This window comes from Legionella navarrensis (assembly GCF_052527415.1).
The window spans coordinates 173,015-403,700 of sequence record NZ_JBNVZR010000001.1 but is presented as its reverse complement, the minus strand read 5'-3'; the positions used below and the strand labels follow the sequence as shown (position 1 = coordinate 403,700).

Genomic DNA, 230,686 nt, shown 5'->3' with positions numbered 1-230,686 from the left:
AAGCAACAGAAAAAGCACAACGAAAACCAGGCCGCCACCACGTGGTGTAGCCACCTGATGCGAGCTTCGTTCGTTGGGTATATCCAGGAGGTGAGTCGCGATAGCCCAGCGGCGAAACAGGCCCGTAAACAGCAAGGAAGCAAGAAACAAAAGACAGCAGGACACCATGAACATGAAAAACCTTGATTTCATTGAATGAAATTTACATATGATAAATTGCACTCGATTAAGAATGTATCCTCGAACCATTCGGGCTGTGTTAGAATACAAAAATTCAGCGTAATAAAAAAGCCATCCACGAGCTTTAAGTGGGTGAGCAGGCATCAAAATGAGGGAGTCCCCATGCGATTAATACCGATTATTTTATGCGGCGGAGCCGGCTCGCGGCTATGGCCTGTGTCGCGGGAAAGACACCCCAAACCCTTCATTCGGCTGAATGACGGGCAAAGTCTGCTGCAAAAAACCTTTCTCAGAGGGGCTTTTGCCAGTGACGCGGAAGAAATAATCACGGTGACTAACCGCGAATTGTACTTTAAATCAGACGATGAGTTTCGTGAGGTGAACCACGCCGGACTCGCTCTGTCTTTCATCCTTGAACCCTTTGGCCGAAACACCGCTGCCGCCATCGCCGCCGCGGCACTGGAAGTAAATGCCCGATATGGCGATGACGCCCTGATGCTGGTTCTGCCTGCCGATCACCTCATTTCCGATCTGGATGCCTTTAGTCTGGCGGTTGATGAAGCGGTTCTGCTGGCCGGGCAAGGCAGGCTGGTGACCTTTGGCATTCAGCCTGAACGTCCTGAAACAGGCTATGGCTACATCGAGTCCGAAGGCAATCGTGTATTGAGTTTTGTTGAAAAGCCATCTCTCGACGTGGCACAGCAGTTTCTTGCATCCGGTCGCTACCTGTGGAACTCCGGCATGTTTTGTTTTCAGGCAGGACGCATACTGGAGGAAATGCATAAGCATTGTCCTGAAATTATATCGGCAACCCAGACCTGCATCGAGCTGTCACGACGAGCCAGCGGCAGCAAATTCAACCAGCTGGAACTGGATCCGGTCAGCTTCGCCCTGGTGCCTGAAAACTCGATTGATTACGCGGTCATCGAAAAATCAAATGAAGTTGCGGTTGTTCCCTGTCGTATTGGCTGGAGTGACATCGGCTCCTGGAATGCCTTAAGCGCTCTGTCGGAAAGCGATGCCAATGGCAATCAGGTTGAGGCAGAAGCCCTTCTATATCACGTCAGCAATTGCTACATCCGCAGCAACGAACGTCTGGTTGGTGCAGTCGGCATCGACAATCTGCTTATCATCGACACGCCAGACGCCCTGCTGGTTGCCGATAAATCACGCGATCAGGAGGTCAAACGCATTTACGCTCAGCTCAAGCTGGATGGACATGAGGCGCATCAGCTGCATCGGACCGTGCATCGTCCCTGGGGAACGTATACGGTCCTTGAAGAAGGTCCCCGCTATAAAATCAAGCGGATTGAAGTAAAGCCAGGAGCCAGTCTCAGTCTGCAAATGCATCATCATCGCAGTGAACACTGGATAGTGGTCAGCGGTATGGCCAAAATCGTTAACGGAGAGCAGGACGTATACATCAGCACCAACCAGTCAACCTACATCCCTGCCGGACATAAACATCGTCTGGAAAATCCCGGTATCCTGCCATTGATCATGATCGAAGTACAAAGCGGCGAATATATGGGCGAGGACGATATTGTCCGCTTCCAGGATGAATACGGTCGCTCCTGAAGAAATAAAGGTCCGGAATCTTTTTGCACACCTGGACCCCGCTAACGAGTCGCGGGGCGTAGGGATATGTAAGTGTCCCCCGCGCAGGCGGAGATCTATGGTCAAATCAGGCTCGGGACCAGCTCCAGGATGGTTTCCCGCCTGTGCGGGAATGACAGACTGGAGTATTTTTCAGTAGCGAGCTGTCATCAAATTAAAAATGAAATCGATTTGTGGATTTTACATCTGTGTGTTATACCTATTTGAGGGCAATGGATTGCTTGTATGGATGATTTTGCTCAAAGTCTGTCTATTACTTACTCAATTTATTATGAAAAAGGAACTTTTTATGAATCTGAAAAAATCATTGGTTGCCATTTCTGCCGTTTCTTTACTGGGCTTGTCTGGTTCACTGTTTGCGTCTAACCCAACCAGCGGACAGTTGATTGTTATCAACTCTGTGGGTGTGGTTGTGAACGGTTCTGCCGGTTCTTCTGCATCTTCAGTTAAAGTCGTGGTTAATGATGCTACTGGCCCCTGCTCTACAACACCAATTCTTGCAATTGGCGGTGTAGTAACAGTTAAATGGGACAGCACTAAGACTCATTCAACTACACAATGCACTGACATCACCAGCGTAGACGTTACTGCTCTGAAAACAAGTGCAGGCGTAGTTCAGTACGACAGTACAGCCAATACTACACCACCAGCTGTAGCTACAGCAGCTACTACCTTCACTGCACCAACCACACCAATCAGCAACCTGGCTCTGATGGTTACTGGTAATGCATCTGCAGCGATGACAAACAGTGCTACTTCCTGGGGATCTGCACTGGGTGTTGCACCAATTTACCTGACTACCAATGGTGCACTCAGCACAACTGGTATCATGGGTGCTGTTGGTATGGCCGGCCTGAAAGCAGAATCGTACATGCATCGCTATGCGGTTATGCCTGCTGGTATGACACCTTATGCTTACCAATAAGTAATGTCATTATCCTCTGCAACGCCCGTTGCAGAGGATACCTCTCCATCTGTCAATAGATAAATTCCACGAAAAAATCACAAAGAAGTATCGCAACTTGTCTTTGTTTGGATATATACTGACTTTACATAAACTTACCGGATGTCTGCGTGTCCTTGAAGGCCATGTATAATGAACTGGCTGGTCAATACGAAACAGCCGATCGCTTTGGATCAATCAGCGAAAGCCACCGTGTGGCGATTGCTCAAATAAGCCAGGAACATCTGGGCCTTCGCCCAGGTTATAAAGTTCTTGATCTGGGCGTGGGTAACGGCGCGTTTCTGAAAAAACTGCAACAGCTTATGCCACAGGCTGTTTTCACCGGAATTGATATTTCCTCAGAAATGCTGGCACGTGCCAGTAAGGCACTCAAACTGACAACCATCGAAGCCAGCGCTGCCGAAGCAGAAAAATTTCTGCCTCACCACAGCCAGGATCTGGTGCTTGCTCATTTTATCAACGCCTACATTCCTGTAACGACACTCTTCAACGAGGCCGAGGTAATGACCCGGGCAAACGGCCATTTTTCAATTATTACCACGACTTATGAATCGTTTCCTGTTGCGCAGCAGCAACTGGCCAGATTCATTTCAGAAGACAGACTGCTGAGCAAGGTCGTTGGGCATTTTTATAAAACCATGGTAAAAAATACCACCGTGGCCTCCGGTCATGATGAATTGATGAACGCGTTCAAACAGCATCAGTTTGAAGTGATCCAGCATCAGCGTCTTCGATTGCCCATTACCCTGAACAACATCGATGAACTGGCTGAATTCGGCATCGAAGGAACCTGGTTTTTAAACAGCCTTTCGATGAGAATGCTGCCCAAAAGCTTCCTGATCAAACGACTGAAGCGTCTGTTCAGCAAGATATTCACCTTTCCCTATCATGATACGCATGTCATTGACGTGGTGCTGGCAAAAAAGTAGAAACGCCCAGTTCCTGAGCTGTCTGACTGGGCGGACTGGAGTAAAAACAGAAAGGAGATTCTGTGCTCACACAAGCCGTTAAAAATATCCTCCCCGTCTGGGACACGCGTCAACAGCAAAGCAGTAACATTATTTTCATCACCTTCTGGAGCCAGTTCTCCGTCTACGCTCTGAATACCGTACTGATTCTGTTTTTAACCCGCCCGCTGATGAAACAGGGGCTGGGTTACAGCCAGGCCAAAGCCTACGCATTCATTGGAATTTCGCAGGCAACGGGCTATCTTATGCCGATTCTGGGCGGTTTCATGGCCGATCAGATATTGGGGATACGGCGCGCCATTGCCATGGGCAGCGTGATGCTGGCATGCGCTTATTTGCTGGTCATGTTAAGCGGCCTTACCCTCGGCAACATGGGCGACAGCCTGTTTATTGCCGCATACGCAATGATTCCGGCTACCAACTCGCTCCTGATGGGTACGGCTTCAAGCATGGTGTCGCATATTTACAGCGATGACGCCATCAAGGCAAAAACAGCCATGACCTATTATTACATGGCTATTAACGTCGGCGCGTTGCTGGCAACTGTTCTTGCACCCTCGCTGCTGGATAGCCGTTACGGGCCCTTGTCGATTCTGGCGGTGGCCTTTATGGGCAAAGCCATTGCCGCCCTGAATTTTACACGGCGCTATTCGCTCTATGACAACGTCGTCAGGGGTAAAGACACCCAACCCATGAATCGAATATCCCGATATCAGTTGCTTGCCTATCTGGGCGGAATCTATGTATTTACCCTGCTGGCATATTCACATGTTTATCTGGCCAGTCTGATTATCAGCATCGGCTGTGCTTTGGGTATTCTCTGGTTTTTGATCAAGACCCTGCGCCTGTCAGGTGAAACCAGAACCCGGCAGATGATTGCCCTGTTGTTAATTATCGAGGCAGTGGTTTTTTTTGTTATTTACAATCAAATGAACAGCACGCTGATTCTATTTGCTCAGAGTAACTCCAATTTAAAGCTCTTTTCGTTTTCCGTATCACCCGCACACTACCAGATGCTGAATCCTATACTGATTATCCTGCTGGGGATGCAGCTGCCCAGATTTTACCGCCAGTTTCCGCGTTTTATAATCCCTTACCAGTTCGCTGCCAGCACGATACTGGCTGGCATGGCCCTGCTGTTAATGGCCTATTCCGCGACGATTGCAGTAGACGGTCTGGTGAACGGTAATTTTATTGGCTTAACCTACGTCATGATCTCCCTGGCTGAGCTTTGGGTCAGCGCAGTAGGATTGAGCATGATTGGTTTATACTGTGATGCGCGCAGCCTGAGCTTTGCCATGGGGGTCTGGTATCTGGCCAGCTCCTTATCCAATGCTATTTCCGGACGTCTGGCGGGGTTTGTCGCCATTCCAGAGAACATGACCTCTGCCATGCAGAGTCTGCCGGTGTATCAGCATTATTACTTTTTTGTAGGGCTGGCTGCCGTGGGCACCGGCATACTGATGGGTCTGGCGGCGCTGCAGATAAAGAAGCGCCTGGATAAACGAGGGATAGTGCTGGCCTGACGGCTACATGTCAAAACTAAATAGAAACGGTACTAGAGTCCCAGGTTATCGCGTTTGAACACGCGATCCGCACGATAGCTGGAACGAACCAGCGGCCCAGAGGCAACTTCAAAGAAACCTTTCTGAAGACCAATTTCACGGAATTCCAGGAATTTTTCCGGTGTAACGTAACGCATCACGGGCAGATGATTTCTGGTGGGTTGCAGGTATTGTCCAAGGGTCAGAATGTCGATATTCTGTGCGCGTAAATCGTCCATGGTCTGAATAATTTCTTCATCCGTTTCCCCAAGCCCAAGCATCAGGCTGGTTTTGGTCAGTACGTCAGGACGATAACGCTTGGCAAATGCCAGTACCTTCAGCGTTTGCCAGTAGCCAGCGCGGTTGTCGCGCACAGGATGAGTCAAGCGCTCAACCGTTTCCACATTTTGAGCAAACACATCGACACCACTGTCCAGTAATACAGCCACGTCGCGCTCACTGCCCTGAAAGTCAGGTGTCAGTGCTTCCACTTTCGTTTTCGGGCAACGCGCTTTAATGGCGCGGATACTGTCAGCATAATGTCTGGCGCCACCGTCGGGGAGATCATCACGGTTAACCGAGGTCAGTACCACATAATCAAGATTCATCAGTGCAACCGTATTGGCTGTGTTGGCAGGCTCGTTTGCGTCAAGCCAGCCATGTGGGTTGCCGGTATCCACGGCACAGAAACGGCAGGCCCGCGTGCATACCGCACCCATCAGCATAATCGTAGCCGTGCCATGCGACCAGCATTCCGCGATATTAGGACATTTGGCTTCTTCGCAGACAGTAGCAAGACGGTGCTTGACCACTTCGTCCTTAACTTTGCTGTAGGCCGGAGTAATCTGATTGACGATGCGCAGCCATTTTGGTTTAGGTAACCGTTCATGCTCGGAGGAAACCGATTTAACACCATCCTTAATCGCAACAACACCGTGATCGGTTTTGTATTTTTGCCCGCTTTCAACCACCACCGGGATATCAATCAATCTGGTCATACGCCTGCCTGTTAAACATTTTGACTGATGATCCCAAATAGCCGGGGAGAGATCAAGTATATTTGCTTACTCTGACGGAGCTGATGCGTCATGGCGAGTGCCAGACTGCTTCAGCCATGTCTTAAACGCCAGCCAGGTTGCCATCAGTGCCAAGAGCACACAGACCATGGCAAAGGCTGCTTCACTAAACAGAGCCGGTGTAAAAATCAGAATCAGGGCGATAAGAAGCAGGTATAACCAGCTGAATTCGGCAATAAAACGACCATGCCGGCTCAGATAGCGGCTATATCGGCACAAAGCCCAGATCAGACCTGTCATCACAGTAATAATTCCGAGATAAACCAGTTGATACAGCCACTCCACCGCAACCTGGTGGCTGGGAGAATAGTTTTGATCCAGTAGCCATTGCTGAAAAATAACAGGTATATCCGGTGTAAAGCTCACGGCCGGATATACCTGGTATAACTGCACGGCGAAGGACGTGAGCAACACCATCAACAAGGACACGAAATTGAGCAGATTTGTTTTTTTAGCGAGGCCCTTATGATGGAAGGCCGCCACATAAGATACCAGCCCAAGGCCAAGAAACATCACAGGCCAGCGCAGCATGTGCATTAATTGCCAGGACAGGGCCAGATGCGCCTGCTGTAGATGATGAGCCAGTCCGGTGCCGAGCAGAAATAAAATCAGGGTCACGACCCGATCACGGCGGTTTTTTTGTATCCACAAAAAGGCAAACAATGCCAGAATGGAATACAGTGTGGTGTACATCATCACATCCATCAACGCCATTTGCGGTAGAAACGAGAACAGAGAAGGACTGCCTTCCATGCTGGCCCTGTAGGCCATTTGCATGAGCACATGTTGGGTAGCGGGTGTCAGACGCCCGGCCTGATCAATAGACTGACGACAGTAGTTCAACCCTTTCAGCAGCATGGAGCCACTGGTTTTTGCATCAGAAAAACCAACCCAGCGTGTATTACAGAAAAATATGGATGGTACTTTAAAATCAGGTGCGTTTTGCGCCTTTAAGTAATTATTAAACAGTTCCAGCGCGGATCTATCGGTATTAATCATGTGACGTTGTACATGCAACCAGGGATTGTCTGCTTCGATGCTCTGAAGATAGGCATCCGCTTTTTGACAATGCACACAATCACTGGACAAAAACATATCAACACGCAAATCTGCCTGCTGACCAGCGTTTTTTTCAAACCACTGGGATGGGGAACCGTCCGCCCAGGCCATGGATAAAAAACAAGACAAAAAAAACGCCAGCCATCCTCTACCCTGAATCCGCATGTATCTTCCTGTTTAATAAGAACAAAACCACGGTATCACGTGGTAATGTAATTTTCCAGATGCCTGATCACCAGATTTTTGTCTTCAAGCAGGTGAAGCAGCAGGTCGCCAATAGACAGGATAGCCACCAGTTCGCCTTGTTCACGCACGAGAACATGGCGGCGCCGGGTATTGGTTATGGTTTCCATTGCCTGTTCAACCGTATCGTTCACACTCAGCACACTCACATCACGGAAAGCAATTTCTCCGGCAGTTGCTGTATTGGGGTCAAGGCCCGGCAGCAGACAGGAACGCACCAGATCACGTTCCGTTACAATTCCGGGCAAGCCGGTATCGCTGCGGACAACCAAAGCGCCAATATTATTGTCACACATTATTTTCACGCACTCCATCACGGTAGTATCTGGGTAGACATAGATAATAGGTCGCTTTGGATTGGGAAGAATGGAATAAATCAAATTCGCCATGACACACTCCCTGACAGGTTAAAAAAACACGGCTAACCATTGTTCAATTATAGCACAATTATGTAAGGGGATTGAGATATCGTGAGGAATTTGAAACCCCGGATTACGGTTTCGCCTAATCCGGGCTACAATACGGAGAAAGGATCGTAGCCCGGATTAGGCGAAGCCGTAATCCGGGATGAAGCAGATATCAGTTTACAACGCGCCAGGATCCATCTGCCTGACGGCAGGCCTTACCATAAATTTCCTGTGACTTGCCACCAATCAAGGCATGGGTCGTGTATTCACGGCATGGCTGCTGGTTTGCATAATAGGTTTTGGTTGGTTTCACGGTGTAGCTGTTGCCGGTGTCTGGATTCTTCCAGCTGACCGCGCGACCGACAGGAGCTGTTTCCAGCGCACGCTGCATTTCCAGGCGATCCAGTCTATCCATTGTACGACCAATATTACCGCCAAGGTACGCACCCAGCAAGGCACCGCCGGCAGCTGCTGCAACACGTCCGGAACCACCACCAAACTGGCTGCCGAGTAACCCACCGACCACACCGCCGGTCACGGTTCCAACGCCTTCGTTATTTATTTCAGCACAACCTGTCAGACAGGCTGACAACGCGAGTGATGCTAATACTAATTTTTTCATGCACATTCACCTGTAGTTTAGGTATTAAATCGATCGTAATTCTATCATCACGGTTATAAATTATCCATACTTACGACGCGCGCGGAGAAAACTGGCAAATAAGCTCGTAAGCTATGGTACCAGCGGATCGTGCAATCGTCTCAACAGGAATGGTTTCCCCCCAGAGCTCCACACGATCACCAAGACACACACCAGGGCAGTCCGTCACGTCCACCGTCATCATGTCCATGGAGACACGCCCGACAATGGGCGCCAGGCTGCCGTTAATGGCCACGGGCGTACCAGTGGCTATATGACGAGGATATCCATCACCGTAGCCCGCCGCCACCACCGCAATGACAGACGGTCGAGTAAGCGTCCAGGTACCGCCATAGCCAAGGCGCTCACCCGCGGTATAATGATGGATGGCGCTGACGGCTGAAAAAAAGCGCATCACGGGAACGAGACCGTTTTGCACACCCGTCTGATCGGCAAAGGGCGATACACCGTACAGCATGATTCCCGGGCGGACAACATCGGCCAGAGACTCCGGCAAGGCCATGATGGCAGCGGAATTAGCGAGACTTTTGATCAAGGGCACGGAGGGCAGACGCAAATCCTGAAAATTCTGCAGCTGTTGTTGATTACTGGGATTATCCCGCTCGTCGGCACTGGCAAAATGCGTCATCAGACCGATCTCATCGTCCACCCAGGGACAGGCACGCAAGGCGCTGAGCACGTCATACACGTCATCAGGCAAAAAGCCGAGGCGATTCATTCCAGTGTTCACTTTCACCCAGACACGTATTGTTCGAGGCAGGGGATTTTCCAGCAGCCAGCGCAACTGATGGGCCTGATGCAGTACACAGTAACAACCAAGCTCAGCTGCAATCGGCAGCTCCGCGGCACTGAACACCCCCTGAAACAAGACGCAGTCACGGCTCACACCCAGCTTACGTATCGCCATGGCCTCTTCAAGGCAGGCCACACCAAAGGCGTGAACCTGATCCTCAATAACAGGAACCACATGACCAATTCCGCAGCCGTAGGCATTGGCTTTTACCATGGCGATAATGCGCCTCCCCGGAGCGTGTCGCTGCACCTGGTTCAGATTATGCCGCAACGCGGCCGCATCAATGTGTACACCTGTTGGTCTGGACACGTTATTCCATATCCTGATAACCGTTAAACGCCAAATCCTCGAAACGAGTGTATTTACCGAGGAACGCCACACGCACTTTACCGATAGGACCGTTACGCTGCTTGGCGATGATGATTTCCGCCACCCCTTTTTCCGGGCTGTCTTCATTATATACTTCGTCACGATAAATAAAGCAGATCAGGTCGGCGTCCTGCTCGATAGCACCTGACTCCCGCAGGTCCGACATAACCGGACGTTTGTCCTGACGCTGCTCAAGACTCCGGTTTAACTGAGACAAGGCGATAACCGGAACTTTTAATTCTTTGGCCAGCGATTTTAAGCTTCGCGAAATTTCAGAGATCTCCGCTGTACGGTTTTCCGCTTTAAAGCCAGCGATTTTCATCAACTGCAGATAGTCGACTACGATCAAACCCAGCTGCCCGTGTTCTTTGGCCAGACGCCTTGCGCGGGCACGCATTTCCGAGGGGCTTAAAGCGGGCGTATCATCAATAAACAAAGGCGCTTCAGACAGCATATGCACCGCCGAGGTTACGCGCGGCCAATCGTCGTCGTCCAGTTTCCCGGTACGGATTCGATGCTGATCAATTCGCCCAAGCGAAGACATCATCCTCATTGCCAGCGAATCGGAGGGCATCTCCATGGAAAACACCAGCACCGGTTTTCCTCCGCGAATGGCGGCATGTTCAGCCATATTCATAACCAGGGTGGTTTTACCCATGGACGGACGACCGGCAACAATAATCAGATCCGATGGCTGCAGTCCGGACGTGCGTTCATCCAGCTCGGTCAAACCGGTCGCAAGTCCCGTGATCGCATCCCCGTTATGATACAGGGCATCGATTTTTTCCACAGTCCGCACCAGAATAGACTTGATGCTTTCAGGCCCACCATCACCGCCAGTCTGTTCCGCAATCGCAAAAACCCGTGTCTCAGCCAGATCCAGCAGCTCGGGCACTTCGCGTCCGGCCGGATTATAGGCTGAATCGGCAATTTCACTTGCGATGGCGATTAATTGCCGCTGAACGGATTTTTCACGCACAATATCAGCGTAAGCGCTGACGTTCGCCACACTCGGCGTATTGTTGGCCAGCTCGAACAGGTAGCTTTCGCCGCCCGCATCGTCAAGCTGGTTATTCGTTTTCAGCGTATCAAGCAGCGTCACCACGTCAAATGGCTGTTCGCGTTTGGCCAGGTCGGCTATCGCATGGAAGAGGATGCGATGCTCTGTGCGATAAAAATCGGCTTCGCAGAGTTTGGAGCTGATTTTGTCCCAGACCTGGTTGTCGAGCATCAATCCACCCACGATGGACTGTTCTGCCTCGGCCGAATGGGGAGGACGCCGCAGAGGATCAACAGAGGATTGCTTTTTAGTTTGAACGTCTACCATATTCTAATCGATAAAAAAAACGTGTTGAGGACTATTGTAAACCCGAACAAAAAAAAAGACACACTATCGTGTGTCTTTTTGAAAAAATCAGGGGATTATCTTACCCAGACCTGAGTCCGGCCAAGAACTGATACGCCTACATAGCCACGTACATAGAGTTTGTTGCCTTCCATGGTGATTTTGGCTTTGTAAACTTTACCTGTTTTAGGATCAAGAATCTGGCCACCTTCCCAAACGCCATTGCCTTTGTCTTTCAGGCCCCACACAAAAGTCATCCCTTTGATGGGTTTGCCTTTGAAGGCACCTGGGCATTTGCTGCAGATACCGGTATCACCTGGCTGAGGATAAATCTGCATGATGGTACCGGACAGATTACCACCAGACACGTTTATCCGGACAACCGCCCTTTTTTGCCCCGTTTTGTCGTCGATGGTTGTCCAGGTTCCTGCGGGTGAAGAACCAGCCATTGCCACAGGGACAAACAACACGGTGAATACCAACGCCAAAAACGTTTTCCATTGCTTCATTTGCCTTCTCCTTATGATTCCGACATTTAGAAGTGTAGGTTATGACTTACTGTAAATCAACCAAAGGGGCGAAAAATTGTTCAACATCACCGGCTGTCAGGGCCCCTGAGCCCGCTATATTGTTCGACAGGATGCCATCAAATAACTGCCGCTTTTTGTCCTGCATGGCCAGAATGGCTTCTTCGACGGTGCCTGCGGCGATAAGCTTATAGACAAACACCGGATTTTCCTGACCGATACGATGACTTCTGTCTGTTGCCTGATCTTCTGCCGCGGGGTTCCACCAGGGATCGTAATGGATAACGGTGTCAGCCCGGGTAAGATTCAGACCAGTACCCCCTGCTTTCAGACTGATCAGAAAAACCGGCACGTCGCCTTCCTGAAATGAATTAACCAGTTGCTGGCGATTTTGCGTCTGCCCCGTCAGCTTAAGGTACGGGAAGGTGCGCGCCTTTAGCTCCTGCTCAATCAATTCAAGCATGGACGTAAACTGCGAAAACACCAGCACACGACGATTTTCAGCCACCAGATTATCAATCAGCGCCATCAAAGCTTCCAGCTTGGCGGACGTACCGTGGGCAATCCGGGCTTCGGGAATGGTCAGCAGGCGTGGATCGCAGCAGACCTGGCGCAGCTTTAACAAGGCATCCAAGAGGACAATATGACTTTTCCCCATGCCCTGGCGCGCAATCGCTTCGCGCACTTTTTTCTCCATGCTCATCCGAATGGCTTCGTAAAGATCGCGCTGCACACCGTCCAGCTCAATTAACTGAGTGGTCTCGGTTTTGGCCGGCAACTCGCGCGCCACTTCGTTTTTATTTCGGCGCAACATAAAGGGCCTGACGCGATTGGCCAACAGCTCCCGCCGCTCCTGACTGGCGTTCTTTTCAATGGGGATTTTGAAAAACCGGCGAAACTGCCGCGCATCACCCAACAAACCGGGCATTAGAAAATGAAACAGCGACCAGAGCTCACCCAGATGATTTTCAAGAGGCGTACCCGACAGGCACAAACGATGACTGGCTTTAATCTGCTGGATAATCTGCGTGGTTTTGGCGCGCGCGTTTTTAATAAACTGGGCTTCATCAAGAATCAGATAGTAAAAGCTGTGCCCCACAAAGCGGAATTTATCGCGTTGAATCAGGCCGTAAGTCGAAATCACCACATCGTACTCATCAAACTCGTCCTGATGGCGCTCAGCACCATGAAAGACCAGCACCTTCAAATCAGGCGTGAAGCGTCTGGCCTCTTCATACCAGTTTCCCACCAGACTGGTGGGGGCTACGATAAGCGCGGCGTGGGTCAGACGACCCTGCTCTTTTTCAAGCTGTAAATGAGCCAGGGTCTGCACCGTTTTTCCAAGCCCCATATCATCGGCAAGGACGCCGCCGAAACGGCAGTTCCGCAAAAACTGCAGCCAGTTCAGCCCCTGATGCTGGTAGTCACGAAGACTGGCATTCAAACCTTTGGGCAGCGTTACATTGTCGATTTCCTTTAATCCCACCAGTTGCTGCAGCTGTTGACGCAGGGTCTCTCCTCCCACCCAGCGCGCATTGGTTGCAGCAATAGCCTGTTCCGTTTCCTGCATCAACAGAAATTGATAGCGGTTGATTTGAATTTGTCGTTCGTCGTCAATCACCCGACTGCCGTAATGCAGTAAAAAACGTACCAGCGGTTTGATTCGCGCCATGCTCACCTGCAGACGCTTCCCATCAGGCAAGGGCAGATACACCAGCGAATCGTCAGCTAAATCGTCGATGGTATCGTGGTCGAGGCGGGTAATCAGGTCAGCTACCAGAGGAACAATACTGACCTGTTTTCCTTCCACCAGAATACCAAGCTGATAGGCGAAAAAGTCCTGACCGCGCTCTCGCAGCTCGGAGAACCACTCGATCTCATCAGCGGTAACAACCTGAGCAAAAACCGGGTGCCGGAACTCGACTGTCCAGCCTTTGTTTTTCAATAAAGGTATGATGTTCTGATGCAGGCGGGGCAAGTCCGCTTCGCTGCGATAATGAATCAATACGGAGCGATGCCGTACATCATCAAGCGCGTTTAATTTATCCTGCAGGCTGGCGGCACGGGCCGGCAGCAGCTGGGCGCATTCTTCACGCCTGGTCTTTTCAAAAAGATAATCGCGCTCAATCTCGTTCAGGACATCACCTTCCGCATAGACAAGGGCCTGACTGGTATCATCGTTGTCTGTTCGCATGCCGGCGTAGTCAAAGCAGATGTCACAGACAAACAGATAACCGGAATCATCCAGATTTTCGCCGTTTCCCTCTCTCGTCTCTACCGCGTCGAGAATCAGTACGGGCGTGGGCGTTAGTGAGCGTATCTGTTTTTTTTGATAGACACCCGGTCTTGGGAACTGAGGATTTAATTCGCTCAGCATAGAGGCAATGCAGGCGGCCTGTTCTGGCGAAACGGAGGGCATGTCCAGGAGCTTTTTTAATTGTCCTGGCGGCAGGGATTCGCCAAAGCGCCCCAAGGTATGCTCCTCTTCATCGTAATACCAGGGGGTATCAAGAATTAAGGGCTTTACAACATGGCCATCGCGCTCAAGCAGCAGATGCTGAGTGCCATTTGAGCGGAGCTGCCAGCGCAGGCTGACATCGCTGCTGCTGTCGAATTCGAGCGGTATGTCTTCGTCTTCGTGATAGAGAAAGGCACGCTTTGTGGATACGATTTTCTCGAGTAGTTCGCTGTTGCGCACGGCAAAGCGATCGAACCAGCTGTTTGCACCGTATTTTTGCAGCAGGGTTTCGATGATATCGTCATCGGCATCGGTGAAATACTGCTGACGGTGAGGCGTTACGGTGTTAAACACAGGCTTTTGGCCAAAACCACCCCGCTTGAGGCGCTTTGCCAGCGCGAGGCGAACCTGAACTCGATGCTCATGAGCGGTAAACTGTGGCTCAAGCAGATACACAACCTGATGCGATTTCTGCGAAGCCTCGGGTTCGGGCAGCCCCGCGCGCAGGGAATCCAGCCAGTGGATCAGAGACTCCTGACCAGACTGGTCACCGGGCGCTGGAATAAACAGGTTCTCTTTTTCCTGGAGGGAAAACAGGCTGGCGGCAGTATGCCTGCAGTTAACGCCTGACTGACAACTGCAATGCGCAGGCTTACCCGGCCAGGATTTCAGATCGACGTGAACGTCATAAATCCGACCCGATCGCCCTTTTACCCGTCCCTTCAGCAAACCATCGCTCAAACGGGTGCTCAACACGTATCCCTTCCGCTGATATTCCTGCCCCTGCATCAACACGTTGGGTGAAAACACAACAGCCATACGTGACAAGGCTTCTTTCAGCATCTAGTAACCAACATTTTTAACCAAGTGAACCTGACATTATAGCGAATTTTAAGTCAATTTAATCCAATATGGGAATAAAAAACAGGGGCTGTCCCATCTAAACCTAAACGGAAGTTAATCAATCGGCACGATCTGCCCCCTTTTCCCTTGAGGGAGAAGGGCGCTGTACCGGTGCGTAACTCGAGATAAAAACTGTGATACCATACAGTTTTGCTTTCCCGGCACTGACATGAAGAAGAAAACCACGCTGTTAATGGCTCAAATCAACCCCACCGTCGGAGCGATTCAGGCCAATACACAAAAAATAATTCAGATAATTGAAGCCCGACAGTCGCAACATGATGTCATCGTATTCCCCGAGCTGGCCGTATGCGGTTACCCCCCGGAAGATTTACTGCTGCGCCCCGATTTTCAGCATCAGATTGACAGGGCGCTGGAGCAGATCGCTCAGGCTACACGGGACACCCGGGTCATCGTTGGGCATCCTTCACGTCGGGCTGACAAAATCCATAATTCTGCCAGCGTATTTTACCAGGGTGCGCGCGCAGCCATCTACCACAAACAGCAACTGCCTAATTACGGGGTCTTCGACGAACGCCGTTATTTTACACCTGGAGCTGCCAGTGCCTGCGTCATTGAGGTCAATAATCATCGTTTCAGCATCTGCATCTGTGAAGACATCTGGCATGCCAGAGCCGTTGATCAGGCTCTTGAGGCGGGTGCCGATACCATGCTGTGTCTGAACGCCTCTCCTTTTCATGATGCAAAACACAGGCAACGGGAAGAATTATTAGTCGCTCAGGCAGAGCGCGGTCTGGCCATTGTTTATGTCAACACCGTTGGCGGTCAGGACGAGCTGGTGTTTGATGGTCAGTCCCTTGTTCTGGATAAACAGGGCAGCATTCGGGCCCGTGCCCCCGCGTTTGTTGAGTCGTTAACAACGATTGACTTTGAGGATGGACAAATAAAAGGCAGCATCAATCCATTGCCTGGTCATGATCAACTCATTTACGAAGCCCTGGTCTGTGGGCTGCGTGATTACGTGGAGAAAAATGCCTTCCCCGGCGTGTTGCTGGGCCTGTCTGGCGGGATTGATTCGGCACTCACTCTGGCTATCGCTGTCGATGCGCTCGGCGCCGATCGGGTACAGGCCGTGATGATGCCCTCGCGCTACACTGCGGATATGAGCGGACAGGATGCCGAAGCACAGCTGACCAGCATGAACGTACGCGGCTCAGTGCTGCCCATAGAACCGGCATTCCAGGCGCTGCTGACAACGCTTGAGCCTTCTTTTGCCGGCCTGGCGCCGGATACCACCGAAGAAAACATGCAGGCCCGTATCCGGGGGCTGCTGCTGATGGCCCTGTCGAATAAAACGGGTTATATGGTGCTCACCACCAGCAATAAAAGCGAAACCGCGGTGGGCTATTCCACCCTTTACGGTGACATGGCCGGTGGCTTCGCTGTGCTGAAGGACGTGCTGAAAACGCAGGTTTACGAGCTGGCGCGCTATCGCAATCAACGCTCGCCGGTCATTCCGGAGCGGGTGCTCACCCGTGCGCCGTCAGCGGAACTGGCTGCCAATCAGACTGATCAGGACAGCCTGCCCGATTATGCTCTGCTGGACGCCATCATTAAGGATCACATGGAGCACAATCTGAGTGCGGAAGCGCTGATCAACGCGGGTTACCCCGCCGCTGAAGTACATCAGATTCTTAAGCTCATCAAGCGCAACGAATACAAACGCCGTCAGGCCGCCCCGGGCATCAAAATCAGTAACCGGGCCTTTGGCAGGGACTGGCGCTACCCTATTACCTCGGGCTTCAGGGAGTATGGCTCTGAGAGGCGATGAGATCTTCCTTTGGAGCCTGCGCCCTTCTCGGAGAAAAAAAGGCCTCCATGGCTGCAAACTGACTGGCAAATTTACCGGTTTTTACTGATTCTCGGGGTGGTACTTCTTCAGCCACTGGGGGCAAAGACCCCGCTGCCTCCGCAGCCACCGACCCAGCGGCGCGCCCCTCGCTGGTAAGCGCACGGAAATAGGCCTCAATATTCGAAAACTGATCCATTTTCAGGCGGCTGGAGGGCTTGTGCCTGGACAGACAGTCAGTCAGGGCAGCCAGGTGCTCACGATTTAACGCGGCGGATTCATCGGGCAGTGTCTGCACCACCGCCGCCACGTCAGGCAATGTCTGCCATTCAACAGGCAGCAATCGTTGCAGCGAGTTTACATAAGCGATGCTCCATCCATTCTCGCTCTTGCTCAGCAGAAACGAATCGCTGCGTTCGCGCTGCGGATCAACCTGCCCCAGATCAGCCACAACAAAACAGGTGTTTTTGCTTTGCTTTTCAACATCTGAATAATTGAGAATGGAGTTTTGCAGAGACTCGATGGCAGATGCAGACAGCGATTCAGGCATCACATCGTTCTGCTGCAGCGTTTCATGGAAAGTTTTCCAGTCCTCAGTATTAATTTTTTCCATAAACGACGGGTTGCCCGGCAACCCTTTGCGACGAAGATACAAAACCCAGTCCCTGGACGAATCCAGATTTTCCCGCACCAGATACCAGGTTTCAGGTATCAGGCGAAACCGCGGCAGAGCGGCCAGGTTGTTAGTCGCTACAAACGGTAATTTCAGATTCAGATGCTTCAGAGCGTTGTTTTTGACCAGACTCTGTTTTTCCGGATCAACGTCACGTTGAATATACACATGCCGCAGCAGCGTTTTAAGGTACACACGCTCGTCATCACGAATCCCGGTGCGCCCCGGATTGCCCGCCAGCCAGTCCGCCAGTGCGGGGAAGTCCTTCACATCTACATCATGACCTTGTCCGATACTGCCGTGCCAGGTCAGTTTGCTGCCCTCGATAACATAGACCGACGTGAGATCGTCGGGTTTAGGCGCCATCACGACATGAATCGCCCTCAACAGATCATCAGCCACGCTGTGGCAATACTGTTTAATCTGAAACCCGGCGTAGGAGCACAAATCAAACTGCGCATCCTGCCTTGACAACATCCTGGCGATGCCTGGCGAAATCAACAGTAGCTTTTCTCGTCCATTACGATCATAACAGGTCAGTTTCCATTTGATGACTGACGTGTTCGAAGAGGACGAAGAAGATGATGACGAGGAGGCGTTTTGTTCGACTGCGTTTAAACAAAAAACAAATTTATCCGTATGAAGGCTGGCAAAAGCACGGGCGGTATCCCTGTCGTCAAACAGATACACATCCGAATGCGCCGGGAACAATTCGTGGCAGCAGAATTTCAACTGATCGTAACGCTCATCGCCCGGTTCAGGTAATTTAAACGATGTCAGGGTGTTCAACAAAGCGGACAGTCTTGGGCTCAGCCTCAGATAGGCCGGACTACACCGTTCATCAAACCAGGTAAGCTCCCAGCTTGAATTCCCTGAGGCAAGGCGCCTTTCCGATAAGGCATAAACGTATTTTTCCGGGTTGTTTTTCTTCAGCAGCGCCCCCTCCTCCCGTGAGCCTGCCAGCAAAACATCCGGCATTTTAGGGACCGTGAAAATCAGCGATTTCAGACGATCCTGCTGCTCCCGGTAACTGTCTTTCGCCGTTTTACCCGTGTAGAGGATGCCGGTATGAATCAGCATCCGCAGTCCCTTACTTAATCCCTGGACAATTTTTTCGTGCAGATAACTGTCTGTTTCTTCTTTTGTCCGCTTGTGATCGGTCAGGTTGATCAGGGCAATCATGACCAGCGTATTGGCCGAGTAGCGCTCCCATGCCCCGGAGCTGAAAAAAATACCGACAAATTCCAGTTTTGAATCAGGCAGGGCACGAATATTCTTCAGCATGGTCTTCAGTCGAACAAGGCTGCTCTTCATGTAACTGCATCCGCAGTAAATTTGTTTAGCCGCCTTTAAAGCATCAAGGAGTGTCTGGCTGTCCAGGCTGTTTAGGGTGTCATATAGTTTTTGAGTAAAGGCTTTGGTGTCGGAAAAAATGGTTTTGTCTGGCATACATCGCTCCTTGAATATAATCCTGTCTGGCTTTTCCCTGGTCACTTATATCATCTTAGCGGAACACAGGCCGAATACAAGCCTCAAAAGCTACTTGCAAAATAAAAGTAAATCGATAACATGGAGTGGCTTTAAACTAATAATAAAAAAGGGACGTCATGAGAATTGCACTTTTTTCTGCCGCGCTGATAGCATCAGGCGCATCCTTTGCAGCCACTCCGGTTCAGGGCTGGTACGGCAGCGTCTTCGGCGGATACAGTTATATACCAGAAAACGTAGACATTACCCGATACGGACTTGCTCGAAACAACGCCGCCTATAACTCAGGCTATCATGCCGGTGCGCGCATCGGCTACCAAAGCAATCCGCTGCGCTATGAAGGTGAATACACCTACATAACCGCTAATCTGAAAAAATTTACCATCGATAATATCCCACAGCTTGGCGTAAACGGCAGCACAACAGCCAATCTGGCCATGGCCAACATATATTACGATTTTCCAGACATGGTTCCGGCCATACAGCCTTTTCTTGGCGTAGGTCTGGGTTATGGCTGGGTTCAGGGCGTACTGAACAGCGATGGCCCGATATTCAGTACCCGCTACACGGGTGAGAGCAGCGTATTTGCCTATCAGGCTACCGGTGGTTTTACCTATAATTTTGCCGAAAATTTTGCTGTCAATATCGCATACCGTTACGTCGGTACCGATCGTGTCAGCGAGCTGGGTAAATTCTTCCAGGCTCATCTGGGCAGCGTTGGCGTCATTTATCGATTTAACCAAAGCAGTTATAAATAAGGATATAGGATGAATATATATTCAAAACTGGGCCTGACCGGACTCATGCTGGCCAGTGGCATCGCATCCGCCTATCAACCGGCACAGGGCTGGTATGCTGGACTCATGGGGGGATTCAGCTATGCCCCGAGTACATCGTTCAGCATCAGCAACCCTTTTGTCGCTTTTTTTCCAGAGTTCGCCAGTATTCCTGCTAAGCTATCCTACAATGTCGGCGGAAATGCCGGTGCACAGCTTGGCTATCGATGCGACAAGTTTCGTGTTGAGGGAGAGCTGAATTATAACTTTAACTCTTACGATCGTTTGCGCATTGGTTATTTCACGATTGGCAGCAGCCATAATGTGCAGGGCCTGAACCTCAGCGGCCACAGCAATATGTATGCCGGTTTCATCAACGGATTTTTCGACATTTACGACGAAGAGAACATGGATACCACCTGGGTGCCTTATGTTGGTCTAGGGATTGGTTACGCGCGGGTACAAAACTCGATTGACTTTTTCATTCATAACTACCAGCTGAATTTCCTGACAGCCAAAGCCAGCTCGAACGAGCCGATTGGACAGGCTATTCTGGGTCTGAATTATTTCCTCAGCGACAATACGTCTCTGGGCTGGGATTTCCGTTATATGTCTACCCGAAAGCTCGATTATCTGAACTCGCGTTTTGAAGTGGTAACTGGAAATCTGGTGTTCAATTATTCATTTGATAACTAAAACCGGGCGCAGGCGGTAAGCCATTCATCATTCAACCTGTAGCCCGTATTAGCGACAGCGTAATACGGGTATGATGTGGCTCGGATCCCGGATTACGATGGCGCTAATCCGGGCTACGGTTTTGAACCAGCCTGCATCCCTGTTCAACTAAAGAGTAAAACATGACCTGTCTGATTGCCCCATCGCTGCTTTCCGCTGACATGACACGCCTGGGTGAAGAGGTAGAGTCCGTTATGCAGGCGGGCGCGGATATGATTCATTTTGATGTAATGGACAATCACTACGTTCCCAACCTGACCATTGGCCCGTTTATCTGTCAGGCTCTGAGCAATCGTTTTCCCAATGTAACCATAGATGTTCATCTCATGACAAATCCGGTTGACGATCTGATTGTTCAGTTTGCCAAAGCTGGCGCATCCCGTATCAGTATTCATCCCGATGCCAGTATCCATCTCGATCGCAGCCTGCAGCTGATACGTCAGCAAGGTGCGCTGGCAGGTTGTGTTCTGAACCCGGCTACCTCGCCTGATGTCCTGCTCTGGTGCCGGCATCGTCTCGATTTCGTGCTGGTCATGACGGTCAATCCTGGATTCGGCGGGCAGACGCTTATTCCCGAAATGATGGATAAAATTAAATTCATCAAAAAACACTACCCTGATCTGCCCATCTGTGTTGACGGTGGCGTGACGGTTGACAATATAAAGGAACTGGCAGACGCCGGCGCAACGCAATTTGTTGCGGGATCTGCTATATTCTCAAGCCCTGACTACAAAACCACCCTCGCCGCCATGCGACAACGGCTGGCTTGATTGAGAGGCTATGAAAACTGTACTTATTATTCTTGGCATTGTCTGGTTCAGTATCAATGCCGAAGCGAGCACGGGCACAGATTATTATGAACGCTTTATGGCCTACTCTCACTGGAATGAGAATCTGCCTGTCGATGCCAGTGATGAAGCGTTTTTAGCCTTTATCAGCAGTGACAGCCCCCTCAGTAACAAGCTGCGTGACAAATGGCTTTATCAACTGGCGCGCCAAAAAGACTGGGCAAACTATAAAAAATGGTATCGCCATAGTAACGACTTAAATCTGCAGTGCTTTTATCACCGAGCCGATTTTTATCTTGGGCAACCCGAGCTGGCACTTAAAGAAGCCCGCCGACTGTGGCTCAGCGGCGATACGCTGCCTGTAGCCTGTGATGTGCTGTTTTCCATGCTGCGGCAATCCAGTGATTTTGATGAAAAACTAATTACTCAGCGCATCAGTCTCGCCCTCGAAAAACAAAATCTGCCCCTCGCACATCAGCTGTTAATGCAATACAAAAAACCACGGGTGAAAGAAGCACAGCTGTTAACGCTCGCCTCGCAAAGCCCTTCCCGTGTCACGAAAATTGGCCCGGGTGAATTGCACAGTGAATTTTACTTATATGGCATGAAACGACTGGTATCCATCAACATGGACCGGGCCCTGGACTTCTGGAAACTGCCGCACACACAAAAAATGCTGAACACAGCACAAAAGCAGGCATTTCTCGCGCAGGTGGCTTTGTATAAAGCGATGCGCAACACCGACGATGCTGAAGAATGGTTTGCCAGAGTCAAACCCGCCTATTACAACGATACCCTTCTTGACTGGCAAATCCGCTATGCATTGAAACGGGAGCAATGGAAGCGGGTTATCAAACTGATCGCGCTTTCAAACGATAAGGACAGCCCATGCTGGCAATACTGGCTCGCCCGCGCACAGGAAGCAACGGAACAAAAAGAGTCAGCCACCCTTATTTACCAGAATCTGGCAAAAAACCGTAATTACTACGGATTTCTGGCCAGCATGCGTCTGCACAGCAAGCCCAGCTTCGAGAATGAAAACATCAGTACCAACACGGCCTTACTAAGACCCTACCAGCCAATTACCAATAATATTAAGACCCTTTATAACAGTAACCAGTCGACCCAGGCCTCGCGGCTTCTCAACGACTTCATGCTTGAATTGCCAAAAGAGCATAAAAGCGCTCTGATTTACTGGCTGGCCAGTAAGCTGCAATGGCATGGCAAATCGGTTTATCTCAGCAACAACCCAGAACTGGCCAATCAATTATCTCTGCGTTTTCCACTGACCTATATTGCGATTGTCAACGCACATGCTAAAAACTACCGCATACCCAAAGAGTTTATTTACGCCATCATTCGTCAGGAAAGCGGCTTTAGAGAAGACGTAGTCTCTCCCGCAGGTGCACGCGGCCTGATGCAGCTGATGCCGTCCACAGCCAATCTGGTCGCTAAAAAGGAAAAAATTCAATACAAGGACAAGGCTCAGCTGTTTTCTTCAGAAAAAAACATTAACATCGGGGTTGCGTATCTGCAGCATCTGTCCAAACGCTTCCACAACCATCCCTTGTTAATTGCTGCCGCTTACAACGCTGGCCCGAGGCAGGCGGTAAACTGGATGAAAAACCAGTCGTCAGGTGACATAGACGTCTGGATTGAAACCCTGCCATGGCGGGAAACAAGAAACTACCTGAAAAACATCATGGCTTTTTACGTAGTCTATCAATACCGTCTGAACCAAAAGCCTGATTTCAGTGCCTTCATGAAACCTTTGTAGTGCCTTATCAACATTAAATACAGGGGTAGGGTGGGCAAAGGAGCGAAGCGACGTGCCCACCCTACCCCAGGATTGAATATTGATAGAGCACTACGATTCGCCCACGTTCCGTAAAAACCTGTTCAGCACAAAGTCTGCGCGCGCCGTTGCGTCTTTCAATGCCTGCCCGGGCGATTTAATGCCTGAGAAAACTGCCTCCAGTGCCTGGTCATTGATCATGCGAATCTGATTGAGCGGGATGCGATAGGGATTAAACGGATTTACCTCTGCCCTCGCTAAATCAAGGCGCGCAACAGCCAGCGTGGGCTGAGCATGGTAACCCGTTGCCTGCTTATAAACGCCATTCAGACCAATGGGAATATAGCCCGTCTGTTGATGCCAGCGCCACTGCACGTCAGGGCGCGCGAGGTAGGTGTAAAACAAGGCAATACCGCGATACGTTTCCTCAGACTGCCCGGCAACCGCCCACAAGGCCGCACCACCAGCTACATTATTATGTCGCGCTTCCTGCAGCGAGGCATCCAACGGCAATGCCGCTACACCCAGACGAAACCTTACCAGTTTCATCATGCTGGCATAACTGCCCGATGACTGACTGAACATCACACAATGACCACTGGTAAACAGCACCGTGGCATCACTGGTACGGCCACCGTATTCCAGAAAATGCCCGGACTGCCACGATTGCAGGCGCTGCACATGCCCTACCAGCGCGGGATGATTATAAACCGCCTTATTCTCGGCACTGACCAATGGCAGGCCATGTAACGCAGAAAACGACTCGATCTGAATCCATGCCGGGTAAGCGCTGGTATAGGAACAGGCATAACCCGCATTTTTTAATGCCTCAGCCAGAGACTCCATTTCCTGCCAGGTTTGTGGAAAAGGCCTGTTGCGCCAGCCGGCATGCTGCAGAGCATCGGCATTGTAAAAAATCAGAGGAACGGAAATGTTAAAGGGCATAGCCTGCAATTGCCCGTTTTTGCTGTAAAAATGTCGAATTGCCGGTAAAAAATCCTGCTCTGGCAGACTGACGCCCTGTTCACGCATCAACTCGTGCACTGGCTTGATGATACCCGCAGGTGACAACATCGTCGCCGTACCAACTTCGGATACCTGCACCATGGCAGGCGGCTTGCCGGCACGGAAAGCCGCAGCGAAGCTGGTCAGGGAATCCGTGTACTCCCCTTTGTAAACAGGTTTGATGACGTAATTAGACTGGCTTTGATTAAAACCATTTACCAGCTGCTTCAATTCACTGCCAAGACCACCAGCCAGTGAATGCCACATAACAATTTCATGTGCCTGAGCGGCAAGACATCCGGAATAAAACAGAGGAATCAAAACCCGAAGGAGTCGATTCATGACAACAGGTCCGGGTAATCGCTGAATACCGCATCAACCCCCCAGCCCAGCAGTTTTTTTGCCTGTTTCCTGCGATTAACTGTGTAGGAAAACAACTGCAGTCCGGCCGCCTTGATTGCCTGAACGCGGGCCGCTGTCAGAATGCTTTTGTTCATGTTCATGGATACGCATTGCAAGTCCGTTGCCCGCGCCAGGCCTTTATCATCCCATTCATGGAGCAACATGCCAAGCGGCATGTCCGGCGCTATGCTGCGGCACAGATGCAATACCCCTTCGTCAAAACTGGACAACAAAGGCAAGGCTTTATTCTGAGGCCAAAACCTGCGCAAATGGGTGAGTACAGCCACCGTGGTCTGTTCGCTCTGCCCGGGATAAGGCTTGATTTCAATGTTGGCATTCATGTCGGACTGAACAAGCCAGTCCAGTACCTCGCGCAAATGAGGAATTCTTTCTCCGCTGAAACGCTTCGAAAACCACTTGCCGGCATCGAGGGATTGCAGATACGCCGCATCCTTTAATCCCACCTCGCCCTTGCCGTCGGTGGTGCGCTTCAGCGATTCATCGTGAATGATAAACGGCTCACCGTCCGCACTCAGCATGACGTCAAACTCAATAAAATTACAGCCCATTGACAAAGCCTCAGTGAAGGCTGCCATGGTGTTTTCCGGAGCATAGGCACTGGCGCCCCGATGCCCTATTACCTTATTGTTTATCTGGAAGCTCACGCCCACTCCCCTGTCTGGTCGAACCCGCAATCACCATGGCGGTCATGGTCAGTTCATTGCTGACTGTCAACACCGGGGCTGGTGATGCCATGGCAGCCAATACCTGAACATTCATTTTCCGCGCCTGATACACCTCTGTCGGCGGCGGATTATCGGCGTCGATAATCATCAGCTGACTGACGCTGTAATTCTGGCTGGGATACACCTTGTTCAGTGTACTGAGTTCATCGTTAACCTGTTTGTACAGGCGCTCGCGCAGCTGCGATTTGACTTGTTGAACTTCCTGCAGGCTGGGCTTGAATTCAACACCTGTTACTGAGTAGGTGGCGCCCGGCCGGCTCACATCCTTGGCATTCAGGTAGATATTGGTCAGGCTGGACTGAGAAACCCGCGCCTGTGCCTCAACAAACAGTTTTTCCAGACCCGAGCTGTCCTGCGAGCGATTAAACTGCGTGAGATGCCATTCGCCATTGGCTATTTTATTCAGTCGATCCATGATGTCAGCGCGCGCCTTCACCAGATCGGCATTGTTCAGCGTAGCGTTTACATTAACGGTTAACAAGGCGGATTGCGTGCTCACCCATTCTTTGGCTGACACCTGAAAAATTACCTGATCCAGCGGCATGGGCATGTGATTCGCCGCCGCAAATGGGCTTAACAAAGAGAAAACCAGCATACCTGTGATTCTTTTCATGTAGTTCTCCTGTGAATAATGCAATCGAACCAGTTTACACGATGATAGATAGCCTTGCCAGACAGGCTGTACGTAATTCGGGATTCTGCCCAGGATCTGGTCATCCATTGATTTATATATAAAATCGATCTATAACATAGGCATTAAAATATAGGGAGCCGACCAGATGATGTCCGTTGAAACAAGAAAAATAAATGAAAAATCCTTCAACCCCGGGGAAGATTTTTTCGAATATGGCCTGAGTCATGGTTTCGGTGACCTGCACTTCAAAGTTGATCCGGCCAGCGGTATGAAGGCTATTATAGCCATACACAGCACCAAACTTGGCCCGGCTCTGGGCGGCTGCCGGTTTATTGAGTACCCGGATACTGACAGCGCAATCTATGACGCCATGCGCCTGGCACGTGGCATGAGCTTTAAGGCCGCTTCCGTCAACCTGCCTCTCGGCGGTGGCAAGTCGGTGATCATCAAACCAGCCGGCCCCTTCGATCGTGAGGCGTATTTTCATGCCTTTGGCGAGTTTGTGAATGAATTAAATGGCCGCTACATCACGGCCCTCGACAGCGGTACGCTGCTCAGCGACATGGACATCATCGCAGAACATGCGCCTTATGTGGCCAGCCTCTCAAAATACAACGGCGACCCATCACCCTACACCGCGCTGGGCGTTTTCAAGGGGATTCAGGCGTCTGTGGACTTCAAGCTGGGTAAAGACTCCATGCGCGGTCTGCATGTTGCCATTCAGGGACTGGGGCATGTCGGTTACCTGCTTGCCAACTACCTGCACGAAGCCGGCGCCAGGCTCACCGTTGCCGACATTAATCAGAGCAGCGTTGAACGTGCCGTTAAGGAATTTGGTGCACAGGCTGTCAGCACCGATCAAATCCATAAAGTGCCCTGCGATGTATTCTCTCCCTGTGCCCTCGGAGCCATTATTAACGATATCAGCATAAACCAGCTGCAGACCAGCATCATCGCCGGTGCGGCCAATAATCAACTGGCCCATCGCTTTCACGGTAAGGTGTTACACGACAAAGGGATTCTCTACGCGGCAGATTATGTGATTAATGCCGGCGGTCTGATCTTCGCAGCCAGTAAATACCTGGAAACCCACGAAGATACGGTTAACAGACAAATTGACAGTATCGGGCACTCGCTGCACGAAATTTTCGTCCGTTCACAGCGTGATAATCTGCCGGCAAGCGACATTGCCGATACGCTGGCTCAGGAAAAACTGGCCTGACCTTCTGGTGTCTCTTTACTTATGAATCAGTCAAATATTTCGCCTGAGTTATACCAATACATGCTGGATGTTTCGCTGCGCGAACATCCGGTCCTGCGCGAGTTACGTGAAAATACGCGTGCGACCATGGCTTTATTTAACATGCAGGTTGCTCCTGAACAGGCCCAGTTCATGCAGTTTCTCATACAGAGCATCAAGGCCCGCCGGGTACTGGAGCTGGGGACCTTTACCGGTTACAGCGCCCTGGCCATGGCGCTGGCTCTGCCTGAAGACGGCCGGCTGATTACCTGCGATATCAATAAGGAATGGACGGAACATGCGCCGGATTTCTGGCAGAAAGCCGGCATGGATCACAAAATAGAACTGCGGCTCGGCCCGGCTCTGAACACACTGCAGCAGTTGCTGAACGAAGCACAGCAGTTTGACTTTATCTTTATCGACGCCGACAAAACCAATTATGTTCCCTATTACGAGCTGGCTCTGCAATTAATCAACCCAAATGGCATCATTGCCATAGACAATATCTTCTGGGATGGTAAGGTGGTTACAGACAGTGAAACCGGCGCGCAGGTTAGAGAAATACGTCGGTTAAACCAGCTCATTAAACAAGACAAGCGGGTTGAGGTCAGTTTATTACCACTCGCAGACGGCCTTTTCTTAATCAGACCCAAAACAGACTAATGGCCTGATCCGAACACACTAAAAGGAGTAGGAACATGAAGGAATCAAACGAATTTAACCCCTGTGGCCTCGATGGTTTTGCTTTTCTGGAGTTTTCCGCTCCCGATCAGGCCCAGCTGCACAGGCAGTTCCGTGACATGGGATTTCGCGAAACCAGCAGGCACCGGGATCAAAATATCAGTCTGTATCAACAGGGTGACATCCATTTCATTGTGAACGGCAGTGAGGGTGGTCAGGCCGAGACCCATGCCCGTACGCATGGAGCCGGAGCCTGTGCCATGGGCTTTCGTGTAAAGGATGCCAATCAGGCATGGAATCATGCCATCCGGCACGGCGCTACCCCCTTTCTTGACTGTAAACACGCCCATCACGGCTTGCCTGCTATTCAGGCTATTGGCGGCAGCGTGATTTATTTTGTTGATGACCAGCACCAGCCTTTCCAAAACGAATGGCAGAGTGCGCCCGTTTCTGCGGCAGCGAGTGATTGCGGCCTTAGTTATATCGATCACCTGACGCATAACGTATATCGTGGCAACATGGATAAATGGGCTGATTTTTACAGCACTATATTTAATTTCCGTGAAATTCGTTTTTTTAACATCGTAGGTCAGATGACCGGTCTGGTCAGTCGTGCCCTGTCCAGCCCCTGCGGTAAGATCAAAATTCCACTGAACGAATCAAAGGATGATCTGTCGCAGATTGAAGAGTTTCTCCACGAATACCAGGGTGAAGGCATTCAGCATATTGCCCTGGCCACCCAGAATATTTACGATGCCGTCGGTCAATTGCGCAGTCGTGGTGTCAGTTTCCTTGACGTTCCGGACACCTATTACGAAATGATTGAAGCCCGTGTTCCCTGGCATAACGAGCCTGTCAGCGATCTACAGAAAGAACGCATTCTGATAGACGGTGACACCACGCCGGAGAATGGTCTGTTGTTGCAGATCTTCACTGAAAACGTATTTGGGCCGGTCTTTTTTGAGATTATCCAGCGCCGCGGTAACGAAGGCTTTGGTGAGGGTAACTTCCAGGCTCTGTTCGAAGCCATTGAGCGTGATCAGATGAAACGAGGCACCCTGCCTGCCACCCCCGTCAACGCAGAACTGAGGAGTTATTTGTGAAACTGGCCAGTCTGAAATCAAATTCGTCCCGCGATGGCCAACTCTGTGTGGTCAGTCGCGATCTCAGCCGTGCGGTAACCGTCGATCACATTGCAAAAACGATGCAGTCAGCAATTGAGCGATGGGCCGAGGTATCCGGTGCTCTGGAAGAAATATACCAGGCCCTCAACGATGGGGCAGTTGAAAACAGCTTTGCTTTTGATGCCGGCAACGCTGCCTCACCCCTGCCCCGCGCCTACCAATGGGCCGATGGCAGTGCCTACGTTAACCACGTGGAGCTGGTCAGAAAGGCCAGAGGAGCGGTGCTACCTGATAATTTCTGGACCGATCCGCTGATGTATCAGGGTGGCTCGGATTCGTTCCTTGCCCCGACTGACCCCATTCCGGTTCGTGATGAGGCCTACGGCATCGATTTTGAAGCAGAAATTGCCGTGATCACTGATGACGTGCCCATGGGTACATCCCCCGCTCAGGCGGCCAGGCATATCAAACTGCTCATGCTGGTAAATGACGTTTCTCTGCGCAATCTGATCCCAGACGAACTGAGCAAAGGCTTTGGATTTTTCCAGTCAAAACCATCCAGCAGCTTTTCTCCCATCGCCCTGACGCCCGATGAGCTTGGTGCGCACTGGCATGATCAGCGGGTGCATCTCCCCCTGACCAGTCATTTGAATGGCAGCCTGTTTGGCGAGCCCAATGCGGGTGTAGATATGACCTTCAACTTTTCCGATCTGATAGCGCACGCAGCCAAAACACGTGAACTGAGTGCGGGAACCATCATTGGCTCAGGTACGGTATCCAATATCGATCGCAGCCACGGTTCAGCCTGTCTGGCTGAAAAGCGGATGCTGGAAATTCTGGCCGATGGCAAGGCATCGACACCCTACATGAAATTTGGTGACAGAATTCGTATCGAAATGTTTGATGCGGAAGGAAATTCGCTGTTCGGTGCGATTGACCAGTGCGTTGTAGAATATCGTGGACAGCAAAAGGCATGATTCTCTACGACTATTACCGTTCATCAGCCAGTTATCGCGTGCGCATCGCGCTGCACCTTAAGGGTATAACGTATGAAAAACACGGTGTTCACCTGATCAATAACGGCGGCGAACAGCATCATGCGGATTATATCAGCCTCAACCCGCAGGCACTGGTGCCCACCCTGGTTACAGACGATGGGCACGTGATCAGCCAGTCTCTGGCTATTATTGAATATCTGGATGAGTGCTTTCCCGAACCACCTTTATTGCCAGACAATGCCTTGCAGCGGGCAGAGGTCAGAAATCTGGCCCTGCTGGTAGCCTGCGACATTCACCCGCTGAACAATCTGCGCGTGCTCAATCAGTTACGTCAGCAGTTTGAGGCAAGCGACCAGGACGTGTTGGACTGGATGCATCACTGGATGCACTCTGGGTTTGCGGCATTCGAGCACAAACTGCAGAAAGCGGAGAGTACGGGGATGCTGTGTTATGGTGACCAGATAAGTCTGGCTGATACCTGCCTGATTCCTCAGGTATATAACGCCAGGCGCTTCCAACTCAATATGGACAGTTATCCAATCATCAACGACATCTATGCCTATTGTACGTCGCTGGATGTGTTTAAGCTGGCAGAGCCGGTAGATCCCTCATGATAAGGAATCTACCGTCAGCATAGTTTAGAACATGACCAGTGAGCGGGGCATGAACAGGTAGTAACCGTGACTCAGCATGAGAACACCAACCACACCTATCAGCAGAGCCATTACATAATACAGGTTGCCTGCGTAAACCACCTGGCAGACTTTTGTCATCCGTTCAGGCAAAGCCAGCCATAGTATGGCCTTAATCACAACGGCCCAGCCCACCACGGTCAGCAGAAGATCGGAGTCCATGAGCCAGATATTGTGAGTCACAACCAGAATCAAACCAAAAATCAGCGAAATGCTGGCCGATACGGCTATTAATCCGCTGTCGGGATCAAGATTCTGCATCAGTTTACGGTAATGGCTGGCACGAGCGATCATGATTGCCGTCATAATCACGAAAAACAGGCCTAACACTTGGCCAATTACCAGCAAATGTATGGGTTCGGTAGTCAACATTTTGGTCTCCATTTGAATATGCGTCCTGATTTCAGTCTAGCATAGATTGGAACAGGAACAATCAATTCGCTACTGAAAAACATTTATTAATCAAAACCAAACCTGGGCAATCGCTACCGTATCCACCTGACCGTCGGCGGAGCGGCGCAGCATGGACCATTCGGCCTTACAGCGCTGTAAATGCCCCAGTAATTGCGCCTGATTACTGCAGATATACCGAACGGGCATGTTATCAATTTCGTGCCCTTCATCCACGGCAAGGCACTGTTCACCATTGCTCAACTCCATAGCCCATGGATAGGTGCGCGACATGTCCAGCGCGCTGTGATGGCTGTTATCCGCAGGGTTGGCCAGAGTGAGCAGCGTTTCACTGGACAGCCAGGGCGCCTGAGCGCACAGAGCCTGTCTGTGATCGCCGTAGGTTTTGATGAAACAGGGGTCGTAAACCTTACCCTCGGCGGAGCAGCGCCAGGCATCCTCTCGTTTGATTCGTTGCGACTGCTGCCAGCATTCTCCGTCGATGGCCTGCTGCGACTGAACGGATTCAACACGAGCCTTATCAAACGGACGGAACAAATGCAATTCGGTATCCTGTGCGAACGATGCCTCACTCAACAGAAAAGCAGCCAATAACACTGTTCTTGATTTCAGAATCTGTAACACCATCTATCCCCTGTCAACAAACGAAAAAAAATCCGAAGACCACGCCGCCAAAAATCCTTACACGTGCCGAACGCTTCGTGTATTATACCCGTTTAAAATGAATATTCGGAGTAACATGATGACAGAAGTGCCTACCGTTAAACAATGTCTGGATGGCGAGATAGCGGTTGACAGCCAGGTGACCGTCAAAGGCTGGGTGAAAACACGCCGTGACTCCAAAGCGGGTCTGTCTTTTATCAGCGTACATGATGGATCGTGCTTTGCCCCCATTCAGCTCGTCGTAACGGATGCTCTGCCCAATTACCACGATGAGGTATGCAAAATTACCACGGGCTGTGCCGTTGCAGCCAAAGGCACACTGGTTGCCTCCCAAGGTAAGGGGCAATCCTATGAAATTCAGGTCAGTGAACTGGAGGTCGTGGGCTGGGTTGAAAACCCGGAAAGCTACCCGGTACAGGCTAAACGGCACACCCTGGAGTTTTTACGTGATGTCGCACACCTGCGTCCACGCACCAACACCATCAGCGCCATCACCCGCATTCGTCATTGTCTGGCTCAGGCCACGCATCGCTTTTTCCATGAGCGCGGTTTTTTCTGGATCCACACGCCCATCATCACGGCCAGTGATTGCGAAGGTGCGGGGGAAATGTTCCGGGTCAGCACACTGGATTTAATGAACCTGCCTAAAAACGACAAGGGTCAGGTTGATTTCAGCAAGGATTTTTTTGGCAAGGAAACCTTTTTGACGGTATCAGGCCAGCTGAACGTAGAAGCCTACTGTCTGGCCATGTCCAAAGTCTACACATTTGGCCCTACCTTCCGTGCTGAAAACTCCAATACCAGCCGTCATCTGGCTGAGTTCTGGATGATTGAACCGGAGGTTGCCTTTGCTGACCTGAACGATATGTGCGCCCTCAGTCAGGATTTATTACGCTATCTGTGTAAAACGGTTCTGGATGAGCGTCAGGACGATATGGCCTTTTTCAACCAGTTTGTCTCTCCGGGCTGCATCGAGCGACTGGAGCATATTGTTAACTCCGATTTTGAGATCATGACCTACAGTGATGCCATTGTGGCTTTGGGCAAAGCGAAAAAGTCCTTTGACTATCCCGTCAGCTGGGGCCTGGATCTGCAATCCGAACACGAGCGTTATCTGGCAGAAGACCTGTGCCAGAAACCAGTCATCATCACCAACTATCCTAAAGATATTAAAGGGTTCTACATGCGTCTGAACGACGATGGACGTACTGTTGCGGCCATGGACGTACTGGCACCAGGAATTGGCGAAATCATCGGCGGCAGCCAGCGTGAAGAGCGTCTGGAGGTTCTTGACCGCCGCATGGATGAATGCCATCTGGATAAAGAAGCGTATGACTGGTTCCGTGATTTACGCCGCTACGGCTCCGTACCCCATTCAGGATTTGGTCTGGGCTTTGAGCGCCTGATTAGTTATGTCACTGGTGTGGGTAATGTGCGGGACGTCATTCCCTTCCCACGTACACCAGGACATGCTGCGTTTTAAAATACTGCTGAGTATCAGTAGGCTGGTACGGCTTTGAGCCAAAACCAGCCTACTCAATACCACTCACCAAACCATTTTGAATGGTCAGGATTTTATCCATTCGTGAGGCAAGATTTTGATCATGCGTCACGATCACAAGCGCCGTATTCATATGCTGATTTAAATCGAGCATCAACTCAATTATTTTAACAGCTGTTGCGTTATCAAGATTACCCGTTGGCTCATCAGCCAATACGCATTGCGGTTGATGCACCAGTGCACGGGCAATGGCAACCCGCTGACGTTCACCACCTGACAGTTGCGATGGCTTATGCGCGGCTCGGCTGGCAAGGCCTACCTTATCGAGAATATCCAACGCCTTTTCACGAGCACTGACAATAGACTCACTGGCCAGCAACAAGGGCATGGCAACATTTTCCATAGCCGAAAACTCAGGCAGTAAATGATGAAACTGGTAAATAAAACCCAGTTGACGGTTACGCAGTTCACAGCGTTTTTTTTCCGACAGGCTCTTCCATGACACTCCCTGCATCGACACCTCACCGGCAACCGGATTATCCAGTCCACCCAAAAGATGTAACAGCGTGCTTTTGCCAGAGCCAGAGGGACCAACAATTGCGATTCGATCACCTCGTCGAATGGTAAAATCAACTCCTTTCAACACATCAACACTCGACGATGCGTCATAATAGGTTTTGCTCAGATTCAAACAGGATAAAATAACATCACTCATAATGCAGCGCCTCCGCGATAACAGTTTTTGAGGCACGCCAGGCTGGATAAATTGTTGCAGCAAAGCTCATCAACAAAGCCATGGCACATACCTGGAACAAATCAGACAACATGATTCTGGAAGGCAGGTAATCAACGAAATAGATGCTGGACGATAATACCTGAATGTGAAACAGCGACTGCACATGATTGACAATCGCGGTAGCATTACTCGCCAGAAGGATTCCGCCTGCAAGGCCAAGGAAGGTGCCTACCATTCCAACGAGCATGCCCTGCACAATAAATATCCACAAAATCGTCGAAGGCGTGGCGCCGATGGTACGCAATATCGCGATTTCCGATTGCTTGTCGTTGACCACCATCACCAGCGACGACACCAGATTAAAGGCGGCTACCGCAATGATAAGCAGAAGAATCAGAAACATCATGGTTTTTTCCATTTTTACTGCCTGAAAAAACGCACCAAACTGATCGGTCCAGTTACCAACCTGATAATCATCACCCAGCTGAGCGGCCAGTCTGTCTGACAGCTCAGGCGCCTCATAGACATTGTTCATTTTCATTTTCAGACCGCTGACCGCATCACCGTATTGCATCAGCGCCTGTGCGTCATGAAGATTAATAAAGGCCAGGCCGGTATCAAAATTAAATCCCGTACCCGCTGAAAAAATACCCACTACCGTGAAACGCTTGAAGCGTGGCAGCATGCCAGCTGGAGTTACGCTCGCCTGGGGCACCATGATGGTGACTTTATCACCGATGGTTACCCCCAGTCGGTCTGCAAGTCCGCGCCCCAGCATGATACCAAAATGCTGCAGATCATCCATGCTGCCTATCAGCAGTTTGTCCTGCAGATGCGTTACCAGCCTTTCCTTTTCAGGCAGTACCCCGGTAACCACCAGAGGCAAAACCTGCCCCTCATGAGTCAATAGCCCCTGCGCACCCACGTAGGGCGCAATGGCTTTAATTTGAGGGGTTTTGGCCAGTTTTTTTTCCAGATCCTGCCAATTGGTCAGCTTCCCATCGATTCCGCTTACGGTAATTTCAGGTGCCATGCCAAAAAAACGTTTGTGAATTTCTTCGTCAAATCCGTTCATGACCGAGAGTACCGTTATCAGAACCATCACACCCAGCCCAATGCCCAGCATGGAGCTCAGCGAAATAAATGAGACAAAATGGTTTCTTTTTTTGGCTCGGGTGTAGCGCAGGCCAATAAACAACGCAAGGGGTTTAAACATAGCTTAATATTATTCAGGGAAAAAAATCATTGTAGTGAAATTTGTCCCGGCAGGATATAGCTGGAGGGATAAATGCATGGGCTCACAGCAGAGTGTAAGCCCATGACAACGTACCTGGCAGCGTTTCCATTGAATTTTGACAGGTAAAAATATTGCCGGCCATGCTTTTGTATGTCATCCCCGCGCAGGCGGGGAGCCATTTCTATCAAGGCACAATGCCAGATTAGGAATAGATCCCCGCCTGCGCGGGGATGACACTTACACATCAAAATTAAATAGAAATGGTACTAGGCTATTCGTTTCTTGATTCGGTTGGTTAAGTCGAGTATGGAGCCGACGATTGCTTTTCTGTCTTCTGCTTTTAGATAGTAAAATTTAACATACACTTTCAACTCATTGTTTGAAACCGTATCAATATATAAATGCAGATTGAACCGGGATGCCAGACTGATGGCGTAAACAGCATGAAAAACATACAACAGTTGATTTACATCATTATCGATAACCACACTCAGCGTTTCGCAGCAGGCAACTGATTGCTGCGGAATAGGAGATGCAGCTTTTTGGTACAGATGCGCTATGCGCTGTAGACGACTTTCTCCCCAGAAAACACGAGTACCGAGCAAGTCTTTCACCATGCAGACAATACCTGGATAAAGATATTCATTGTAGAACAGTTCGATAATTAAAAAGAATTTATAATCCTTCAGATGAGTACTTGAATACAGGGAGTCTGCATTGATTCCGCGGACGTTGTTCAGAACATTGACATTAGATAAAATCACCTCTTGATTGACAATCATAAATGAATTAATCAGCCCGCCAAGTCCCGTTTTTATTTCGCTCAATTCGGCATGGATTTTGTAAAACGACTCAAAGGATTTAAGACCCAGTATTAACCAGCGACTGTCTCTTTGGTGAGCATCAAGAACGAGCCGCCGGGAAGCGCTTAATTCAGTATTGTTTAACTGCTTTTGATTATAAATAAGGAAATGATCCGTCAGCTCTCGAGATAAGGATAACTGATGACTGAAATCCTTTCTTCTGCCAAGAAATTCATTGAGCTGCCTGGCTGTGGTTCCAGGAAGATGGATTAACGAGCCTTCGTTGAAATCAATTATCGAATCGATCAAGTCAACATCGACCGCGAACAGATCATCATAACGCCCAGGATTACAAAAATTCGAGGTCAGACCTTTAACCAGTTTGAAGTTGATACCCTGCGACTGACAATACGAGCTAATCTCAGCAAACTCATCAGCATTTTTGGGCTTGAGCACTGGTAACAATTTCATATCCAGTCTGCTACCTTCCTCACAGATGAAATAGTCGTCCTTGTAGTGGTAATTTCTTACAACACGACTTAAATTACTTTTGGAAAACATAAGGCCTCCTGTAACTCCAGCCAGGCATACAAACGCCCTGCCTGTCTCTTTGATTGTAGACCATCTGGCCACTTTTTATGATCTTTAATCAATCATAATGTAAAAATAAACAACTGCGCATGAATGCAAAAAATTGGTCTATAATCTAGTTCATGAGTGAAATTCCACCGTATGGAATCAGGAAATTTAAGGAATTTTTATGGCCAGAATTGAAGTTATTTCTAAGGCTCCGAGCGACTTGAGCAAAAAGGATAAATCAGAAATTACGACGCTGCATCAGCAGTTTTTTGATTTAAAATCGGAAGAAATTATTGGATACCTAAAGCATAGAAGTTATATAGATATGTTCTACGAAAAGAACACGCGAAAACTCATTGGTACTGTGGGGATTCAATGGTATGAGTATGAGGATTATGTCGTAGCCTATCTGGGCAATGCTGTTGTTGACAAAAACAAGCATGGAGGCGGATTGTTAACCAAGTCTATTCTACGTGTGATTTTCAGAACCACATTAAAATATCCGAAAAAAAATAAATTTGTTATCGCGCTCGCAACGTCCCCTAAAGCCTATGCGTACTTCACCAAGCTGAAACACTCGTGGCCCAAACCCTATGAACCTGTTCCTGAAAAGATTAATATTTTAATCGAAAATTTTTTACGGCAGGAGCACCCCGACCATTACCAAAAGCATGAGCATAGCTTTATTGTCTGCCCTAAGACACAGGCTGTACGCTCAAAGGAAAAAAAGGCCGACCCGGGAGCACGTTTCCAGGAGGCCTGGTTCGGATGTTCCAATGAGGCTTACGCGGATGGATATCAGTTACCCTGTGTTGCCTCAATCAGTCCAGCAAATGTAACGAAAGTATTCGTATCTTATCTAAATGTAAAAAAATGGCTACCCATTGATCGTATCAGGAAATTCATTATACGTAATAACGCCCGAATAAGGGAATTTTCATATATTTTAATTATCGTCCTCTTGCTATTGATGATGTTATATTATTGACCCATAAAAAAATTTACACGCAACTTTTCAGAATAGTTGGCAGATATTCTTTAGGCGATCGAATATCCATTCTAAAAGATTGACATTGCTCAACGTATCGCTCATTTGCGAAACGCGGAGAATTTTTTAAATACTCAAGAAAAAAAGAAAGTTGTTTTATTTCGCTTTTACTCTTTTTTGATAAAAAAAATGAAATAAATTCGATTAATCTCTGATAAAAAGGCAAAGGAAGCATTGTAATTCTTTTAACATCACGTTCCTTGCTCTCGCACAAACTCAGCAACAAGTTACGAATATCCAGCAATGACGTTGATTCTCTATAACCTGCACAGGCATTAAATATCGCGTTTTTGATAGATTTATCTGTTGAAATATGAGCGGTAAACTCCCCTAGATAATCTACTGGAATGGTATCCAGAAAAAAGCTATCGAGGCGGGGTAAAAATCCAAGGCCATCCCCCTTTAGCAAATACTGGCAGAGAAAATAAAATATTTGTCTGGAGAACATGGCGCCTGTGTTGGAATTACCAACAACCATACTAGGTCTGATAATAATAACTGGAAGCGCATCGTACAGTTTATCAAAAATATAAAATTCTGCCTCGGCTTTCGCCTGTTCGTACGTATTGTGATACTCAATATTTTGCGGTGGACTTACTTCCTGAAGAATGCTTTTTGATTTACCGTTTACACCTAAGGTGCTGATATAAGTAACCCGCTGTATATTTTCACAACGTTGCGCAAATTCAAAGACAGAATGAGTTCCAGTCAAAGCATTTAAGCGTGCCTGCTCGATAGACTGATTCATTTTAACATTAGCTGCGGAATGGATAACGATATTTATTTTTTTTATCAATCGGTCATGCTGTTCCTTGCTCATTCCCAAATCTAATTTACTGATATCACCTGCAACCGGAACAAGATTGGGATTGTTTCGGTCAAGACCATAAAACTGGTATATACCTTGCAGTCGCTCTATCAGGTTTTTTTCATTTTCTGCTCTTGCCAGCAGATAAATCACATTGTCGGGATCTTTAACCAGCTCGCTAAGCACTGCGCTACCAACAACTCCGGTTCCGCCTGTTAATAATATATTATTCATATAAGACCTCGTATTCTTCAACAGACGTAATGCTCTGTCTGTTCATGGCTGAAACAAATACAGACGTATATCTCTCTAAGAGGGTATTTCTTTTTAATTTCATATTAGCAGTTATTTCACCACTTTGTGGCGTGAATTTATTTCGTGTTATTAAATATACAACTGGTTTTTCATAAGTATTTAGAGGCTGTAATAGCGAGGTTAGTGCCTCATTTATGGATTTTTTATCTGGATAGGTCTCGTCAAAAATGGGGTTGGTATCTAATATCGCGCAGGGAAGCTTATAACCCTGACCAAGCACACAAACAAAGTTGACTCCATAGAGTTTGTTTAGTAACGCCTCTATTGGAATTGGATATATTCGTCTTCCTGTCGATGTTTTAAAATAATCACTATCACGACCTTTATGAACAAGATAGCCTGATTTATCAAACTCGCCTAAATCGCCTGTAAGAAAATATTCATCAGCGATATCTGGATGATTTAAAAATAAACACGGACTTTTTACCGCAATTTGTCCATCTATAATTTTGACATCATTAGGATACAAAACTTTACCTACTGTACCGGTTTTATAGGTTGAGGGGGATGATAATGTAATGGGCATTATATTTTCTGACATGCCATAAGCCTGCTGTATCGGAAATCCCATATTCGCATAAAAAACATCCAGCCAAGGGGCTAAAGGTGCAGAACCAGACAGTATAAATTGAATCTTATTTCCCATGATTTTTATAAAAATAAAATGGATTATTTTATGAAATCCTAAGATAGATATTTTATCCATAATAGAAAGGGGCCTGGAGCACATTTTTTTTATGGTGTATTTAAAAAAAGAACCCAGCAAAGGCACTGCAACTAATCGATATTGCATTTCCTCGAATATCTTTTGGTAAAAACGTGGAACAGAAGCAAAAAACTCCACATGAACTTTCTTACAATATTCAATAATCTGTTTAGGGTTGTTAATATAATAAATAGTCATATTGTTTATCAATGCCAACAGATTCAGCATGCGTTGAAATGGATTAGCAAGAGGCATCCATGATATGGTCAGCCTGACAGTACTGAGCTCTCTTTGATAAAACTCAGATATACTGTTAGCTGCCATAAATATTTGCTGCTCATTGTAATAATATATTTTTGGCGTTCCAGTGGTTCCCGATGTCGAAATCACCTCGACTGCATTCTGAAATGAATTCTGTTTAAATAAATACGACTTATCCGCTCTTAAACAGAGGTTGATTCTCGACTCCGAAAAAGAAAGTATAATCAGGTTCGGTACGTTCATCCGTGTCATACTATCAGCAAGTTCATGAGAGCATATAACGAGCTCAACCCCCAATTTTGATATCAAAGATGACATTGATTCTTCAGAATCATGATGATTTAAACCAAGCAGAGTATTTCCAGAGTATTTGACCGCTAGACCGGCAATATCCCAGATAAATGTTTCAGCATGAACCACACCGATAATAATACGCTTTTCTCCAATCAGATCTGTAACTGATGATGCGACATCATAGACGCAATCCAGGTAGTCTCCCCATGCTATTTTTTGAAATTCATTTTCCTTATCAAGATAATAAATATCACTCCGGTGTTCACTGTCACCGTGCTTTTGGAGGAGCTCTCGATAACTTTCAATTTTTTTCGTCATTCAAATACCTCCTTCCTGTCAACTTTCAGACTGGAAAACATATCATCTATATCTTTGTCAAAGGTCTTTGTATTCTTAGCGAGGTACTCTATGAACTGAAAAATATTTAACCAGTATTTCCTATCAACTTTTCCGCGTCGAACCATTTTGGCAAATTCAGGTTCAAAACTTGAGTATCCAATCTGTCGAATATCAATAATACCCATAATAGGAATTAATTTATTGTTTGTTACTATTGGAGATGTTTCCTTTGGTGACAAACCACATTTTTTTTCCAATACTTCATTAATTTCCGTTATTGAATAGTTCCAAAGATAATTAGGATAGATCATTCTTGGTAATTCACTATAATGTGCAGGATCCCACCAGTAATGCAGATAATCAGCTGGAGTTGAAAATTTATTTAATTCCAAAACACCAGAATATTCACGCTTTCGCTTCAATCTATCCTGGGGGTACTCAAAATGGTTGATTTTAATGATGTCCTCAACCTGCTCTCTGGACAGTCCGCTTATGAGCAAAGGTATGTTATGTTGCGCGACGAAATGCAAAGCCACATCATGGAAAAGATCTCCATCTATCATATCGACTACGTTTGAGCACCCTCTTCCCTTTACCTGTTCTATGGCATATTTGAATGATCTGTCGAAAACTCCGTCACCGGGTTTGAGGATTAAATGATGCAGGTTTAATTTACTCACTATTTTTTTAATGTTATCCAGGGCAACCGGACTCATTTGACCATTGTCTATCGTAAGCGCCAACAGACGCAAATCAGGATAATCCTGCATTAGTTTATAGATCAGAAGCGTACTGTCTTTTCCTCCACTGAATAAAACGCAGGCGTGGTAGGGGATATCTTTTTGGCTGAGCTGACTTAACATGTTCCCCATCTCTTTTATCTTGTCTTCATTGTCCTCTTTCCTTTCTTCTCTTTCTTCAGAATTATCATATTTGATGCAATCTGAGCATATTCCATTAGTTAAGGGCGTGTACTTTTCTGAGTTGATACACTTTGAGCAACGCCTGCTTAGTTTAGAGCCGGAGAAAAGACGTATCGCTGGCCATATATACTGACTTGAAAAATTAAATATTTTCATCTTACTCATGTCGTGCTCCAGGCTGCTTTTCAACTTTAGATAAGTATAGATGAATTTAAATAAACCATAGTGCACTAAGCGAAGGCTATTTTTTACATGACCATTTAAGCAGAATAAAGTTATGCTGTACTCTATGAACAACTATGGCGTGTTAACAGTTGATCCATTGCGCCAATGTGCTGAGCTTTACGTGCGGCATCCAGCTGACAACGGGGCTTTTATCGCCGTATCTAAATGCAAATTGAGTAGATGCCCCGCATAAAGCGCGGTACGTAAAGAGAGGGCGTTGAATTGTCAACAGACTCAAAGCTGACCCGTCGAAACTGACCGATTAAAATCAGTTATGATGGAACACCTCTGATACTGTCCACACAATAACTTGCTCATTTTTAAAACTTGTTTTAGAATGGTCGCGCAGTTTTCCCAGTTTTTGACTGAAATATAGCGATACCCTTACATCATGAGTAAACAAAACAGCTCTATCCCTCTTCCCCATCTTCTGCTCGCTCTGCTGGTGGCGGTCATCTGGGGTGTAAACTTTATTTTTGTAAGCCTGAGCCTGCAGGAAGTCGCGCCGCTGCTGCTCTGTGCTTTGCGCTTTCTTCTGGCCAGTGTCCCCGCCCTTTTCTTTGTTAAGTTCCCCAGCGCGCCATTTCGCATCGTGGCGGCTTATGGGCTTTTGATGTTTGCCCTGCAGTTTAGTCTGCTGTTCGTTGGACTGCAGGCGGGGATGACGGCGGGGATGGCGTCCATGATCATGCAGGTTCAGGTTTTTTTCAGTATGTTTTTTGCGGCTGTGTTTTTAAAAGAAAGACCAACAGGCTGGCAGATAATGGGAGCGCTGGTGTCTTTCAGTGGCATAGGCATGGTGGCCGGACATTTTGACAGCAACCTCTCTTTTACCGGTTTTTCTCTGATTCTCGCAGCCGCCGCAACCTGGGGACTGGGGAACCTGATTATCAAAAAAACCAATAACGTTAATATGATGGCGCTGACCATCTGGGGTAGCTTTATCGCCTGTATTCCCATGTTTGTCCTCTCTTTACTCCTGGAGGGCCCGGCACGTATCGTCGGCAGCTTCGAACACCTGGGACTAATGGGCGCGGCATCCATCGCCTACATTGTGTATGTCTCAACGCTGGTGGGTTATGGTCTCTGGAACTGGCTTGTCAGCCGTTATCCAGTCGGTGTGGTTGTGCCCTTTACCCTGCTGGTTCCCATCATCGGCATCACCTGCTCTATCCTCATTCTGGGCGAACCATTTCACCTGTGGAAGCTTGAAGCCGGCGCCCTTGTGATTGGCGGTCTCGGCATCAGTCTTTTTGGCGCGCGCTTTCTGGAATGGCTTAAACCGGGTAATGAAACGCCTTTACCACAGAAATAAAGGTCTTTGCGAAAACTTAACACAAATCGTCTGGCATAAATTGAATTCAGACGCTAAGTTTTAATCATGGATGATGTTTCTACCCGGCTAACAAGATTAATGCGGGAGGTCAGACTGGTGGCGTTGTGAGCAAGCTTAACTTCGATTAAGAAGCCTGATACGTCCCACGTGACATCCACTTAGACATGTAGAACTGTCGTAGAAACATCATCTCTCCCCTTTACTGACCCGGTCTGGGTGACCGCGGATCTATCCTCTCACTCAAAACAGGCAGATGAAAAAACTGCAGCGACGGCATGGACGAACTGTGTTGTGTGCGGATTAATAATTTAAGATGGTTATCAAAGCTTAGAAAAACAGTAATCCGCCGTTGATAATCTGGCTCTGTGTGGCAGGCGTTTTCATGATAAAAGTCGTTTGCCCTCTCACTCAGCTTGCTCAGAGCTCTTCTGTAATCCGCGCGTGCCAATGTTTTACTGACGCCGTTGGCTTCATTCGTCAACTCTGCAAACCAGTCTTCGTATTCCTGCAATGTGTTCATGTTATGTCGTCCTTGAATTTGAAAAATGAACAGCGATCATCCTGACCTGAAATTCCCTTTTAAACTTATCTTATCTGGAACTGATTAGCCATAATTTCTCATAAAAACAGCGATATAATTGGTCTCAATGGGCAGTTTAATTAAAATCAGACCATAAACAAAGCAAAATCTCAATCAACTACTATAGTTATCAATAGAGTGGACAACTATACACATGGGCTAAGGGCATGGAATCAGCGCAGGAAACTGGATCACAACTGGCGGCTCTTTCTGGTAACGATTACTATAATCGGGTTGTTGTGTTGCCACAGGATACGCCGGATCAACATCAATTACGGCAGCTCATCGAGCAGTCGCGCGCGAAACTGGCCCCGGTCATTCGAACGTTTTTAGGCATTCTACCCCCCTTCGATCCAGGCAGTCAGCAGGATGTGGGGAGAATTATCAAACAGCTGGAGTATCAGATTCAGCATTTTGACCGACACAGCCCTCGTTACGCCATAGTAAAACAACAACTGGCGCTGATGCATGATCTGAATAAAATTAACGGATTGCGCCTGGTCAATATCCCTGGTGAAAACGGAGCCCCAGACAGACTATACTGTCAGTTGACCGAATCAACCAGTGGTGTGACAGAAAAGATTGCCCTTATCTCGTTTGATACGGTCAGGCAGCGACTGCAACATCTGGCAGACAGCGAATTTCATGCACCGCAGGACTATGTGGATCAGCGCGGACAATATGCCTTACGTACCGATGCCATTCTGAAACTGCCCAAACACAAAGACATCAGAGAAATACAACGCGAGTCCATGGCATTAAATGCATCACGCCTGCTGAATCTCGATACCACCGACTCTACTACCGTCTGCTGGAACGGAAAGCCTGCGCTGTTCGTACCTTTTGACTCCATTCGACTGCTGCAGGAGTACGCGCAAGGGGAAACCCTCCATACGTTTGGGCTCGGTCATCAGACTTATCAGCACTATGCCACCATTAATCCCGTTGGCGCGGGTCTTGAAGCCAACCGCTACGTTGAGGATTTTGGAAAGTCGCTGGCCTTGTTTGCCTTGTGTCAGGACACCGACGCTGTGGGCGGCTACCTCCAGAACAAGGCATTGAAACAGTCGGACACGGGTCAGGACACCCTGTATATTTTCGATCAGGTTATGATGGACCGGGAGAAAATGACGCTCGATTCACGCTTAAGCCTGCAACCCTCTGAATTTCTCATGAAGCATACGCGCCACGGCCAGGGACGCAATCGAACCCTGATTGAAGACTCGTCAATCACTGAAAAATTCGCCAGTCTGATGACTCTGAAATCGCAGGCCGTACTATTGGATCAGTATGCACAGCGAAGCATTGATCAACACAATGAAGAGATGCGCAATCTGCAGCGGGAACGCCCCACAAACTACCAGAGCATGCTGGAAGATATACTTATCCTGCGCAACGACGCCCTTAACATGAAAAAAACGATGGCAAGACGTGTCGCACAGATTGACAAGGCCCTGCCCGCCCGCGACGCAGGAATCGGCGATCAGGATCTCAGGCAAAGCCTGATTCTCGAAAAATTACTGCATAATCCGCAGCTTTTTACAGACTCCGGCCGCCCATACCGTAATCCATGGACGCAACGACACACGAATCCAGTCAAACACGTTTCCCAGGCCCTGGAATCGGAAACCGTTAATCTGATGTTTACGACAAGCGTCGATCCAGCCATGATAGCGTTCATCAAAAGTCACGATTGTCGGTCCCTGACGCAGATTAACAGCAATACGCTGCAAATCAGCCGACAGGATCTGGCCAGACTGACAGAAACAAAGCTCTATCCCGAACAGAACGAACAGATTGATCCCAAAGCCAGGTATCTGAATCTTCAGGATTTACAACGTATTCAACTGGCATATAAATCCGGAAATCGCAGTGCGATCCTCAAGCTTGTGCAGGGATATGAACAGACAATAAACAAAGCAGGCGCCAGTCTGACAGAGCGACTCAACGAATTGAACAAAATGGAACGCTCGCTCAACCACCACATCGCCAGCGCTAAACACCCTGGTTTTGCCAGACATGTGATGAAAAAATTTCAATGTGATGCACAGCAACGTTTACGGCAGCTGGTTCCCACTGACCGGCGAGCGTTGATTGAACAGGCCTTCACGGCGGCACGCCGACTGGATCGCATGGCAGAATTCAACCAGGTTCTGGCAGCGGCTATCCGTGGCGGCCATCTCTATTCCGAATCCTACAGTGCATTTCTGGATACCTGTATTCAACGCGAAAACATGTCAGGTAATCATCACGATGCGCTGGCAAACAGCGAGCACTTACGTCTTCGCAGCAGCGAATTACTGGCCCGGCTGAATCCGGAATCCGTTATCAAGAACAGCGCTCCCGTCAATCAGCCGGCACAACGCTTTGCAGAATTCAAAAGCAATCTGGGAAGGATACTGTCGTCCATGTTTGGAACTGAAAGCCTGCAGGCGGACGAACCCAGCAATAACAAGCCATCACGATAGATAAATGGAATTAATGGAGAAGGTATCATGACGACACATGAACGCAGACAACACTTTCGAATCAAAGATCAGATTTATTTTGAATTTAAAATTATCGAACCAGGCAGTTGTTACTCAGACCAATCGCTGAACGACGAGCTGATGGGTCAGGCAGGTCAGCGTTACCTTGAAACCAGTCGCTATTTCCAGAGTCTGGACTACGAACTGGCAGAATTAACCCAGAGTATTGGCCTCAAGGAACCGGCTCTTGCTCATTATCTGAATCTGCTCAATGCGAAAATTGATCATTTGACCCGCTATCTGACCATGAGCGAAAAGACAGAGCTGCGTAAGGTCAACATCAGTCTGGGGGGCATGGCCTTTAAGACCAAGGAATACATTGCCCCAAAAACCAGTATAAAACTGATCATTTACACCAAGCCCAAAATGATTCCCATAATTTTGAATGCGGTGGTGGTTTACAGCGAGCGAAGTACTGCAAACAGCTTTCGTACGGCTGTTCAGTTTATGAGTCTGAACAGTGAGCAGGAACAAATGCTGTCGCAGCACATTATGTTCGCCCAAATGCAAAACCATCCAATAGACTCATAAGAGTTCTGTGCAAAAGAGATGGAATGTTAGATAATCGGGCTTTCAAAAACCTCAGGATTTTCATTATGACGAAGACTATTTTTTGTGCGCGATTAAAACAGGAAGCCGAGGCCATGGACAAGGCACCTTTTCCTGGCCCACAGGGCGAACGCCTGTTGCAGAATATTTCCAGACAGGCCTGGAACATGTGGCTCAGCCACCAGACCATGCTGATTAACGAGTATCGTTTAAGCCTGACAGACCCCAAGGCCCGCGAATTTCTCGCCACCGAGCGTGAAAACTATCTGTTTGGTGACGGCTCCACTGCGCCAGCCGGCTTTACGCCAGTGGCCAAAGATCAGGGATAAGCATCATGCCGCATGAGTTATTGAATTTCAGTCAGGAAGTCGCTTTGGCCATGGCCAATAACCAACCGATTGTAGCGCTGGAATCAACCATTATTTCTCATGGCATGCCCTACCCGGACAATCTTATGACAGCCCAGCTGGTTGAAAACATCATCCGGGCCTCGGGCGCTGTGCCTGCAACCATTGCCCTGTATCAGGGCAAAATTCATATTGGTATCGATGAGCACATCATGGCCGTTCTGGCTGGCAGCAAAAACATCATCAAAGCCTCACGCCGCGATATAGCCTTTGCTCTGTCGCAGAAAGCAAGCGCCAGCACCACCGTAGCCGCCAGCATGTTTTGTGCGCATCTGGCCGGCATCCCCTTATTCGTTACCGGGGGAATCGGTGGCGTACATCCGCACGTAGGTGAACACTTCGATATTTCAGCTGATTTAACGGAATTATCCTTAACACCAGTCACCGTCGTTTGCTCAGGCGCCAAATCCATACTCGATCTGCCCAAAACACTGGAGGTTCTGGAAACCCACGGTGTGCCCGTTATCGGATATGGAACCAATGAATTTCCGGCTTTTTACAGCCACTCGAGCGGGATCCCCATATCCCATCGGCTCGACAGCGCGGAAGAGATAGCAAAACTGATGCATTACCAGCGACGTCTGGCCATCAAAAACGGCATGATCATCGCCAACCCCATTCCCAGACACGCAGAAATCCCCGATTCACAGATTTTACCCGTCATTGAACAGGCGAGACGGGAAGCCAGAGAAATCAGCGGGAATGCCATTACACCCTTCCTGTTAAAACGAATCACCGAGCTGACCGCCGGACAAAGCCTGCAGGCCAACATAGAATTGATTAAAAACAACGCATTACTGGGTGCTCAAATCGCGATTGCGTATAAAAATCAGTTTTTTGAAAAAAAAATTAAAACTTCTCTTGACTCAAAAGCCGTCTCGGAGTTTAATAGCGACTTCTTGAGGCCAGATAGCTCAGTCGGTAGAGCAAAGGATTGAAAATCCTTGTGTCCCTGGTTCGATTCCAGGTCTGGCCACCAGAACAAATCACCTGCCTCACTAATCAAAAACATCCCCAGAAATTAAATAAGCATCAATAAAAAATAATCTCATTGTCAGCATCAGCAAGGCAACTCACTTATGAAGTGCTGAAAATGCTCGCAATAATAGAAAAAGATTAATATTTTTTTCTATAATCGATGACAAATGCGATGCACTTGCCAGTACAAAGCAAGAGCGAGGCAAACACGAAATCAGCGATATAATCGCCTATGACGTGCTCGCGCACAAATTTATATCTACCTGACCGCCTGCTCCGTCAGTAATACCACATGCGGTTTTCCGCATCAGGCATGTTTAGTCCCGTGCCACACCCACCACCCTCATCCCCAGCCCTTCTCCCTCAAGGGAGAAGGGAGCAGCATCGTGCTAACGGATTAACTTCAGTTCAAATTAAGTTGGGACAGCCCTGCCTCACTTGGACAAGCCCGGCTGCTTCTGTTATTATCCACTGTTTTTTTCAATAGAAGACCTAAACGATATGCCAGAAAATTCTGAACAGCTAAAACAACTTCTTGCGTTTCTTGAAGACAGTCAGGCCATAGACGTTGTCTGCATCGATGTGCGCGGACAAACCACGGTAACAGACTATATGATCATCGCCAGTGGACGCTCTTCACGCCACGTCAATGCCATTGCAGGCAACCTGATGGAGCAAATGAAAGCTGCCGGAACGGCCGCGATCGGCGAAAACGGCTCGGAAACGGGTGACTGGGTTCTGGTTGATTTTGGGGATTATGTTGTGCACATTATGCAGCCCGACGCCCGTTCCCATTATAATCTGGAAGAACTGTGGCGGGAACGCGAAAACCAGCGCTGATTCATCATGCTCAAACTGACCGTTATTGCCTGCGGGAACAAAATGCCCGCCTGGGTTAATGAAGCCGCAGGCGACTACTGCAAACGACTAAAAGAATTTGTCACCTTTAACCTGATTGAGATTCCTCTGCAAAAACGCAGTAAATCCAGCGATCTGGTGCGCATTATGGAAAAGGAGTCCGCGCTGATGAACGCGGCCATACCCAGTGGCGCTCACGTTATCGCTCTTGAAATTGAGGGTGAAACATTCTCAAGTGAAAAGCTCGCAGCAAGACTGGAAGCCCTGCAGCAGACCACCAGCCATCTTTGCCTGCTTATCGGTGGACCGGAGGGCCTGAGTCAGGCAAGCCTGGCCCGCTGTCAGGCACGCTGGTCTCTTTCGGCTCTGACACTCCCTCATCTGCTTGTTCGCATTATCCTGCTGGAAGCGCTGTATCGTGCCTGGTCGATTATTAATAATCACCCTTACCATAAATGAGATTTTTAGGCTAGAATGCGCTTTGTTTTCCTTATCCAGATCAGTCTTAACTCATGCGCATGAATCAATGTGTCAGAAATACCCGGGCAGAACACGAGCTTCATCGCTCGCGCTTAAACAGCCTGATCGCCATCATGATATGTCTGTCAGCTCTTTTGATTGCCCGCCTGGCCTGGCTGCAAATGGCTCAATTCAAGCGCTACGAAACCCTGTCCCTCAAAAACCAGATGAGTATCATTCCTATCGGCCCTCCCCGGGGTATCATCCTCGACAGGCAGGGTGTGATTCTGGCGGAAAACGTGCCGGTGTATGTGCTGGAAGTCATTCCTGAGCATGTCAGAAACATGAGTGATACCTTAACGCGGCTGCAGATTCTGCTGCCATCCATCACCGATGAGGATATTGAAAGCTTTAATCGCGCCAGGCGTCAGAACCGCTCGTTTGTTCCTGTTCCGCTGAAATTAAAGCTGAGTCAGGAAGACGTAGCCACCTTCGCATCGCATCAATACCAGTTCACCGGGGTGAGCATCAAGGCACGACTGATGCGCCATTATCCACTTGGCGAAGTAACAGCCCACCTGCTCGGCTACGTTGGGCGCATTAATGTTCAGGAACTGCAACAGGTAAACGCCACCAATTACCGGGCGACCAATTTTATTGGCAAGGCCGGTGTTGAAAAATATTACGAAGATCTGCTCCACGGTCAGGTTGGGTACCAACAGGTGGAAACCGATGTCAGTGGACGCACCCTGCGCGTGATAAACAAACAAAATCCCGTATCCGGTGAGCGTTTGTACCTCACCATCGACATGCGTCTGCAACAGGTTGCCTACGACGCCATGCAGGGCAAACGAGGTGCCGTGGTCGCAATTAATACCAAAAATGGCGACATCCTCGCGATGGTCAGTTCGCCGGCCTACGATCCTAATCCCTTTGTCAACGGCATTAATTCCAGGGATTACCAGGCTCTGGCCATGGCAAAAGATCGTCCGCTGTACAATCGTGCCGTTCGTGGACTATATCCCCCGGCGTCAACCATCAAACCCTTTATGGCTCTGATCGGACTGGAAAAAGGTGCTGTTGACACCAGTTACAGCATTTACGATCCGGGCTGGTTTAAACTGCCGGGCGTAAGTCATGCCTATCGCGACTGGAAAAAAACCGGGCACGGCATGATTAATCTGACACGCGCCATTACCGTTTCCTGCGATACCTATTTCTATAATCTTGGTCAGAAAATAGGTATTGCCACCATAGATGAGATGCTGCGTAAATTTGGTTTTGGGCAATTGACTCAGGTGGACCTCCAGGAAGAAGCGCCCGGTAACGTACCGAATGCCAAATGGAAACGCAGCGTCAAAGGAGTTTCGTGGTACCCTGGCGATACGGTCATCACCTCAATAGGTCAGGGATTCATGCTGGCGTCTCCGCTGCAGCTGGCCAACGCCACGGCGGCACTCAGTCAGAAAGGAAAACGATACCGGCCGCACCTGATTCTGAAATCGGTACAAAGCGATAAGGATGAAACGCATCAGTACCAGCCGATCCTTGAAACTTCCATTGAATTAAAAAACGACAAGCACTGGACCATCGTGGCAGAAGCCATGCATTCGGTCATTACGAGTAATGAAGGCACAGGTTATCGTTTTGGCCGGACGGCACCTTACAGCGTCGCCGCAAAAACCGGAACGGCACAGGTATTCAGCGGCCATCAATATGACAAGAAACGCTTCGAAGACATTCCTGAATTTTTACGCGATCATTCCTTGTTCATTGCATTCTCACCCGTGGAGGATTCTGAAATCGCCGTAGCCGTGATGGTTGAAAACGATTTTGTCGCCTCCAATGTAGCACGCAAACTACTTGATGCCTGGTATCAATACAAACAGGAAGACAGCAAATCATGATCTCTCAGCACAATCGCCCCATGTATCGCCTGACCGCAAAATCCATTCATCTGGACTGGCCCCTGCTGGGTTTGCTTCTGGCCCTGATTGCCTTCGGCATGCTGATTTTATACAGCGCGTCTAACGAAAACATGAGCATGGTTTTACGACAGGCCGGACGTCTGGTCTTTGCTATGGGCATCATGATCATGTTTGCCATGATACCGCCGCATAAATATAAAGTATGGACACCATGGATCTACGGTATTGGTCTTGCCTTATTACTGGCGGTCATGATCATGGGAAAAATTGGTAAAGGCGCGCAACGCTGGCTGGATTTGGGTGTTTTTCGTTTTCAGCCGTCGGAAATCATGAAACTGGCTGTACCCTTGATGACCGCCTGGTACCTGGATCGAAAACCGGTTCCCATTGATCTCAAAACGCTGGCTGTAGCCGTTTTACTGATTTTTATCCCGGCCATATTCATCGCCAGACAGCCTGATCTGGGCACTGCCATCATGGTGGTATTCGCCGGACTGAGTGCGGTGTTTCTGGCGGGTATCCGCCTGCGCCTTATCCTGATTGTCATGGTTATGGCAGGATTTGCCGCGCCTTTTCTCTGGCATGTCATGCACGATTACCAAAAACAGCGAATCATGACTCTGCTTAACCCAGAGCAGGATCCACTCGGCGCCGGTTACCATATTATTCAATCTAAAATTGCCATCGGTTCCGGTGGTACATTCGGCAAGGGCTGGCTGCAGGGAAGCCAGTCACACCTCAATTTTCTGCCTGAACACGCCACTGACTTTATTTTCGCTGTCAGTGGCGAAGAGTTCGGCTTTGTGGGCAGCAGCATTTTAATTGCCCTCTGCATCCTGATTTCACTGCGCAGCCTCTACATAGCCAAACAGGCACAGACCAGTTTCACGCGCCTGCTGGCTGCCAGCCTGTCCATGACCTTTTTTCTCTCGGTATTTGTCAATACAGGCATGGTCATGGGCATTCTGCCGGTCGTGGGAATTCCCCTGCCCCTGGTCAGTTACGGCGGCACAGCCATGGTTACGTTCCTCGCCAGTTTTGGCATATTGATGTCGATAAGCTCGCACCGTATTTTGTTTAATACCGTGTCGTGACGCCTCAAATGGAAAGAAGTATTATTTTTTCTTGCTACGCTATTGACATCAACGCGATTAAAAGACAAAATTGCGCGTCTTGTGGCTATGTAGCTCAGCTGGTTAGAGCGCGGCACTCATAATGCTGAGGTCGGTGGTTCGAGTCCACCCATAGCCACCATTAATTATCCAGATTATCTTCTTGTTGTCCTTATCTAAAATACTTATTAACTGAATGATTAAAAACGCTATTGTATCGCTGTAAATTTCGATATGATGTTGGCATTGGCTTTTTCCTGGTAGCTGAATGCGAACACTGGTTTTAAATATTTTAGGTTTTATTTGCCTTACCTGTGCCTATGCCTCGGACAGTAGCATTAAACCAATTAATCTTGAAGGGAAGACAGCGTACATGCTGGACGCTGGTGCATTTCCCCATGAAAGCAATGCCTTACAGCTGAAATTGAAACTGTCGTCTCAATATAAGCAGCCTATTACCCTGAGTTACCTCCCTGACAGGAAACTATACGTTGTTACCATTGGTCCGATAAGCGATATTCAGCAGGCTCAGGCCATTGAACGTCAGTTAAACTCGGGCGCAGCGCCAGCCGAACCCGTTAAGCAGACAGAAACAGCGAGCGATCAGACCGCCGCAGACCCCGGCACAAAACTGTGGAACCTTCGCAATGCCGACATACGCGCCGTCATTGGCGAAGTGTCACGTGTAACCGGTAAAAATTTTGTCATCGATCCACGCGTACAGGGTAAAATATCCATTGTTTCCAGCAACCCCCTGTCAAACAAAGAGCTTTATCAGGTATTTCTTTCCGTATTGCAGGTATCCGGCTTTGCTGCCGTTCCCAGCGGTGCGGTGATCAAAATCATCCCCAACATTGACGCCAAGACCGTCTCAGGCGACCTGCTCAACGAAATGCGTAATCCACCAGTCGGTGACGATATGCTGGTAGAGGTCATACCGGTAAGGTACGTTCCTGCCGAGCAGCTCATACCGGTATTACGACCTTTAATGCCACAGTGGAGCAGCGTTTCCGCCTATGCCCCTTCGAATATGCTGATTTTGTCGGGTCGTGCCAATAACATACGCAGCCTGTCCGAAATCATCCGTCAGGTAGACAGCTCCACCGCCAATGGAATTGACATTGTACCTCTCAAACATGCTCTGGCCATGGACGTAGCTGCTACGCTGAAAGATCTCATCAAGACACAGCCAGGCATGAGCGGACACAGTCAGACCATGCTGTCTGCTGATGATCGCAGCAACTCCATACTGCTCAGCGGCAGCCGTACCGACAGGCTCCGTCTGCGTGTACTGATAGAACAGCTCGATAACCAGAACTCCGAAGGCATGAACAGCAATACGCAGGTCGTTTACCTTAACTATCTTCGTGCCCAGGACCTTGTTCCCATCCTGGCCGGAATTGCCCAGGCGAACTTTAGCGGAAATGTCGGAACGACCATCGGTACCATTACACGTCCTGAACTCGACAGCACCAACCCGGCATCCAATATTGCCAACAACTCGTCTGGCACGATTTCAGCGGGTGCAGCCAGTCTGTCGTCTTCGTCGTCATCACAACAGCAATACAGTGGCAACCAGGCAGCGACACCCAACACCACCGGTGCGAGTACTCAAAACGAAGGCAGCACCAAGCCTACCGTTCAGATTATTGCAGAACCCAACACCAACTCGATTATCATTAACGCGCCACCAAGCCTGATTAGAACCCTGAGAACTGTCATCAGCCAGCTTGATATCAAGCCTGCTCAGCTGCTCATCGAAGCGATCGTGGCTGAAGTCGATGAAAGCGATGTCAACTCGCTCGGTATTGAATGGGGAAGCAACGCGCAGACCGGCAAAGTCGAATCGTTTCGCCCAGGCTTTGCCATTATCAACTCCAAAACCAATATCAAGGATTTTCAGGCGCAGATTTACGCTCTGGCAAAAATCAGAAAAGCCAATGTGTTATCCACGCCCTCGGTGGTTGTATTGGATAACCGTCAGGCGAAAATTCTGGTGGGTAAGCAGGTTTCTGTTCAGTCGACGTCGTTCCCGAATAATGCCGGCGGCACCACCACAGCCAGCCCCTATACAACCTTTGACAGGGTAAACGTCGCTCTGCATCTGTACGTACGCCCACAAATCACCCGTGGTCAGGGCATTCAGCTGCAAATCGACCAGGGCAATGACACGCTCGAACCCGTAACCGATCTCAGTTCAACCACGCCTACCTTCAAGATCAGCAGCATCGTTACCTCGGTGCATGTTGAAAGCGGCGATATTGTCGTGCTGGGTGGTTTAACACAGGATACGCTGGGTAATGATGACAACCGCCTGCCGATTCTGGGCGGCATCCCTGGTATAGGTCGTTTTTTCCAGCATAATATCCGCAACCGCGAAAAACGCGTGCTGATGGTCTTTATCAAACCGATTATTCTGACGGGCGAAAAAGAGTCCTATCAGGTTACCAGCGCGAAATACAACGACCTGCGTCAACATCAGCTGGAGTGGCTGCGTACACAGAATTATCATGCCGACAATGAAATCATTGCCATGCCACCTCTGGCCAGTGCCGAACTGCCCAAACCCTTTGGTCCTAAACTGGTACCGCCAGGCCCTGTGCCGCCGGCACCTCAGGTCACTCCGGTGCCACCGCCCCTGTTTTTCGGGGATAAGTAATCATGGAGAAGCCTAAGCGCTTGCCCTATGGATTTGCCAAAAGCCATGGACTGATTGCCATGCCGGGTGAACAGGATAAAATCATCGTTTATCATCTGGCCAATCCGTCCTTGCAGCATCTGGCTGAAATCAAGCGTTATCTGCAATGCCCTGTCGAGTTACAGGCTGTATCGGAAAGCGAGTTTCAACGTCATCTGGCTTTGTGTTATCAGTCTCAATCCTCCATACTGGACGCAGCCGAAGGCATGGAGGGCGAAATTAATCTGTCTCTTATTGCCGATCAGCTCTCCGCCAGCGAGGATTTGCTCGACAATCAGGATGATGCTCCGATCATTCGTCTGATCAACGCCCTGTTCACTCAGGCTATCAAACAGAAGGCCTCTGATATTCATATTGAAACCTATGAGAACAGAGTTCTGGTTCGCAGCCGGATCGACGGCGTTTTACACGAAATGCTGGAGGTGCAGCGTGGTATCGCCCCGCTGGTTATTTCCCGGGTTAAGGTCATGGCTAAACTGGATATCGCTGAAAAGCGGATCCCTCAGGATGGGCGGATCAGTATTCGCATTGGCGGGCACAATATTGACGTGCGGGTATCTACCCTGCCCTCCACCCATGGCGAGCGCATCGTGCTGCGTATTCTGGATAAGGAGTCCGCACAGCTGGACTTGAGCCTGCTGGGTATGCCCGAATCAACGCTTAAGGCCATGCGCAGCATGATTGCCCAGCCGCACGGCATCCTGCTGGTCACAGGTCCAACCGGGTCGGGAAAAACAACGTCTCTGTATGCGATGCTGACCGAACTGAACGAGGTCAGTCGTAATATCCTGACTATCGAAGATCCCATTGAATACGACTTGCCGGGCATAGGTCAGACCCAGGTCAACAACAAGGTGGAAATGACCTTTGCCAAGGGTCTGCGCGCGATTCTGCGTCAGGATCCAGACGTGGTGATGATAGGGGAAATCCGTGATCTGGAAACAGCGGAGATTGCCATCCAGGCCAGCCTCACCGGTCACCTGGTTTTATCCACTCTGCATACGAACAGCGCATTGGGTGCCCTGACCCGTTTACGCGATATGGGAGTTGAGTCGTTTCTTCTTTCTTCAAGCCTTGTCGGCCTGATAGCCCAGCGCCTTGTACGCAAACTGTGCCCACATTGCAAAACTGCTCATGTACTGAGGCCTGATGAGCTGGAGCTGATGGAGATAAAGCCCGACACAGACTTAAGTCAGGTGTTTGAACCGCACGGCTGCGAACAATGCAATCAATCAGGCTATCGTGGACGTACTGGTATTTATGAAATCATCAACATCGACGAGACGCTGCGCAGTATGATTCACCGCAATGAAAACCTGCAGAACATCGATCAGTATGTACGTCAGTTCAGCCCCAGCATCCGTCAGGATGGCTTTAAACGGGTGCTGGCTGGTGATACCTCTCTGGCAGAGATCCTGCGTGTGACCAGCCAGCATTAAGCGAATCGTCCTGACATTGGGATAAATGATATGAAACTGTCAACGCTGCTAAAACTGATGCGATTCTGGCCTCCATTTCTGGGGGCGGGCATTTCTGTCAGGGAGTTCAGTCCAGACTACAGCAGGCTGCTTGTGCAAATGAAAATACGTTTCTGGAACCGTAATTACGTAGGCACCCATTTTGGCGGATCGCTGTATGCCATGACGGATCCATTTTACATGCTGATGCTGATGAAACAACTTGGCACAGGCTACGTCGTCTGGGATAAATCGGCCGCCATCCGCTACCGCAAACCGGCCACAGGAACGGTTTACGCGCAGTTTGAGCTCCAGCCTGAGCTGATTGAAGCGATAAGGCAGCAATTACTCACTACCAGCAAAGCGGAACCTGAGTTTAAAATCATCGTTACCGACACAGACAACAACGTCATCGCCGAAATTTCAAAAATTCTTCACATCAGCAAAAAGACGTGATGGACCACCCACCCGCTACCCTGTCACATATTTCCGTAGCCCGGATTAGCGAAGCGTAATCCGGGAATGATGCAGTCGGATCTCACATTATGTCGACACCGGTAAAAAATTGCTCTCAAAAAAAAAGGGGTGATAAACACCCCGAGCCTGCAAAGCGGCTTACATAATCACACACCCGGCCTCTTCTGCGAATCCCTCTTTTTGATCAAAGCCTGCCTTGATAAAAATCCCCTTGACCGCATTCAGCATCTGTTCACCCTTTGCATGCTTGCCGGCAAGAGCCATCACATCCTCCATCAAGCCATCCTGTTTATCGCTGGGGATTTGAAAAAACATCTGCACATCGGTGCTTTGTTTTTCCACAAACCGGATAGCCATGTCTTTTGCCTGTGAGCTGTCATTTATCTGCACAAACGAATCAATTTCCGCTTCTCCACGACCGCTGTAGCCGGTTGTATTATAAAACTGGAAGCCGACATCCCCTTTCGCAAGGCATTTTTCCAAAATAACCACTACGCTGTCAGGATTCGTCAGTGACGAAGGATTCCATGATTTACGACTTTTTCTCAAGTAGACACCAACGACGGTCTGGTTGGGAACGTTGTCCAGATTAGGGTTCAGCAGACTCATGTTTTCAGATAACTTATCCACTGTCTTGTTAAAAAGGGTTCCCATAAATTTCATTGAAGCTGACATAACATTATTTCCTGTATAAGTTTAAGAAGGATAGTTGTGCTGACCTGTTAACTTTATGAGCAACATTTTCGGCACATGTGAGCAGTATAGTGAGTTACAATTAAGCGAAACTTAAATTATTTACCTGTTATTTAATAACCATTATTCAAATTTTGTAACTCCCCACGTCATCCCGAGCGCAGCGAGGGATTTCCAGCAAACGGCATTGACTACCAACATAACAAGTTTGATTTACAACATTTTCTGAGTCGCTGTTTACATAACGCTTGCGCGCAACGTTTGCAAATGGAGCGACTTGCTTTGCAGACAAGTTCCGCTCCTTATCAATATTATCGTCTGTATGGTGGTGGATTTGGACGAGGTGGCGGCGGTGGGGGGCGATGAACAGGGGCTGGCCGAGACACAGGGGCTGGTCGAGACACAGGCGTTGGACGAGGCGTAGGTGTCGGGCGGGAAACAGGAGCCGGGCGAGCGGCTCTTGCTGCGGAAGCTTGTTGGGCAGCCTTTGCTGCGGCAGCTTGTTGGGCCGCTCTTGCTGCGGCGGCTTGTTGGGCCGCTCTTGCTGCGGCAGCTTGTTGGGCCGCTCTTGCTGCGGCGGCTTGTTGGGCCGCTCTTGCTGCGGCAACTTGTTGGGCCGCTCTTGCTGCGGCAGCTTGTTGGGCCGCTCTTGCTGCGGCGGCTTGTTGGGCCGCTCTTGCTGCGGCAGCTTGTTGGGCCACTCTTGCTGCGGCGGCTTGTTGGGCCGCTCTTGCTGCGGCAGCTTGTTGGGCCGCTCTTGCTGCGGCGGCTTGTTGGGCCGCTCTTGCTGCGGCAGCTTGTTGGGCGGCTCTTGTCGCGGCAGCTTGTTGGGCCGCTCTTGTCGCGGCAGCTTGTTGAGCGGCTCTTGTCGCGGCAGCTTGTTGGGCGAATTTCGCTGTTGTCATGGCAGCTTGTCGTGCGACTCTTGTTGCGGTTACTTGTTGGATTGCACGCCGCGTTTCAGCCTGCCTTGCACGTTGTATGTCAGTCTGTCTCGCGCGTTGTACGTCAACCTGTCTTGCGCAGCGTTGCATGTCAGGCTGTCTTATGCGTTGTATGTCAGCCTGTCTTACGCGCAGTACGCCAGCTTGTCTTGTGCATTGCATGTCAGTCTGTCTTACGCGCAGCAGTACGTCAGCTTGTCTTGTGCGCTGTACCTCGAGCGCTCTTGCGCGTTGTGTTTCGAGTGGTCTTGTGTGTTGCGCTTCGACCGGTCTTGTGCGTAGTGATTCGATCGGTTTTGCACGCGGTGCCTCGATTGTTCTTGTATGTGGCACTTCGAGCAATCTTGTGCGCGGTGTTTCAGCCGATCTTGTTTGTTGTGTTCCGGTGCTTGTATGTTGTGCTCTGGTCTGTTTGGCACGTTGTATTTCAATGTGCCTGGCCTGTTGTATCTGGAATTGGTGATGCTTGATAATGCGTTCGTGAATTTGTTGTTCGGGCTTTTGTGCCTGTTTTTGAGTTACTTTCTCCTTAAAAAATTTTATGGGTGAATGAACATGCGTTGGGCGTGATATAGGCGCAGGTTTCTTTGCATGCGAATGCGTAGGAATAGTTGGCTCTGTTGGCCGTGGAGCCTCGCAAATAATTGATGATTGCGGTTTTGATTTTCTTGAGCCCAGGCTGCTTGCCGGTGCAGGTGAGGATGCTTTTTTGTATCTTATGAGCTCTTTAAACATTTTTGGATGGGTTGGAGGGCCAACAAACTCGGTGTGTTGGCCTGTGTTGGATGCGTCAGGGTGTGAGCGTTTGGATTGAACGAGCTCTTTAAATGTTTTAAAAGGACGTGCTGGCACAACGGGTTCGGTATTTTGTTCTGAATTTATTGTCGATGGTTCCCGATCTTTAAATTTTATAATTTCTTTAAATGTTTTAGGGGCTGAGACACGTGCGCTCGAAGATGTTGAGACCTGCGTTTTTTCTTGTCGTCTCACTCGATAAGGCGCTTCATAGGTAAACTGGGGATCTCGAGCCAGTTTAATTGCTTCGCGTTGTTGTTGAATGCTTGCCCGGCTTTCGGATTCCTCCTGGGGCTCTGTTGCTGGAGCGGGCAATAACGACGATGAAAGAGAAGAAGAACGTTGGATGGTTGTTGTAAAATTAGTTTTTCTGGCCTGTATAATATCAAGAACAGTTTGCTTCTTTTTATTTGAAATGTTTAAGTCAGCCCCTGCTGCGATAAACAGGTCCAGGGCTATTTGCCGTTTATTTTCGGCAGCCAGATGAGCAGGGGTGTTTCCTCTATGATTTGTTAATTTTAAATAATCAGGAATGTGTTGGAAATATTTGGTTAACTCTAAAATAAATGACAAATTTCCATTTTCTGCGGCAATGTGCATGAGTGTTTCATGTTTCTTCTTTTTCCCCAGGAAATACGGTTGTGTCAAAATGGTTTTGAGTTCGTCTTGAGGTATGCCAAGCTGGCTGGCTCTTTTTAATAACGCATTGAATTTATTAAAATGGTTGGTTTTTACAGTAACCAGGAAACCATCAGGTAACGCCTCTGGAGGACATGTCGGAATATGCTTTAACTTTATATTCCCGGGATAGCTTTTTGCTTTCTCGGCGGGAGCCCCGGATGGTATTGCCCACTCATGATAACCACCACGATTTTTATATTCCGGGTGAAGCACGCGCCAAAATTCAGATTTTGAATTATGCTGTTCAAGTGGAACCAGACGCATAACCCCCTTTTTACCATCTATTACGGTACTCGAATGACAATGCTCCCAAACCAGTGAGTCATGTGGTTTTTCTTCGGGGTTAAGTAAAATACGTTGTATTAACTCGTCATTGCCAATGTCAGCACAAAGTTGCATGCCTTCTTTGTTCATTTCTTCTAATTGCTGCAACAAGGCTTTATTACATATTTTATTATGATTATTACGGCTCATACCCCAATATACTCGACTTAACGTTACCTCAAAATAACAACTGTAGGCCGTTTTTTCGGTTGTAGTTGGGAGATTTAGCTCAGTTTTGTCCTTCATAAAGCCCTTCCAGAAATTCGTCCAATGAGCAGCAAACAAAGCGAAATTTATCGCCGTCATCGTCAATGTATCGATCGTCGCTCTGAAAAAACCAGACCTGCGACTTGCCCTCCAGCCATTTCAAGAAATAAATTCCATGAAAACTGTCGGCAGCAAATGGAAGGGTATTATCACCCAATAACGATGAGTAATTGTTTATCATCCACCATACGGTTCCAAATCGATTTCTATCCGTATCAAATTCATAAAAATTACTGATGCGTTCCTCACCTTCGTCTCCAAATAAATTAAGCATAGGGCGATATCCGTTGTAGTTTTTATATATTTCACATAATGCTTCGGGCAATGGATGACCATAATGACGTTCAATTTCAAGTAGTTGTTCTTTGTCAGGTATCGCTCGTGGTCTTTTATCCAGAGGATACATTTTGAGCATACTTAAAGAAAATGGTTTTCCTTGTCGTTCGGCCAATGTTTTCTGGCGCCATCGTTCAAAGCGCCCCCAATCCAGTTGTTCTGTTTGATATTGTTGATATTCTTTTTTTTCTTCTTCGCTAAATGGCATCCCGTTTTCCAACGTTAAACGAACCAAAGGATCTATTGCCAAAAAAAGGGCGCTAAACCCTTCGTTATTTTTGACAGATGTGTTGGCACCATGAACAAGAAAAAACTCTACCAGCCCCAGAAAATTATTTTTGGCGGAGATCAAAAAAGAGGTGTTACCATTTGCATCCCGTGCATCAATATTGGCCCCTTCGGATAATATGGCATTTACTTTTTCAATGTCGTTATTATGAGTGGCAAATAATAGCTCATGGTTTTTTAATAATTGATATATAGGGGAGGTTGTTAAAACCAGTTCACTCGCAACGTTACCTTGCTGGTTTTGGATTAATGGATCAGCGCCATTTTGCAATAGAAAAAAAACAAGTCTCTCATCCTGTCTGTCCGTAGCAAGCATTAATGCTGTATAGCCATTGTTACTCTGCTGGTAGTTGATATTCGCACCTTGCTCAAGGTACTGAGTTATTTTTTCAATTACTGGTTTTTCCTGGCAAACTTCATCAATAAACTGTTGTGACAAAAGGTCATTAAGCATATCCATCAAAATCTCATCCTTTATTTCATTTTTGTAATTCAAGTCGCTATCCATGCATTGATATTCTGCGTCGATACTCTGCGGGCAAACCGCAGAGTATCGACGCAGAGACAGTGGACCGACATCATTAACGTTCTATTTCACAATTTAAATAAATCAGTATGAATTTCTGGTTTGTAACTTGTCCCAGCTTCGTTGTTAATACCGGGATTAAAAAAAACGGAGCTTTTCGTGCTGCTTGCGGCCACTCCCTGACAATGTGAGCGGGCTTTTGTGAGTAGATATTTGATGTTTTCATCATGAGCAATATCCCAAACGCTACGACCGTCGTCACAAGTAAGCGTTAAGTCGGCATTCAATGACAATAAATATTCAACGGCATCTAACATATTTTGCTCAACTGCTATCAACAGAGCAGAGTATCCACCGGGACCTTGAAAGTCTATCAGAGAAGGAGCCTCGTTTAGTATTAACTTAATGCCGGATAAATCATTGGCACTTGTTGTAAATAGAAGTTCATATGCCCTGATGGTTTGAAGCAGGTCTTCATCATTCAATACAAATGTTCTGGCGGTATTTCCATGTATATCTTTCAATAACGGATTTGCTCCTGCGGCCAACAAGAGTTTTGCAATCTCAACGTTACCAGAATCAAGGGCATTCATCAGAACGCTATAACCATTTGAATCTTGATAATCAATATCGATTTCCATAGAAAGGTATTCGGAAATTTTTTGAATTTTTACATTGGGTTTACAAACATACTGATGCAGCAAAATACTGTTTCTATCGCGAGGTGTCTTGCTCAATAAATGATGCTTGTTTTCATTTTTTTTGAGCACATGAAATATATTAGAGTTGCTCGATACCATATCCCTGGCTGTATCGCCGTTTTTATTACATAAAACCGGATTGGCTCCTTTTTTTAAAAGATACTCTACCACTCGCTCATTTTCGGCATCGGCTGCAAACATCAAGGCACTATAGCCATTCAAGTCCTGATAGTTAATATTGGCACCCGAATTAAGAAGGTTAGCTATTTTTTCTATTTTAACACGAGGTTTCTTTACATATTCACATAATAGTATGCTGTTTTTTTCTATGGGCGAATGAGATGATAATTGAGCCATTTGTTCCGATTCACGCAAGATTTTCTTTATTGGCGAACCGGTTTCTGCTATGTTTATGGCCCGATCATGATACTTGTTTTCAAGCAACGGATTGGCACCATGAGTGAGTAGATATTCTGCTATACGTTCATTATGCGAATCTATCGCCGCCATCAGGATAGAAAAACCATTACTGTCCTGATAATTTATATCAGCACCCAGACTAAGATAATCAGCAACACCCATACATTTTGCATCAGGTTTTTGAACGTACTGGAATAGATCAAAGCTGTTTTCTTCAACAGAAAACGAATGTTTTGGTTGCTTTTTGCCTTTCCTGCTTGTGGAAGAGGATGATTGACTGGTACTACTGTAATTTGAAGCTGTTGGAAGAGGTAATAGCTCTTCATGTGGTTGGGTATATGGCCATGATGTGTCGCTTGATGTTGCGGCACTGGACGACGCTTGATGTTGTGATGAGGGAACAGACGGAGTCGGTAGATTATTGATAAGACTGTCTTCTTTTCCATAAATAACATCATACAAAACGGATGTTCTCAGAACATAATCTTTTGCACTTTTTCCGTTCTTGTCTTTTAAACTCAGATTAACTTTGCCAGTATTATGCAGAAATTCGGCAACATTGTCCCGGCCCATAGCCAGGGCATACATAAAAGGGGTTTTTCCCTCGGTATCCTGGTAATTGATGTCGATTCCTTTCCGTAAAAAATCTTCGACTGTTAGCAAATCTATTGAGAAACAGTCTCTGTCTCGAATTTTTCTTATGAAATCACGATTATACTGTTCGAGCAGGACTTTTGCTCGTTCGGCGGCATTTTGTTCCTCCTGAATTTTATTTTCCTGTTTTTTACGCTCGGCTTCTTGTGCCCTTAGCTCTGCCTGTCTCCGTTCTTCAGCTTGTTTATTGAGTTCCTCTTGTCTTCTTCTTTCCAATATACTCGAATTTGTTTCATCGAACTGTTGAGCATTACCCTCCAGGTCAAACATATCGTCAGTTAAATATTGTTTGAACTCTCTTTCATACAATGAACTACGGGAAAATGTTGAAAACAAACCAATTTCTTTATCAGGGGAAAAAGAGCTACTAATTCTGATTGCATTCTTATCAAGTGTTTTCTTCATTTTTTTATCGTGTAGCACCATGATGGCTGTCCATAGGTACATTTGTTCAATTGCGGGTCCACTCCTCAAAGTCAGCGGCTTTTCTTTTGTGGGAAACCCACCCTTGGTTGTGATTACTTTACAAGCTAAAATCATGGAGTGTCGAACTCTGGCTTCTGGAGCTGTGGGAAACGGTAATGATTGTATAGTTTTGCCTAGAGATTTTTCGGTTGCAGACATGATTGTTTTTCCTTGAACTTTGGGTTGGATATGGTCGGAATATGTCCTGACCGATTCGATTAGAGGACAAGCCCGGGTAGAAAGTCGCGGATAGTAACGATTAATCCGGCAATATTCAAGTGGATATATTTAACAATGATCTGATTAAAAGAACGGATAGCCTGATTGTTGATGTATTATTTGATATTGAGCCAAGGGCAAGGACGTTCACCTCGCTCGTTTGCGGACGAGGTGAATCACGCCGGTGAAGCTAAAAAACTGGGGCAGAAAAAACGACTGCGGACATTGAAAGATCTGGATAAATCTGTGCTGGCACGGTATGAAGAGGATTTTCAAGATGAAATGGTAGTTCAGTATGGCCGGGTTAGACGTTTTTTGCCAAAATTACTATGTGACATCGAGTTTAAAGCAGCCCCGGCGGGCAAGGTAACTCTGGAGGCACATCAATATCTGGCCGGTCTGCTGGAATCGCGCAAGCAATTACTGGAAGATGCTCCAGAAGACATAATTTCCAATCCATGGAAGCGTCTGGTATTCGACAAGGAAAGACGAGCGATCAGGCAAGGCTATACGCTGTGCTTTCTCGACAAGCTGCAAGACAGCCTGCGTCGGCGGGATGTTTATGTCAAGAACAGTGACCGCTGGGGGGTGATTGAACAGCATGCCCGTAACAACCACTACACGGCTTTGCAACGATATGAACTTCGTTTACAACAAGCAAAACCCATCCTTGAGGAACTTAAAATATGGTTGGACAAAACCATCAAAACAACCTCTACCCAATCTGAACTGGGCAAAGCATTAGAATACATGCATCTTCGTTGGGGCGAGCTGACTACTTATCTTTTGGATGGCTGCCTTGAGATTGATAATAATCTCATAGAAAACCTCATTAGGCCCTTTGCTTTAGGGAGAAAAAATTGGTTGATGGCTGGTAGTCAGTCCCCGAGGCGCTCATGCCGGAGCATTGTTTTATAGCCTCATTGCAACAGCGAAAGCTAATAATCTTAATCCCTTTGATTATCTGAAAACTCTTTTTGAAAACATACGCTCTTGCAGAGCAGTAGAGGATTATAAGGCTCTATTGCCGTTTAACCTAAATGCAACCCGTATTTAGCCGAACGCATACCCCACGCCAGCGTAGCTGGGGAGTTACTTCAAAAGTTGAAATATGAACCTGCCTCTGCTATGCCTGTAGCAGGTATGATCGATAAGTAATAATAATGGATATCAAAAACCTGAACTTAAACCTGTTGCGCGCCCTGTATGCCCTGCTCTCCTGCAGGCATGTCACCAATGCAGGCAGACAGGCCGGTGTCAGTCAGTCTTCCATGAGTATTTCGCTGAAGCAGTTACGCGAGTTTTTCAGTGATGAGTTGATTGTTCCAGGACAAGGGAATCGCATGCAGCTTACACCGTTAGGTGCGAACCTCATTGGCCCCGTTCGTGAGGCGATGGCGACCATTGACAAAATTTTCTCATTCCATAACCCATTCAATCCCCTGACAGACAAACGGGTTTTTCAAATCGGGATGACCGATATGCTCTCCTTTTTATTGCTGCCAGCCCTGATTAAGAGTATTGAAACGATAGCACCCAATATTAAGCTGATTATTCGCTCCCCCAGGTATCTGACCAGCACAGAGGTATTTGAATCAGGAGAACTGGATTTGATGGTTGGTTTGTTTGAGGGGGTTCCTTCCAGCCTGAAACAGCAATCGCTGTTTTCGGATGAGGTAGTGATTGTTGGCAGACAAGGACACCCGGCTTTTGAAAACAACACGATAAGTATTGAAAGTATTTTGCAATATCCGCTCATCCAAATGGCCATTTGCGATACGCCGTTTCAAAACTATTTCGACCGTTTTTTAAGCAGCCAAGGCTATAACAAACGTGTGTCTGTCCTGGTAGGACAAGGCATTTCCCCTTTACAATCTTTACCCGGTACTAATTATTTGAGTATGAGCATTCGCCGCGTTGTGGAGAAATTAAACAGCCAGATCCCGTTGCAATTCGCCCCTGCTCCCTTCGATACAGGCCGATTCGTCTGTTATCAATACTGGCACCCCAAAAACGATGACGATGCCGCCCATCAATGGCTGCGTACGTTGATTAAAAAACTGTCCGACAGATGAACCAGCGGTGATCCCGGATTACGCTGACGCTAATCCGGGCTACATGCTCATGCCGCAGGTTGGGCCTTGGTCCAACCTACATACTTAAAGAAGTATCATTTTCTTCGTGCTGAGGCAGATTCGTTAGCATGGGAGCTGAGGGCTCAACACTGACTGAACTCGAAGAGGTGGAGGAATAAAAGGAGCTGTTTGCGCATTGCGAGGGCAAAACGGGCTCAACGGCACTTGCTTTTTCCTGGAGTGAAGCCGCCTGTTGCTTTAAGGATGCAATGCGGTCACTGAGATCCGTAATGCTCTGCTCTGTTGTCAGAATCTGGTCTCTTAACTCAGGAATCTCATGCTTTAGAGTACCCAGTTCCTCGTTCTGCTGGTCAATCTTGTCCCTGTTATTCGTTATCGCTGTTCTGAGGCCATTTATTTCTCTGACATTTCGTCGCTCTCGTAGATACAACACCAGGTCCCCAATCAACACGCCCACCAAAACTGCGGCAGCAACGGCAGTAGGAATAAACAAAACCGGGATGAGGCTGGCAGCCATCGTGATAAACAATAAAAGCACACCGGCCGTTATTGCCGTGGCTATAGAGAGAGCCAGGCTGGTAAACGCGCTGATGAACAGCCTTCTGCGCACAACCTTTCTCGAGTCAATCGCGTTATTCAGTTCGAAAATACGCTTGGAATGATCAGTGTTTTGTTGAGTCAATTCCGGATTGGATGCGGTCAGCGTGACACTCCGGATTACTTTTTGATGAAGACGCAGACGCTGTGCCGACAGGGTTGTGTTTGCAGAATCCCGTTCTCTACGCGCCTCATTTTCACGTTCTTTGAAAGCCAGGTACTCATTGATAAACCTTATGGTCTGGCGTAAGGCTTCGCTCTGACCAACACCCAGGTTTGAGCCGTTTTTGCTGTCCAGATAAGCCTCGAGTTCCGATTTAAACACCGAATAGCTTCTTGATGTTGCCTGTGTCAGCAGGTTTGACTTGTGTGCCTCAAGCCGGGCATGGGACTCTCTGATTTGGCGTGTTCTGACCGAGCGATTTGTCTGAGACAATCGCTCGTACCCAGGATCAAGGGTCAAAAGGGCCTGTGATCGTGCTCGTCGTTCCATGGCGCGCACATTTCTTTCACTTTGCCTTTGAGGCAGCCTCACTTGCAGCTCTTGCTGAATGCTTATGTTACGTGCGTTCAGCCTCGTTATTTCTCCAGTAAGACGGCTTAACATTATTCGATGGGTGGAGAGTTCTGATGCAAGGGAAGATTTTTGCTGCCTGAGCAGGATTAATTGTGGGTTTTCCTGCGGTGTCAGATGAACATGAATATGACCATGTCCATGACCGTGCCCATGGTGATGTCCGTGATGGTGACCATGACCATGATGAACGTACTCTTGATGCGGTACAATAGAGGAAGCCTGTATCAGGGTTATGCTGCTGTCAAGACGGCATATCTCCATTTCTAAACTACGTATACTGCGACGCTCTGCCTCCTCCGAAGGGACACAGGTGCTGATTTGACGTTGATTCGCTTCATACTCGCCAGCCAGCTGCTCTCGAATCCGTTCATCCTCACGTGTGCCCAGTTCATCCTGAGCAGCCTCTCGCTCGTCGCTGGCAATCTGCTCACGACAGATTCGTTCCGTTATCTCAGTCTTTACTGCTTTTTTTTCAGACTTTAACATGTCCAGTAAATCCTGATTCAGAGCAGCCAACACCGGTTCGACTGGTATTACACTGGCAGCCCAGTGTTTCAACACAGAAAAATCAGCTTCGTGAACAAATTTCTGTGTTTTTTCACTTAGCAATTGTTCAATATCAATTTTGGATAAACGCACGGGCCACCTCTTTAAGTAATCAGACAGGATATACGGCTTACTCTTGTGGCCGACAGCTTATCAAAGCAGGAAAATTTGTAAACAATAATTTGAGCATACCAAAGCAGGCCAGAAGACAGCATGGTAGATATCGAAGCAATCCACTAAGCTGTTTGCCATACATGGATTTTGACAAGCTATACACAGGCTTATCCACAGAAAATGTGGATAACAACAATGAGTATTTTAAATAGGCAGATCGCAGAAAAGCCTTTGATTATAAGGGGGTTAGAGTATGGAAAGAGAAATATGATCAAAAAAAACCGGTATGAGCGAAAAAAATATCCACAAGGGGATAAGCAGGTATAGGTACATTGCGGGGCGTGCATAATAACAAATAAATAATCAAAAAACAGTCTTGACTAGACATTATTTTTGTAAATTTTTTCAACTCAGGCATCACAGCCGGCACAAAAAGGCGGTATCGGGACAAGGCAGGTCGATATCGTTACCCACAAGACTGACAATCCTTTCTCGGCAAGGAAAGACGCGTTTTAAAAGGTTTTGAGCAGCCAGATAAAGTCGTTCCCGCCTGCGCGGGAACGACAAACAATCTTTTATAGTCTTTTGGGTAATGATGTGGTCAGGCTCGAGCCGCCTTTTTCGCACGACGCTTGTTCTGCCAGCTCTGCAAAACAACATAAAACGCGGGTACAAACACCACCGCCAGGCAGGTGGAAGCAAGCATACCGCTGCATACGGCAATACCAATTGAGCGGCGTGAGTTAGCGCCGGCACCTGTTGCAAATACCAAAGGCAGAACACCGAGAATAAACGCGAAAGACGTCATGATGATAGGACGAAAACGGGTTTTAGCTCCCAATACGGCCGCTTCCAACACCGATTTATTGTGGAACTCGTGCTCCTCGCGCGCTACCTCTACAATCAGAATCGCGTTTTTCGCCGCAAGCGCTATCAGCAGCAGAATACCTATCTGGGTATACATATTGTTGGCCATGCCCAGCAGGGTCAAAGCCAATACCGTACCAATCAACGCCAAAGGCACGCTGGATAAAACCGCCAGCGGTGTAACCCAGTTTTCGTACTGACCGGCCAGAATCAGGTACACCAGCACCAGAGACAGCAGGAAAATATAGTAACTCATGTTTCCGGCAATTTTCTCCTGGTAGGCGGTACTGGTCCATTCAAAGGACATGCCCGCTGGCAGTACCTGCTTCGCCAGTGCTTCCATGGCCTGAATGGCCTGACCAGAACTGTAACCCGGTGCGGCCATACCGTAGATATTGGCTGATGGGTACAGGTTATACAAAGAGATGATTGCCGGGCCTACTGCCGGATAAATATCGGTCAGCGTCCCAATGGGAACCATGGAACCTGAATTATTCTTGACGTAAAAATTACGTACGTCTTCTATGGTCATTCGTGAGGGCGCATCGGCCTGAACATAGACCTGGAAAACCTGACCAAATTTAGAAAACAGGTTGACGTAGGAGGAACCAAGATATGTCTGCAGGGTGTCAGAGGCATCCCCTACGGCAACCCCCAGAGACTCCGCTTTTACCCGGTTAATGGGTGCCGATACCTGAGGCACAGACGAGCGGAAAGACGTCATCAGACGCTGCAGCTCCGGTTGCTGGCTGGCGTATTGCATTAACTGATCCGTCGCAGTCTGCAGTTTTCTGTAGTCGAATGAGCCGTCCTGCAGCTCAACCTGCATCTGAAATCCTCCCGAAGCACCCAGTCCCTGAATCGCAGGCGGCACCATGACCAGGATTTTGGCATCGAGCGTATTGGCAGCAATCACACTCAGTTTTTTATACAAAGACAGCAAGTCCTCCCCCTTGCCCCGCACGCTCCAGTCCTTGAAGGTGATGTACAGAACACCGCCGTTGGCCAGGCTGGAACTGTTATCGAGCAGGGAAATGCCATCGATGGTGATCACATCGGCAATACCGCCAATTTTGGACACCTGGGAACTCAGATCCTGCAAAAGGGCTTCTGTACGTCCGAGCGTTGCCCCATCGGGCAATTGCACGCTCATCATGACATAGCCCTGATCCTCTATAGGAATAAAACCCGTGGGAATCCGGCTCAGACCAAAAATGGCGACAGCCACCAGAAACAGTCCCAGCATACAGACGCTGGCACTTTTGTGAACCATGCCATCGATCATGCGGATATAGCGTTCTTCAATGGGGTTATAAATACGGTCGAATCCTTTGAAAAACCAGTTTTTTTCCTTGTGCTCATCAATGGGTCTGAGCCACAGAGCGCACTGTGTGGGTTTAAGTGTCATGGCATTGATGGCACTGATCAAAGCCGTCACAGCAATGACCAGAGCGAACTGCGCGTACATGGCGCCCGTCAGGCCAGGCATATATCCCGCAGGTACAAACACCGACATCAACACCAGCGTAATCCCGAGAATCGGTCCTGTTAATTCCTTCATCGCGCTGATGGCAGACTCTTTGGGAGAGGTGCCCATTTCAATATGTCGTGTTACGCCCTCCACAATAACGATCGCATCGTCCACCACAATACCAATGGCCAGAACCAGAGCAAACAGCGTCAGGAGATTGATGGAATACCCCAGCAGCAGCATACCAAAAAAAGCACCGATAATTGTTACGGGTACGGTGGTTGCCGGCACCAGAGTGGCGCGTGCATTCTGCAAAAACAGGAGAATCACCACCAATACGAGAATCCCGGCTTCGTACAGTGTTTTGTATACCTCATCAATAGAGGCCTTCACGAAAATGGTGGTGTCAAAGGGAATGGAGTACTGCAGGCCAGGTGGAAATTTTTTAGCCATTTTCGCTACTGTTTTACGAACTTCGCTGGCCACATCCAGGGCATTGGCACCGGGCAGCTGGTAGATACCAATGGCAGCGGTTGGTTTATTGTTGAGCTTGGCCAGCTGGCTGTAACTGGATGATCCGAGTTCCACACGGCCCACATCCCGTATGCGAACCACCTGAGCCGTTGTGCTGGAATTGGCTGACAGATTAGGTTGGGTTGCCACTGATTTAATAATGATATTGCCAAACTCCTCCGCATTCGCCAGTTGCCCAGGCACATTTACGGTAAGCTGGTATGCCTGCGGGCCTGCCGTTGGTGGTGAAGCAATCTGTCCGGCAGACACCGCCTGATTCTGGCGACTGATGGCGCTGAGGACGTCACTGGGATCAAGGGAATAGGCCAGCATTTTTTTCGGATCAAGCCATATGCGCATGGCGTACGTGCCCGAACCAAAAATCAACACGTTGCCCACGCCAGGCAGGCGGGACAGCTCATCCTGCATGTTAATGGCTGCGTAGTTGTTAAGAAACAGCCCATCATATTCGTTATTTTCTGAGGTCAGGTTAATAAACTGCAGAATAGCCGTGGATTTCTGCTGCACCACCACACCCTGCTTTTGTACCGACTCCGGTAATTGAGCCATAGCCGCCTGAACCCGGTTTTGCACGAGAACCTGAGCAAAGTTGAGATCGGTACCAATCGCAAAAGTCACAATCAGGTTATAGTTGCCGTTGTTCGTACTGGTGGACTGCATGTACAGCATGTTTTCCACGCCATTGACCTGCTGCTCAATCGGCAATGCAACCGTTTCAATCAGGGTCTTGGCATCCGCTCCAGGATAGTTGGTGGTGACCTGGATGGTCGGAGGAACAATGGATGGGTACTGGGTTACCGGCAGGATCCCCATGGCGACAAGACCAAGCAGCACCAGCAGTAAGGCAATAACATTGGCAAGAATAGGTCGCTCAATAAAAAATTTGGAAATCATGCGGCAGCCTTCCCGTCTTGTTGTTCACGGGCATCCACTTTATTGCCCGGTGTGGCGTTTTGCAGGCCGGCAACAATAACCCGGTCATTAATGGTTAATCCTTTGGTAACCGCTCGTATCCCCTGCTCCAGACCACCGAGCTCGATACGTTGTAACTGGACGATGTTCTGCTGATCAACCAACAGCAGATATGGCCCAATCTGGTCATACATGATAGCGGTATCTGGTACGGTCAGTTGTTTTGCCGGCATGGTGATGGCTATTTTTACCTGCACAAACAAACCGGGCACAAAATCATAATCCTTGTTTTCGAGTACGGCGCGTAACTCCATGGTACCGGTGGACGCGTTAAGGCCGGTATTTACAAAGTCGAGTGTCGCCTTGTATTTAAAGCCATTCTCATTCTGCATGCTGACGTAAACGGGTACTTTACTCAGGTCGTCGGGTTTGAATCCATGCGCACGGGCAGCCTTGCGCAGCCGGATCAAATCCAGTTCGTTCAGGTTAAAATAGACGTACATAGGGCTGATTTGATCGATGGTCGCCAGCTGAGTAGCCTCGCCATGGCCGACCAGGTTGCCTGGGTCTACCAGGTGACGGCCAATGCGCCCGTCAAATGGCGCCTTGACGTGCGTATAGCCGTAATTAATTTCTGATTGCACCGCATCGGCCACGGCTTTATCGACTTCCGCTTCCGCTTCATGCGTTTTGGCCAGCCAGATTTCCACGCTGTTGAGAGAAGTGGCGTTTTCCTTATACATTCGTTTCTGGCGGGCATACTCTGATTGCGCATAGGCACTGCCGGCTTTTTGTGCGGCGACCGTTGCGTTGGCAGCCTTAAGCTGTTCCAGATACGGCAGTGGCTGAATCACAAACAGCTCCTGCCCTTTTTTAACAAAGGAGCCGTCTTTAAAACTGAAGGAATCCAGATACCCTTCCACACGCGCTACCAGATTAACGGAATTGAAGGCCACCGTGTTACCGGTCTGGGTCACGTACTCGGCCATTTCGCGCCACTGCGGACTTTGTACAACTACCACCGGAACCGGTATAACCGGGCCACTGCTCTTGAAAAAGACATGCTTCACCACATAAGCCAGCAGGGCCAGCGCCAATACGACAATGATGATTTTTACAGGTTTAGACTGATTCTGAAAGTTCATAGCATTTACCATTTGGGTAGATATAGTTGTTTGGCTTTCTGCCGTGGCGTCACTGCTGGCTCGTGATTCTGCTGTTGGAGCAAGGTTCCCCAGTTAGTACGTGCCGCCATCTCGGCTTTCATGGCCAGGGGAATGATGTCGTTGCCACGACGAATTTCCCAGCCACCGCCCAGAGAGCGGTACAAGGCAACCAGAGACTGAGGAATGTCGCCCTGCGCATTAATCAGAGATCTCTGTACTCGCAACTGCTGCTGCTCGGCGTTTAATACCGGCGTAAAATCCGTTTCGCCTTCTTTGTAACGCACCAGAGCCAGGCGCAGCGCCTGAGTGGCGGACGCGTTGGCGCGGACCAAATAGCGTTCAGCCTGTTTGGCTTCAATATAAGCGGTGATATTGTCCTGTACTTCCTGCTGGGCTTTTAAAATAAGGTTCATGTACTTGAGCAGAGCCTGTTGAAATACCGCATCCTGCGCACGAACCGCATTGGTTATCTGTCCGTAGTTCAGTATTGGCCAGGTAAAGCCGGGTCCGGCACTGATGTTTCTGTTTGACCAGTCAAAAATGTCGCTGATGGATGAGCTGCCAATGTTGTTCGATGAAAAGGCGAAGGTTCCTGTCAGCGTCAGGGCCGGATAGAGACTGGCCTTGACAGCACCCGTGGTCGCAGACTGAGCAATGGCCTCTTCCCGCGCCTGGAAAATGTCCGGGCGACGCATCAGGGTTTCTTTGGGTATGCCAACTGCCACGGTGCGTGGCGCTTTTGGAATGCCATGTCCTTTACTCAACAGCGCATCGGCTCCGTTGGGCACCGTACCCAGTAACACGGCAAGGCTGTCTTTCTGACGCTGCAGCTCGGCAATCTGCGACGGTAGAGAAGACTGTGTTTCCGATAACTCGGTCTGCGCCTGCTCCACATCCACCTGGCTGGTCTGTCCGGCTTTAAAGCGTGAGGTGGCAATGCGCAGCCCTATTGCCTGCACATCAATATTGGCTTTCGTGGTACGGATTTGGGCTTCGATGGTTCGGATTTTAATGTACGTAGCCGCAATATCCGACACCAGAGTAATCAAGGCGTTATCATAGGCCGCAGTTGAGGCCAGAAAAGCAGCGTTGCTGGATTGGATGGCGCGGCGGTATTTACCCCAGAAATCCAGTTCCCAGCTGGCCGAAAATCCGAGCGTAGCTGTATCAAACTGCTGAGGCAGAATCCCCTGAAGAGAGCTCCCGCCCAATCGATTATAGGTGTAATTCCCTGTCAAAACCTGTTGCTGCGGATAAAGCTCACCCACGGACTGCGCCAGCTGCGCACGCGATTGCAGTACCCGTACACCCGCACTTTGCAGGGAAAGATTGTTTTGATACCCCTGATCTATGATGGCGGTCAGGGTCGGATCATGGAAAACACTCCACCAGATACCGTTACAGAAAGGATCCTCTTTTACCGAGCGGTCTTTTTTCGGCCAATGCGCCGCAACGGGCGTCTGCGGCTCCTTGTAGTCTGGTCCAACCATGCAAGATGAGATAGACAGACAGGCAATACAGGCAACAATCCTTGGTGCGAGCACTCATCATCCTTTATTCAGTTAGCGAAAATGTCATGTGATATCAGAATGCTATCATATCTGGATTGCGGAAATTTCACAACGAGTGATGAATTCCGCGCATCATGCGCGGAATGTGGGGAGAAGGGAGTCTGCTCAATACGGGACAATTTTTGTGACGACCCAGGTACGTAGGCAGTGCAAAAGTAAAGAAAAACTTAAGGCTAATTGGAAGGGCGGGGATCCATGGTCAAATCAGGCTCGGAACCAGCTCCATGATAGTTTCCCGCCTGCCGGGAATGACTGACGGGAGCTTTGTCCAGTACAAAGGGGAAGCTGTTTCGTGCCAGTGAGCTTAGGGCTCAACCGGATTAATCGCATTGCGTCAGAACCTTATCCTTTCTGTCTGCGGTGCAAAGACCGAAATATTTATCCGCGTCTGCGTTGGTGGGTTGCTTATCAAAGATACCAAAGTAATACGAGTCAAAGGTATCTACCCCGTCGCGCTCCAGCCACCACTCATAGTAGGCCTTGATAGATGCAAGGCTGGCATTGGGGTTTTGCTGTGATGAGCTTTTGCTCGCCCAGCCCTCTTCCGTCACAATCACTTTTTTATCCTGATATTTAGGATTGTTCTGGATAGCCCGGTATCGGTTTTTAAATTCGCTCTTTCCTGCCTCAACCGTCGGTTTTTCCGCACTCCAGAATGGATAGATATTAGCACCGACAAAATCAAGTTTCGGTATGATGCCGTAGGGATCTCTTCCTGCCAGCTGCAACAGAGCACCATCCTGCTGAGCGGTACCTACCGGGATTTTGTATTTGGCTACACCCTGCTTAATGGTCGAAATATCTTTGGAAATCCGGTTTTGAATAACATTGTTCGGTTGCGTAAAGTTCCAGTTATAAATGTCTTCGTTGCCCACCACAATCATGTTAATGCAACTGGGGTATTTGGCCGCGCTGGCTATGGCATTCTGCACCTGGATTCGGGTTGCTTCCTCGCACCAGTTGGCGCAGTTGTCATGTGCGGGATCAAATTCATACACGCCCAGCGCTACTTTCAGACCCGCAGGACAGGCCATATCCGCCAGCAGAGCGACCTGTTTGCCATCAATGGTAGACACACTCGAATAAAAGGTTTTGATGGTGTCAAAACCGCTTTGCTTGATAATCGTCATGTCTTTGTTGATTTCGGACTTCATCGCAGAAAGGTTGTTTGCTGCCTGAGCCTGAGTAAATCCAGCGCTGTGTGCCGGATCATAATTGATTCCACGTTCCTGGGCGAACCCCTGAACACTGACCAGAGAAAGTATCAGCATGGCTGTCTTTTTCATGATGGGGTAGCTCCTGAAAGAAATGGATGTGCTTACTTTTGAGTCTAGCTTATGGTTAATTTTTATTCAAACGGGCTTTTGTAAAGACACCGTAAGCAGCCAGGCATGCATAAGCACAGGATAACGGGTAATACTGGCAATTAATCCTTTTTCACGTTACCGTAGTCCATCCTTGTTATCGAGAGGTATTACATGGCTGTAAATATCAAATCCCCCGATGAGATAGAACGCATGCGTCGTGTTGGCCGCCTGGCCGCAGATGTACTAAACATGATCACACCCTGGGTAAAACCCGGCATCAGCACGGACGAATTAAACAGCCTGTGCCACGAGTATATCGTTAATCATCAGCAGGCGATTCCTGCTCCCCTGGATTATCACGGCTTCCCAAAATCGATCTGCACTTCCGTTAATCATGTGGTCTGTCATGGCATTCCTGGCGAGCAGCGCTTAAAGGATGGCGATATCATCAATATCGATGTGACGGTTATCAAAGACGAATTTCACGGCGATACCAGCCGCATGTTTCTGGTTGGCGAAGTGTCTGATGCCGCCAGACATCTTGTTGAGGTGGCGCGGGAATGTCTTTATCTCGGCATCGACTGCGTCGGACCTGGCGTCCACGCCGGTGACATTGGACACGCCATTCAAAGACACGCAGAGCAACAGGGCTATTCGGTGGTTCGTGATTATTGCGGTCATGGTATTGGCCGGGCGTTTCATGAGGAGCCACAGATTTTGCATTTTGGCGCCGCAGGGACGGGTGAAATTCTTCGCCCAGGGATGACATTTACCATCGAACCAATGATTAACATGGGTAAATATCATACGCGACTGCTATCGGATAAGTGGACGGTGGTTACCCGGGATCGCAGTCTGTCAGCGCAGTGGGAACACACGGTACTGGTGACAGAAAGCGGTGTAGAGATTTTAACGCAGGAATAGGTCTGGCCCGGAGTCTACCTACTCCGGGGCCTTCCCTTTTTCTTCTTCGCGAAGCGTGAGAATTTCAAAACCACTGGCGGTGACAAGAATGGTATGCTCCCATTGCGCGGACAGTTTGCGATCTTTGGTCAGAGCAATTCCCCAGCCATCCTTTTCAATGTGCTTCACATCAGCCTTACCCTGATTGATCATGGGTTCGATGGTAAAGGTCATCCCCTCTTTCAGCATCAGCCCTTCACCGGCCTTACCGTAATGCATTACCTGTGGATCTTCATGCATTTTCTGACCAATGCCATGCCCACAGTATTCACGAACCACAGAATAGTTATTTTTTTCAGCATGACTTTGAATCGCGTGACCGATATCCCCGAGGGTTGCTCCCGGCTTCACAACCGAAATCCCACGATACAGACATTCCTGCGTAATTTTCACCAGACGCGTGGCATGAGAAGGCGTGGCGCCGATGCAGAACATTTTGCTGCTGTCGCCATAGAAGCCTTCGTAAATAACTGTGATATCGACGTTAACGATATCGCCGTTTTTTAAAACCTGTTTTGCCGAGGGCATACCATGGCAGATCACATGGTTCAGGGATGTGTTAACCGAATAAGGATAGCCATACTGCCCCTTGCTGCCTGGTATGGCGTTCAGGGTGTCCACGATGTAGCGCTCGCAGAACTCATCGATCTGCATGGTGGTTATTCCGGGCTTGATAAATTCGCTAACGGCTTCCAGAACCCGTGCCGTTAAACGCCCTGCTTCACGCATTTTTTCAATCTGCTCAGGCGACTTGATAACCATCATAGTGTGTTAAACCTCTAAAAACGTATATATAAAAGCGCCCTATTGTCACTTATGGCGCAAGTTAAGGTCAATCCATTCCATCAATTGCAAATTCCGAATATTTGCCTTTGTAATCGATAATGTCCTGATCAGGCGCAAAATAGAGAACCCGGGTGGCTATTTTGTTAATAAAATAACGATTATGGCTCACAAACAGCACCGTCCCGGTAAACTGCGACAAGGCTTTGGCCAGCGATTGAATGGTTTCCAGATCCATGTGGTTGGTCGGCTCGTCGAGAATAATCACATTGGGTGACTCCAGCATCACCCTGGCCAGCAGCAGTCGCGCTGCCTCGCCCCCGCTCAGAGACAGAATATCCTTGTGCACGTCGTCTTTGACAAACAGCATCTGTCCTAATATTTTACGCACCTGTTGTTCGTTGACATCGGCAACGGCATCGTGCAGCCAGTCCATCACCGTGCAGGACGAATTGAGAAACTCGTGATGATCCTGCGAAAAATAACTGATACGAACTTCGTGCCCGTGGGTAATCGTTCCTGCGTCTGCTGCCAGCACACCGGCGATAATTTTGGTCAGGGTCGATTTACCGATGCCGTTAACCCCCATAATCGCCACTTTTTCACCGCGATTCACTTCAAAATTCAGGCCCTGAAACAGGGTTCTGGTTTTAAAGGACTTGCTGATGCCTTCAGCTTTAACGACCTGTTTGCCTGACACACGTTTGGGTACAAAATGAAAAGCCGGTGCCACCCGTGAGGAATTTTTAATATCAGGTATTTCGATTTTTTCAATCATTTTCATGCGCGAACGTGCCTGAGCCGCCTTCGAGGCTTTGGCACCAAACTTGTCCACGAATTTCTGCATGTCAGCAATTTTGGCTTCAGCGCTTTTTTTCTCTGTCAGCCGCTGCTCTTCAATCAGCTTTTTCTCTGCCAGAAACTGGTTGTAATTCCCTTTATATTGCCTTATTTCGCCATAATCCAGATCGAGGATGTAATCGGAAAGATTATCGATAAAATCCAAATCGTGAGAAATAAAAATAACCAGCCCCTGAAATTCATTTTTAAGGAATTTTTCCAGCCAGCGGATGGACAGAATATCGAGGTGGTTGGTCGGTTCGTCGAGGAGAAGAATAGACGGATTCTGAAACAGGGTCTGTGCCAGCAGAACGCGCAGTTTATAACCGCCAGACAGCGATTTCAGTGGTTTTTCAAAATAGGACGCAGCGATTCCAAGGCCTGTCAGAATGCTTTCAGCCGTAGCCACGGCAGTATAGCCATCGTAGTGGTTTATCACCTCTTCCAGCTCGGCAAAACGAAATCCTTTTTCATCGTCCCAGTCATCGCCGGTCAGGAGACTTTCCCGTTCCTGCATGGCCGCCCACAAAATGGGCTTGCCTTCCAGAACGATGTCGCGAATGGGTGTATCTTCGTAGCGGAACTGATCCTGCTTTAACCAGCCAATCGTCGCTTCTTTGGGGATAATGATGTCGCCTGAGGTCAGCTCTTCTTCACCGGTAATCAGGCGAAAAAAGGTTGATTTCCCGCAACCATTCGCCCCCACCAGCGCGTAGCAGTTTCCCGGATTGAGATTCAGGTTTACATCATAAAAAAGCAATTTTTGACCATAGGCCATGTTTAACTGGTTTAACGCGATCATATCGTGCACTCTTGGCTTTAATTTCAGAGTATTTTACAGGATTTTTCACTTAAAATGCGGGATTATGAAGAAAAATTCGATTTATTCACTACCTCGAAGCTGACTCCCTCCGCCCTGGTTAAGGAAGAAGGGAGCTATCAGGTTGTTATGCACTGCCTCAAAACAGACTCCCTTCTCCCTGGTTAAGGGAGCAGCACGGTATGAAAATGGAACATCAGGACTACGGTCTGGCACAAACAGACTCCCTTCTCCCTGGTTAAGGGAGAAGGGTTGGGGATGAGGGTCATTTCATCAGATAAACCAGAGCTTCAACGGAGCATCACCACTTTATTTTAGAGGTTTAGCATTATGGGGCACGATTATGGCTCCCGGTTATCAATCAGGATCACCCTCATCCCCGGCCCTTCTCCCTTAACCAGGGAGAAGGGAGCTGCCAGATTGTTGCTCACTGCCGCGAAACCGACTCCCTTCTCCCTGGTTAAGGGAGCAGCACGGTATGAAAATGGAACATCAGGACTACGGTCTGGCACAAACAGACTCCCTTCTCCCTGGTTAAGGAAGAAGGGAGCTGTCAGCTGGACGGGATGTTGATTGAGAAGCAACGTCAGTGCTGCCTGATGCCACTGAGAACATGGATACAGAAGCAGACACCAATGCCTGAGCGGAAACATCGTTCTGTAATAATCCTCTTTCCCTGATAATCCACTCATCTTCAGGCGCAATCCTTTCAGCTTCCGCCAGCGCTTTTGCCGCGTCAGCGAATCGCCTGCCCTGGCGATAGGTCGATGCGAGATTCAACCAGGCATCCGCTATTTCCTGAGCTTTCTCTTCGCAGTCATCCGGGAGATTTGTTGCGCAATCAACAGCCCGAAGATAATATTCGGCCGCTGTTTCAAACGCCTGCAGTTTACAATACGTCATGCCGGTCTGGCTTAATACCTGCAGGTGCTGGCTGTCGCCTGCCAAAGCCTTGCCATAGCGTTCCAGTGCCAGAGCATAATCTTTATTCTGATAGGCAAAATGGCCAGACTGCGCGTAGCATTCTGTCATATTTTCCAGATAAACTGTCTTTAAAGGGGACGGACTGTCACCCAGCCGGGTTATAGCCGACTCGTAATATTGCAGGGCTGTATTGAATTCATTATAAATAACTTCTGTATCGGCATCGACCGCCTTAAGAAACAAATCAATATGCTCCTCAAACCAACTCGCCATGCTATGAAGAAACTCAGGGCAATCAGAGGCAAGAGTCAATGCCTTGAACAGAAAATCCTTTGCCATATCAAATTGCTGCGATGCAGTTGCCAGACAATGCTCTGACATGCGTCTGGCACGGGCCATATGCAGCAGACCCAGATTATGCCAGGCTGATTCACACTGCGGGTAGATCTCTATGGCCTTTAGATGAGTGCTCAAGGCAGCCTCTTCCTCGCCGTGGGCCTGATGGCATATCCCGATCAGATCGTATGCGCAGGCCTGTTCGGCTGCATTTTGTGTCAACGTCAGATAATTTTCGAGAGACACAATACAGGCGCTGAAGTTTTCTACATCGTAACTCGCTTTAGCCTGTAGAAACTGAAGCCTGGCCTCTTCGTTCTGTTGCTCATTAAACAATTTGACGCTGGCAGTGTGAAAAGGATTAGACATGGCAACTACCTCTGAGCTGTGACTGATTTTCGCTGTGTTGTAAGGCTTCCAGGGCCTGTGATAAAGGCGCCAGGCTGCGGCTTTGCTGTGCGGCAAGCAGGCATTCTTTCCAGTATTTGGAGCCTGGCAGGCCATGAGCGAAATTCATAATGGGTTTTAACAGTAGACTGAGCGCCGTGCCCTGCTCGAATACCTCACTGAGATAATCGACGTAAACGCGCATCACTTCACTGCGAGAGGGGATTTTACCTGCGGGGTACAGTTCCTTATGGATAGCGACTAAAGCGTAAGGATTGTTGCAGGCCAGGCGGCCAATCATCACCCCGTCGACATGCGCCATGTGTTCACGTACGTCATCGATGCTTTGAATATTGCCGTTGATGACGATGGGTAGAGACGGGAATTCCTGCTTTATACGCCATACAAAATCATAATGCAGAGGCGGAATGGTACGGTTTTGTTTTGGATTCAAGCCATGCAGCCAGGCCTTGCGGGCATGAACAATGACTTTATCACACCCAGCATTCACCAATTTATGAACAAAGGCACTGAAGAATTCATAACTGTCCTGCGTGTCAATTCCGATGCGGGTTTTAGCGGTCACGGGGATAGAAACCGCCTCTTTCATCGCCGCGATACAATCAGCTACCTGCTCGGGTTCAGCCATCAGACAGGCACCGAAACGACCCGCCTGCACTTTGTCGCTGGGGCAGCCGAGATTAAGATTCACTTCCGAAAAGCCCTGTTCTTCGGCTAGTCTTGCGCAGTGAACAAGGCCGTCTCTGTCGGCGCCCCCGAGCTGCAGAGCCAGAGGCAGTTCCCTTGCTGAGTACAAAAGAGCCCGGCCAGGGTTGTTTTTTATCGCACCCACAGTCTGCATTTCGGTATACAACAGGGCGTGAGGCGCCAGCAGGCGCATCAACACACGGAAATGGGTATAAGTCCAGTCGATCATAGGCGCAATCGACAGCGTGGAAATCAGGGGATCAGAAACCGTCAATTTTATAGACTCTTAACAATTTGACCAAAAAAGATGCTTATTATACGCAGGCTTTTACTGTGAAGCAATCCATTCTCAGCTCGATACATCCCCCAGCATGTCCACCATCAATTGCAGTCGAGTTCGTCCCTGATAGACATTGATATCCAGTTTATAAACCACATGCACCTGCCTCGCACGATGATTAGGCCAGCGGGCCAGATCAACAAAAAAGGCGATGGCGTCAATGGGATCGCCACCGGCAGGATGAGCCAGGGTTAATTTCAGATGTTGCTGCCCAACCAGTCGCTGATCCAGAATTTCAAAGGTGTTATCAAAACAGGGCTGCGGGAACGACTGCCCCCATGGGCCTGCTTCCTGCAACAGTCTGGCTGTTTCCAGCGTGATGTCCTGACGCTCCAGCGGACCATCGGTCAGCAACACACCTTCGCACTGTGACGCATCCAAATGTCTGGCAGCTTCCTTGACGAAGGCCTGTTGAAACGCAGCGAAGTTTTCTGGACGAACGCTCAGACCTGCCGCCATGGCATGACCGCCGAATTTGCTGATAAGGCCTGGGTGATCCTTATCGACCGCCGCCAGGGCGTCACGGATATTCAAGGCCGGGATAGAACGCGCTGAGCCTTTCAATTCGGTGTCACTGACTGCGGCAAATGCAATCACCGGACGGTGGTAACGCTCTTTCAAACGACCGGCGAGAATACCAATTACACCCTGATGCCAGGTTTTGTCCATCAGACACAGCGCCATGGGCAGATGCTCCATGTGCGACATTTTACTCAGCAGGGAATCAATCGCCTGCAGAGCCTGTTCCTTCATTTCCGTCTCAATCAGGCGGCGTTCCTGATTCAATTCATTCAATTCAGCCGCCAGCTCGCGCGCCTGATTCAAATCATTGCTTAACAGGCATTCGATGCCCAGCGACATATCATCCAGACGCCCTGCCGCATTCAATCTGGGGGCAACGGAAAAACCCAAATCGCTTTCCAGCAAACGCGAACACTCACGCCCGGCAACTTCAATCAAGGCTTTGATTCCTGGCCGGCACAGGCCCTGACGAATACGCGCCAGCCCCTGATTCACGAGTATGCGGTTGTTTTGATCAAGTGCGACTACGTCTGCCACGGTTCCCAGCGCCACCAGATCCAGAAACTGCGCCATGTTGGGCTCAGGCAGAGACTGGGCCGCAAACCAGCCGCGGTTCACCAGATGCCGGCGTAAAGCCAGCATAACGTAGAAAATCACTCCCACGCCAGCAATGGATTTACTGGCAAACTGGTCGCCGCGCTGATTCGGGTTGACGATAGCGCAGGCATTGGGCAATACCTCGGCAGGCAGATGATGATCGGTAATCAGCACATCAATGCCCGCCTGATTGGCCGCATCAACCCCCTCGACGCTGGCGATGCCGTTGTCTACTGTGATGATTAAATCCGGTTGCCATTTTTGCGCAACACCGACAATACCCGGCGTTAGGCCATAACCGAATTCAAATCGATTGGGAACAAGGTACTCGACGTTTTTGGCCCCCATGGCCCGCAGCGCGGCCACGGCCACAGCCGTTGAGGTTGCGCCATCTGCATCAAAGTCGCCGATGATCAGCATGCGCTGCTGTTCAAGCAGTGCCGTTTCCAGCCGCAGACAGGCTTTATTGATGTCGTTTAATTCAGCAAATGGCAACAGACACTGCATGCGCTTGTCCAGCTGCTCTTCATCGGTGATGCCACGGGCAGCGTAAATACGCTGCAACAGCGGGGGTACACCCTTCAATTGAGGCGCTTGACTGGGTATGGCTCGATGTTTGATTTTCATGTGATGACCTTGTTCAGAATAGTTTCCACCATGCGCGGGCGCGCGTGGAATATGCGGCGTTATTCCAATACCAGCGTGTATTATATCGGCATGTGACTGCATCAGACTTATGGTTCAGGAACACCAGAGATTGTCGAGTCAGCGGCGCGCCGATCGGTTCGGCCTGCCTGGGAAAGGCCTTGATGAGCTGCTGATCATCAGTCTGGATTCGGGCGCGAGTCAGCAGACTGGCATCGAACTCAGCGGCTCCGTAGAACCATAGTCCGTTAAATGGGCAGGCATGGGCGCTCAAATACATTTGCATCTCGGTCATCATGCTTGACCAGTACAGGCTGCTGTCCATGGCCTGCAGTGCATCCATCATGGGCCTGTTACGCATGGCCCAGACGCTCTCGCTGTTTATGGCAGGTTTGTTATCGATATTCATTAGCCAGATTTGCCGGTCGTGGTAATGCAGGCGCACGTCCTGTTCCTGCATAAAGGCGGCTACATCAGTAAACAGGGCACGGCAGGATTCATCGTCAGCATCCAGCTCGTCGCCAATGGCGCAGATGGCGGCGTTGTTGTGGCTGGCTTCCCAGTGTACTGGGGTCACGGCCAGCCAGTGCCCGTCCAGCTGGTGATAACGCGCGAGAAACCCGCCCAGAGGCAGGTTTTCAGGTGCGTAGCCGAGGCAGGCCAGCAGATTGAGCCAGGCATTACCGTGGCTGGGCAGCCTTTTGCTGCTTTCTGGAACCACCTGGAGCACATCGTTGATAATGATGCTGGTCATGAGCTTATCCTGTGTATGAGTAAATGGTCGAGCCTTGACCCAATCCGGCTAAACCTGGATTGGGTCACAGAACAGCTCCCTTCTCCCCTCTGGGGAGAAGGGCTGGGGATGAGGGTGATCCTGGCTGATAACAGGAGTCACCAGTCTGCCTCAACGCTCCTAAACCCGGTAAATACAGAGTTCGTACTCCGTTCAATATCCCGGTTTATTGATGAAATGACCCTCATCCCCAACCCTTCTCCCTTAACCAGGGAGAAGGGAGCTGTTCTGTGACCCAATCCAGGTTTAGCCGGTAGGGGTAAAATCCAGCCTATGCGTTATCCAGCGCGACACTTGTTTTTAACATACCGTCACGCTTGAACACCATCTTAATGTTACGAATGGCCTGGCGCGTTCGCTGGTTGTTTTCAATCAGACCAAAACGAACGTATTCATCACCCTGAGCGCCAAAACCAATTCCGGGCGAGACGGCAACAAAGGCTTCTTTCAGCAGGTACTTTGAAAACTCCAGCGATCCCATATGTCGGTAAAATTCGGGAATTTTTGCCCAGACAAACATTGTGGCCCTGGGTTTGGTAACCGGCCAGCCAATTTCCTGAAGACCTTCACACAGCACATTACGACGTTTTTCATACAGCGCACGGATTTCATGTACGCAATCATCCGGCCCTTCCAGTGCAGCAATCGCCGCGACCTGAATCGGTGTGAAGGTACCGTAATCGAGGTAGGACTTGATTCGTGTCAGAGCGGCCACCAGTTCCTCGTTACCACAGGCAAAGCCTACGCGCCAGCCAGGCATATTGTAGGATTTGGATAAAGAGTAGGTTTCTATCGCGATATCAATAGCCCCCGGAACCTGCAGAATCGACGGCGCCTTGTAGCCGTCAAACACGATATCCGCATAGGCCAGATCGTGAATAATCCAGATGTTGTTTCGTTTGGCCAGAGCAACTACGTCTTCGAAGAAGGAATAGTCCACACAATGAGTACTGGGATTGGCAGGGAAACTTATGACCAGCGCTTTGGGTTTTGGCCAGCTTTGTTCAATGGCTTCTTCAATGGCCTGCAAGAACTGTTTTTCATCAATCAGAGGAATCTGCTTCACGTTGGCCCCGGCAATGATGAAGCCATAGGTATGAATCGGGTAGGCCGGATCAGGAACCAGAACCGTGTCGCCTGGGCCGCTGATGGCCAGAGCCAGATGCGCCAGCCCTTCTTTTGAGCCAATGGTGGTCAATACCTGCGTTTCGCTGTTCAGCTCGACGTTATAATGACGCTTGTACCAGCCAGCCATGGCGCGTCGCAGGCGGGGGATGCCTTTGGACATCGAATAGCGATGCGTATCAGGCCGTTTGGCGGTTTCTATCAGCTTATCGACAATATGTGGCGGGGTCGGCTGATCGGGATTGCCCATTCCAAAGTCAATGATATCCTCACCCCGGGCACGTGCTTCCGATTTCAGTTGCGTCAGAGTGTTAAACACATAGGGTGGCAATCGATTTATGCGTGGGAATTGATTCATTGTTTTACCTCTGTGATATAATACGCGCAAGTATAAATTATTGCGTGAACCAACACCATGCACATCAGTCAGGAATCTGCCAATAAAAATACGATTCAGGCCTACAGCGAATCTGAGATAAAAATTCAATCGCAGTGTTATTCGCACAGCGTGATTGTTAACACGCAGGATGCGCCCATCGCCTGGTCAATCGAATCACTGGCGCAACTGGATGACGAGCGCCTGCAGCCACTGCTGGCCAGTTCGCCGGAAATCATCATTATTGGTCATAATCAAAGCGGACAGTTTGCGCCGGCTCCGGTTCGGCAGCTGTTGTCACAGCAGCGTATTGGTCTTGAGAGCATGTCCATCGGCGCAGCCTGCCGCACCTTCAATGTGTTGTTGAATGAAGGGAGAAAGGTGGTTTTAGGGATTATCATATAAGGATGGCAGCCCGGATCAGGCGATAGCCGTAATCCGGGGGGTCACAGCAGCGGAACTAAAACCCTGCCTACACCTGCCGTCTTGCCTCAAGAACATTGGGAATCTGCCCGAGCTTTCCGAGCAGGCGCGACAGAGTATTCAAACCGTCTATTTCAACCGTTAAGGATATGTACGACATGTTGTCATCTTTATTGCTTTGCGTCTGTAAGGCATAAACATGCGCTCTTTCATTGGCCAGCAATGAGGTTACATCCTTGAGCAGATCCCGGCGGTTAAAGGCTTTAATCAATACATCAACCACGTAATGATCCCGTGTTGAACTGCCCCAGCTGACCTGAATAAAACGCTGACGCTGCTTTTCGCTGGCGTGAATAATATTAGAACAATCCTGGCGATGAACCGACACGCCGCGTCCGATGGTGATGTAGCCCACCACGTCATCTCCTGGTACCGGCTGACAGCAGCGCGCCATGCTGGTCAACAGATTCCCTACCCCTTCAATGCTTAAGTCATCACCACTGATTTCAGGTATATGATGCGGCTTAACGAGCGATTGCAGGCTGGGCGCCGTATCCTCAGCCGGAGCCAGGCGATGCAGAATCTGTCCGAGCTTTAAATCGCCTCGTGCCAGAGCGGCACAGAGATCATCGGTTTTTTTAAAGTTAAAAGCCTGAACCGCCTCCTGTAGACGCTCTGCCTTGATGCCCAGATTCTTTAACTCTTTGTCCAGAATTTCATGACCTTCGGCCACGTTTTTATCGTAATCCTGCATTTTGAACCAATGCAGAACCTTGGCTTTGGCACGGGAGGTTTTGAGATAATTCAAATGTGGATTGATCCAGTCGCGGGATGGCCGGATTTCCTTGCCCGTCAGGACTTCTATCTTGTCACCGGTCTTGAGTTCGTAGGTCAGGGGAACGATAGAACCATTCACCTTGGCGCCGCGGCATCGATGCCCTACCTGGCTGTGAACGTGGTAGGCAAAATCAAGCGGCGTTACCCCATGGGGAAGATCCAGCACATCGCCATCCGGCGTGAATACGTAAACACGGTCTTCAAGAAACTCCGTTTCCATTTCTTCTGATACGCCACTGGACGTCGCCACATCGCGATGCCAGGCCAATACGTCGCGCAGCCATTCGATTTTACGTTCGTGACTTTCCTTACGGGTTGTCGCGCCTTCCTTGTATTTCCAGTGAGCGGCAACGCCCATTTCAGCCTGCTCGTGCATGGCAAAGGTTCGAATCTGCACTTCAAAAACCCGACCCTCGGGGCCTTCTACCGCGGTATGCAGCGATTGATAACCGTTGGCTTTAGTGTTGATAATATAATCATCAAACTCGGCTGGGACCTGTTTCCAAAGAGAATGAACCATGCTCAGAACGTCGTAGCACTGCTCAACGGTTTCGACCAGAACCCGCACCGCCGTTGCATCATATATCTCGTCAAGCGATACGTTTTTACGCTTCATTTTCTTATAGATACTGTGGATGTGCTTGGAGCGGCCATACACGGAAAACCTCTGCGCGCCCATGGCACGAATATGTTCATTCAGTACCTCGACGACCTGCTCAACGTATCGATCCCGTTCCAGACGCTTCGCCTTCAGGCCTTTAGCGATAGATTTGTAGTCATCAGGATGCAGATAGCGGAAGGCCAGATCCTCCATCTCCCATTTGATCGCCCCGATTCCAAGACGATTGGCCAGAGGGGCGTAAATTTCCATGGCCTCCGAGGCGATGTTTCTGCGCATGGTTTCCGGCAGTTGTCCTGCCGCCCGCAGCACGCACAGGCGCTCGGCCAGTTTGATTAAAACCACACGAACGTCATCGACCATGGCCAGCAGCATTTTACGGACATTATCGAGCTGGTGTCTGGACTGCTGGTTTTTATTGAGCGACTGGAGGTTGTGCATGGCACTCATTTTTTCAATACCACGCACCAGTCTGCTGATTCCGCTGCCGAGCTGCTCTTCCACATCATCCAGCGAGAGATCAGCATAATGAACACTGACAAAAATAATGGCTGAGGCGAGAGTGTCCTGATCCACGCCCAGATCAGCCAGAAGATCCGCCATGGCCAGCCCCTGCTGCAGACAGGAGATACCGGTCTCGGTAGCATGTTCCACGCAGGCGATCTGGCTTAAGGTGCAAGCGTTGCGTATCAGGGCCAGGTCCTTAACATAGCCCTTTTCTCCCAATTGGCGCAGCCATTGCTCAACATCTATTGAACCATCGGCTGCCGACCAGGGCGCGTCTTCTTTCACCTTAACCATAACGAATCATCCTTTTTCAAATAGAGCGATGGACTCCACATGGGCTGTATGTGGAAACATATCCATAACACCGGCCGATATTAATCGATAACCATGCTGATTAACCAGAATGTCACTGTCACGTGCCAGAGTAGCCGGATTACAGGATACGTAAACAATCCGTTCTACCTTTAGTTTATCGATTTGTCGGACAATTTCCAGTGCGCCTGAGCGTGGCGGGTCTATTAACAGCTTGTTGACACCTTGAATGGCAAAGGCGGCAAGCGCATCTGGCCTGTCCAGATCAGCACAATAGAACTGGGTGTTGCTGATTCCATTGAGTGAGGCATTCATGCTGGCGCGCTCGACCATGGTATCGCTGCCTTCGATGCCAATCACCCTGGCGCAGCGTCTGGCCAGGGGTAGAGAGAAATTACCCAGCCCGCAAAACAGATCCAGTACCACGTCATCGGGCTGAAGATCCATCAGGTTCATCGCACGTGCGACCATGGCACGATTCAGACCAGCATTGACCTGAGTAAAGTCAGTGGGATGGAAACGGAAGCGCACGCCTTCGTCGGGCAGTTCGTAGTGCAGCCAGGGTTCGGCATCTTCTGGATAAAACAGGGTCACACTGTCGGTTCCGCCCGGCTGCAGATACAGAGTAAAACCGGTAGCCTGCCCAAAGCGACGCAAGGCCGCTTCATCTTTCTCCGTCAGCGGATTCATATTACGAAACATGAGCGCCACGTCGTCATCGCCGGCCGCTACTTCTATCTGGGCGATATCGGCGGGCGTTTCGAGGGAGTCAATCAGCGCGCGCAATGTCATGATCTGCGCATCGATTTTCGCATTTAATACTGGACACTGAGTGATTTCGGTAATGTAGCGAGGATTGTTTTTTTCCCGAAAGCCTACCAGCGTGGATTGTTTTTTCTCAACGTAACGCACGCTCAAACGGGCTTTATTTCGATAATGCCAGACGTCGCTTATCAGAGGCTCCAGAATCTGTTCCGGCTCAACACGGCCGATGCGGCTGAGCAGGTCGAGCAGCAGCGATTGCTTGACGTGGATCTGTGTATTTTCGTCCAGATGCTGCAGTGAGCAGCCGCCGCACATGTGATAATGGGGGCAACGCGGTTCCACGCGATTGCTGGCGGGTGTTTCCACAGACAGGGTCACGCCCTCGTCATAATCCTTTTTCACTCGAATGTATTTAAACGTCACCGTTTCACCCGGTAACGCCCCCTGAATAAAGGTTGCCTTGCCATCAATGCGGGCAATGCCCCGACCATCGTGGCTGATGGTGTCAATCACGGTTGTATGTGGTTCCTGCGAGGGGCGTTTCATTCTTCGTTTCATTCGTTACACCTTTTAAATTTGTTCCAACATCTGCAGTTCCAGCCACTGCAGTTTCCATAATTCGTATAAGAAAGCCAGATTAGCGGCTTTTTTACCGTCTTTACTCACAAATGGCAGCAGCTCATCAAGCGACATACTGCGTTGGTTGGCCAGACGCCTGACCAGTTCGGGACTTACCTGCTCAACACACCACGCACAGCCATTCACATATAAAGTCAGCTCAGGCTCACTCAGGTAGGCAAAACGGCAGAGTGGATTGCGGGCTATACCCGCAGAGGCAAACAATTCATCGCAAAACACGGTGAGGGTGTCTGCGTCATCCGCTTCCATGGGCAACAGGGTTTCTGCCTGCTGATCCAGTGAGGTTGCGAAAGCGGCAAACCAGTGTTTCAGAAGCTGCTCGTCGTCCAGAATCCTTTGCAGACTCTTTTTAGCCTGCTGCCAGGCCTGCTCGGGAATTTCGGCACTGCTGTTCAGGCAGTTCCAGTCAGGATCACGGTACAAAACCGGGGGCATTTGCTGCATGGCCATGTGTTCGCCCAGACTATCCCACAGCTCCTGTGTCTGGTAGCTGCGATAGCCGAAGGAATACGTCATGCAATCCTTGCTCAAAGAAGTTCCATGGTGCCCCACATGCGGTGGCAGATACAGCATATCGCCTTCTTCGAGAATGATTTCCTCTTCTACCTGAAAGCGTTTCATAATGCGCAGATCAACATCGGTATGATAGTTTTCCGGCACACATTCCTGCGTGGTCAACAGCCATTTACGCCGTCCCTGAGCCTGATAAAGAAAGACGTCGTAGTTATCATAATGCGGGCCAACTCCGCCCTGATTGACGGCGTAGCTTATCATCACGTCATCCACACGCCAGGCCGGCAGGAAGTTAAAATTATCCAGCAAGGCGGCTACCTCAGGAACAAAGCGATCCACGCCCTGAACCAGCAGGGTCCAGTGTGTGTCCGGCAGGCTGGCGAAATCCTCCTCAGTAAAAGGCCCGCGCTGCAAACGCCAGTATGGGGCATGCGCCGGCGTTTCAAAGACCATCCGGCTTTCAATCTCATCCTCCATGGCAAGCCCTGCCAGCTCGTCGCCGCTGATTGCAGCCACGAAGCCAGGCAGAGCATTGCGAATGACCAACGGTTTTTTTTGCCAGTAAGCGCTTAAAAATTCTTTAACATCAGTTTCCTGAAAATTGAGCATGGCTCGTTACCTTTTTGTCATGTCTTACGAAATTACGGCGTATGGTAAAGCTTTTGAACTCAAAGCAAAACATTTTAATTTTCACACAGTGATTTATTTTTGATTTTTTTGTCTATAATTTATATACCAACAATGATTAACAAGGACAACAAAATGGACAGTCCAATTGCAAAGACTGTGAAATTCCTGCCAGCCATGATGATGTTTTTGTTCCTGGTAACGGCAGCTTTTACAGCCAACAGAGTGGAAGCCCAGAATCTGCCTCTGCAGGCGACGGCGAACAGCAGTAATGTTCAGTTAGCCTGGTGGCACGGTCCGAATTACCGTGGATGGGGATACCGCGGTTGGGGACATCGTGGCTGGGGTTACCGGGGAGGCTGGGGATATCGCGGCGGGTTTTACCGTGGTGGATACCCTGCCTACTGGGGTCCCCGTTGTGCCCGTTACTGCTGGGTAGACCGATGGAATGTCCGTCGCTGCAATACACGCTGTAATTGAGAATAAGAGCTGTCAGACACACGAGCTGGGTGGGCGCATCGTTATCAATCCTTTGCCACCCAGCTCCTTATACAGTCTGCTTCAACGAATAAATCCGCCCTCTGTACTGGACAAAATCCCCGCGTAGGCAGGAAACTATCCTGGAGCTGACCCTGAGCCTGACTTGACCATGGATCCCCGCCTGCGCGGGGAGGACAAATGATGCACCGAGAGGACGAATAATACAAAGATTAAAAAATTGTCCAGTACAGAGAAATCCGCCTTGATCACACTGCAATTTTCATAATTTTGAGCTATGATTAGTTCTTTTAACTCAGGAGTGGGTGAATGAACGTTGGTCAAGACAGTCTCTCAACGCAAAGTCAATTAAACGTAGATGGGAAAACCTACCATTATTACAGCCTGAAGGAAGCCGAGAAGCAGCATTTTAAAGGAATTAACCGCCTGCCCTACTCCATTAAGGTTCTGCTGGAAAATCTGCTGCGCTTTGAAGACGGTACAACCGTCACCACGAACGACGTCAAAGCCATTGCCGACTGGTTGAACACACGCACCTCGCAGCACGAAATTGCTTACCGACCGGCACGGGTTCTGATGCAGGATTTTACCGGTGTGCCTGCCGTGGTTGATCTGGCTGCCATGAGAACAGCTCTGGAGAAAATGGGTGGTGATGCAAAAAGAATAGCGCCTCTGTCTCCCGTTGATCTGGTTATTGATCACTCGGTCATGGTGGATAAATTCGGTACTAAGGATTCACTGACCGTTAACACCGAGATCGAAATTGAGCGAAATAAAGAGCGTTATGAATTCCTGCGCTGGGGACAGCAGTCTTTCGCCAATTTTCAGGTCGTTCCACCGGGCACGGGTATTTGTCATCAGGTCAATCTTGAGTACCTGGGCAAAACAGTCTGGAGCAGTGAACACCAGGGCAGACACTATGCGTACCCTGATACGCTGGTAGGTACCGATTCGCACACCACCATGATTAATGGCCTTGGTATTCTGGGCTGGGGCGTGGGCGGTATCGAAGCGGAAGCAGCGATGCTGGGGCAGCCTGTCTCCATGCTGATTCCCGAAGTGGTTGGTTTTAAACTGACGGGGCATCTGCGCGAAGGCATCACCGCAACCGACCTGGTGTTAACCGTAACCCAGATGCTGCGTAAAAAAGGCGTGGTGGGTAAATTCGTTGAATTCTATGGCCCGGGCCTCGCTGGTCTGCCTCTGGCGGATCGCGCCACCATTTCCAATATGGCCCCGGAATACGGCGCTACCTGCGGCTTTTTCCCGGTTGACCAGGAAACCCTGCGCTACCTGAGCCTGAGTGGCCGTGACCCGCATACCATCGCACTGGTTGAAGCCTACAGCAAGGCCCAGGGCATGTGGTACGACGAGCAGTCTGAAGATCCTGTCTTTACTGATACACTCGAATTAAATCTCGATGAAGTAGAACCCTCTCTTGCCGGCCCCAAGCGCCCTCAGGATAAAGTCACTCTGAGCAGCCTGCCTGTAGAATTTGATCGATTCCTGCAGGAAAGCGGCAAGGAACTTGAAAAACACCAGGATTACCCGGTAAAAAACCACGATTACACCATGCGCCATGGCCATGTGGTGATCGCTGCCATTACCAGCTGCACCAACACGTCTAACCCGAGCGTGATGATGGCTGCCGGACTGCTGGCCCGCAAAGCCGTTGCCAGGGGCCTGAACCGCAAACCCTGGGTTAAATCCTCTCTGGCACCAGGTTCCAAAGTCGTAACCGACTACCTGAAACACGCCGGCCTGCAGGATGATCTGGATAAGATTGGCTTCAATCTGGTAGGTTATGGCTGCACCACCTGTATTGGTAACTCAGGCCCCCTGCCGGATGCCATCTCTGAATCGGTCGCGAAGAACGATCTGGTGGTCAGCGCCGTTCTGTCTGGTAACCGCAATTTTGAAGGACGCGTGCATCCTCAGGTTCGCGCGAACTGGCTGGCCTCTCCGCCGCTGGTGGTTGCCTACGCCCTGTGTGGTACAACGACCATTGATTTGAGCAAGGATCCTATTGGTCAGGACCAGGCTGGAAATAATGTATATCTGAAAGATATCTGGCCAAGCAATGCCGAAGTCGCGGCCGAAGTGGCCAAGGTAACAGGCGGCATGTTCCGCAAAGAGTACGCAGATGTCTTTAAAGGTGACGAGCACTGGCAGGCCATCAAGGTCAGCAGCGGAACCACGTATAAGTGGAATCCGGACTCTACCTACATTCAGCATCCGCCGTTTTTTGATAACCTGTCGGCCAGACCCGGTGCGATTCAAACCATCAAGGATGCTTACGTACTGGCGGTTCTGGGTGATTCCATCACAACAGACCATATTTCACCGGCCGGCTCTATCAAAGCCAATTCACCGGCGGGACTTTATCTGCTGTCGAAAGGTGTGAAGGAGGCAGATTTCAACTCCTACGGCTCACGACGCGGTAATCACGAGGTGATGATGCGTGGCACCTTTGCCAACATTCGCATCCGTAACGAAATGACTCCGGGCGTTGAAGGCGGTGTAACCCGTTACATCCCCAACGGCGAAATCATGCCTATTTATGATGCGTCGATGCTGTATCAGCAGGATCATCAGCAACTGGTGATTTTTGCTGGTAAAGAGTACGGTACCGGTTCATCACGTGACTGGGCTGCCAAAGGAACCAATCTGCTGGGTGTGAAGGCCGTGATTGCTGAAAGCTTTGAACGAATTCATCGTTCCAACCTGATTGGCATGGGCATTTTACCGCTGCAGTTTGCCGAAGGCACCACACGTAAAACATTGAAGCTGGATGGCAGTGAGCGCATCAGTATTGCGGTCGATGAGTCACTGAAACCAGGTTCGGTGCTGAACATGACCATTAAGCGTCAGGACGGCACGCAGGATTCTGCGCCACTTACCTGTCGCATTGATACAGCCAATGAGCTGGAATATTACCGTAATGGCGGTATCCTGCAGTACGTACTCAGAAATATGGCGGGTTGATCACATGTACGCTGGGTCTTGGACCAACAATTAAGGCGCAGCGAGATTCCTTGTTGGGCCAAGGCCCAACCTACACTGCTACACTGCCGGCGGATTGATTACGTGTACGCTGGGTCTTGGCCCAACCTACACTGCTACACTGCCGGCGGATTGGTTACGCGTAGGTTGGGCCTTGGCCCAACAATGATTCCTGCTGTTAAAATGCCAAAGATGTAATCTGTAATCACAAAAGGATGATAATTGAATCGCTTTAATTATCTTTCAATCAGATATTTTCTTGTGCCAACAAACAATACCGATTAATCTATCCAGATTGTAACAGAGGAGCCAAAATGCCCCCCTCAAAAAAAGTTCTCTCAGTATTTTCATTAGTCATGATCAACGTCATCGCAGTGGACAGTCTGCGTACCCTGCCGATCAGTGCCAAGCTTGGTTTACCGCTGATATCCTATTATCTGGTTGCTGGTTTTGCCTTTTTTATACCCATCGCTCTGGTCGCCGCGGAACTGGCTACGGCTTTTCCAAATACCGGCGGTCTTTACGTCTGGGTTCGTGAGGCCTTTGGTCGCCGTGCCGGATTCATTACTATCTGGCTGCAATGGATTTATAATGTGGTCTGGTACCCGACCATTCTGGCCTTTATTTCTGCGACATTTACCTACCTTTTTGCACCAGAACTGGCCAACAATAAAGTATACCTGTTGAGCTCATCGCTCGGGCTTTTCTGGTTTTTTACCCTGATGAACTGTTTTGGTATGCGTCTATCCAGCCTGGTCAGCATTATTGGCGCGGTCTTTGGTACGATATTACCGATGCTGGGTATTATTGCTCTGGGTGCTTTCTGGCTGATTCAGGGTAGACCAGTTGCTATTGACAGCAGTGGTTCCTGGCTGCCTGATTTCAGTTCGCTCGGTAATCTCTCTTTGTTTGCTGCCGTTCTCTTTGGCTTGATCGGGATGGAAATGTCTGCCGTGCACGCCGAAGATGTTAAAAACCCGCAGCGTGATTATCCTCGTGCCATTTTGTACTCGCTGCTCATTATCTTCATCACCCTGGTCTTAAGCTCGCTGGCTATTGTTATCGTCGTGCCCAATGCCCGGTTAAGCGTGGTCTCGGGCCTGATTGAGGCATTCGCCGTCTTTTTTGCTGCCTGGAACATGCCATGGCTGACAGGCCTGATTGCCAGTCTGATTATTCTTGGAGGTCTGAGCAGTGTGTCTGCGTGGATCATTGGCCCTACCAAGGGGCTGCTGGTGTCGGCGCGCGATGGCTCTTTGCCAGCGGCTTTTGGCCGCGTCAATCGCTTTGGTGCGCCGGTTGGAATACTGATAACTCAGGGCTTGATTTTTACCCTGTTGAGCAGCGTATTCATTTTGTTTGATTCCGTCAATGCGGCATACTGGCTGCTCAGTGATCTGTGTGCCCAAATGGCTCTGCTGGCCTATGTGTTCATGTTTGCTGCCGCCATCAAACTGCGCTACAGCCAGCCTGAAACCGCACGTGCCTACAAAATTCCCGGTGGTAATGCGGCCATGTGGCTGGTTGCCGGTGTGGGCATTGTTTGTTGTCTCGCCGCCATGGCCATCGGATTTATTCCGCCAACGCAGATCCCGGTTGGTAATGTTGCTGTGTTCGAATCCTTCCTGATCGGCGGTCTGGTACTGTTTGTCGCCTTGCCCTGGTTTATGGCTCGACGAAACGCCTGATGCCTTGTCAACCTGAAATCCAGGGGGCAATGATAATTTCCCTGGATCGCCATGTTGGGCCAAGGCCCAACCTACTGTTTTAATTTTGATTTATACAGTTTCCCTCACAAAAGCCTTTATTTTTTTTGTCATGGCTTGTACATTCCCTGCCAGGCAAACCACAAACCCCATGTGAGCTATGAAAATTACGATTCCTTCAATTTGCTTCAACAAACTTCCGGTTTTATGGGAGCTCGATGAAACCACGGGGCGTGCTGAATGCCTCTATCGCATGCATCAGTCCGACAGGGTGCCTGACACCAGGGCGCTGCGTGAAAAATTAAGATCCATTCCTCACGTTACCGTTAGTGGGGAAAAGATTTATATTGAAGATATTAAGAACTTTGTATGGGTACCTCAAATCGATAAGTCGGTCAGGTTTGCCCGCCCACGCTCCAACAGCAGCCCCCCGGCATCTCCGTGCAGTGACAGTTCGAGCGTAAGCTCCAGCGCCGGTACTACCACTACAAAAGCTCCGACCCCGTTTTCTTTGTCTCTTCCTGAGCATACTGGCTCCCCAAGAAAAGCACCAATGACTCTGTTTCGATCGAGCGACGATCTGTCCAGAACGCAGCTTTCAGCCAGAGCCCGTCGCTCGCTTGCGATTGAAGATTTAGGACGGATCATGAATCCTACCGTCATGGGCGATACGCTCAAATACATGGAGTATTTTACTAAGAAAGTAGAGGCGGACAAAAAATCAAGGCCACCTGCCAGCCTCATACAGTCAGAGTCGGCTTTGTCCGTTAGGCTGCAATACGAGATCTGTTCACTCATCAACCCCATAAAAGATGCGATGTGTAAAGAACTGACCTATTTGTTTGACGAACTCCTGAATCCACCATTCCGCCGCTGTTTGCAGGAAAACGAGAAGATCACGTCCCCTATGCTTAAATATTTTGAACAGGCCATATTAAGCATAATGAAACCGGCGCCCCTTCCTCCCATATCAGAAGATAACATACAGGACCTTAACGCCTTCGCAAGAGGAACAGGCGCAGCAGACTACCCAAATGAATTCATCACCGCTCATATCAAAGAGCTGTTTCAACTTCTTGCCATCAAGACAGGTATGTGGCGACTTTATTTTTTCATCAGCGATTCCTTGACTCCGCCAGCAACCGGGCCTCAGGCATCATCATCAAACGCAACCGATGACATGAAAACCACACCTACCGCTGACAAACAAACCGACCTCATTCTCCACCGCTTGAAAAGCCTGCTTCAAAGCCAGAAAAAGCCTATTGAAGCCAGCCTGTCCTGTCTGGCCCGACTGAGCCTCGAGTTAATTCACACAATTGAAAAATGTCATCAAATGGAAGCGCAGCTGAAAAGGCGCATCGAACAACATACTCCCGCCATCGAGGGTATGCTATCTTTCCATTGCATGATGAGCAACGTATTACAGAGCGTTGAGGGGAAGAGCTCAAAATCCTCATTGAAAGACATACAATTGAGGGATCTCGTTAAAGATATCACGACAAAAGCCATGAACCTGATATCCGAAAAATACTATCATGCCCCGGCACGCTTACGTCAAGAGCCAACGGTTCAACATCTAATCGATATTCTCAGAGAAGGGCAGATTGATTTCTATATTTCACCCGGGCTGTTTACTTTCTGGGATTCCACGTTGAGAGCCGAATTAGCCGCCCACTATCAGCTCGAGAGTTTTTCTTTACGATCCGTGGTAAGAAACAAAGCAGACAGAAATCAATTCATCGACTTTATCGGTGAGAAGTTAATTACAAATCTTGACTATCATTTATCCGCACAACGCCAGCGGCAGGAAAGGCCAGTCTGTTCCTCGTCCTCATCGCATCGTAGTTCCAGCACCGACAGCCTCGCAGACAGCAGCAGCTCAATGAGCACATCATTCACACCGCGTTAGAGACTTCCGGCCAGGGATGGTTTTTCACCAGGATTATGAGTATTCTATAGCCTCTCGAAAACGAGAGGTAAAGACCCTGCGTTGCAGACAAGGAGATTATTCGTGACAACTGTGGCTCGTTTTGAAGTAAATTTTCACCAGATTATTAATGAACAGGGTGAGCCTTGCCAGGCCCTGCCACCCTGTGTCGATGACCGGGATGTTCTAAAAGACCTGTACCGCATCATGGTACGCGCCAGAACTTTTGATAAAAAGGCCATTGCCCTGCAACGCACCGGAAAAATGGGAACCTACGCCCCCATCAATGGCCAGGAAGCCATTGCTACGGCTATCGGCCATGCCATGCGCAAGGAAGACGTGTTCGTTCCCTATTATCGTGATTATGCCGCCCAGTTTCAGCGCGGTGTCAAAATGTCTGAAATTCTGGCTTACTGGGGTGGCGACGAACGCGGCAGTGAGTTTGCCTGCGGCTCGGAAGATCTGCCCATTTGCGTACCTATTGCCTCGCAATGCCTGCATGCCGCAGGCGTTGCCTTTGCGTTCAAATATCGTAATGAGGCGCGCGTTGCCGTCGTCTGCATTGGTGAAGGCGGTACGTCGGAAGGTGATTTTTATGAAGCCTTGAACGTAGCCGGTGCCTGGAATTTACCGGTTGTGTTCGTGGTCAATAACAACCAGTGGGCAATTTCCGTTCCTCTGTCCAAACAGACAGCTGCCGAAACCGTTGCGCAGAAAGCGATTGCCGCTGGTTTTGAAGGTATCCAGATTGATGGCAATGACGTCATTGCCTGCCGCCAGTATATCGGCGACGCCATCGAAAAGGCACGAAATGGCGGAGGCCCCACGCTGATTGAAGCCAAGACCTATCGACTCTGTGACCACACCACGGCCGATGATGCAACACGTTATCAGCCCGAGAGCGAGGTAAACGAAGCCAGATTAAAGGAACCCGTCGGACGCCTGAAGCATTATCTGGAACAAAACAAACTGTGGGACGCCGCTCAGGAAGAGCAGCTGCTCGAAGCCTGCACACGTGAAGTTCAGGCCGAAGTGGATGCCTATCTCGAACGCCCCCCTCAGAAAGTCGAAACCATGTTTGACTACCATTATGCCGAATTGCCCGATTATCTGATAGAACAACGAGCTATTGCCATGGAGGAAGCTGCCAATGCCTGATATCACCCTGATTGAAGCGGTCACGCAAGCGCTGGCCTGGGAACTGGAACACGACGACCAGGTTGTTATTTTTGGTGAAGACGTGGGCTTAAATGGCGGCGTATTCCGTGCAACGGATGGCCTGCAGGCACGTTTTGGCGAACGTCGCGTATTTGACTCACCTCTGGCTGAATCGATGATCGCCGGCCTGTCGGTAGGCATGTCGGTGCAGGGACTCAAACCCGTTGCCGAATTTCAGTTCATGGGCTTTATTTACCCGGCCATGAACCAGATTATCTGCCACGCTGCCCGCATGCGTAACCGCACACGTGGGCGCCTGCACTGCCCCATCGTTTTTCGCGCCCCTTTTGGCGGTGGTATCCGCGCACCGGAACATCATTCAGAAAGCACCGAGGCCCTGTTTGCCCATATTCCGGGTCTGCAGGTTGTTATCCCTTCCTCGCCTAAACGCGCTTACGGTCTGCTGCTGGCAGCGATTCGTAATCCCGATCCCGTTATTTTCCTTGAGCCAAAGCGTATCTATCGCCTGGTGAAACAACCGGTTGAAGACAATGGCGAGGCCTTACCCCTGGGCAAATGCTTCACGCTGCAGCAGGGTGACGACGTGACCCTGGTCAGCTGGGGTGCCAGCATGCACGAAACGCAGCAGGCCGCCAGACAGCTGGGTGAAGAAGGCATCAGCTGCGAGGTGATTGACGTGGCCACCATCAAGCCACTGGACATTGAAACCATTCTGGCGTCAGTAGAGCGCACCGGACGCTGCGTCATTGTGCACGAAGGAGCCAAAACCTGTGGCGTTGGCGCTGAAATTTCGTCTCAGCTGATGGAAAACTGTATGAGCGATTTGCTGGCCCCTGTTCAGCGGGTAACCGGCTACGATACCACCATGCCCTATTTTCAACTGGAAAAACACTACATACCCAGTGTTAAACGAATCAAAGACTGTGTCATGAACATAATGGAGTGATGATGAATATTTTTAATTTGCCTGATCTGGGCGAGGGCTTGCCCGATGCGGAAATTCATGAGTGGTTTGTCAAGGAAGGCGACGTAGTCAAACTGGATCAGCCCCTGGTTTCCATGGAAACAGCCAAAGCTGTGGTCGACGTACCCTGTCCGCAGGATGGCGTGATTGCCAGATTGTTCGGTAAACCAGGCGATGTGATTAAAACCGGTGTGCCGCTGGTAGGCTTTGTCGCCGACGAAGTGAAAAAAGCGGATAAAGGCACCGTAGTAGGTAATCTGGAAGAAAGCCATGACGTCAGTGAAGACAATTTCACCGTCGGCTCGGCTCATCAGGGTCAGCGCAGCAAGGCTACGCCTGCGGTTCGTCTGCTGGCTAAAAAGCTTGGCGTCAACGTAGCCAGTCTGACAGGGACAGGCGAGCATGGCGTGATTACACGTGCTGATGTCGAACAGGCAGCTGCGCTGCAAAATCAACTGCCTGAGGGCTTTGAGGCCCTGCGTGGCGTGCGCCGTGCCATGCTCAGCAGCATGGTGCAATCGCATCAGGTGGTGGTTCCGGTCAGTATTTTTGACGAAGCTGACATCCATAGCTGGACACCTGGCAACGACATTACGGTTCGCCTGATTCAGGCCATTGCGCACGCCTGTAAGGTAGAGCCGGCACTTAACGCCTGGTTTGATACCGCGCACAGCGCACGCAAATGCTTTGAAGATTTACACCTTGGACTGGCCATGGATACAGAAGACGGCCTCTTTGTGCCCGTCATTCATAATGCCAACCGTTGCTCTGCAACGGAGTTACGCCAGACAATTGATGCTTTCAAACGTGATGTGCGTGAGCGCTCCGTGCCTGCAGACAAACTGAAAGGGGCGACGATTACGCTGTCTAACTTTGGCAAGTTTTCCGGTCGTTTTGCCAGCCCTGTTATTGTGCCACCCATGGTTGCGATTCTGGCTGTTGGTCGCCTGTATGATGCTCCTGTCGTGAAGGATGGCAAGGTGGAATCTCATCGCCTGCTGCCTTTGTCGCTCAGTTTTGATCACCGCGCTGCCACAGGCGGCGAAGCTACACGCTTTTTGGGTGCAGTGATGGAATCATTGCAAAAAGCACAATAAAACGAGGACAGTATGACAGACCCTTTGTACAGTTTGACCTGTGACTCTCTTGAGCGTCTCGACGCTCAGGAGAAACAGGCCGCTTTGACTGCTCTGGAATCCGGCCAGGTAGTGTTCTTCCCGGCCCTCAGTTTCGCCTTACCAGAAACGGATACCGATAAGTTTCTGTCAGAAAGTATTTTGGATGGCCGGCATAAAAACATCAGTTACGACTCACGCCGGCAGAAACTGGGCGGTTTGAATCAGACGCTGGTCAAAACGGATTTTGCCGTCCATCTGCAGTCGTTTATGCAGGCTTACGCGCAGTACGCCAGACAGATGGTAGACGAGTTGTTTCCGCAGTATCAGCCAGAGCTGATATGGGGCCGAACCAGCTACCGCCCTGCCGAAATACGTGGCCGCCCCAGTTCAAAGCGTAAAGATGATACCCGCGTACACGTCGACTCCTTTGCTGCCTCACCGGTGCAGGGTCTGCGTATCCTGCGCGTGTTTTGCAACGTCAACCCATATGGCGAGCCGCGTGTGTGGGATCTGGGCGAGCCATTCCAGGACGTTGCCCGACGATTCGCAGGCGATATCCCCAGATACAGCCCGGTGATGGCCCGACTGCTGCATAAAATCCGAGTCACAAAGTCCTTACGCTCAGCCTATGATCACTATCAGCTGCACCTGCATGATGGTATGAAACTCGACGAGCAGTATCAGGCAACGGTGGATAAAAAGCGAGTGGATTTCCCTGCGCAAAGCACCTGGCTGGTGTTCACCGACCACGTATCCCATGCGGCACTTGGCGGCCAGTATTTGCTGGAACAGACCTTCTACCTGCCCGTCAACGCAATGCAGGAACCGGATTTATCGCCCCTGCGATTCTGGGAGCGTGAAAAAGGAATACAGCCTCCTTCTCCCTGGTTAAGGTAGAAGGGCTGGGGATGAGGGTCATTTCATCAGAACCACCTCGCCCCGATCCCGGATTACGCTGGCGCTAATCCGGGCTACAGCCCGCCTGCTGTATCAGCCGCCAGTTCTGCTCAGCGCAAACTCCCCATTCAGAACGCCTTTTTTAATAAGCGCAATATCTGGAGAAAAATAGCGATCTTCATCGTAGGGGGCGGCCAGCTCTCTGACCCGGCAATAGCTGCCCATCAAAGCCGGCGATGTGGTCAACGGCCGGTGAAACTCGAGTCCCTGGCAGGCTGCCAGCAATTCGATAGCCAGAATAGACGCCGTATTATCCACCATCGACAGCAGTCGTCGCGCGGCGTTGGTTGCCATGGAAACGTGATCTTCCTGATTCGCCGAGGTCGGCAGGCTGTCAACCGAATGCGGATGAGCCAGAGCCTTGTTATCGCTGGCACAGGCTGCCGCGGTGACGTGCGCAATCATAAAGCCTGAGTTTACGCCTCCATTCCGCACCAGATAGGCTGGCAGACCGCTGAAATGATGATCAATCAGCAACGCAATCCGCCGCTCGGCGTTGGCTCCCATTTCAGCGATAGCCAGCGCGAGATTATCCGCTGCCATGGCAATGATTTCTCCATGAAAATTTCCCCCGGATAAAATATCGCCCTCCTCTGAAAAAACCAGGGGGTTATCCGTTACCGCGTTCGCTTCAGCCACCAGTGTGGACGCGACAAAGTCCATTTGATGCCTGACCGCACCCATAATTTGAGGCTGGCAGCGCAGAGAATAGGGATCCTGAACGCGTGAACAATCCCGGTGCGACTCGCGAATCGGGCTGTCCTTCAATAAGGTACGAAACAAGGTTGCAACCGCACGCTGAGCAGGCTGACCTCTGGCCGCATGAATGCGATCATCAAAGGGCACATCACTGCCTTTGGCGGCATCGACCGACAGCGAACCGGCAATCATAGCGGTATCGAACAAACGCTCGCTCAGTAGACAGGCTTTAATGGCCAGAGCAGCCGATGCCTGCAATCCGTTCAAAAGCGCCAGCCCTTCTTTGGGTGCCAGGTCCATTACCTGCAGTCCAGCCAGAGCCAGACCCTCTTCAGCTGAAATGATGCGCCCGTGATAACGCATGTCGCCTACGCCAAGAAGAGGCAGCGACAGGTGTGCCAGCGGCACCAGATCACCCGATGCCCCTACCGAGCCCTTGCCGGGAATGCAGGGATAAATACGCTTGTTATATAAGGTAATCAAGGCCTCAATAACCGACAGACGAATACCCGAAAACCCTTGAGCCAGACTGTTAATTTTAAGTAATAAAATCAGCGCGACCACGTCGTCATCGAGCAGCTCACCGGTTCCGCAGGCATGAGACAGCACGATATTGCGTTGCAGCTGCTGTAATTTGTCAGCCGATATGATCTGATTAGCCAGCGAACCAAAACCTGTGTTGATACCATAAACCGTTTTTTTACTGCGAATTACCTCATCAACCGTCTCGGTAGCCGCAGCAATGCCGGCCAGACTGGAGGCATCAAGCATGAGATTAGCTGGAGAATGGTATAAATGCTCCAGATCAGACCAGCTTAACTGGCCAGGTTTGAGTGTGAACAGCTCGGACATAATATTAAATACTCCCTTAATTAATCACTATTGAAGTTACTTTGATTCGTGTTGGAAGCGCAACTGATTTTCATCTTTTTCCATGCACTCGGTTAAATCTGTGCTCACGACAAGGCGTCCCTGTACGGGGCTGCGTTTGTGGCCTTTTTCCCGGATTACGCTGGCTGTGCTCAGGACATGTAGCCCGGATTAGGCGAAGCCGTAATCCGGGACGCCGTGGTCATCCCGGCACGGCTCCATGTTTGTGGCCCTCTTCCCGGATTACGCTTGCGCTAATCCGGGCTACAACAGGATTATGGGATTCGGGCGTAAAGGCAGGAACAATGATATAAAAATCATACGATTATGATTTTTTTAACCGCACGCAATGCTCATTTATAAATCATTGTGTTAAACTAATAATACATGCAACTAACCAGTAGGATTTCATGTCTCTGACCGACAATAAGCAGCCCCCATCCTTACGTGTTTTTTTCCTGACAGAGATGTGGGAACGTTATGGCTTTTATGTTGTGCAGTCTCTACTGGCACTGTACATGGTGCTGCACTTTAAATGGAATGATCAGCGGGTATATGCGCTGGTTGGCTCATTTACTGCTCTGACCTATCTGTCTCCAATCATTGGCGGCTGGGTCGCTGATAATCTTCTGGGACAAAAAAACACGATTATAGTAGGCACTATAACCCTCTTTCTAAGCTATTTAAGCCTTGCTTTCGTCAGCAGCGATCACGGTCTGATGCTGGTGCTCGCGTCCATTCCCGTAGGTACGGGCCTGCTGAAACCCAATATATCGTCTCTGCTCGGTAATGCCTACCCTCCTAACGCCCCACAGCGGGAGAGTGGGTTTACCATTTTTTATATGGGGATCACCACGGGTATCATTCTGGGAACCACACTGCCCAGTCAGATTAATGTCTGGTTTGGCTGGTCCGTATCCTTTGCCAGTGCCGCCTTTGGTATGGTGATAGCGTTTTCAGTTTTCGTGCTGGGGGTCAAACGGTATCAGATTACCGACTACCATCCTTTTGAGTACACGCATAGAAAACTGCTTAAGGCCACGGCCTTGATTCTGGCTCTGTGGGGAGCCTGCTTTTCCGTGCTGTATTTTCCATGGCTTGCCAATCTGGCTTTTTCGGTGATTATTATTCTGTCACTGACTTATCTGCTCAACACCGCATGGCGTGAAAATCCGAAACAGGCGAGGCAGACACTGGTGATCGGATTGTTGTGTATTATTTCGGTAATGTTCTGGGCCTTTTACTTCCAGATGTTTATGTCGCTCACACTGTTTATATCCCGCGTGGTGGAGCCAACCCTCTTTGGCATCTCGTTTCCACCGCCGTATTACATTGGTGTACAAAGTGTGGGGATGCTGATTTTTGGCTTCTTTCTCTCACGGAAACACAATCAGATCAGTTGCGAGCGAAGTGGAATTAATACGGGTAACAAGTTTATGCTGGCCATGTTGTTTATGGTGATGGCTTATACACTGATTACCCTGGTATGCCGTCAGAATTTCGGTAGCGGGCTGTTGTCTCCCCTGTTGTTTATTCCGGCGTATTTGATGATTTCCATAGCCGAACTGCTGCTATCCCCCGTTGGTCTGTCAGCCATTACCATTTTGGCCAGTCGCCGCAAAGTCAGCACCATGATGGGGATATTTTTTGTATCGCTTGGTATCGGCGGCTTTTTATCCGGCAAACTGGCGTCTTTGACCGCGATTAATCCAGAGAACATGAACATGATTGAACTCAAGCTTCACTATGCTCAGACATTCACCGACTTATTATACGTACTGCTTGCTGCCACCTTGTTGTCCTGGCTTTTGAATGTATTGATTAAGAGGATGCTGGGAAAGACGTTTTCCTGACAGCGCACCAGGGCGCCGAATGATTTAACGCGGACACGTAGCCCGGATTAGGCGAAGCCGTAATCCGGGGCGCCATGGCCAATCCAGCACGCCTCCACGTTTGTAGCCTGCCTCCCGGATTACGCTGGCGCTAATCCGGGCTACAACGGCTGATGGTGTTATTTACTCCACATCCACCTTGGCCCGGCTTTTTTCCGATACGACTTTTTTATTATCCAGATTCAAACGCGACAGCTCATCATTACTGAAATCGTCCACAGCAATAACTGCCTGCCGGGCCTTTTCAGCTTCCAGAAGCCTGGCTGTCTGCTGCTCGTCAAGAACACCGGCCTTGCGGGCCTCTTCAATTTGATCCATAAAAGTCAGAGAATGCAGCTTGCCTTTTTTAACCGCTTTCAACACAAGTTTTTCCAGCGGCTCAACCGCATAGAGTTTGTTAAAGGCTGACTCCAGACGACCCACCGGGCAGTTAGCAATTGGCTCTTTAAATGCCAATCGGGCAATGCGCGATCGGGTGTCATTCGGTGTAATCATCAACTCCGCCACTTTTTTACACAGGCTGTCTGATGGAGGCTGCTGCAGGTTGCCGAAAGGCTGAATAACCAGCTTCAGTAAAATACCCGTCCAGCGACTGGGCAGATTATGGATTACCCCGTGCAATGCCTGACCACACTCATAAAACAGCTGCTGGCAGCACCAGTCAACAACAGGCAGATCATTCAGGGGTTCACCATCAGCATGGTAACGTTTCAGAACTGCGGAAATCAGATACAGATTGCTGAGCACATCGCCCAGACGCGCTGACAGCATTTCCCGGCGTTTTAGCTCACCGCCCAGCAGCATCATGCAGTAGTCAGACGCAAACGCCATGTTGCTGCTGTATCGATGCACCATTTGATAATAGTGTTTAACCCGGCTGGCCGGTGCTTTGGTAAAACGTGCTCCGGTAAAGTTAAATACCAGAGATTTGACCAGATTCGCCAGCACAAAGCCGCCATGCCCCCAGAACGCCGCATCAAAATCCTTCAGGCTGTTAGCACGAACGCTTTCGAGCTCACGGTACACATAAGGATGGCAACGCACCGCACCCTGACCGAAAATAATCAGATTACGGGTAAGAATATTGGCCCCCTCAACCGTGATGCTGATTGGGGCAGTCTGGTAGCCGCGGCCAAGATAATTATTCGGCCCAAGACAAATGCCTTTACCGCCATGGATATCCATTGCGTCTATAACAACCTGCCTGACCCGCTCGGTAGTGTGGTACTTCAGGATGGCGCCTACGACAGACGGTTTTTCACCCTGATCGATAGCGGAAGAAGCCAGCATCAGACCCGCGTCCATAAGGTACGTGTTCCCGGCAATCCGTGCCAGCGGCGTTTCAATACCTTCAAAATGACCAATCGCCTGATTAAACTGCTTACGGACACGCGCATAGGCCCCCGTGGCCAGCGCAGCTGCCTGTGAACCACCGACCGCGCTCGAGGGCAGAGAAATCGAACGACCCACGCTTAAACATTCCATCAGCATCCGCCAGCCCATACCGGCCATGGGCGCTCCGCCAATGAGGTTATCGATGGGAACGAACACGTCTTTCCCTTGTGTTGGACCATTGAGAAACCCGGTGTTCAATGGAAAGTGACGACGCCCGGTGACCACACCTTTGGTTTTAGCCGGTATCAGGGCGCAGCTGATGCCCACGTCTTCGCCCTTACCCAGAATGTTTTCAGGATCGAATAATCGGAAGGCCAGACCAATTACCGTAGCAACGGGACACAGTGTAATGTAACGCTTACTCCAGTTCAGACGAATACCAACCACCTCTTTACCGTCAATGGTTTTACGACAGACAATGCCTGTGTCGGGAATGGAGGCCGCATCGGAGCCGGCATTGGGACCTGTCAGGGCAAAACAGGGGATTTCACGCCCATCGGCCAGTCGTGGCAGATAGTATTCCTTTTGCTGCTCGGTACCGTATTTCAGCAGGAGTTCGGCAGGTCCCAGTGAGTTGGGTACGGATATGGTGGACGCGGCAGTAATTGAGCGACCACAGACTCGCGCGAGAACCATTGTCTGTGCCGTGGCTGACAGGTCAAGGCCGCCGTATTCTTTGGGTATGATCATGCCAAGGAAGCCCTTTTCCTTGATGAAAGCCCATACATCGGGAGGTAAATCCGAACGCACATGCGTAATATCCCACTCATCCAGCATGCGACATAATTCGTCGACCGGGCCATCCATAAACGCCTGCTCTTCCGCGCTTAAGCTGACCACAGGAGCCTTGAGCAGTTTGTCAAAGTCCGGCGCACCGCTGAAAATATCGCCTTCCCAGCTGACGGTGCCGGCTTCAAGCGCTTCGCGCTCAGTGGAGGACATGGCCGGCATGGCCTTGCTCACCAGCTTGAATAAATGCTTTGAAACCAACTGGCTGCGCAGCGGACGGAAGGAGCAAATCAGCATGGGGATAAAAATCAACACCATGAGAATCTGCATGAAATGGCCGGGTGAGCCATATGTCCAGTACAGCAGCGCAACAAGGGCGTAGCAGATTGACCAGACAGCCATGGAAGCCTGGCGGCTCAGTAAAAACAAGGCGACAGCCAGGGTCGCGAGTGGGTATAGACTGGATAACACGGTACTCTCCTTTTTGTGTTTTTAAACTGATATACACCTTATCATTTAAGTATAGACACAGCATGGCGCAAACGCTGCCCGTTCTGCCTTTACCGGACCATGGAACAGGCGTCCAGTGCCTGATAAATCTTCTCGGCCAGGAGCTGGGGATTCTGCATGGGCAGCATGTGTCCACCAGGCATCTTATAACAACGCACCTGATACTTATCCTCCATGTAACGAACCGTTTTATGATCCACCACAGAACTCTTATCGCCATAAATCAACGATGTTGGCACCATCAGTCTGTTTTCAAGCGAGGGTAAGTGATGAGGAATGGTACGAAATATCCTGTATTCAATTTCCCGGTCAAATACCAGCTGATAAGCGCCATCCACGACCTCAACGCCATAGTCAATATAATCCTGCAGACAGGCATCGTTAAAAGTCTTAAACAAAGGTCTGCTTTTCAGGTAGGCCATTAATTCTTCTTTCGTCTCCCAGCGATGACGCCGCCCCCGGGTGCGCGCCGCAGGAGTCAGCTGATCAATAAACCCCAGTGATTTGGCAAAACGTACCATACGTGAACGGAAGCGGTTCAGCAGAGGAGAATCAATCATCACCACCGCCTTGAACAGCGATGGTTCTTTTATCGCAGCCAGGAAAGTCAGGACACCGCCAAGAGAATGACCAAGGCCAATAACCGGTGCGTTGAAATTCTGACGCACACTGGTAATGACCTCATCCACCAGATTCTCCCAGTTATCGCTCACAGGAAAACGGGGATCATGCCCTACCTTGCTGATGTAGTCGCATTCGTAGCGGTCTTCCAGAATCAGAAATAACTGCCGGTAACAGGCAGATGGAAACCCGTTGCCATGCGCAAAATGTATTTTATCCTTCATAAGCGCACCAGCCTGTTGCTGACGCGTTTTAGTGACAGCAGACCAAAGCTGCAATACAGTGCGATAACAACCAGAAGTACGGCACCCATTCCTGTGAAAACAGCGTTAAAGAGTATGAGCAGCGTCAGCAAGACCAACTGCGGTGTGGAAGCCACCATCAACAGACGAAACGCCTGAGCGTAGGTGACCGTAAACTTTAAGAATATATATGACACAAACTGCACCATCATGGCGAATGCAAGGAGCAGACTCAGATACAGACCAAAAAAGGCCATTGCAAGGCAGGGATAAAGAGAGAACAGCACCGTAAATTTAAGCGCCCGGACGCCGGACGAGTTCAGCCAGTCGGCTCCATTAAACACCTCCGTCATATCAGCTGGCAGCTTAAACTGCTCAGGCGTTCCGGTATTGACCGGATTTGCCACCGAAGAAAACACCGGCGGATCAGGTGGGATGCGATAAAACAGGCTGTCTCTGGTAATTAAAAACGTTAAGGCAGGATACTCACTGGTGATTGAGGTAATCTTACCGGTGGTGTCCACAATCGCCTTCACAGCCCCACTGCTGTCCTTGATTAAATACGGCATGGGCTTATCAAGTGAAACCTTGCCATTCTGCAGATACAGGGTCGGGATATTGCGAATGGGTTCGAACAGCTCACGCTCAAGGTTTTGATTCATGATGTACATGACTCGCAGGCTGAGCGGCAACAGAATCACAAACATGGCCAGCAGCAGATAGCCCAGCGACAAACGCTTCCATCGTTTTCCCACATCCACATACAGTTCTGGACTGAAAAACGAGGCGTACAGAGCCTGCCAATAGGAAAAGTGTGGCGTATCCAAATCGGTCAAAGCACCGCTGTTTTGTTTACTCATGCCCATCCTCCCAAACGCAGACCAGTTTCCGGGTGAAATATCGATACCTTATCCAGAACCGGTTTAACAGCCATACCGGACTCCGGTAACGGCGTATCCGCCGATATTCTGACGCAAAAACGATGACGGCCTGTCTGCGACAACAGGTGCAACAGTTTGTCGGCACCGAGATCATCAACAAACTCCAGGCTGACCGGAATACTGTTGGTCACCCTGTCTTCGGTCAGAATCCAATGCTCGGGACGTACCCCCAGCATCACAGCCGTATTCGAACTGTTCGACAACAGCCATTCTGGCGCAGGCAACACACAGCCGGCATCACTGACAATCTCTCTGTTATTCAGTGTAGCTGGTATAAAATTAATTGGATATATTCCAGTAAACGCGGCAACAAACATCGATGCCGGTTCCTGATACAGATGCTGCGGTGAACCAATCTGCTCGACCCGTCCCTGATTCAACACCAGCACGCGGGAAGCCATGGTCATCGCCTCGGTTTGATCATGAGTAACATACAGACAGGTTGTCTGCAACTGCTGATGCAGTTTCTTGATTTCGTGGCGCATCTCGGTACGCAGGCTGGTATCCAGATTCGACAACGGTTCATCAAACAAAAAGACAGATGGTGAGCGCACAATCGCCCGCCCCATGGCCACGCGCTGACGCTGACCGCCTGAAAGAGCCTGGGGCTTACGTTCCAGGTAGTCGCTCAGGCGTAACATGGCGGCGGCTTCGGTCACGCGCTTATGAATATCGGGAGCCGCCATGCCTCGCATTTTGAGCCCATAGGCCATGTTGTCGAATACGCTCATGTGTGGATACAGAGCATAGCTTTGAAACACCATCGCCATATCGCGCTTGTGCGCGGGTGTTTTGTTGACGCATTCGCCATTAATCAGAATTTTTCCAGCGCTGACATCATCAAGGCCAGACACAAGGCGCAGCAGGGTTGATTTACCGCAGCCAGAAGGCCCAACCACCGCAACAAACTCGCCGCGCTCGATGGACAGACTCACGGAGTCGAGAATGCGCTGTTGACCATAGTCTTTACTGACCTTATCAATCGTAACGGTTGCCATTAGTGAATTAACCCCTTTTCAAACCAGCGCTGCATACTCATCACCACAATACAGGGCGGCAGCATGGCCAGCAAGGCCACGCACATGATGTAATGCCATTGCGGAATCTGATCCGCCACGCCCGCCAGATAACGGATGCCCATGACGATGGTACCCATGCTGGCATCAGAAGTAATCACCAAAGGCCACAGGTACTGATTCCAGCCATACACAAACAGAATAATAAACAAAGCCGCGAGCTGCGTTTTCGTCAGGGGGAGAAGGATATCCCAAAAGAACCGCCAGGGTGTTGCGCCATCAAGTCTGGCCGCATCCACCAGCTCGGGCGGAATAGTCTTAAAAAACTGCCGAAACAGAAAAGTAGCCGTTGCCGATGCCATCAGCGGCAGGCTCAGGCCACCAAAGGTGTTCAGCCAGCCAAAAGACGCGATCACCTGAAAGGTGGGAACGATACGTACCTCAACCGGCAGAAGCATGGTAGAAAAGATGATGGCGAAACAGATTTTTTTGAATGGCAGCTCGAAATACACCAGTGAAAAAGCCGATAACAGTGCAAGAGCAATTTTACCCAGCGCAATCAGGGTCGCCATGAGCAGGCTGTTAAGCAGCAGGCGCCAGATGGGCTGACCGCCTGTCGCCGCGATACCGTCGACCAGCACCTCTTTGATATTCTGCAGCAGCGACGTGCCAGGCAGAGTCGGTAAAGGCGCATGCATCATCGCGGCTCCCTCGTGACTGGCTGCAACCAGAGCAAAATACAGCGGCATGAACATAAACAGCAAGGCAAGAATCAACAGCGCATGGGTGAGCAGCGCAGGCAGAGAAAACCTGGTGCGTCTGGACTGGTTCATGTGTAGTGCACCCGTTTTTCGAGATAGCGGAACTGGAATAAAATCAAGCCGGTCACCATAAACATCAGCACCAGAGACTGTGCCGCTGACCCGCCCGGATCCATTCCCACAAAGCCATCTTTATAAATTTTGTAAATCATGGTGCTCGTCTTGTTATCCGGACCGCCATTGGTTAACACGTCGATAATGCCAAAGGTATCAAAAAAACCATAAATAAGGTTCATTACCAGTAAAAAAAACGTAGTGGGCGCCAGAAGCGGCAGAATAATCTGCCTGAATCTCTGCCAGCTCGACGCCCCATCCAGCATGGCAGCTTCAAGCAAAGACGTCGGAATCGCCTGCAGTGCCGCAAGAAAAAAAAGAAAATTATAACTGAACTGCTGCCAGCTGGCCGTGACGATAATCACGCCCAGAGCCTGCCAGGGATGAACCAGATAGTTAAAATCCACCCCCATCGACTGCAAAACGCCAGCCAGCCAGCCCAGCGTGGGCTGGCAGAGAAAACGCCAGAGCATGGCAGCTACAGCGGGAGCCACAGCGTAAGGCCACAACAACAAAAGCTTGTAGCTACGCTGACTTTTACGGCATCGGTTTACCAGAACCGCCAGCAGCAAACCAAAAAAAAGAGTCAGTGCCGTCACCATGGTGGCTACCACCAGCGTGACAAGCAGCGCGCTGACAAAGCCCGGGTCATAAAATAAATCGATGAAATTAGTCAGGCCAGCAAAGCGATGATAAATACCAAAGGCATCACCGGCGTACAAAGACTGCATCAGCGCGCGGCAGGCGGGCCAGATAAAAAAGACAAGGGTCACAATTAACTGCGGAGCAATCAGCAACACTGCCGTTTTCTGATATTGCCTGAACGGTGCCATGAAGTAACCAAATGACGAATATAAGCAACAGTATATGCCGATAGCTACCTGAATTGAATACTGTTTTTTTAATTCGCAACAAAATCTTGACCTCCTCTCTGCAAGCAGCGATCATCCTGTTTTTGGGTTCGTAAGGAATGGGACATGGAAAACGAAGCAATGTCATTTGATGTAGTCATTGTGGGCGGAGGACCAGCTGGTTTGTCTGCGGCGATTAAAATAAAACAACTGGCGGCACGCAGTGGCAAAGAGATCAGCGTATGCATTCTGGAAAAAGGAGCACAAATCGGCGCACACAGCCTGTCAGGCGCGGTTCTCGAACCGCGCTCGCTGAAAGAGCTGCTGCCGAACAGCTGGAAAAATGCCCCACTCCCTACCCCCGTCATTGACGATTCGTTTTATTATCTGACGAAAAAGCGCGCCATTCACCTGCCTACCCCCAAACCAATGGACAACCACGGCAACTACATCATCAGCCTCGGAGAGTTATGTCAGTTCCTGGCAAAGGAAGCCGAAGCACTGGGCTGTGAAATCTACCCAGGCTTTGCCGCTTCATCCGTACTTTATAATGACAAGGATCAGGTGATTGGGGTCAGCACTGGTGCGGTAGGTATCGATAAAAGTGGTCAAAAAACGGCGAACTACCAGCCTGGCATGCATCTACTGGCCAGACAAACCCTGTTTGCCGAAGGATGCCGTGGGCAGTTAAGCGAGATGCTGATTAAACGCTACCGTCTGCGTAAAGACAGGCAGCCGCAAACCTATGGCCTGGGAATCAAGGAAATATGGCAGGTTCAGCCGGAAAATCATCGCGAAGGCCGGGTAATTCATACCGTTGGCTGGCCCATGGACAGAAAAACCTATGGCGGATCTTTTATCTATCACATGAGCAATCATTGCTTAGCCATTGGCTTTGTGGTCGGCCTTGATTATCAAAACCCCTGGTTAAGCCCCTTTGAGGAAATGCAGCGTTTCAAAACCCATCCGTTCGTAAGCAGCCTGCTCAAGGGTGGCGAGCGCATCAGCTATGGTGCACGCGCATTAAACGAGGGAGGCTGGCAGTCTATGCCCAAACTGACCTTCCCCGGCGGCGCCCTTATAGGTGATTCGGCCGGGTTTCTTAATGTAGCTAAAATCAAAGGCATTCACACGGCCATGCAATCCGGCATGCTGGCAGCCGAAACCTGCGTCCAGGCCTTGAGTCAGAAAAGCGAGACACCATTTGAACTGACCAGCTATCAGGACAAAGTCAATAAATCCTGGGTAGCCGACGAATTGTACAAAGTCAGAAACATACGGCCTGGATTCAAGATCGGCCTTTGGACTGGACTATTGAACGGCTTTATCGAAAGCTATCTGACCTTTGGCCACTCGCCATGGACATTGAAAATTCATAAGGATTACAATCGATTGAAGCTGGCCGACAAAGCAAAAAAAATCGACTACCCAAAGCCAGACGGTGTCCTTACCTTTGACCGCCTCTCCTCTGTTTATCTGACCAATACCTATCATGAGGAAAACCAGCCCGTTCATCTGGTGCTGCAAAATCCTGAGCTGGCCATCAGTGTCAATTATGACCTGTACAACTCACCAGAAACGCGCTATTGCCCCGCGGCCGTTTATGAAATTGTGGAACAGGATCACAAACCAAAACTGCAGATCAACGCTCAGAACTGCATTCACTGCAAAACCTGTGATATCAAGGACCCACGTCAGAACATCGTCTGGAAAGCGCCGGAAGGCGGTGGTGGCCCTAATTATGTGGGGATGTGACGAGTCATCAGTCTGTAGCCCGTATTAGCGATAGCGTAATACGGGATCGGAGCCATGTCATTCCCGTATTACGCTATCGCTAATACGGGCTACATATTACCAGCAGGAACCAGAATTAAAACTCACAGACCGGTATACCTACCGTATCAAATGCCTGCCGGACATCAGCCACATTATATTCCAGCGTGTCCGCAGCACGTGCAACGCCACAGGCCGCTTCGCTGAAGCTGGTGCTTGAGCGCCAGTGATTGATGTTGGCCTCAACCATCACGTCAAACGCTTTTTTGGCATCCCAGCCGGGTGTGTGAGCCAGAAGATAATAAACCCGGTTGAACAGTCCACTGCTGTAATGAACATTCAGCCCCTCATAATACTGACTGAAGGTATCAATGGAACAATAGTAACCCGGCTCACGCCCTTCACAGTCTTTGCTGGGTTGGTCCATGTAACGCAAGGCTTTATCTTTAGCCTTTACGTCACCAAGCCCCACCAGGAAATTTGTACTGCCATAGGCATAAAACTCCGCGGCAATGCCGGCTATATCCGAAAAGGCCTCATTCAAACCACCTGACTGCGAACGATAACGCAAGTTGGAATGCTGCTCGGTGAAGCCATGGTTGATTTCATGTGCCACCGTATCCAGCTGAGTAAACGGATTAAGATCCTCGCTGCCGAGGCTGTCGCCAAACATCACTTTATTATTAAACCAGTAGGCATTTTCATCTGGGCTGTGAACTTCCGCCTCCAGACGCATCGGCTTACCGTGCTGGGTTAACATGGGCATGTGATACCATTCATTGAACATCTGACGCGTTACCTCTGCACCAAACATCACGTCATTGGAAGGAGACCAGGTTGTTTCCACCTTGTCGTGCTGGCCATTCCAATAGATATGATTGTGTCTTGGATCAGTTTTTTCGCAGCGGAACTGCATAGGTTTTGGCGAGCTGGCAGATACGTTCGTTAAAAACACATGCTCATTTGCCATACGGCAGATATTGCTTTGTTCAAAACGTGTCATGGTCAGCCAGGGTAAATGCCCGGGCAAACCATCGAAGGCTTTTTTACCGGTTTTATGATTCCCGCCAAAACCACCAGCATTCACCAGCTCTCCGGGGGTTCCATACGATTTCAGATCGTCCCATGACTCATAAACGGTAAAATCCACCGCATCGATCAACATGGTCGGTGTCTGGCGTTTGATATTCGCCGAAGGCAATACATGATAACTGACTTTATAAGCCCAGTGAGCTTTGTCAGCATCATCCACAAAGACCATCAGCTCAATCTTTTCATGCCTGATTTGTGCACGATGCCCTTTCAACTCAGGCTTCAGGCTCAACACATGAGCCAACGCCAGCTCACGCTGCCCGTCGGTAAAAACCGTGTTCGGCGCACTGTCCAGATCCTTGTTCAGCCCCTGATAGACGATACCGTTCATAAATGTTTTCGCGTTAACAATAGAAGCAAAAGCCTGTGCCGAACGACCTGCGTCAGGAATATGCACAATGCTGTCGCCCCCCCAGACCGGATAACCGCGATACTCTTGCTGCACACGAACATGCAGCGTATTTTTCGCATCGCTGCGCCGACTGGTTTCCTTTAGCTGAACACCTGGGGAAGTCAACGACTGACTGGCGAGAAAGGTTGGGGACTGGGTCGCGAGATTAACAGGAGTAGCAGCAACGACAGGCAGTGCGAACGCCATCGTTCCGAAGATAGCAAGTTGTCTGGACATAATCATTCCTTGAAAGCAAAATTGAAAAAATTCAACACGCGGCATTATTTTGCGCATCGAAACGGCCTATCCTACTCCATATTATTTTTCAGATAAAGCAGAATCAACGCAGCCAGAAATCGAATTCCTGATTGTTATTTATGAGTGATGACGTTAGAATTGCGATGTCAGATAAAGTCCCGGTGGCGCAGCTGGATAGCGCGGCCCCCTCCTAAGGGGCAGGTCGCAGGTTCGAATCCTGCCCGGGACGCCATTTAAATCAATGGGTTAGGAATAGCCGGATTGTCTTCAAGAAAAGCATCCCGCTTACGTTTACATTTGGGCGTCAACCTGTCAGGACGAGCCCCCTCCGCAATGGAGTTTGCTAGGGAAATACAAATCACTCATTCGCTTTCTGATAAACATCATCTAACAAAGCAGCAATAATCAATTTTCGTAAATGCTCATTTTGCAAGAAATCACCAATGATTTTTTCATTTCGACCATGACGGTTAACAAAAGCAGTCATAGCCTCTGCTTCAAACACAGGCTTCACTTGCTCCTTGGTATTCGCTCGCATTTTTTCAGCAAGGGATTCATTGTTTACCATATCTCCAGCAATCTGATCAAATAGCAATCGATCGTCATCTGTCCAATCAGTTCCGTATTTATCGTTAATTACTTTAATAACACAATTACTAATTCATAATTTGGGAGACACTGTCTCCCAAATTGGTCAACAGCTTGTTGACCTTTTGATTAGAGGAAATTGTGCAACGCAGCGTTGCACTAATTGTGCAGATGGCGTCTGCACAATTAAATATTCGCTTTAACTCTTAGGATCCAATTCAGCAATAGCCTGCTGTAAGAAAGCTTCTATTTCTTCTCGCGGTGGTAATTGCAGCTGATAATGCGACACAAACAAACTATTGTTCATACCGGCTAATGCGAATTTAACCATTTCATGATTCTTTTGTGTGCACAGTAAGATGCCAATGGGTGGTTGATCCCCTTCTGACATTTCATATTCTTTGTAATAGCTGACGTATGTATTGAGTTGACTTATATTTGAATGCCGAAAAGCATTATTTTTAAGTTCAATAAGAACATGACACTTCAGGATGCGATGATAGAAAACTAAATCGACAAAACAATAATCTCCACCGATAACGATCTTTTTCTGACGTGCTTCAAAACAAAAACCATGCCCTAATTCAAGCAAAAAATCTTGCAGCTTATCGAGTAATGCATCTTCCAGCTTTCGTTCGGTCATAACATCTTGTTTTTTTAAACCAAGAAACTCGAATACATAAGGATCGCGAATTATATGCGTCACTTCTTGCTTTTCAGCACCCTGATGAGCCAATTTTGCTAAAGCCTCTTTATCCAAGGACAATCCACTTCTCTCAAAATATTGTGTAGCAATTTGGCGTCTAAGTTCATTCACTGACCAGTGACCACGTATTGACTCAATCTCGTAAAAAAGCCGTTTCAGTGGTGATTCTATCTGAAGCAATTTTACAAAATGTGAGAAAGATAAACGCTCAACCAATAAGCAGCCATCCAACTTAAGATCACTTTTTTTCAATTCGGGATTCACCGAATCCCGAATCTCAGGCAAGGCTATTTTAGACATAATAGGTAGCGCTTTAAATTCGGGATTCAGTGAATCCCGAATTTGTGGGTAATAATTATAAAACTGGCGAAAACGTCGAAGCTCACGCACATCCATGCGCTTTACACCCATTTGAGTGAGTTGAGCAGACAAATTTTCTAATAAAGAATCACCATAATTAGCACGGTCAGTACCTTGTAATTCATATTCATCAATATAATAACCAATGAGCCAATTACGGATGGTCAGGCAAATATTTACGGTTTTGACTGCTTGAGTTATAAAAGCGTCATGCGTATTTTGAATAGCAACAACCAAATTATCGAAATTGAGTTGCTTAGAAGCCATGCTGATGCTCCTTTCTTGCAGTTATTAAGAATTTCTTTATGGCTAACTTTTGCTCAACGTCTTGTATATCATCATGAGCAACTATTAAGAAATTCTTAATAGTTCGATTTTGAACAACATTATTTGCACTAGCTATACAATCCTCAGTTATTTGGAAATTCCGGATAACTGAAATTTGACCAGAGTGATCACGCTCTAGAGCGACTTGCATCATACTCATTCCTTAATTATTATTTTTCCTGAATTGGGCACCCAACTGGGTGCCCAAAAATGGCTGGACACAGGCGCACTCTATCGGACAACCTCGGACTATGCAATATATCAAGTCACTTGATATATAAGGAATTATTGGATTTAAAAAAACAAATACGGATTTATAGTTTCCTGCCTCCTAAGGGGCAGGTCGCAGGTTCGAATCCTGCCCGGGACACCATGAAAACACTGACTTTCCTGCCAATCCCACTACTCAAACCACATTCGCAGGGTGCGAACAGGGTGCAAACTGAACGTGTGACTGTGCTCATAAAATAAAATCTTTCATAGCGTATTTACATTTGCATGATTTGGCAGAATTTGTATCAGCTCTACTTTTAATGAGGCGTGAAGCTCGGCCAATTTTTCACCTTTTATTGACTTTAAAGGTTCTAATAACGATCCAGGCGTCCACTCTTTGCTTGTTGGAGGATCAGAAGCAATGCGAGCACGACCGCAAAAATAACTTGTAATAGCAAAATGCTCGCCCATACGACACGACAGATTAGTATCCAGAGGAAAATAGTTTATCGTTTCACGCGTTACAAGGTCAAAAAGTAATTCGAAGCATCTCGTTGGGGTTCTACGCTGCACCACCAATCGCTCAATTCCCTGACTTAATATTTGCGCATCAACTGCTGTGACTAATCGGCACAAATAACCAATGACATGACTCCAGTATAATGAACGTTGGTTAGTCGTCCATCTCGGCCAATAGTCTTCATACACATTACAAGCAGCAATTAGTTCATTTAAATTAAAATGGTGACCGCAACTAACGACATCAGGCATAAACTTTTTTCTGAATTCGAAGAGTATCGCATTTATTGCCGCACTTTGTTTTCCTGTTGCAACAAGCCCAGTATCTTCTGTGATTGCATTAGCTAACACACTAAAATCATAACTGCTTTTAGGATAATCAAAACCATGCGGAAATTGCTTCTCAAATTCATCAGATGCCAATCGCAAATAATCTTTATCGTTTTTTTGAATAAGAGCAGTGAGGGCATCTTCCAGCATCCAGATATCCCCTGCACCTAACATGGCTCTTAATGGGGACGCAGAAATAATTCTCTTTACCGCTTTACCGTTTTCGTTTATTCCTGCTGCATACTCCTCTGCAGTCGCCTCCGTCAATAGCAATCCAGGATTGCCTGAATATATCTTTTTAGCTGACTCAGCATTGCCTTGTAATACATATGCCAATAACTTTTTCGGCTGATATTCGCGGTCATCTGCTTGCTGAAACATACTAGTATAAAATTGACTTGCCGCCATTTTTTCTCCCAATTTCAGTGTGTAAGAACGCCAACGTAACGGCCTTTCACCGAGACAGCAAAATTAGCAAATAGGTAGCTCAATATCAAGCAGGGGTTCTGTCGCAATTGCTGAATGAAACGCGTTGAACCCCTTCTCAGGTTTGGCGATTTTTTTCACAAACTGATGGTCCTGCTCCACAATATTATTCAGGTATTTGATTTGGCGAACGGTGATTTGCGTAAACACACCGCCCAACATAAACAGAAACACCAGATGCAAGTTGACAGTATCGATACCAGCTTTGTTGGCGCCACTTTTACCCATAGTGACCTTGTCCGGAATGCCACTTGAGCCAATCGCTTTCTCATAATATGATTAAATTTGTGTGGATCTCTCAGGGCTTGTCCGCGGTATTCATGGGCAGCTGACTTCTCACGCTGAACCACTGGATACCGCGGACAAGTTAAGCAAATGGTGGGTGCGGATATCGGAAACACAGGAGTATCAGGAGTTGACTGAGTGGTTTTTAACATCCTGTTGAGAGCAAAATCCTGCGGCAGTTTATGCCACAGAATTACTCGCACGAATCAGATACAAGTCGGAGCTTCTGAAACATCATCCAGTTTATGAATCGGGTCCTGAAGTCGCTGCCGGAGCCTATTCAAGTCTGCAGTTCTCGCTGCGCATAAGGCGTTGATCGCCGCCAAATCGGCACGCACCCACCCAAGGCGTTCGACGCCTGGCCGCTCCCATCCGGTGCATTTCCAGGACCTGCCCAGGCCAGCATCCCAATCTTCCCATAAGGCATTAGTCGGATTATAAAAACCTAAAGCCCGAGGCCAGGTCCCCCTGGTACAACTGGGTACCTGAGAAAATGAGCTGTCCAGATGGCAATATACCTGGCGAACATGTGCCGGCAAATCCCGCTTCACCAAGCCCACGACTTCGCACCAGTGCGCCTCTCTCTGCGGTGCATCCCAGGCGTCAAAATTATCAACATAGGTTTGAAGCGCACTAATGAGTGGCTGAAAACTAAAGTGCTCTATTTGCGCTTCGGCTTGCTCTAACAATCTCTTTCTTATCTCCTCCCCCTGTTCGTTTTGAGGAAGACAATTCAGCATCATAGTGCACATATGAGTATCCATTGCCCACATGGCATATTGAAAAGCGGTGCCTGATATTATTTTTCCGGTTATATCGATAACAGGCTTTGATGCTTGAGATAACAAAAGATCTGGATATCGTTTTAAAATGGTCTCGGCTTCATATTGCCGACCATACCCTACATGGTCTAATAACGACAGAGGCAGACAAGCAAGGTAGGCTTGGTTATAGCAATCGAATTTATCGGGACCAGGTTGACTGGATGCTACGTTAGGAATAGAGCGAAATAAGGTAAGTTGAAGCAAAGGTTTGATTGATTTTTCTGTTGCAGCCATGATTTGATTCCGGAAATATTTTTGAGCACGCATTGTACACTTAATGTCGATCCTGAGCAATGGATTTGATCCTATTGGGCATAAATTAATCGATAAGAAAAAATAATATCAACAGCAACATGGGTCAGGGCTTCGCTCGACGCGTCTATGCTCTGTCTCTACACTGGAATTAAGCCTGACTCTCTCACATATGACATTAAAAGACCCCGTTGCGCAGCTGGATACTGTGCATAAAGCACGGCACGCAACCCTGATTTATCCAGTAGAAATTGATTAAATTTAATACACATTCTATGATTATCTATAGAATCACGGAATGGAGATTGTTATGAGTAAGCAATATAGAGATGCAGAAACCGGCAAGTTTGTGACCAAGGAATATGCGGATAAACATCCTCGCACTACGGTTAGAGAAACCTCTTCAAAGCCAGCAAGTAAGCCTAAAAAGAAATAACATCGGTTCAGCTGACGCAGAAAGATAAAGGCCTTGTGCCAGCTACGCCGGTTCATTTCGAGGATAAAACGCGGAGACTGCCTCTTGAGGCGATTCTGAAGCGAACATATAAACTTGTCCGTAACTACTTGAGATCCTTCGCTACGCTCTGGATGACGTACCTGGGTAGTTACACTCGTTTGCTGCTGCTGTTTTTCCGCCATCCAGCCCGGTTTTTAACTGGCTGCAAATTTTGGCAGGCATTCAAGTTGAAAGCGACCTGATGAACTGCAATACTACATGCGCTGCATCCTCAGGAATGCGTCTTCTGGATATCAGCATCCATCTGATTGGAGATATACGATGATAAAGGACATAAAATCACAGGTTCAACAAGATGCTGTCAGGGATATTTTTTCAGAAATAACAGCTGAAGGCTTTTTAAAGAAATACATGGGCGCCTACGGTTTTTTAACAATTTCCAGCATTTCCCCCGCTATCAGTCTTGATGAACTCGCTATACAGATCAGTCAAAATAATTTTGATTCAGTGGTGGAAGCAGAAGAAGCGCCTTCTGGTGCTATGTATGGTATATCTCGCTCACGCTGCTGCCTCGCTTTTTTTGCAGCACCTGAAAGCGGGTTAGCTCAAGTAGAATACAACAAGCAGATTTCGCTTAATATGCCGGGTTCAGGACAATACAGCTTTCAACTGCATTTCATTGGCATTTTCGGTTGTACAAAAGAGCGGGCATACGAACTTTATATTGACGATCCATTCCTGTTTGCTCCAGCTGCAAGGCTTAGTGAAAGATCTGACTGCGCAATCATGTAGTACTGTTTTCATTTAGTTTTGAGAAGTAAGTGTCATCCCCGCGCGGGCGGGGATTTATTCACCAGCGTAGCATTATGCGCAAATCATGGATGGTTCCCCGCCTGCGCGGTGACGACGCATGTCAAAACTAAATGGAATGCCGGTGCTGCTCCTGTTTGCGTTATGAGCGAAGAGGTAATGTCCTGGCGCCCAGGCATATGAACTCTACCCTGCTTGAGTGGATTAGGCTCGCTACCTAATAAACCAACACGTCAAAAATTATTAATACTTGCAAAATAATTTAACAACACTACAATGCGCATTATTTAAACGACTTGAAGTAGATAAGACTATGATGACAACAGACGAAATAGAAGCCGAGCTGAAACGCACCGGCTGGATTTTTATTGGTCAGGGAGCATTCAACCGGGTCTACCGCTCTCAAAAAGAATTGACCATTAATGGACAAACCTGTCACTGGGTAATAAAAAAACCCCTGAAACGCTGCTCTCTTTCTAAGCCGGATCGGGTAGTAAACAAATGGAATGAAATCAATCCAGAGTGCCCGGCCTATGTATCAAGGCATGGCTGGATTGCGCCCTTTTTGGGTAACGTTGAAGCTACAGATGAGCAAATAGCCACTGCATTAATCGAGATATACCAGCGAACCGGCCATATTATCGCAGATGCCTTTTCTCCAAATAACTTTCTGGAACATAACGGTACTGTTTATTGTGTGGATTTTGATAATGCATTTAAGAGAAACTCAATAGAGTCCGGGAAAATTTCGTTTTTTACGAATAATCGTTTTAAGGAATATTTCAAGTATCCGGGAAACCAGGGATATCCCAGAACCCTCGCAGTTATTCAAGGTTTAGGCTACCTTGAAATGCAATACTCATCAATTGAACAGGGTTTTTTAACCGTACGAATTCTCCAAATCATTGCCAACTATCGCATGTGTGGATCAACATCGACGGAGCTGCTCCAGCACCTCCCTGTTTTGGCACGTATTGAACAGCTTGATCCGGAGAATCGTATTCCAGATCGCTTGCTTGTTCCTTCTTTTATTACGGACATAGCTGACGGTATAACAGACGATACAACGCTCGATTTACTGGAGGAGTGGCTTATCACATACATGATTACTGCTCCCCAATTACAGAATCGGGCAAAATTACCTTCCGTACTTGATTTGTACGGCTGCCCGAACGAGGAGCGCCCCTTGTATCTTGTAACAAGCGAAGATGTGTATGCCATCCAGCTTCTGTTCAAATATGATCGAAACGGCATGCTTCAACCCATCAGTGGTTCAACTTTATTACACCATGCGGCGGCATATGGCAAATGTGCCAGTTTGCGGGCGTTAATTGACTCAGGATCAGATCTTCATGCCAGAACAGAGTTTCATTATCTGACCGAAGATGAGCAACACTCGGCCCTTGATTTTGCAATCCAGTCAGGGCGTGGGCAGGCTGCGAAAATGCTGATAGAGGCGGGATATCAATCTGAAGAGCGTATAAGCGAGTTGCTGGAGATGAGTAAAAGAAATCCACGGAATGGATTCAGACTTTTTATCGTGACGGCACAGGAAAATATGCCCGGCTTGTTGGAACGTCTGCTTCAAACAAACCCCGACTTCATTAATAAAACCGATTCGTCTGGATGTACAGCCTTAATCCATGCTTCAATGAAAGGGCACTTGAATATTGTACAATATCTGGTTGGACAAAATGCCTGCACTACCGTAAAGACCGCCTTTTCGTCATCCGAAAATGGGCATGACGTTCTGAATGAATTTACATTGGCTGACTGGGCGCTTTATTATGGCCATAAACATGTCTTTGAATATTTCTCGTCCATGGGCTCGATCCTCGTTGGAAATGATAATATTAAGCCATTGAGTCTGGATGATGCCTTCAGAAGTGGCGACCTGGCAAAAATTCAGTGGCTGATACCTCATGGCTCACCACTTTTGAAAAAAATAATTTATGTAACGGGTACCCCCCTGCATATGGCCATCATGTACAAACAGGATACCATTGCCTGTTATCTGGTTCAGGCCGGTTCCGATCTCGCAATCGAATCAACCCGCAACGCAACCCCTCCACACCTGAATGCCTGGCTGATGGCCTTGCACTATGACGCTAAAGATGTGATACGCGCCTGTCTGAAGCACGCTATAGAACAGCTGATAGAACTTTGCCCTGCTGCTGCTGCAGCAGCAATCTGGCAGGCATCAACGCTTGGCCTGCTGAAATCCGTCAAACGTCTTGCTGCCTCTGCTCCCTGGGTGATTAACTGGCCTGATCAGCAAAATCGCACCGCCCTGTCTCTTGCGATTATCAATGGGCATACTGATATTGTTCAATTTTTGATTGAAAGCGGAGCGCGACTGGATATCTGCCTTAACATTTCTGATAATGAGTACAGTCCCGAAACACCGTTTAATCACTGTTCGCCTCTGGATTTGGCACAAAGATTAGGCAATTCCGAGATGATTACGTTATTGGAGAACGCAAAAGCCCAAACGGCCAGAACCACGATTTACAGCTCCTCATCCCAGCATTTTTTTGCTGGTTCGTCGTCGGCATCCAGCTCAAACGAATGCCCTGCTTTGAGACAGGATTCATGGTTAGATTGGTAGCCGCATTCCTGTCTTTATTTGTCTGCAGTATTGCGTTTCTGCCTTAGCCAGTACCATTTCTATTTAATTTCGCTTTGTACTGGACAAAACTCCGGGCTGTCTTCCCGCCTGATTTAACCATGGATCCCCGCCTGCGCGGGGACGACATACTTTAGTCTGGGTTGCAATATTTTTACCTGTCAAAATTAATTCGTATTTTTACGTACATGACAATCTGTGTTTTTTATGTATAATTGCATTTTTTTTAACCATCTGATTTTCTAGTACAACCTGGAGTACTCATCACATGCCTGTAAAATTAAAATATTATCGAGAAGCTGCCAACAACAATCTGGCTTACGTTAGCAGGAAGTTACTAAAGCACCCAGATATTCTCGATGCGCCCAATCCCTTAGAGGATTCTCAAACGCTTTATCATTCATCTGCCAGTATTGGAAAAACACTGGGCTGGGCAGGCGCCTCGATGGTAGGGGTGATCCTTATGCCTCCGCTGGCTATTTTCACGACGATTGCCGGTGGATACAAGATGGTGACGACGTCGAGTGATGCTGATAAACGTATCCGCAGCAGAAAAAACTGGACGATGCTGGACTATGCGGCAGAATATGGTGCATCGGATGTCGCCGTGTACCTTATCATGCAGGGAGCCCAAACCGGGGACGGTTATTTTCGCAGAGTTGCACAATGTTATGGGCATGAAGCCTTCATCATCGCGTGCGACAAAGCAATAGCACGCAAGCAGGAAATGGATGGCAGGCTTACCCAGGCACAAAACGATGTGGCCTTGTTCAGGGAAGTGAATGAGCAACTCCTCTTGAAGCTCATCAGCTTCAAAAACAAATTTACCAGACTCAAGGTCGATTATCTTGTGCTCTACGAGAAAACCCTGGAGTTGCTCGGTGAACATGATGAAAGCAGCGTGTGCGATCTATATGAGAACCTGAAAAAACAACATGAAAAAATTCTGAAGCTGCATGACACGCTCGGCTTCGTATCCAGCATGCAAAAGTCAAATAACCCGGCTACAAAAGCCTTTGCTGTCAAACTGTATAAAACCCTGAGCGATGATTATAACCAGATCGTTGCGGATTATAAAAAAGCCACGGAAGATTACCAAAAAGCGTCTGAAAATCCTGCGGAAGCTGCTAAAGCTCAAACAGCTCAAACCCAAAGATTTTTTTCCAGAAAACCCGACCAGGCTGCGCTTTTTAAATATGCTTTCGGTTTGCAGGACAGAAAAGTACCTTTTACCGATGGAAACTGTTTTTTTGACGCGGTCATAGCTCAAGCTCCTGCGAAGGCATGGACTGTAGGGGACTTGCGCGATGCAATTGCGCTGGAGCTGATCAATAACGACGGCATCTACTCACCCGCTTTCTGTGGGGAATATCCTGAAGAAGGGACCATGAAAATAGGGGATGACTATTACTCTTACAAAGGATATGAGGAGTTCTGCGCTCTAATCACTATTGACCGTTGTTACGTGGATGACATTCACATCCAGGCATTCTGTGAAACACAAAAAATCTGTTGCGCTATCGTTCACGCCAACTTAAAGCAGGTCATCCTTCAGGGCGACAAATACCTGTCCGATACTAATCCGCCCGTTTTCATCGGTTATGAAGGCAATAATCATTATGTTGCGCTGAATTTACCCGCAGGAAAAACCTGGAAAGGGATGTTAAAAACCATGACGCAGGAAGGAACGGTGACGCTTTACGATTTGGAACCGGATGCCTTCCAGATGAAGCTGTAAACCTGAATACGGGAACGCTCCCGACAATCATAAAAACCAATTATTTTAAAAGGCAACCCTGCTATGCCCGATACAAACACAGCCCAGACCAGTTCAGCACGACCTGAAACAGATCCTCTTGCTCAGGATTTAGCCCAAAAATCCCAGGCCCAGCGTCGCTCTTTTCCATTGACCAGCAGACAGGTTTTTAATTTTTGCGACAAAACGCTCACATTTCTTAATAATACTGCTGACTGGCTTCATACGCGTCAGCGTCATGAGTACCTGAAAGAACATGGCTGGCTTTTTCATAACATTGCGGCCACAGCTATTACGGTTACAACGATCTCTGCGCAACAATATGCGTGGTCACGTCTTTATTCAATCAATCCGGCGGCAGCCACACTTTTGGCAGCAGCGTCCCTTTTTGCCTACACCCCCGATCAGGAAGCGGCGTTCAAAACTGCCTGGGACAAACTCAGACCAGAAGACTTTAATCATCCCACGCCAGGAGAAGCTGATGAAAATCTGATTCATTTTGGTAATCCCTGGGGACCCTGTCACGGGATCAAAACAGAAACATTGCAGCAACTGGGACCTCAGGCTTTATTGTTTCATCATGATTTTGCTGAATCGTGGCTGCTTGAAAAAGGATTAAGAGCGGTGGGTACTGGCGTGAATTTTATCATGGACACGATCACCGCCGGAATTGATGTGTCAGCAAAATGCCTGTTAAGCCAGGACAAAAGCCATGCAGAAACATGGGCTCTTTTAACACCGGATGATTTCGTCCCGATGACACCGTCCGAAGCCGATCATCATTTGGCTCATCATGGCAGCCCATGGAAACTCAAGCCTGAAAAACTGGCCGGGCTCGGAGCGAGTGCGATGCTGCTCAATCCGGAGTATCAGGAAGCCGCCTTCTGGATATCTGGAGCCAAGGCGTTAAGTGGTTTTGTACAGAGCGGTATTGATGCCATCGCCAGCGTTCCTGACAAATGTGAAGCCGCCAGAAGCGAACTGGAACCAGGCGATCTTAACCAACCGACCAAAGTACAGGCTGAATACAATCTGATTCACCATGACAACCCATGGGGGCCTTGTTCCGGGATAAAGGCAGATAAACTCAGAGACCTGGGCCCTGGCGCACTCTTGCTTGTCCATGAAGGCAATGAAGCCTGGTTCTGGATAAAAGGCGCTCAAGGAATAGTCGATTGGGTGCAGTCCTGGCAGGATACCCTGTATGGCGAAGCAAAGTTACCCGGGCAACCCTTGGGCACAGAAAGCCCGCGTGCAGCCTGGCAGGCGCTCAGCAACCTCAAAAAACTGAGTCAGGATTTACGCCTGTCCGGTACGGGCAGACAACCGAATCCAAAGCGGGATATTATCAGCGAAACACTGCGTCCCCCGGTATCGCAAACGTCCATACCAGCCTCATCTTCCTCCATGGACACAATGACCGCATCAGGCAGCCGAACATCCTCACAGCCGCAGTATGATTTGAACTATGTCAGCGAATTACGCGATAAAATTCGTAAAAGCTGCAATCCCAAAAGCACGCTGAAAGAACAACAGCGAGCCATCATGCCAACACCCAAAAATCCAGCCAGCGGCGCCCGCTTTCACTTTGATATCAGGGGAAATCAGGAAGGCTTCAGTGTTGTTGGAGGCGTGACGGTTACCGGATTTAAATTAAGCAGTCTCGCTCTGTTGGGCGGTGCGGCTGTTTTAGGCGGCCTGGTACTGGGCGTGAGCTGGTATTATCAGCGCAAGCGCTTTAAAAAACAAATGAAGCGCATTAAAAAGCAGTGCCGCTTTGTCGGCGAAGAAATGCAGGAAACCCAGCAGATTTTTAATGAAGCCTGCGACGCACTGCAGGCTTTGCTGAATGCCCCTGAAAATGCACCCAACATAGCTATCCTGCTTAAAAATGCGCAGCAGGCGCTCGCCCGGGCGGATCATCAGAGCGACATGATGCTAAAAAAATACATCAGTCTTGCCTATGACAGGCATGTCAAACTGGACGTAGCCAAAACCACAAGCATGTCGCTGGAGGATCTGGAAAAGCTATTAGCCAGCAATGCGCCACTGCCACCGCACATCAGGGAAAAACTGGCTGATTTTATTGAGAATAATCATGACAAATTTGTTGATCATGGTGACGGCAAAGGCCCCGTCATCCGTCAAACGTCACACAGTGAACACGCCCCGCGCAAGCAAACGAGGGAGTATATCAAAAAATTTCTTCCTGACTTACACAACATGGATGAAGGCGTTGACGTGATGCTCACCCAACTCGGTCTCTATGAAGCGTATCAGGAGCTGCAGGAGATTGCCGGGCAGTTAAACCAAAAGCATGACGATTATCTCAATAGTAAAATTCACAGCAAAGACCTGCGCCGTGTAACAAACCAGTATGTGGATAAGCTTCAGGAAATCATTGACAAGTACAAAGAGCTTTATAATGGATTACCCGACGATCATAAAGACAAAAAATATTATGAGAATCTGATAGCTGAGAACGAAAAAAAACAACATTCAGCAAATGACCTATACAAATATACCTGTAAACTGGTTGCAACCAATCGAAGCGTTGGAAACGTTAACAAAGCAACCGACGCCTTTGATGAGGCCTTGCAAAAATATCAGCTTAAGCAATTGCCGCTGGAAGATCTGATTTTATTAGCCAATGACTATAAAAAATCACTGGATGAGAGTATTCAGACCCACGAGAACCTGCTGGCCTGCATGGAGGAAGGTGATGAAAATCGCCCGCATGTAGAAGCTCAGATTGCAGCCGGGCAACAGGGGCGCGCCCAGGTGGATAACAAAGTCAGTATGGTCAGAGACATCAGCACGTACAATACGAAAAACGCCCTTTTTCATGAAGCATTTATCGAGCTGTCCATGCAGTTTAAGGAAAAGCTGGTCGATAGCGATGAATTTCAGCGACAATTTGAACAACTGGCCGGGGATTTTAATGGAGACATTCTGCCTGTAGCAACCGCCATCATGGGTAATCCACAGTGCGGTGAGGAATTACATAAGAAGATGCAGGGGGTTGGCAACAGCGTGCCCCATCGTGATGATATGCTGGCGCAGGTTATCGCTTATGTTCTGGAGGGCATCCATCCCAATACAACGAAGGATGAGCTCAGCACCATACATGGAAAAGCAGCGGATTTGGCCGAGTTGGTTCAGGACCCGGACAAATATGGCAAAATTATGATAGCGCTTGCGCAAACCGTTCTGGGTGAATCCTGCCCTGACCTTGCAGTTCAAAGCATGACGGCCCTGCTGGCACGCGATCCGCAGAATCAGGAAGCCAGCGTGCTGCTGAAAGACGCGCAGTGCATAGCTCGTTATTTTGAAGCCAGGTCAGGCAGTGATACAGCAGACCTGCAGGCTTCTTATGCCGATCTGCAATCACTGGCCAACCCCGAACAAAGAATTTACTATCTGCGCGATTGGCTCCTCCTGATGGAAGAACGTGCCAATCAGTATACTCAGGTTGCCATTCTCCTCGCACTGCCCGGCGGCAACGACCAGCTGCAAACCGATAAATGGCTGAATCTACATATAGAACGCAGCCTGCAGATAGCCGGCCTGCAGGAAGAGCAAGCGCTGTTGAAGGCCTTTCAACAGCAGCTGGATGAGGAAAGCGACCCGGAGAAAAAGAAAGCGCTTGCGGAGAAAGTGAACCCTCAGAGGCTGGATTTGATTGGTAAGCAATTAATTATGCATGATCTGCTGCAAAGCCATGATGCGAAGCGAATCGCCAGCCAGATTTACAACAAACAGACAGAAGGCACTCGACGCAACCTTGAGCTGCTTGGCTACGGTCATCTGGCAGCAGATTTCCTTCTTACCGCTCTGGATAAACAAATCAAAGCCCGCCTTGATTTAAGCAAAAAGCAGCGTAAACGGGTTTCCCAATGCCTTGCCCATATTACGTCCCTGGTTAACATGAAGATAAGCGAAAATCTGTTAAAAGATTACGATCCAGGCAAATATCTCCGGGAAACGGCTGGCTTTGGCAATGATGAGGCTAATGCATTCGTTAATCTGCTGCAGACAGGCAGCAATGACAATTTTGTGCAGGCAGCTCACAGCTATCTGAATCGATTTAACAACGTAGTCATAGGCGCAAAACTCCTGTCGACCCTGACCGATTTTTATCTGGAACACTGCTACAAAAAAGCAAAAACCAGGCTGTCGATGGAAGCCTGGCTGGAACAGTCATCTTTTGCCAAAGGGCTGCACCAGGTCAATAACGTAGTCCACCATGCAACCGACAGTTTTACCGGGGTGCAAATGCTGTTATCGCTTTATCTTTTTGCAGCAGAATCGACGGATCTGTTCAGCGTGGCCCGCAAGGTAACCACGGTTTTTTTCAACCTGCCCTATATCCATCAGTTCATAGACCATATGATGACCAACGATAGCAGACGGGCTGGAGAGGATCGCCTCTATATTTTTTATAAATTGCTGATGGAGCATTTTTATGGCGGTAAATGGCAGCAATTGTTCTATATGCATGAAGACACCATTTTGCACGGCGTGCTGGAAGTTTTACAACGGGGGAAATATTTTCAGGCCGCTCAAAGCGTGTATGAGAAATTACCTGTCATACAAAATATCTGGTTTGCGATTCGTACCTTGTATGCCGTTTACCAGGCGGCATCCGGTATTGAGCAAAAGCGGATAGAGATTATCCTTGGCAATCTCAAAAAACAGTTTGCAGAGATTGCCGCAATGCTGGAGAAGGCTTCTGACAAGGATGATAAATTGGCTGCCTACGCAAAAGCAGGCGCTATGTATGCTGATCTCAAATATCAGATACGCAATGTTTCCATTCAGCATCCTGATTTGAATTCGCTCCATGCCTGGGCTCTGTATTCTCAACGCCTCTATGATGACAGCGCGGAAATCATCCCTCACCAGGGTCCGGGTAACGGTTTGTTTGAGGCGGTTGCACATTATGTGGATCAGTCGGCAGAAAGCCTGGCCGGGCTGACAGAGGCTTTTATAACGGCCAATCCAATGGTAACCACCAAAGAAAATGCACCGGCTGACTACCTTAAAATACTTGCTCTGACCAGGATGCTGGGGCGCCCCATTTACATCATCTATCAAAAAACAGGGCTTGATCTGTCTGTTGAAGGCCTCGACAGCACAATTATTTCCGATCCTGTTTTTGTGCAATATGATGAAAACAATCAGCGCTATAATGCCGTCATGCTGCGCAACGAGTTGTATTTTACCAAGCAACAGGCACGCAAACTGGCCTTACACACGGCAGCCCTGCCCTCACAAAAGGCAGCAAAACCGGTGGTTCCAGCAGAACTGACTCTGCCCCCCGATGCCAAAACAAGGCTGGCAGCAGCAAGGGAACGGGTAGAAAAACTGCGCCAGGGGCCAGTCAAGGCATCAACGGTCAGCGAGGAAAGAAAAGCGGTTATCAGGGGAGAGCTTCGCCATCTCAGACCGTCTTTCTTTATCAGAAAACAGGAAAGCCATGCGCCGGAAGAGGATCAGCCGAAGCCAGCTGCGCGCTGATGGAATGGTGCTGACGGCAGGGAAAGATCTCATCGGCTTCCCCGCTCGTCAGCCTATGCTCCAGGGCTGTCCCATCTTAATTTGAACTGAAGTTAATCCGTTGGCACGATCGGCTCCCTTCTCCCTTGAGGGAGAAGGGCTGGGGATGAGGGTGGTGGGTGTGGCACGGCCTGAATAAATACATTGACATACGCTACTTGATTGGTTTATCCGTCTGTTTCCAGCTCATTTGAGTCTCATTTTGGCGTGTTAAATGATCCACGTATTGATCGGTCTAAATTATATCCACTGTCCGAAATTTTGTTTGTTGTGCTCTCTGGTTCAATTTGTGGAGCTGAAAGCGTTTTGCTGCGAACCAAATATTTGGAAACTGTGGATATCGAGTTTTGCGAATATGGAACCATGAGGTTTTTAAAAATATACAGGGTGTGATGGACGACATTCTTGATTTACTCGAGACTGTGCCACCCCCACCACCCTCATCCCCAGCCCTTCTCCCTCAAGGGAGAAGGGAGCAGATCGTCTCAACTGATTAACTTCAGTTCGAATTAAGATGGGACAGCCCTGGCCTATGCACATCACTCTAACGACTATCCGCCTGTGTTTATGATATAACACTCTGGACAGGACCTGTTTTGAATTTTTTTATTACTTTCTGATACGGAGGTCGTTTTATGAGCGCTGAAGATGAGCACGTTCAAGCCTTTCTGCGCAAAAGCCAGAGTACTCACGGCATTGTTCCGAGTAATGCGGCCGCACTGCTTGCCATACGCTTAACAGATGAATATTTTTTATCTGGAACATCCCTTTCCATTACTGAACCTCGCCCTGCCTCATCATCCTCCCCGGAAATAAATACCTGGCTCTTATCTGTAGAGGGAATAGGACAGCCCCTGGCTGAACACATGGTTACAAACATCATTGAAAAAACAAGGCTGCTCATTGAACCGGCAACCTGGGAATGGCTCAATCTGCGTATCGCGCCTGATCAGCAACTGAATGAATTCGATAAAGTTACGCTGCAGTTTAAACATGCTGATGCCAGTGTGACAGAACAAGTGTGGTACCTGCCTTTCAGACAAGTGTTTGCTACCGTATTGGTTGCATTATCTGATCTCAACCCTGAAAAATGGATAATCTCTGCAAACACTACCGCAGAACGCGAGTGTGAAGAGCGACTCAGCAATTTCTGTAACACGCTTAATATACTGGCCCGCAATTTAATTTGTAGAACAGGTAACAGACACGCCTTATTACAGTGCCTGGATGGCTACGAAGGTAAGCGCTTGCCCCTCGATTTTGAAGATGTGATTTCTCAGACGCTGCGTCAATATGTGATAAAAAAAATCGAAGAACACCTGCATGTGAACCTAAGCCTTGGCCCAGACAAAAGCCCCGCGAGGATTGAAAAAGGCAAAGCCTTTATAAAGGCGTTTAAAAGTCATTTTTTACCGTGGATATTGGATGCCGAAGTGCCGAAGGATATTATGCTGCTGTTAGATCCGGAAGCCATTGCGCAGTCGATTCATAACTGTTTCGAACTATATTATCGCATCACGCCTCATGTCGGCATTCAAAAACTGATTAGGGATACTGCCGATAATGTCCAGTATATTGCGTGCGATTTCACCCCATTTTTAGCAACACTGACCCACTGGCGCGCTACCCATGCCACCCATTATGGGTTGAAGGAAATGGCCGCACCCGTGCTGGAAACCATAGACTGGTTAACCCATACATTTGGCAGGAATCAAACATGTGCCTCCACCTCAGAAATACATCGTCCGGATGATATACAAATCTTTTATCTCATGGATAGATTGTTTGATGCAAAACGTAAAATAGAAGAAGAGCATTATACCTTTTTATTAGCCCTGTCCGATGTACCAGACCAGACAAGAGCGGATTTTTTATTCATCTGTGACTACTTAACCAGTCTGGTTTCCCTGGAGTTGCTTCTGTCAGCAGATAACCTGGCCATGCTCCCGCAACGACTGACGGACTTTGAACGAATATCTTCACGGCTGTTGGCTGAGTCCTATCACTCGTTTATCAGTAATTTTTTTGCGATTTGGTTTTCGGCAGACGACACGACAGACAGCCGTCCACGCGGGCCTTGCTTTACCACCCTGATGCAATTATTGATAAATGAAAGCGATTCGGCAAAGAAAGTTATTTATATCAATGACAGCGAGATGGATGTGTTAAAAAATAATCACGTTGAAGGCTCTGTGCATTGGTTAACGCCCTATTATATCAACCGTATCTTTCTGCATGCCTTGTCCTACTCTCCTGATGCATGGTCTGAAAAATTTGCCCTGTTTCTCAGGACGGTCATAGACATTGTAAAAAAACAATGTAACACGGGGGCAACAACGCAGCACTCACGCTTATTGAAACGCGATTCTTATCCGCAGGATTTATTATGGCAAATGGATTGGCTTTATAGCCGCTATCAAGCCTTTGTTGATGGCAAGCCTTTACCCGAATTACCCTTTTTCATGCCCTTGGCTGTGTTAACCCCCGCGCTTTTATCATTCAAACAAAGCAATCGTGCCATTATCTATTATCTTCAATCGCCTCGGGCGTCAATTGACATGGGGCAGTGGTTGATACAGCATAACGCCTTTGATGTTCATGAAAAATACTACCATCCAGTGCATCGAGAGTATACACCGCTGCATTGCGCTGCCCTGCTTGGAAATGCGGCCATGATTGAGGCTCTTATCCAGGGTGGAGCCAGTGTAGATACCTGTGACATGAACGATTATACGCCACTGCATCTGGCTGCCATGTATGGGCATGCTGCGGCTGCTATAGCGCTGCTTGAACGTGGTGCGAGAAGATGTGCTGTGACAAATGCCGGGGAAACCCCGCTACACATGGCCTCGTGGAACGGGCATGCTGATATCGTAAAAATCCTTTTAATGCGACCCGATTCTGGTCCTGCTTCATACCCTGATTCATTCATCAACGCGAGAATGGGAAGAGATCGTTCCGGAGACAGTGCCATACGATTAGCCGTTCGGCAACGCCATCTGCGCGTTGTTGAAATCCTTCTCGATAATAACGCCAAAATTGACCGATTGAGTTATGGAGATACGAATCTTTTGAGTGTGGCGATCGTGATTGCTTATGTTGAGGCGGTTGATTTAATAATAAAAAAATATCCGCGGACTATAAATAAACAGTTTGATGACAAATGCTCACCATTAGATTTGGCTATTGAACATGGTCATGTCGAGGTAGCGAAAAGATTATTGAGTCATGGCGCTGATTTTCCCTCAGACTATTCCTCACCGACATCGGTCCGCAGGAAAATCAAGGAAACACCTTTTTTAGAATTGTTCAATGACGAGATATCCAGGCGTCAGGCTCTGGCGGAGAAGATTCAAAGCGGACAACTGGATGAGGTAAACCAGTTATTAGACTCGGGCGTTTCGCCAAATGCTCGCTGTTTTCGTTTACACCAGCCTCCCCTTGTACCGGCAGTAAAGGCAGGCCACTTGTCGATAGTCCAGACTCTTCTTGAACACGGAGCAGACGTGGATTGTTGGGTAAGAAGGAGTCCTTTCCATTTGGCGGCCAGGTCTGGTCATCTTTTGATTGTCCAGATGCTGCTTAACTATGGACAAAACATCAATATGACTAATTATAATGATCGCACGGCGCTGCATTTGGCTGTTCGGTATAAGCAGCATGAAGTGATGGCTTTTTTATTAACACAGAAACATATCGAACTAAACAAATGTGATAAAAATGCGCATACGCCTCTTCATTTGGCACTGTTGGCTGGGGAGGAAGGCATGGCTTTGAGCCTGTTAAACGCTGGCGCTGATCCAGCCTTCTCCAAAGGATCGGCCAATATCCTGTGTTATGCAATTCGAGCAGATTTAACTACCGTCGTTAAAGAACTATTGGCACATCCGCGGGTGAATGTGCTGTCGGGAGGCGATGGCAAAGACCTGCCTCCACCCTCGGAAGTGGCGATATTAAATGGAAATATGGAAATAATGGCTATGCTACGCGCGAAGATTGCCGAAGTCAGAGGAATACCGCTGACAGGGACGGCGTCAAATGCCGTTTCGTCAAGCGCTTTTTTTCAACCTGCGCCAGCTCAGTCGGCTCTTCCTGTAGCTGGAAATTCATTTGTACAGAAGCAGAGCGCGGTCAGTTTGAGCTGATTGCGCTCAGTTTTAGATGCGTTCGTCCTGGCTAATCCTGGTATGCTACTGCTTTTTATTATTGTCACTTCGCTTTAAAAGCTTTTTGATTATCCGTTTACACCCTTCAAGGGCTGCCAGTATTAACCATTCAAATGGTGATATGAGCTGGAGCCAGGGGCTCTCTCCACTTGTAAACAGCTCATGACCGCAGGCGCTGCAGCAGAATATTCGTCTGCTGTCAGAAATATCATACCAGCTTGTCTTGACGACAGGCTCCATTTCGGCCTTGCATTTTATACAGACTATTTTCATCAGAGTTCATTTGAGCAGAACGATACATTAATTATATCATCCGCAACAATTATTTCCTGCCACTCGCATCTCCCTGATTCAGAACTACGGTATGGCAAGAAACAGGCTCCCTTCTCCCTGGTTAAGGGAGAAGGGTTGGGGATGAGGGTTATTTCATCAGATAAACCGGGGCTGCAAAGCGAGCCTGATTTTTTATAATAATATAGCTCCCAGCTATCACACAGCCTCACCCTCATCCCCAGCCCTTCTCCCTAAACACAGGGAGAAGGGAGCGGTACGGTGTGAAAATTGAACGTCAGCGCTACCGTCTGTTTCGTGCCAGCAATTAAGAGCCCCTTCAATACGGTACCGAACTGCAGGCGACTGCCGGCTTGTCTTCGTCATCCTGACACGATTCTTCAATCTCCGTACTGACGCTGCTGAAAAACCGGCCGGATGAATGGGCTGACGTCAATCGCTTCTGGTCAAACAATTCGCTCACACTGACATACTTCAGCGCCGTATCTGCCACGCGGCTATGCTTAAAAACATGCCTGAGTCGATTCTCATCAATCATGGCAAAATCGGTCAGTTTCATGCCTTTTTTGAGCAGGTATGATACAAAAAGAATATCCTCGCACATAATCGAGAGTTTTGTGGCGGTCATGCCAGACGTCTTGCGCAGCATTTCCAGCGAGCTCCCCCTGTTCTGCAGGAAGGCGGCAAACCTCTTTTCCTTATAATAAATATCATCAATGTCTTTAGGCGAGACCATCCTTTCGTCAGTCAGCAATGGATCTTTTTGTTCGATAACGACTAATTTGAGTTCACGACAATAGATTCTTCTTTCAACATAATCTGAAGCGTCAGAATGCTTCCCGGGTAAATGATACCAGTCATGAATTAATCGCTCTGCCTCCCTCCCTTCCACTTCGGCGTCCAACCGACTCACGTCACTTTCTTCCGGTGTGATAACACGGATGATTAATTTTTTATTATCATGATACGTTATATTACACTCATTATTGGATGATGAATAAGAAAACTCAGCCTGCGTTCCTCTCGACCAGTCAGAGAGGGGTCGAGCACGCTGAAACGCTTTTTCGGGCGCGGGAGGTGGCGTATGTTCTTTCCCTAAAATCTGCCCGATAGTTATCAGAGACAGCAGCGAATCCAAATCCCACATCTTCATCCATTTAGAAAAAGATCCCTTGATTTCCTGAATACTCAAGCCCTGTTTCAGCAAAACCTCAAAAGTATCCCATCTCTGGGCGAGCAGAAAAAGCTCCTTCCTACTGAATCGATGCTCTGTCCTGAGGGTTTCAATAGAAAGATTCAAAGAATTAAGCCTCCAGGCAAAACAGAGCTCCTGAAAATAATTGTTTTTTTCTTCTTTACAGTTTGTGCCAACTTTCAGAAGCCAGGCCGCCTTGCGAGCCAGTTTTTTAAGGTTTTCCTCAGAGGCCCCTTCAAATTCAAGAACAAGGGCCAACTCTTTGTCCGATGCGAATTTAATAATGACCCCGGGTGATATCCTGGTGAACCATTTGGATATCAGCCATTCTGGCTCCGCGTCAACCGCCTCCTTAAATACTGGCAATGACAGCAAATCGCGCCGCTCATACCAGGACAGATTACAATGGACGGCCTGATCACCATGCGAAAACCTGAGCACACACTTGCTTTTCCCAACAAATGGATCTACTTGAAAACCGATGTCATCCATATCACTGCGGAACAACTCATCAAACGTAACCATGCCAAACCTCCATGCTATGAACAAAGCGCTTTACCTGGATTGGGTCGCCTTTACCCTGAAACAACGGGCGAGCAAGTCAATCAATGGATAAGCCTCACCTCATGTGATAAAATAATAGTCAATATGACTCAAAATGGAATGTCTTTATGTCAGCAACCCCTGAAAATATGATTGCCGCCGTGGCAGCAGAGACACAAAGCACGCACAATATTGTGTCTACGAATGCCGGAGCTCTGTTTCTCATACAGCTGGCTGAGAGATACCTGGCCCTTAAGTCTGACCCTGCTGCCTCCTCATCATCTGCCGCATCCTCATCCAGTTCAGAACCAGCCACTATAAATTACCTCAGTGTAGCAGACGATTCCAGAGCAAAAAACAGGATGCTCAATAATAGACAACGATACTATAAACGTGTGCGTAAAGCTGACAATCCATTTAACGAAAGCACAAAAAACTGGCTTGAGAAGACGCTGGCGCCTCGCAAACTGAGCCCCGTTCTTGACCAAGTCACCCTGGTGCGGGAGGAAAATGGGCTTCCGGTTTCTACTGAATGGTACCTTCCCTTACCAGAAGTATTTGCCGTGGTACTTTCAGCCCTCCTCGACAAGGATGAAAAGTGCTGGCCGGTGTCACCGGGGAGTACCGCAGAAGCTGACCGACTCATGCGACTGCGTGCATTTGACAGATTAAACCACGCTCTGGCAGGCAACGGTCCCATCTGCTCTACCGGCATTCGCCACGCATGGATTCAGGCGCTTGATGGCTACGAAGGCCGGCGCCTGTCGCTGAATGAGGATGACGTGCTCCATCAGGCACTGTTTGACTTTATGGTCAACGAGGTGCTCGGCAGGCAAATGGGGATCATCCTTACCGACGGGCGCGATCCCGTGGGAGAAGAGGCACATGTCTTCCTTCAACATTTTCAGTCCGTGTTTCTGCCATGGCTGCTAACAGGTATTCCGGATTCAGTCAAAACAGCGATCGCTGCCGCCGGTGGCTCAGATGCCGCTCAAACATGGGTACTGTCGCGCTTCCACAGTATTGGAGTGGTGCCAGGCGAGAAAATGATGGCCAAAATTCAAGGCTACTGCAGTCTCGAAGGACTGGAAGCGATACCCTGCAACTTCACGCCACTGCTGGCCACCCTGGCTGACAGTCTGGGGGCCCATCGCTGGTATCCGCCTGGCAACATAAAAAAACTGGCTGGCCAGGCCCATGACTGGCTGAACGGGCCAACCCTCGCTCCCGGCGCTGTAGATGAACAGGCGCGTTTTCAGCCCGTGTATCTACTTACGCGTTTTCTCGATGCACTTATCCATTACCATAATAACCAATACCTGTTGAACTTCGCTGATATGCCGGAAGAAAAGAAAACGGCCTGGGCTGCTTCGCTGCATTTTCTCTCCTCCTGTCTGCAAGACTCCGAACCCTCACTTGAAAGACTGCTTCAAACGCCCTCTCTACTGGCGGAGCATACCGGTGCCTTTGAGAGTGGATTTTCCCTCTGGCGCAAAAACAGTTATAAGGACTTTGTCAGTAATTATTTTGCCCAATGGTTTGAGGATAGCAGCAGCGAAGCGCGCGGCATGCTCCTGACAGGCCTCAGTGAGCTCTGTGCCCGTGAAAAAGCCCAGGGCCAGACGGGCGCGCCACTTATTTGTGTCAACGATGAGCTGCTGGCGTCATGGACCGGGCGGATTGAAGCGGATGGCCTGCTGCATGTCGAGCCCTATCAGATAAACCGTATCCTGCTGCATGCCCTGTCTTATCCGCCGGAAGAATGGACCATTGACTTTCGTAACAGTCTGAATGTTCTTCTGGAGTTCATCGAAAAAGGATTCAACGAGGGCATGACCCTCAGAGGGCAGGCCCTGACGCGAGACTCATGGCCGCCTGACCTGATAGCCGATATCAGGGCGATTGCCGATGGCCTGCGGGTATCAAATCCTGAGGTTCTGACACCGGCGCTGATAAAGAACGATGCATCGAGTATCAAGGCCGTAAGGCTGCTTGCTGCCGCGCCCCATGCGTCGCCCGCGGCAGTCAGGGCTATTCTTGATGCACCAGGATTTAATCCCCATGCACTTGATGATAAGGGCGCATCACCGATGGCCTATGCCGCAGTATATGGCAATATTGACCTGGCTCGTTGCCTGCAACAAAAAGGCGTGAGCTATTTGTCGGAACCTGGTCAATACCCACCGCTTTATACCGCTGTCTTTCATCAGCAACTGTCGTTTGTGCGGGCGATTTTTCAGGATTTGTCGCCTAAAGAAAGGGAGGCCGCCATCACGGCAAAAGCTCCGAATGACGAGACGGCACTGCACCTGGCAGCAGACAGGCCTGAATACCTGAAAGCCCTGCTCGAGATGATCCCGCCAGAGCAAAGACTCAAAGCAGTCTCCTTAACAGATAAAAATGGTGAAACGGTCCTTGAGCGGGCAGCTAAATACCCAGAGTCCCTTAAAGCCGCACTTGAGCTGATACCGGAGGAACAACGGTTTGAAGCCGTTCGCGGAACGAGCTGGTTTACGCACAGACTGCTGTACAAGGCGGCAGCCAATCCAGAATTGCTGAAAATCATACTCGGGCTTTACCCTAAAGAGCAACAGCCTGAGGCTGTCCAAAGATTTGCAACACTGCACGGGGCTGCAGCCAACCCCGAATCGCTGAAAACCATACTTGATATTTATCCGCCAGACGAACAGCTGCAAGCGGTCAGAAGCGTTGATTCTTCAGGCGAAACGGTGCTGCATAAGGCCGTAGTCAACCCCGAATCGCTGAAAACTGTTCTCGCGCTTTACCCACCAGACGAATGGCAACATGCTGCTAAAAGTGCCAATAAATTTGGCGAAACGGTTTTAGATCATTCAGTAAACAATCCCGAATCGCTGAAAATCATGCTCGGGCTTTATCCACCAGAGGAAAGGCTTGAGGCGTGCAAAAGTACTTATGGCGTTAAGGAAAGTCTGCTGCATCGGGCGGCAGACAAGCCAGAATCCCTGAAAGTCGCACTCGAGATGATACCGGAACAGCAAAGGCTGCAGGCAGTCAACCTGGTTAACGCCGTTGGCGCCTCCGTGCTAAACGCAGCGGTGCAACATCCTGAATCGCTGGAAACCGTACTCAATCTGTATCCAGAGTACCAAAGACTTGACGTAGTTAAGGCAGCGAGCAGGGCTGGCAATACGATGCTGCACCAGGCTGCCGCAACGCCTGGCTCACTGAACATTCTACTCAGGCTTTACCCAGCAAACGAAAGGCTTGAGGCACTTAATCAGGTTAACAGGTCCGGCCACACCGTGCTGCACATGGCTGCCAGGAAACCCGAATCATTGAGAACCATACTCGCGCTTTATCCGCCAGAGCAACGGCTTGCTGCGATCATGAAAACCAATAATTCCGGCCAATCGCTGCTGCACCTGGCGCAAACAAAGCCGGCATCGCTGCACGCCATATTGAGCATGATACCAGAAAACGAACGACTGACAGCCGTCGTTACAACTGAACCATCGAGATTCTCGGTGCTGTTCGAGGCCATAGCGCATCCCGAATCGCTGGAGACCATGCTCGAACTGATAGCAGAAGACAAACGGCTTGAGGCCGTTTCCGCACGTGATATGCATGGCCAATCGCTTCTGCATGTGGCGGTACTTTATCCCGAGTCGTTAAAAGCGGTTCTCAAACTGATACCACCAGACAAACGGCTTGAGGCTGTCTCCATGATTGATAGTAAAGGAAACACGGTGCTGCACAATGCGATTAACAATCTGGAGTCGCTGCGGGTAATACTCCGGCTTATACCAGTAAACCAACGATTCGACGCCATAAACGTGGCTGACAAATATGGCTTTACCCTGCTGAAACTGGCTGCCCAAAAACCCGAATTACAGGAAGTTCTGCACGAGCTGATACCGAAGACTCAACAGCTGCTCAAAGCAGCCGCGGCTTCATCTTCGGGGTATTCCTTTTTTTCGGGAAGCAACGGCTCACAATCGCCGCAGGCAGAACAACAGGACAGAGAGGACCCCGGAAACAATGCTTCCCCATCATGATTCAGGTCTATTGAATAGTGATAAAGTAGGTTGAGCCCTGGCCCAACAAGGGATCTGGTGGGATATTCATTGTTGGGCCAAGGCCCAACCTAATACGCTGTTTCCATTTAGTTTTGACATGTGTCGTCCCCGCGCAGGTGGGGACGACATGCATTGGTATCGCCTGCAATATTTTTACCTGTCAAAATTAAATTTAAACAGTAATAGTGTACAATTGCGCAAATTTAAAGCTCAAAACAACATGGCTCCAACCTGAGAGAATAAATATGCCAACCGCTCTGCCTTATTTAGAAAACAAATCGCTGCTTCTTATGACCGAAGTATCCTATGGTTTTGGCGATTTTTTTGCTGCGAAAAAGATGATAAGACAGCTTAATTCACTATGCCCAGGCCTCACGATTCACTGGCAGATTCGCACCTTTCATAATCGAATGAGTGATATAGCCCATAAAGTTGAAGAGCTGAAAAAAATCTTCAGCGACGCAGTCGCGATTGAGCTCATGGGGTTCGAAGATCAGATGTCGCCTGTGGCCCGTTCTGATATTGATTTAATACTGTTCTATCCAACCATAGGCCTGCTTTCTCCCGCTCATTTCCAGCAATTCAAAGCGTGGCACGTCCCAATGCTTCAGGTGAATGCGTATGACAGGATTGATGTGCTCAGCGTGCTGCCCAATATAGCCGAGTTAAGCACCGTGAACACAGGCTTCGATGGACTTGGGCTTTTTCTGGATGATGTAAGCCATGGGCCTCAGGTACCTGACCTGGAGTCGATTCTTCCTGAGCCCTTCCGTCTCGATCCTCGCAATACCCTCTTTTTCAGTTACACCGCGCAGGATACGCGACATGCCATCAATGCCGCGGATTTTAATCATTATGTCAAAATAGCCCTCGACATCGCAGCGCCTGACCAATGCGTTGATGTGGTAGCCAACTCACCAGGCAATAGCCTCGCGGCAGACTTTCATAAATATGTATGGGAACATGGCTTTTCCGAAATTCAATATCTGTCACGGGACAAAAACAGACAGATTAGAACACGGGTTTACTCCTCACCAAGTGCATATCTTTCACCCAAAGTACTGCGCATCATGGATCCTTTCCCATTAACGCCACAGCAAATGCAGGCTTTAATGATATATGCCCACCCGTTTCAGCAGGCAACCGGTGAGCAATCGCTCAGTGAAATGATGTCCTTATCCTCAATAGGCAAGGCTGTCTTTCCTTTCTACCAGACCTTGTCCTGGAATGTTGGTCTGCATGAAAACTGGTGCCTGATGGCTGAAGCCTGTTTAGGTAAGAACAGCGCTTATGTCAGGCTGCTTCAATCAACAGCAAGTGGCAAAGAGATCGATATCCAGGGCTTCTCCCAAACCTGGCGCGACAACCAGTCCGATATTTTAGCGGACGCCCGCAGCTTATCTCACAGCCTGTTCAAAGATAATAATCTCAACCATAACGTGGCGCAGTTTCTCGACCGGCTTTTCTTCGTCGCGGCCAGTTTTTCCCCTCAACGATTTTCAATCAATGCGGCCTTACTGGTTCAGTTGCAGATTAAACTGAAAGACGCCGCAGAGATTACCCAGATTGTATGCCGCTTAAATGAATCACACGAGGTCGAGCAGTCAGATACGGCGATACTGGCGCTCACCGAGTTTCTGAAACTGAATCCGGTTGCAATGGATATCGACATGATGCATACCCTTGTCTCACAGTTTCTGGCGAAACCCGGCAGGGAAAATATATTTTCTGCAAGGACCGCCCGTCAAATAATGGCATCCCTTCCCGCATCCCTTCGCCAGACATGGGCTCTGCGCCTGATTCCGGAACTTCAGTCCATTTCAACCGGGCTGCATCATCTGATATTGAAAGAAACAGCCACGATAGACAATCCTGAAACAAGCCAGCAATGTTCGGACTGGATTGAACGTGTATTTGATAAACACAGATGCTGGGAACAGTCAGATCTCACCAAAACGAGTCAAAATCCGATTTTACTTGCTGTCAATGTCTACAATGACGGTGTGGGGGATCTGGTTAAATACATTGGAGTTTACAGGCAAATCAAACAGGCTTTCCCCGGGGTAAACATTATCTCGTTGATTCAGTGTCTGGATGAAAGCAGACCGGTCCTGCTGGCGATGCTTCGAGAAAATCACATACCTCTGAAAGAGGTTCATCTGTGGTCTCTGTCGCACATTGAGCAATCCAGACTGAAAAATGGTCTTATCTCCAAATCTGAACGAGATCGGCTGCTAAACAGGTTCAGTTTCTCCAAAATGCGTAAATACGCATTAATCATCAGTGTTGCCACCCCCTTCAGGGAAATTAATACCGTCATTCGAGAATACTACCAGGCCAAAACACCCTACATTGAAATCGCGGAAATAAATTACAGCTCGTATGCCCGCCTCCCAAAGCTGCTGCTGCCTCAGGATGCCCAGCATCAGATTTTTGCGGCTGGCTTAAGTAAGGACGCGGCTGGACTTGAAATCAGCGATGCTTATCCGGAATCACCCGAACAGCTTATTCGTGAGCTAACGCCCTCCCTGGCGCGTCAATTACTTGATGCCGAACCAGATGCCGCGCGCATCGCGCACTTTCTCGAGCATGTATTTTTCATGCCGGCCTATTTGAAATACGATGAAGGCATCATGAGTCTGCATTTTGCTCTGGCCTTGATGGAACATCACGTTAAAGAAAAAGATACGGCGGTGATGTGGATAAACCAATTGCCCTTTGATATCAGGAAACCCTCTTTCACTCATGCCTTAAAAGCCCAGGGCATTGCGCTGGTGGTGATTCATTCTGAGGATGGTTCGCGCCAGGAATATCATACGGAAGCCTCAGGCACGAAAGTATTACGCCTTGTCTGTGGCCGTGTCAGCCAGACGGATTTTGATCGGATGTTTCAACTGGCGCAATTCACTGGTGGGTTTGGCGGCTGTGTCGGGCAAAATTCATTCGAAAAAGCCGTGTCTTTTAATCTCGTGCCGGCCTTTTACGCACCGCCATGGCTTATGTCGCTCATTTATCAGTGTCAAAGTCTTATAAGCAATCTTTTTCCGCTGCATTCACCCGAGTGGCGTGTTGTGAACGGCTATCTGCAGCTCCTGTCTTCTGTTTCTGACACGATACGCATCACAGACTGGCTGTTAAAAAATGAAGATTTTGCACCCTGGCTTGCGCATTTAAAATCCCTGGAACCAGGGATTTTTCAGCAAGAGCTCAACCGCATCGCAAACGAACTCATCCCATCAGTAGCGCGGGCTTTACCGTGGTATTTTCCTATACATCCGGTTGAACAGGTGCAGGCTTTTCTAGAGAAAGAGGATCTCGACCTGCTGCAATCGGCCTGGAAAGAGGTATGCTCTCACATCAGGCAAAACAAAAACCTGAACCTGTGGCTGGTGAAAGAAGTTCAGAATTATCTCCCAACCGGCTTTACAGAGGATCCAGAACCCGTGCAGCTTGATGAGCCTGAAAAAGCCCTGGCCATACTGCATTCGCATCATCTCGTAAGCCTTGCCCCTGAGCAACACCTAGAAACCATGTCATTGCTCCGCCAGTTGTTAGAGACAATATGGCCTGCCCATGAAAAACAGGGTCTGCAGTTATTTTTGACTGGCAATAATGATGATTTTGTCGAGATTATTCCCGGACTGGACTGCCCAACCATTGCCATCAGCATGGCGGCTTTTGAGCGGCTGACCATCGGTGAGTTAAGCTTTGGCTTAAAAACAGCAGCGGAGATATTTAAACAGTACCCCATAGAAACCCGGAGCTTTCAGGGCAGAAATATGTCTCAGGAGGAGTTGCTAAGGGGTGTTAAACAGGAGCTGCCCTTTGGAATGAGTTATTGCCGCAGGTTGATCGAGCTTTTAAAAACGAGCGAGGCCAGAGTTGAGCAAGAGCAAGGCAGGACAGGTTACTACTATGCACTGGGGCAAAAACGGGAATTTTACGTTGATCTGATCAAAAATGTTGAATTACTGCTGGCCAGGGAGCATCGGTATACCATAGGTCAGGACATACCGCAGCGCGATGCGGCATGGATGCAACAACATCCAGTTGCTCTGTGCCATGGGGAAATTGCGTCCATTAAGGCGGCCTGGTGCGAAAATGACGGCCTGAGTGAAGTTCTTAAGCCCCCTGTCGAGGCCCTTCATGATTTGATTGAAACAATTCCCTCTCTGCGCATCCGCAATCCGAACGAGTACAACTATCCGAGCCTGGCTGCTCAGAAATTTTTACGGGCACTCCAAAGCCTTACTCCCGATGCAGAAATACCTGAGGTTGCGATGCTGCTGGAACGTCTGGTTGAGGAGGCGTTCCAGCATCGCCTGGCCTGCTTTGATGCGATCTATCGCTGGGTGTCATCCATACTCGCACCGAACAGTGCTCCTATCCCACTTGGACCGTTTAGACTATTGCAAAACCTGATACAGGTGTTTGCTTCCACAACAGATTATTCTACAGCTCTCGATCATGCCAGGCAGATTGAGCATTTTCTCAAAGCTAAGGAAACGCGGTATTTATTCGTTAACTCTCCGAGGCTAAAGCCTTTGCATAATTATTATGATGGAGATAACGACTCCGTTGATGCCTTTATCTGCTCCACTATTGGTGCCTGTATTGATTGGACACGGGATTTTTATTTACCCTGTGAGGGTTCGGAATCCTTCGAGCGCTATCTTGACTGGTGCACACAGGACAGCAGTGCTGCTATTGCCCGGGTTTTATTCCGAGCAGGCATGATGGCAGAAAAGCCCCTGTGGCGTTTTCTTTCATCGGAATTTATCAATGATGTAATCGGGGAAAAGGAACCCATTTTAGGCCAGGTTCCCGCTCACTGGCAAAATCACATAGTTATGAGAAGCGTGATCAAAAAACAACTGTCCTTTGATTTTTTACATGCTCACCTTGCCTGCCTCTATGAAACAGCTCCTGTCTTGATGCCGGAAGTTCTCTCGCGCGAAACGATTGAACACTTCATCGAGCAGCATAAAACGCTGTTAAGCATTCCAGAAATACATACCACAGCCGCCACCCAGCTGATGCGCCTGCTGGAGTCCTTCATGATAAACGAGCCCGAACAGGGCAGGAACCTGATTCGTCAGTTTTATATTGACCCTCAATATATGTATGGGCTATATCAGCTGGCCGAGCGAAGAACAACCTTTCCCCACTTTCGTTCCGGGTTTAAATTACGCATGAACAATGCGGATAAGCACTACTCCACCGAGAACAGCGAAGACAATCCTTACGCCCATTTTTTGCTGAAATTCAGGCCGGATTTTATCCCCCTGGAGGACTTACTCGACAGCATGAATGCCACGTTCATCTGTATCTTCGCTTACTGGCCGCTTGACTTTTTTTTACAGATACTCAAGCTGCGCATCGACGAGCCCGGGTATGTTATCGAAGCCGTTAATACGCTGCAAAACCATCATGACAGAATTCGCAGCTACGGAGGAAAGTGTTATATCCGTGCAGCGATTAATAACCTGTATCAAAGTACGGCAACGAAGCTCCAGTCCATCCATTTATTTTCTGAAACCACCTTGCGCTTTATTCAGCAGGCTGGTGAACATGGCGCGGATCAAAGAAATCTGTGCCTTAATCTCTGGGCGAGACCTGGATTTGCAAACGAGGTTTTTGCTTATCAGGTACGTCCTCTGCCTGACCTGAGCACCTTGAGTCAGCTGTATAAAATCTTCGATTGCCTGGTTACCTGGCCGGACAATCGGATTCGTGATCAGTTTTCAGCTGTTATCCTGCAGGAACTCGCGAACGCCGATAGAGGGCAGCAGTCTGCCGCAATCAATATTCTCCTGTTCCATTCCTTACCTCTGACCGACATGTTCCTGGCCAATGAGCTTGTCAGTCTGTGGGGGGAGTGCCAGTTAAATCTTTACGGCAAAGACGACCGCAGTTATGGCTTTTATCTCAATCTGTCTCGTCTGACCCAGCGGATTGTGCGAGATGTTCCGGCGCTCTACCACAGGCAAATGCTGGAGTGTCTGGCGGTTAAGACCGAAGCTCAGGATGCCATTGCTGAGTTCATGAGCAGTCAGCTCAACGCGTCCAACGATGAATCGGCATTCTATGGCATTAATAAAGAAGACATACTGATAAAGACGGCCAGAAGAATGTCCATGGCCAGCATGTCAATGCCGTTTGTTGCGTTTTTAACCTACGAGCTCAGTCCTGCCAGTCTGGATCAGTTTATTTCCCAACTGACTGCGGCGCAGCGCAAAATTCTGGCTGGCAGTCACCGAGAGCATATCGATATAGATAAAAATCAGTCTTCGCTCCTGGCCATTATGCTGTACCATCAGTTCTGGAATCAGACGATTGAAGAGCGCGCAGCCGTTATTAATAATTTATTGATGCCAGGTTCCGCTGTTGATAGCGAGAAAGCCGCCAACGCCGCTTATCAGGACGCCTTTCAATATATCTGTCGTGTCCTTTTCCCTGAAAATAACCCGGAAAATGAGATGAGCATGGCCTTCCTGACCAGTTATCTGGACGTGAGCAATGAACATGTCAGACCCTATCTGCTCACGGCCGTTCTTTCTGCCAATAAGATGACACAGGGCAAACATAAAAACATGACGACAACATTACCCAGACTGGCGGAAGCCATGGGAGCCGCGGGGGTCAAGGCAGGCCAGGCCGCACACAGTTACCCCAAAACACCAAAGGATATTCGTGACGCTCTGGCTCATTTGAAAAGCCAGTCACGCCTTCCCTGTCGCTGGGAACTGTGGAAGCTGATTAAGGCCGCTATCCCAGAAGACCTGCTTCTGCGGATCAAACGGGTAAAGGGGCTTTTGGGTGGTGCTTCGTTCTACGTTGCGGTTGAAGTGGAAATGCATGATGGTAAGACAGCCGTACTGCGATTGATGCGCGAGAAGGCCGAAGCCGAGGCGAAATATGGCTTCACTCATCTGAGAACAACCATCGAACACTGCCGACATCCTGGTATCATGGAAATCAGCAGGGATTTGGCTCATATTATCAATGAGGCAGAAGCAGGCGCCGGCATCGAAATTGATCATCTGTCGGTAGCCAGGCAATATCAGATTGCAACCGCGATTTACCAAAACCCGGCGCAGTGCATTAAGATAAAAGACCAGATCTATCATGTTAAAATCCGACCAGTACAGCTTTTTTCACAGGGTCCGGGCTATCAGCTGATAAGTAAGGCGGAAGGCATCGAGTTTAATGACTTAAAACAGGATCCGCAAAAGCAGGCGCTTTGTCAGGCCGTCGCACTGGCGATCTGCTCAAGCGAACTTCGTCATATGCTCGGCAGCGGCCCCTGCGATAGTGACCGACACGGCGCCCAGTCCCGAATCAGCTGTCATGAAAGCGCTCCCGGGGTATTTGATGTTCTTGTCACCCATTATGATTTTGGTGAAATTTCACCCACGCCGGCGACACCCGCCCAGTTAAGGCATTGCCATGATTTCATGAATGATGTGGCCAGTCATTTATTCAGCAAATGGAACCTGTTCAGGCTCGCGGTCAAAGGGGATCCCGGCGCTTCGCTCATGGAGCAGCTGGCTGAGAGGATGCTGGGCTACATCCGCGAGCATACGCTTTCAGGCGCTGCTGACGACCTGAGCCGCCTGCGTGGCATTTTTAAGGGACTGCTTGCCCTGAATGATTTTTTTGAGGTGCTGGCAACAGATAAAGCACTGGCCCTGCAGATAAAGAGCGTGTTTGACGAACATCTGGAGTCCTCTTCACCCTCTTTCAGCCTGTCTGGTTTATTTTCCGGTATTGCCAGCCCTGCCTCATCCTCAACCAGCTGCAGCGCAGATAAAAACAAAGGCTTCGGCTGGTTTGGCGGAACATAAAGAGCAGCATGCTTCCCGGATTACGCTGGCGCTAATCCGGGCTACAAGGGATTTTCGATGGTCGTTCACAGCGAATACGTACCGGGAATCCATGGTCATTCCGGCACGGATCCCCGTTTATGGAGTCATGGAATGTTTAGATGCCTGATTTTGTATTAAAAATCAGGCTTTTCTGGTGATAAAGAAGTCCAGCAGCAGGAAAAAAGCGCCGATGCAGATGGCGCTGTCTGCCAGATTAAAAACGGGCCAGTGATGGTTTTTATAATAAACATCAATAAAATCGACAACGAAGCCATAACGCGCCCGGTCATATAAATTGCCAAGAGCACCACCTAAAATCAGGCTGACAGCAAGGCATTGCAGACGATCGCGGGAAGGTAAACGCCAGAGCCAGACGCTCAAAACCACACTCATGACCAGGCTGAAAACGGCAAAAAACCAGCGATGCCAGCCCCCCGCCCCGTTTAAAAAACTGAATGCGGCGCCGGTGTTAAATGCCAGCGTAAAATTCAGCATCGGCATCAGTGCTTTGGGATGATAAGGCTCAAGATTCGCCGAAGCCCAGTACTTACTTGCCTGATCCGCAAGCAGTACCAGCAGGCTGACAAGAAACCACAGGCATTTCTTCATGCAAATTGCCTCACTTCGTCATGCCCGGAGATGTTATCAGCGCAGCGACGGCACAAATCCTCATAAGCCGGATTAGAACCAATATCGTCGCAACGATGCCAGCAGCGGGCACATTTTTCATATTCGCTGGCCTCTACCGCAATCGCCAGCCCCAGTTCTTCATTAACCACCGCATGCTCAGGTTTTTCAGCAAAGGGCTTCAATGTGGCAGCGGAGGTGATCAGCACAAAGCGCAACTCATTCGCCAGTCGCCCGAGTTGATGATACAACTCGTCTTTCGCATACAGGCTGACTCTGGCAGCCAGAGGCGAGCCAATAACACCCTGTTGCCGCTGCGCTTCCAGTGCTTTGTTTACGTCATCCCGCACTGCCTGCACCTGCTGCCAGAATGCCATATCCACATCGGCGGTCACAGGCCAGCCTTCGTACCAGGTCTGCAGGAACACAGACTCTTCACTCTGCCCCGGAATGGCCTGCCAGATTTCTTCGGCGGTAAAGGAGAGAATCGGAGCCATCCAGCGGGTCAGCGCCTGGATAATATGGTACATGGCCGTTTGACAGGAGCGACGCGCCAGACTGTTTTTCGGCGTGGTGTATTGTCTGTCCTTGATCACATCCAGATAAAAACTACCCAGATCCACGGCGCAGAAATTATGTATTTTCTGATAAATGCTATGGAAATTAAAGGCTTCATATGCCGCTACAATCTCGTTTTGCAGGTCGCGGGCCCGTGTAACAGCCCAGCTGTCCAGCTCGACCATATGCTCTCGGTCTACGTCATGCTGCCCGGGGACAAAGTCGACAAGATTAGCCAGCAGAAAGCGGGCCGTGTTGCGGATGCGCCGGTAGGCATCCCCATTGCGCTTGATAATTTCCTCGGAAATACTCACTTCGTTGCGATAATCCGTGGAAGAAACCCACAGGCGCAATATATCCGCACCATGCTGCGCGACCAGCTTGTCCAGAGCCACGTAATTGCCCTTTGACTTGGAGAGCTTGCGTCCTTCGGCGTCTACCGTATACCCGTGCGTTAACACGGTTTTATAAGGAGCGTGGCCATATATGGCAACTGCCGTGGTCAAGGAAGAGTTGAACCATCCCCGATGCTGGTCAGAACCTTCAAAATACACATCAGCAGGCAGCCCCAGCTCCTTGTTTTTCATTAATACGCAATAATGCGACACGCCTGAGTCAAACCAAACATCCAGGGTATCCGTAATTTTGTCGTAATGTTCCGCATCCGCGCCCAGAATGTCTCTGGCATCCAGTTCAAACCAGGCATCAATGCCCTCCTGCTCGACCAGAGTGGCAACCCGTTCAATCAGATTCAGCGTATCGGGGTGTAGTTCTCGGGTGGATTTATGCACAAATAATGGCATCGGTGTCCCCCAGGCTCTCTGCCTTGAAATACACCAGTCGGGCCTTGTTTCAACCATATTTGTAATGCGTGGTCTGCCCCATTCCGGCACCCAGTTTACTCCATCAATAACCGACAGAATCTGTTGGCGCAGACCGTTTTTATCCATGGAAATAAACCACTGCGGAGTCGCCAGAAAAATCATCGGCGTTTTGTGTCTCCAGCAATGCGGATAGCTGTGACGGATGGCTTCACGGTGCAGTAATACGCCGCGCTCCTGCAGCAGCTCCATGATGGGCTCGTTAACCTTCAATACAGACTGATTGGCAAACAGCGGTACATCGCTGGCATAGCAGCCATTCATCATGACAGGATTAACCAAAGGCAGAGCAAAGGCCTTACCAACCTGGTAATCGTCCGGACCATGCGCCGGGGCCGTGTGAACGCAACCCGTACCGGAGTCGGTTGTCACGTGTTCGCCGAAAATCATCGGAACCTGACGGTCAAACAAAGGATGCTGCACGAGCAGTCCGGCAAAGGCTTCGCCCAGCGCGTGACCACATGAACGGTAGCTCTCAATCTGGTAACGGCTCATCACCGTTTCAACCAGCGCACTGGCGATAAGGAAATACTGTTCGCCGGCATCAATCAGCTCATACTCCAGCTCAGGATGCAGACATACGGCCTCGTTGCCTGGCAGAGACCAGGGTGTGGTTGTCCAGATAGGCACAATGAGAGGTTTCAGGGGCAGCGACGATGAAACGCGCGCCAGAAATTCCTCAGCCTTGACCGCGCGAAACGCCACATCAATGGAAGGAGAGGTTTTATCTTCGTATTCGACTTCCGCTTCAGCCAGTGCGGAACCGCAGTCTATGCACCAGTGAACCGGCTTGAACCCCTGCTGCAAATGACCATTTTCGATGATTTTTCCGAGTGCACGAATGATGTTGGCTTCGTAGCTGAAATCGAAGGTGGCATAGGGTTTTTCCCAGTCGCCAAATACACCGAGGCGCTTAAATTCGTCGCGCTGAATATCAATCTGGCTGGCTGCGTAGTCCCGGCATTTGGCACGAAACTCACGATGGCTGACCTTCATTCCGGCTTTACCGATTTTCTTTTCAACATTCAGCTCAATTGGCAGGCCATGGCAATCCCAGCCAGGAACAAAAGGCGCGTCAAATCCACTCATGGTTTTTGATTTGACAATGATATCCTTCAAAATTTTATTCAGCGCATGGCCGCAGTGTAAATGGCCGTTGGCGTAAGGAGGGCCATCGTGCAGGATAAATGGTTTTTTTCCATGTCGCAGGCTGCGGATTTTCTGGTATAGCTCCTCGGTATGCCAGGCATCAAGCTGCCGTGGTTCACGCTGCGCAAGGCCTGCTTTCATCGGGAAAGAAGTCTCGGGTAAATTAAGGGTGTCTTTGTACTCTGCCATCTGCTTCTACTCCGCGTTCTGTTTTTCTGTCTGATCAAACCAGGTTTTGGCCGTTGCCACGTCATCATGAATCTGGGCTATCAGAGCCTCCAGAGATGCAAACCGGATTTCATCGCGTAATTTATGTAAGAAATGTACCTGGAGCAATTTACCGTACAGTGTTTCATCAAAATCAAAGAGATGAACTTCCAGTACGTTTTTGCTGCCATCTACTGTGGGTCGCCGTCCGAGATTGGCCACACCGTTAAACATGCGCCCATCCGGTAATTGAACCTGGACACAAAACACGCCTTTGGCAGGCAGTGCCATTCGCCTTACGGCCAGGTTGGCCGTGGGCACTCCCCATTCTCGTCCCCGTGCATGACCGTACGTAACCCGGCCGCACATGCTCCAGGGCCTGCCCGACAAGGCGGATGCACCGGACATGTCGCCGCTGGCCAGAGCCTGGCGAATGCTGGTAGAGCTGACCCGGACATCATCCAGGCGAAAATCCGGAAAGGTTTCGACCTCGCAGCCTCGTTCAAACGCCAGGGTCTTCAGAAGGCTGACATCCCCTGATCGGTCACAGCCAAAGCGAAAGTCATCCCCCAGCAGCAGATACGAGGCGTTGAACTGGGCAAAAATACAGTTTTCAGCAAAGGATTGTGCCGACATACTGGCCAGTGTCCTGTTAAAGCGCAGGCAGTAGACATAATCAACCTGGCACCGTTTGAGCATGGCCAGTTTCTCACGCAGGCTGGACAGGCGGGCAGGCGCCTTATCGCCACGGAAATATTCTCCTGGCTGTGGTTCGAATAAAATCACCACCAAAGGCTGTTTTTTTTGAATAGCGCGCGCTTTTAACTGCCTAAGCAGAGCCTGATGCCCCAGATGAACGCCGTCAAAATTTCCTATTGTAAGCACGGTTCCGTCCTTAAAAGCAGGAACCGGCCTTGAACCAAACAAAAGCCGCATACGTTTTCAAACAGGGTAAAAGAGGGATTATACCCTGTTTAGGCACGATTGCGAATGTCTGGCTTGATCAGACTCTGACCGGCTCAATCACACGGGCGGGACGCACTTCGACACGCTCTTTCCTGACATCAGGAATAACTGCCGACTGTTTAACCACCATTTCCATAATTCTCATGTCGATAGGCCGCATGCCGTTCAAATAGGCAATTTCCAGAGCCTTGTTGAAATTAGAAATGATTTGCAGAGGCGTCGACATGTTGTCTGCCAGCAGTTTCAACGCATCTGGCGTAATCACATCACCCAGGCGTTTCTCTTTTGACAGGCATTGCACAATAGCCCATTGCAGGTACAGATCCTTTTGACCAATCAGCCGCTGTTCTTCCAAATCCAGAACATAGGCCCGTGCACCAATCTCTTCCATTTTGGGCTGGCGGATAGCCTGCTTCAGTTTGGGTTGACCTGAGAGAATAATCGTTAATGTCTGCTGACTGGTCTTGGCAATCTCAGACAGTTTTTTCAAAGAGGAGATGGTATTGCCGTGCAGATCCTGCGCCTCATCAATAAACAGAACCACGGGTTTATTGGTCAGCTCCATCAGGCGCACCAGATTTCTATCCCTGATTTCTGGCGACGAGGCCACTTTGATGGGTTTGTCAGATTTGGCCAGATCAATGTGCAGGGCAGTCAGCAGGGTTTTGACGTTGACCTGTTGACGGTCTGAACTGTAGGAGTAGCTGACCAGACATTTTTTTTCCTGCTTTAACTCTTTCATCAGCTGATTAACAAAGGTTGTTTTGCCAGACCCAACCGGTCCACTGATCACAATCAGACTGCCATAACTCAGAGACAGGGCTTTAATTCTGTCATAAAGACGTTTAATGGTGTCTGTAGCAAGAAAACCGGCTTCCGACAAAGGCTTGTGAAAGCCGTACGCTTCTAATGCATCTAAAATCATCCCTAAATCCTTAAAATAAAATCCATGCGCCAGACGCGCAAATCCACAGCAGTCCGGTAAAGGGAAACGCTGAGCACCTTCTCTGTTTAACCTTTATGTCTTACGATCAATACGTCGCATTCAGCACCGTGCAGGATAGCCGAGGCAGTTGAGCCCAGCAACAGAGCCAGACCGTGTTTGCCGTGACTGCCCGTCACAATGAGATCAATCTTTTTTTCCTGAGCCACACGCAGGATTTCATTTTTGGTTGAACCAAGTTCAATCATGCAATGCGCACTGTCCACACCCAGACTTTTTGCAAGGTCAGATAATTCTTTTTCGGCCTGCTCGCGAATGGATACTTCCACTTCCGCAAAACCGGCAAAACCTGGGTAAGCGTAGGCGGGAATAGGTTCAACAACATGCACCAGCAATAAGTCGGCTCCATTTTCATCTGCAATTTTTTTCGCTTTATGAGCGGCCTTAATGCCCACCTCATCAAAGTCCGTGGCGAACAGAACTCTTTTGTACATGATATTCTCCTTAATAAACAAACGTTACAAATCAGATGTTCGTTTTCAACAGTATAGTTGAAGACTAACAGAAACAGCGAAAATTTCCCATAGCTGTCGGGAGAAGGCCTGAGCCTCGTCAACATCAAATACCAGGGTAGAGTGCGCAGATAATCTGATTGACTATAATCAGTGTATGTTGAAAACGCGCTGGAATGGAGCCATGTCATGCCCTTAAATGAATCCGAAAAAAAATTTTTTGAACGGCTGCAGCAGGCGCAGCAGTCGGCTGACGGCACGGAAGGTTTGGATATCCATGCGGTGCGCCGTTTTGTCCGCCTGTTTGACCCGTTTGTTGCCAGCCCTGCCCCGCTTCCCTTTCAGGACAAGACGATTATGAGCTCCGAGGGGCATCCCATTCGTATACGTCATTATCGTGCCGATAACAACATGAAGCCTGTTATCATTTTTTTTCCCGGAAACGCCTTTATCCATGATCTGTTTGAAGTCAATCACTCCATCATCAGTAAAATTGCCTTTCACGCACAATGCCATGCCGTGATGGTGGATTATCGCCTGGCTCCGGAGCACCAATGGCCCGCTCAGGTTCAGGATGCGCTGGAAGCGACGAGGTTTGTGTTCGACAACATTGAAGCGTTTCAGGGTGATAGAGCAAGGATTATCCTGTCAGGTTTCAGCTCCGGCGCGAACCTGGCGGCCATCGTGACCAATACGTTAAGGAGCAACCCACATCACCGGGTTTTTTACCAGTTTTTGATCAGTGGCGCCTATGACTACACGAACTCACTGCATGAATACGATGCTTTTGCACTCGAAGACAAAATGCTTGATCCCACTGCAGCCAGGCTGAGTTTCGATTGTTACGTCCCCATTGAGAAACGTAAAGATCCTCTCTGTTCCCCCTATTGGGAAGAGGATTTATCGTCACTGCCGCCAACCACCGTTATGGTTGCTGAATTCGACGGTGGCAGGAGCCAGAGTGAGGGCTATGCCAAACGCCTGATAGAGGCTGGAAATCAGGTAGAAAAACTCATTATGCCTGGCCAGACTCATGGCACCATCATGTATCGTAACATCTGCAGCGATGGAGACGATCCCGCCATCGTGGCCGGGAACAGGATTTTCACTATTTGCAATCGCAGGGCGGCGCTCTAGCAGGAACTGCTGCTGGCTGGCATGGAGACCTCAGCCAATGGGCTGTCAGTTTTTCTCGCCAGCAGGGCTCTGATCTGGATGTTTGTACAGACCAGCACAGGTGCTTTCGTGATAAGCAATCGTTGTTCAACGCTCATCAAGCCGGTTGCCAGCAAAAGTCTGCAGGCTGCATCCAGGTTCTCTCCATTTTTTTGCTCAAAGATAAATGCTGTACCTTTCCGGTCTCCTTTCCAGGGAGTCAGACCACTGAGCTGCCCCAGCGTCTCACAGACAGCAGCAATACAGTCCGCTGATTGGGGCTGTTCAAACAGAGTAAGCCGCCTGCGCTGGTCCAGCTGATTTTTGATAATGGTCAGCTGCTTTAACGCTCTGCTGGCGGAATCCAGGAGCAGCTCGTCCCGGCTCATGTATACCACATATCCAGACCAGTCTGTCTGCTGGTTTAAACTGGACAGCGTTTTACATAAATCATAGCTGGGATGGGCTTTCTTAATCAGGAAGCAGAGGTTGGCAATGTTTACCCGGGTTTCAATCAGCTCTTTCAACGCCTCATTTTTCCACGGCGTGATTCGACTGGCTTCTATTCTGGCTTTTATATGTGAGGCAAGCAGGGCCCGTGATTGATCAATCTGTTTAATGGCCCTGACATAGGACGAGGATAGATCGGAGGCTTCGTCGGGCAGCCTGAGCAGGATATCCGGCACTGAAAAGGATTTGAGGATAATATTGACCAGACAGGTGGCTGTGCGACCGTTACAGTTAGGAAAAGGATGTATTTCCGTCAGCTCGTAAAATACCTCTGCCAGAAATTCGCTTAGTTTTTCGGCATCGCCAGCCTCGGCGCTTTTCCAGCCTGCCACCGTTTTTCTGGCGAAGGCCTGCATGCTTTCTTCAAGCATGTCAGGCGGAATACAGATTTTCATTATCTTGTGGATGGCTGTTTTTTGCGCCGCATCAAGCATATTTCGATTGTAGGCAGCGCAGAGTTTTTTCAGAGCAAGATTGGTCCCACCCTTGGATATGGAGTCGGACACAAGGGAAACCATTTGCGAAGGAAACAGAATCGACTCCGACAAAAAACTGGCCTTGTACAAAAGAAGCATAAAACCCAGAGTATCCGCAGTAGGAATACCATAGGTCTCCAGCGCGTGTGCAGCGTACCTGCGGTAGTGTTCGGATGTGTGCTGGATGAAAGGTATGGATCCCATAAAAGACAGCATATCCTGTGCTGAATCCCAGCCGGCATGGGCGCGAATGATATCCTTCGTGCTCCAGCATCCAGCCGTCAAACCTTCCGATTCAAGAATGTGTCTGCCAATCTCACGATGTATCTGCTTAATCCAGTCAAGAAGCATGTCTGGCGTGATCGACTGAATTCCATGTTCACGGATGTACGGAAGAATCACTGATTGCGCGTATTGATAGGCTCTCAGCATGTCTACATGCTGGCCAATAATAAAATGATAAGAATCGCTTATTTTGTCCTTATTTTCTAAATATTGTCTGGGAGCCTCGGGCTCGAAAGAATACACCAGAGCAGGATTGAACTCGGTAAGCGACGAAAGGTCAAATGAATACATGCTTTTCACCAATTTTAAACAAAATTGGCGCATTATACCTCATAATGAGGAAAAATGTTGCGAATCGCAGTAAATTTGTATGAACCGTGACCGTCAGGGAGTAGATGGTTTGCGATCCGGCCTGGCAAAGCCACTCCCAGGCGGAAGCGTCGGTCTCAGCCTATTGCCGTAAAAACATCAATTGCCCGCACCCATGGGTGCAATGCGGCCAGCTTAGAAGGTAAATTTTTTATCGCGCGCTGTGCCTTGTCCCTTCGATTAAAATCCCCCATGGTCAAGACATACCACAACACCCCTTTGTTTCTGAATGTTCTGGTCTGAACCTTGCCATTAAGATGCTCTCTGATAACAAAGCGCCTGATATCCGGCTGGCTCTGACTGGCCAGCAGCTGGATGGTGAAATGAGGATGAGTGCCTGCTTCTTCCCTGGGGGAGATCATGGCAATCTGCCGGACTGCCTTGCTGTTCGTCCGAGTCACTATGGTTTTTTCGATCGCGTCTTCCGTGCGCCTGTCTTTAGGCATGGGTTTTGGAATGACCAGAACACTGTCTCTAACCACCAGCTTTTCCAGTGAGTCATCCTCCTCCTCAATCATCTTCAGCGAAGGCAGGCGCAGAACTGAGCGGGAAGAGGCCTGAGTAAAGGTCGGGATTTCACTTTTTAACACCCGCACCGGCTCAGGCAGGCGGCTCACAAGCGGCTGAGCTCTCTTGTCAGTGTGTTGAACAGCCTGGGTGCCTGTATTTGTTGTTACCTGTGGCCGATTATTTAAGATCAGGGCGGTAAGTGACAGAGCAGCCACAGCGAGGCCACCAGCAGCAAATGATTTCTTCCTTAAAAAAGCAAAATCCGGCTTACTGTCGAAAAAAATATGCTTAACATCGCTGCTAAAAAAGGCGCGGATTGAATGCCAGGCGCCAGGCAATTGTACTTTCAGCCTGCGCGCTACTGACAGCAGGCGTTTATACCGGACTTGCATAGCCCAGACAAAACGATGCCTCCAGAGTGTTTTACCGCAAAAAAACGCATCTTTGAGCTGATTGATCAGGGCCATATTCCCACCGGTTTCCTGATAAAAAGCCTTAAGCGTCTCTTCGGGAGGACGCACGGGCATTTGATTGGGCGCATTGAGACTGTTTAAGATATACAGGCGGGTTTCCGCCTCAGTTAAGGCTCCAGGTTCCAGACAGTAGATTAAATTCTTGAAGCGCTTTTCATTCAATGAATTCAGACGGGGATTAATCGAGTAATCGGAAAGCAGGCAGACATGAAAAAACCCCGGTTCATCACGGGTGTTAAGTTCCTGCAGAAAATCCTGCAGCAGGGTGTAGGGTACAAAATGTGCCTCATCGATAATCAGTAAAACAGGTTTTTTTCTCGCATTTATCGCATCAGTCAATTCTGCCAGGGTAACATCCCGGGTCCAGGTCAGACCCAGTGACTGAGCCACAAACCGAATGGCCTGTGCTGAAGTAAAATGGCTGTCGGCCTCGATCACCAGCCCCGTGATCGTTTTATCAAGGCCCGGCAGAAGCAATGATCTAAAGCAGGTTTTTCCTCCAGCGTGCTCAGCAAGTACGGTAATCAAAAGATTTCTGGACAAAACGAGGCGATTGATTATTTCAATTGCCATCAGCCACCGTTTAGGCTTGAGCAGAGTTTCCATCTTTGATGCGTTTCGAGCCTCCTGCTCGACCAAATCATCCTGCATGGCTAACCTCCTTCTACGGCCGCCTGTAAAACAGCCTGCAATCGACTGTCTGTTACGTTATCCGACAGATAACACGCTCCCAGCGCCTTGATCAGGATGAAGCGTAAGCGGTCATTTTTAATCTTTTTATCGGCATTCATCAGACTACGCAGATGATTTAAATCAATATCCGCCGGGATACGTCGCGGTAAACCAGCCAGCTGCAGAAGCTCGTCTATCTGAACGATAACCTGTTTATCGAGGCCATTATGTTCGTGAGACAACAAAGCCACCGCATAAAGTCCGATCGCCACGGCCTCACCATGCAGCCAGCGGCTGTACTGCGTGCAGGCTTCCAATGCATGCCCTACCGTATGCCCGAGGTTCAGCAATGCCCTCAGACCGGTTTCACGTTCATCTTTTTGAACAACATCGGCCTTTATCTGGCAACAGGCGCCGATACACTCAGCCAGAAGCGATGAGTCATCAAGAAAGGCAGCAATATCAGCGGAGCTGTTCCATTTCTCCAGCAAGGTACGAACCTGCGTAAAAAATGAACCACCTACCAGCACAGCATATTTAATCATTTCCGCAAAACCCGCGCGAAACTCCCGTTCTGGCAGGGTTTTCAGTGTGTTCATATCAATGAATACGGCGTCGGGCTGATAAAAACTGCCGATCATGTTTTTACCGCCGGGATGATTAATTCCTGTTTTACCCCCTACGGATGAATCAATCTGGGCCAGCAGGGTCGTAGGTATCTGTATAAAATGAGCCCCTCTCTGCCAGGTCGCCGCTGCAAATCCGGTAATATCACCAATCACTCCACCACCCAGTGCAACAAGGGTCGTATCCCGATGGTGTCCGTGTTTGACGAGGGCGTCATAAATCTGCCAGAGGCTCTGATTATTTTTATATTCTTCGCCATCATTCAAACGAACAACATGACAGACCTTGTCCGACAGACCGGACAGCAGCTCATTCAGATACAGATCGGCCACGGTATTGTTGCTTACTATCATAAGCTGTCTGGATTTGATGTGGCGACAAAGCAAGTCCTTGTCGCACAAAAAATATCGACCTATGTAGATGGGGTATTCATTTGATGCCAGACTTACCTTGCGTTCGTCCAGAAACTCAGTTTTCGCCATAAATATACTTGATGATGTTATTAGCAACTGCTTTAACCGTCAGTTTGTCGGTTTCAAAGCTGATATCAGCCAGCTCTTCGTAAAATGGCTCGCGTTCATCACGCAGCATTTCCAGACGTCCTTCCAAATCATCCGTTTGCAGCAAGGGGCGCTTTGTGTCCCGCTTGGTGCGCTCAAACTGCTGCTGCAGAGACGTTTTTAAGTAAATAACCGTCCCACGACCAGCCAATGCATTACGGTTTTCAGGAGTAATGACCACACCGCCACCGGTGGCCAGCACGATATTGGTTTTTTGGGTTAACTCTTCAATTACCTTCTGTTCACGTCGGCGAAACCCTTCTTCACCTTCAATGTCAAATATCCAGGATATGTCGGCACCTGCTCGATCCTCAATCACCTCATCTGAATCAAAAAACTCCAGCTTAAGTTCTTTTGCCAAAGTACGGCCGATAGTACTTTTCCCTGCCCCCATTGGCCCAATTAAAAAAATATTTCGTACTTTAACTATACTCATTTTTAGTTACATACCTCATTTAGCCAAGGGTCACACACAAGAAACAGCGCATGCCCCTGATTCAGGTGAATACAACCCCAAAAATCCTGTTAAGAGGATTGCTGTTATCAACGTCAGTTATCGTTTAAAGATCGCCCTTCCTGCCTTTAAATTGACCTTAAAAACGATAACACCGACTCTATTTACTTATATACTTCTGTTTTAGGCGGAACATATTGTGCTACAGGTTTGCCAAATTTATCCAGCTCAGCCCCTTTTGCAAAGGCCCGGGCCCGTCCTTCCACGGTGGTAATGGATAACGTATTTGTTATTATCCTGGGAGTGATGAAAATGAGCAACTCTTCTTTTGCAATTGTTGTGTTTTGGTTGCGAAACAACGCTCCTACCACCGGTAAAGCTCCAAAAAATGGAATACGATTGATTGAATTATTCTTGTCCTGCTTATAAATGCCCCCCAGAACAATGGTTTGACCATTATCAACCAATACATTGGTTTGAATCTCTTTCGTCAGAATGGAGGGTACACCATTAAAGCGCTGATCAGAAGGCCTGTCTTGATTAATCACCAAATCCATCATGATTTTACTGTCTGGGGTAATCTGTGGCGTTACTTTAAGGCTCAATACCGCTTTTTTAAATGCAACGGCTGTCGCACCACTTGACGTGGCCTCCTGATAGGGAATTTCTTCACCCGACTCAATAACCGCTGCCTGCTGGTTGGTGGTGATAAGGCGCGGGCTGGCAATGATTTCTCCGCGCCCCTCACTTTCCAGAGCCGACAGCTCAAGGTCCAGAAGGATGCCATTGCCGAGCTTGGCCAGTGCAATACCCACAGAACCAGCTGGCGCCGCGACGGGTACCGCGGCCAGATCAACGTTCAGGCGATCAGCCAGAGGGACAATGTCTGCGGGAGCGATGCCCTGCCCCATTTGGTTGGCCCCCCTTAATCGACCACTCAGATGGGTTGGCTTGGTCACCCCAAAGCGTATGCCCAGATCTTTTGCACAGTCTTTGGTAACGTTCACAATGCGCGCTTCGATTAGCACCTGCTTGACAGGAACATCCAGCTGCTTGATGAGCTCACGGATTTCCTCAATCTGCGCGCCGGTATCCTGAATCCATATGGTATTGGTACGCGCATCTACGCTGATGGCGCCACGCCTGGAAAGCAGAGACGTATTCTTATCTTTCAAGAGCATGGCAATATCAGCTGCCTTGGCGTAATTAATCTGCAGGAGATCTGAACGAAGCGGCGCCAGATTGGTTACTTCCTGCTGCGATTTCAGCTCGGACTTTTCCTGGCTCAACAAATCAGCCGCAGGTGCAATCATCATGATGTTGCCGTTTTTGCGTTTATCCAGCGAGTTGGTTTTCAAAATGATATCGAGCGCCTGATCCCAGGGGGTATTGTTTAAGCGGAGGGTAATATCGCCCTGAACCTTGTCACTGACAACCATGTTGATACCGGTAAACTCGGCCAGTATCTGCAACACGGAACGAACCGGTATATTCTGAAAATTCAACGAGATAAGCTTGCCGGTATATACCTGTTTTTTCAGTTTGGCAAGTCTGACCTCTTCCGCAGAAAGCGGAAACACATCCACGATAAACTGTTTGTTAACCTGGTATGCGAAATGCCCATAATCACCCTCGCTGAGCATCACCAGTCGAGCGGTCTTACCTTCCTGCTGAACCGAAAAAACTTTTGCCGGGCTTTGAAAATCGGCAACATCATAGCGTTTCGCCAACGCTCTGGGTACACGGGTACTGTTAAAGTTTACAACAATTTCCTTGCCTTTCTGGGTCACATCGATCGGGATGCTGGCGTTGGAAACATCAATAATAAGGCGACCACTCTGTTTGCCCGTTCCGCGGAAATCAATGTTGGTAATATCAAAGCGCGCGTTTACCGGTTGATTGGTCACAAACAGCTCCCGCTGTGGCTGGAACAGTTCATGGCTTTTACCGCTCAGCGTGACGGAATATATCTTCCCGGCAACGGAACCAGACCAGGACACAGCAGCACTCAGGTTTAATATGGCCCGCACTCGGTCCTTGACAGACACAACGCTGTAGTCAAGCAACGATGCAACATCGATTTTCTGACTGTTTTGAGATTCGTTCAACTGATTCTGGGTGTTGATAAAATCGAGAATAAGTCGCTCGGGCTTTTGCGTAGTAAAGCCGGCTGGCGAATTGACCAGCGTATCTGAGAACTGAAAATCTACCCGCACCCGGTTATCAGGCAAGGGTATTACCTTGACACCAATCAGATTATTAACACCGGCATACGACGCAGCAGACAGAAGTGTCAACACCATCCATAACATTATTCTCTTTCGCAAAATGAAACCTCTACTCATTGCTGTTTAGGTTAAACGTAGTGATTTTTGAATCCCACTTCCCTGATACCTGCACGCGCTCCTCCAGTTTCAATGAAGTCTCGCTTATACTGATTATCCTGCCGAAATTCTGTCCCATATAGTTTCCAACCTTGACGCGGGAAACCATGCCACCAGGCTGACTGATCAAGCCCCAGATGACGCCATCCTGACGCCAGATGCCCACAAATTTCAGGGCGTCCAGGGGGAACATCTCCAGCGGCTCTTTGGGACGGGTTATATTAGGGGCGAGCACATCAGGCTGCTCCTTCACTTCTCTTAACCGGAAGGGATTTCTTCGCCCCAGTATTTCCGGATATAAAAATTTCTCCAGGGGAACAAAGACAGGAACAGGCTCGATGGGTTTCGGGCTACGCATTTTTACTTCGTGTATATACCGGGTTAATGCTTCATCCTCAGGCGAACTGCATCCTGCGAGACTGCAAACCAGCGGCAGATAAAACACGTATATTAAAATCCGTTTTTTTTTCATCAGGTTCGGTATCGATAAATTTTAATGATTATGGACATCTCCAGCAAATTCCCTGAAACCTCTTTATCCTTCTCGTTCTTCACCGGTGTTATTTCAAAATCGTGTAAGGTGACAATCCGTTTCATCGCGGCAATCCTGCTTAAAAATACGGCCAATTGCTCGTATGTTCCCTGAACCTTAACGCTTATCGGCACCTCTACATAAAAATCATGCGTGACCTCGGGAGCAGGGGCGAACAGCACAAAGGTCAAACCGCTGCTTACGCCGGTTTTTGAAATATCGTCGAGTAAGCCAACCATTTCACTCTGTGCGGGTAACTGGCGTAACATATTACCAAAGCGTTCTTCCATTATCTTCAACTGATTTTCGTACAGTTGTAAACTGGCGGCCTGCTGCTGCTTTTGCTCAAAGGAGTTTTTCAAGTTGACACTGTCGACAAGCAAGGCATCGTATTGCTCAAAATTATTGCTGGTGAAAAACCAGTACCCCATACCAATAATTAGAAGCATCAGTAAGGCGGCCACAGCATATTTAACAACAGCAGGCCATTGTCCGACATTTTCGAGTGTCAGTTCATCCAGTCTGAGATTGTTCATGGCGCAGCCTTCTGAACAGGAAGCATATGCAGCTTGGGCTTGAGTATGAAGCTCAAGATGAAGGTTGGGCTTCGTTCAGTCGAGCCTTCGGTTTTGGCTGCCCCGCCGCCGTTGGCCTGGTTAGCCTGCTCATCCATCTTTATCTCAGTCAGCGCAGGCTCCTGAATCCAGGTATTCGTTTCAATATTGCGCATTAAAATGGCTACGTTGCTGTTTGACTCGGAATAGCCGTTCACTGTAACCAGATTGCCAACACGTTTTACGCTCGTAAAGTAAACCCCATCCGGCAGTATTTTAATCAGCTCATCAAATAAATGAATGGTGAGCGCGCGCCTGGACTGCAGCGATTGTGCCACTTTCATTCTGGCAATGAGGTTGTTTCGCAGGGCTTTGAGTTTTTTGATACTGACAATCTGATTATCAAAAATCGTAATTTCATCCTGCAGCCGTTGATTACGGGCTGCCTGCTGCTCAACCAGACTGACAGAGTAATAATTGAAAACAAAGGCTATCAAAAATCCCATTGCAGCGGCAGACGCAATCAGAATGGTAAACGCCTGCCTGTCCTTTTCTCGCTTAATCTCGCGCCATGGCAAAAGGTTAATGTCAGTCACGAAATTCAGTCCACCACTCTCATTGCCAGTCCACAGGCAATCATTAAAGAAGAACCATGCAAATCCTCAAGCTTTTTGGGCAGGGTCATGTATTTGAGAGGATTTGCGATGGCAGTTGGTATTTTGAGTAACTCCTGAACCCGCGTTGTCAGCTCAGACAGAAAGCCGCCACCTCCGGACAGCAGGATGTGATCAACATGCTCACAGTGCGTGGTTGAAAAAAAGAACTGCAGGGAGCGTTTTACCTGCATGGTCAGCGAGTCAATAAACGGTGTAAATACAGCTGTTTCATAATCCTCCGGCAAGCGGCCTTCCTGCAGCATTCTTCTGGCCTCGTCCATGTTCACCGCACTGTGCTGAGCCAGATTTTTCAGCAGGTTTTCCTCGCCGAACTCTTCTTCACGTGAGTAGCTGAGCTTCATGTTCTGCAATACGCACAGACTGGAAAAATGCGAGCCCACGTCCATGACCGCAATCACTTTTTCCTGCCCCTGAGCGGGCAGATCCTCAGCAAACAGCGAAACAACCCGCTCGATTGCAAACGACTCTACGTCAACAACCTTAACCTGCAGACCGGCTCTGGTAACGGCTTCAACACGAGTGCTGACATTTTCAGAACGTGACGCAACAATCAATACATCAAGCTTTGCAGGATTTTTGCTGGAAGGCCCCTGAACCGCAAAGTCCATATTGATTTCTTCGATAGGAAAAGGGATGTATTTGTCGGCATCTGTAACGATGAGTTCTTCAAGCTCGGAGTCGGCCAGTCCGTCGCTTATCTGTATGACTTTACTGATGACAGCTGAGTCACGCACGGCAACAGCCGCACATTTACTTGAAAAATGACCGCGGGAAATCAGGCGGCGAATGCAGGCAGCCACCGTATCAATATCTTTTATGACATGACCTTCAACGGCGTCTGCGGGCAGCGGTTCAAAGCCATAATCGACAACAAAACGCTGCTGGTTGTCCATGCCGGTTTCTATGATTCTGACACAGGATGGGCTGATGTCGACACCCAGAATGGCTTTACGCTTCGATTTAAACAGCTTTAGCACGTTTATTTCATCTCCCTGTGGCCATTGGTATCGGTGTCTTAATAGAAAATCCGTTGACGATATCGTATCGTAACATATGAAAAAATGGAATCTTTTCATCAGACTAGATCGCCAGAGCAATCGACGCAAAGATATTCTGATTGAGCAAGGCTTGCGCCATTCAGTCAGATTAAATATATTGATAGACCGAGAGTACGATTTCGTACCTCATTTTTTTAAGCAAAGGAGTTGCTATGTCACGTTTACAAGAACTGGTTACAAGGCTGGTGCAGGTAATTGCAAAATACCACTTATCACAAACGAATGATGAACAAAATATCGATGAGCTCTGCCGCATGTCAGATGTTGATTTGCACCTTAAACTGACCGAGCTGAACAAGGCAGCACGACCGGATCGCCAGACATTATTGGCCTATATCCTGGCAACGGTCGATATTATTCGCCCTCTGGTTAACAGCGGACAATTGCTGACCGCGCCCGAAAAATTGAAAATCGAACGGATATTAACCAGTTTTATCGTAAATCTACTCACACTCCTCAGCATCAGTCAGAATAACGGACACATCGTTACCATCGATCAGGTTGGAATGGTTAAGCTCTCGAACGATCCCAAAGGCATGCCCAGAGATATGATATATAAGATGCTGCCAGACATGTTTACTTACATTCAATACGGCTCTGAGTTTTACTATCTGCAAAAATATGTCGGGCTGATAGAGCTGACACCAGGTCCATCTGCCCAGCTTGACAGACTCTTCCCTGCCGAGTTCGATGTGCCTGCCCTGGCAACACCGGCAAAGTTAAACGCAATAAAAGAGACTACAGGACATGATTGCGCAGGCTCGCAGATGACAGTAAAAGGCATGGTCAGTCGCTGTCGTTTTACTCAGAGCTGGCAGACCGTCACCAATGAATTTATCATCCCAATGGCTTTGAATACGAAAAGCACGGAGCATGAAATAAGACAGCTGATTCGCAAATGGATAGGCAAGCATCAGAACTCTCTGCAGACCGTGGCGCTGACCCATGAACTCAGACAGCTTACCGAAACCTCAACAGCCGAGATAAGCGCTCTGCGCAGTGAGCTGGGAAGCCTCAGGCAAGAGCATGCGCTGGTATTACGGGAAAAGGACGACGAAATTGCTCGACTGCGAACCCGCGCAGAAATATCTGAGCGGGAAATTGCTGAGCTGCGCATACAAAACAGTGAGCTGCGTCAAAAGAGAGATCCAGTCGCTCAGGTTAAAAGCTACGAAGCCGCGAGCACCTCGGCCTACCTGACCCGCGCGGGTTTCTTTCCTCATGAGCGTTCAACAGGCCCATTTTTCAGTCGGGTTATGCTTTCAGGCGATTCTCCTACCGGCCCTTCCTCACCCTAGAAGGAACAGAAAACAGCAGTTTTGTTAATTTTGGCGCATTGTTCAGGCAAATGCGCCAAAATTGCCGTCAAAACAGGAACAAGGTTCGCAATCTTCGACAAAATAGCGTTATAATTGCATTAATCAGACCATTCAAGACAAACACGACACAATATGACAAAAGCCACTTACTTTCTGCGTAAGGGACTCTGGACACTAATCAGCCTGTTCTTTGTCTTGCTTATTGGCGGCAGCTTCCTCTATTTATATCTCGAAAGTGAATTACCTGATGTTGACTCGCTGAAAACCGTGCGCCTCCAGGTTCCTCTGCGTATCTACACCCAGGATGGAAAACTGATTCAGGAATATGGCGAAAAACGACGCATTCCCGTCACCTACGACGAAATCCCAAAAACACTGGTATACGCCTTGCTGGCTACTGAAGATCAGCGTTTTTTTGAGCACCCTGGCGTCGATATCTTCGGCCTTGGCCGCGCGACCCTGCGGATGATCAGAACCGGCACGAAATCCCAGGGCGGCAGTACCATCACCATGCAGGTAGCCCGTAATTTTTTTCTGACACGTAAGAAAACATTCTTACGTAAATTCAATGAAATTCTGCTCGCCATCAAGATTGACCGCGAACTGAGCAAGGAAAAAATTCTTGAGCTGTACCTGAATCGAATTTATCTCGGAAACCGTGCCTATGGCGTTGCGGCCGCAGCCTACACCTACTACGGTAAAACGCTGAAAGAACTGAATCTGGCGGAAATGGCCATGATAGCCGGACTGCCTCAGGCGCCCTCCACACAAAATCCCATTGTAAATCCCAAGGCGGCAAAAAAACGGCGCGACCACGTTCTCGAGCGTTTACTCGAAGAAAAATACATTACCGAGGAACAATATCAGGACGCAATCAAACAACCGGTTATGGCCAGATACCACGGTATCAACATTGAAGTTCATGCCCCCTACGTTGCGGAAATGATTCGTCAGTCACTCTACGATAATTTTGGCGCCAAGGCTTATACACGCGGTTATAACGTCTACACCACCCTGATCAGCAACAAACAGAATGCAGCGAATCAGGCGGTGTTTGATCAGCTGATGGCCTATGATCGCCGCCACGGTTACCGTGGTCCTGCGGCACACATCGATACGCTCCCAGATACACCGGGAGCTGTAATCGATAAACTGCTGCAGCCCTATCCCGGCATTCACCAGATGGAGCCGGCACTGGTTACCCGTGTCAGCGAAAAATCGGCTACAGCCATGATGCGCCATGGACAAATGATCACAATCCCATGGGAGGGCCTGTCCTGGGCCAGACCGGCTCTGAAACGGGGCTGGATGGGTAAGCTGCCGGTTAACGCCCGTCAGGTTACGTCCATGGGGGACATTGTTTATGTGACTCAAACAGACAAAGGCTGGGTATTGACTCAGGTTCCACAGGTAGAAGCGGCTCTGGTCGCCCTGAACCCCAATAACGGAGCGCTGGAAGCGCTGGTGGGCGGATTCAGTTTTGAAAAAAGTAAATTCAATCGGGCAACGCAGTCTCTTCGTCAGCCAGGCTCCAGCTTCAAACCCTTCCTCTACGCTGCCGCCCTGAACAAAGACTATACCCTGGCAACCCTGATTAACGATGCGCCGATTGTGGTCGACACACCGGGTCAACCCAATTTGTGGCGCCCGCATAACGATAAAAAAACCTTCAGCGGCCCTACCCGACTGAAAGAGGCTCTGGTGCGCTCGCTTAACATGGTGTCTATTCGCATTCTGGATGATCTGGGCTTCGATTACACCATCGACTTTGCCTCTCACTTCGGTTTCCATAAGAAGCAAATGCCACGCGCTCTGTCACTTGCCCTGGGCAGCCTGTCGGTAAGCCCTATTGATTTGACCAGCGCCTATGCGGTGTTTGCCAACGGTGGCTACAAAGTAGAGCCCTATCTTATCGATCGCATCACCGACAACGACGGGGACATTCTGCTTAAGGCAACACCGGCCATTGTGTGCAATCCCTGCGAGCAGGATAAGGATCACCCGGCTACGCTGGCACCGCGCGTGATACCGGCGGATGTGGCATTTCTGATGTACACAGCGATGAGAGACGTCGTGCAACACGGTACGGCGCGCGCTGCTACCGTGCTTAACCGTCAGGATATTGCGGGTAAAACGGGCACCACGAATGATCAGGTGGACACCTGGTTTGCCGGTTTTAATCCGGATTTGGTTGCTGTCGTCTGGGTTGGATACGACAATCCTCAGTCTCTGCATGAATACGCCGCTCAACTGGCCTTGCCACTGTGGATTGAGTTTATGAAAAGCGCCCTGAATAAACAGCCTGAAAAATTTCTGGCACAACCTGATAATGTAGTGGCAGTACGTATTGATCCAAAAAGCGGACTTCTGGCGCCAGAGAATCAGCCTAATGCCATTGTTGAATATTTTCGGGAGCAGGATGTGCCTGCTGCTGAAGAAGGTGCGGCCGAAGCTCAGGGAGACGCAGGCCTCGCCGCTCCCGCCGATGAGGTACAGGATAATTTATTTTAGGCTTTGTTGAGTAAAGATCACCCGAATACAAGCATGCCCACAGAGCTGCGGTATGGCACGAAACAGGCTCCCTTCTCCCTGGTTAAGTGAGAAGGGTTGGGGATGAGGGTTGTTTCATCAGATAAACCGGAACATCGACGACGTAGGTTGGGCCTTGGCCCAACAATTAGCCTGGGTGCCAATTCCATGTTGGGCCAAGGCCCAACCTACGCCAAAATTGAATATTGATAGAACACTAGAGCAATTATCAACATCCCCTAAGCAGGCAGCCTCAGGCTCTTTCCCAGCCAGCGTTTTGCAACAGCGCCAAAACCGCCTCCCGCTCCTGTTCCCAGTCTGTCTGTTTTTCAGGGTTTAACAGTCCTGCGTGCAGCGCGCGGTGGTATGCGCGCAGCGCCCGTTGAAGAACACTGCATTCAGAGGATGTCAGCACCGAATGGCTGGCAAGCTGCCTCAGCAGACTCGATGTGTGCGTATAGCGGCTGATTGAGGGGATGGGGCTTATCAACACCAGATACTGCACGAAAAACTCCAGATCAATCAACGCACCCGGGGCATATTTCACGCCCTCTGAGCCGAGTTGCTGCTTTATTTTCTCCCGCATACCCTGTACGTCGGTGCGAATCATTGCTTCATCACGGGACATGGATAATACATCTTTCTTCAATTGACGAAAGACCGCCCTGCTCCGGCTGTCCCCTGCGATAATACGCGCTCGAATCAAGGCCTGATGCTCCCATGTCCAGGCGCTTGCCTGCTGATAGTTCACAAAGGCAGATAATCTGCTTACCAGCAGACCTGATTCGCCAGATGGACGCAGGCGAGTGTCTACTTGATACAAAATTCCGAACTGCGAGCGAGCCGTCAGCATGTGTATGATTTTTTGTGTCAGGCGAATGACATAAGCCTCCTGATCCGGCGGGCAGGTATGCAAAAAAACCAAATCCAGATCCGAGTTGTAATTCATTTCCCGGCTACCCAGTTTTCCATAGGCAATAATAGCCAGCTTTTCGACGACAGCATTTATGGCGGGATAACGATCATTCAATTGCCGTGCCGCCAGCAGGACAACCTGAGCCAGAACAGCCTGAGCCAGATCGGCAAGAAACCCTGCTGCCCGCTGAGCGCTCACCTGGCCACGCAATTCAGCCCTGGCTACCGACAGCCATTGCGTCAGTTTGAACTGGCGAAGACTGTCTTCCCTGGCCTCGTCGTCCTCACACAAAGCCAGTTGCTGTGTCAACTGCTGCTCAAGCTGATGACGCGTTGGCGTCTGCCAGCGCCCGGTATTGGCCAGCAGCAGCTCAAGCAGAAAAGGATGAGTAACCAGAAGTTCCGTGATAAACGGACTTTCTGCAAACCAATACAGTAATTCATGCAGGGCGCAGAGATTTTCCGTAAGCAGCGCCAGATACGCACTGCGACCCACGATATTTTCGAGCAGGTGAATCACATTCAACAAAACAGACTCGGCATGATCCATGTCCGTCAGCTGCCGTAACAATAAAACCATGAAACGATCGAGTCGCAGGCGGGCAGCCTGAGTCAGACGCCGGCAGCGCGGAGCGTGGCGGAAGGCGTGGATCAGCTGGTAGCAGCGCTCAGCCTGCTGATAGCCGAGACTGGCCAGCAGATTGATCGCCATGTCGGTTTCCACATGCCCCTGCCATACGCTGGTGAGTTGATTCATTAACAGACGTTCGCCATCTTCCGGCTGATCATTCGTATGCAGTACCGCATGAAAAAGGTAGGAAATAATGCGTCGGTATTGCTGCAGACGGTTCATCAGCGCCTCCCAGGACTCATAGCCCATGGCATAGGCGATCTGTGCCTGGCGCTCCGGATCAGCGGGCAGAGAATGTGTCTGCTGGTCGTTTTCAGACTGCAGGCAGTTTTCAAGTCTGCGTAAAAATAAATAAGCCTGTCTCAAGGCTGCGGTTTTGGGTAATAGTTTTTCCTGATGCACCGCCTCCAGCGCCTGTAGCAGACTTTGCTGACGCAAAGACGGAATGCGTCCACCGCGAATGAGCTGCACATTCTGTACGATAAATTCAATTTCCCGAATCCCGCCGAGCCCTCGCTTGATGTCATCCAGACGCGGATTACGCTGAATTTCCCGCTCTATCATGGACTTCATGCTGCGCAGGGACTCGATCACACTGAAATCAACGTAACGACGATAGGTAAACGCGCTTATCAAGGAGTGAAACCAATCCGGCGTGCTGCCCAGAACGCGGGCCTTGACCATGGCGTAACGCTCCCAGTCACGCCCCTGCTCCTGATAATAGGTTTCCATGGCCGCCAGAGACGAAACCAGTGCACCGCTGTCACCGTTGGGGCGAAGGCGTAAATCAACACGAAAGACAAAACCATCCTCGCTTATGTTCTGTAAGACCTGGATAAACGACTGCACCACCCGGGTAAAATACTGTTCATTACTCTGAGATTCCTTGCCATCGGTGTAACCGCTGCTCGAGATCACCATGATCAGATCTACGTCCGAGGAGTAATTTAATTCACGCCCGCCCAGTTTGCCCATGGCCAGTACATACAGTTGTACCGGCATTCCATTGGCATCCCGGGCCTGACCATAGCGCAGGCTCAATTCCTGCTGACACCAGGCCAGCGCATGCAGAATAACAGCGTCCGCAAAATCCGACCAGGCAAGCAGCGTATCTTCCGTACTGGCCAGCCCCGCCTGTTCCCGCAGCATCAGACGTAAAAAATGATAGTGACGAAAGCGGCGCAGCGCGCGGGGAAAATGGCTGTTGTCCAATGCGACCTGTTCGTGTAACAGGCGGGTGTAGTCGTTCAGGTCGAGGGGATTGAGGCAACTGTCATCGTTCATCAGTTGCTGCAGACAATCGATATGCCGTCCGGCATAGGTACTGACCAGCAGCACATCTCGAATCGCTGCATGCAGTGGATGAGAGCAGTCCGGAAACAGGCGCTGGATGTTTGGTAATCTAAGCTTCAGTAATTCCGCTATGTCTGGCACTGGTTTCCCCGGGCTGTAAAATATGATGCTATACTATTATAATGAAAAATCAATACGATGCGGTCTAACAAGGATGAACAAATGAAAACCCCAGGGATTTTAGCAGGTCTGGTACTTTTTTTTGGAACCGCTCTGCACGCCGCAGATCTCCCGCCACTCAATGTAGCCGTGGATACCTTCTCACCGGCCTTTGTCATGCAGGCCAACAAACAACTCTACGGTTTTGATATTTCCATGATGGAAAGCATCTGCAAAAGCATTCAACGCCAGTGCGTCTTTCAACCCATGCCGTTTTCGCAGCTCATCGATTCGGTAGAATCGGGAAAGTATGATGTCGCCGTTGGCAGTATCGCCATCAGTCCTGATCGCGCAGCCCGGGTAAATTTTTCTGACTCGTACCTGGCCAGTATGGGACGATTTGTCACCCTTAAAAAAAATACGGCCAAACCCTTTACCCTGACGTCGCTGAATAATCAGACCATAGGCGTTGAAAAAGGCTCCATGTTCGCGCAGGCACTGGCATCTTTTCCTATTGTTAACCCCAAAATTATCGAATACCCCTCTGCGGAGGCCATGATTGATGCGATGAAGAACGACGAGATTACCTATGCCGTAGCCCCCAACCCAGGCGCCCTGTTCTGGCAATCGCAAACCTCTGGTGAGTTTGCGGTGCTTGGACAACCGTTTAACTATGGGTTTGGGCTCGGGATAGCGGTTAACAAATCGGATATGGATTTACTGAACCAGATAAACAAGGCACTGGCTCAGTATCTGGTCAGTCCTGAGTATAAAGCCAACTACAACAGCTATCTGAACTTTTTTTAGATAGGATCGCGAATCAGTGCAGGGTCTGGCCGTTGATCAGACAGCGGGTGACGACCTTTCGTGTCACATAATCGCCCTGTTCTGGTCCGTAGGCTGACACAAAATGTCTGGCCAGCGTGGTTACCCAGTTCGCCAGGCGAAAGCCCATGTGACGCTCCTGATGATTATGGACGACTTCAAATAAACCCAGTGTGTCGCTGTCTACCTGCGTGGCGTATTCTTCGATAACCTGTTCAGCTATGAGCATGTCTTTATCTTTTGTTGGCCAATTTTGATTCATAACTTCCTCCCCCAAATAATGGTATTAACTCAAGTTACTTAGCAAATATGTCTGGTCAAAAAACAAAATTTCAAGTCCTGGCACCCTGCGGTTCCTGCCAAAGGGTAACAAATAATACCATAACCATCGGGCCAACAAACAGCCCGAGAATGCCCAGCGTCTCAACACCGCCGAGAATACCAAACAGTACCGCGAGAAATGGCAGCTGAATTGCCCCGCCAATCATCACGGGTTTGACGAAATGATCCGCCACAAACATTACCAGTGTCCCCCAGACCAGCACAATAACGGCTCCAATCATCGAACCACTGGAGAATAAAATCAGGGCTATGATAACAAACACAATCGGCACAACAAACGGAATCATAGCGGCACAGGCCGTGATAAATCCGGTCAGCGTCGGGCCAGGGAAGCCCACCAGCACGTAACAGATACCCATCAATATACCAACGCCCAGCCCCACCAGAATGGTACCGTTAACGGTAGAACGCAGAGCCGCCGGCAGGCGATCGGCATAACGAAACCAGCGCTGACCAAGGCACTGCTCTCCCAGCTCGTTAATTTGTTCAAACAGCCTGTCACCATCGCGGTAAAAGAAAAACAGCGTCAGCATGGTGAATCCCAACTGAAAGCCACGATGCACCAGATTGGCCCCAATCTGTTTGATGTAATAGCTGGCCGGCGTCAGGGACAGGTGAAGATTGGATAAAACCTGACGCAGGCTGCCAGGCTGGCCAAAATGGCTGTCCCAGTACTGCACCAGATCCGCACCAACAATGGGGAACTGCTGCAGTAAAAGCGGCGCTTCGCCGCCATCGCGATTAACCAGTTGCAGATAATTAATAAAATACTGCAGCTCCTTTACCACCAGCGTAACCAGCCAGCTTAAGGGGATCAGCAGCAACAGGCTTAATATCGAAGTAAACAGCAGGGCCGCCAGATTATGGTAGCGGCCAAACATGGCGCGCCAGCGTTTATATAGAGGATAGGTTGCAATAACGATGATCGCAGCCCACATCATCGAAGGAATGAAACGGTGGATAATAAAGACCGTGAAGGCAACAATACTGATGGTCAAGGCAATGGATATTAGTTCTTTATGATTTGCATTCATGCCGACACGCTCCATGCCAGAGTCTGAAGAATAAGCCAGGCTGGAACAGCAGCCAGCACGTCATCCAGCATAATCCCCAGTCCTCCCTGAACCTGTCTGTCAACCATGCGTATGGGAAACGGCTTCAGGATATCGAAGATACGGAACAGGGCAAACCCAGTCAACATCCATATCAAACCGGACGGAGCAAAAGCCATGGTTAAAAGATATCCAACTACCTCGTCCCACACAATGCCGGAAAAATCATGTTCGCCAAGCTCCGCGCTCACCTTGTCGCTTACCCAGACACCCAACACAAAAAACAACAGCGTCAGCAAAAGATACAGCCAGGAAGAGCAGGACATAATCAGCCAATAGACAGGAAAAGCCGCCAGGGTTCCCCAGGTTCCTGGCGCTACAGGCATTAAGCCACTGCCGAAGCCAAAGGCAATGAACCAGGCCGGATCCTGCCAGACCTTCTGAGAAATCTGTTTTGTATTCATTTTTATCCTGTCTTTAATCCTGAAAATGCGTATAACCACGCGCAGCCAGTAAACCTGTTTCGCAGCGCAGTCCGGGTTCATCGATCATATACCCCACTGGGTAACAGGATAACCCCATGGCAGCCAGATCAGCAAGCAAGTGAGGCGTGTTGTCAGGCGATGACGTAAAACATAACTCATAATCGTCACCACCGCTCAGGGCAAAATCCAGAGCTTTCTCCGGGCAATATTGTTTTAACAGCGGATGGACAGGAATGGACGCCAGGGAAAGGTAAGCGCCGAGGCCACTGGCCTCGCAGATATGATTCAGATCGGCGCTTAAGCCGTCTGAAATGTCCAGTGCGGCTGTGGCATAGGTACGCAGGATGGTCTGTAAGTCGATACGCGCCGATGGGCGCAGCAGCCTGTTCATGACAGTAGCCCTGTCTTCAGCAGCCAGCTCTCCGCCAGCGAGAATACTGACGGCCATGGCCGCTGCGCCGAGCTCGCCAGACACCCAAATGGTATCACCCCGTCTGGCTCCCTGCCGTGTAACGGCTGAACCGGCGGGGGTTACACCGTGAACCGTGATGGTAATACTGAGTGGACCGCGGGTTGTATCCCCGCCAATCAGCGATATATTCAGAGGCCGCAGGGCGGCGTGCAGCCCTTCTGCAAAGCGCGTCAGCCAGGCTTCATTGCTGTCAGGAAGGGTCAGTGCAAGACTGAGCCAGCATGGCGTTGCGGCCATGGCAGCCATATCGCTGACATTCACCATAACCGCGCGCCAGGCTATATCAAAGGGATCCCAGTCATTTAAAAAATGAACACCATCCACGAGGGTATCGGTACTGACCAGCAGGTGATGTTCAGGGGGAACAAGCAGACAGGCGGCATCGTCGCCTATGCCAAAGACCACGTCATCGCGTTTCAGGGCCTTTTGTTTAAACAATACATCAATCAATGAAAATTCATTCATTCGCGTCAAGATTGATCTCAATCGCCCGAACCTGACGCGCCACCTGGTTCAGTACTCCATTGACATAACGATGCCCTTCCTGAGAGCCAAACTCGCGGGCCAGAGAAATAGACTCGTCCAGGACTACGCGCCAGGGGATTTCAGGGCAGAACAGCAGTTCGTAAGTGCCGAGGCGCAACACAGACAGTTCAACTGGGTTTAAACCGTCGATCGCTCTATCGAGAAACGGGATAATAGAACCCTGCACCGCGTCCAGGTTCTCAGGAACACCGTACAGTATCCGGCAAAAATACTCCATGTCCACTTTATCCAGATTATTGGCGACACGAAACTGCGCTTCGATTTCAGGCAGCTCCTGTCCCGACATGAGCCACTGATACAGGGCCTGCAACACCAGTTTACGCGCTCGTCGCTTACCATTTATAGATTGTTTTTCCACAGTTACCTCATGAGGTTTTGTCATCTTTCATTTCATCAATTGTCTGTCTGAAATCGCTGACGTCTTTAAAGCGCTTATACACAGAAGCAAAGCGAACATAGGCAACATGATCAAGGCTATACAGCTGTTTCATCACCATTTCGCCGATTTGCCGGGAATCAATTTCCCTTTCACCACGGCTTCGAATCTCCTGCATGATGCTGACCAGAGACTCTTCCAGATCATCCACACTGACTGGCCGTTTTTCCAGCGCGCGCAGCATACCGGCACGCAGATTAGCCAGGTTAAAAGGTTCCCGGCGTCCATCGCGCTTGATAATAACCGGCATGATAAGCTCGGCTGTTTCGAACGTGGTAAAACGCTCCTGACACTGCAGGCACTGACGTCTCCGCCGCACCTGGGCCCCCTCAGCTACCAGACGGGAATCCAGCACCTTTGTTTCTTCGGCATGACAAAAAGGACAGTACATGATTAACGATAGACTGGAAAATCAAGGCACAATCGCTGAACCTGAGCCTTGACCCGGGCAATAACTGCCTCGTTGGTCACATCGTCCAGCACGTCACACATCCACTGCGTCAGTAATATCACGTCTTTTTCTTTGAATCCTCGGGTGGTTATCGCCGGAGTTCCCAGTCGCAACCCGCTGGTTACAAAGGGGGAACGCGGATCATTGGGAACCGAATTTTTATTCACGGTAATGTTGGCTCGGCCCAGAGCCGCATCAGCTTCCTTACCTGTGATGTTTTTATCAATCAGGTCAACCAGCATCAGGTGATTCTCTGTACCACCGGATACAATGCGATATCCCCGCTTCATCAGGGTGTCGGCCATCGCGCTGGCGTTCAGCAATACCTGCTGCTGATACAGTTTAAATTCCGGTTGCAGGGCTTCCAGAAAGGCCACAGCCTTGGCTGCAATCACATGCATCAGAGGACCGCCCTGAGTGCCGGGAAATACCGCAGAATTCAGTTTTTTCTCTATTTCAGCGTTGGCACGGGCCAGTATCAAACCACCGCGGGGACCGCGCAGGGTTTTGTGTGTGGTGGTTGTAACTACGTCAGCATAAGGAACGGGAGAGGGATAGAGGCCCACGGCAATCAGCCCGGCGATATGCGCCATGTCGGCCAGAAGAAAGGCTCCGACCGAATCGGCAATCGCTCGAAATCTCGCCCAGTCCAGTTTTTGCGAATATGCTGAAAAACCGGCGATAATCATCCGGGGTCTGTGTTCTCTGGCCAGCTCTTCCACGGCATCGTAATCAATCAGGCCAGTGCTGGTATCGAGGCCGTAGCCAACGCCGCGATACAGTTTTCCGGAAAAATTGACGGTGGAGCCGTGCGTGAGATGGCCGCCATGTGGCAGAGCCATGCCCAGAACCACATCACCGGGCTGCAGCAGGGCCATCATGACGGCAGCATTGGCCTGCGAACCGGAATGAGGCTGCACGTTGGCGTAATCGGCACCAAACAATTGTCTGGCGCGCTCAATGGCCAGCGTTTCAGCCACATCAACGTATTCACAGCCACCGTAGTAGCGCTTGCCAGGATAGCCTTCTGCGTATTTATTGGTCAGAATAGAGCCCTGCGCTTCCAGCACTCTTGGGCTCGCATAATTCTCTGACGCGATCAACTCGATATGATCTTCCTGGCGCTTGCTCTCAGCCTGCATAGCCTGCCAGAGCTGTTCGTCAAACCCGGCGATTGTAAACTGTTTATCAAACATGAGCCGCCCCGGTTTATTTTACGACCAAATCGTTTCGCACAACCCTGACACCAGGATTCCTGCGTGCAATCTCGCCAGCGCGGCTTTTGACCGACTGACTGCCGACGAAGCCACTCAACTGCACTTCATCCTTATATGTCTTGACCTGAATGGACAGAGCACCACCACCCAGTCTATCGATTAACTGCGCCTTGATTTTTGCTGTTGTTGCCGAGCTGTCAATAAACTCACCGGTGCTTTCCGTGGTGGGACCTGCCGAGCAGGCAACCAGAGCCAGTCCGGCCAGCGACAAGGCTATCGTTTTTATTTTTTTTAACATGCTCTCTCTCCTGAGATAATCAAAGGCAAAAGACTACCACATTACAGGCAATTAGTCATGACCGTGGACGTTATTGTTACGGCTTTCGTGACCATGAACCGCAGCAGGAACCCGTCCGCGGGGTCTGTAATGATTGCGGGCGTACTTGCGCTGGTGCCTCATATCCGTGTGACCATGGACGTTATGAGGTGCCGGCATACGCTGGTAGGAACTGACGGGCTGCCAGGAGCGTTCGACCTGTACAACCGGCGCCTGATGATGCAATCGATTGTTGTAAAAAAGATCATCCTGCATGGCGCAGGCACCCAGCGTTGGGAACATCAGTAAAACAAGGGATAATGGCTTGATCATAATGGAATACCTCTACAAATGGTCATCCTTCGCATGACGAAGGATGACAGACAGACATGATTTATCTGGTGCTGATTTGGGCTTTAACCTGATTGGTCAGATACGGTACGATACGGACCGTGCTGCCAGGGCGTGTGTAACCGGAATAAATGTGGTACCCGCTGAAGGTAACGATATCCAGATACATATCACGATGACAGTAACCGTAAAAATACAGGCTGATGTAATGGGGTGCTTCCCAGGTGTACATATTAAAAGGCGACATGGTCGAGCCATCGTCGAACTGACCATATACTGTTACGTGGTCACGACTGTCGTTAATGAGCTCAATTTCACAATAGCCGGGAGCCATCGCGCTTTTGCCTGACTGCTCGGCAGAGACAGACGCGGGAGCTACATCAGCCTTAGGGTGAATGTGACGGTTTCCCGCAACAGCTGTGCCCAGCAAACCCAGACAACATGCGAACAAAACTGATTTTATTTTCATTTTAATCCCTGTAACAGTTTGTGGAAATCGCATGGTAACAAAGGGTTTAATTTAGTCAACAGGTTTTTTTTGTGTCCACGACCATCAGGAACCCGGCTAAAAGCCGCAATGCATTTGAACAGCGCAGTCACCTGATGTTATATTATCCCAGATTGAATACCTGTCTGAGGATAAAAATGAATAAGCGTATGACCATCATGGTTACAGCACTGGTACTTGTCTTTGGTGGAATCATAGGGTTCAATCTGTTCAAGGCATTTATGATTAAACGCTTTTTTGCCAGTTACGAAGCCCCGCCTGCTTCCGTATCATCCGTTGTCGCAAAAAAAATTGAGTGGCAGCCATACATCAGTGCTGTCGGTAACTTTGCTGCCATAAACGGGGTAGACGTCAACTCACAGGCCTCTGGCAACGTAGTCAGCATTCATTTTGAATCAGGTCAGTATATAGAAAAGGATCAGCCTCTGATCGATATCGATGATCGCATCGATCAGGCCAATCTTAAGTTTGGTCAGGCTGATATGGCCCTGAAAGACATCAACTATCAGCGCCAGGTCAACCTCTACAAACGCGCGGCTACCCCAGGATCCAGCGTGGACGAGGCCAAGGCGAGTCTCGCCCAGGCTCAGGCCAACGTAGAAAAAACCTCTGCTGAAATCCAGCAAAAGCACATTACGGCCCCTTTTTCAGGTCAGCTTGGTATCCGTCAGGTCAACCTCGGACAGTACATCACACCAGGACAGACGTCCATCGTCAGTCTGCAGTCACTTGATCCGCTGTATCTCAACTTCAACTTACCCGAGCAGTTATTCAAACAGCTTTACGTAGGTCAAAAAATTCGATTTCACGTTGAAGAGTTTCCTAATGCCTATTTTCTGGGGAAAATCAGCGCAATTAACTCCAAGGTTGATCTGAACACACATAATATACAGGTGCAGGCAACGGTACCCAACTGTCCATCTCTTGCTGTCAGCGACCCGACCAAATCACCGTTAATCAAGGTGGAGAAAATTCCGGGAACCGAGAAAAGCATCATCAGCTGCAGCACGGAAACCAATACAGCAAATCACGTACAGAAATTTGTGCTCATGCCCGGAATGTTTACATCCATAGAAGTGGAACAAAAACCCATACCTGATGTCGTAGTTCTGCCCTCCACCTCGATTTCCTATAGTCTCTATGGTAATTCCGTTTTCATTATTGAACCCCTGGAGAAACCCAGACAGACCGCTGATGGAAAGGAAATCATGCAGGTCAGACGTGTCTTTGTTAACACTGGAGAACAGCAAAACAATTACACGATCATCAAGAGCGGCGTAAAACCTGGCCAGCTGGTCGTCAGCTCTGGCGAATTAAAATTACAGAATGGTTCCCATGTTGTGATTAACAACAGCGTTCAGCTGAATGATAAAGCCGATTTCAACAAGCTGGGCCAATAATTGCAGACAGCGTATTAATTTAGCCAGGATACTACATGAATTTTACTGATATATTTATCAAACGACCTGTGCTGGCGACCGTCGTCAGCCTGCTGATTTTTCTCTTTGGACTAAACTCTATCAGCAGCATGCAGATACGACAGTATCCGCGCATGGATAACACGGTTATTACCGTCACCACAAGTTATCCAGGTGCCGATGCCAACCTGATAGCGGGCTTTATTACTACGCCTCTGGAGGCCGCGGTAGCGAGCGCCGAAGGCATCGATTACATGACGTCATCCAGCGTACAGGGTCTCAGCACAATTACGCTTAACATCAAACTGAACTTTAATCCTCAGGTGGCGTTTACCGATGTCATGAGTAAAGTGCAGCAGACGCTGAATCAGCTGCCTCCCCAGGCTCAGCAGCCGGTTATTGTGAAAAGTTCGGACTCGTCAACCGCCCTCATGTACATCAGTCTCGACAGCGTAGAAATGACCCCGCAGCAGATCACCGATTATGCCGTCCGCGTTGTTCAACCCCAGATTCAAACAGTAGATGGTGTGGCCAAAGCTGAGATTCTCGGCGGCGCTACCTACTCCATGCGTATATTCCTCGACCCAATCAAAATGGCAGCACTGAACGTATCTCCGTCTGAGGTAAGCACTGTTCTGTCCAACAACAATTTCTTAACAGCCGCAGGCAGCACGAAAAATGAATACGTGGCTATTAACATGACGGCCAAGACCGATTTAACCAATGCTGAGGAATTTGGCGAGCTGATTGTGCGCAGCGATAAAAACTCCATTATACGTATCAAAGACATCGGCAAGGTCATTTTAGGATCACAGAATTATGACACGACTGTAACCTTTGACAGTAAAAAGGCCGTATTCATAGCCATTAGCCCTACCCCAACCGCCAACCCCCTGACGGTAATCAGCGATGTGCGTAAACTGTTTCCTTCCATAACCCGGGAATTTCCCCCATCGCTGAAGGGAACTATTGTCTACGACGCCACCGATTTTATCAGGGCATCGATTAAGGAAGTAGTGCGAACGATTATTGAAGCTGCGGTGATTGTTATTATTGTTATTTATCTCTTTCTGGGATCGTTCCGCTCCGTCATTATTCCTGTAGTAACCATCCCTCTTTCGCTGGTTGGTGTCTGTACCCTGATGTTGTTTTTGGGCTACTCAATCAACCTGCTGACCCTGCTTGCGTTTGTGCTGGCTATTGGTCTGGTGGTGGATGACGCCATTGTCGTGGTGGAGAATGTACATCGCCATATTGAGGAGGGTAAAACGCCTCTGGAGGCGGCCCTTGTCGGCGCGCGTGAAATTGCCATTCCCATTATTGCCATGACCATTACACTGGCCGCCGTGTACACACCTATTGGTTTTATGGGTGGACTGACGGGTGCGTTGTTCAAGGAATTTGCATTTACCCTGGCCAGCGCTGTTATCATTTCCGGTATCATCGCCCTGACGCTGACGCCAATGATGTGCTCCAGAATTTTGTCCGCTGAAAACAGCGGAGGCCGCTTCACGAATTTCCTGGATCGCATTTTCAATCGCCTGAAAGACATCTACAAAGGCGCCCTGCATAGTCTGCTGGAATCACGTTCTATCATTCTTGTACTTGCCGCCACTGTTCTGTTGATGCTGCCTTATCTGTACAGCAAGACTGCCAGCGAAACTGCTCCTGAGGAAGATCAGGGCTTCTTTTTTGTGGTTGGTACGGCGCCGCAGTATGCCACCATTGATTATGTGGAGGCCTATACCAGACAATTCGACAAAGTTTATCAAAGCTTCCCTGAAACAGAACATTACTTCAGCATCAATTCCAGCACGCCTTTTTCTGGCATGGTACTGAAGCCATGGGATAAGCGGGAGGGCAGCCAGTTCAAGCTGAAACAGCCCCTGCAAAACAAACTGGACGAAGTGACTGGATTAAAAGCCTTTGCCGTTATTCCACCGCCTTTACCTGGTGGCGGGCAGGGAACGCCAGTCCAGTTTGTGATTAAAACCACCAACGACTTTCAATCCCTGTATGAAGTGTCGAACAAATTAATGGAAAAAGCCCAGAACAGCGGTTTGTTTATTTTCATGGACAACAGTCTGAAGTTCAATCAACCTGAGGTACAGTTTGAGATTAATCGCGCCAAGGCATCCGAGCTGGGACTCGACATGCGGGCAATCGGCAGCAGCCTGACCAGCGCCCTTTCTGGCAACTATGTCAACTACTTTAATCTGATGGGACGCAGCTATGAGGTGATTCCTCAGCTGGACAGACGTTATAGACTGAGCCCGGATAAGCTGAGCCAGATTTACGTTAAAACAGCCAGTGGCAACATGGTGCCCCTATCAACAATCGTTAGGCCGGTAGAAAAACTGCAGGCAAACGCCATCACCCACTTTCAGCAGTTAAACTCGGCAACCATCCAGGCGGTTATGATGCCAGGCAAGACGCTGGGCGAAGGCCTTGCCTACCTCCAGGAGCAGGCCAACAAGCTCTTACCCAAAGGATTTACCTACGATTACGGCGGGCAGTCACGCCAGTTTGTGCAGGAAGGTAATGCGTTGATCTTTGCCTTCTTCCTTGCCATCATCGTGATTTTCCTGGTGTTGTCAGCACAATACGAAAGCTTCCGCGATCCCTTAATCGTTCTGATCAGCGTGCCCATGTCCATTTGCGGTGCACTCATTCCGCTCAACCTGGGGCTGGCGTCGATCAATATCTATACGCAGGTCGGCCTGATTACGCTGATTGGCTTAATCAGTAAGCACGGTATTTTGATTGTGGACTTTGCCAATAAGCTGCAAAAAGACAAACAGCTCGACCGGCGGGCAGCAGTTGAAGAAGCCGCGTCGATTCGTCTGCGCCCTATCCTGATGACCACCGCTGCCATGGTGTTTGGCGTAGTGCCTTTGCTGATCGCCTCCGGCGCGGGTGCTGTCAGTCGTTTCGATATTGGTCTGGTTATTTCCTCTGGTCTGCTGGTAGGAACCCTGTTCACTTTGTTTGTAGTACCAACCATGTACACGTATCTGGCTGCTGATCACCGCCATGATGCGTAATACGCCTGCGTAATATTATTTTCTGGGCCTTAGAGCAAGGCCCAGCCTTCCTGTTGAATCAAAAACCTCAATGTGCTACATTTACGCACGTTTTAGCTATTTATTTACACAAATCAAGCTCCACGGACCCGGGCTGTCACTAACTGGAGTTACATATGTCTTTAAAAATGCCGCCAGGACATTTTGTCCTGCTCAGCCGCCTGGTGACTCAGTTCAATGAAGCATCAGAAGCCGCTGATGTGGTAAAGCAACTGTATTATCTGCAAAAAATCCATTACGAAATCAACAAAACTACATTCGACGGCCCGCTGTATGACTGGGTTAATCATAAAAAGCCGAACGGCTGGAAAGCGAATCTGCTGGCACATGGCATTCATCCTTACGCGTCATTCTATCTGTCAAGCATGCAGTTTGCCGGGGCTCTGGCGAAGACAATGCAGGTAGATGACCCTCTGTACGAGCCTGAAGTGAGCCCCGCAGAAGGTCTCGACTCATTGAATGAGCTTCGCCTGATGCAGCAGCGGAACCGGCTGTTCGGAACGGATGATTCCGACGCGAACCTGCAAAACTGGGTGAGTCTCAATCTTAAGCTTAACTACCTTGCTCATCATAAAGCACACATTTCAGAAACCATAACAAAACACTGTGACATTTTGGAACGGACGGCCGATCTGATTCGTTACATCAAAAACGACATCAGCCCTGACGAAAATCCAGCTGACGACACGCGCTTCAGCATGCGCAATCTGGGTGACGAGCAAACCAACAACTACAATGTCATTGTCAAAGTACAAGACCTGCCAGATGAGCTGGTGATTCGAGCCGAAGACCGGGCGGCCCTTGATGTAGAGCAGGATGCTCAGGCATCAGAAGCTGCTAACTACTTTATTCAGGATTATGGCGTTTTTATTTTAGAAGTCATGAACGATGGTGATATCGAATACAAACCCGTTGTGCTCAGCCAGTTTGCCAATCAGGGCAGCTTACGCAATGTGGCCATGAAACTTGGTGAGGAATACGCCACCGCACTGGCAGAAGGAAAAGACCGCTCACAAAAGATTGCCACGGGTGCCGCTCAGTATTTTGAGCAGATGTCTAACTTTTGTACTCAACTGATTGGCGCAAATCTTTACCACCCGGATATCAAACTCAGTAATTTCCTGGTTGACCGCAACAGGCTGCGTCTCAGTGATCGAAAAACCCTGACGAAAAATCGGACGCCCAAAGTCAGAGAGACGCGCAGCAGTCCGGCCTATGCTCCAGAAGAATACACCAGATGCATCAGCAAAACCGGTATGTTTAACGCGCAGGCCAGTATAGTCACACTGGATATGCCGAGTTACATGTCCTATCAGCTGGGCATGGCGCTGAAAGAATTCCTGATTCTGACGCAAAGGGAGACACTGCCTGATGAGTTCGATGATCCGGACTATGATGCCGCTTCGTACTTTAGCAATCCACCCCAGAATATTCTGAATTTATCGCTGCTGATTCATGAACTTACCCGAAGCGAACCCAGCCATCGCCTTGAGATTGGCGCGTTCCAGGGCTTATTACGTAATCTCAGCAGTCCAACACAGACATTTTTGAACATGGTTGAATCCGTGAAGTCCTCTGAGCAATTAGGTCTGCAAAATGACATCCAGGAAATCAGCCAGTTACTTACAGACAACACTATCGGTAATAATGAGCTGATGGAGCACAGCAATGCGATTCTGACAAAAATATCAGAACGCAACCCCTCTGAACCACGCCTGATGCTTATGGGCGAACAGCTGGCGACTCATTGCTATGCGCGGATATATCGCGAACATTTTAAACGGTCTATCAGTATACCGTTAGCCGCTGCCAACTGGGCTTTAGCCCCCTGGTACAGAAAGGTGGCTTATTATCTCACGGCCGGTTTCTATAAAGTCGATGAAATTGCGCGGGTCGAAGACATAACGCCCATGCTGGATGTGGACAGCGATCGTTTCAGACAGATTTTTCCGCAGCTGAGTTTTCTTCCTGCATCAGTTCTGGTCAGAGATCTGGGTGTGGCCGGAGCAGATCGATTAATGAAATACGTATCTGAGCTCATGCCAGTTATGGCAGGTGAAGAATCAGAGCTGGACTCAGAATCTGATGAGAGAGCGGATTTGTCCGGCGAGATGGATTCACGGCCATTGCTGAGTACATTCAGAGACGAATATGACGAATACGCCACCGCTGTCCGACGCAGAAGACCTGCCGAAGACAGCCTCGCGAACCATCCGAAAATACGGCTGCAAATGACCGACACGCTGCCGACTGATGCGGAAGACTCCGCCAGCGAGGAAGATCACAACCTCGGCACGATGGTGATTCAATCCAGTCCAGAACCACAGGTTTCGGGTACATCGACCATGGTGATCATGTCTGAGTTATCCCGCACTCCTCCATTCAAAGGGACCATGGTGGTTCGGGCGGATGAAGACGACTCCGATGATGAGCAGAATCGAGGAAGTATCAGGATGAGACAGGCAGCCTCATCCACAGCAAGGGATAATCCCTTTGCCAGTCTCGTGATAGCGAACATAGCTCCCAGGAACAATCTCCTGCGTCGACCGCTGATTTTCAAAGAGCCTGACCGCAGAATAAACGAACGTATGGCACGCGTAACCAGCCTGCACTCTACCCTGTTCCGTCACCAGCTACTACTTGAGGCTGCGTTGCCGAAACAGCAGGCGGGCAGTGACGCACCAGCATCAGCCTACGGGCCTTCCTGACCGTTTATGATTAACTTCAGTTCAAATTAAGATGGGACAGCCCCGCCTCGAGCATATCGTTTAGCGACAACAGCCTGTGTTGCATGTTAGAATCGCAAATTTCATCATTACAGGGTCACACCATGGATAAAACCTATTCTCCCGAGGCTATCGAACAAAGCTGCTATGCCCGCTGGGAAGAGCATCATTTTTTCAGACCCAGAGGCGATGGCAAACCCTATTGCATCATGCTGCCCCCACCTAATGTTACCGGCAGTCTGCATATGGGCCACGGCTTCCAATACACCATTATGGATACGCTTACGCGCTATCATCGCATGCAGGGCGACAAAACCCTGTGGCAGCCTGGCACAGACCATGCCGGCATTTCAACGCAGCTGGTGGTGGAAAGACAACTGGAAGCCCGCGATCTGTCGCGCAAGGACATGACCCGCGAACAGTTTCTCGAGCACGTCTGGGCGTGGAAAAATGAATCCGGAAATCATATTACCCGCCAGATGCGTCGCATGGGTACGTCTGTTGACTGGTCGCGCGAACGCTTCACCATGGACGAAGGCCTGTCCGCAGCAGTACAGAAGGTATTCGTACAGTTACACGATGAGGGCCTGATTTATCGCGGCACCCGTCTCGTTAACTGGGATCCCAAACTGGGAACAGCCGTGTCCGATCTGGAAGTGCTGTCAGAAGAAGAAGACGGTTTCATGTGGCATATCCGCTACCCAATAGCGGACAGCGACGAATCGCTGGTGGTCGCCACCACGCGCCCTGAAACCATGCTCGGTGATGCCGCTGTAGCCGTTCATCCCGAAGACGAGCGTTACCGGCATCTGATAGGAAAACAGGTACAGCTGCCGCTATGCGATCGAACCATTCCCATCATTGCCGACGAATACGTTGATCCAGAGTTCGGCAGTGGCTGCGTCAAGATTACCCCCGCCCATGACTTTAACGACCATGCGGTTGGCAAACGCCACGATTTACCAGCCATCAGCATTTTTAACAAAAAAGCCACGGTAAATAAAAACGCACCGCGCAAATATCAGGGCATGGATCGATTTGTCGCCCGCGAGCAGATTCTGGCTGATTTAGATGCCGAAGGTTTGCTGGTCAAGAAAGTGCCTCATCGTCTGAACGTACCCAGAGGTGAAAAATCAGGCGTGATTATTGAACCCTTATTAACGGATCAATGGTACGTTAAAACCAAGCCACTGGCCGAACCGGCCATGGAAGCCGTACGCAATGGTGAGATTCGTTTTGTACCCGAAAACTGGAACAAAACCTATTTTCAATGGATGGAAAACATTGAAGACTGGTGCATCAGCCGTCAGTTGTGGTGGGGTCATCGCATTCCGGCCTGGTACGACAGTCAGGGTCGTATTTACGTCGGTTACAGCGAAAATGATGTGCGTTTCAAGTATAAACTGGATGATCTGGTATATCTGAAACAGGATGAGGACGTGCTGGATACCTGGTTCTCCTCAGCTCTATGGCCTTTTTCCACGCTGGGCTGGCCTGACCGCACGCCGGAGCTGGAGCAGTTTTATCCAACCTCCGTATTGGTCACTGGTTTTGACATTCTGTTTTTCTGGGTGGCGCGTATGATCATGATGGGCCTGAAATTCACCGGAAAAGTGCCGTTTAAAGACGTGATCATCACCGGTCTGATTCGTGATTCCGAAGGCCATAAAATGTCAAAATCGAAAGGGAATGTGCTGGATCCCATCGATATCATTGACGGCATAGATCAAAAATCGCTGATTGAAAAGCGCACGTCTAACCTGCTGCTTGCGTCCGTTAAAGACAAAATACGCAAAGCCACTATCAAAGAATTTCCTGACGGCATAACCGCCTTTGGTACTGATGCTCTGCGCTTTACTTTTTGCTCACTGGCCTCAACCGGGCGTAATATTCGCTTTGATATGGGTCGTGTCGAGGGCTACCGTAATTTCTGTAACAAGTTATGGAACGCCGCGCGTTATGTGATGATGAACGTAGACGATGAGCAGCTGGATCTCGAAGACGGTGCCTTCCAGTACAGTCCGGCGGATCGCTGGATCCTCTCACGGCTGCAGCATACAATCAGCCAGTGCCATCATTATCTGGCCAGCTATCGTTTTGATTTACTGGCACAAACGCTGTACGAATTTGTCTGGCATGAGTACTGTGACTGGTATCTGGAGTTATCTAAGCCAGTTCTCTACGACGAGCAGGCCCTGGGCGCCATGAAACGCGGCACGCGGCGCACCCTGATTCATGTGCTGGATTATATTTTAAAGCTTCTGCATCCTGTTATGCCGTTTATCACAGAAGAAATCTGGCAGCGTACCAGCAAGTTCACCAGTCAGGGTGGTGAAAGTATCATGCTGACGGCTTATCCGGTGGTTGATCAGGAGTTTGTTGATACGCAGCTGGAAGAAGAAATGACCTGGGTGAAGGAAATTATTCAGGCTCTGCGTACCATCCGCAGTGAAATGGGTATTTCTCCAGCGCGGCAGATTCCCTTGCTGATTAAACAGGCCAGCCCGCAGACCAGAGCCTTACTTGATAAATACCAGGGCATGCTGACGGCTCTGTGCAGGCTAAACGACGTTCACTTTTTGACGGACGGCGAAACTGCGCCGGTTTCAGCATCCGCCGTGGTTCGTGAGCTGGAGCTGTTGATTCCGATGGCCGGTCTGATTAACAAGGAGGCCGAGCTGGCCCGCCTTGATAAAGAGCTGTCTCGACTGGCGAAGGATATTGCCCTGGCACAAGGCAAGCTGGGCAATCCCAATTTTGCAGACAAGGCTCCGGCAGACGTGATTGCCAAGGAACATGAAAAGCTGGCTCAGGCCATGCAGGCCAGAGATAAGCTGCTGCATAACCGTCAGATGATTGAAACCCTGTAGGCTATCATAGTGTGATTCCCGGATTACGGCTTCGCCTAATCCGGGCTACGATGTTGATCAATTCACCTGATACCCGTCACTGTTGTGGGGCTGCCAACGTCGATCCACCTCCTCCTCACGAATATCCCGCGTCATATAATTAAAGGCATTCACCGAGTCCGTATTTTTGAAGAAGCGTAATACGCTGGTTGTGAAACCCTGGCTGGCCTCAAGTACGGCATAATCCGGTGATTTTTTCATTCTTGCCTTTACCTGCTCCAGATCACGAGGATCAGAATATCTGTTCAGTTCACGTTGAAATGCATCCAGAATGGCACGCTTTAACAGATCACCCACAAGGGTTCGTTTTTCCGCATCACTTAAAATCAAATACTCAAAATTAACACCGCGTGCAGAAGCCTTATTCCAGAAGTGCGTGGAACGCTTATCTCCATTCAGGCCATAAGCATAGCGATTCGGAAACCTCTCTTGTTGCTCTCTGTCATCATTTTTAAGCAAACCATCATCAGTATCCTCATCAGAATGCGACACATTTGTCTCGCTATCCGACGACGATGAAGCGGGCTCCCGAATCCTGACTATCGGAACCGGTGGCGCCTTAATAAGACGATGCATATCGTTCTCTAAATTACGCTCAGTCAAAATCAGTGCATCCTGATTGCCTATTTTGATTTGATAGCCCTGCTGCCCTGCCACAAAGGACAGAGACGGATAGGAAATGCCCTGGTTTTCAAGGTGCCCCAGCACACGATCCAAATGCTCCAGTTGTTGTTCGTAAGCGTTACGGCTGAGTGTGGCTGTGATATTTCTGCCAGCAATGCTTAACTCAAAGTCAATCTGCTCCCCTTTCGCCTGCGGTTTTACCAGGATGTTAATGTCATGATAAATCAGTTTTTCCACCAGAATATCCAGCAGGTTGGGTTCCTCGACTGGCACGGAGCGGGCTGCCTGAGTCTCATCTGAGCGACTCGACGCCATGGCGGGTTTCGATGTTTTCAGCCAGGCTGCGATGGACTCGTCTACTTCTTCCTTTTTGAGCTTAAACTCTGACGTTCCGCCAGCAGACAGGACTGAAACATGAAGTTTTTTATCACCAGGATTCACCATAACATGCTCAAAATCAACGCCTTTCGCTCGCAGTTTTTCCTCTACTTGCTGACGCCATGGTTCGTAGTTATCTTTGCGCGTCAGTCGATACTCCCTCACCAGATGCACCAGCAAGCCATAGAACTCCGATCTGTCACGATTGGTTGAGAGATTTTTAACCATCTTATCCGGTCTGGTTGATCGAGCCGGTTTGTGATAGTTATCCATTGCGGCAAATATATCCCTCTTCCATTCAGGATTTTTGCTGACGATATCCAGCAAAAGACTAACATTACGACTAAATTTGCCCGAATTATCTTCGTTATCCCTTAAAACTTCCAAATCAGCGAGGATGGCGGCTCGAGCGGAGTCGTCCTGAGGAACCGGTACCGTTACGGTTGTAGATGAAGCGGCGATTGCCCGTGGTTCTGCAACACGCAGCAAAAGATCCTCTTTGGCAGGGGTAGTTTTGCCGTGTCTGAATGTATTTTCCGGACGTTGCATTTCCTTGAGGAGATCGGCCTCACTCATAAAACAGTTGGCCTGTTTTTCTCGGTTAAGATCGCGAACAGCCGCATATATCTGTGCGTTGAGCGCCTTTCGTTGATTAAATAAATCAAGCAGCTCTTGTGTATCCTTAGACTTTTTATCTTTAACCAATCCATCTATTCTCTGCGACAGTGTTGCTTTTTCCGTCTGCAAAGCCATGATTCGTTCTTCAATCGCATCGCTGGTTGTGCTCGTAAATCTCGCGCTGACGTGTCCAAAATGCGTTCCTGTTTTTACACCCTGAACCCCCGCTCTGGTAGTCAGCTCGACGCGCATGCCAGTATGTTCATCCAATCGATTATCCGGGCTGCTGATAGCATGAACCTTAAGAGCAGTAAAGCCAGCTTTATGCAGCGCATCCGCCAGTTCTTTGGCGTAGCAGCTTTGATCAGACATGATCCAGCCAGCTTCGCAGGATAAGATATAAATATCCTTAAGCGCCTTTCGACTGTCTTTATCTGGCACGAGGCGGCAAAGGCGGGAAACCATGTCTTTAACGCGCAGCCCCTGAATACTGTGATATTGCCTTTCCTTGCGCCCAATCAAGCGCTGGGAATGACCATGAATAAAAATCGATTCGGGAGCCTCTCGCAACCTGGCTGTATTGTTTCCTTTCTTACTCAGAACGGTAACGCCACTAAACTCTTGTCCAATAGCAACCCTCGCTGCTTTTCGACTCTCAGCATCAATTCCTTCAAAGGTAATCAAGTGCATATCAACTCCAACTAATTAATACCGTTGCGCTGATTGTACAGCTGAGATATTAAGGAAATATTATTAATGTCGAATAATTGCACATTTTATTAGTCTCCCGGCCTTCGTGCTAATGGCAGACACGTAGCCCGGATTAGGCGTAGCCGTAATCCGGGACGCCATGCTCATCCTGGCCTGGTTATACGTTTGTGGCCTGTTTCCCGGATTACGCTGGCGCTAATCCGGGCTACAAGGGCTAACAATCAGCGGGTTATATCTTCACAGTGTTTTTAATTGCAGCACTCATGGTACAATGGCCTGCTTTTACCAGTAATCATCTCCAAGACAGTTAATCCAGGCTTACCTTATGAAATTTCTTGTTATTTTTTTGCTTTTTTGCTTTTCCAGTGCCGAGGCCAATATCGGTGATGACATTTTAAAGCACTACCAGGCGCGTCTGTATCGTCTGCCTTTTGTTCAGCAGGAACACTTTTCCCTGCGCATGTACACCATCACCGGCGACGAACGCTATCTGAATCCCATGATCATGTATCTGTACCTGCTCAGCAATAAATACCGGGCATTAACGCCTAATCTGGACAAAGATAACCTGCTGGAGGAAGAAAACAGGCGTTTGCTCAGCATCAACGAATTTGATACCGACAAGAAAAAAATGCGAATGAAAAAAATAGAGCAGTTTCCCGGTGTTGCTTTTTACATGAACTACCTCATTCTTATCAAAAAGATTTATTTCTATAAACTGGACAAAACCCCACTGTTCCCCAATATTGATCAGGCTATTCGTTACCTGAAAGCCAATGAAAGCCGTTTTGAACCCTTTCTGCTGGATGATGAAAATATTGTCTTATACGGTGCTCAGCTGGTGAACTACGTTTATTACCTGCTTGATCTCGGTATCGTTGATCTACGCGATCCCTACAGCAAAAAATTCAGGCAGATTTTTCCAGACAGTCAGGACGGGCAATTATCCTCGCTGGACTACGCAGCCAAAATTTATGGCATGACGCATTTTATTATTGCGGCAAGTAATTATTACCAGACCCGTGTTGACGACCCCACCCTCAACTGGATTACTGAATATTTTGAGACGCATATAGATGAAATTATCAAACGCAGCGAAAATGACGTCATTGCTGAAGTGGGTGTCTGTCTGATGCTGTTGAGCCGGGAGCACAGTGTCGCTGTTGCAAAAATCAAGGCGCATCTGAACAAGGCCTATGATCCCAGACACGGTTTCATACCTGATAAAGAACAGTATTTTGATTTAAGCCGCGGTGAGCATCGCAATATTCTGACTATTATGTTATTTAAATGGCCAGAAAAACTGACGCCCATTCCCCAGACTCTGATTCAGAAAATATTGTCTCGTGGTTTTGTGATCGATGATAACAATATGGAAATTAATTTCGGCTTTAAATTAATTTAGTGCTCTATCAATATTCAATCCTGGGGTAAGGTGGGCAAAGGAGCGAAGCGACGTGCCCACCATGGTTGTGCTCTGTGCCTATGACTGGTGGGCACGTCGCTTCGCTCCTTTGCCCACCCTACCCTGGATTTAAGAGCATCCATGACCGTTTTTTCATACCATTTGCACTAATTTATGGGCTCATTTTATGACAACTGCCTGGATGGCCGTCTTCGTCGCAAAAACTCATGTTGTGACGTTCGCAGAAATCCTGAGTCGTGATGCGACAGCCAGGCTCAGGCTCGCTTTGAAAGATCGTACCGAGGCAGCTGGCCTGATCCCTGTGAATCATGATACGGTCGCAATCAGGCTTTTGTGCCAGGGGATAGCATCTCATGGTGTCAAAATCGAGGCACCAGGCATTTTTGCCCTGTTGTTCGTTGTAGGGGATGCAGCTGCACCAGGTGTATGTGTTTCGATGACAGCCGTCTTCATCCGGCCCGCAGAGTATGTATTTTTCCGCCGCCATACCAGTAGCTGAAAAACCTGACAGCGTAAAAAAAAGAGACGCAACGTTGAGAGTCTTGCTAAGATTCATTTTATTTCTTCCATGTAGTTGTTGGATTACTGACGCGGCGCATTATTTATTAGAAACAGAGAACCTGCAAGTAGAAAATCTCAACGCAGGTAAAAATTGACAAACGCCCTTCTCATATCCAAAATCAGTGAAACGCTCTTACTCTAAAGATAAACCATGGAATATAAAGATTATTACAAAGTCATGGGTCTGGAACGAAATGCTGATCAGGATGAGATCAAACGCACCTACCGCAAACTCGCGCGTAAATATCACCCCGATGTCAGCAAGGAAGCCGATGCAGAAAACAAATTCAAGGAGTTGGGAGAGGCATACGAGGTGCTGAGAGATCCCGAAAAACGCGCTAAGTATGATCAGTTCGGCCAATACTGGCAACACCCCGAACAACAATACCAGCAACAGGCTTCTTCTGGCCATCAATATCATCAGTACAGCAACGATGCAGAACAGGCCGCGGCCTTTGAAGACTTTATCAATCAGACATTCCGTCAGCGTTATCGTCAGGATAATGCAGCATTTTACGACAAGGGGCAGGATATTCACGCCAGATTAAGTATCAGCCTGGAAGACAGTTTCCACGGCGCCGAAAAAAGTCTGCAGTTGCAGATACCGGAAGTTGATGCCTATGGCCAGGTCAATTATGCTCTGCGTACCATAAAAGTAAAAATACCCAAAGGGATCGGCGACACCCAGCAGATTCGTCTCAAAGGCCAGGGCAACAAAGGCAGTGGCAATCAACCCGGTGACCTGTATATTGAAATCAACATTCTGCCACACCCCATGTTCCGTCTGGATAAAAAGGATGTCTGGCTGGATTTGCCCATCAGCCCCTGGGAGGCAACGCTTGGGTCTACGGTTGAAGTACCTACGCTGGCCGGACCGGTGAAACTGAAAATTCCCAGACTGTCGCAGTCCGGCAGTCATATGCGTTTGAAAGGCAAGGGCTTGCCCGGTACACCGCATGGGGATCAAATGATCACGCTGCAAATTGTCATACCAAAAACTGAAAACGAAGAAGTCAACAGACTGTACGAAAAAATGGCTGAAATTGCTCACTTTAATCCACGCGAGAAACTGGGAGTCCGTAATGACCGCTGAGAAACACACGTCACCCGAAAGTGAGGAATGGTTTTATCTGTCTCTGCAGGAAGTCACTCGTTCCTTTGGTGTTCCCACAGACACCATCATGGAGATTATTGACGAAGGCATTGTGAGCGTTCACGTCAACGAGAAGAACGAACTGCAGTTTGATACCCACGCGATACACTCCATCCGCACCACCCTGCGCCTGCATCAGGATCTCGGGGTGAACATGGCTGGGGCCGCTCTGGCGCTGGAACTGTTACGTGAAATCGAGCGCCTGAAAGCATTATTACGCAGGTAGCAGGACTGAGATAATCAGGAAATCCTCAAAAAAGGCTGTGTCTGCGGGTTACTGGCACTGCAGACTCTGTCGGTACAGGGCGCGTCGCGGGTTACTGACCACATCGTCAGGCCACCAAATGGATGTTTATCGGCAGCCTGCTTTGACTCATCAGCATGACGCAGGGTAAATGACTGCTGGCCGCTGTCGGCATAAGGGCTGAAAACGGGTGCTGCGTTAACGAGTTTTGCGAACATTAAAACGGCTGCAATAAACAAAAACTGAACATACATCATAAAACTGTCTCCGGCGAAAAGGTTTGCTATTTTTTCATCTATCTGTCTAAATGTCAATCAATATTATTAATTGAGTGAGCCTTGAAGCCCAAAATCGCAGGGTACGCAAACGCACAGCGATGTGCTATCGTTAAATTTCCATGACAACAAGAGATTCAAACATGAGTATCTGGTTTAAGTCTTTTACGCCCGATGAATTAACACAACGCGGTAAAAACACACTGTCTGACTTTCTCGACATTCGTTTTACCGACGTGGGTGACGACACTATCACAGCCACCATGCCGGCCAGTGCCCGCAGCAAACAGCCGTTGGGCATCGTTCATGGCGGAGCCAACGTCGTGCTCGCAGAAACCCTGGCCAGTACGGCCGCCAATGCGGTGGTAGACAGCAGCAGGTTTTATTGTGTCGGGCTGGAAATTAATGCCAACCATATCCGCCCCGTGCGCGAAGGTATGCTGACCGCAGTCACCCGCCCGATTCACCTTGGCCGCACCACGCAAATCTGGCAAATCGATATCTTTAATGATGAAGGCAAACAGACCTGCGTGTCACGAATGACCGCCGCGGTCGTGCCTCGATAAATTCAACCAGCAAGGGAACGCTTATGTCATATTATAAAACACTTTCTGCCGCCCTCCTGGCGCTGGGCTGCTCGAGCAGCCTTCATGCCGATGGTATTAATCTGGAGTGCCCTATCGATAAGCCGGTTGTCCTGAAAACGCTGGAAAACAGAAAAATCAACCTATACGACATGGCGCATTTCCCAACTGCCGGAACCTTTGGCGGTCCACAGCTCGAGTTTTCGGTATCGGCCAACCCCCACCAAAAGAAAAATGAACTGGCCATCAGTTCCCGTATGGGCGAACTGGTGATCAGTGCGGCGGAGAAAGATACCTTTGACGTGATTGTGACAGCGAAAAATGGCTGTGGTCAGGCATCCACCAAATTTAATGTGATTATCGTCGAAGAAGAATGACGTTGGCTTCTCTGTCTGTGAGCGCATTAATTGCATTTTTCCTGCTGGCCGCCATTGCCGTCTGGGCGGCCGGTATTTATTTGTCGGATTCTACCGACGTCATCAGTACGCGATTCAAACTGGGAGAGGCTCTCGGTGGATTAATATTCCTTGCCATTGCCACCAATCTGCCTGAAATAGCCATTGTGGTCAGTGCCTCTGTGAAACAGCAGCCCGGCATAGCCATCGGTAATATTCTTGGTGGCATTGCTATCCAAACCGTTGTATTGGTTCTTCTGGATGGCTTTGGACTCGGTTCAAGGGCGTCCCTGACCTGTCAGGCGGCCTCATTGCAGATTGTTCTTGAAGGCCTGCTGGTTATCTGTGTGCTGCTGATTACCATCATGGGAGCCCAATTGCCGCAATCGCTGGTTTATGCGCACATAGGCCCCGGCGATCTTCTTATTGTCATTACCTGGCTCGTTGGACTTTATCTGATTAACAAGGCACGCAGCGGGCTGCCCTGGCACGAACAGGGCCGGGCTCCCCATATACACCCACCGGTTAAAAAAAAATATCAGCAATGGAGTACAACAAAATCTGTACTGGTGTTTTGCCTGGCAGCATTGATCACCCTGCTTGCCGGACTTACCCTGGAGGTAACGGGAAGCCTGATTGCCGCACATATCGGCTGGAGCGGTATTCTCTTCGGCTCAACCATACTCGCGGCCATCACCGCCCTGCCGGAAATATCAACCGGCATGGCGGCCGTGCGCATGGGCGATTATACGCTCGCATTAAGCGACATTTTTGGAGGCAATGCCTTCCTGCCCGTTCTGTTCCTCCCTGCGACCCTGTTATATGGCCAATCAGTTTTACCTATGGCACAAAACACCGATATTTACCTGGCCAGCCTGGGCGCCCTGCTCACCGTCATTTATATCTGCGGCCTGATCTTCCGGCCACAACGTCAGTTCTTTAATCTGGGCATTGATTCGCTGTTAGTCCTGATCATCTATGCACTGGCCGTTTTTGGTTTATTTACCATCCTCAATTAGGTCAGGCCAGCACAAGCATGGATATAATGGAAGTTATAACTGATTTTTGTGCTGTTTTCGATCTAGTGCCTCGTCAAGATTAAATACAGGGGTAGGGTGGGCAAAGGAGCGACAGCGACGTGCCCACCATGGTTGTGCGCAGTGCCAATGCCCGGTGGGCACGTCGCTGTCGCTCCTTTGCCCACCCTACCCAAAGATTGAATATTGATAAGGCACTAGGTTGCCGGGCTTAACAGCCCAGCCTGTGCCTGTTGGATTCATTCAAATTTCGCTCTGCATTTTTTGACCTGCCTCTTTACATAAGTGATCCAGATGCTGATAAGCCCTATTGAGAACAGTGAGCTCTTGCTCCAGAGCCCTGGCGCTTCTCCTATCAAAGTGTCTATAGCTAGATCGAATCTCTCCAAGCTCACCCTGAATTTTACCTTTCAATTGCGTGTAAGTAGAATTTAGCAAAGCTCCCAAAGATTCATTTCTATCGTCAGTGCGGTCCTTGATAAAATTATCGAATAATTTGTCTAACACCGTAACTGGCAAGAAGTGAAATCTATGCGTGAACAAGAGTGATAAACAATCCTGATTCCGTGAATTGATTTGCGAAGGCCTTAGCCCCTCATCTGACAAATAATCAACTAATTGCAATCTCTCATAAAAGGAGGATTGTTTCCTTAACATATATTTATTTGTAGTTGTCTCTAAAATGTTTTGTGGAAATGAATTAAACTCTTTCAAGTTGGTATAAACAACATCTGCAGCGGCTGCAATTAATAATTTGAGCGACTTATGCAATAAAGAATTACCCTTCGGATTCTGGCAATCAAAACGGATGCCGTTGGATTTGAGTATCTCCAGTTTTGCTATACATTGCCTGTTACTGTCAAGAATTGAAAACAAAATATCACTGGATATCAACTCCTGCCAGTTTGGATTTTGCTTTTTAGCCGCTTCAACAACCAATGAAAACACCATGGGATCACTACTCTTTGCAGCTTCTTTTATATCATCCTTCTTTATTTTTGCCTGATTATCCAATAAAAGTTTTAAAATCTGAATTTTATCTTCTGTATTATCAAAGATACTCTTTTTCAAAGCCCATACAAGTGGAGTTTCATATGCGTTATTCTCTGCATTGACATCAGCGCCTCTGGCAAGCAGCCGTATCACATCAGCAAGATCAGAGTGACGAACTGCATTCAACAAGGGGGTATTTCCCCCTTCTCCACGTGCTTCAGTACCTAGCCTGGAACTGAGAAATTCTGCTATTTCCACCTGTTTTTTCTCTTTCGCGCGATTAAGTGCTTCCATCACATCTTCGTCCTTGATTTCGGGATGCAAGGCAAGCATCGTGACCAATTCATGATGCCCGTTTTGAGCAGCATAATAAATGGGTGAATATTTGCCATAGGGATGCAGATTAGGATTTGCACCTGCCATCAAACGCGTTTGGACGACCGGAACATCGCCTGATTTTGCAGCATAAAAAAGTGGCACCAAATTAACAACTCCATCATCAGAAATTAATTGTCCTTCCCTGTTCATGGCAGCTTTTAATCTGTTTTCCAATTTTTCACGTCTTCCAATATCCTCAAGCCGGGCCAGGTCATCCAATGTAACCAGGGCATTGTCAGCACCTGTACAGCCTGACTGCCTTAATTTTTCTTTGGTAACCGGTACCCCATCGATAGATACACCAATGAAATTAAATCCGGAAATATCTATATAACGCAGATATGGAAAAGGTAAAGTTATAGATTTTTTATTGGTGAATCCGCATCCTTGTGCGTAATCAAATAAAATCCTGTAAACTTTTTGATAATGCTGTTTCGCTTCCAATCTAATTTGATTGAGTTTGTCTTTTTGAACTTGTGTTAAAGAAGAGTCGGCTAATAGCCGTTTACTATCCTCCATGGTGATATGAAAAGCATTGCCTGCTGTTTGTAATGCTCCACCTACATCCGCCCCATATTTAATAAGCAATTCCATCATGTCCAACTGATCTTTTGCAGCCAAATCTTCCAGCCAGCATCTGTACCGCAGATTCCCAAAGGTTAAACTTCCCACACATTTTGAGTTATTGGATATGGAGCCTTGACTGAGGAGATACTCTGCAATGTCCAAATAACCTTTCTCAACCGCTATTCGTATAGGTTCATTGTTACCCATTTGATAATATGAATTTTCTGGAAAAACATCGGCTCCCATTTCAACAATTTCCTGTACAGCAGCCAGTGAGCCAGATTCCACAGCACGTCTTATCGATTCCCTTGATACGCGATTTCCTCTATTTCGATCAAAACATTCGGCCAAAGTGGGGCGCTTGATGGCTACCGCGCTGGTTGTATTGATTGAGTCGTTTGTATTGAATAATACTGGCAATTGAGATGCGAAACGTGATTGCGCAAAAAATGAATCAGTTGATGAGCCAGGTAAACCCTGAGAAGTCGCCCCTTGCTGTATAGGTTGATGGTTATCGCCATCAAATGGTAATTCACCCGCCTTTGTTTCTTCCAGTTTGCTTTTCATAAAACGCCCTTAAATTGAGCAATAATATCGTATTTTAAGTTATATGTCATCGATTTTAACAAAAATGTATATTAATCCCTCAATTCAAAATAGTACCACCAGAAAAACGAGCGTGTTTCTGGTGGACGGGGTCTGGCGATAAAATCATTATTTGAATTTGAGCCCAGGTGCAAATAATGTGAGCCAGGATTTTCGGATAGAGTCAATTTGAATATGGACAATTAATTTATGTGGCCCGGATTAGCGAAGCGTAATCCGGGAGCCAGCCCAACCGCAAAAAAATACCTTTTTCACCACAATCTATACTATAGTTATAAGGGAAACATCCTGTGCTATTTGTTCATAAATAAGGAAATAACATGGAAAACACAAAGATTGAAATGGAGTTGGCACCTGCCAACCTGAAACGCAGCTGGACGTGGTTGCTCGGTCTGGGCATTTTGTTTGTTATCCTCGGTGGAATTGGCATGGGCATGGTCGTTGGGCTAACGCTCGTCAGCGTCATGTTCCTTGGCGTTCTGCTGGTGATCGCCGGTGTGTCGCAGCTCTTTGACCTGTCACAGTGCAAGGAATGGAAAGCCATGATCTGGCATGCGCTGATAGCCCTGCTCTACATTGTGGCTGGCGGCCTCGTCATTTACGATCCGATACTGGCATCGACCATGATAACCGCCATGATTGCCTGGGTATTAATCATTATTGGTGTGGCACGTCTCATGATGGCCTTCTCGCTGCGTCATGTGGGCGGATGGTTCTGGCTGCTGCTGGCTGGTTTGACCGCTATCGTTCTGGGTATCATTATCCTGGCACACTGGCCATGGAGCGGTTTGTGGGTGATTGGCCTGTTTATCGCTATCGAACTGCTGGTTGACGGCTGGACTTATATTTTCCTTGCTTTTGCCATGCGCAACAAATAATCTTGTCTTTTCAACATGCTCCGCTTGGGCGGGGCATGTCATTTTTTCTATCACTCAGGATTCCCCATGAAAGCCATTGCCTATCAAAAAGCCGGCGATATTGATGTTCTTACTGATGTTATCCTGCCAAAACCAGAAGCTCATGGACACGACTTACTGGTTGAAATCAGCGCTGTTGCCGTGAACCCGGTCGATTGCAAAATCCGCTCCCGGGTCAGTCCTGAAGCGGATCAAATGAAAATACTGGGATGGGATGCGGTTGGCATCGTCCGCGAAACGGGTGACAAGGTCAGTCTGTTTAAACCCGGTGACAAGATCTGGTATGCTGGCGATCTGACCCGCCCCGGCTGCAACAGCCAATTCCATCTGGTCGATGAGCGCATCGTCGGGCTGAAACCCAAAAGCCTGACAGACGCCGAAGCGGCCGCCCTGCCCCTGACCACCCTGACCGCCTGGGAACTCTTATTTGACAGACTGCAAATCAACCGCACTGAACACTCGACCCTGCTGATAACCGGTGCTGCGGGTGGTGTGGGCTCCATTCTGGTGCAACTGGCCAGACAGCTCACGTCTCTTAAGATCATTGGCACCGCTTCACGTCCAGAGTCACAGCAATGGGTCAGAGACAACGGCGCGGACCTGGTTATCGATCATAACGCCCCGATGCTGGAACAGCTGCAGGCACATGGCATTAAGGAAGTGGATTACGTCATCAGCCTGACACACAGTGATCAGCATGCGGAGGAGCTGGTTAAATGTCTCAAACCGCAGGGCAGATTCGCCCTGATTGATGATCCGGTCAGCATGGATTTCAAACTTTTCAAGCTCAAAAGCATCTCCATACATTGGGAGATGATGTACACCCGCTCGATGTTTCACACACCAGACATGATTGAACAGCATCATATTTTAACCCGGGTGGCCGATATGGTGGACAGCGGAAAAATCAAAACCACTCTGAATGAAACGATGGGGACCATCAACGCAGAAAATCTGCGCCGGGCTCATCAGCAAATCGAAGGTGGACGCTCGCTGGGTAAAGTGGTTCTGGAAGGGTTTTGATGAATAAATATCACCCGAACAGAAACCTGCGCACAGAGCGCAGGTTTCTGTTCGGGTAATATTTCTTACCAGGCCGCCATAATCCCATTCAAATGTTCGTATGCTTTTTTTGCATACACGAGCGGAATGGCTTTGGCAGGATCCTGCTCGGCTTCGACGATTAACCAGCCTTGATAACCGGCATTCCGCAAGGCACCCAACACCGAAACGAAATCCAGACAGCCATCGCCAGGAACCGTAAACACCCCTGCCCTCACAGCGTCCATGAAATTCATGCTATGGCGGCTCACCTCACGCAACACCTCTGGTCTGACGTCTTTCAAATGCACATAACGAATACGCTGACCGTACTTTTGAATCAAATCGAGCGGATCAATGTCTGCGAAGGCAGCATGCCCCGTGTCGAGCAGCAAAGACAGCAAATCCGGACAGGTGTTGTTCATCAAAAAATCAATTTCAGCTTCCGTGAACACCCCCGTACCTGCGTGATAATGATAGACCAGCTGCATATGGTGATCATGAGCTATCCGGCCAATAGCATGCAGGCCACGGTTCACAGCCCCCCATTGCTGCTGATTGAACTGCGGTTTGTCAAAACCCAGGATGGGCAGTTCCGTGCCCTGTATCGCATGGCCGCACTCACAAATATTAATGTAGCAGGCGCCCATCGCACGCATAAAACTCAAATGATCCAGAAAGCGGGACAGGGTTTCCTGGTATCTGTCCGGCTCTGAGAAATACGTACTGAACCAGGCGCTGGACAGTTGCAGTCCGGAGTCAGCCAGCGACCGCTGCAGTTGCGGCGTGTTACGTGGGTATTTATTACCCATTTCTGTACCCACATAACCCGCCTGAGCCATCTCGCTGATACACTGCTCAAAGCTGATATCCGCGCCCAGGGAAGGATCGTCGTCGTTGCACCAGTTGATCGGTGCGATACCCAGTTTCATATTCATATAATCACCCTAATATGCTCTTGTTTTTTCCAGCTGTTCGCTCATTTTTTGATAAGCGGCCCGAACGTCCTGGGACTGCGACACGTCTGTCACCGCGACCCGCCACCAGCTGTGATAACCCTGGCTCATGGTTTTGGGCAGTACCGGCAACACGATCACACAGGATTCCGTTTCAGCTTTTGCCTGCTCCATGACCGATGCGATCGCCTCATAACGATCAACGTAAAAGGTTTTGGCGCCCAGAGCCGCGGCATACTGGCAAAAATCGATGGGAAGATACGGCCCGGTCAAACGCTTTGTCACGGCGTCTCGATAACGGAACTCGTTACCGAAGCCCTGGCTGCCGTTGGATTCCTGCAGATTGCGAATGCATTGATAGCCATGATTATCAAACACCAGCACTGTTATTTTTTTCCGTTCCTGAATGCTGGTCAGTAATTCCGAGTGCATCATGATAAAACTGCCATCCCCGACCAGAACGTACACTTCACCGGGTGCGTCAGCCTTGGCCAGGCGCACACCAAGACCTGCAGCCACTTCGTAACCCATACAGGAATACGCGTATTCCAGATGATAGTCCTTGGCCGCTTTCGATTGCCAGAGGCGATGCAGGTCACCGGGAAGACTGCCGGCTGCGGCAACGATCACATCCTCCTCGCGAACGCAGCGATTCAGCTCACCCAGAACCGCGGTTTGATGCAGACCAGCCTGCGCTTCTTCCGGCTGATGACACACACGCGCGAGCTCCTGATGCCACTCACTGCGCACCTGACGAACCTGACTGCGATACTCTGGCGGGCTTTGGTAGGTATCCAGTGCCTGCGATAACTGCGCCAGGCCACATCGCGCATCCCCTTTCAATAGCAGGCCGTCCATTTTCAGGCCATCAAATCGGCTCACATTCAAATGAATCAGCCGACAGGCCTTGTGCTGAAAGCCCCATTTGGACGAGGTTGTAAAGTCCTGAAGACGCGAACCAAGCACCAGTATCACATCCGCTTCAGCGGCGACGATATTGGCAGCTGCCGATCCCGTTACGCCGAGCCCTCCGAGGTTCATGGGATGAGTAAAAGGCAGGGCGCTCTTACCAGCCTGAGTTTCAACCACCGGAATATCGTGCTTCAGCGAGAAGGCAGCCAGCTCATCGCAGGCCAGGGAATAATGCACGCCACCACCAGCGATGATTAACGGCTTTTTCGCCTGCGTAAGTAAAGCCAGCGCCTCGTTAATCGCTCTCTCTGATACCGGCTCTCGCTCAATATGCCAGAGTCGTCTGGCAAAAAATGACAGCGGATAATCAAAGGATTCCGATTGCACGTCCTGGGGCAGACACAGGGTTACCGCTCCGGTTTCAGCCGGATCAGTCAGCACTCGAAACGCGTTCAGACAGGCCGTCATTAATTGCTCGGGACGGGAAATTCTGTCCCAGTACCTGCTTACTGGCTTGAAGCAATCATTCACTGACAGCGTATAATCATGCGTTACCTCCAACTGCTGCAAAACAGGGTCCGGCTGGCGCGATGCAAATATATCGCCCGGCAGGAGCAGCAAAGGAATGCGGTTGGTCGTGGCGGTAGCCGCAGCCGTGATCATATTGGTTGCTCCAGGCCCTATCGATGAGGTGCAGGCCAGGATCCCAAGGCGGTTTTTTTGCCTGGCATAAGCCGTTGCTGCATGAGCCATGCCCTGCTCATTATGCCCCTGATAATAGGTTAAACCATGCGCATCATACTCCAGCGCCTCACCAAGGCCGGTGACATTGCCGTGACCAAAAATACCGAATACACCCTGCACAAAACGATGCTCAACCCCATCCATGACAACGTATTGACTGGCCATAAAGCGCAGTAGAGCCTGCGCCATGCTTAAGCGGACCGTGTTCATACCCGACTCTCCTGTTTCCATACACGATGCCTGGATGATGGCTGCCGTGTCCACTCATGTTCCGGACGAAAAGTCGGCATGATGTAGGGATTATCCGGCTCATGGCGAATAAACCAGAGTGTGTATAGCGCATAACCGGGAGCAGTACAGTGGGCGTGCTCCTGACCTTCAGCTATCTGATAGGTGTCATTATGCTCAATACGCACCGGCTCCTGGCCATTCTCACCAAAGGCAAAGCCCTGCGGCTCAGAGAAACGATAATGATAAATCTCTGGCTGAGAATGGTAATGCGGCGGGTAGCTTGACCAGCGCCCCTGAAAAGTAATGATCTCCCCCACCACCAGATTCGACTCTGGCCGATTACGCTTGTCAAACACGGTTCTCACGATGCGGTAGGAGGTATTTTCAAGCAGTTCCTGACCACGATGATCCAGCTCCAGCATATTGGACTCATCAAAAAACATGGGTTCGAAATCCTGATCGTTCTCGGTTTCAATCAGCAGAACTTCACAATCGCTCAAGGCCTCAATACGCGCTGGCGTAGCCCTTGGACAGTGCAGCACCAGCGGTGCCTGAGCAAAATAATCCACCCGCTCGGCTTCAACGCACTGCCCGGCAAAATGAAAACGCACCCGGCCAGTCATCAGTAAAGCCGCAAACTCAAGATCCACATTAGTGACAAACTGTTCGCCCATGCGCAGCTTTACCGCAGAGAAATTCATACCCGTAGGATGAGCCACCGCGTCTTTGTCCACGATTCTTGTCAGGCCATCCGGAAAGGGACCATCCTGCTTAATAACAGCCGTCTGTGGGCGTTGCAGCCCGGATCCGAGGCGCTTCCAGACGAGCGGATCAGCCGGATATTCCTGCATAAAATAACGCAGCTCATCCCAGAAAGGCATGGCCGGAGCACAGCCATGTCGGGTCACCACCAGCGCGCCACAGGCATTGGCAAAACGACAGGCCTGCTGCCAGGATTCACCGCGCAGCAGGCCGCGCAGCAAGCCAGACATGAACGCATCTCCGGCTCCAAGTACGTTCAACACCTCAACGGGGAACGGTTCGGAATCAATTGGCGCACGTCGATCAACTGAATGCACCTGGCAGCCCTTCTCGCCCAGTTTGACCACGATGCTGGCCTGGGTATGCCGACGCAGCGCTGCCAGCGCGTCCGGCAGCGCGTCATGGCCGCCCGCCAGCGCAATTTCTTCTTCCGTGCCTACAATCAAATCACACTGAGCAAGAATCTCCTGGTAGACCGCAGAGACCTCTTGAGCTCTGATGTAACGCGCTTCCCCATTACCCGCCGTGGTCAGCCCCCATAAAACAGGTCGATAATCCAGATCAAACACCACGGCCGTACCATTTTCCCGGGCCACCCGTACCGCCTGCCAGGTGGCAGTGCGCATACTGTCGGTTGATAATGCCGTACCAGTAATCAATAAGGCTTTGGCCTGGGCCATCCACGCTGCGTCTACCTGCTCCGCCTTCAACTGCATGTCAGCGCAGTCACGGCGATAAAACATCAGGGGAAATTCATGAGGCGGTTTAACACCGAGCAGCACCAGACCGGTTAAATGTTCAGCGCTTTCAAACAGCAGATCGGTGGCAACGCCTTCCGCGTGCAGGGTTTTCTTTAAAAAACGCCCCATCTCATCCGCACCGACGCAGGAAAACATCATGCTGCTCAGGCCAAGACGTGCACTGCCAACGGCAATATTACCGGCGCAGCCACCAAGGTATTTACGAAAGCTCTGTGCATCCGCCAGACTTGCGCCAATCTGTTCAGCATATAAATCGACGGCCACGCGCCCCATGCAGATAAGATCAATCGGGCGCCGGGCATCATAGTCTATGGTTTTTGTACTCATCCTGAGACTCCTCACGATGACTGGATATCTGTCAGACGAACCGGAGCATTCGTCTGCAGTGACTGTTGTGCGGCCATGGCAATTCGCATGGCCTGCAGGGCATCCCAGCCGGAAACAGGGCTGGCTTTTTTATTTGCCCAGGCATCATAAAATGCGCTCAGTTCCGCTGTGAATGCCTGTTGATAGCGTTCGAGGAAAAAATACAGGGGTTTGGCCTGCCGGGAATGCTCGCGGGTGTAATGTGTTACCCGGTTTTCAACCTGGTTATCGGCCAGCAGCATGCCTTCTGAGCCAAACACTTCCACGCGCTGATCGTAGCCATAAACGGCCTGACGGCTGTTATCGATAACACCGAGAGCGCCGCTGGCAAATCGCAGTTGAATAATTGCTGTGTCAACGTCGTTCCATGTTTCAAAATCCGGATCGATCAACACCGCACCGCTGGCGTACACTTCTACCACCTCTGAGGCCGTCACAAAGCGCGCCATGTCAAAATCGTGGATACTCATATCCATAAACAAGCCGCCCGATGTAGCACCATAGCCTTTTGGCGGGCAGGCAGGATCCCGCGAGGTAATGCGCACGATCTGCGGCGTACCGATTTCCCCTTTCTGTACCCGTGCCTGCAGCGACGCAATACCCGGATCAAAACGGCGGTTAAATCCCAGTTGCAGCAGACTTCCATTCGCGTCAACCACTCGCAGAGCCTCCAGACACTCACTTTCTTTAAGTCCGAGAGGCTTTTCACAGAAAATGGCTTTCCCAGCCTCGCTGGCAGCCTTGATCTGCTCAATATGCCAGCCGGAAGGCGAGGCAATCAACAGGGCATCCAGATCAGGATGCTGAATCAGGGTATCTGCGTCAGCAGATGTGAAGGGAATTGATAAAGAGCCAGCCCAGTCCCGATCCAGTTGCGGATCGCTTATGGCCAGCAGTTCAAACTGCGGCAGACGGTATTTAATGTTTTCCGCATGCAGTTTACCAATTCGTCCCGCACCGATTACTCCGATGCGACATCTGTTACTTGCCTTGTTTTGAGTCATGATGGTTCTTCCAGTGTGAGTATTCGTTGTTTTTTATGTCGCCGGGTGTCAATCACCCGCCCAAGATCGCGCATGCGTAATCCAGCCGCCAGATTGTCTTCAATTTTTTCGAGAGATACGCCCATGGTTTCCGGTACGAATCGGTACACAAAAGCACAGGCCAGCAGACAGATCCCACCAAATATCATGAAGGACAGACTTTCGCCCGCGGTCTGATAGAGTTCAAGAAATGAGATAGAAACCAGGAAATTTGCGCCCCACAGGGTCACCGTGGCCATGCTCATGGCCAGACCGCGTACGTGCATGGGGTAAATTTCAGAAACAATTACCCAGAACAGAGAACCCACGCTGATGCAATAGCCGATGACATAACAGGACAAACCCATAAAGACGGATAAAGGCAGATTGGGGACGTTCCAGTAAAACAGCGCCGCGACAGCAAACAGGCCCAGTGCCGCAATAAAGGTTCCGTGTAACAGCAGCGCGCGACGGCCGAAACGATCCACCGTTAACAGGGTAAAGGCGGTGGCGGCAAAATTGATAAGCCCCATACCAAACGTCGCCAGAATCGCGTTTTTCATGGAAGCAAAACCGGCAGATTTAAAAATAACCGGGCCGTAGTACATGATGGCGCTGATGCCAGAAAACTGCTGGAAAACACCCAGGCCCATCCCGACCAGCAAAACAAATACAACCGGTACTTTGAACAGCTGTCGCCAGGACGTTTGAGCGACCGGCAGGCTGGTGATTTCCGCCATCTCCGCCATAACATCTGCGTTGCTGGCACGTATGCGTTTTAAAACACGCAGCGCTGCGTCTTCGCCGTAACGTTGCAATATCCATCGTGGCGAATGAGGCGCCCAAAACATACCAAAAAATAAAATCAGGGCAGGCAAAATCCCTATCCAGAGTAAAAGGCGCCAGCTCGATGCGGCCGTGTCGTGTAAAAAATAACCGGATAAAAAGGCTATGGCCTGTCCAAATGTAATGGCAAGACCGTTGATCAGGAGCAGCGCACCTCGTTTTGCGGGGGGCGCAATTTCTGCGATAAACAGTGGAGTAACATACGATGCGATGCCCATACAGACACCAATCAGGACACGTGCCCAGAGCAGGGTATTAAGATCATTGGCCAGCGCGCACAGGGCTGTGCCGGCGATAAAGCCCAGGGCCACCAGAATCAACAGCGTACGCCGGCTCAGGCGATCGGAAATCATGCCGCTCAGCGGAATGCCAAACACCGCACCGAGCAGACTGAAACTGACGATTTTGGACCACTGCCAATCGGTCAGGGACAGCTGCTGCATCACCTGATCCTTCATATCAGCCACGACACTGGAGTCGTAACCAAACAAAAAACCACCAAAACCGGCAATGACCGCCACCAGTAACACAAATCCATTTGTTTCCTCTTTCATGGGAGCACCGCATCCTTACATCAATCAATATCCTTGTCTGCCAATCCCGGCTCGATAAATGGTATCACTGTCATCTCAGTTGGGCTATTTATTTGCATGGCTCCCGGGATCCGAACCGCGACCGTCAGGAAGCGGAAATTCCAGGTTCGCATCCTGTGGAGCTTTCTGCAGAGCAGGATCATAAAACTTCCGCTTCCTGACGGTCGCGGTTCAGTCAGATCCTGCAAATAACAACCACTGGGATAGGTTTGTCCTGCTACAGCCCTGTCTCCTTCAGACCCCAGGGCCTTTTGATTCCTGGCCGGGTCCGAACAAAAGACCGCTGAAAGCATCGGCAAACCCAGGCGAATCCGGGTTTGAAAAAAAGCCGGAGATATGGGGAGAGGGTCCAGACGGCGTGCGAGGCGAGGACGAACCAGATGAACCAGTATGTGGCAAACGTGTCGACGATGAACCAACTGAACCACTAAGGGAGAAACGCGGCGACGTTCTTGCCTTGATGGTGGGAATGGGTTCATTGCGTTTCAACATTTGGAGCGCATTAATAAGGTCTTGTTTTCTTGCTCGGATCAGCTGTTCCTCTGGCGTAGGCAGGGTGCTTACGTCAACGGCCCGTATTGAGGGCTCATTGCGCAGCATTCCAGCATAGTCGAGCCCTTTACCCACGATAAACGGCCTGGGATCAATCTGAAAACCGGCGAACTCCGGATCGCCCCACTCTGGTCGGGGCTGTTTTTTATCGATCAGCACCAGCACCGCGACACCAATTGCTCCAGCCTGAGTAAATTTATCTCGGATCGCTGCACAGGTTTTACCCGTATCGTATACTTCATCAACAATGATAACTGTTCGACCCGCAACCGGCATCTTTGGCATGGCGCCAATAAGCACATCACAACCAGACGAGCTCATACTGGCCCCGTAACTACTGGCTGTTATGCTCGAGAAGTTAAATGAGTAGCCCCGGCGACTGAGAGCGTTGTGCATATCAGCTGCAAAGGGTAAGGCACCATCTAACACGGTAACCAGCAGCGGGTTGGCATCGGGATAACGTGCCATTAGGTCACGGGCAAGTACCCTGACACGCTTATCAATAGCTTTTTTGGTCAGCTCCACCCCATCAGAATCCTTGACAGCTGTCGTTCCCTCGCGCATGCGTTTTTCGATCGCGAACTCCAGATCGTTGATCGATTTCAGTTCAGCCAGAATTTCCTCTTTTGTCACAAAACACCCCAATATTAATGATACAGATGACTATCGAACGATTAGCCGATCGATTTTCATGAAAATGTCGACAGATAGCAAGAGAGAAAATTAGATCACAATGTTTTATTTTAGAACCAAAAGACACCTAGCCTGTTGATAATAATAATTATTCTCATTAAGAATTATATTAAACTTTTTTGCCAGTGTTTCTGTAAGGAAAACGCCAGCGTAATAACGACGAGCGATACCGCTAAAATATACCAGGCGGGTGACATCCTGTTTCCTGTGTATTCCACCAGAGTCAGAGCAACCAGGGGCACCGTACCACCAAAAACAGCCTGGCCTATGTTGTAGCCCATGGAAACACCGCTGGCGCGGACAGCTGTTGGAAACATTTCAGCCAGCAGGGTCGGTACAGTCGCATTAATCGGGGACAGCAGCAGACCAAGCAGTAGCTCAGCCCACAGGACATGCCACCAGTTATGGCTGATCAACAGGTAAAATATAGGAAAAATACCCAGTATCAGGCCTGACAGACCGGCCAGGAACACCCGCTTTCGCCCCACTCTATCGGACAGCAGACCCATAAACGGTATGCCGATGGTCATCAACAGCAGAGCCAGAAAGTTGACAGTCAGAACATCTCTTAAGGGAAAACCTTCTGACTTCACCAGAAAGGTCGTGACATAAGCGACCAGAATATAGTTACCTATGGCCATGATACTCGTAAACACGACGGCCAGGAGCAGGTTGATTTTATGCGATGAAAACAGCATTTTAACCGGCAAATCCGTCCCTGTTTTTTCTTTTAGAAATACCGATGATTCAACACTGTGAATGCGCAGATAAATACCATATGCACCCAGCGCCGCGCCCGCGAGATACGCCCAGCGCCATCCCCAGCTGAGCAGATAGTCATCGTTGAAAAAATGACTTAAAATCGAGGCGACAAATGAGCCGAAAAAAATACCCATGAATGCCGTGCTTAGCACCAGACTGCCAGCAAACCCCCGCTTGTCTGAAGGCATGTGTTCTATCAAAAACGTGGCTGATCCGGGTAATTCCCCTCCCACAGCCAACCCTTGAATCAGGCGTAAGGACACAAACAAAACTGGTGCGACGATACCTGCGGTATCATAGCCAGGCAACAGAGCAATCCCCAGAGTAGACAGGCTCATGACAGAAACCGAAACAATCAGCGCCCTGCGCCGCCCGGAACGATCTGCGTACTGGCCGAGCAGGGCTCCACCCAGAGGGCGCACCAGAAAACCGATGGCAAATACCGCAAACGTAGCCAGCAGAGACAGAAAAGGCACATGCAGGGGAAAGAAATAACGGGCAAAGAGAGGCGCGAAGCTGGCGTACAGCATAAAATCGTACCATTCGAGAGCATTACCGTATAACCCCGCAACGACACTTCGCTTTTCATCCTGATTCATAGCACCCTGCCACCCTGAAATTATAGGCTACTCAACATTGGCCTGTTTTTTAAAATAGAATGGATCAAGATCCTCAATTTCGACGGATAACTGCAGATCCAGATGTGCCGCATCGAGGCGAAAGAACTGATTCATCATTTCGAGCAATACATGCCCCAGATACGTTTTTTTCTCGGTCGAGCGCCCTGCCATTATCTTGATATGCAAATGAGCGAAAGCCACATTCGGTTCTCCCGCGCCAAGCAGGTATTGTTCACAGGGCAAGGCCCGGCTTTTACAGCTCGACAGCTGTGTCGGCAGTTCACGGGTCAATAATTGGTGAATATCGTCAAACAGCGGTCGCAGATCGACCGGTTGCCTGACGTTGCTGCTGTATTCCAGAGTGATATGTGGCATGTTGTCCTAACCGTAGTTTGGTGCGTCAGTAAATTTATAGGTTACGCTGAGCTGCAAGGCATTGGTATAGAAATTACTGGTATACAGATAGCGTGTCAGGCGATTGACCTGCTGTACCCGCAACCGACTGAAATTGGTCTTTCCCCAGTCTGTAAATTCATAGCCGGCACCCGCCTGCCAGTTTGCACTAAGATTGGCCTGCACACCCAGGCCAGCGGTGTAGCTGAAGCCTACAGTGGTATTATCAGCCAGCCAGGGTCGTATATCCGGTAAAGGCAGAAATGCCGAAGAAGGCACATCATAACCATAATTCCAGGAACGGTTGAACCCTACACCGGCGCTGGCACTGAAATAAGGTTGCACAACATAACCCCAGTCAGCGACCAGCTTACCTTTCAGGGCGACGCGGGCATTGCTGACCTGATATGAATAGCCAGATGCCAGGAACGGCGGTTCGCCGATAAACAGCGTTCCTTCCTGTCGGGCATTGCCGTTATATCCGATGGCTATTCCGAGTTGGCCGGAAACGTGATTATCCAGCGGTCTGCTTAGGGCAAAAAAGAGTTCACTGCTTCCGACCACACCAGACACATCCTTTGGAACGAAAGTAAGCTCGTTGGGAAAGCGAAAGGTTCTGACCACATCTGAACCCTGGTTGTACCAGGCTGGCCCGAAGCTAAGGGTGATTAACTTACCGCAACTGCTGGTATTAATCTGAGGCGGCTCCTCCTGAACAGCACCCATGCTGCCAGCGCCACTGGTGATGGAAACCAACAACCCTGCAAGGCCTAACCCCGCATACCATGCTCTCATCTGCTTTCCTTACTGGATAATACAAGCTGATAATTTATTAGATTTTACAATGAATTGATATTCATTTTTAAATTTTCAGGCAAAAAAAATCGATCCGCAGGGATCGATTTTGAATAAGCATAAACACGGTTATTTTTTCATGGCGCTTTTAATAAAGGCAATAATCGCAGTCAGCACGCCACCACCAGCACCACCGCTGATAACGCTGGCAATAATGGATTCAATATTGAAATTTGTTGCACCGGCAGCGGCCGTTCCCTGAATCAGCTGGAGAATAAAACCACCCAGTCCACCACCCAGAAGACCGATAATAGAATTACCTACGGCCCCCAGACTCTTGTCTTTCATGGCTGAACCCGCTGCATTACCACCAAACACGCCGCTGATCAGCTGAATAATCACATTTACTATATCCATACACATTCCTTATGTCAGATGAAATTCCCTTTTATATAAAACAGGAATCTGAATATAAAATCAATAGATTATTATCGAACGCGCATCCTTCCTGTTTTAAGCTATAGTTAATACACAGGGACTAAAAAAACAACACTAGGAACCGACCATGAGAAAGAATCTGCTATGGGCATTAGCTGTCGCATCGGCTTGTTTTTCTCAACCGGCACTGAGCATTGAGGCACCTGCTCCGGACAATGATGGTAACATCATAAATAACATCACCTTGTTCGCGCGCACCGGTTATCATTACCCGAAAATCAGCCATCAGGCTCTGAGTGAGTTGCGGGCCATGCTGCATAAAGAGGCCCCCACGCTTAACACATCGGTAATTGATAAGGTTGTCACCAGTCTGAAATGCGCCAACGAATACAATGTTGATCGTAATACAATTCTCACGGTTATCGATTACTCTTTACCATCCAGCGAAAAACGCTTGTGGGTATTCGACTTAAAAGCCAACAGGCTTCTGTATAATACTTACGTGTCGCATGGCATTAAGTCGGGAGAGCTGCTCTCGACCTATTTTTCCAACACCTACGACAGCAAAGCCAGCAGCATCGGTGTTTACAAAACAGAAAAGTCCTATTACGGGCGCGAGGGCCTGTCCCTGCGCCTGTCCGGTCTGGACAGAAGCTTTAACGACAACGCCTCCAATCGTGCCGTCGTCATGCATGGCGGCTGGTATGTAGACGAGCAGTTTATAAAAAAATACGGCCGCGCCGGTCGAAGCTGGGGCTGCCCTGCTCTGCCGCTGACTTTGTACGAGCCCATCATCAATACCATCAAAAACAATTCACTGATGGTCGTCTATTATCCCAGTGACGCCTGGTTTGTGAAGTCAAAATTCCTGACCTGCGATATCCAGCCACCGGTACGACAGGCCACCAGTCCGGATATTCCAACTCTGCCCAACGTTCAGGAAAATGAGTTACGCGATGAGATTCTGTTCGCTGACCTGAATAAAAATAATCGTCGGGAAGAAAATGAACCGATTGCGGTGATGAGTGCTGATCGCTACGAGCAGGTATTCAAAACCAAAGCACCGTTGACACGCATGCTCAGAAGACAGATTGAACAACAGGAATACATCGCTCTGAGCGTCAACGAGTTTGCCAGCCTGAGTCGTGAAGAGAACAAAGGCAATTTGAACGATGTATTTTTTGTTATTCCCCTTATCGTCATGAGCCACGGATATTATGAAACTAAGATGCACATAGTCGATATGGGGAAAATACAAAATATCAGCACCAACGCGTCCACACCCGATGGTAAAAACTCATACCGAAGCTATACCGTTTATTTTGATAAAAAAGCACCGGTGAAGCTCACGGCCAGCAATCGCTTTATCCGCTGGCTGGGGTTGTAGTGCAAGTCCCGGATTACGGCTTCGCCTAATCCGGGCTACGCCAGGCCAGGACCAAACCAGGCCTCAGGCGCTAATTACCTTAAGCCCGCCCATGTAAGGCTGCAGCACCGTCGGAACCCGGATGTTGCCATGTTCATCCTGATAGTTCTCCATTATCGCCACCAGGGTACGGCCGACCGCCAGACCTGAGCCATTCAGGGTATGAACCAGAACCGTTTCCCTGGTTTCCGGATGACGATAGCGAGCCTTCATACGTCGCGCCTGATACGCTTCCGTATTGGAGCAGGAAGAAATTTCACGGTAGGTATCCTGGCTGGGCAGCCATACTTCCAGATCGTAGGTTTTGGCAGCGCTGCGCCCCATATCACCTTTGCACAGCGACATCACCCGATACGGGAGCTCCAGAGCCTGCAAAATACGCTCAGCGTGTCCGGTTAATTGCTCCAGGGCCTCATAAGACGACTCGGGCGTGGTGATCCAGACCAATTCAACCTTTTCAAACTGGTGCTGACGAATCATCCCTTTGGTATCACGTCCGTAGGAACCAGCCTCGCTGCGAAAACAGGGTGAATGACAGGTGTAACGAATGGGTAAGGCTGACTCATCCAGGATGGTATCGCGCACGGTATTGGTCACGGGGATTTCAGCTGTTGCTGTCAAATAATAAGCATGCTCGCCGCTCAGTTTAAATAAATCACTTTCAAATCTGGGTAATTGACCCGTTCCATGCAGACTGTCGGCATTCACCAGATAGGGAACATAAATTTCCTCATAGCCGTGTTCCTGCGTATGCGTGTTCAGCATAAACTGGATCAGCGCACGATGCATTCTGGCCAGGCCCTGCTTCATCACCACAAACCGGCTGCCGGCGATTTTAACCGCAGTGGCAAAATCCATCTGCCCCAGTGCCTCGCCCAGTTCATCATGCGGGCGTGGTGCAAACGAAAACACAGGCGGTGTTCCCCAGCGGCGAACTTCGACATTGGCTGATTCATCCCGCCCTTCGGGAACACTGTGATGCGGCAGATTAGGCAGGGCCAGCATCATGTCGTCAATCTGCGACAGCAAGGCATCCAGCTCAAGCTTTTTTTGTTCAAGCTCGTGCCCCAGGGAATTAACCTCTTCCAGCAGAGGAGCGATATCCTGGCCCTGCGCCTTTGCCAGCCCAATCGCCTTGGAGCGCTGGTTACGTTCATTTTGTAAGGCCTGAGTGGCTACCTGCAACGATTTACGCTGTTCTTCAAGGCGCACAAAGGCATCGGCATCGAAATGGCTGCCACGCAGAGCCAGCTGCTCAGCAACATAATGGGGCTTTTCACGCACTAATTGGGGGTCTAACATACTTACCTCGATTGTTCTAAAGACTGTCGGCGACGTCTGCAAGCCAGGACAATACACGCCCGGGCTCCAGCTCCCCGGAAAAATGGCGCAGAACGCCATCAACAATGGCCGGTTCATCGCAAAATTCAATCGTGACTGGGAGATTAAAATGCATGTCCATGAGCCTTGTTTCTCTCATGATGCGCGAGTGACCAAATCCCTTTGTACCACGAAACAAGGTTGCTCCCTTGATTTTCTGTTCGTATAAATAATCAAAAATTGTATTTAACAGAGGCGAGTCTTCACTCAAATAAATTCGCACAACTTTTACCTGCATCCTGGCTATCCTCCAATCCATCGTCCCACTTGCACGCCCATAAACACCAGAGCAAGGGCGGCCACGTTATTTAATATGACATTCAAAGCGGCCTTCAGCTGTTCGCCCTGTTCAAACATCATCAGGGTTTCCCAGGAAAAGCTGGAAAACGTGGTGTAGGCCCCAAGAAATCCAACCATCAAAAACAAACGCCATGGCTCACTGTCAGTCAATCGCTCCATGACCAACATCATTAACAGGCCCGCCAGAAAGGAGCCCATGCTGTTGACCAGCAGGGTTCCATAAGGAAAGCGCGCTCCCAGCAGGGCCTGAGATAATACGACCACGGAGTAGCGTGAGACCGCTCCCAGCGAACCGCCAAGGGCTACAACCAGTAAAGAGCTGAGCACGCTCAGATTACCGTACTATGCCGCGTGTTGACTGATTCAGGGCATCGATCATGGGAATGACTTCAGGACAGTCCGCCTGCATCTGTTCCAGCTCAGCCACCGCCTGCTGTACGGTTAACCCCTTACGGAATATGATTTTATAGGCCCGTCGCAAATGGTCAATGGCCGACGAGGAAAATCCACGGCGCCGTAAACCAACTGTATTAATACCACAGGCAGACGTTGTGTGTCCGGCGATCATGACGTAGGGCAGCACGTCTTTGGTGACATAGGTTGCCCGCGCTATAAACGCATAGGCGCCGACCAGGCAAAACTGATGTATCGCGGCATAGGCTCCGACAATGGCGTAGTCCGACAGAATCACGTGCCCGGAAAGAGCCGAATAATTCACCATGATGGTCTGGTTACCAACCATGCAGTCATGACCGACATGCGCATAAGCCATAAAAAAGTTGTTATTGCCAACGCGGGTCAGCCCACCACCTTTTACGGTGCCTCGGCTGATCATGCAGTATTCGCGTATGATGTTGTTGTCACCAATTTCAAGCCGAGTGGGCTCGCCCTGATAGGTTATGTCCTGAGGCTCATCACCAACCGACGCAAATTGAAAGATTTTGTTGTTTTTGCCGATAACAGTCGGTCCCTGAATTACAACATGTGGGCCGATCCATGTGCCTTCACCAATTTCTACATCCGCACCAATATAGGTGCCGGGACCAACGGTTACCCCTTCGGCGAGTCTGGCCGAGGGATGGATCATTGCACGTTCATCTATCACTTTTTAATTTCCTTTGATGCACTCATTAAATCGGCGGAGCAGGCCAGTTTTTCACCAACAAAGACCTCTCCATGCAAACGCCAGAAATCGCGTTTACGTCCAATTAATTTAACTTCCAGGCGGAGCTGATCGCCCGGAATGACGATTTGTTTGAATTTTGCGTTGTCAATTCCTGCAAAAAAATACAGAAACTCGTGCCCTTCAGAAGGCTGCCGCGACAAATTAGACAAAATTGCACTGGATTGAGCCAATGCCTCCAGCATCATTACCCCAGGCATAATCGGATTGCCGGGAAAATGTCCCATAAAAAATGGCTCGTTGATAGTAACATTTTTTATGGCTGTCAAATATTCAAATGGTTTATAGTCCAGCACCCTGTCTACCAGAATAAATGGATAGCGGTGAGGCAATAAATCAAGAATTTTCGTAATATCTATGGATTCACTCATGTGACATCTCTCTTGTTAATTCAATTCGCCTTATTGTCTCTTCCCTGGCGCAGCAATCGGCTGACGTACTCATCCAGACGACGAAACCTCGCCGCATTACGACGCCAGCGACTGTGCTCCGTCACATAGGTGCCGGATGAGTAGATACCCGGTTTGCCAATGGAACGGGCCACGGTAGACATTCCGGTTATCACAACGTCGTCGGCCAGGCTGACGCTGGCAGCAAGGCAGCTGCCTCCGCCGATAATACAATGAGCGCCTGTGGTAACAAAAGCTCCGATAATGGCAGCACCTGCTATGGCCGTATGCGCACCAATGGTAACATCATGCGCGATATGAGCCAAGTTATCGATACGAACACCACAGCCTATCAGGGTATCTCCGATGGTTCCTCTGGCAATGACCGTATTGGCACCCAGTATCACGTCATCGGCGATAAAAACGCCACCCAGGGCCGGTTCGTTCACCCATACGCCATGTGTTTTTACACAGTTAAATGGCGCAGCGCCCAGCACAACCCCACTTTCCATGCGGACATTCCGACCGATTATCGTGCCTTCATGCACCGTAACGCCATCAGCCAATACTGTACCAGAACCTATACGGACACCAGCGCCAATTCGGCAGCCGGCCCCTATCGTTACCTGGTCTCCAAGCTGGACATTGTCAGCAATGTGCGTATTGGCTCCAACAGAAACCGCCTGACCGCACACAACCGATTCAGCAATGATTGCGCTGTCATGAATAAGCGGTTTATGTTTTGGTTCAGTCAAAGAGGAAGCGAACAGCGCCACAACGCTTAAGAAACTTTCTCTGGGGTTGGCAACAGCAATACTGGTAACAGGACAATGAGCAACGTATTCACGACGAAGCAAGACAATAGCAGCCCTGCTGGCTTCGAGCAAAGGCAGAAAATCAGGATTATCGAAAAAAGTCAGCTGGCGGGAGTCTGAAAGGCAAAGTGATGCCACCCCCTGGATGGAAAGTGCTGGGTCACCATGCACTTCGCCATTCAGAAGATGGGCTAACCGGGAAGCTGTATAAACCGGTCTCACACAAATCAGTCGATTTGTTTCATAACCAAATCAGTAATATCCAATTTTGCATCACTGAATGGGGCGGCGTCTTTTTGCAGAACCAGGTCAAATTTATCATTGGCTGCTACTTTGGCGATGGCTTTACGAATTTTGCCATACAGCTCTTCCATTGCTTCGTTATTGGCCGTGCTCAGCTCTTGCTGGTATTGCTGACCTTCACGCTCAAATGTCTGTTGCGTTGCTATGATTTTCTTTTCCAGTTCTTTCTTTTGTGACTGGCTTAATACAGCCGCATCGCGCTTGAATCTTTCCATATCTTTTTTCAAACCATCTTCCATGGCGACCAGTTTGTCACGACGGGGTTTGAACTCACCTTCCAGCTTTTGCTGAATGGATTTCATTTGAGCAGAGGTTTGCATGATGCGCTGCAAATCTACCACACCAATTTTTGATCCATCAGCAAAAGCGCCACAAGATCCAAATCCAAACAACAAGGCTAAAACAAAACCACTAATACGTTTCATAACGCTTCTCCTGATTGAAAGACACTGATGCTAACATACTTGAAATTTACTTGCGACAAAATCAAGCAGGTCTTGAATAATTCCCTGAGCAAGGACACAAACGAGCGATTCTCGAACAAATAAATCGGAACGCTGGCACTGCCGGCCCAGCGAAGAAACGACAATCCAACGCTCTGAACGTGGATTGCTTCGCTGACCTTCTTCATAACAGCTCCAGGACCCGTGTTTTAAAATCGCTCGCTCATAATCCCACCCGGGAACAATTCCCCTACCCCTTTAAAACGCAGAGGATAAGGTAAATTGAAATATCTGGGTATCATCCCCAGGTTGTTTGTTTAATGGCTGAGCCAGACTGAAGGCCAAAGGCCCGAACGGTGAGCGCCATTCCAGAGAAACACCGGCAGAATAACGCAGTGGCCCCGAATCGGAACCAGCCAGCGCAACCGGAATGCCTCTGGCAAACACGTTACCAGCATCAACAAATGCCGATGTGCGCACGTTATCACGACTCAGAGGATACGGCATAATAAGCGCCGCACTGCCGCTGACGAGGAAGTTCGCACCCATGGCATTGCCATAGTTATCCTGTGGACCCAGAGAGTAACTGCCATAACCACGCACCTGACCACCCGGCTGTGCGATACCACCGGCGTAATAGTTTTCGAAGAACGGCAGACCCTGATCGCCAAAGCCATTACCATAGGCTACGTTACCCAGCACTGAAAAAATAAATCCGTGCGTGACAGGCTGATAAAGGCGCGCTGAATAGGAAGTCTTGTAGTAAGACAGCGAGTCCGATGTGCCAGGCAAGGCTGCCAATGCAGTAAACTGCTGATTGGTTCCCCGTGTTGGATAAGGCAGCTGATCATAGCTGTTACGGTTCCAGCCCGTTGTTAAACGTATTTCGTTAAAATTAGTGCCGTACAGGTTTACAAAATTTTGAATCTGCTGCACCACACCGACGGATTTGATTTGCAGATTTTGGTAGCCGTACCCAAACTGAAAGCTGCTGTTTTCGCTTAGCAGCAGGTTGTAATTGACATCAATCCCCACCCGGTCTGCTGAATATGAGGCAACGTCCAGCTGTGTTGGGTCAACGGTTTGATAGTATACGTTCACGCCACGTCCCACGCCGGTTTTCGTGTAAAACGGATTGTAATAGTTGAACGAGTATTCCTGACCCCAGTAACTGGCATTAAAATTAAGACCAATGGAGCGGCCTGATCCCATAAAGTTGCGCTGATTGAATGCGGCGTTGACCTGTGGGCCGTTGGTACCATACCCCAGAGACGCGCTGGCCTCCGCAGAAGGTGCCTCTTCAACCTGTACGTCCAGATCGACCTGGTTATTGGTTCCCGGTACTGGTGTGGTATTCACATTGATGTTTTTTAAATAGCCCAAAACACGCAGCTGACGCTCAGACTCTTTAATATTGTGCAGCGACAGCAGTGAGCCTTCGTCCTGGCGAATGACATTTCTCAGTACGTAGTCACCGGTTTTGGTATTACCATGAAAATTGATTCGGCGAACGTACACATGGCGGCCAGGATCAACCATAAAGGTAATAAATACGGTCTTGTTTTCTTCGTCCAGACGCGGTTCTGCGTTGATGGCCGGGAATCCAAAGCCCTCATCGCCCAGAGCAAGACCAATGGCCGAGATGCTTTCCGTTACTTTCTTGCGCGAAAAGACCTCACCCTTTTTAACCAGAATCAAGGCATCGATTTTTTCTTTGGGTATGATCGTATTGCCGGCGACGGCAAAACCTGAGAATTTATATTGTGGACCTTCCTCAATATGAATATTGATAAACACATCTTTTTTGTCTGGTGACAGCATGACCTGCGACGAGATCACCCTGAATTTCAGATAGCCGCGATCCAGATAAAAGGAGCGCACGGCTTCCATTGATGCGTCCATGGCTCCTTTGGAGTACTGATCCTTCTTGGTGAAATACGTAAAAATATTGCTGGTGGATAAGGACATCTGCGACTGTAATTCGCTGTTGCTAAAATCGTGGTTACCAATGAATTTGATTTCTCTGATACGCGACACACGGCCTTCTGACACGGTTACCGTAATAGCGACACGGTTTTCTGTCAGGGGCGATACCTGAGATTCTATTCGGGAATTATATTTACCACGTGCGTTATAGGCCTGCCTCAGTTCCTTTTCCAGACGTTCGAGCGAAGCGCGCTGGAACACCTGCCCTTTGACCAGACCCATTTGTTTTAACAGTTCTTTCATTTTGTCTGAGGGAATTTCCTTGTTCCCAACAACATTGATTGAACCGATGGTGGCGCGCTCAATCACGTTGACAATCAGCGTATTGCCCTGACGCTCCAGTGAAACGGACTGAAAAAAGCCGGTTTCGTATAAGGCACGGATGATTTCACCTGTATCAGATGGCCCAATCTCTTCGCCCACCTGCACAGGAAGGTAATTAAGAACCGTACCAACGCTTACGCGCTGTAAACCGGTTACCTTAATTGCTCCAACAACAAAACCATTGGCCGCAGCAACCTGCACAGACCAGGCCAACAACGTGGAACAACAAACACCTAACACCACCTTTTTACTGACTTTTTTCATTATTGTTTTACGTCCAGCATTTTAGAGTCTCTCGACACGTCATGTCGCAGCTTACCTATCAACAGACCCTGGTAATAATTGAATTGATGCCACGCATCAAACCATCTTTTCCGGTTTGCAACCCTTTTATAGCAAGTGCCCTCTTCTGTCAAGAAAGCTTCGTTTTTAACTCATCAGCCGCGACAGATCGTTGCTGAAAGCCAGAACCATCAATGCCACTAGAAACCCCAGTCCAAGGTAAAGACCCATGGATTTTGCTGTATCCGACAAGGGTTTCCGGCGCACGAACTCTATTAAATAAAAAAGCAGATGGCCACCATCCAGCATTGGTATGGGCAGCAGATTTAATACGCCAAGGCTGATACTGACCAGGGCCAGGAAGGACAGATAGGACGACAGGCCGCTGCGCCCGGAATCACCGGCACCCTGTGCAATACCAACGGGCCCGCTGATATTTTCCAGGGCCAGTTTCCCGCTGACAAAACGCCCCAGAAGCGCAAAGGTAGCTCCAGTCAACTCAACGGTTTGCCTGAATGCGGTCGTTATTGCGCGCAATGGATTTTCATGTTCATAACGCAGCCATGTTTTTGGCCAGTCCACCTTTTGTGGCATCAGTCCCAGGTAACCTGTTTTCTGTCCGTCCTGAACCTTAGTGCCCGTCAACAGTGTCAGTGTCAGGTGCTGCCCATCACGCAGAACAGTCAGTGAGAGCGGTGTGTCGGGTCGTGGCCGCACGAAGTCCACCAGATCCATCCAGTCCGTCACGGTCTTGCCATTCACGCTTTCAATTCGATCAAGGGTTTTGAGGCCGGCTTTCATGGCTGGCGCATCCGGCAGGAAACCACCGATGATGGGAGGAACAGTTGGAATGAAAGGACGAATCCCGAGGCTTGTCAGCACATCCGGCTTTTTGGGGTCGAGAGTCCAGCTGGACAAAGGCAGTATCACTGTCTTCTCTTTTCCGTTTTTCATCGATTTGACCCGAAGCGTCAGCGATTGATCGCTGCCCGCCCAGGGCATCATGGCATATTGAAAATCACGCCAGCTGCGAATGGGTTTATTGTTTAATGAGATGATTTCCTGAGAGGGCTGTAATCCGGCCATGGCAGCCGGGCTGCCCTCGGCCACGCCGTCAATCATGGGCGCGAGTGAATAGATGCCCATCACCAGGACAAGCCAGAGTGCGGCAAAGGCAAAGAGAAAATTAAACATTGGTCCGGCAATAACGATGGCTATGCGGGAAAGCAAGGGTTTGTTGTTAAAAGCCAGATGACGCTCCCCTTCCGGAACCTCCTCCTCACTTTCATCCAGCATTTTAACATAGCCGCCTAAGGGAACGAGCGACCAGACAAATTCCGTTCCCCGCCTGTCTGTCCATCGTGCCAGAACCTTTCCGAAACCGAACGAAAAGCGCAGTACCCTGACGCCACACAGTCTGGCCACAATGAAATGACCGTACTCATGGATAAGCACCAGAACTAACAGTGCAATAATAAAGTAAACCATTGTCAGCAGCATAATGCTCCAGCGTATATCAAATGAAAACTCAGGCACTCATGAGAACATACCCGACAAAATAAAACATGGGAGCAGCGGCAATCAGGCTGTCCAGGCGATCAAGTACACCACCGTGTCCGGGGAAGATATGCCCCGTATCCTTAATACTTACCCGGCGTTTCAGCATGCTGATAAACAAATCTCCTGGCAGAGAGATCAGGGCTGTGGCCATGGACATAATAAACCAGTTCAATGCCGATGCCGGTTGCAGACAATAATAGCCAGCTACCGTCACCAGGAAAGACAGTAACAGCCCACCGCTGACGCCTTCAATGGTTTTGCCGGGGCTGACCGCCGGAATCAGTTTGTGGCGACCCCACAGTTTGCCGGCAAGATACGCACCGATGTCAGCGGCCCAGACCAGACACAAGAGGTAAACAATCAAGGCGCGCCCATGTGGGAGTAAAAAGATATGCATGAGGCTCTGACCGAACACAGGCAACAGAACGACAGCGAACAGAGCAACGGTCCAGGGCCGCCCCCAGACTGTCTGCGAGCAAGGAAACTGCAGCAGCAGAAACAGAATGATCAGCCACAGAATCATGCCCGCCATCAGCCATGGCATCCAGATCAGGCCGATTGCATAGCACGCAAGCGTCATAACCAGCAAAAAGAGGATCCGGGAGCTGCCCGGCGCCGGAATCAACTGCAGCCATTCCAGACTGCATGCGGCAACCAGTACCAGGGCTGCCACAGCAAAGATAGTATAGGTGGTATAATAAAGCGCGGCTAAAACCAGAGGCACCAGAATCAGCGTGGTTAACAGGCGTTGTTTAAACATATTTGTTCTCCGTCAGCTGTCCAGAAACCTTACCAAAGCGCCGCTCTCGTTCGCCAAAGCTTGCAATGGCCTTATCAAACTCATTTTCATTAAAGTCGGGCCAGAAGACGGGCGTAAAATATAATTCGGTATACGCCAGCTGCCATAGAAAAAAATTACTGATGCGCTGCTCGCCACCCGTGCGGATAAACAAATCCGGATCGGGCAGGCCATGTGTACCCAGGTAATTGGCCAGCAGAGATTCATCTATGTCGTCGCTGGATAAATGACCGGCAGCGACCTGCCTGGTCAGAGCCTTTACTGCCTGGGTAATGTCCCAGCGTCCGCCGTAGTTGATCACCACATTCAGCAGCAGGGCCTTGTTTGCAGATGTCTGACGCTCGGCCTGTTCCATTTCCTGCTGCAGTCCCACCGACAGAGCGGCCCGGCAGCCAACAAAGCGCAGCGCCACGCCATTTTTCTGCAGTTCAGGCAGTTCCTGCGCCAGAGCCTGCATGAAAAGCTGCATGAGAAACTCAACTTCGGCCTCTGGCCGACCCCAGTTTTCACTGCTGAATGCGAACAGACTGAGCACAGGCACATTTTTTTCAATGCAGCATCGTACAATCGTCTTAACTGTTTCAAGCCCGGCTTTGTGACCTTCAAAGCGAGGTAAGCCGCGGCCTTCTGCCCATCGTCCATTGCCATCCATTACAATAGCGACATGTCGAGGTATTTTTTCGTTCAAGCCAATTCATCCAGCAATAATTCGTGGCGCATAGTCTAACTGCTTTGACTGACGGGATCCAGAATTTGGTGCAGGCCAGAGCATGAACGGCCTTAAACCATTGCGAATACAGAGAAGAATCTGGCCATGCGGGCACGATCTTTAAGCCAGGCATTACAATAGCTGTATCTTCCGCATCAATGTCTGGCTATAATTCCAGTCTTGTTTTCAATAGAAAATACACTGACTTATGCTGAACGCCAATCATTATGCACGTCCGTCCCCGCTGGTTCTCGTTATCCTCGATGGCTGGGGCTATGATGATCAATCGAAATACAATGCCATTGCAGCTGCCAAAACACCGCAGTGGGACGAGTGGTGGCAGACACAGGAGCACATGCTGCTGAATGCGTCTGGTGAAAACGTCGGCCTGCCGCACAGCCAGATGGGCAACTCCGAAGTCGGGCACATGCACATTGGTGCTGGCCGCATCATTCCCCAGGATTTTACCCGCATTAACCAGGCCATGGCATCAGGAGAATTTAACACTAATCCCCTGCTGATTTCCTGCCTGGATGAGCTCAAAAAAAATAACAGGACACTGCACGTCGCCGGCTTGCTCTCGCCGGGAGGGGTACACAGTCATGAAGAGCATCTGTTTGCGTTTCTGGCCTTGTGTCATCAGCAAAATGTTCATAATCTCTGTCTGCACGTGTTTCTGGACGGTCGTGATTGCCCGCCGCAAAGCGCTCTTAACAGCATCGAAAAACTTGAAAACTGCCTCAAAAGTCATCCTGTTGCACGCATTAACAGTATTTGTGGCCGTTATTATGCCATGGACCGTGATAAGCGGTGGGAGCGAATCGAACCGGTATACCAATTGATCAGTGAGGGCAAGGCCGCTCAGCAGTATGGATCTGCAGCCGAAGCCGTAGAGGCCTGCTATCAGAATCAGCTTTACGATGAATTTATTCCACCGATTCTGATTGGCGAGGCACAGCCCATGCAGGATGGCGATGCCCTGTTTTTTTTCAATTTTCGCTCAGACCGGGCACGTCAGCTGACTCAGGCATTCATCCAGCCGGATTTCGAGTCCTTCCCCCGCCCGCATTACTCCCATCTGTCTCATTTCATCAGCATGACAAAGTACGCTGATAATCTGGCTACCGAGTGCGTGTTCCCACCCATGACACTACACAAGACCTTCGGCGAGATCATCGCCCGCCATGGTCTGCGCCAGTTACGGATTGCCGAAACCGAAAAATACGCTCACGTCACGTTTTTCTTTAATGGCGGATCGGAGCAGGTGTTTGAACAGGAAAAGCGCATTTTAGTCCCGTCACCCAGAGTAGCAACCTACGATTTGCGCCCGGAAATGAGTGCACCGGAACTGACGCGCGAACTGATCAAGGCCATTGAGGATCAGGCATACGACGTCATTATCTGTAACTTTGCCAACGCCGACATGGTTGGCCATACGGGCAATTTTTCCGCAACCGTACAGGCCATTGAGTGCCTGGATCGCTGCCTGCACGACATTGCCGCTGCCTTGCGCGTATCAGGCGGTGCTTTGTTAATCACAGCGGATCATGGCAACGCCGAATCCATGTTTGATGATGAAACACATCAGGCACACACGGCGCATACCTGCCAACCAGTCCCGCTGTTATTCGTGGGACAGGGCTGGCACTTTAATCAAAGCGAGGGCAGTCTTATTGACGTGGCGCCGACTTTATTAGCATTATTGAATATACAGCAGCCTGCCGAGATGACAGGTCACTCTCTTCTGGTAAGAACGCATGCCAATTCAAAATAAAGCACAGGGTCTGAAGCTGTCATTATGCGGGTGCCTCATCCTGCTTGTCTGTTATGCCGTCTCGGCAGCTGACAGCGCGTCCATGCTTTCTGCGAAAAATAAAATCCGGGAGCTGGACAACCAGATCAGCCAGCTGCGGCAGACCTTGTCCAATGCCCATGACAAACGTGGCCTGCTCAACAAGGAACTGGCAGAAACCGAGCGTAAAATAGGCACAGGAATCAAAAAGCTGCGCAGCATACAGAATGACATGCGTGTCAGGCAACAAAAAATCAATGCTCTGGAACAAAGCGTTACAGAACTGAACAGCCAGTTGCGCACGCAACAGGATTTACTGGCACGGCATATCCGTGTGCGTTATAAAATGGGCGAGTATCAGTCTCTCAAATGGATCATAAACCAGGACGATCCTCATTCCCTCAGTCGTTTGCTGACCTTCCACCAATACCTGGTGCGTTCCCGCCAGCAGGCAATAGATGATATTGCCAGAACGAAAGTCCAGCTCACTCAGAGTCAGCGCGATTTAAAAAAGGACATTGCCGAACAGCAGATTATGGCTGAGCAGTTAGCGGCCAGTCAGCAATTGCTGGAAAAAAACAAAGAATATCACACGGCGGTTATTCAATCTCTGAACAACGACATTCAGAGCCGTGAACACAGCCTGAGCGAAGCACAGCGCAATAAGGAAAATCTGGCCCGTCTTCTGAAAAGCCTGGCCCAGGCCAGTGAAATCAAACAAGTCAAACAGCCGTTTGTACAAATGCATCACAAATTGCCTAAACCGATACGCGAGGCAGGCAGCTCAATGGAAAAAACCGG

The 230,686-nt window shown here is 49.2% G+C and carries 180 protein-coding genes, 3 tRNA genes and 2 pseudogenes (2 of these 185 cut by a window edge); 76 read left to right on the top strand and 109 right to left on the bottom strand.

From position 1 onward, the window contains the following. Positions 1 to 192: the 5' end (the start) of an MraY family glycosyltransferase gene (locus ACQUTA_RS01605; protein ID WP_444986433.1), read on the bottom strand. It extends 831 nt beyond the left edge of the window; only the first 192 of its 1,023 coding nucleotides appear in the window; the start codon lies at positions 190 to 192; its stop codon lies off the left edge, out of view. Between the two features lie 150 nt (positions 193 to 342). On the opposite strand from ACQUTA_RS01605, the gene ACQUTA_RS01600 reads away from it, so the two are divergent. The 4 genes from ACQUTA_RS01600 (at position 343) to ACQUTA_RS01585 (ending at position 5,255) form a co-directional block, all read left to right on the top strand. After that, positions 343 to 1,758 carry a mannose-1-phosphate guanylyltransferase/mannose-6-phosphate isomerase gene (locus ACQUTA_RS01600; RefSeq protein ID WP_444986432.1) on the top strand — a complete coding sequence of 472 codons (1,416 nt, stop codon included), beginning with the start codon at positions 343 to 345 and terminating at the stop codon, positions 1,756 to 1,758. A gap of 328 nt (positions 1,759 to 2,086) precedes the next feature. Continuing rightward, positions 2,087 to 2,722 (top strand): hypothetical protein, encoded by a 636-nt coding sequence (locus tag ACQUTA_RS01595; protein ID WP_444986431.1) that lies wholly within the window; start codon positions 2,087 to 2,089, stop codon positions 2,720 to 2,722. 149 nt (positions 2,723 to 2,871) lie between these two features. After that, complete coding sequence (locus ACQUTA_RS01590; protein WP_444986430.1) at positions 2,872 to 3,690, top strand: class I SAM-dependent methyltransferase; 819 nt, start codon at positions 2,872 to 2,874, stop codon at positions 3,688 to 3,690. Positions 3,691 to 3,752: 62 nt separating this feature from the next. Beyond that, positions 3,753 to 5,255: a peptide MFS transporter gene (locus tag ACQUTA_RS01585; protein WP_444986429.1), complete on the top strand. Its 1,503-nt coding sequence runs from the start codon at positions 3,753 to 3,755 to the stop codon at positions 5,253 to 5,255. 32 nt (positions 5,256 to 5,287) lie between these two features. On the opposite strand, the gene lipA is transcribed toward ACQUTA_RS01585, so the two are convergent. The 8 genes from lipA to ACQUTA_RS01545 all read right to left on the bottom strand — a co-directional run bounded on the left by lipA (position 5,288) and on the right by ACQUTA_RS01545 (position 15,054). Further along, positions 5,288 to 6,271 carry a lipoyl synthase gene (gene lipA / locus ACQUTA_RS01580; protein WP_444986428.1) on the bottom strand — a complete coding sequence of 328 codons (984 nt, stop codon included), beginning with the start codon at positions 6,269 to 6,271 and terminating at the stop codon, positions 5,288 to 5,290. A gap of 66 nt (positions 6,272 to 6,337) precedes the next feature. Then, positions 6,338 to 7,573: a thioredoxin domain-containing protein gene (locus tag ACQUTA_RS01575; protein ID WP_444986427.1), complete on the bottom strand. Its 1,236-nt coding sequence runs from the start codon at positions 7,571 to 7,573 to the stop codon at positions 6,338 to 6,340. 35 nt (positions 7,574 to 7,608) lie between these two features. Further along, a complete protein-coding gene (locus tag ACQUTA_RS01570; RefSeq protein ID WP_444986426.1) occupies positions 7,609 to 8,040 on the bottom strand; it encodes a CBS domain-containing protein in 432 nt (143 codons plus the stop codon). A 190-nt stretch (positions 8,041 to 8,230) separates the two neighbouring features. Then, complete coding sequence (locus ACQUTA_RS01565; protein WP_444986425.1) at positions 8,231 to 8,680, bottom strand: RT0821/Lpp0805 family surface protein; 450 nt, start codon at positions 8,678 to 8,680, stop codon at positions 8,231 to 8,233. 70 nt (positions 8,681 to 8,750) lie between these two features. Further along, positions 8,751 to 9,821, bottom strand: coding sequence for an alanine racemase (gene alr, locus ACQUTA_RS01560; RefSeq protein WP_444986424.1), 1,071 nt, complete (start codon positions 9,819 to 9,821; stop codon positions 8,751 to 8,753). Between the two features lies 1 nt (position 9,822). Further along, positions 9,823 to 11,208: a replicative DNA helicase gene (dnaB, locus tag ACQUTA_RS01555; protein WP_444986423.1), complete on the bottom strand. Its 1,386-nt coding sequence runs from the start codon at positions 11,206 to 11,208 to the stop codon at positions 9,823 to 9,825. Between the two features lie 95 nt (positions 11,209 to 11,303). Next, on the bottom strand, positions 11,304 to 11,735 hold the full coding sequence (locus ACQUTA_RS01550; protein ID WP_444986422.1) for a DUF2147 domain-containing protein: 432 nt from the start codon (positions 11,733 to 11,735) through the stop codon (positions 11,304 to 11,306). A 46-nt stretch (positions 11,736 to 11,781) separates the two neighbouring features. After that, positions 11,782 to 15,054, bottom strand: coding sequence for a DEAD/DEAH box helicase (locus ACQUTA_RS01545; protein ID WP_444986421.1), 3,273 nt, complete (start codon positions 15,052 to 15,054; stop codon positions 11,782 to 11,784). A gap of 229 nt (positions 15,055 to 15,283) precedes the next feature. Between ACQUTA_RS01545 and ACQUTA_RS01540 the strand changes: the two genes are divergently transcribed. Beyond that, positions 15,284 to 16,906 (top strand): NAD+ synthase, encoded by a 1,623-nt coding sequence (locus ACQUTA_RS01540; RefSeq protein WP_444986420.1) that lies wholly within the window; start codon positions 15,284 to 15,286, stop codon positions 16,904 to 16,906. On the opposite strand, the gene ACQUTA_RS01535 is transcribed toward ACQUTA_RS01540, so the two are convergent. Then, positions 16,878 to 19,046 (bottom strand): hypothetical protein, encoded by a 2,169-nt coding sequence (locus ACQUTA_RS01535; RefSeq protein WP_444986419.1) that lies wholly within the window; start codon positions 19,044 to 19,046, stop codon positions 16,878 to 16,880. The genes ACQUTA_RS01540 and ACQUTA_RS01535 overlap by 29 nt on opposite strands. Positions 19,047 to 19,204: 158 nt before the next feature. Here ACQUTA_RS01535 and ACQUTA_RS01530 point away from each other — a divergent pair, with 158 nt between their 5' ends. From ACQUTA_RS01530 to ACQUTA_RS01515, 4 genes are all read left to right on the top strand, one after another. After that, positions 19,205 to 19,843, top strand: a complete 639-nt coding sequence (locus tag ACQUTA_RS01530) for an outer membrane protein (protein ID WP_444986418.1) — start codon at positions 19,205 to 19,207, stop codon at positions 19,841 to 19,843. A 9-nt stretch (positions 19,844 to 19,852) separates the two neighbouring features. Then, positions 19,853 to 20,557, top strand: a complete 705-nt coding sequence (locus tag ACQUTA_RS01525) for an outer membrane protein (RefSeq protein ID WP_444986417.1) — start codon at positions 19,853 to 19,855, stop codon at positions 20,555 to 20,557. Between the two features lie 161 nt (positions 20,558 to 20,718). Continuing rightward, the gene (rpe, locus tag ACQUTA_RS01520) at positions 20,719 to 21,366 is read left to right on the top strand and encodes a ribulose-phosphate 3-epimerase (RefSeq protein WP_444986416.1); all 648 of its coding nucleotides are present in this window, start codon (positions 20,719 to 20,721) and stop codon (positions 21,364 to 21,366) included. 10 nt (positions 21,367 to 21,376) lie between these two features. Further along, positions 21,377 to 23,161: a lytic transglycosylase domain-containing protein gene (locus ACQUTA_RS01515; protein ID WP_444986415.1), complete on the top strand. Its 1,785-nt coding sequence runs from the start codon at positions 21,377 to 21,379 to the stop codon at positions 23,159 to 23,161. Positions 23,162 to 23,251: 90 nt separating this feature from the next. On the opposite strand, the gene ACQUTA_RS01510 is transcribed toward ACQUTA_RS01515, so the two are convergent. Genes ACQUTA_RS01510 through ACQUTA_RS01500 form a run of 3 tightly spaced genes read right to left on the bottom strand, consistent with a single transcriptional unit; the run spans position 23,252 to position 25,945 of the window. Then, complete coding sequence (locus tag ACQUTA_RS01510; RefSeq protein ID WP_444986414.1) at positions 23,252 to 24,526, bottom strand: extracellular solute-binding protein; 1,275 nt, start codon at positions 24,524 to 24,526, stop codon at positions 23,252 to 23,254. Next, positions 24,523 to 25,251 carry a glycerophosphodiester phosphodiesterase gene (gene ugpQ / locus ACQUTA_RS01505; protein ID WP_444986413.1) on the bottom strand — a complete coding sequence of 243 codons (729 nt, stop codon included), beginning with the start codon at positions 25,249 to 25,251 and terminating at the stop codon, positions 24,523 to 24,525. The genes ACQUTA_RS01510 and ugpQ overlap by 4 nt, the downstream gene beginning before the upstream one ends. Next, the gene (locus tag ACQUTA_RS01500; protein WP_444986412.1) at positions 25,229 to 25,945 is read right to left on the bottom strand and encodes a hypothetical protein; all 717 of its coding nucleotides are present in this window, start codon (positions 25,943 to 25,945) and stop codon (positions 25,229 to 25,231) included. Before ACQUTA_RS01500 ends, ugpQ begins: the two co-directional genes overlap by 23 nt. 166 nt (positions 25,946 to 26,111) lie before the next feature. Here ACQUTA_RS01500 and ACQUTA_RS01495 point away from each other — a divergent pair, with 166 nt between their 5' ends. From ACQUTA_RS01495 to maiA, 5 genes are read left to right on the top strand one after another with little or no spacing between them, the layout of a single operon-like run. Further along, the gene (locus ACQUTA_RS01495) at positions 26,112 to 27,188 is read left to right on the top strand and encodes a Leu/Phe/Val dehydrogenase (RefSeq protein ID WP_444986411.1); all 1,077 of its coding nucleotides are present in this window, start codon (positions 26,112 to 26,114) and stop codon (positions 27,186 to 27,188) included. A gap of 21 nt (positions 27,189 to 27,209) precedes the next feature. Continuing rightward, positions 27,210 to 27,869, top strand: coding sequence for an O-methyltransferase (locus tag ACQUTA_RS01490; RefSeq protein WP_444986410.1), 660 nt, complete (start codon positions 27,210 to 27,212; stop codon positions 27,867 to 27,869). A 35-nt stretch (positions 27,870 to 27,904) separates the two neighbouring features. Beyond that, positions 27,905 to 28,990, top strand: a complete 1,086-nt coding sequence (gene hppD, locus ACQUTA_RS01485) for a 4-hydroxyphenylpyruvate dioxygenase (protein WP_444986409.1) — start codon at positions 27,905 to 27,907, stop codon at positions 28,988 to 28,990. After that, positions 28,987 to 29,988, top strand: a complete 1,002-nt coding sequence (locus tag ACQUTA_RS01480; RefSeq protein WP_444986408.1) for a fumarylacetoacetate hydrolase family protein — start codon at positions 28,987 to 28,989, stop codon at positions 29,986 to 29,988. Before hppD ends, ACQUTA_RS01480 begins: the two co-directional genes overlap by 4 nt. Beyond that, the gene (gene maiA / locus ACQUTA_RS01475) at positions 29,985 to 30,623 is read left to right on the top strand and encodes a maleylacetoacetate isomerase (RefSeq protein WP_444986407.1); all 639 of its coding nucleotides are present in this window, start codon (positions 29,985 to 29,987) and stop codon (positions 30,621 to 30,623) included. The genes ACQUTA_RS01480 and maiA overlap by 4 nt, the downstream gene beginning before the upstream one ends. A gap of 24 nt (positions 30,624 to 30,647) precedes the next feature. On the opposite strand, the gene ACQUTA_RS01470 is transcribed toward maiA, so the two are convergent. Both ACQUTA_RS01470 and ACQUTA_RS01465 read right to left on the bottom strand, forming a co-directional pair. Continuing rightward, positions 30,648 to 31,073: a hypothetical protein gene (locus ACQUTA_RS01470; protein ID WP_444986406.1), complete on the bottom strand. Its 426-nt coding sequence runs from the start codon at positions 31,071 to 31,073 to the stop codon at positions 30,648 to 30,650. Between the two features lie 90 nt (positions 31,074 to 31,163). Beyond that, a complete protein-coding gene (locus ACQUTA_RS01465; protein WP_444986405.1) occupies positions 31,164 to 31,739 on the bottom strand; it encodes a hypothetical protein in 576 nt (191 codons plus the stop codon). A gap of 115 nt (positions 31,740 to 31,854) precedes the next feature. Between ACQUTA_RS01465 and asnS the strand changes: the two genes are divergently transcribed. Continuing rightward, complete coding sequence (gene asnS / locus ACQUTA_RS01460; protein WP_444986448.1) at positions 31,855 to 33,258, top strand: asparagine--tRNA ligase; 1,404 nt, start codon at positions 31,855 to 31,857, stop codon at positions 33,256 to 33,258. 49 nt (positions 33,259 to 33,307) lie between these two features. Here the strand turns inward: asnS and lolD are convergent, their stop codons facing one another. The 3 genes from lolD to ACQUTA_RS01445 form a co-directional block, all read right to left on the bottom strand. Next, the gene (gene lolD, locus ACQUTA_RS01455) at positions 33,308 to 33,991 is read right to left on the bottom strand and encodes a lipoprotein-releasing ABC transporter ATP-binding protein LolD (RefSeq protein WP_444986404.1); all 684 of its coding nucleotides are present in this window, start codon (positions 33,989 to 33,991) and stop codon (positions 33,308 to 33,310) included. Next, positions 33,984 to 35,228 carry a lipoprotein-releasing ABC transporter permease subunit gene (locus tag ACQUTA_RS01450; protein ID WP_444986403.1) on the bottom strand — a complete coding sequence of 415 codons (1,245 nt, stop codon included), beginning with the start codon at positions 35,226 to 35,228 and terminating at the stop codon, positions 33,984 to 33,986. Before ACQUTA_RS01450 ends, lolD begins: the two co-directional genes overlap by 8 nt. Positions 35,229 to 35,515: 287 nt before the next feature. After that, on the bottom strand, positions 35,516 to 36,613 hold the full coding sequence (locus ACQUTA_RS01445; protein WP_444986402.1) for a hypothetical protein: 1,098 nt from the start codon (positions 36,611 to 36,613) through the stop codon (positions 35,516 to 35,518). Positions 36,614 to 36,812: 199 nt separating this feature from the next. Here ACQUTA_RS01445 and ACQUTA_RS01440 point away from each other — a divergent pair, with 199 nt between their 5' ends. After that, positions 36,813 to 37,619 (top strand): hypothetical protein, encoded by an 807-nt coding sequence (locus ACQUTA_RS01440; RefSeq protein ID WP_444986401.1) that lies wholly within the window; start codon positions 36,813 to 36,815, stop codon positions 37,617 to 37,619. 13 nt (positions 37,620 to 37,632) lie between these two features. On the opposite strand, the gene ACQUTA_RS01435 is transcribed toward ACQUTA_RS01440, so the two are convergent. From ACQUTA_RS01435 to ACQUTA_RS01425, 3 genes are read right to left on the bottom strand one after another with little or no spacing between them, the layout of a single operon-like run. After that, on the bottom strand, positions 37,633 to 38,721 hold the full coding sequence (locus ACQUTA_RS01435; protein WP_444986400.1) for an SDR family oxidoreductase: 1,089 nt from the start codon (positions 38,719 to 38,721) through the stop codon (positions 37,633 to 37,635). Further along, entirely contained in the window at positions 38,714 to 40,381 is a 1,668-nt protein-coding gene (locus ACQUTA_RS01430; protein WP_444986399.1) for an AMP-binding protein, read from the bottom strand. The genes ACQUTA_RS01435 and ACQUTA_RS01430 overlap by 8 nt, the downstream gene beginning before the upstream one ends. After that, positions 40,378 to 41,490: a 7-cyano-7-deazaguanine synthase gene (locus ACQUTA_RS01425; RefSeq protein WP_444986398.1), complete on the bottom strand. Its 1,113-nt coding sequence runs from the start codon at positions 41,488 to 41,490 to the stop codon at positions 40,378 to 40,380. The genes ACQUTA_RS01430 and ACQUTA_RS01425 overlap by 4 nt, the downstream gene beginning before the upstream one ends. Positions 41,491 to 41,962: 472 nt before the next feature. Here ACQUTA_RS01425 and ACQUTA_RS01420 point away from each other — a divergent pair, with 472 nt between their 5' ends. Further along, a complete protein-coding gene (locus tag ACQUTA_RS01420; RefSeq protein ID WP_444986447.1) occupies positions 41,963 to 42,865 on the top strand; it encodes an EamA family transporter in 903 nt (300 codons plus the stop codon). Between the two features lie 220 nt (positions 42,866 to 43,085). Here ACQUTA_RS01420 and ACQUTA_RS01415 read toward each other — a convergent pair whose 3' ends face one another. Beyond that, on the bottom strand, positions 43,086 to 43,406 hold the full coding sequence (locus ACQUTA_RS01415; RefSeq protein WP_444986397.1) for a hypothetical protein: 321 nt from the start codon (positions 43,404 to 43,406) through the stop codon (positions 43,086 to 43,088). Between the two features lie 227 nt (positions 43,407 to 43,633). Between ACQUTA_RS01415 and ACQUTA_RS01410 the strand changes: the two genes are divergently transcribed. From ACQUTA_RS01410 to ACQUTA_RS01350, 13 genes and pseudogenes are all read left to right on the top strand, one after another. Continuing rightward, on the top strand, positions 43,634 to 45,934 hold the full coding sequence (locus tag ACQUTA_RS01410) for a hypothetical protein (RefSeq protein WP_444986396.1): 2,301 nt from the start codon (positions 43,634 to 43,636) through the stop codon (positions 45,932 to 45,934). 27 nt (positions 45,935 to 45,961) lie between these two features. Next, on the top strand, positions 45,962 to 46,525 hold the full coding sequence (locus ACQUTA_RS01405; protein ID WP_444986395.1) for a PilZ domain-containing protein: 564 nt from the start codon (positions 45,962 to 45,964) through the stop codon (positions 46,523 to 46,525). A 65-nt stretch (positions 46,526 to 46,590) separates the two neighbouring features. Continuing rightward, positions 46,591 to 46,872: an oxidative damage protection protein gene (locus tag ACQUTA_RS01400; RefSeq protein ID WP_444986394.1), complete on the top strand. Its 282-nt coding sequence runs from the start codon at positions 46,591 to 46,593 to the stop codon at positions 46,870 to 46,872. Between the two features lie 5 nt (positions 46,873 to 46,877). Next, a pseudogene (locus tag ACQUTA_RS01395) lies at positions 46,878 to 47,798 on the top strand (pseudouridine-5'-phosphate glycosidase); the annotation flags it as partial. Between the two features lie 55 nt (positions 47,799 to 47,853). Beyond that, a tRNA-Phe gene (locus tag ACQUTA_RS01390) sits at positions 47,854 to 47,929 on the top strand. 500 nt (positions 47,930 to 48,429) lie between these two features. Then, complete coding sequence (rsfS, locus tag ACQUTA_RS01385; RefSeq protein WP_444986393.1) at positions 48,430 to 48,768, top strand: ribosome silencing factor; 339 nt, start codon at positions 48,430 to 48,432, stop codon at positions 48,766 to 48,768. A gap of 6 nt (positions 48,769 to 48,774) precedes the next feature. Continuing rightward, positions 48,775 to 49,245, top strand: a complete 471-nt coding sequence (gene rlmH, locus ACQUTA_RS01380) for a 23S rRNA (pseudouridine(1915)-N(3))-methyltransferase RlmH (protein ID WP_444986392.1) — start codon at positions 48,775 to 48,777, stop codon at positions 49,243 to 49,245. A gap of 53 nt (positions 49,246 to 49,298) precedes the next feature. Beyond that, positions 49,299 to 51,152 carry a penicillin-binding protein 2 gene (mrdA, locus tag ACQUTA_RS01375; RefSeq protein ID WP_444986391.1) on the top strand — a complete coding sequence of 618 codons (1,854 nt, stop codon included), beginning with the start codon at positions 49,299 to 49,301 and terminating at the stop codon, positions 51,150 to 51,152. Further along, positions 51,149 to 52,267, top strand: coding sequence for a rod shape-determining protein RodA (gene rodA / locus ACQUTA_RS01370; protein ID WP_444986390.1), 1,119 nt, complete (start codon positions 51,149 to 51,151; stop codon positions 52,265 to 52,267). Before mrdA ends, rodA begins: the two co-directional genes overlap by 4 nt. An 83-nt stretch (positions 52,268 to 52,350) precedes the next feature. Beyond that, a tRNA-Met gene (locus tag ACQUTA_RS01365) sits at positions 52,351 to 52,427 on the top strand. A 126-nt stretch (positions 52,428 to 52,553) separates the two neighbouring features. Next, on the top strand, positions 52,554 to 54,944 hold the full coding sequence (gene lspD / locus ACQUTA_RS01360) for a GspD family T2SS secretin variant LspD (RefSeq protein WP_444986389.1): 2,391 nt from the start codon (positions 52,554 to 52,556) through the stop codon (positions 54,942 to 54,944). A gap of 2 nt (positions 54,945 to 54,946) precedes the next feature. Continuing rightward, entirely contained in the window at positions 54,947 to 56,422 is a 1,476-nt protein-coding gene (gene lspE / locus ACQUTA_RS01355) for a GspE family T2SS ATPase variant LspE (RefSeq protein ID WP_444986388.1), read from the top strand. 30 nt (positions 56,423 to 56,452) lie between these two features. Continuing rightward, positions 56,453 to 56,896, top strand: coding sequence for a YiiD C-terminal domain-containing protein (locus ACQUTA_RS01350; RefSeq protein WP_444986387.1), 444 nt, complete (start codon positions 56,453 to 56,455; stop codon positions 56,894 to 56,896). Positions 56,897 to 57,055: 159 nt separating this feature from the next. On the opposite strand, the gene ACQUTA_RS01345 is transcribed toward ACQUTA_RS01350, so the two are convergent. The 4 genes from ACQUTA_RS01345 to ACQUTA_RS01330 all read right to left on the bottom strand — a co-directional run bounded on the left by ACQUTA_RS01345 (position 57,056) and on the right by ACQUTA_RS01330 (position 64,170). Then, the gene (locus ACQUTA_RS01345) at positions 57,056 to 57,592 is read right to left on the bottom strand and encodes a hypothetical protein (RefSeq protein WP_444986386.1); all 537 of its coding nucleotides are present in this window, start codon (positions 57,590 to 57,592) and stop codon (positions 57,056 to 57,058) included. A 329-nt stretch (positions 57,593 to 57,921) separates the two neighbouring features. Next, complete coding sequence (locus ACQUTA_RS01340) at positions 57,922 to 60,600, bottom strand: ankyrin repeat domain-containing protein (RefSeq protein WP_444986385.1); 2,679 nt, start codon at positions 60,598 to 60,600, stop codon at positions 57,922 to 57,924. After that, the gene (locus ACQUTA_RS01335) at positions 60,584 to 61,753 is read right to left on the bottom strand and encodes an ankyrin repeat domain-containing protein (RefSeq protein WP_444986384.1); all 1,170 of its coding nucleotides are present in this window, start codon (positions 61,751 to 61,753) and stop codon (positions 60,584 to 60,586) included. Before ACQUTA_RS01335 ends, ACQUTA_RS01340 begins: the two co-directional genes overlap by 17 nt. Positions 61,754 to 61,839: 86 nt before the next feature. Continuing rightward, on the bottom strand, positions 61,840 to 64,170 hold the full coding sequence (locus ACQUTA_RS01330) for an ankyrin repeat domain-containing protein (protein WP_444986383.1): 2,331 nt from the start codon (positions 64,168 to 64,170) through the stop codon (positions 61,840 to 61,842). 330 nt (positions 64,171 to 64,500) lie between these two features. Between ACQUTA_RS01330 and ACQUTA_RS01325 the strand changes: the two are divergent. From ACQUTA_RS01325 to ACQUTA_RS01310, 4 genes and pseudogenes are all read left to right on the top strand, one after another. Further along, positions 64,501 to 64,818: pseudogene (locus tag ACQUTA_RS01325) on the top strand (Tn3 family transposase); the annotation flags it as partial. Then, complete coding sequence (locus tag ACQUTA_RS01320) at positions 64,819 to 65,148, top strand: IS66 family transposase (protein ID WP_444986446.1); 330 nt, start codon at positions 64,819 to 64,821, stop codon at positions 65,146 to 65,148. Continuing rightward, positions 65,138 to 65,287: a transposase domain-containing protein gene (locus ACQUTA_RS01315; RefSeq protein ID WP_444986382.1), complete on the top strand. Its 150-nt coding sequence runs from the start codon at positions 65,138 to 65,140 to the stop codon at positions 65,285 to 65,287. Before ACQUTA_RS01320 ends, ACQUTA_RS01315 begins: the two co-directional genes overlap by 11 nt. A gap of 106 nt (positions 65,288 to 65,393) precedes the next feature. Next, positions 65,394 to 66,305, top strand: a complete 912-nt coding sequence (locus ACQUTA_RS01310) for a LysR family transcriptional regulator (RefSeq protein WP_444986381.1) — start codon at positions 65,394 to 65,396, stop codon at positions 66,303 to 66,305. A 76-nt stretch (positions 66,306 to 66,381) separates the two neighbouring features. On the opposite strand, the gene ACQUTA_RS01305 is transcribed toward ACQUTA_RS01310, so the two are convergent. The 5 genes from ACQUTA_RS01305 to ACQUTA_RS01285 form a co-directional block, all read right to left on the bottom strand. Beyond that, entirely contained in the window at positions 66,382 to 68,139 is a 1,758-nt protein-coding gene (locus ACQUTA_RS01305; RefSeq protein WP_444986380.1) for a hypothetical protein, read from the bottom strand. 622 nt (positions 68,140 to 68,761) lie between these two features. After that, positions 68,762 to 71,926, bottom strand: coding sequence for an efflux RND transporter permease subunit (locus tag ACQUTA_RS01300; protein ID WP_444986379.1), 3,165 nt, complete (start codon positions 71,924 to 71,926; stop codon positions 68,762 to 68,764). After that, the gene (locus ACQUTA_RS01295; RefSeq protein ID WP_444986378.1) at positions 71,923 to 73,089 is read right to left on the bottom strand and encodes an efflux RND transporter periplasmic adaptor subunit; all 1,167 of its coding nucleotides are present in this window, start codon (positions 73,087 to 73,089) and stop codon (positions 71,923 to 71,925) included. The genes ACQUTA_RS01300 and ACQUTA_RS01295 overlap by 4 nt, the downstream gene beginning before the upstream one ends. 5 nt (positions 73,090 to 73,094) lie before the next feature. Continuing rightward, complete coding sequence (locus ACQUTA_RS01290; RefSeq protein ID WP_444986377.1) at positions 73,095 to 74,654, bottom strand: efflux transporter outer membrane subunit; 1,560 nt, start codon at positions 74,652 to 74,654, stop codon at positions 73,095 to 73,097. 347 nt (positions 74,655 to 75,001) lie between these two features. After that, on the bottom strand, positions 75,002 to 75,967 hold the full coding sequence (locus ACQUTA_RS01285) for a glycoside hydrolase family 17 protein (RefSeq protein ID WP_444986376.1): 966 nt from the start codon (positions 75,965 to 75,967) through the stop codon (positions 75,002 to 75,004). Between the two features lie 192 nt (positions 75,968 to 76,159). Between ACQUTA_RS01285 and map (ACQUTA_RS01280) the strand changes: the two genes are divergently transcribed. Further along, on the top strand, positions 76,160 to 76,912 hold the full coding sequence (gene map / locus ACQUTA_RS01280) for a type I methionyl aminopeptidase (RefSeq protein WP_444986375.1): 753 nt from the start codon (positions 76,160 to 76,162) through the stop codon (positions 76,910 to 76,912). Positions 76,913 to 76,930: 18 nt separating this feature from the next. Here the strand turns inward: map (ACQUTA_RS01280) and map (ACQUTA_RS01275) are convergent, their stop codons facing one another. The 8 genes from map (ACQUTA_RS01275) to alaC form a co-directional block, all read right to left on the bottom strand. Then, entirely contained in the window at positions 76,931 to 77,713 is a 783-nt protein-coding gene (map, locus tag ACQUTA_RS01275) for a type I methionyl aminopeptidase (protein ID WP_444986445.1), read from the bottom strand. A gap of 70 nt (positions 77,714 to 77,783) precedes the next feature. Continuing rightward, positions 77,784 to 79,376 carry an ABC-F family ATP-binding cassette domain-containing protein gene (locus tag ACQUTA_RS01270; protein ID WP_444986374.1) on the bottom strand — a complete coding sequence of 531 codons (1,593 nt, stop codon included), beginning with the start codon at positions 79,374 to 79,376 and terminating at the stop codon, positions 77,784 to 77,786. A 359-nt stretch (positions 79,377 to 79,735) separates the two neighbouring features. Then, a complete protein-coding gene (locus ACQUTA_RS01265) occupies positions 79,736 to 79,906 on the bottom strand; it encodes a hypothetical protein (RefSeq protein ID WP_444986373.1) in 171 nt (56 codons plus the stop codon). A 22-nt stretch (positions 79,907 to 79,928) separates the two neighbouring features. Then, positions 79,929 to 81,023: a tetratricopeptide repeat protein gene (locus ACQUTA_RS01260; RefSeq protein ID WP_444986372.1), complete on the bottom strand. Its 1,095-nt coding sequence runs from the start codon at positions 81,021 to 81,023 to the stop codon at positions 79,929 to 79,931. Beyond that, positions 81,016 to 82,029, bottom strand: coding sequence for a tRNA dihydrouridine(20/20a) synthase DusA (dusA, locus tag ACQUTA_RS01255; protein ID WP_444986444.1), 1,014 nt, complete (start codon positions 82,027 to 82,029; stop codon positions 81,016 to 81,018). Before dusA ends, ACQUTA_RS01260 begins: the two co-directional genes overlap by 8 nt. A 69-nt stretch (positions 82,030 to 82,098) precedes the next feature. Next, the gene (recJ, locus tag ACQUTA_RS01250) at positions 82,099 to 83,835 is read right to left on the bottom strand and encodes a single-stranded-DNA-specific exonuclease RecJ (RefSeq protein WP_444986371.1); all 1,737 of its coding nucleotides are present in this window, start codon (positions 83,833 to 83,835) and stop codon (positions 82,099 to 82,101) included. 13 nt (positions 83,836 to 83,848) lie between these two features. After that, entirely contained in the window at positions 83,849 to 84,607 is a 759-nt protein-coding gene (locus ACQUTA_RS01245) for a hypothetical protein (RefSeq protein ID WP_444986370.1), read from the bottom strand. A 310-nt stretch (positions 84,608 to 84,917) separates the two neighbouring features. Then, on the bottom strand, positions 84,918 to 86,129 hold the full coding sequence (alaC, locus tag ACQUTA_RS01240; RefSeq protein WP_444986369.1) for an alanine transaminase: 1,212 nt from the start codon (positions 86,127 to 86,129) through the stop codon (positions 84,918 to 84,920). A 57-nt stretch (positions 86,130 to 86,186) separates the two neighbouring features. On the opposite strand from alaC, the gene ACQUTA_RS01235 reads away from it, so the two are divergent. Next, a complete protein-coding gene (locus ACQUTA_RS01235; protein WP_444986368.1) occupies positions 86,187 to 86,552 on the top strand; it encodes an Mth938-like domain-containing protein in 366 nt (121 codons plus the stop codon). A 67-nt stretch (positions 86,553 to 86,619) separates the two neighbouring features. Here the strand turns inward: ACQUTA_RS01235 and relA are convergent, their stop codons facing one another. The 3 genes from relA to ACQUTA_RS01220 are packed head-to-tail and all read right to left on the bottom strand — an operon-like array spanning position 86,620 to position 91,371. Further along, positions 86,620 to 88,827 carry a GTP diphosphokinase gene (gene relA / locus ACQUTA_RS01230; RefSeq protein ID WP_444986367.1) on the bottom strand — a complete coding sequence of 736 codons (2,208 nt, stop codon included), beginning with the start codon at positions 88,825 to 88,827 and terminating at the stop codon, positions 86,620 to 86,622. A 6-nt stretch (positions 88,828 to 88,833) separates the two neighbouring features. Then, positions 88,834 to 90,168 (bottom strand): 23S rRNA (uracil(1939)-C(5))-methyltransferase RlmD, encoded by a 1,335-nt coding sequence (gene rlmD, locus ACQUTA_RS01225; protein ID WP_444986366.1) that lies wholly within the window; start codon positions 90,166 to 90,168, stop codon positions 88,834 to 88,836. Positions 90,169 to 90,180: 12 nt separating this feature from the next. Beyond that, the gene (locus tag ACQUTA_RS01220; RefSeq protein WP_444986365.1) at positions 90,181 to 91,371 is read right to left on the bottom strand and encodes a JmjC domain-containing protein; all 1,191 of its coding nucleotides are present in this window, start codon (positions 91,369 to 91,371) and stop codon (positions 90,181 to 90,183) included. A 153-nt stretch (positions 91,372 to 91,524) separates the two neighbouring features. On the opposite strand from ACQUTA_RS01220, the gene ACQUTA_RS01215 reads away from it, so the two are divergent. The 3 genes from ACQUTA_RS01215 (at position 91,525) to ACQUTA_RS01205 (ending at position 96,578) form a co-directional block, all read left to right on the top strand. After that, positions 91,525 to 91,869 (top strand): hypothetical protein, encoded by a 345-nt coding sequence (locus tag ACQUTA_RS01215; protein WP_444986364.1) that lies wholly within the window; start codon positions 91,525 to 91,527, stop codon positions 91,867 to 91,869. A 327-nt stretch (positions 91,870 to 92,196) separates the two neighbouring features. After that, a complete protein-coding gene (gene acnA, locus ACQUTA_RS01210; protein ID WP_444986363.1) occupies positions 92,197 to 94,872 on the top strand; it encodes an aconitate hydratase AcnA in 2,676 nt (891 codons plus the stop codon). A gap of 332 nt (positions 94,873 to 95,204) precedes the next feature. Beyond that, entirely contained in the window at positions 95,205 to 96,578 is a 1,374-nt protein-coding gene (locus ACQUTA_RS01205) for an APC family permease (protein WP_444986362.1), read from the top strand. A 396-nt stretch (positions 96,579 to 96,974) separates the two neighbouring features. On the opposite strand, the gene ACQUTA_RS01200 is transcribed toward ACQUTA_RS01205, so the two are convergent. Next, complete coding sequence (locus ACQUTA_RS01200) at positions 96,975 to 97,244, bottom strand: hypothetical protein (RefSeq protein ID WP_444986361.1); 270 nt, start codon at positions 97,242 to 97,244, stop codon at positions 96,975 to 96,977. Here ACQUTA_RS01200 and ACQUTA_RS01195 point away from each other — a divergent pair. The 5 genes from ACQUTA_RS01195 (at position 97,243) to kdoO (ending at position 102,684) form a co-directional block, all read left to right on the top strand. Further along, a complete protein-coding gene (locus ACQUTA_RS01195) occupies positions 97,243 to 98,508 on the top strand; it encodes a hypothetical protein (protein WP_444986360.1) in 1,266 nt (421 codons plus the stop codon). The two genes, ACQUTA_RS01200 and ACQUTA_RS01195, sit on opposite strands and share 2 nt — an antisense overlap. Positions 98,509 to 98,610: 102 nt before the next feature. After that, positions 98,611 to 99,684 (top strand): pyruvate dehydrogenase (acetyl-transferring) E1 component subunit alpha, encoded by a 1,074-nt coding sequence (pdhA, locus tag ACQUTA_RS01190; protein ID WP_444986359.1) that lies wholly within the window; start codon positions 98,611 to 98,613, stop codon positions 99,682 to 99,684. Beyond that, a complete protein-coding gene (locus tag ACQUTA_RS01185) occupies positions 99,677 to 100,651 on the top strand; it encodes an alpha-ketoacid dehydrogenase subunit beta (RefSeq protein WP_444986358.1) in 975 nt (324 codons plus the stop codon). The genes pdhA and ACQUTA_RS01185 overlap by 8 nt, the downstream gene beginning before the upstream one ends. A 2-nt stretch (positions 100,652 to 100,653) precedes the next feature. Further along, the gene (locus tag ACQUTA_RS01180) at positions 100,654 to 101,766 is read left to right on the top strand and encodes a dihydrolipoamide acetyltransferase family protein (protein WP_444986357.1); all 1,113 of its coding nucleotides are present in this window, start codon (positions 100,654 to 100,656) and stop codon (positions 101,764 to 101,766) included. Positions 101,767 to 101,778: 12 nt separating this feature from the next. Then, positions 101,779 to 102,684: a Kdo hydroxylase KdoO gene (kdoO, locus tag ACQUTA_RS01175; RefSeq protein WP_444986356.1), complete on the top strand. Its 906-nt coding sequence runs from the start codon at positions 101,779 to 101,781 to the stop codon at positions 102,682 to 102,684. Positions 102,685 to 102,777: 93 nt separating this feature from the next. Here kdoO and hutH read toward each other — a convergent pair whose 3' ends face one another. Next, positions 102,778 to 104,295 (bottom strand): histidine ammonia-lyase, encoded by a 1,518-nt coding sequence (hutH, locus tag ACQUTA_RS01170; RefSeq protein WP_444986355.1) that lies wholly within the window; start codon positions 104,293 to 104,295, stop codon positions 102,778 to 102,780. Between the two features lie 428 nt (positions 104,296 to 104,723). Here hutH and ACQUTA_RS01165 point away from each other — a divergent pair, with 428 nt between their 5' ends. Next, positions 104,724 to 106,166 carry a peptide MFS transporter gene (locus tag ACQUTA_RS01165; protein WP_444986354.1) on the top strand — a complete coding sequence of 481 codons (1,443 nt, stop codon included), beginning with the start codon at positions 104,724 to 104,726 and terminating at the stop codon, positions 106,164 to 106,166. 162 nt (positions 106,167 to 106,328) lie between these two features. Here the strand turns inward: ACQUTA_RS01165 and ACQUTA_RS01160 are convergent, their stop codons facing one another. From ACQUTA_RS01160 to ACQUTA_RS01135, 6 genes are all read right to left on the bottom strand, one after another. Then, the gene (locus tag ACQUTA_RS01160) at positions 106,329 to 108,800 is read right to left on the bottom strand and encodes an acyl-CoA dehydrogenase (protein ID WP_444986353.1); all 2,472 of its coding nucleotides are present in this window, start codon (positions 108,798 to 108,800) and stop codon (positions 106,329 to 106,331) included. 89 nt (positions 108,801 to 108,889) lie between these two features. Then, positions 108,890 to 109,684 carry an alpha/beta fold hydrolase gene (locus ACQUTA_RS01155; protein WP_444986352.1) on the bottom strand — a complete coding sequence of 265 codons (795 nt, stop codon included), beginning with the start codon at positions 109,682 to 109,684 and terminating at the stop codon, positions 108,890 to 108,892. Continuing rightward, a complete protein-coding gene (locus ACQUTA_RS01150) occupies positions 109,681 to 110,562 on the bottom strand; it encodes a DUF1189 family protein (protein ID WP_444986351.1) in 882 nt (293 codons plus the stop codon). The genes ACQUTA_RS01155 and ACQUTA_RS01150 overlap by 4 nt, the downstream gene beginning before the upstream one ends. Further along, entirely contained in the window at positions 110,559 to 111,641 is a 1,083-nt protein-coding gene (locus ACQUTA_RS01145; protein WP_444986350.1) for an ABC transporter ATP-binding protein, read from the bottom strand. Before ACQUTA_RS01145 ends, ACQUTA_RS01150 begins: the two co-directional genes overlap by 4 nt. Next, positions 111,641 to 112,492, bottom strand: coding sequence for a sn-glycerol-3-phosphate ABC transporter permease UgpE (gene ugpE, locus ACQUTA_RS01140; RefSeq protein ID WP_444986349.1), 852 nt, complete (start codon positions 112,490 to 112,492; stop codon positions 111,641 to 111,643). The genes ACQUTA_RS01145 and ugpE overlap by 1 nt, the downstream gene beginning before the upstream one ends. Continuing rightward, on the bottom strand, positions 112,489 to 113,367 hold the full coding sequence (locus ACQUTA_RS01135) for an ABC transporter permease subunit (protein ID WP_444986348.1): 879 nt from the start codon (positions 113,365 to 113,367) through the stop codon (positions 112,489 to 112,491). Before ACQUTA_RS01135 ends, ugpE begins: the two co-directional genes overlap by 4 nt. A 144-nt stretch (positions 113,368 to 113,511) precedes the next feature. Here ACQUTA_RS01135 and ACQUTA_RS01130 point away from each other — a divergent pair, with 144 nt between their 5' ends. After that, on the top strand, positions 113,512 to 115,140 hold the full coding sequence (locus ACQUTA_RS01130) for an electron transfer flavoprotein-ubiquinone oxidoreductase (protein WP_444986347.1): 1,629 nt from the start codon (positions 113,512 to 113,514) through the stop codon (positions 115,138 to 115,140). Between the two features lie 115 nt (positions 115,141 to 115,255). Here the strand turns inward: ACQUTA_RS01130 and ACQUTA_RS01125 are convergent, their stop codons facing one another. Then, positions 115,256 to 116,878: a M4 family metallopeptidase gene (locus ACQUTA_RS01125; protein WP_444986346.1), complete on the bottom strand. Its 1,623-nt coding sequence runs from the start codon at positions 116,876 to 116,878 to the stop codon at positions 115,256 to 115,258. A gap of 176 nt (positions 116,879 to 117,054) precedes the next feature. Between ACQUTA_RS01125 and ACQUTA_RS01120 the strand changes: the two genes are divergently transcribed. After that, positions 117,055 to 117,131: transfer RNA gene (locus tag ACQUTA_RS01120), tRNA-Arg, on the top strand. A 126-nt stretch (positions 117,132 to 117,257) separates the two neighbouring features. On the opposite strand, the gene ACQUTA_RS01115 is transcribed toward ACQUTA_RS01120, so the two are convergent. From ACQUTA_RS01115 to ACQUTA_RS01090, 6 genes are all read right to left on the bottom strand, one after another. Further along, positions 117,258 to 117,467 carry a hypothetical protein gene (locus ACQUTA_RS01115; RefSeq protein ID WP_444986345.1) on the bottom strand — a complete coding sequence of 70 codons (210 nt, stop codon included), beginning with the start codon at positions 117,465 to 117,467 and terminating at the stop codon, positions 117,258 to 117,260. 219 nt (positions 117,468 to 117,686) lie between these two features. Beyond that, a complete protein-coding gene (locus tag ACQUTA_RS01110) occupies positions 117,687 to 118,820 on the bottom strand; it encodes a PDDEXK nuclease domain-containing protein (protein ID WP_444986344.1) in 1,134 nt (377 codons plus the stop codon). Further along, positions 118,810 to 119,034 carry a hypothetical protein gene (locus ACQUTA_RS01105; protein WP_444986343.1) on the bottom strand — a complete coding sequence of 75 codons (225 nt, stop codon included), beginning with the start codon at positions 119,032 to 119,034 and terminating at the stop codon, positions 118,810 to 118,812. The genes ACQUTA_RS01110 and ACQUTA_RS01105 overlap by 11 nt, the downstream gene beginning before the upstream one ends. A gap of 323 nt (positions 119,035 to 119,357) precedes the next feature. After that, entirely contained in the window at positions 119,358 to 120,350 is a 993-nt protein-coding gene (locus ACQUTA_RS01100; protein WP_444986342.1) for a hypothetical protein, read from the bottom strand. 63 nt (positions 120,351 to 120,413) lie between these two features. Next, entirely contained in the window at positions 120,414 to 120,656 is a 243-nt protein-coding gene (locus tag ACQUTA_RS01095) for a hypothetical protein (protein WP_444986341.1), read from the bottom strand. 263 nt (positions 120,657 to 120,919) lie between these two features. Then, on the bottom strand, positions 120,920 to 121,771 hold the full coding sequence (locus tag ACQUTA_RS01090) for a Dot/Icm T4SS effector CpeA-related protein (RefSeq protein WP_444986340.1): 852 nt from the start codon (positions 121,769 to 121,771) through the stop codon (positions 120,920 to 120,922). A gap of 328 nt (positions 121,772 to 122,099) precedes the next feature. On the opposite strand from ACQUTA_RS01090, the gene ACQUTA_RS01085 reads away from it, so the two are divergent. From ACQUTA_RS01085 to ACQUTA_RS01050, 8 genes are all read left to right on the top strand, one after another. Then, positions 122,100 to 122,225: a multidrug transporter gene (locus tag ACQUTA_RS01085; protein WP_444986339.1), complete on the top strand. Its 126-nt coding sequence runs from the start codon at positions 122,100 to 122,102 to the stop codon at positions 122,223 to 122,225. A 342-nt stretch (positions 122,226 to 122,567) separates the two neighbouring features. Continuing rightward, positions 122,568 to 123,038: a hypothetical protein gene (locus ACQUTA_RS01080; RefSeq protein WP_444986338.1), complete on the top strand. Its 471-nt coding sequence runs from the start codon at positions 122,568 to 122,570 to the stop codon at positions 123,036 to 123,038. Between the two features lie 331 nt (positions 123,039 to 123,369). Then, the gene (locus tag ACQUTA_RS01075; protein WP_444986337.1) at positions 123,370 to 125,664 is read left to right on the top strand and encodes an ankyrin repeat domain-containing protein; all 2,295 of its coding nucleotides are present in this window, start codon (positions 123,370 to 123,372) and stop codon (positions 125,662 to 125,664) included. 286 nt (positions 125,665 to 125,950) lie between these two features. Further along, on the top strand, positions 125,951 to 127,420 hold the full coding sequence (locus ACQUTA_RS01070; protein WP_444986336.1) for an OTU domain-containing protein: 1,470 nt from the start codon (positions 125,951 to 125,953) through the stop codon (positions 127,418 to 127,420). A gap of 63 nt (positions 127,421 to 127,483) precedes the next feature. Continuing rightward, a complete protein-coding gene (locus ACQUTA_RS01065) occupies positions 127,484 to 132,958 on the top strand; it encodes a hypothetical protein (RefSeq protein WP_444986335.1) in 5,475 nt (1,824 codons plus the stop codon). Between the two features lie 246 nt (positions 132,959 to 133,204). Then, positions 133,205 to 133,390 carry a transposase family protein gene (locus ACQUTA_RS01060; RefSeq protein WP_444986334.1) on the top strand — a complete coding sequence of 62 codons (186 nt, stop codon included), beginning with the start codon at positions 133,205 to 133,207 and terminating at the stop codon, positions 133,388 to 133,390. After that, a complete protein-coding gene (locus tag ACQUTA_RS01055) occupies positions 133,318 to 133,494 on the top strand; it encodes a DUF559 domain-containing protein (protein WP_444986443.1) in 177 nt (58 codons plus the stop codon). The genes ACQUTA_RS01060 and ACQUTA_RS01055 overlap by 73 nt, the downstream gene beginning before the upstream one ends. A 138-nt stretch (positions 133,495 to 133,632) precedes the next feature. Continuing rightward, positions 133,633 to 137,142, top strand: a complete 3,510-nt coding sequence (locus tag ACQUTA_RS01050; RefSeq protein ID WP_444986333.1) for an ankyrin repeat domain-containing protein — start codon at positions 133,633 to 133,635, stop codon at positions 137,140 to 137,142. A gap of 631 nt (positions 137,143 to 137,773) precedes the next feature. On the opposite strand, the gene ACQUTA_RS01045 is transcribed toward ACQUTA_RS01050, so the two are convergent. Further along, the gene (locus ACQUTA_RS01045) at positions 137,774 to 139,174 is read right to left on the bottom strand and encodes a hypothetical protein (protein ID WP_444986332.1); all 1,401 of its coding nucleotides are present in this window, start codon (positions 139,172 to 139,174) and stop codon (positions 137,774 to 137,776) included. 146 nt (positions 139,175 to 139,320) lie between these two features. Here ACQUTA_RS01045 and ACQUTA_RS01040 point away from each other — a divergent pair, with 146 nt between their 5' ends. Together ACQUTA_RS01040 and ACQUTA_RS01035 are read left to right on the top strand one after the other, a co-directional pair. After that, positions 139,321 to 143,229 (top strand): ankyrin repeat domain-containing protein, encoded by a 3,909-nt coding sequence (locus tag ACQUTA_RS01040; RefSeq protein ID WP_444986331.1) that lies wholly within the window; start codon positions 139,321 to 139,323, stop codon positions 143,227 to 143,229. 266 nt (positions 143,230 to 143,495) lie between these two features. Beyond that, positions 143,496 to 151,097: a hypothetical protein gene (locus ACQUTA_RS01035; protein WP_444986330.1), complete on the top strand. Its 7,602-nt coding sequence runs from the start codon at positions 143,496 to 143,498 to the stop codon at positions 151,095 to 151,097. A gap of 162 nt (positions 151,098 to 151,259) precedes the next feature. On the opposite strand, the gene lspA is transcribed toward ACQUTA_RS01035, so the two are convergent. The 5 genes from lspA to ACQUTA_RS01010 all read right to left on the bottom strand — a co-directional run bounded on the left by lspA (position 151,260) and on the right by ACQUTA_RS01010 (position 156,943). Beyond that, a complete protein-coding gene (lspA, locus tag ACQUTA_RS01030; protein ID WP_444986329.1) occupies positions 151,260 to 151,727 on the bottom strand; it encodes a signal peptidase II in 468 nt (155 codons plus the stop codon). Then, positions 151,724 to 154,522, bottom strand: a complete 2,799-nt coding sequence (ileS, locus tag ACQUTA_RS01025) for an isoleucine--tRNA ligase (protein ID WP_444986328.1) — start codon at positions 154,520 to 154,522, stop codon at positions 151,724 to 151,726. Before ileS ends, lspA begins: the two co-directional genes overlap by 4 nt. 6 nt (positions 154,523 to 154,528) lie before the next feature. Further along, positions 154,529 to 155,476 (bottom strand): bifunctional riboflavin kinase/FAD synthetase, encoded by a 948-nt coding sequence (gene ribF, locus ACQUTA_RS01020; protein ID WP_444986327.1) that lies wholly within the window; start codon positions 155,474 to 155,476, stop codon positions 154,529 to 154,531. Positions 155,477 to 155,543: 67 nt separating this feature from the next. Continuing rightward, the gene (locus ACQUTA_RS01015; protein WP_444986326.1) at positions 155,544 to 156,431 is read right to left on the bottom strand and encodes a tRNA (adenosine(37)-N6)-threonylcarbamoyltransferase complex ATPase subunit type 1 TsaE; all 888 of its coding nucleotides are present in this window, start codon (positions 156,429 to 156,431) and stop codon (positions 155,544 to 155,546) included. 86 nt (positions 156,432 to 156,517) lie between these two features. After that, entirely contained in the window at positions 156,518 to 156,943 is a 426-nt protein-coding gene (locus ACQUTA_RS01010; protein WP_444986325.1) for a universal stress protein, read from the bottom strand. Positions 156,944 to 157,150: 207 nt separating this feature from the next. Between ACQUTA_RS01010 and ACQUTA_RS01005 the strand changes: the two genes are divergently transcribed. Next, entirely contained in the window at positions 157,151 to 158,098 is a 948-nt protein-coding gene (locus ACQUTA_RS01005) for an alpha/beta hydrolase (protein WP_444986324.1), read from the top strand. Here ACQUTA_RS01005 and ACQUTA_RS01000 read toward each other — a convergent pair. The 9 genes from ACQUTA_RS01000 to pilM form a co-directional block, all read right to left on the bottom strand. Continuing rightward, positions 158,095 to 159,678 carry a Fic family protein gene (locus tag ACQUTA_RS01000; RefSeq protein WP_444986323.1) on the bottom strand — a complete coding sequence of 528 codons (1,584 nt, stop codon included), beginning with the start codon at positions 159,676 to 159,678 and terminating at the stop codon, positions 158,095 to 158,097. The two genes, ACQUTA_RS01005 and ACQUTA_RS01000, sit on opposite strands and share 4 nt — an antisense overlap. Before the next feature lie 155 nt (positions 159,679 to 159,833). Next, positions 159,834 to 161,390 carry an SPOR domain-containing protein gene (locus ACQUTA_RS00995; RefSeq protein ID WP_444986322.1) on the bottom strand — a complete coding sequence of 519 codons (1,557 nt, stop codon included), beginning with the start codon at positions 161,388 to 161,390 and terminating at the stop codon, positions 159,834 to 159,836. A 2-nt stretch (positions 161,391 to 161,392) separates the two neighbouring features. Beyond that, entirely contained in the window at positions 161,393 to 162,520 is a 1,128-nt protein-coding gene (gene aroB, locus ACQUTA_RS00990; RefSeq protein ID WP_444986321.1) for a 3-dehydroquinate synthase, read from the bottom strand. Further along, entirely contained in the window at positions 162,507 to 163,034 is a 528-nt protein-coding gene (gene aroK / locus ACQUTA_RS00985; RefSeq protein WP_444986320.1) for a shikimate kinase AroK, read from the bottom strand. Before aroK ends, aroB begins: the two co-directional genes overlap by 14 nt. A gap of 182 nt (positions 163,035 to 163,216) precedes the next feature. Further along, on the bottom strand, positions 163,217 to 165,379 hold the full coding sequence (locus ACQUTA_RS00980; protein ID WP_444986319.1) for a type IV pilus secretin PilQ: 2,163 nt from the start codon (positions 165,377 to 165,379) through the stop codon (positions 163,217 to 163,219). Positions 165,380 to 165,389: 10 nt separating this feature from the next. Next, positions 165,390 to 165,908 (bottom strand): pilus assembly protein PilP, encoded by a 519-nt coding sequence (locus ACQUTA_RS00975; RefSeq protein WP_444986318.1) that lies wholly within the window; start codon positions 165,906 to 165,908, stop codon positions 165,390 to 165,392. Continuing rightward, positions 165,908 to 166,504, bottom strand: coding sequence for a type IV pilus inner membrane component PilO (locus ACQUTA_RS00970; RefSeq protein ID WP_444986317.1), 597 nt, complete (start codon positions 166,502 to 166,504; stop codon positions 165,908 to 165,910). The genes ACQUTA_RS00975 and ACQUTA_RS00970 overlap by 1 nt, the downstream gene beginning before the upstream one ends. Further along, complete coding sequence (locus ACQUTA_RS00965) at positions 166,501 to 167,118, bottom strand: PilN domain-containing protein (RefSeq protein WP_444986316.1); 618 nt, start codon at positions 167,116 to 167,118, stop codon at positions 166,501 to 166,503. The genes ACQUTA_RS00970 and ACQUTA_RS00965 overlap by 4 nt, the downstream gene beginning before the upstream one ends. Positions 167,119 to 167,123: 5 nt before the next feature. Continuing rightward, positions 167,124 to 168,176, bottom strand: a complete 1,053-nt coding sequence (gene pilM / locus ACQUTA_RS00960) for a type IV pilus assembly protein PilM (protein ID WP_444986315.1) — start codon at positions 168,174 to 168,176, stop codon at positions 167,124 to 167,126. 233 nt (positions 168,177 to 168,409) lie between these two features. On the opposite strand from pilM, the gene ACQUTA_RS00955 reads away from it, so the two are divergent. Both ACQUTA_RS00955 and ACQUTA_RS00950 read left to right on the top strand, forming a co-directional pair. Then, the gene (locus ACQUTA_RS00955) at positions 168,410 to 169,555 is read left to right on the top strand and encodes a hypothetical protein (protein WP_444986314.1); all 1,146 of its coding nucleotides are present in this window, start codon (positions 168,410 to 168,412) and stop codon (positions 169,553 to 169,555) included. Positions 169,556 to 169,708: 153 nt separating this feature from the next. Further along, positions 169,709 to 172,087 carry a penicillin-binding protein 1A gene (locus ACQUTA_RS00950; protein ID WP_444986313.1) on the top strand — a complete coding sequence of 793 codons (2,379 nt, stop codon included), beginning with the start codon at positions 169,709 to 169,711 and terminating at the stop codon, positions 172,085 to 172,087. Positions 172,088 to 172,358: 271 nt separating this feature from the next. Here the strand turns inward: ACQUTA_RS00950 and glnE are convergent, their stop codons facing one another. Further along, a complete protein-coding gene (gene glnE, locus ACQUTA_RS00945; protein WP_444986312.1) occupies positions 172,359 to 175,085 on the bottom strand; it encodes a bifunctional [glutamate--ammonia ligase]-adenylyl-L-tyrosine phosphorylase/[glutamate--ammonia-ligase] adenylyltransferase in 2,727 nt (908 codons plus the stop codon). 81 nt (positions 175,086 to 175,166) lie between these two features. Between glnE and ACQUTA_RS00940 the strand changes: the two genes are divergently transcribed. Further along, positions 175,167 to 175,910 (top strand): transporter substrate-binding domain-containing protein, encoded by a 744-nt coding sequence (locus tag ACQUTA_RS00940; protein ID WP_444986311.1) that lies wholly within the window; start codon positions 175,167 to 175,169, stop codon positions 175,908 to 175,910. A gap of 13 nt (positions 175,911 to 175,923) precedes the next feature. Here the strand turns inward: ACQUTA_RS00940 and ACQUTA_RS00935 are convergent, their stop codons facing one another. The 10 genes from ACQUTA_RS00935 to ACQUTA_RS00890 all read right to left on the bottom strand — a co-directional run bounded on the left by ACQUTA_RS00935 (position 175,924) and on the right by ACQUTA_RS00890 (position 182,065). Further along, on the bottom strand, positions 175,924 to 176,190 hold the full coding sequence (locus ACQUTA_RS00935) for a hypothetical protein (RefSeq protein WP_444986310.1): 267 nt from the start codon (positions 176,188 to 176,190) through the stop codon (positions 175,924 to 175,926). A 70-nt stretch (positions 176,191 to 176,260) separates the two neighbouring features. Further along, complete coding sequence (locus ACQUTA_RS00930; RefSeq protein WP_444986309.1) at positions 176,261 to 177,304, bottom strand: AI-2E family transporter; 1,044 nt, start codon at positions 177,302 to 177,304, stop codon at positions 176,261 to 176,263. Then, entirely contained in the window at positions 177,301 to 177,786 is a 486-nt protein-coding gene (locus ACQUTA_RS00925) for a phosphatidylglycerophosphatase A family protein (RefSeq protein ID WP_444986307.1), read from the bottom strand. Before ACQUTA_RS00925 ends, ACQUTA_RS00930 begins: the two co-directional genes overlap by 4 nt. A 13-nt stretch (positions 177,787 to 177,799) precedes the next feature. Then, on the bottom strand, positions 177,800 to 178,744 hold the full coding sequence (gene thiL / locus ACQUTA_RS00920; protein ID WP_444986305.1) for a thiamine-phosphate kinase: 945 nt from the start codon (positions 178,742 to 178,744) through the stop codon (positions 177,800 to 177,802). Beyond that, the gene (nusB, locus tag ACQUTA_RS00915) at positions 178,737 to 179,183 is read right to left on the bottom strand and encodes a transcription antitermination factor NusB (protein WP_444986303.1); all 447 of its coding nucleotides are present in this window, start codon (positions 179,181 to 179,183) and stop codon (positions 178,737 to 178,739) included. Before nusB ends, thiL begins: the two co-directional genes overlap by 8 nt. Positions 179,184 to 179,190: 7 nt before the next feature. Continuing rightward, positions 179,191 to 179,652 (bottom strand): transcriptional regulator NrdR, encoded by a 462-nt coding sequence (gene nrdR / locus ACQUTA_RS00910; protein WP_444986301.1) that lies wholly within the window; start codon positions 179,650 to 179,652, stop codon positions 179,191 to 179,193. Positions 179,653 to 179,654: 2 nt separating this feature from the next. Next, positions 179,655 to 180,908 carry a serine hydroxymethyltransferase gene (gene glyA / locus ACQUTA_RS00905; protein WP_444986299.1) on the bottom strand — a complete coding sequence of 418 codons (1,254 nt, stop codon included), beginning with the start codon at positions 180,906 to 180,908 and terminating at the stop codon, positions 179,655 to 179,657. 13 nt (positions 180,909 to 180,921) lie between these two features. Beyond that, on the bottom strand, positions 180,922 to 181,227 hold the full coding sequence (locus ACQUTA_RS00900; protein ID WP_444986297.1) for a BON domain-containing protein: 306 nt from the start codon (positions 181,225 to 181,227) through the stop codon (positions 180,922 to 180,924). 51 nt (positions 181,228 to 181,278) lie between these two features. After that, entirely contained in the window at positions 181,279 to 181,578 is a 300-nt protein-coding gene (locus tag ACQUTA_RS00895) for a hypothetical protein (protein WP_444986296.1), read from the bottom strand. Between the two features lie 61 nt (positions 181,579 to 181,639). Next, entirely contained in the window at positions 181,640 to 182,065 is a 426-nt protein-coding gene (locus ACQUTA_RS00890; RefSeq protein WP_444986295.1) for a hypothetical protein, read from the bottom strand. A gap of 176 nt (positions 182,066 to 182,241) precedes the next feature. Between ACQUTA_RS00890 and ACQUTA_RS00885 the strand changes: the two genes are divergently transcribed. The 4 genes from ACQUTA_RS00885 (at position 182,242) to ACQUTA_RS00870 (ending at position 192,201) form a co-directional block, all read left to right on the top strand. Next, positions 182,242 to 183,504: an efflux RND transporter periplasmic adaptor subunit gene (locus ACQUTA_RS00885; protein ID WP_444986294.1), complete on the top strand. Its 1,263-nt coding sequence runs from the start codon at positions 182,242 to 182,244 to the stop codon at positions 183,502 to 183,504. Between the two features lie 35 nt (positions 183,505 to 183,539). Then, positions 183,540 to 186,566 (top strand): efflux RND transporter permease subunit, encoded by a 3,027-nt coding sequence (locus ACQUTA_RS00880; RefSeq protein WP_444986292.1) that lies wholly within the window; start codon positions 183,540 to 183,542, stop codon positions 186,564 to 186,566. A 155-nt stretch (positions 186,567 to 186,721) separates the two neighbouring features. After that, complete coding sequence (locus tag ACQUTA_RS00875; RefSeq protein ID WP_444986291.1) at positions 186,722 to 189,313, top strand: hypothetical protein; 2,592 nt, start codon at positions 186,722 to 186,724, stop codon at positions 189,311 to 189,313. Positions 189,314 to 189,435: 122 nt separating this feature from the next. Beyond that, entirely contained in the window at positions 189,436 to 192,201 is a 2,766-nt protein-coding gene (locus ACQUTA_RS00870; protein ID WP_444986289.1) for a valine--tRNA ligase, read from the top strand. Between the two features lie 57 nt (positions 192,202 to 192,258). On the opposite strand, the gene ACQUTA_RS00865 is transcribed toward ACQUTA_RS00870, so the two are convergent. Continuing rightward, positions 192,259 to 194,550 (bottom strand): hypothetical protein, encoded by a 2,292-nt coding sequence (locus ACQUTA_RS00865; protein ID WP_444986287.1) that lies wholly within the window; start codon positions 194,548 to 194,550, stop codon positions 192,259 to 192,261. A gap of 346 nt (positions 194,551 to 194,896) precedes the next feature. On the opposite strand from ACQUTA_RS00865, the gene ACQUTA_RS00860 reads away from it, so the two are divergent. Beyond that, entirely contained in the window at positions 194,897 to 195,976 is a 1,080-nt protein-coding gene (locus ACQUTA_RS00860; RefSeq protein ID WP_444986285.1) for a DUF3541 domain-containing protein, read from the top strand. Between the two features lie 172 nt (positions 195,977 to 196,148). On the opposite strand, the gene ACQUTA_RS00855 is transcribed toward ACQUTA_RS00860, so the two are convergent. Next, entirely contained in the window at positions 196,149 to 196,553 is a 405-nt protein-coding gene (locus ACQUTA_RS00855; protein ID WP_444986283.1) for a hypothetical protein, read from the bottom strand. A gap of 156 nt (positions 196,554 to 196,709) precedes the next feature. On the opposite strand from ACQUTA_RS00855, the gene ACQUTA_RS00850 reads away from it, so the two are divergent. Beyond that, positions 196,710 to 197,651 (top strand): DnaJ C-terminal domain-containing protein, encoded by a 942-nt coding sequence (locus ACQUTA_RS00850; RefSeq protein WP_444986281.1) that lies wholly within the window; start codon positions 196,710 to 196,712, stop codon positions 197,649 to 197,651. After that, positions 197,641 to 197,937: a chaperone modulator CbpM gene (locus ACQUTA_RS00845; protein ID WP_444986279.1), complete on the top strand. Its 297-nt coding sequence runs from the start codon at positions 197,641 to 197,643 to the stop codon at positions 197,935 to 197,937. The genes ACQUTA_RS00850 and ACQUTA_RS00845 overlap by 11 nt, the downstream gene beginning before the upstream one ends. A gap of 14 nt (positions 197,938 to 197,951) precedes the next feature. On the opposite strand, the gene ACQUTA_RS00840 is transcribed toward ACQUTA_RS00845, so the two are convergent. Next, positions 197,952 to 198,212 carry a hypothetical protein gene (locus tag ACQUTA_RS00840; RefSeq protein WP_444986278.1) on the bottom strand — a complete coding sequence of 87 codons (261 nt, stop codon included), beginning with the start codon at positions 198,210 to 198,212 and terminating at the stop codon, positions 197,952 to 197,954. Between the two features lie 161 nt (positions 198,213 to 198,373). On the opposite strand from ACQUTA_RS00840, the gene ACQUTA_RS00835 reads away from it, so the two are divergent. The 3 genes from ACQUTA_RS00835 to ACQUTA_RS00825 are packed head-to-tail and all read left to right on the top strand — an operon-like array spanning position 198,374 to position 200,228. After that, positions 198,374 to 198,796 (top strand): hotdog fold thioesterase, encoded by a 423-nt coding sequence (locus ACQUTA_RS00835; protein WP_444986276.1) that lies wholly within the window; start codon positions 198,374 to 198,376, stop codon positions 198,794 to 198,796. A 23-nt stretch (positions 198,797 to 198,819) separates the two neighbouring features. Then, positions 198,820 to 199,191 (top strand): hypothetical protein, encoded by a 372-nt coding sequence (locus ACQUTA_RS00830; RefSeq protein WP_444986275.1) that lies wholly within the window; start codon positions 198,820 to 198,822, stop codon positions 199,189 to 199,191. Beyond that, positions 199,188 to 200,228: a sodium:calcium antiporter gene (locus tag ACQUTA_RS00825; protein WP_444986273.1), complete on the top strand. Its 1,041-nt coding sequence runs from the start codon at positions 199,188 to 199,190 to the stop codon at positions 200,226 to 200,228. Before ACQUTA_RS00830 ends, ACQUTA_RS00825 begins: the two co-directional genes overlap by 4 nt. 261 nt (positions 200,229 to 200,489) lie before the next feature. Here the strand turns inward: ACQUTA_RS00825 and ACQUTA_RS00820 are convergent, their stop codons facing one another. Then, a complete protein-coding gene (locus tag ACQUTA_RS00820) occupies positions 200,490 to 202,751 on the bottom strand; it encodes an ankyrin repeat domain-containing protein (protein WP_444986271.1) in 2,262 nt (753 codons plus the stop codon). A gap of 359 nt (positions 202,752 to 203,110) precedes the next feature. Here ACQUTA_RS00820 and ACQUTA_RS00815 point away from each other — a divergent pair, with 359 nt between their 5' ends. Both ACQUTA_RS00815 and ACQUTA_RS00810 read left to right on the top strand, forming a co-directional pair. Further along, a complete protein-coding gene (locus ACQUTA_RS00815; protein ID WP_444986269.1) occupies positions 203,111 to 203,668 on the top strand; it encodes an HdeD family acid-resistance protein in 558 nt (185 codons plus the stop codon). 66 nt (positions 203,669 to 203,734) lie between these two features. After that, the gene (locus ACQUTA_RS00810; RefSeq protein ID WP_444986268.1) at positions 203,735 to 204,730 is read left to right on the top strand and encodes a zinc-binding alcohol dehydrogenase family protein; all 996 of its coding nucleotides are present in this window, start codon (positions 203,735 to 203,737) and stop codon (positions 204,728 to 204,730) included. Positions 204,731 to 204,795: 65 nt separating this feature from the next. Here ACQUTA_RS00810 and iolE read toward each other — a convergent pair whose 3' ends face one another. From iolE to ACQUTA_RS00760, 10 genes are all read right to left on the bottom strand, one after another. Further along, entirely contained in the window at positions 204,796 to 205,686 is an 891-nt protein-coding gene (iolE, locus tag ACQUTA_RS00805; protein ID WP_444986266.1) for a myo-inosose-2 dehydratase, read from the bottom strand. Between the two features lie 9 nt (positions 205,687 to 205,695). After that, entirely contained in the window at positions 205,696 to 207,570 is a 1,875-nt protein-coding gene (iolD, locus tag ACQUTA_RS00800; RefSeq protein WP_444986264.1) for a 3D-(3,5/4)-trihydroxycyclohexane-1,2-dione acylhydrolase (decyclizing), read from the bottom strand. Then, positions 207,567 to 209,441, bottom strand: coding sequence for a 5-dehydro-2-deoxygluconokinase (iolC, locus tag ACQUTA_RS00795; protein WP_444986263.1), 1,875 nt, complete (start codon positions 209,439 to 209,441; stop codon positions 207,567 to 207,569). Before iolC ends, iolD begins: the two co-directional genes overlap by 4 nt. Before the next feature lie 11 nt (positions 209,442 to 209,452). Further along, the gene (gene iolG, locus ACQUTA_RS00790; protein ID WP_444986261.1) at positions 209,453 to 210,484 is read right to left on the bottom strand and encodes an inositol 2-dehydrogenase; all 1,032 of its coding nucleotides are present in this window, start codon (positions 210,482 to 210,484) and stop codon (positions 209,453 to 209,455) included. Beyond that, positions 210,481 to 211,902, bottom strand: a complete 1,422-nt coding sequence (locus tag ACQUTA_RS00785) for a sugar porter family MFS transporter (RefSeq protein WP_444986259.1) — start codon at positions 211,900 to 211,902, stop codon at positions 210,481 to 210,483. Before ACQUTA_RS00785 ends, iolG begins: the two co-directional genes overlap by 4 nt. A 273-nt stretch (positions 211,903 to 212,175) precedes the next feature. Further along, entirely contained in the window at positions 212,176 to 213,126 is a 951-nt protein-coding gene (locus ACQUTA_RS00780; protein WP_444986258.1) for a phosphoribosyltransferase, read from the bottom strand. A gap of 164 nt (positions 213,127 to 213,290) precedes the next feature. Continuing rightward, complete coding sequence (locus tag ACQUTA_RS00775; RefSeq protein ID WP_444986256.1) at positions 213,291 to 214,547, bottom strand: MFS transporter; 1,257 nt, start codon at positions 214,545 to 214,547, stop codon at positions 213,291 to 213,293. Positions 214,548 to 214,574: 27 nt separating this feature from the next. After that, the gene (locus ACQUTA_RS00770; RefSeq protein ID WP_444986255.1) at positions 214,575 to 214,943 is read right to left on the bottom strand and encodes a 5-carboxymethyl-2-hydroxymuconate Delta-isomerase; all 369 of its coding nucleotides are present in this window, start codon (positions 214,941 to 214,943) and stop codon (positions 214,575 to 214,577) included. Between the two features lie 6 nt (positions 214,944 to 214,949). Next, positions 214,950 to 215,756 (bottom strand): outer membrane protein, encoded by an 807-nt coding sequence (locus ACQUTA_RS00765; RefSeq protein ID WP_444986253.1) that lies wholly within the window; start codon positions 215,754 to 215,756, stop codon positions 214,950 to 214,952. Between the two features lie 129 nt (positions 215,757 to 215,885). After that, on the bottom strand, positions 215,886 to 216,173 hold the full coding sequence (locus ACQUTA_RS00760) for a hypothetical protein (RefSeq protein ID WP_444986251.1): 288 nt from the start codon (positions 216,171 to 216,173) through the stop codon (positions 215,886 to 215,888). 148 nt (positions 216,174 to 216,321) lie between these two features. Between ACQUTA_RS00760 and ACQUTA_RS00755 the strand changes: the two genes are divergently transcribed. Then, a complete protein-coding gene (locus ACQUTA_RS00755) occupies positions 216,322 to 217,581 on the top strand; it encodes a murein L,D-transpeptidase catalytic domain family protein (protein WP_444986249.1) in 1,260 nt (419 codons plus the stop codon). 63 nt (positions 217,582 to 217,644) lie between these two features. Here the strand turns inward: ACQUTA_RS00755 and serS are convergent, their stop codons facing one another. From serS to uppS, 12 genes are all read right to left on the bottom strand, one after another. Next, entirely contained in the window at positions 217,645 to 218,922 is a 1,278-nt protein-coding gene (gene serS, locus ACQUTA_RS00750; protein WP_444986247.1) for a serine--tRNA ligase, read from the bottom strand. Positions 218,923 to 218,938: 16 nt separating this feature from the next. Then, the gene (locus tag ACQUTA_RS00745) at positions 218,939 to 219,238 is read right to left on the bottom strand and encodes a DUF190 domain-containing protein (protein WP_444986245.1); all 300 of its coding nucleotides are present in this window, start codon (positions 219,236 to 219,238) and stop codon (positions 218,939 to 218,941) included. A 5-nt stretch (positions 219,239 to 219,243) separates the two neighbouring features. After that, the gene (gene crcB, locus ACQUTA_RS00740) at positions 219,244 to 219,627 is read right to left on the bottom strand and encodes a fluoride efflux transporter CrcB (RefSeq protein ID WP_444986243.1); all 384 of its coding nucleotides are present in this window, start codon (positions 219,625 to 219,627) and stop codon (positions 219,244 to 219,246) included. Between the two features lie 7 nt (positions 219,628 to 219,634). Continuing rightward, complete coding sequence (lpxA, locus tag ACQUTA_RS00735; RefSeq protein ID WP_444986241.1) at positions 219,635 to 220,405, bottom strand: acyl-ACP--UDP-N-acetylglucosamine O-acyltransferase; 771 nt, start codon at positions 220,403 to 220,405, stop codon at positions 219,635 to 219,637. Further along, a complete protein-coding gene (gene fabZ / locus ACQUTA_RS00730; RefSeq protein ID WP_444986239.1) occupies positions 220,402 to 220,854 on the bottom strand; it encodes a 3-hydroxyacyl-ACP dehydratase FabZ in 453 nt (150 codons plus the stop codon). Before fabZ ends, lpxA begins: the two co-directional genes overlap by 4 nt. A gap of 20 nt (positions 220,855 to 220,874) precedes the next feature. Beyond that, entirely contained in the window at positions 220,875 to 221,909 is a 1,035-nt protein-coding gene (gene lpxD, locus ACQUTA_RS00725; protein ID WP_444986238.1) for a UDP-3-O-(3-hydroxymyristoyl)glucosamine N-acyltransferase, read from the bottom strand. A gap of 5 nt (positions 221,910 to 221,914) precedes the next feature. After that, positions 221,915 to 222,415, bottom strand: coding sequence for an OmpH/Skp family outer membrane protein (locus tag ACQUTA_RS00720; RefSeq protein WP_444986236.1), 501 nt, complete (start codon positions 222,413 to 222,415; stop codon positions 221,915 to 221,917). Further along, positions 222,412 to 222,621, bottom strand: coding sequence for a hypothetical protein (locus tag ACQUTA_RS00715; protein WP_444986234.1), 210 nt, complete (start codon positions 222,619 to 222,621; stop codon positions 222,412 to 222,414). The genes ACQUTA_RS00720 and ACQUTA_RS00715 overlap by 4 nt, the downstream gene beginning before the upstream one ends. Positions 222,622 to 222,691: 70 nt before the next feature. Then, entirely contained in the window at positions 222,692 to 225,007 is a 2,316-nt protein-coding gene (gene bamA / locus ACQUTA_RS00710) for an outer membrane protein assembly factor BamA (protein ID WP_444986233.1), read from the bottom strand. A gap of 165 nt (positions 225,008 to 225,172) precedes the next feature. Further along, entirely contained in the window at positions 225,173 to 226,525 is a 1,353-nt protein-coding gene (rseP, locus tag ACQUTA_RS00705) for an RIP metalloprotease RseP (RefSeq protein ID WP_444986231.1), read from the bottom strand. 28 nt (positions 226,526 to 226,553) lie between these two features. Further along, positions 226,554 to 227,345 (bottom strand): phosphatidate cytidylyltransferase, encoded by a 792-nt coding sequence (locus tag ACQUTA_RS00700; protein WP_444986229.1) that lies wholly within the window; start codon positions 227,343 to 227,345, stop codon positions 226,554 to 226,556. Next, positions 227,338 to 228,072: an undecaprenyl pyrophosphate synthase gene (gene uppS, locus ACQUTA_RS00695; protein WP_444986227.1), complete on the bottom strand. Its 735-nt coding sequence runs from the start codon at positions 228,070 to 228,072 to the stop codon at positions 227,338 to 227,340. Before uppS ends, ACQUTA_RS00700 begins: the two co-directional genes overlap by 8 nt. A gap of 229 nt (positions 228,073 to 228,301) precedes the next feature. Here uppS and gpmI point away from each other — a divergent pair, with 229 nt between their 5' ends. Together gpmI and ACQUTA_RS00685 are read left to right on the top strand one after the other, a co-directional pair. Next, entirely contained in the window at positions 228,302 to 229,867 is a 1,566-nt protein-coding gene (gene gpmI, locus ACQUTA_RS00690; protein ID WP_444986226.1) for a 2,3-bisphosphoglycerate-independent phosphoglycerate mutase, read from the top strand. Then, positions 229,851 to 230,686 carry the 5' portion of a murein hydrolase activator EnvC family protein gene (locus ACQUTA_RS00685; RefSeq protein WP_444986224.1) on the top strand. 298 nt of this gene lie beyond the right edge of the window, so only the first 836 of its 1,134 coding nucleotides appear in the window; the start codon lies at positions 229,851 to 229,853; the stop codon falls past the right edge of the window. Before gpmI ends, ACQUTA_RS00685 begins: the two co-directional genes overlap by 17 nt.

Excerpts from the sequence above, each read along its gene's own strand:
- ACQUTA_RS01600 (WP_444986432.1), top strand. The coding sequence starts at position 343 with ATGCGATTAATACCGATTATTTTATGCGGCGGAGCCGGCTCGCGGCTA.
- ACQUTA_RS01595 (WP_444986431.1), top strand. The coding sequence starts at position 2,087 with ATGAATCTGAAAAAATCATTGGTTGCCATTTCTGCCGTTTCTTTACTG.
- lipA (WP_444986428.1), bottom strand. The coding sequence starts at position 6,271 with ATGACCAGATTGATTGATATCCCGGTGGTGGTTGAAAGCGGGCAAAAA.
- ACQUTA_RS01575 (WP_444986427.1), bottom strand. The coding sequence starts at position 7,573 with ATGCGGATTCAGGGTAGAGGATGGCTGGCGTTTTTTTTGTCTTGTTTT.
- ACQUTA_RS01570 (WP_444986426.1), bottom strand. The coding sequence starts at position 8,040 with ATGGCGAATTTGATTTATTCCATTCTTCCCAATCCAAAGCGACCTATT.
- ACQUTA_RS01565 (WP_444986425.1), bottom strand. The coding sequence starts at position 8,680 with ATGAAAAAATTAGTATTAGCATCACTCGCGTTGTCAGCCTGTCTGACA.
- dnaB (WP_444986423.1), bottom strand. The coding sequence starts at position 11,208 with ATGGTAGACGTTCAAACTAAAAAGCAATCCTCTGTTGATCCTCTGCGG.
- ACQUTA_RS01550 (WP_444986422.1), bottom strand. The coding sequence starts at position 11,735 with ATGAAGCAATGGAAAACGTTTTTGGCGTTGGTATTCACCGTGTTGTTT.
- ACQUTA_RS01545 (WP_444986421.1), bottom strand. The coding sequence starts at position 15,054 with ATGCTGAAAGAAGCCTTGTCACGTATGGCTGTTGTGTTTTCACCCAAC.
- ACQUTA_RS01540 (WP_444986420.1), top strand. The coding sequence starts at position 15,284 with ATGAAGAAGAAAACCACGCTGTTAATGGCTCAAATCAACCCCACCGTC.
- ACQUTA_RS01535 (WP_444986419.1), bottom strand. The coding sequence starts at position 19,046 with ATGCCAGACAAAACCATTTTTTCCGACACCAAAGCCTTTACTCAAAAA.
- ACQUTA_RS01530 (WP_444986418.1), top strand. The coding sequence starts at position 19,205 with ATGAGAATTGCACTTTTTTCTGCCGCGCTGATAGCATCAGGCGCATCC.
- ACQUTA_RS01525 (WP_444986417.1), top strand. The coding sequence starts at position 19,853 with ATGAATATATATTCAAAACTGGGCCTGACCGGACTCATGCTGGCCAGT.
- rpe (WP_444986416.1), top strand. The coding sequence starts at position 20,719 with ATGACCTGTCTGATTGCCCCATCGCTGCTTTCCGCTGACATGACACGC.
- ACQUTA_RS01515 (WP_444986415.1), top strand. The coding sequence starts at position 21,377 with ATGAAAACTGTACTTATTATTCTTGGCATTGTCTGGTTCAGTATCAAT.
- ACQUTA_RS01510 (WP_444986414.1), bottom strand. The coding sequence starts at position 24,526 with ATGAATCGACTCCTTCGGGTTTTGATTCCTCTGTTTTATTCCGGATGT.
- ACQUTA_RS01500 (WP_444986412.1), bottom strand. The coding sequence starts at position 25,945 with ATGAAAAGAATCACAGGTATGCTGGTTTTCTCTTTGTTAAGCCCATTT.
- ACQUTA_RS01495 (WP_444986411.1), top strand. The coding sequence starts at position 26,112 with ATGATGTCCGTTGAAACAAGAAAAATAAATGAAAAATCCTTCAACCCC.
- ACQUTA_RS01490 (WP_444986410.1), top strand. The coding sequence starts at position 27,210 with ATGAATCAGTCAAATATTTCGCCTGAGTTATACCAATACATGCTGGAT.
- hppD (WP_444986409.1), top strand. The coding sequence starts at position 27,905 with ATGAAGGAATCAAACGAATTTAACCCCTGTGGCCTCGATGGTTTTGCT.
- maiA (WP_444986407.1), top strand. The coding sequence starts at position 29,985 with ATGATTCTCTACGACTATTACCGTTCATCAGCCAGTTATCGCGTGCGC.
- ACQUTA_RS01470 (WP_444986406.1), bottom strand. The coding sequence starts at position 31,073 with ATGTTGACTACCGAACCCATACATTTGCTGGTAATTGGCCAAGTGTTA.
- ACQUTA_RS01465 (WP_444986405.1), bottom strand. The coding sequence starts at position 31,739 with ATGGTGTTACAGATTCTGAAATCAAGAACAGTGTTATTGGCTGCTTTT.
- asnS (WP_444986448.1), top strand. The coding sequence starts at position 31,855 with ATGACAGAAGTGCCTACCGTTAAACAATGTCTGGATGGCGAGATAGCG.
- lolD (WP_444986404.1), bottom strand. The coding sequence starts at position 33,991 with ATGAGTGATGTTATTTTATCCTGTTTGAATCTGAGCAAAACCTATTAT.
- ACQUTA_RS01450 (WP_444986403.1), bottom strand. The coding sequence starts at position 35,228 with ATGTTTAAACCCCTTGCGTTGTTTATTGGCCTGCGCTACACCCGAGCC.
- ACQUTA_RS01445 (WP_444986402.1), bottom strand. The coding sequence starts at position 36,613 with ATGTTTTCCAAAAGTAATTTAAGTCGTGTTGTAAGAAATTACCACTAC.
- ACQUTA_RS01440 (WP_444986401.1), top strand. The coding sequence starts at position 36,813 with ATGGCCAGAATTGAAGTTATTTCTAAGGCTCCGAGCGACTTGAGCAAA.
- ACQUTA_RS01435 (WP_444986400.1), bottom strand. The coding sequence starts at position 38,721 with ATGAATAATATATTATTAACAGGCGGAACCGGAGTTGTTGGTAGCGCA.
- ACQUTA_RS01430 (WP_444986399.1), bottom strand. The coding sequence starts at position 40,381 with ATGACGAAAAAAATTGAAAGTTATCGAGAGCTCCTCCAAAAGCACGGT.
- ACQUTA_RS01425 (WP_444986398.1), bottom strand. The coding sequence starts at position 41,490 with ATGAGTAAGATGAAAATATTTAATTTTTCAAGTCAGTATATATGGCCA.
- ACQUTA_RS01415 (WP_444986397.1), bottom strand. The coding sequence starts at position 43,406 with ATGAACACATTGCAGGAATACGAAGACTGGTTTGCAGAGTTGACGAAT.
- ACQUTA_RS01410 (WP_444986396.1), top strand. The coding sequence starts at position 43,634 with ATGGAATCAGCGCAGGAAACTGGATCACAACTGGCGGCTCTTTCTGGT.
- ACQUTA_RS01405 (WP_444986395.1), top strand. The coding sequence starts at position 45,962 with ATGACGACACATGAACGCAGACAACACTTTCGAATCAAAGATCAGATT.
- ACQUTA_RS01400 (WP_444986394.1), top strand. The coding sequence starts at position 46,591 with ATGACGAAGACTATTTTTTGTGCGCGATTAAAACAGGAAGCCGAGGCC.
- rsfS (WP_444986393.1), top strand. The coding sequence starts at position 48,430 with ATGCCAGAAAATTCTGAACAGCTAAAACAACTTCTTGCGTTTCTTGAA.
- rlmH (WP_444986392.1), top strand. The coding sequence starts at position 48,775 with ATGCTCAAACTGACCGTTATTGCCTGCGGGAACAAAATGCCCGCCTGG.
- mrdA (WP_444986391.1), top strand. The coding sequence starts at position 49,299 with ATGCGCATGAATCAATGTGTCAGAAATACCCGGGCAGAACACGAGCTT.
- rodA (WP_444986390.1), top strand. The coding sequence starts at position 51,149 with ATGATCTCTCAGCACAATCGCCCCATGTATCGCCTGACCGCAAAATCC.
- lspD (WP_444986389.1), top strand. The coding sequence starts at position 52,554 with ATGCGAACACTGGTTTTAAATATTTTAGGTTTTATTTGCCTTACCTGT.
- lspE (WP_444986388.1), top strand. The coding sequence starts at position 54,947 with ATGGAGAAGCCTAAGCGCTTGCCCTATGGATTTGCCAAAAGCCATGGA.
- ACQUTA_RS01350 (WP_444986387.1), top strand. The coding sequence starts at position 56,453 with ATGAAACTGTCAACGCTGCTAAAACTGATGCGATTCTGGCCTCCATTT.
- ACQUTA_RS01345 (WP_444986386.1), bottom strand. The coding sequence starts at position 57,592 with ATGTCAGCTTCAATGAAATTTATGGGAACCCTTTTTAACAAGACAGTG.
- ACQUTA_RS01340 (WP_444986385.1), bottom strand. The coding sequence starts at position 60,600 with ATGAAGGACAAAACTGAGCTAAATCTCCCAACTACAACCGAAAAAACG.
- ACQUTA_RS01335 (WP_444986384.1), bottom strand. The coding sequence starts at position 61,753 with ATGGATAGCGACTTGAATTACAAAAATGAAATAAAGGATGAGATTTTG.
- ACQUTA_RS01330 (WP_444986383.1), bottom strand. The coding sequence starts at position 64,170 with ATGTCTGCAACCGAAAAATCTCTAGGCAAAACTATACAATCATTACCG.
- ACQUTA_RS01310 (WP_444986381.1), top strand. The coding sequence starts at position 65,394 with ATGGATATCAAAAACCTGAACTTAAACCTGTTGCGCGCCCTGTATGCC.
- ACQUTA_RS01300 (WP_444986379.1), bottom strand. The coding sequence starts at position 71,926 with ATGATTTCCAAATTTTTTATTGAGCGACCTATTCTTGCCAATGTTATT.
- ACQUTA_RS01295 (WP_444986378.1), bottom strand. The coding sequence starts at position 73,089 with ATGAACTTTCAGAATCAGTCTAAACCTGTAAAAATCATCATTGTCGTA.
- ACQUTA_RS01285 (WP_444986376.1), bottom strand. The coding sequence starts at position 75,967 with ATGAAAAAGACAGCCATGCTGATACTTTCTCTGGTCAGTGTTCAGGGG.
- map (WP_444986375.1), top strand. The coding sequence starts at position 76,160 with ATGGCTGTAAATATCAAATCCCCCGATGAGATAGAACGCATGCGTCGT.
- map (WP_444986445.1), bottom strand. The coding sequence starts at position 77,713 with ATGGTTATCAAGTCGCCTGAGCAGATTGAAAAAATGCGTGAAGCAGGG.
- ACQUTA_RS01270 (WP_444986374.1), bottom strand. The coding sequence starts at position 79,376 with ATGATCGCGTTAAACCAGTTAAACATGGCCTATGGTCAAAAATTGCTT.
- ACQUTA_RS01260 (WP_444986372.1), bottom strand. The coding sequence starts at position 81,023 with ATGTCTAATCCTTTTCACACTGCCAGCGTCAAATTGTTTAATGAGCAA.
- recJ (WP_444986371.1), bottom strand. The coding sequence starts at position 83,835 with ATGAAAATCAAACATCGAGCCATACCCAGTCAAGCGCCTCAATTGAAG.
- ACQUTA_RS01245 (WP_444986370.1), bottom strand. The coding sequence starts at position 84,607 with ATGACCAGCATCATTATCAACGATGTGCTCCAGGTGGTTCCAGAAAGC.
- alaC (WP_444986369.1), bottom strand. The coding sequence starts at position 86,129 with ATGAATCAATTCCCACGCATAAATCGATTGCCACCCTATGTGTTTAAC.
- ACQUTA_RS01235 (WP_444986368.1), top strand. The coding sequence starts at position 86,187 with ATGCACATCAGTCAGGAATCTGCCAATAAAAATACGATTCAGGCCTAC.
- relA (WP_444986367.1), bottom strand. The coding sequence starts at position 88,827 with ATGGTTAAGGTGAAAGAAGACGCGCCCTGGTCGGCAGCCGATGGTTCA.
- rlmD (WP_444986366.1), bottom strand. The coding sequence starts at position 90,168 with ATGAAACGAAGAATGAAACGCCCCTCGCAGGAACCACATACAACCGTG.
- ACQUTA_RS01220 (WP_444986365.1), bottom strand. The coding sequence starts at position 91,371 with ATGCTCAATTTTCAGGAAACTGATGTTAAAGAATTTTTAAGCGCTTAC.
- ACQUTA_RS01215 (WP_444986364.1), top strand. The coding sequence starts at position 91,525 with ATGGACAGTCCAATTGCAAAGACTGTGAAATTCCTGCCAGCCATGATG.
- acnA (WP_444986363.1), top strand. The coding sequence starts at position 92,197 with ATGAACGTTGGTCAAGACAGTCTCTCAACGCAAAGTCAATTAAACGTA.
- ACQUTA_RS01205 (WP_444986362.1), top strand. The coding sequence starts at position 95,205 with ATGCCCCCCTCAAAAAAAGTTCTCTCAGTATTTTCATTAGTCATGATC.
- ACQUTA_RS01195 (WP_444986360.1), top strand. The coding sequence starts at position 97,243 with ATGAATCCTACCGTCATGGGCGATACGCTCAAATACATGGAGTATTTT.
- ACQUTA_RS01200 (WP_444986361.1), bottom strand. The coding sequence starts at position 97,244 with ATGATCCGTCCTAAATCTTCAATCGCAAGCGAGCGACGGGCTCTGGCT.
- ACQUTA_RS01185 (WP_444986358.1), top strand. The coding sequence starts at position 99,677 with ATGCCTGATATCACCCTGATTGAAGCGGTCACGCAAGCGCTGGCCTGG.
- ACQUTA_RS01180 (WP_444986357.1), top strand. The coding sequence starts at position 100,654 with ATGAATATTTTTAATTTGCCTGATCTGGGCGAGGGCTTGCCCGATGCG.
- kdoO (WP_444986356.1), top strand. The coding sequence starts at position 101,779 with ATGACAGACCCTTTGTACAGTTTGACCTGTGACTCTCTTGAGCGTCTC.
- hutH (WP_444986355.1), bottom strand. The coding sequence starts at position 104,295 with ATGTCCGAGCTGTTCACACTCAAACCTGGCCAGTTAAGCTGGTCTGAT.
- ACQUTA_RS01165 (WP_444986354.1), top strand. The coding sequence starts at position 104,724 with ATGTCTCTGACCGACAATAAGCAGCCCCCATCCTTACGTGTTTTTTTC.
- ACQUTA_RS01155 (WP_444986352.1), bottom strand. The coding sequence starts at position 109,684 with ATGAAGGATAAAATACATTTTGCGCATGGCAACGGGTTTCCATCTGCC.
- ACQUTA_RS01150 (WP_444986351.1), bottom strand. The coding sequence starts at position 110,562 with ATGAGTAAACAAAACAGCGGTGCTTTGACCGATTTGGATACGCCACAC.
- ACQUTA_RS01145 (WP_444986350.1), bottom strand. The coding sequence starts at position 111,641 with ATGGCAACCGTTACGATTGATAAGGTCAGTAAAGACTATGGTCAACAG.
- ugpE (WP_444986349.1), bottom strand. The coding sequence starts at position 112,492 with ATGAACCAGTCCAGACGCACCAGGTTTTCTCTGCCTGCGCTGCTCACC.
- ACQUTA_RS01135 (WP_444986348.1), bottom strand. The coding sequence starts at position 113,367 with ATGGCACCGTTCAGGCAATATCAGAAAACGGCAGTGTTGCTGATTGCT.
- ACQUTA_RS01130 (WP_444986347.1), top strand. The coding sequence starts at position 113,512 with ATGGAAAACGAAGCAATGTCATTTGATGTAGTCATTGTGGGCGGAGGA.
- ACQUTA_RS01125 (WP_444986346.1), bottom strand. The coding sequence starts at position 116,878 with ATGTCCAGACAACTTGCTATCTTCGGAACGATGGCGTTCGCACTGCCT.
- ACQUTA_RS01115 (WP_444986345.1), bottom strand. The coding sequence starts at position 117,467 with ATGGTAAACAATGAATCCCTTGCTGAAAAAATGCGAGCGAATACCAAG.
- ACQUTA_RS01110 (WP_444986344.1), bottom strand. The coding sequence starts at position 118,820 with ATGGCTTCTAAGCAACTCAATTTCGATAATTTGGTTGTTGCTATTCAA.
- ACQUTA_RS01105 (WP_444986343.1), bottom strand. The coding sequence starts at position 119,034 with ATGATGCAAGTCGCTCTAGAGCGTGATCACTCTGGTCAAATTTCAGTT.
- ACQUTA_RS01100 (WP_444986342.1), bottom strand. The coding sequence starts at position 120,350 with ATGGCGGCAAGTCAATTTTATACTAGTATGTTTCAGCAAGCAGATGAC.
- ACQUTA_RS01095 (WP_444986341.1), bottom strand. The coding sequence starts at position 120,656 with ATGGGTAAAAGTGGCGCCAACAAAGCTGGTATCGATACTGTCAACTTG.
- ACQUTA_RS01090 (WP_444986340.1), bottom strand. The coding sequence starts at position 121,771 with ATGGCTGCAACAGAAAAATCAATCAAACCTTTGCTTCAACTTACCTTA.
- ACQUTA_RS01085 (WP_444986339.1), top strand. The coding sequence starts at position 122,100 with ATGAGTAAGCAATATAGAGATGCAGAAACCGGCAAGTTTGTGACCAAG.
- ACQUTA_RS01080 (WP_444986338.1), top strand. The coding sequence starts at position 122,568 with ATGATAAAGGACATAAAATCACAGGTTCAACAAGATGCTGTCAGGGAT.
- ACQUTA_RS01075 (WP_444986337.1), top strand. The coding sequence starts at position 123,370 with ATGATGACAACAGACGAAATAGAAGCCGAGCTGAAACGCACCGGCTGG.
- ACQUTA_RS01070 (WP_444986336.1), top strand. The coding sequence starts at position 125,951 with ATGCCTGTAAAATTAAAATATTATCGAGAAGCTGCCAACAACAATCTG.
- ACQUTA_RS01065 (WP_444986335.1), top strand. The coding sequence starts at position 127,484 with ATGCCCGATACAAACACAGCCCAGACCAGTTCAGCACGACCTGAAACA.
- ACQUTA_RS01050 (WP_444986333.1), top strand. The coding sequence starts at position 133,633 with ATGAGCGCTGAAGATGAGCACGTTCAAGCCTTTCTGCGCAAAAGCCAG.
- ACQUTA_RS01045 (WP_444986332.1), bottom strand. The coding sequence starts at position 139,174 with ATGGTTACGTTTGATGAGTTGTTCCGCAGTGATATGGATGACATCGGT.
- ACQUTA_RS01040 (WP_444986331.1), top strand. The coding sequence starts at position 139,321 with ATGTCAGCAACCCCTGAAAATATGATTGCCGCCGTGGCAGCAGAGACA.
- ACQUTA_RS01035 (WP_444986330.1), top strand. The coding sequence starts at position 143,496 with ATGCCAACCGCTCTGCCTTATTTAGAAAACAAATCGCTGCTTCTTATG.
- lspA (WP_444986329.1), bottom strand. The coding sequence starts at position 151,727 with ATGAAGAAATGCCTGTGGTTTCTTGTCAGCCTGCTGGTACTGCTTGCG.
- ileS (WP_444986328.1), bottom strand. The coding sequence starts at position 154,522 with ATGGCAGAGTACAAAGACACCCTTAATTTACCCGAGACTTCTTTCCCG.
- ribF (WP_444986327.1), bottom strand. The coding sequence starts at position 155,476 with ATGCGGCTTTTGTTTGGTTCAAGGCCGGTTCCTGCTTTTAAGGACGGA.
- ACQUTA_RS01015 (WP_444986326.1), bottom strand. The coding sequence starts at position 156,431 with ATGATTTTAGATGCATTAGAAGCGTACGGCTTTCACAAGCCTTTGTCG.
- ACQUTA_RS01010 (WP_444986325.1), bottom strand. The coding sequence starts at position 156,943 with ATGTACAAAAGAGTTCTGTTCGCCACGGACTTTGATGAGGTGGGCATT.
- ACQUTA_RS01005 (WP_444986324.1), top strand. The coding sequence starts at position 157,151 with ATGCCCTTAAATGAATCCGAAAAAAAATTTTTTGAACGGCTGCAGCAG.
- ACQUTA_RS01000 (WP_444986323.1), bottom strand. The coding sequence starts at position 159,678 with ATGTATTCATTTGACCTTTCGTCGCTTACCGAGTTCAATCCTGCTCTG.
- ACQUTA_RS00995 (WP_444986322.1), bottom strand. The coding sequence starts at position 161,390 with ATGCAGGATGATTTGGTCGAGCAGGAGGCTCGAAACGCATCAAAGATG.
- aroB (WP_444986321.1), bottom strand. The coding sequence starts at position 162,520 with ATGGCGAAAACTGAGTTTCTGGACGAACGCAAGGTAAGTCTGGCATCA.
- aroK (WP_444986320.1), bottom strand. The coding sequence starts at position 163,034 with ATGAGTATAGTTAAAGTACGAAATATTTTTTTAATTGGGCCAATGGGG.
- ACQUTA_RS00975 (WP_444986318.1), bottom strand. The coding sequence starts at position 165,908 with ATGAAAAAAAAACGGATTTTAATATACGTGTTTTATCTGCCGCTGGTT.
- ACQUTA_RS00970 (WP_444986317.1), bottom strand. The coding sequence starts at position 166,504 with ATGAACAATCTCAGACTGGATGAACTGACACTCGAAAATGTCGGACAA.
- ACQUTA_RS00955 (WP_444986314.1), top strand. The coding sequence starts at position 168,410 with ATGTCACGTTTACAAGAACTGGTTACAAGGCTGGTGCAGGTAATTGCA.
- ACQUTA_RS00950 (WP_444986313.1), top strand. The coding sequence starts at position 169,709 with ATGACAAAAGCCACTTACTTTCTGCGTAAGGGACTCTGGACACTAATC.
- ACQUTA_RS00940 (WP_444986311.1), top strand. The coding sequence starts at position 175,167 with ATGAAAACCCCAGGGATTTTAGCAGGTCTGGTACTTTTTTTTGGAACC.
- ACQUTA_RS00935 (WP_444986310.1), bottom strand. The coding sequence starts at position 176,190 with ATGAATCAAAATTGGCCAACAAAAGATAAAGACATGCTCATAGCTGAA.
- ACQUTA_RS00930 (WP_444986309.1), bottom strand. The coding sequence starts at position 177,304 with ATGAATGCAAATCATAAAGAACTAATATCCATTGCCTTGACCATCAGT.
- ACQUTA_RS00925 (WP_444986307.1), bottom strand. The coding sequence starts at position 177,786 with ATGAATACAAAACAGATTTCTCAGAAGGTCTGGCAGGATCCGGCCTGG.
- thiL (WP_444986305.1), bottom strand. The coding sequence starts at position 178,744 with ATGAATGAATTTTCATTGATTGATGTATTGTTTAAACAAAAGGCCCTG.
- nrdR (WP_444986301.1), bottom strand. The coding sequence starts at position 179,652 with ATGTACTGTCCTTTTTGTCATGCCGAAGAAACAAAGGTGCTGGATTCC.
- glyA (WP_444986299.1), bottom strand. The coding sequence starts at position 180,908 with ATGTTTGATAAACAGTTTACAATCGCCGGGTTTGACGAACAGCTCTGG.
- ACQUTA_RS00900 (WP_444986297.1), bottom strand. The coding sequence starts at position 181,227 with ATGTTAAAAAAAATAAAAACGATAGCCTTGTCGCTGGCCGGACTGGCT.
- ACQUTA_RS00895 (WP_444986296.1), bottom strand. The coding sequence starts at position 181,578 with ATGATCAAGCCATTATCCCTTGTTTTACTGATGTTCCCAACGCTGGGT.
- ACQUTA_RS00890 (WP_444986295.1), bottom strand. The coding sequence starts at position 182,065 with ATGAAAATAAAATCAGTTTTGTTCGCATGTTGTCTGGGTTTGCTGGGC.
- ACQUTA_RS00885 (WP_444986294.1), top strand. The coding sequence starts at position 182,242 with ATGAATAAGCGTATGACCATCATGGTTACAGCACTGGTACTTGTCTTT.
- ACQUTA_RS00880 (WP_444986292.1), top strand. The coding sequence starts at position 183,540 with ATGAATTTTACTGATATATTTATCAAACGACCTGTGCTGGCGACCGTC.
- ACQUTA_RS00875 (WP_444986291.1), top strand. The coding sequence starts at position 186,722 with ATGTCTTTAAAAATGCCGCCAGGACATTTTGTCCTGCTCAGCCGCCTG.
- ACQUTA_RS00870 (WP_444986289.1), top strand. The coding sequence starts at position 189,436 with ATGGATAAAACCTATTCTCCCGAGGCTATCGAACAAAGCTGCTATGCC.
- ACQUTA_RS00865 (WP_444986287.1), bottom strand. The coding sequence starts at position 194,550 with ATGCACTTGATTACCTTTGAAGGAATTGATGCTGAGAGTCGAAAAGCA.
- ACQUTA_RS00860 (WP_444986285.1), top strand. The coding sequence starts at position 194,897 with ATGAAATTTCTTGTTATTTTTTTGCTTTTTTGCTTTTCCAGTGCCGAG.
- ACQUTA_RS00855 (WP_444986283.1), bottom strand. The coding sequence starts at position 196,553 with ATGAATCTTAGCAAGACTCTCAACGTTGCGTCTCTTTTTTTTACGCTG.
- ACQUTA_RS00850 (WP_444986281.1), top strand. The coding sequence starts at position 196,710 with ATGGAATATAAAGATTATTACAAAGTCATGGGTCTGGAACGAAATGCT.
- ACQUTA_RS00845 (WP_444986279.1), top strand. The coding sequence starts at position 197,641 with ATGACCGCTGAGAAACACACGTCACCCGAAAGTGAGGAATGGTTTTAT.
- ACQUTA_RS00840 (WP_444986278.1), bottom strand. The coding sequence starts at position 198,212 with ATGATGTATGTTCAGTTTTTGTTTATTGCAGCCGTTTTAATGTTCGCA.
- ACQUTA_RS00835 (WP_444986276.1), top strand. The coding sequence starts at position 198,374 with ATGAGTATCTGGTTTAAGTCTTTTACGCCCGATGAATTAACACAACGC.
- ACQUTA_RS00830 (WP_444986275.1), top strand. The coding sequence starts at position 198,820 with ATGTCATATTATAAAACACTTTCTGCCGCCCTCCTGGCGCTGGGCTGC.
- ACQUTA_RS00825 (WP_444986273.1), top strand. The coding sequence starts at position 199,188 with ATGACGTTGGCTTCTCTGTCTGTGAGCGCATTAATTGCATTTTTCCTG.
- ACQUTA_RS00820 (WP_444986271.1), bottom strand. The coding sequence starts at position 202,751 with ATGAAAAGCAAACTGGAAGAAACAAAGGCGGGTGAATTACCATTTGAT.
- ACQUTA_RS00815 (WP_444986269.1), top strand. The coding sequence starts at position 203,111 with ATGGAAAACACAAAGATTGAAATGGAGTTGGCACCTGCCAACCTGAAA.
- ACQUTA_RS00810 (WP_444986268.1), top strand. The coding sequence starts at position 203,735 with ATGAAAGCCATTGCCTATCAAAAAGCCGGCGATATTGATGTTCTTACT.
- iolE (WP_444986266.1), bottom strand. The coding sequence starts at position 205,686 with ATGAATATGAAACTGGGTATCGCACCGATCAACTGGTGCAACGACGAC.
- iolD (WP_444986264.1), bottom strand. The coding sequence starts at position 207,570 with ATGAACACGGTCCGCTTAAGCATGGCGCAGGCTCTACTGCGCTTTATG.
- iolC (WP_444986263.1), bottom strand. The coding sequence starts at position 209,441 with ATGAGTACAAAAACCATAGACTATGATGCCCGGCGCCCGATTGATCTT.
- iolG (WP_444986261.1), bottom strand. The coding sequence starts at position 210,484 with ATGACTCAAAACAAGGCAAGTAACAGATGTCGCATCGGAGTAATCGGT.
- ACQUTA_RS00785 (WP_444986259.1), bottom strand. The coding sequence starts at position 211,902 with ATGAAAGAGGAAACAAATGGATTTGTGTTACTGGTGGCGGTCATTGCC.
- ACQUTA_RS00775 (WP_444986256.1), bottom strand. The coding sequence starts at position 214,547 with ATGAATCAGGATGAAAAGCGAAGTGTCGTTGCGGGGTTATACGGTAAT.
- ACQUTA_RS00770 (WP_444986255.1), bottom strand. The coding sequence starts at position 214,943 with ATGCCACATATCACTCTGGAATACAGCAGCAACGTCAGGCAACCGGTC.
- ACQUTA_RS00765 (WP_444986253.1), bottom strand. The coding sequence starts at position 215,756 with ATGAGAGCATGGTATGCGGGGTTAGGCCTTGCAGGGTTGTTGGTTTCC.
- ACQUTA_RS00760 (WP_444986251.1), bottom strand. The coding sequence starts at position 216,173 with ATGGATATAGTAAATGTGATTATTCAGCTGATCAGCGGCGTGTTTGGT.
- ACQUTA_RS00755 (WP_444986249.1), top strand. The coding sequence starts at position 216,322 with ATGAGAAAGAATCTGCTATGGGCATTAGCTGTCGCATCGGCTTGTTTT.
- serS (WP_444986247.1), bottom strand. The coding sequence starts at position 218,922 with ATGTTAGACCCCCAATTAGTGCGTGAAAAGCCCCATTATGTTGCTGAG.
- ACQUTA_RS00745 (WP_444986245.1), bottom strand. The coding sequence starts at position 219,238 with ATGCAGGTAAAAGTTGTGCGAATTTATTTGAGTGAAGACTCGCCTCTG.
- fabZ (WP_444986239.1), bottom strand. The coding sequence starts at position 220,854 with ATGAGTGAATCCATAGATATTACGAAAATTCTTGATTTATTGCCTCAC.
- ACQUTA_RS00720 (WP_444986236.1), bottom strand. The coding sequence starts at position 222,415 with ATGAAACGTATTAGTGGTTTTGTTTTAGCCTTGTTGTTTGGATTTGGA.
- ACQUTA_RS00715 (WP_444986234.1), bottom strand. The coding sequence starts at position 222,621 with ATGAAGAAGGTCAGCGAAGCAATCCACGTTCAGAGCGTTGGATTGTCG.
- bamA (WP_444986233.1), bottom strand. The coding sequence starts at position 225,007 with ATGAAAAAAGTCAGTAAAAAGGTGGTGTTAGGTGTTTGTTGTTCCACG.
- rseP (WP_444986231.1), bottom strand. The coding sequence starts at position 226,525 with ATGCTGCTGACAATGGTTTACTTTATTATTGCACTGTTAGTTCTGGTG.
- ACQUTA_RS00700 (WP_444986229.1), bottom strand. The coding sequence starts at position 227,345 with ATGTTTAAACAACGCCTGTTAACCACGCTGATTCTGGTGCCTCTGGTT.
- gpmI (WP_444986226.1), top strand. The coding sequence starts at position 228,302 with ATGCTGAACGCCAATCATTATGCACGTCCGTCCCCGCTGGTTCTCGTT.